At 38.1% G+C, this 230,686-nt stretch carries 208 protein-coding genes, 1 riboswitch and 1 other annotated feature (1 of these 210 cut by a window edge); of the genes, 46 read left to right on the forward strand and 162 right to left on the reverse strand.

The genetic code is table 11. The features are described from left to right. Positions 1-106 precede the first annotated feature (106 nt). The 4 genes from FC748_RS12520 to FC748_RS12535 all read right to left on the reverse strand — a co-directional run bounded on the left by FC748_RS12520 (position 107) and on the right by FC748_RS12535 (position 4,958). Positions 107-1,738, reverse strand: coding sequence for a M20/M25/M40 family metallo-hydrolase (locus FC748_RS12520; protein ID WP_108029510.1), 1,632 nt, complete (start codon positions 1,736-1,738; stop codon positions 107-109). A 39-nt stretch (positions 1,739-1,777) separates the two neighbouring features. Continuing rightward, on the reverse strand, positions 1,778-3,148 hold the full coding sequence (locus FC748_RS12525) for an amino acid permease (protein ID WP_108029695.1): 1,371 nt from the start codon (positions 3,146-3,148) through the stop codon (positions 1,778-1,780). A 158-nt stretch (positions 3,149-3,306) separates the two neighbouring features. After that, positions 3,307-4,068, reverse strand: coding sequence for a dimethylarginine dimethylaminohydrolase family protein (locus tag FC748_RS12530; protein ID WP_108029509.1), 762 nt, complete (start codon positions 4,066-4,068; stop codon positions 3,307-3,309). A 17-nt stretch (positions 4,069-4,085) separates the two neighbouring features. Further along, positions 4,086-4,958 (reverse strand): dimethylarginine dimethylaminohydrolase family protein, encoded by an 873-nt coding sequence (locus tag FC748_RS12535; RefSeq protein ID WP_108029508.1) that lies wholly within the window; start codon positions 4,956-4,958, stop codon positions 4,086-4,088. A gap of 212 nt (positions 4,959-5,170) precedes the next feature. Between FC748_RS12535 and FC748_RS12540 the strand changes: the two genes are divergently transcribed. Continuing rightward, positions 5,171-5,911 (forward strand): IclR family transcriptional regulator, encoded by a 741-nt coding sequence (locus FC748_RS12540; protein WP_024362077.1) that lies wholly within the window; start codon positions 5,171-5,173, stop codon positions 5,909-5,911. A gap of 207 nt (positions 5,912-6,118) precedes the next feature. Next, positions 6,119-6,307 carry a 50S ribosomal protein L28 gene (rpmB, locus tag FC748_RS12545; protein ID WP_024362078.1) on the forward strand — a complete coding sequence of 63 codons (189 nt, stop codon included), beginning with the start codon at positions 6,119-6,121 and terminating at the stop codon, positions 6,305-6,307. Positions 6,308-6,426: 119 nt separating this feature from the next. On the opposite strand, the gene spoVM is transcribed toward rpmB, so the two are convergent. The 15 genes from spoVM to FC748_RS12620 all read right to left on the reverse strand — a co-directional run bounded on the left by spoVM (position 6,427) and on the right by FC748_RS12620 (position 20,874). Beyond that, positions 6,427-6,531 carry a stage V sporulation protein SpoVM gene (spoVM, locus tag FC748_RS22570; protein WP_103977638.1) on the reverse strand — a complete coding sequence of 35 codons (105 nt, stop codon included), beginning with the start codon at positions 6,529-6,531 and terminating at the stop codon, positions 6,427-6,429. Positions 6,532-6,549: 18 nt separating this feature from the next. Continuing rightward, positions 6,550-7,203 (reverse strand): thiamine diphosphokinase, encoded by a 654-nt coding sequence (locus FC748_RS12555; protein ID WP_025218777.1) that lies wholly within the window; start codon positions 7,201-7,203, stop codon positions 6,550-6,552. Beyond that, entirely contained in the window at positions 7,200-7,868 is a 669-nt protein-coding gene (gene rpe / locus FC748_RS12560) for a ribulose-phosphate 3-epimerase (protein WP_108029507.1), read from the reverse strand. Before rpe ends, FC748_RS12555 begins: the two co-directional genes overlap by 4 nt. A 2-nt stretch (positions 7,869-7,870) precedes the next feature. Continuing rightward, on the reverse strand, positions 7,871-8,755 hold the full coding sequence (gene rsgA / locus FC748_RS12565) for a ribosome small subunit-dependent GTPase A (protein WP_024362081.1): 885 nt from the start codon (positions 8,753-8,755) through the stop codon (positions 7,871-7,873). An 11-nt stretch (positions 8,756-8,766) separates the two neighbouring features. Next, positions 8,767-10,737, reverse strand: coding sequence for a Stk1 family PASTA domain-containing Ser/Thr kinase (gene pknB, locus FC748_RS12570; RefSeq protein ID WP_024362082.1), 1,971 nt, complete (start codon positions 10,735-10,737; stop codon positions 8,767-8,769). A 2-nt stretch (positions 10,738-10,739) separates the two neighbouring features. Further along, a complete protein-coding gene (locus FC748_RS12575) occupies positions 10,740-11,489 on the reverse strand; it encodes a Stp1/IreP family PP2C-type Ser/Thr phosphatase (protein ID WP_024362083.1) in 750 nt (249 codons plus the stop codon). Positions 11,490-11,495: 6 nt separating this feature from the next. Further along, positions 11,496-12,638 (reverse strand): dual-specificity RNA methyltransferase RlmN, encoded by a 1,143-nt coding sequence (rlmN, locus tag FC748_RS12580; protein ID WP_024362084.1) that lies wholly within the window; start codon positions 12,636-12,638, stop codon positions 11,496-11,498. After that, on the reverse strand, positions 12,638-13,999 hold the full coding sequence (rsmB, locus tag FC748_RS12585; RefSeq protein WP_024362085.1) for a 16S rRNA (cytosine(967)-C(5))-methyltransferase RsmB: 1,362 nt from the start codon (positions 13,997-13,999) through the stop codon (positions 12,638-12,640). The genes rlmN and rsmB overlap by 1 nt, the downstream gene beginning before the upstream one ends. After that, positions 13,996-14,937: a methionyl-tRNA formyltransferase gene (fmt, locus tag FC748_RS12590; RefSeq protein WP_024362086.1), complete on the reverse strand. Its 942-nt coding sequence runs from the start codon at positions 14,935-14,937 to the stop codon at positions 13,996-13,998. The genes rsmB and fmt overlap by 4 nt, the downstream gene beginning before the upstream one ends. Position 14,938: 1 nt before the next feature. Continuing rightward, positions 14,939-15,433 carry a peptide deformylase gene (gene def / locus FC748_RS12595; RefSeq protein ID WP_024362087.1) on the reverse strand — a complete coding sequence of 165 codons (495 nt, stop codon included), beginning with the start codon at positions 15,431-15,433 and terminating at the stop codon, positions 14,939-14,941. Between the two features lie 122 nt (positions 15,434-15,555). Next, complete coding sequence (gene priA / locus FC748_RS12600; protein WP_108029506.1) at positions 15,556-17,970, reverse strand: primosomal protein N'; 2,415 nt, start codon at positions 17,968-17,970, stop codon at positions 15,556-15,558. Further along, a complete protein-coding gene (coaBC, locus tag FC748_RS12605; RefSeq protein WP_108029505.1) occupies positions 17,967-18,974 on the reverse strand; it encodes a bifunctional phosphopantothenoylcysteine decarboxylase/phosphopantothenate--cysteine ligase CoaBC in 1,008 nt (335 codons plus the stop codon). The genes priA and coaBC overlap by 4 nt, the downstream gene beginning before the upstream one ends. Positions 18,975-19,105: 131 nt before the next feature. Beyond that, a complete protein-coding gene (gene rpoZ, locus FC748_RS12610) occupies positions 19,106-19,333 on the reverse strand; it encodes a DNA-directed RNA polymerase subunit omega (RefSeq protein WP_024362090.1) in 228 nt (75 codons plus the stop codon). 4 nt (positions 19,334-19,337) lie between these two features. Beyond that, entirely contained in the window at positions 19,338-19,955 is a 618-nt protein-coding gene (gmk, locus tag FC748_RS12615) for a guanylate kinase (protein WP_024362091.1), read from the reverse strand. Between the two features lie 43 nt (positions 19,956-19,998). Further along, complete coding sequence (locus FC748_RS12620) at positions 19,999-20,874, reverse strand: YicC/YloC family endoribonuclease (protein ID WP_024362092.1); 876 nt, start codon at positions 20,872-20,874, stop codon at positions 19,999-20,001. Between the two features lie 304 nt (positions 20,875-21,178). Between FC748_RS12620 and FC748_RS12625 the strand changes: the two genes are divergently transcribed. From FC748_RS12625 to FC748_RS12655, 7 genes are all read left to right on the forward strand, one after another. Next, positions 21,179-22,873 carry an Rqc2 family fibronectin-binding protein gene (locus FC748_RS12625; RefSeq protein WP_108029504.1) on the forward strand — a complete coding sequence of 565 codons (1,695 nt, stop codon included), beginning with the start codon at positions 21,179-21,181 and terminating at the stop codon, positions 22,871-22,873. A 734-nt stretch (positions 22,874-23,607) separates the two neighbouring features. After that, complete coding sequence (locus tag FC748_RS12630; RefSeq protein ID WP_108029503.1) at positions 23,608-25,293, forward strand: methyl-accepting chemotaxis protein; 1,686 nt, start codon at positions 23,608-23,610, stop codon at positions 25,291-25,293. Positions 25,294-26,143: 850 nt separating this feature from the next. Continuing rightward, positions 26,144-27,799 carry a peptide ABC transporter substrate-binding protein gene (locus FC748_RS12635; protein ID WP_025218771.1) on the forward strand — a complete coding sequence of 552 codons (1,656 nt, stop codon included), beginning with the start codon at positions 26,144-26,146 and terminating at the stop codon, positions 27,797-27,799. Positions 27,800-27,928: 129 nt separating this feature from the next. Then, positions 27,929-28,858, forward strand: a complete 930-nt coding sequence (locus FC748_RS12640; protein WP_024362096.1) for an ABC transporter permease — start codon at positions 27,929-27,931, stop codon at positions 28,856-28,858. Next, a complete protein-coding gene (locus FC748_RS12645; protein WP_024362097.1) occupies positions 28,858-29,778 on the forward strand; it encodes an ABC transporter permease in 921 nt (306 codons plus the stop codon). The genes FC748_RS12640 and FC748_RS12645 overlap by 1 nt, the downstream gene beginning before the upstream one ends. Positions 29,779-29,791: 13 nt before the next feature. Further along, a complete protein-coding gene (locus FC748_RS12650; RefSeq protein ID WP_024362098.1) occupies positions 29,792-30,847 on the forward strand; it encodes an ABC transporter ATP-binding protein in 1,056 nt (351 codons plus the stop codon). Beyond that, positions 30,840-31,766, forward strand: a complete 927-nt coding sequence (locus FC748_RS12655; RefSeq protein WP_024362099.1) for an ABC transporter ATP-binding protein — start codon at positions 30,840-30,842, stop codon at positions 31,764-31,766. The genes FC748_RS12650 and FC748_RS12655 overlap by 8 nt, the downstream gene beginning before the upstream one ends. 80 nt (positions 31,767-31,846) lie before the next feature. On the opposite strand, the gene FC748_RS12660 is transcribed toward FC748_RS12655, so the two are convergent. The 25 genes from FC748_RS12660 to FC748_RS12780 form a co-directional block, all read right to left on the reverse strand. Continuing rightward, the gene (locus tag FC748_RS12660; RefSeq protein ID WP_108029502.1) at positions 31,847-33,652 is read right to left on the reverse strand and encodes an oligopeptide ABC transporter substrate-binding protein; all 1,806 of its coding nucleotides are present in this window, start codon (positions 33,650-33,652) and stop codon (positions 31,847-31,849) included. 63 nt (positions 33,653-33,715) lie between these two features. Further along, positions 33,716-35,524: an oligopeptide ABC transporter substrate-binding protein gene (locus FC748_RS12665; protein ID WP_108029501.1), complete on the reverse strand. Its 1,809-nt coding sequence runs from the start codon at positions 35,522-35,524 to the stop codon at positions 33,716-33,718. A 17-nt stretch (positions 35,525-35,541) separates the two neighbouring features. After that, positions 35,542-36,444 (reverse strand): ABC transporter permease, encoded by a 903-nt coding sequence (locus FC748_RS12670; RefSeq protein WP_108029500.1) that lies wholly within the window; start codon positions 36,442-36,444, stop codon positions 35,542-35,544. A gap of 30 nt (positions 36,445-36,474) precedes the next feature. After that, on the reverse strand, positions 36,475-37,437 hold the full coding sequence (gene opp4B / locus FC748_RS12675) for an oligopeptide ABC transporter permease (RefSeq protein ID WP_108029499.1): 963 nt from the start codon (positions 37,435-37,437) through the stop codon (positions 36,475-36,477). A gap of 1 nt (position 37,438) precedes the next feature. Continuing rightward, positions 37,439-38,386 (reverse strand): ATP-binding cassette domain-containing protein, encoded by a 948-nt coding sequence (locus tag FC748_RS12680; RefSeq protein WP_108029498.1) that lies wholly within the window; start codon positions 38,384-38,386, stop codon positions 37,439-37,441. Next, a complete protein-coding gene (locus tag FC748_RS12685) occupies positions 38,383-39,393 on the reverse strand; it encodes an ABC transporter ATP-binding protein (RefSeq protein ID WP_024362105.1) in 1,011 nt (336 codons plus the stop codon). Before FC748_RS12685 ends, FC748_RS12680 begins: the two co-directional genes overlap by 4 nt. A gap of 1,601 nt (positions 39,394-40,994) precedes the next feature. Beyond that, positions 40,995-41,906 carry an oligopeptide ABC transporter permease gene (gene opp4C, locus FC748_RS12690; protein WP_024362106.1) on the reverse strand — a complete coding sequence of 304 codons (912 nt, stop codon included), beginning with the start codon at positions 41,904-41,906 and terminating at the stop codon, positions 40,995-40,997. 13 nt (positions 41,907-41,919) lie between these two features. Continuing rightward, positions 41,920-42,885 carry an oligopeptide ABC transporter permease gene (opp4B, locus tag FC748_RS12695; RefSeq protein ID WP_024362107.1) on the reverse strand — a complete coding sequence of 322 codons (966 nt, stop codon included), beginning with the start codon at positions 42,883-42,885 and terminating at the stop codon, positions 41,920-41,922. Positions 42,886-42,977: 92 nt separating this feature from the next. Next, complete coding sequence (gene opp4A, locus FC748_RS12700) at positions 42,978-44,705, reverse strand: oligopeptide ABC transporter substrate-binding protein (protein WP_024362108.1); 1,728 nt, start codon at positions 44,703-44,705, stop codon at positions 42,978-42,980. A 62-nt stretch (positions 44,706-44,767) separates the two neighbouring features. Next, entirely contained in the window at positions 44,768-45,757 is a 990-nt protein-coding gene (locus tag FC748_RS12705) for an ABC transporter ATP-binding protein (protein WP_024362109.1), read from the reverse strand. A gap of 4 nt (positions 45,758-45,761) precedes the next feature. Next, positions 45,762-46,757, reverse strand: coding sequence for an ABC transporter ATP-binding protein (locus tag FC748_RS12710; protein WP_029747186.1), 996 nt, complete (start codon positions 46,755-46,757; stop codon positions 45,762-45,764). A 788-nt stretch (positions 46,758-47,545) separates the two neighbouring features. Continuing rightward, the gene (gene pyrE, locus FC748_RS12715; protein ID WP_107895698.1) at positions 47,546-48,175 is read right to left on the reverse strand and encodes an orotate phosphoribosyltransferase; all 630 of its coding nucleotides are present in this window, start codon (positions 48,173-48,175) and stop codon (positions 47,546-47,548) included. Further along, a complete protein-coding gene (gene pyrF / locus FC748_RS12720) occupies positions 48,172-48,882 on the reverse strand; it encodes an orotidine-5'-phosphate decarboxylase (protein WP_024362111.1) in 711 nt (236 codons plus the stop codon). The genes pyrE and pyrF overlap by 4 nt, the downstream gene beginning before the upstream one ends. After that, positions 48,882-49,793 carry a dihydroorotate dehydrogenase gene (locus tag FC748_RS12725; protein WP_108029497.1) on the reverse strand — a complete coding sequence of 304 codons (912 nt, stop codon included), beginning with the start codon at positions 49,791-49,793 and terminating at the stop codon, positions 48,882-48,884. The genes pyrF and FC748_RS12725 overlap by 1 nt, the downstream gene beginning before the upstream one ends. Next, entirely contained in the window at positions 49,790-50,563 is a 774-nt protein-coding gene (locus FC748_RS12730; RefSeq protein ID WP_024362113.1) for a dihydroorotate dehydrogenase electron transfer subunit, read from the reverse strand. The genes FC748_RS12725 and FC748_RS12730 overlap by 4 nt, the downstream gene beginning before the upstream one ends. A gap of 1 nt (position 50,564) precedes the next feature. Beyond that, on the reverse strand, positions 50,565-53,762 hold the full coding sequence (gene carB / locus FC748_RS12735; protein WP_025218762.1) for a carbamoyl-phosphate synthase large subunit: 3,198 nt from the start codon (positions 53,760-53,762) through the stop codon (positions 50,565-50,567). Beyond that, positions 53,755-54,855 carry a glutamine-hydrolyzing carbamoyl-phosphate synthase small subunit gene (carA, locus tag FC748_RS12740; protein WP_024362115.1) on the reverse strand — a complete coding sequence of 367 codons (1,101 nt, stop codon included), beginning with the start codon at positions 54,853-54,855 and terminating at the stop codon, positions 53,755-53,757. The genes carB and carA overlap by 8 nt, the downstream gene beginning before the upstream one ends. Continuing rightward, positions 54,855-56,132, reverse strand: a complete 1,278-nt coding sequence (locus FC748_RS12745; RefSeq protein WP_025218761.1) for a dihydroorotase — start codon at positions 56,130-56,132, stop codon at positions 54,855-54,857. Before FC748_RS12745 ends, carA begins: the two co-directional genes overlap by 1 nt. 1 nt (position 56,133) lies before the next feature. After that, positions 56,134-57,012 (reverse strand): aspartate carbamoyltransferase catalytic subunit, encoded by an 879-nt coding sequence (locus FC748_RS12750; protein WP_024362117.1) that lies wholly within the window; start codon positions 57,010-57,012, stop codon positions 56,134-56,136. Positions 57,013-57,218: 206 nt separating this feature from the next. Continuing rightward, a complete protein-coding gene (locus FC748_RS12755) occupies positions 57,219-58,529 on the reverse strand; it encodes a solute carrier family 23 protein (protein ID WP_024362118.1) in 1,311 nt (436 codons plus the stop codon). Positions 58,530-58,549: 20 nt separating this feature from the next. Further along, on the reverse strand, positions 58,550-59,092 hold the full coding sequence (pyrR, locus tag FC748_RS12760; RefSeq protein ID WP_024362119.1) for a bifunctional pyr operon transcriptional regulator/uracil phosphoribosyltransferase PyrR: 543 nt from the start codon (positions 59,090-59,092) through the stop codon (positions 58,550-58,552). 277 nt (positions 59,093-59,369) lie between these two features. Then, the gene (locus FC748_RS12765; RefSeq protein WP_108029496.1) at positions 59,370-60,281 is read right to left on the reverse strand and encodes an RluA family pseudouridine synthase; all 912 of its coding nucleotides are present in this window, start codon (positions 60,279-60,281) and stop codon (positions 59,370-59,372) included. Then, positions 60,278-60,757: a signal peptidase II gene (lspA, locus tag FC748_RS12770; protein ID WP_024362121.1), complete on the reverse strand. Its 480-nt coding sequence runs from the start codon at positions 60,755-60,757 to the stop codon at positions 60,278-60,280. The genes FC748_RS12765 and lspA overlap by 4 nt, the downstream gene beginning before the upstream one ends. 807 nt (positions 60,758-61,564) lie before the next feature. Beyond that, positions 61,565-63,133, reverse strand: coding sequence for a sodium/solute symporter (locus FC748_RS12775; protein ID WP_024362122.1), 1,569 nt, complete (start codon positions 63,131-63,133; stop codon positions 61,565-61,567). Positions 63,134-63,156: 23 nt separating this feature from the next. Then, on the reverse strand, positions 63,157-63,486 hold the full coding sequence (locus FC748_RS12780) for a DUF485 domain-containing protein (RefSeq protein ID WP_024362123.1): 330 nt from the start codon (positions 63,484-63,486) through the stop codon (positions 63,157-63,159). A gap of 245 nt (positions 63,487-63,731) precedes the next feature. On the opposite strand from FC748_RS12780, the gene FC748_RS12785 reads away from it, so the two are divergent. After that, positions 63,732-64,910, forward strand: a complete 1,179-nt coding sequence (locus FC748_RS12785; RefSeq protein ID WP_025218760.1) for an AraC family transcriptional regulator — start codon at positions 63,732-63,734, stop codon at positions 64,908-64,910. 183 nt (positions 64,911-65,093) lie between these two features. Here the strand turns inward: FC748_RS12785 and ileS are convergent, their stop codons facing one another. The 31 genes from ileS to FC748_RS12940 all read right to left on the reverse strand — a co-directional run bounded on the left by ileS (position 65,094) and on the right by FC748_RS12940 (position 95,515). After that, positions 65,094-67,862, reverse strand: coding sequence for an isoleucine--tRNA ligase (ileS, locus tag FC748_RS12790; RefSeq protein ID WP_108029495.1), 2,769 nt, complete (start codon positions 67,860-67,862; stop codon positions 65,094-65,096). Between the two features lie 192 nt (positions 67,863-68,054). Then, positions 68,055-68,276 (reverse strand) — a binding site (T-box leader). A gap of 111 nt (positions 68,277-68,387) precedes the next feature. Continuing rightward, positions 68,388-68,912 (reverse strand): DivIVA domain-containing protein, encoded by a 525-nt coding sequence (locus FC748_RS12795; protein ID WP_024362126.1) that lies wholly within the window; start codon positions 68,910-68,912, stop codon positions 68,388-68,390. 95 nt (positions 68,913-69,007) lie between these two features. Further along, a complete protein-coding gene (locus FC748_RS12800) occupies positions 69,008-69,796 on the reverse strand; it encodes a YlmH family RNA-binding protein (protein WP_024362127.1) in 789 nt (262 codons plus the stop codon). A gap of 115 nt (positions 69,797-69,911) precedes the next feature. Further along, on the reverse strand, positions 69,912-70,190 hold the full coding sequence (locus tag FC748_RS12805; protein ID WP_024362128.1) for a YggT family protein: 279 nt from the start codon (positions 70,188-70,190) through the stop codon (positions 69,912-69,914). Between the two features lie 20 nt (positions 70,191-70,210). After that, the gene (locus tag FC748_RS12810; RefSeq protein ID WP_024362129.1) at positions 70,211-70,705 is read right to left on the reverse strand and encodes a cell division protein SepF; all 495 of its coding nucleotides are present in this window, start codon (positions 70,703-70,705) and stop codon (positions 70,211-70,213) included. After that, positions 70,689-71,393 (reverse strand): YggS family pyridoxal phosphate-dependent enzyme, encoded by a 705-nt coding sequence (locus FC748_RS12815; RefSeq protein WP_108029694.1) that lies wholly within the window; start codon positions 71,391-71,393, stop codon positions 70,689-70,691. The genes FC748_RS12810 and FC748_RS12815 overlap by 17 nt, the downstream gene beginning before the upstream one ends. A 171-nt stretch (positions 71,394-71,564) precedes the next feature. Next, positions 71,565-71,801 (reverse strand): YlmC/YmxH family sporulation protein, encoded by a 237-nt coding sequence (locus FC748_RS12820; protein WP_024362131.1) that lies wholly within the window; start codon positions 71,799-71,801, stop codon positions 71,565-71,567. Positions 71,802-72,020: 219 nt separating this feature from the next. Continuing rightward, entirely contained in the window at positions 72,021-72,794 is a 774-nt protein-coding gene (gene sigG, locus FC748_RS12825; protein WP_024362132.1) for an RNA polymerase sporulation sigma factor SigG, read from the reverse strand. A gap of 114 nt (positions 72,795-72,908) precedes the next feature. Next, the gene (gene sigE, locus FC748_RS12830; protein ID WP_024362133.1) at positions 72,909-73,616 is read right to left on the reverse strand and encodes an RNA polymerase sporulation sigma factor SigE; all 708 of its coding nucleotides are present in this window, start codon (positions 73,614-73,616) and stop codon (positions 72,909-72,911) included. 13 nt (positions 73,617-73,629) lie between these two features. After that, a complete protein-coding gene (locus tag FC748_RS12835) occupies positions 73,630-74,463 on the reverse strand; it encodes a sigma-E processing peptidase SpoIIGA (RefSeq protein WP_024362134.1) in 834 nt (277 codons plus the stop codon). A gap of 201 nt (positions 74,464-74,664) precedes the next feature. After that, on the reverse strand, positions 74,665-75,822 hold the full coding sequence (gene ftsZ, locus FC748_RS12840) for a cell division protein FtsZ (RefSeq protein ID WP_024362135.1): 1,158 nt from the start codon (positions 75,820-75,822) through the stop codon (positions 74,665-74,667). Between the two features lie 53 nt (positions 75,823-75,875). Further along, on the reverse strand, positions 75,876-77,159 hold the full coding sequence (gene ftsA / locus FC748_RS12845; RefSeq protein WP_024362136.1) for a cell division protein FtsA: 1,284 nt from the start codon (positions 77,157-77,159) through the stop codon (positions 75,876-75,878). A 94-nt stretch (positions 77,160-77,253) separates the two neighbouring features. Then, positions 77,254-77,625 carry a small basic family protein gene (locus FC748_RS12850; RefSeq protein ID WP_024362137.1) on the reverse strand — a complete coding sequence of 124 codons (372 nt, stop codon included), beginning with the start codon at positions 77,623-77,625 and terminating at the stop codon, positions 77,254-77,256. A gap of 3 nt (positions 77,626-77,628) precedes the next feature. Next, the gene (locus tag FC748_RS12855; RefSeq protein ID WP_025218755.1) at positions 77,629-78,348 is read right to left on the reverse strand and encodes a DUF881 domain-containing protein; all 720 of its coding nucleotides are present in this window, start codon (positions 78,346-78,348) and stop codon (positions 77,629-77,631) included. 129 nt (positions 78,349-78,477) lie between these two features. Further along, the gene (locus FC748_RS12860) at positions 78,478-79,206 is read right to left on the reverse strand and encodes a DUF881 domain-containing protein (RefSeq protein WP_024362139.1); all 729 of its coding nucleotides are present in this window, start codon (positions 79,204-79,206) and stop codon (positions 78,478-78,480) included. Next, the gene (locus tag FC748_RS12865; protein ID WP_024362140.1) at positions 79,184-80,017 is read right to left on the reverse strand and encodes a cell division protein FtsQ/DivIB; all 834 of its coding nucleotides are present in this window, start codon (positions 80,015-80,017) and stop codon (positions 79,184-79,186) included. Before FC748_RS12865 ends, FC748_RS12860 begins: the two co-directional genes overlap by 23 nt. 21 nt (positions 80,018-80,038) lie before the next feature. Further along, a complete protein-coding gene (ftsW, locus tag FC748_RS12870; RefSeq protein ID WP_024362141.1) occupies positions 80,039-81,118 on the reverse strand; it encodes a putative lipid II flippase FtsW in 1,080 nt (359 codons plus the stop codon). 40 nt (positions 81,119-81,158) lie between these two features. After that, positions 81,159-82,508 (reverse strand): UDP-N-acetylmuramoyl-L-alanine--D-glutamate ligase, encoded by a 1,350-nt coding sequence (gene murD / locus FC748_RS12875; RefSeq protein ID WP_024362142.1) that lies wholly within the window; start codon positions 82,506-82,508, stop codon positions 81,159-81,161. Next, complete coding sequence (mraY, locus tag FC748_RS12880; protein WP_024362143.1) at positions 82,508-83,479, reverse strand: phospho-N-acetylmuramoyl-pentapeptide-transferase; 972 nt, start codon at positions 83,477-83,479, stop codon at positions 82,508-82,510. Before mraY ends, murD begins: the two co-directional genes overlap by 1 nt. 125 nt (positions 83,480-83,604) lie before the next feature. After that, entirely contained in the window at positions 83,605-85,521 is a 1,917-nt protein-coding gene (locus FC748_RS12885; protein ID WP_108029494.1) for a stage V sporulation protein D, read from the reverse strand. Positions 85,522-85,579: 58 nt separating this feature from the next. Continuing rightward, positions 85,580-87,796: a penicillin-binding protein gene (locus FC748_RS12890; RefSeq protein ID WP_108029493.1), complete on the reverse strand. Its 2,217-nt coding sequence runs from the start codon at positions 87,794-87,796 to the stop codon at positions 85,580-85,582. Next, complete coding sequence (gene ftsL, locus FC748_RS12895) at positions 87,793-88,161, reverse strand: cell division protein FtsL (protein ID WP_024362146.1); 369 nt, start codon at positions 88,159-88,161, stop codon at positions 87,793-87,795. The genes FC748_RS12890 and ftsL overlap by 4 nt, the downstream gene beginning before the upstream one ends. Continuing rightward, positions 88,162-89,112 (reverse strand): 16S rRNA (cytosine(1402)-N(4))-methyltransferase RsmH, encoded by a 951-nt coding sequence (rsmH, locus tag FC748_RS12900; protein ID WP_024362147.1) that lies wholly within the window; start codon positions 89,110-89,112, stop codon positions 88,162-88,164. Positions 89,113-89,173: 61 nt separating this feature from the next. Beyond that, entirely contained in the window at positions 89,174-89,605 is a 432-nt protein-coding gene (mraZ, locus tag FC748_RS12905; RefSeq protein ID WP_024362148.1) for a division/cell wall cluster transcriptional repressor MraZ, read from the reverse strand. A 255-nt stretch (positions 89,606-89,860) separates the two neighbouring features. Beyond that, positions 89,861-91,477, reverse strand: a complete 1,617-nt coding sequence (bshC, locus tag FC748_RS12910; protein WP_108029492.1) for a bacillithiol biosynthesis cysteine-adding enzyme BshC — start codon at positions 91,475-91,477, stop codon at positions 89,861-89,863. Between the two features lie 101 nt (positions 91,478-91,578). Next, the gene (locus FC748_RS12915) at positions 91,579-91,974 is read right to left on the reverse strand and encodes a DUF3397 domain-containing protein (protein ID WP_024362150.1); all 396 of its coding nucleotides are present in this window, start codon (positions 91,972-91,974) and stop codon (positions 91,579-91,581) included. After that, a complete protein-coding gene (locus tag FC748_RS12920) occupies positions 91,971-92,873 on the reverse strand; it encodes a ketopantoate reductase family protein (protein WP_108029491.1) in 903 nt (300 codons plus the stop codon). Before FC748_RS12920 ends, FC748_RS12915 begins: the two co-directional genes overlap by 4 nt. A 375-nt stretch (positions 92,874-93,248) precedes the next feature. After that, positions 93,249-93,626 carry a transcriptional regulator gene (locus FC748_RS12925; RefSeq protein WP_024362152.1) on the reverse strand — a complete coding sequence of 126 codons (378 nt, stop codon included), beginning with the start codon at positions 93,624-93,626 and terminating at the stop codon, positions 93,249-93,251. A gap of 110 nt (positions 93,627-93,736) precedes the next feature. Next, complete coding sequence (locus FC748_RS12930) at positions 93,737-94,504, reverse strand: enoyl-CoA hydratase/isomerase family protein (RefSeq protein WP_108029490.1); 768 nt, start codon at positions 94,502-94,504, stop codon at positions 93,737-93,739. Between the two features lie 279 nt (positions 94,505-94,783). Beyond that, positions 94,784-94,957: a 50S ribosomal protein L32 gene (rpmF, locus tag FC748_RS12935; protein ID WP_010858320.1), complete on the reverse strand. Its 174-nt coding sequence runs from the start codon at positions 94,955-94,957 to the stop codon at positions 94,784-94,786. A 24-nt stretch (positions 94,958-94,981) separates the two neighbouring features. Next, positions 94,982-95,515 carry a YceD family protein gene (locus tag FC748_RS12940; protein WP_024362154.1) on the reverse strand — a complete coding sequence of 178 codons (534 nt, stop codon included), beginning with the start codon at positions 95,513-95,515 and terminating at the stop codon, positions 94,982-94,984. 258 nt (positions 95,516-95,773) lie between these two features. Between FC748_RS12940 and FC748_RS12945 the strand changes: the two genes are divergently transcribed. Then, a complete protein-coding gene (locus FC748_RS12945) occupies positions 95,774-96,985 on the forward strand; it encodes a nucleotidyltransferase (protein WP_108029489.1) in 1,212 nt (403 codons plus the stop codon). A 336-nt stretch (positions 96,986-97,321) separates the two neighbouring features. Here FC748_RS12945 and FC748_RS12950 read toward each other — a convergent pair whose 3' ends face one another. Then, a complete protein-coding gene (locus FC748_RS12950; RefSeq protein WP_108029488.1) occupies positions 97,322-98,368 on the reverse strand; it encodes a SepM family pheromone-processing serine protease in 1,047 nt (348 codons plus the stop codon). 119 nt (positions 98,369-98,487) lie between these two features. On the opposite strand from FC748_RS12950, the gene FC748_RS12955 reads away from it, so the two are divergent. Then, positions 98,488-99,387 (forward strand): hypothetical protein, encoded by a 900-nt coding sequence (locus FC748_RS12955; RefSeq protein WP_227665412.1) that lies wholly within the window; start codon positions 98,488-98,490, stop codon positions 99,385-99,387. Positions 99,388-99,503: 116 nt separating this feature from the next. Here FC748_RS12955 and coaD read toward each other — a convergent pair whose 3' ends face one another. The 3 genes from coaD to FC748_RS12970 all read right to left on the reverse strand — a co-directional run bounded on the left by coaD (position 99,504) and on the right by FC748_RS12970 (position 102,060). After that, on the reverse strand, positions 99,504-99,992 hold the full coding sequence (gene coaD / locus FC748_RS12960) for a pantetheine-phosphate adenylyltransferase (protein WP_024362158.1): 489 nt from the start codon (positions 99,990-99,992) through the stop codon (positions 99,504-99,506). A gap of 1 nt (position 99,993) precedes the next feature. After that, positions 99,994-100,560, reverse strand: coding sequence for a 16S rRNA (guanine(966)-N(2))-methyltransferase RsmD (rsmD, locus tag FC748_RS12965; RefSeq protein WP_024362159.1), 567 nt, complete (start codon positions 100,558-100,560; stop codon positions 99,994-99,996). A 75-nt stretch (positions 100,561-100,635) separates the two neighbouring features. After that, positions 100,636-102,060, reverse strand: a complete 1,425-nt coding sequence (locus FC748_RS12970; RefSeq protein ID WP_107895669.1) for an RNA polymerase II — start codon at positions 102,058-102,060, stop codon at positions 100,636-100,638. Between the two features lie 56 nt (positions 102,061-102,116). On the opposite strand from FC748_RS12970, the gene FC748_RS12975 reads away from it, so the two are divergent. Further along, positions 102,117-102,506 (forward strand): DUF7147 family protein, encoded by a 390-nt coding sequence (locus FC748_RS12975; protein WP_024362161.1) that lies wholly within the window; start codon positions 102,117-102,119, stop codon positions 102,504-102,506. A gap of 2 nt (positions 102,507-102,508) precedes the next feature. On the opposite strand, the gene FC748_RS12980 is transcribed toward FC748_RS12975, so the two are convergent. Further along, a complete protein-coding gene (locus FC748_RS12980) occupies positions 102,509-102,781 on the reverse strand; it encodes a YlbG family protein (RefSeq protein ID WP_024362162.1) in 273 nt (90 codons plus the stop codon). A gap of 225 nt (positions 102,782-103,006) precedes the next feature. On the opposite strand from FC748_RS12980, the gene FC748_RS12985 reads away from it, so the two are divergent. Then, a complete protein-coding gene (locus FC748_RS12985) occupies positions 103,007-103,912 on the forward strand; it encodes a glycerophosphodiester phosphodiesterase family protein (RefSeq protein WP_024362163.1) in 906 nt (301 codons plus the stop codon). A gap of 280 nt (positions 103,913-104,192) precedes the next feature. Here FC748_RS12985 and FC748_RS12990 read toward each other — a convergent pair whose 3' ends face one another. Together FC748_RS12990 and FC748_RS12995 are read right to left on the reverse strand one after the other, a co-directional pair. Beyond that, complete coding sequence (locus FC748_RS12990; protein WP_024362164.1) at positions 104,193-105,245, reverse strand: tartrate dehydrogenase; 1,053 nt, start codon at positions 105,243-105,245, stop codon at positions 104,193-104,195. 283 nt (positions 105,246-105,528) lie between these two features. Next, complete coding sequence (locus FC748_RS12995; RefSeq protein WP_024362165.1) at positions 105,529-105,975, reverse strand: YlbF/YmcA family competence regulator; 447 nt, start codon at positions 105,973-105,975, stop codon at positions 105,529-105,531. An 86-nt stretch (positions 105,976-106,061) separates the two neighbouring features. On the opposite strand from FC748_RS12995, the gene FC748_RS13000 reads away from it, so the two are divergent. Continuing rightward, positions 106,062-106,565: a PaaI family thioesterase gene (locus FC748_RS13000; protein ID WP_025218745.1), complete on the forward strand. Its 504-nt coding sequence runs from the start codon at positions 106,062-106,064 to the stop codon at positions 106,563-106,565. Here the strand turns inward: FC748_RS13000 and FC748_RS13005 are convergent. Continuing rightward, on the reverse strand, positions 106,543-108,015 hold the full coding sequence (locus tag FC748_RS13005; protein ID WP_024362167.1) for a UDP-N-acetylmuramoyl-L-alanyl-D-glutamate--2,6-diaminopimelate ligase: 1,473 nt from the start codon (positions 108,013-108,015) through the stop codon (positions 106,543-106,545). The two genes, FC748_RS13000 and FC748_RS13005, sit on opposite strands and share 23 nt — an antisense overlap. 214 nt (positions 108,016-108,229) lie before the next feature. Further along, positions 108,230-109,342, reverse strand: coding sequence for a CAP domain-containing protein (locus FC748_RS13010; protein ID WP_108029487.1), 1,113 nt, complete (start codon positions 109,340-109,342; stop codon positions 108,230-108,232). Between the two features lie 148 nt (positions 109,343-109,490). On the opposite strand from FC748_RS13010, the gene FC748_RS13015 reads away from it, so the two are divergent. Together FC748_RS13015 and ytvI are read left to right on the forward strand one after the other, a co-directional pair. After that, positions 109,491-109,892, forward strand: a complete 402-nt coding sequence (locus FC748_RS13015; RefSeq protein ID WP_024362169.1) for a YugN family protein — start codon at positions 109,491-109,493, stop codon at positions 109,890-109,892. A 223-nt stretch (positions 109,893-110,115) separates the two neighbouring features. Next, entirely contained in the window at positions 110,116-111,180 is a 1,065-nt protein-coding gene (ytvI, locus tag FC748_RS13020; protein ID WP_080653308.1) for a sporulation integral membrane protein YtvI, read from the forward strand. Positions 111,181-111,197: 17 nt separating this feature from the next. Here ytvI and FC748_RS13025 read toward each other — a convergent pair whose 3' ends face one another. The 7 genes from FC748_RS13025 to cyoE form a co-directional block, all read right to left on the reverse strand. Continuing rightward, entirely contained in the window at positions 111,198-111,659 is a 462-nt protein-coding gene (locus FC748_RS13025) for a DUF420 domain-containing protein (protein WP_024362171.1), read from the reverse strand. 33 nt (positions 111,660-111,692) lie between these two features. Beyond that, positions 111,693-112,619: a cytochrome c oxidase assembly factor CtaG gene (gene ctaG / locus FC748_RS13030; RefSeq protein WP_025218742.1), complete on the reverse strand. Its 927-nt coding sequence runs from the start codon at positions 112,617-112,619 to the stop codon at positions 111,693-111,695. A gap of 327 nt (positions 112,620-112,946) precedes the next feature. Next, entirely contained in the window at positions 112,947-113,291 is a 345-nt protein-coding gene (locus FC748_RS13035; protein ID WP_024362173.1) for a cytochrome C oxidase subunit IV family protein, read from the reverse strand. A 1-nt stretch (position 113,292) separates the two neighbouring features. Beyond that, positions 113,293-113,919 carry a cytochrome c oxidase subunit 3 gene (locus tag FC748_RS13040; RefSeq protein ID WP_024362174.1) on the reverse strand — a complete coding sequence of 209 codons (627 nt, stop codon included), beginning with the start codon at positions 113,917-113,919 and terminating at the stop codon, positions 113,293-113,295. Continuing rightward, positions 113,919-115,802 carry a cytochrome c oxidase subunit I gene (gene ctaD / locus FC748_RS13045; RefSeq protein ID WP_024362175.1) on the reverse strand — a complete coding sequence of 628 codons (1,884 nt, stop codon included), beginning with the start codon at positions 115,800-115,802 and terminating at the stop codon, positions 113,919-113,921. Before ctaD ends, FC748_RS13040 begins: the two co-directional genes overlap by 1 nt. 39 nt (positions 115,803-115,841) lie before the next feature. After that, positions 115,842-116,930, reverse strand: a complete 1,089-nt coding sequence (gene coxB / locus FC748_RS13050; RefSeq protein WP_024362176.1) for a cytochrome c oxidase subunit II — start codon at positions 116,928-116,930, stop codon at positions 115,842-115,844. 98 nt (positions 116,931-117,028) lie between these two features. Beyond that, positions 117,029-117,946, reverse strand: a complete 918-nt coding sequence (cyoE, locus tag FC748_RS13055) for a heme o synthase (RefSeq protein WP_024362177.1) — start codon at positions 117,944-117,946, stop codon at positions 117,029-117,031. A 336-nt stretch (positions 117,947-118,282) separates the two neighbouring features. On the opposite strand from cyoE, the gene FC748_RS13060 reads away from it, so the two are divergent. Next, positions 118,283-119,206, forward strand: coding sequence for a COX15/CtaA family protein (locus FC748_RS13060; protein ID WP_024362178.1), 924 nt, complete (start codon positions 118,283-118,285; stop codon positions 119,204-119,206). A 379-nt stretch (positions 119,207-119,585) separates the two neighbouring features. Here FC748_RS13060 and pyc read toward each other — a convergent pair whose 3' ends face one another. The 3 genes from pyc to FC748_RS13075 are packed head-to-tail and all read right to left on the reverse strand — an operon-like array spanning position 119,586 to position 124,555. Beyond that, on the reverse strand, positions 119,586-123,020 hold the full coding sequence (gene pyc, locus FC748_RS13065) for a pyruvate carboxylase (RefSeq protein ID WP_108029486.1): 3,435 nt from the start codon (positions 123,018-123,020) through the stop codon (positions 119,586-119,588). An 11-nt stretch (positions 123,021-123,031) separates the two neighbouring features. Then, positions 123,032-124,213: an FtsW/RodA/SpoVE family cell cycle protein gene (locus tag FC748_RS13070; RefSeq protein WP_108029485.1), complete on the reverse strand. Its 1,182-nt coding sequence runs from the start codon at positions 124,211-124,213 to the stop codon at positions 123,032-123,034. Between the two features lie 60 nt (positions 124,214-124,273). Then, the gene (locus FC748_RS13075; RefSeq protein ID WP_024362181.1) at positions 124,274-124,555 is read right to left on the reverse strand and encodes an Fpa/YlaN family protein; all 282 of its coding nucleotides are present in this window, start codon (positions 124,553-124,555) and stop codon (positions 124,274-124,276) included. Positions 124,556-124,737: 182 nt separating this feature from the next. Here FC748_RS13075 and FC748_RS13080 point away from each other — a divergent pair, with 182 nt between their 5' ends. Further along, positions 124,738-125,238, forward strand: coding sequence for a molybdopterin-binding protein (locus tag FC748_RS13080; RefSeq protein ID WP_024362182.1), 501 nt, complete (start codon positions 124,738-124,740; stop codon positions 125,236-125,238). A gap of 12 nt (positions 125,239-125,250) precedes the next feature. Beyond that, positions 125,251-125,454, forward strand: a complete 204-nt coding sequence (locus tag FC748_RS13085; protein WP_024362183.1) for a YlaI family protein — start codon at positions 125,251-125,253, stop codon at positions 125,452-125,454. A gap of 96 nt (positions 125,455-125,550) precedes the next feature. Here FC748_RS13085 and FC748_RS13090 read toward each other — a convergent pair whose 3' ends face one another. The 5 genes from FC748_RS13090 to typA form a co-directional block, all read right to left on the reverse strand. Beyond that, on the reverse strand, positions 125,551-126,345 hold the full coding sequence (locus FC748_RS13090; protein ID WP_024362184.1) for an ABC transporter permease: 795 nt from the start codon (positions 126,343-126,345) through the stop codon (positions 125,551-125,553). Then, the gene (locus FC748_RS13095; protein ID WP_108029484.1) at positions 126,338-127,105 is read right to left on the reverse strand and encodes an ABC transporter ATP-binding protein; all 768 of its coding nucleotides are present in this window, start codon (positions 127,103-127,105) and stop codon (positions 126,338-126,340) included. Before FC748_RS13095 ends, FC748_RS13090 begins: the two co-directional genes overlap by 8 nt. Then, positions 127,106-128,098 (reverse strand): ABC transporter substrate-binding protein, encoded by a 993-nt coding sequence (locus FC748_RS13100; protein WP_024362186.1) that lies wholly within the window; start codon positions 128,096-128,098, stop codon positions 127,106-127,108. A 256-nt stretch (positions 128,099-128,354) separates the two neighbouring features. After that, positions 128,355-128,753 carry a YlaH-like family protein gene (locus FC748_RS13105; protein WP_024362187.1) on the reverse strand — a complete coding sequence of 133 codons (399 nt, stop codon included), beginning with the start codon at positions 128,751-128,753 and terminating at the stop codon, positions 128,355-128,357. Positions 128,754-128,784: 31 nt separating this feature from the next. Next, positions 128,785-130,629: a translational GTPase TypA gene (gene typA, locus FC748_RS13110; protein WP_025218736.1), complete on the reverse strand. Its 1,845-nt coding sequence runs from the start codon at positions 130,627-130,629 to the stop codon at positions 128,785-128,787. 141 nt (positions 130,630-130,770) lie between these two features. On the opposite strand from typA, the gene FC748_RS13115 reads away from it, so the two are divergent. Then, complete coding sequence (locus FC748_RS13115; RefSeq protein WP_024362189.1) at positions 130,771-130,956, forward strand: DUF5325 family protein; 186 nt, start codon at positions 130,771-130,773, stop codon at positions 130,954-130,956. 152 nt (positions 130,957-131,108) lie between these two features. Here the strand turns inward: FC748_RS13115 and FC748_RS13120 are convergent, their stop codons facing one another. Both FC748_RS13120 and FC748_RS13125 read right to left on the reverse strand, forming a co-directional pair. Next, positions 131,109-132,302, reverse strand: a complete 1,194-nt coding sequence (locus FC748_RS13120; RefSeq protein WP_108029483.1) for a M20 metallopeptidase family protein — start codon at positions 132,300-132,302, stop codon at positions 131,109-131,111. A gap of 12 nt (positions 132,303-132,314) precedes the next feature. After that, positions 132,315-133,841 carry an AbgT family transporter gene (locus FC748_RS13125; RefSeq protein WP_024362191.1) on the reverse strand — a complete coding sequence of 509 codons (1,527 nt, stop codon included), beginning with the start codon at positions 133,839-133,841 and terminating at the stop codon, positions 132,315-132,317. A gap of 146 nt (positions 133,842-133,987) precedes the next feature. Between FC748_RS13125 and FC748_RS13130 the strand changes: the two genes are divergently transcribed. Further along, positions 133,988-135,286 (forward strand): hypothetical protein, encoded by a 1,299-nt coding sequence (locus tag FC748_RS13130; protein ID WP_024362192.1) that lies wholly within the window; start codon positions 133,988-133,990, stop codon positions 135,284-135,286. Between the two features lie 52 nt (positions 135,287-135,338). Here FC748_RS13130 and FC748_RS13135 read toward each other — a convergent pair whose 3' ends face one another. Both FC748_RS13135 and FC748_RS13140 read right to left on the reverse strand, forming a co-directional pair. Further along, positions 135,339-136,136 carry an inositol monophosphatase family protein gene (locus FC748_RS13135; protein ID WP_024362193.1) on the reverse strand — a complete coding sequence of 266 codons (798 nt, stop codon included), beginning with the start codon at positions 136,134-136,136 and terminating at the stop codon, positions 135,339-135,341. 333 nt (positions 136,137-136,469) lie between these two features. Then, positions 136,470-136,667 (reverse strand): YkzI domain-containing protein, encoded by a 198-nt coding sequence (locus tag FC748_RS13140; RefSeq protein WP_024362194.1) that lies wholly within the window; start codon positions 136,665-136,667, stop codon positions 136,470-136,472. Positions 136,668-136,789: 122 nt separating this feature from the next. Between FC748_RS13140 and FC748_RS13145 the strand changes: the two genes are divergently transcribed. Further along, the gene (locus tag FC748_RS13145; RefSeq protein WP_108029482.1) at positions 136,790-137,416 is read left to right on the forward strand and encodes a YktB family protein; all 627 of its coding nucleotides are present in this window, start codon (positions 136,790-136,792) and stop codon (positions 137,414-137,416) included. A gap of 511 nt (positions 137,417-137,927) precedes the next feature. On the opposite strand, the gene FC748_RS13150 is transcribed toward FC748_RS13145, so the two are convergent. Together FC748_RS13150 and FC748_RS13155 are read right to left on the reverse strand one after the other, a co-directional pair. Continuing rightward, on the reverse strand, positions 137,928-138,215 hold the full coding sequence (locus FC748_RS13150; protein WP_024362196.1) for a UPF0223 family protein: 288 nt from the start codon (positions 138,213-138,215) through the stop codon (positions 137,928-137,930). A gap of 21 nt (positions 138,216-138,236) precedes the next feature. After that, positions 138,237-139,196, reverse strand: a complete 960-nt coding sequence (locus FC748_RS13155) for an NAD(P)H-dependent flavin oxidoreductase (RefSeq protein WP_108029481.1) — start codon at positions 139,194-139,196, stop codon at positions 138,237-138,239. Positions 139,197-139,342: 146 nt separating this feature from the next. Here FC748_RS13155 and FC748_RS13160 point away from each other — a divergent pair, with 146 nt between their 5' ends. Both FC748_RS13160 and FC748_RS13165 read left to right on the forward strand, forming a co-directional pair. Further along, entirely contained in the window at positions 139,343-140,812 is a 1,470-nt protein-coding gene (locus FC748_RS13160; RefSeq protein ID WP_024362198.1) for an aminotransferase class I/II-fold pyridoxal phosphate-dependent enzyme, read from the forward strand. 272 nt (positions 140,813-141,084) lie between these two features. Further along, on the forward strand, positions 141,085-141,681 hold the full coding sequence (locus FC748_RS13165) for a class I SAM-dependent methyltransferase (protein ID WP_025218734.1): 597 nt from the start codon (positions 141,085-141,087) through the stop codon (positions 141,679-141,681). A 69-nt stretch (positions 141,682-141,750) separates the two neighbouring features. Here the strand turns inward: FC748_RS13165 and FC748_RS13170 are convergent, their stop codons facing one another. From FC748_RS13170 to pdhA, 7 genes are all read right to left on the reverse strand, one after another. Further along, a complete protein-coding gene (locus tag FC748_RS13170) occupies positions 141,751-142,428 on the reverse strand; it encodes an LrgB family protein (protein ID WP_108029480.1) in 678 nt (225 codons plus the stop codon). Further along, positions 142,421-142,864 (reverse strand): CidA/LrgA family protein, encoded by a 444-nt coding sequence (locus FC748_RS13175; protein ID WP_238600109.1) that lies wholly within the window; start codon positions 142,862-142,864, stop codon positions 142,421-142,423. The genes FC748_RS13170 and FC748_RS13175 overlap by 8 nt, the downstream gene beginning before the upstream one ends. Positions 142,865-143,081: 217 nt before the next feature. Then, a complete protein-coding gene (locus FC748_RS13180) occupies positions 143,082-143,864 on the reverse strand; it encodes an SDR family NAD(P)-dependent oxidoreductase (protein WP_069510347.1) in 783 nt (260 codons plus the stop codon). 121 nt (positions 143,865-143,985) lie between these two features. Continuing rightward, positions 143,986-145,401: a dihydrolipoyl dehydrogenase gene (gene lpdA / locus FC748_RS13185; RefSeq protein WP_024362203.1), complete on the reverse strand. Its 1,416-nt coding sequence runs from the start codon at positions 145,399-145,401 to the stop codon at positions 143,986-143,988. 5 nt (positions 145,402-145,406) lie between these two features. Next, positions 145,407-146,750, reverse strand: a complete 1,344-nt coding sequence (locus FC748_RS13190) for a dihydrolipoamide acetyltransferase family protein (protein ID WP_108029479.1) — start codon at positions 146,748-146,750, stop codon at positions 145,407-145,409. 47 nt (positions 146,751-146,797) lie between these two features. After that, positions 146,798-147,775, reverse strand: a complete 978-nt coding sequence (locus tag FC748_RS13195) for an alpha-ketoacid dehydrogenase subunit beta (protein WP_024362205.1) — start codon at positions 147,773-147,775, stop codon at positions 146,798-146,800. Positions 147,776-147,778: 3 nt separating this feature from the next. Continuing rightward, positions 147,779-148,894: a pyruvate dehydrogenase (acetyl-transferring) E1 component subunit alpha gene (gene pdhA, locus FC748_RS13200; RefSeq protein ID WP_024362206.1), complete on the reverse strand. Its 1,116-nt coding sequence runs from the start codon at positions 148,892-148,894 to the stop codon at positions 147,779-147,781. Between the two features lie 395 nt (positions 148,895-149,289). Between pdhA and def (FC748_RS13205) the strand changes: the two genes are divergently transcribed. Then, on the forward strand, positions 149,290-149,847 hold the full coding sequence (gene def, locus FC748_RS13205; RefSeq protein WP_024362207.1) for a peptide deformylase: 558 nt from the start codon (positions 149,290-149,292) through the stop codon (positions 149,845-149,847). Positions 149,848-150,108: 261 nt separating this feature from the next. Here def (FC748_RS13205) and phnX read toward each other — a convergent pair whose 3' ends face one another. From phnX to FC748_RS13230, 5 genes are read right to left on the reverse strand one after another with little or no spacing between them, the layout of a single operon-like run. Next, positions 150,109-150,897, reverse strand: coding sequence for a phosphonoacetaldehyde hydrolase (phnX, locus tag FC748_RS13210; protein WP_029747190.1), 789 nt, complete (start codon positions 150,895-150,897; stop codon positions 150,109-150,111). Beyond that, positions 150,887-151,987, reverse strand: coding sequence for a 2-aminoethylphosphonate--pyruvate transaminase (phnW, locus tag FC748_RS13215; RefSeq protein ID WP_108029478.1), 1,101 nt, complete (start codon positions 151,985-151,987; stop codon positions 150,887-150,889). The genes phnX and phnW overlap by 11 nt, the downstream gene beginning before the upstream one ends. 14 nt (positions 151,988-152,001) lie before the next feature. Next, entirely contained in the window at positions 152,002-152,985 is a 984-nt protein-coding gene (locus tag FC748_RS13220; protein WP_024362209.1) for an extracellular solute-binding protein, read from the reverse strand. A gap of 2 nt (positions 152,986-152,987) precedes the next feature. Further along, positions 152,988-154,613, reverse strand: coding sequence for an ABC transporter permease subunit (locus FC748_RS13225; protein ID WP_108029477.1), 1,626 nt, complete (start codon positions 154,611-154,613; stop codon positions 152,988-152,990). Further along, on the reverse strand, positions 154,606-155,358 hold the full coding sequence (locus FC748_RS13230) for an ABC transporter ATP-binding protein (RefSeq protein WP_024362211.1): 753 nt from the start codon (positions 155,356-155,358) through the stop codon (positions 154,606-154,608). Before FC748_RS13230 ends, FC748_RS13225 begins: the two co-directional genes overlap by 8 nt. Positions 155,359-155,505: 147 nt before the next feature. On the opposite strand from FC748_RS13230, the gene FC748_RS13235 reads away from it, so the two are divergent. Further along, the gene (locus FC748_RS13235; RefSeq protein ID WP_108029476.1) at positions 155,506-156,264 is read left to right on the forward strand and encodes a DeoR/GlpR family DNA-binding transcription regulator; all 759 of its coding nucleotides are present in this window, start codon (positions 155,506-155,508) and stop codon (positions 156,262-156,264) included. 108 nt (positions 156,265-156,372) lie between these two features. Here the strand turns inward: FC748_RS13235 and FC748_RS13240 are convergent, their stop codons facing one another. After that, complete coding sequence (locus tag FC748_RS13240; RefSeq protein WP_108029475.1) at positions 156,373-157,143, reverse strand: Cof-type HAD-IIB family hydrolase; 771 nt, start codon at positions 157,141-157,143, stop codon at positions 156,373-156,375. Between the two features lie 439 nt (positions 157,144-157,582). Between FC748_RS13240 and FC748_RS13245 the strand changes: the two genes are divergently transcribed. After that, positions 157,583-157,792: a DNA-directed RNA polymerase subunit epsilon gene (locus FC748_RS13245; RefSeq protein WP_024362214.1), complete on the forward strand. Its 210-nt coding sequence runs from the start codon at positions 157,583-157,585 to the stop codon at positions 157,790-157,792. A gap of 5 nt (positions 157,793-157,797) precedes the next feature. Beyond that, positions 157,798-159,465: a ribonuclease J1 gene (rnjA, locus tag FC748_RS13250; protein ID WP_024362215.1), complete on the forward strand. Its 1,668-nt coding sequence runs from the start codon at positions 157,798-157,800 to the stop codon at positions 159,463-159,465. Positions 159,466-159,845: 380 nt separating this feature from the next. Here rnjA and FC748_RS13255 read toward each other — a convergent pair whose 3' ends face one another. Continuing rightward, positions 159,846-160,679 (reverse strand): TetR/AcrR family transcriptional regulator, encoded by an 834-nt coding sequence (locus tag FC748_RS13255; protein WP_024362216.1) that lies wholly within the window; start codon positions 160,677-160,679, stop codon positions 159,846-159,848. A 99-nt stretch (positions 160,680-160,778) separates the two neighbouring features. Here FC748_RS13255 and FC748_RS13260 point away from each other — a divergent pair, with 99 nt between their 5' ends. Together FC748_RS13260 and FC748_RS13265 are read left to right on the forward strand one after the other, a co-directional pair. Continuing rightward, positions 160,779-163,868, forward strand: coding sequence for an efflux RND transporter permease subunit (locus tag FC748_RS13260; RefSeq protein WP_024362217.1), 3,090 nt, complete (start codon positions 160,779-160,781; stop codon positions 163,866-163,868). A gap of 102 nt (positions 163,869-163,970) precedes the next feature. Continuing rightward, positions 163,971-164,660: a DUF4085 family protein gene (locus FC748_RS13265; protein WP_167492676.1), complete on the forward strand. Its 690-nt coding sequence runs from the start codon at positions 163,971-163,973 to the stop codon at positions 164,658-164,660. A 110-nt stretch (positions 164,661-164,770) separates the two neighbouring features. Here the strand turns inward: FC748_RS13265 and FC748_RS13270 are convergent, their stop codons facing one another. The 5 genes from FC748_RS13270 to FC748_RS13290 all read right to left on the reverse strand — a co-directional run bounded on the left by FC748_RS13270 (position 164,771) and on the right by FC748_RS13290 (position 170,283). Next, a complete protein-coding gene (locus FC748_RS13270) occupies positions 164,771-165,268 on the reverse strand; it encodes a GNAT family N-acetyltransferase (RefSeq protein WP_108029473.1) in 498 nt (165 codons plus the stop codon). Between the two features lie 304 nt (positions 165,269-165,572). Continuing rightward, positions 165,573-168,095, reverse strand: a complete 2,523-nt coding sequence (gene mprF / locus FC748_RS13275) for a bifunctional lysylphosphatidylglycerol flippase/synthetase MprF (RefSeq protein WP_108029472.1) — start codon at positions 168,093-168,095, stop codon at positions 165,573-165,575. 110 nt (positions 168,096-168,205) lie between these two features. After that, positions 168,206-168,868 (reverse strand): potassium channel family protein, encoded by a 663-nt coding sequence (locus tag FC748_RS13280; protein ID WP_024362220.1) that lies wholly within the window; start codon positions 168,866-168,868, stop codon positions 168,206-168,208. Between the two features lie 180 nt (positions 168,869-169,048). After that, the gene (locus tag FC748_RS13285) at positions 169,049-169,501 is read right to left on the reverse strand and encodes a TlpA family protein disulfide reductase (protein ID WP_024362221.1); all 453 of its coding nucleotides are present in this window, start codon (positions 169,499-169,501) and stop codon (positions 169,049-169,051) included. Between the two features lie 239 nt (positions 169,502-169,740). Next, complete coding sequence (locus tag FC748_RS13290) at positions 169,741-170,283, reverse strand: peroxiredoxin (RefSeq protein WP_025218725.1); 543 nt, start codon at positions 170,281-170,283, stop codon at positions 169,741-169,743. Between the two features lie 404 nt (positions 170,284-170,687). Here FC748_RS13290 and FC748_RS13295 point away from each other — a divergent pair, with 404 nt between their 5' ends. The 7 genes from FC748_RS13295 to thiW all read left to right on the forward strand — a co-directional run bounded on the left by FC748_RS13295 (position 170,688) and on the right by thiW (position 177,252). After that, positions 170,688-171,230, forward strand: coding sequence for a type II toxin-antitoxin system RelB family anti-toxin (locus FC748_RS13295; protein ID WP_024362223.1), 543 nt, complete (start codon positions 170,688-170,690; stop codon positions 171,228-171,230). Positions 171,231-171,247: 17 nt separating this feature from the next. Then, positions 171,248-172,354 carry an ABC transporter ATP-binding protein gene (locus FC748_RS13300; protein WP_108029471.1) on the forward strand — a complete coding sequence of 369 codons (1,107 nt, stop codon included), beginning with the start codon at positions 171,248-171,250 and terminating at the stop codon, positions 172,352-172,354. Next, positions 172,344-173,153: an ABC transporter permease gene (locus FC748_RS13305; RefSeq protein ID WP_024362225.1), complete on the forward strand. Its 810-nt coding sequence runs from the start codon at positions 172,344-172,346 to the stop codon at positions 173,151-173,153. Before FC748_RS13300 ends, FC748_RS13305 begins: the two co-directional genes overlap by 11 nt. Then, entirely contained in the window at positions 173,150-173,947 is a 798-nt protein-coding gene (locus tag FC748_RS13310) for an ABC transporter permease (protein ID WP_024362226.1), read from the forward strand. The genes FC748_RS13305 and FC748_RS13310 overlap by 4 nt, the downstream gene beginning before the upstream one ends. Continuing rightward, positions 173,944-175,017, forward strand: coding sequence for an ABC transporter substrate-binding protein (locus FC748_RS13315; RefSeq protein WP_024362227.1), 1,074 nt, complete (start codon positions 173,944-173,946; stop codon positions 175,015-175,017). The genes FC748_RS13310 and FC748_RS13315 overlap by 4 nt, the downstream gene beginning before the upstream one ends. Before the next feature lie 254 nt (positions 175,018-175,271). Next, a complete protein-coding gene (locus tag FC748_RS13320) occupies positions 175,272-176,468 on the forward strand; it encodes an MFS transporter (RefSeq protein ID WP_024362228.1) in 1,197 nt (398 codons plus the stop codon). 63 nt (positions 176,469-176,531) lie between these two features. Next, positions 176,532-176,639: riboswitch (TPP riboswitch) on the forward strand. A 121-nt stretch (positions 176,640-176,760) separates the two neighbouring features. After that, positions 176,761-177,252, forward strand: a complete 492-nt coding sequence (thiW, locus tag FC748_RS13325) for an energy coupling factor transporter S component ThiW (RefSeq protein ID WP_108029470.1) — start codon at positions 176,761-176,763, stop codon at positions 177,250-177,252. A gap of 53 nt (positions 177,253-177,305) precedes the next feature. Here the strand turns inward: thiW and FC748_RS13330 are convergent, their stop codons facing one another. The 10 genes from FC748_RS13330 to cbpB all read right to left on the reverse strand — a co-directional run bounded on the left by FC748_RS13330 (position 177,306) and on the right by cbpB (position 190,783). Next, the gene (locus tag FC748_RS13330) at positions 177,306-179,903 is read right to left on the reverse strand and encodes a VWA domain-containing protein (RefSeq protein WP_108029469.1); all 2,598 of its coding nucleotides are present in this window, start codon (positions 179,901-179,903) and stop codon (positions 177,306-177,308) included. After that, positions 179,887-181,632, reverse strand: a complete 1,746-nt coding sequence (locus tag FC748_RS13335) for a vWA domain-containing protein (protein ID WP_108029468.1) — start codon at positions 181,630-181,632, stop codon at positions 179,887-179,889. Before FC748_RS13335 ends, FC748_RS13330 begins: the two co-directional genes overlap by 17 nt. A gap of 11 nt (positions 181,633-181,643) precedes the next feature. After that, the gene (locus FC748_RS13340; protein WP_107897558.1) at positions 181,644-182,516 is read right to left on the reverse strand and encodes a DUF58 domain-containing protein; all 873 of its coding nucleotides are present in this window, start codon (positions 182,514-182,516) and stop codon (positions 181,644-181,646) included. Beyond that, positions 182,513-183,508, reverse strand: coding sequence for an AAA family ATPase (locus FC748_RS13345; RefSeq protein WP_025218719.1), 996 nt, complete (start codon positions 183,506-183,508; stop codon positions 182,513-182,515). The genes FC748_RS13340 and FC748_RS13345 overlap by 4 nt, the downstream gene beginning before the upstream one ends. A 12-nt stretch (positions 183,509-183,520) precedes the next feature. After that, on the reverse strand, positions 183,521-184,939 hold the full coding sequence (locus tag FC748_RS13350; protein ID WP_108029467.1) for a DUF8809 domain-containing protein: 1,419 nt from the start codon (positions 184,937-184,939) through the stop codon (positions 183,521-183,523). Between the two features lie 12 nt (positions 184,940-184,951). Beyond that, the gene (locus FC748_RS13355; protein ID WP_024362235.1) at positions 184,952-185,797 is read right to left on the reverse strand and encodes an ABC transporter permease; all 846 of its coding nucleotides are present in this window, start codon (positions 185,795-185,797) and stop codon (positions 184,952-184,954) included. After that, positions 185,794-186,729, reverse strand: a complete 936-nt coding sequence (locus FC748_RS13360) for an ABC transporter ATP-binding protein (RefSeq protein WP_024362236.1) — start codon at positions 186,727-186,729, stop codon at positions 185,794-185,796. The genes FC748_RS13355 and FC748_RS13360 overlap by 4 nt, the downstream gene beginning before the upstream one ends. Further along, positions 186,729-189,119 (reverse strand): DUF8725 domain-containing protein, encoded by a 2,391-nt coding sequence (locus FC748_RS13365; protein ID WP_108029466.1) that lies wholly within the window; start codon positions 189,117-189,119, stop codon positions 186,729-186,731. The genes FC748_RS13360 and FC748_RS13365 overlap by 1 nt, the downstream gene beginning before the upstream one ends. A gap of 264 nt (positions 189,120-189,383) precedes the next feature. Continuing rightward, on the reverse strand, positions 189,384-190,271 hold the full coding sequence (locus tag FC748_RS13370; RefSeq protein WP_024362238.1) for a transcriptional regulator CcpC: 888 nt from the start codon (positions 190,269-190,271) through the stop codon (positions 189,384-189,386). Positions 190,272-190,339: 68 nt separating this feature from the next. Then, entirely contained in the window at positions 190,340-190,783 is a 444-nt protein-coding gene (gene cbpB / locus FC748_RS13375; RefSeq protein WP_024362239.1) for a cyclic-di-AMP-binding protein CbpB, read from the reverse strand. A gap of 285 nt (positions 190,784-191,068) precedes the next feature. On the opposite strand from cbpB, the gene FC748_RS13380 reads away from it, so the two are divergent. Beyond that, the gene (locus tag FC748_RS13380) at positions 191,069-191,905 is read left to right on the forward strand and encodes an alpha/beta fold hydrolase (RefSeq protein ID WP_108029465.1); all 837 of its coding nucleotides are present in this window, start codon (positions 191,069-191,071) and stop codon (positions 191,903-191,905) included. Between the two features lie 109 nt (positions 191,906-192,014). Here the strand turns inward: FC748_RS13380 and FC748_RS13385 are convergent, their stop codons facing one another. The 8 genes from FC748_RS13385 to FC748_RS13420 form a co-directional block, all read right to left on the reverse strand. Continuing rightward, positions 192,015-192,254 carry a hypothetical protein gene (locus FC748_RS13385; RefSeq protein ID WP_024362241.1) on the reverse strand — a complete coding sequence of 80 codons (240 nt, stop codon included), beginning with the start codon at positions 192,252-192,254 and terminating at the stop codon, positions 192,015-192,017. Between the two features lie 109 nt (positions 192,255-192,363). Next, complete coding sequence (gene fadH, locus FC748_RS13390; RefSeq protein WP_025218714.1) at positions 192,364-193,131, reverse strand: 2,4-dienoyl-CoA reductase; 768 nt, start codon at positions 193,129-193,131, stop codon at positions 192,364-192,366. 268 nt (positions 193,132-193,399) lie between these two features. Beyond that, a complete protein-coding gene (locus FC748_RS13395; protein WP_108029464.1) occupies positions 193,400-193,804 on the reverse strand; it encodes a DUF1700 domain-containing protein in 405 nt (134 codons plus the stop codon). Between the two features lie 288 nt (positions 193,805-194,092). Next, on the reverse strand, positions 194,093-195,277 hold the full coding sequence (locus FC748_RS13400; RefSeq protein ID WP_024362245.1) for an iron-containing alcohol dehydrogenase: 1,185 nt from the start codon (positions 195,275-195,277) through the stop codon (positions 194,093-194,095). Between the two features lie 17 nt (positions 195,278-195,294). Next, positions 195,295-196,056, reverse strand: coding sequence for a 3-hydroxybutyrate dehydrogenase (locus FC748_RS13405; RefSeq protein WP_029747191.1), 762 nt, complete (start codon positions 196,054-196,056; stop codon positions 195,295-195,297). A 15-nt stretch (positions 196,057-196,071) separates the two neighbouring features. Next, complete coding sequence (locus FC748_RS13410) at positions 196,072-197,388, reverse strand: GntP family permease (protein ID WP_108029463.1); 1,317 nt, start codon at positions 197,386-197,388, stop codon at positions 196,072-196,074. A gap of 253 nt (positions 197,389-197,641) precedes the next feature. Then, positions 197,642-199,159 carry a CoA-acylating methylmalonate-semialdehyde dehydrogenase gene (locus FC748_RS13415; RefSeq protein WP_108029462.1) on the reverse strand — a complete coding sequence of 506 codons (1,518 nt, stop codon included), beginning with the start codon at positions 199,157-199,159 and terminating at the stop codon, positions 197,642-197,644. Between the two features lie 15 nt (positions 199,160-199,174). Further along, positions 199,175-200,068, reverse strand: a complete 894-nt coding sequence (locus FC748_RS13420; RefSeq protein WP_108029461.1) for an NAD(P)-dependent oxidoreductase — start codon at positions 200,066-200,068, stop codon at positions 199,175-199,177. Positions 200,069-200,303: 235 nt separating this feature from the next. On the opposite strand from FC748_RS13420, the gene FC748_RS13425 reads away from it, so the two are divergent. Further along, the gene (locus tag FC748_RS13425) at positions 200,304-200,909 is read left to right on the forward strand and encodes a TetR/AcrR family transcriptional regulator (protein ID WP_024362250.1); all 606 of its coding nucleotides are present in this window, start codon (positions 200,304-200,306) and stop codon (positions 200,907-200,909) included. Between the two features lie 464 nt (positions 200,910-201,373). Here the strand turns inward: FC748_RS13425 and FC748_RS13430 are convergent, their stop codons facing one another. The 6 genes from FC748_RS13430 to FC748_RS13455 all read right to left on the reverse strand — a co-directional run bounded on the left by FC748_RS13430 (position 201,374) and on the right by FC748_RS13455 (position 210,134). Beyond that, the gene (locus FC748_RS13430; protein ID WP_108029460.1) at positions 201,374-203,386 is read right to left on the reverse strand and encodes an EAL domain-containing protein; all 2,013 of its coding nucleotides are present in this window, start codon (positions 203,384-203,386) and stop codon (positions 201,374-201,376) included. A 53-nt stretch (positions 203,387-203,439) separates the two neighbouring features. Next, positions 203,440-205,596 (reverse strand): RNA degradosome polyphosphate kinase, encoded by a 2,157-nt coding sequence (locus tag FC748_RS13435; protein ID WP_024362253.1) that lies wholly within the window; start codon positions 205,594-205,596, stop codon positions 203,440-203,442. Next, on the reverse strand, positions 205,562-207,139 hold the full coding sequence (locus tag FC748_RS13440) for a Ppx/GppA family phosphatase (RefSeq protein WP_108029459.1): 1,578 nt from the start codon (positions 207,137-207,139) through the stop codon (positions 205,562-205,564). The genes FC748_RS13435 and FC748_RS13440 overlap by 35 nt, the downstream gene beginning before the upstream one ends. Positions 207,140-207,306: 167 nt before the next feature. Next, positions 207,307-208,209: a chemotaxis protein gene (locus FC748_RS13445; RefSeq protein ID WP_024362255.1), complete on the reverse strand. Its 903-nt coding sequence runs from the start codon at positions 208,207-208,209 to the stop codon at positions 207,307-207,309. A 69-nt stretch (positions 208,210-208,278) separates the two neighbouring features. After that, positions 208,279-209,601 (reverse strand): MFS transporter, encoded by a 1,323-nt coding sequence (locus FC748_RS13450; RefSeq protein WP_024362256.1) that lies wholly within the window; start codon positions 209,599-209,601, stop codon positions 208,279-208,281. 212 nt (positions 209,602-209,813) lie between these two features. Beyond that, positions 209,814-210,134 (reverse strand): winged helix-turn-helix transcriptional regulator, encoded by a 321-nt coding sequence (locus FC748_RS13455; protein WP_024362257.1) that lies wholly within the window; start codon positions 210,132-210,134, stop codon positions 209,814-209,816. 152 nt (positions 210,135-210,286) lie between these two features. Between FC748_RS13455 and FC748_RS13460 the strand changes: the two genes are divergently transcribed. Beyond that, on the forward strand, positions 210,287-210,679 hold the full coding sequence (locus FC748_RS13460; protein ID WP_024362258.1) for a DoxX family protein: 393 nt from the start codon (positions 210,287-210,289) through the stop codon (positions 210,677-210,679). Positions 210,680-210,859: 180 nt separating this feature from the next. On the opposite strand, the gene FC748_RS13465 is transcribed toward FC748_RS13460, so the two are convergent. The 3 genes from FC748_RS13465 to FC748_RS13475 all read right to left on the reverse strand — a co-directional run bounded on the left by FC748_RS13465 (position 210,860) and on the right by FC748_RS13475 (position 212,592). Further along, positions 210,860-211,726 (reverse strand): NAD(P)-dependent oxidoreductase, encoded by an 867-nt coding sequence (locus FC748_RS13465; RefSeq protein ID WP_024362259.1) that lies wholly within the window; start codon positions 211,724-211,726, stop codon positions 210,860-210,862. A 392-nt stretch (positions 211,727-212,118) separates the two neighbouring features. Next, entirely contained in the window at positions 212,119-212,310 is a 192-nt protein-coding gene (locus FC748_RS13470; RefSeq protein WP_024362260.1) for an aspartyl-phosphate phosphatase Spo0E family protein, read from the reverse strand. A gap of 93 nt (positions 212,311-212,403) precedes the next feature. Beyond that, positions 212,404-212,592 carry a protein YkzS gene (locus FC748_RS13475; protein ID WP_025218704.1) on the reverse strand — a complete coding sequence of 63 codons (189 nt, stop codon included), beginning with the start codon at positions 212,590-212,592 and terminating at the stop codon, positions 212,404-212,406. A 125-nt stretch (positions 212,593-212,717) separates the two neighbouring features. On the opposite strand from FC748_RS13475, the gene FC748_RS13480 reads away from it, so the two are divergent. The 3 genes from FC748_RS13480 to FC748_RS13490 all read left to right on the forward strand — a co-directional run bounded on the left by FC748_RS13480 (position 212,718) and on the right by FC748_RS13490 (position 214,347). Continuing rightward, positions 212,718-212,906 carry a YkvS family protein gene (locus tag FC748_RS13480; protein ID WP_024362262.1) on the forward strand — a complete coding sequence of 63 codons (189 nt, stop codon included), beginning with the start codon at positions 212,718-212,720 and terminating at the stop codon, positions 212,904-212,906. A gap of 80 nt (positions 212,907-212,986) precedes the next feature. After that, positions 212,987-213,604, forward strand: a complete 618-nt coding sequence (locus FC748_RS13485; protein ID WP_024362263.1) for a CPBP family intramembrane glutamic endopeptidase — start codon at positions 212,987-212,989, stop codon at positions 213,602-213,604. 62 nt (positions 213,605-213,666) lie between these two features. After that, the gene (locus FC748_RS13490) at positions 213,667-214,347 is read left to right on the forward strand and encodes a DUF8580 domain-containing lipoprotein (RefSeq protein WP_108029458.1); all 681 of its coding nucleotides are present in this window, start codon (positions 213,667-213,669) and stop codon (positions 214,345-214,347) included. A gap of 210 nt (positions 214,348-214,557) precedes the next feature. Here FC748_RS13490 and FC748_RS13495 read toward each other — a convergent pair whose 3' ends face one another. Together FC748_RS13495 and FC748_RS13500 are read right to left on the reverse strand one after the other, a co-directional pair. After that, a complete protein-coding gene (locus FC748_RS13495) occupies positions 214,558-215,004 on the reverse strand; it encodes a MarR family winged helix-turn-helix transcriptional regulator (protein WP_024362265.1) in 447 nt (148 codons plus the stop codon). A gap of 122 nt (positions 215,005-215,126) precedes the next feature. Next, complete coding sequence (locus FC748_RS13500) at positions 215,127-216,494, reverse strand: PAS domain-containing sensor histidine kinase (protein ID WP_231785633.1); 1,368 nt, start codon at positions 216,492-216,494, stop codon at positions 215,127-215,129. Positions 216,495-216,804: 310 nt separating this feature from the next. Here FC748_RS13500 and FC748_RS13505 point away from each other — a divergent pair, with 310 nt between their 5' ends. Beyond that, complete coding sequence (locus tag FC748_RS13505; protein WP_025218701.1) at positions 216,805-218,544, forward strand: B12-binding domain-containing radical SAM protein; 1,740 nt, start codon at positions 216,805-216,807, stop codon at positions 218,542-218,544. Positions 218,545-219,062: 518 nt separating this feature from the next. Here the strand turns inward: FC748_RS13505 and FC748_RS22100 are convergent. Beyond that, entirely contained in the window at positions 219,063-219,221 is a 159-nt protein-coding gene (locus FC748_RS22100) for a hypothetical protein (protein WP_158497863.1), read from the reverse strand. Positions 219,222-219,481: 260 nt separating this feature from the next. Between FC748_RS22100 and FC748_RS13510 the strand changes: the two genes are divergently transcribed. Next, positions 219,482-219,994 carry a DUF3231 family protein gene (locus FC748_RS13510; RefSeq protein WP_024362268.1) on the forward strand — a complete coding sequence of 171 codons (513 nt, stop codon included), beginning with the start codon at positions 219,482-219,484 and terminating at the stop codon, positions 219,992-219,994. A gap of 140 nt (positions 219,995-220,134) precedes the next feature. Here FC748_RS13510 and FC748_RS22105 read toward each other — a convergent pair whose 3' ends face one another. The 8 genes from FC748_RS22105 to FC748_RS13545 all read right to left on the reverse strand — a co-directional run. Next, complete coding sequence (locus tag FC748_RS22105; protein WP_162832711.1) at positions 220,135-220,302, reverse strand: hypothetical protein; 168 nt, start codon at positions 220,300-220,302, stop codon at positions 220,135-220,137. A 232-nt stretch (positions 220,303-220,534) separates the two neighbouring features. After that, positions 220,535-220,690 (reverse strand): hypothetical protein, encoded by a 156-nt coding sequence (locus FC748_RS22110; RefSeq protein WP_162832712.1) that lies wholly within the window; start codon positions 220,688-220,690, stop codon positions 220,535-220,537. A 241-nt stretch (positions 220,691-220,931) separates the two neighbouring features. Next, positions 220,932-222,287 (reverse strand): TrkH family potassium uptake protein, encoded by a 1,356-nt coding sequence (locus FC748_RS13515; protein WP_108029457.1) that lies wholly within the window; start codon positions 222,285-222,287, stop codon positions 220,932-220,934. A gap of 256 nt (positions 222,288-222,543) precedes the next feature. Continuing rightward, entirely contained in the window at positions 222,544-223,308 is a 765-nt protein-coding gene (locus FC748_RS13520; protein ID WP_024362270.1) for a MeeY/MeeF family manganese export membrane protein, read from the reverse strand. A 335-nt stretch (positions 223,309-223,643) separates the two neighbouring features. Then, positions 223,644-224,729 carry an SDR family oxidoreductase gene (locus tag FC748_RS13525; protein ID WP_024362271.1) on the reverse strand — a complete coding sequence of 362 codons (1,086 nt, stop codon included), beginning with the start codon at positions 224,727-224,729 and terminating at the stop codon, positions 223,644-223,646. A gap of 20 nt (positions 224,730-224,749) precedes the next feature. Further along, entirely contained in the window at positions 224,750-227,803 is a 3,054-nt protein-coding gene (locus tag FC748_RS13530) for an efflux RND transporter permease subunit (RefSeq protein ID WP_108029456.1), read from the reverse strand. A 357-nt stretch (positions 227,804-228,160) separates the two neighbouring features. Beyond that, the gene (locus FC748_RS13540; RefSeq protein WP_024362273.1) at positions 228,161-229,738 is read right to left on the reverse strand and encodes a peptide chain release factor 3; all 1,578 of its coding nucleotides are present in this window, start codon (positions 229,736-229,738) and stop codon (positions 228,161-228,163) included. A 180-nt stretch (positions 229,739-229,918) separates the two neighbouring features. Further along, on the reverse strand, positions 229,919-230,686 hold the 3' portion of the coding sequence (locus FC748_RS13545) for a UDP-N-acetylmuramoyl-L-alanyl-D-glutamate--2,6-diaminopimelate ligase (protein ID WP_024362274.1). It continues 699 nt past the right edge of the window; only the last 768 of its 1,467 coding nucleotides appear in the window; its start codon lies beyond the right edge, outside the window; the stop codon is at positions 229,919-229,921.

Consider the following 230,686-nt stretch of genomic DNA (forward strand, 5'->3'; position numbering starts at 1 on the left):
CTTTCTTTTCGCGGGTATTTCACTACTCCACGGGTATTCGCTTTCTTTTCGCGGGTATCTCTCTTTACTCCGCGGGTATTCACTTTCTTTTCGCGAGTATTTCACTCTACTCCGCGGGTATTTCACTCTCTGCTGCATATAAGCTTTTTATAAGTGTTTCAATCATCACAGGCATTTCTTTAAATGCACTATCTACATGTAAACGCTCTGTCTTTTGATGTGCATCTTTGCCGAATGGCCCCACATTTAACACTGGGCCCTTTAAGGCAGACATGGCTTCAAATGGAATACTATACGTATCACCATAAACAGGTGTGTTGCGCTCAAATGCAGCCCAGCCATTGGAATCATCTGAATAATTGACATAACTTAAATCACAAATGCCATTGAAATAGTGTATTTGCTCGACTTCAATAGCAAATGTTTTGGCTGTTTTCTTCATTAATTCGATTGATTGCTTGACGAGCGGATGCTGTGAAGAATTAATAGCTGGGTAATAAGGAGGTGCGTATAACAGCACCGTTGCTGGTGTTAGCTCCTGACATCGAATCATCAATTGATCTACAATACGAATCGACTTCTCCCGATCATCCCACGCTGTATTTTCTAGCACTTGGTTTTTAATATGCTTTACTTCCTCTGCGCCAAGTTTTTGAATAGCATGCTCTAAAACTGCCTCATAGCGAAGTACATTTACTTTCCCAACACCTTGTACTTGTTCGCGTTCACAAATTTGCTTATATTGCATATTACAAGCAGCCATTGCCTCCAATGCAACTTGTTCAAAAATTTCCATAACCTCTGTTGCCGTCCGCTTTAACAAAAATACATTATAAAGTGCGGCTGCACGATATGGCGTCTGTGTAGAATACTCCATTTTTAAATCCTTTAATTGTAAGGATACTGGCAATGGTGTACTTTCACCGAGATCTGTTTCGCGGAAAACTGGATTCCACTCCATATGCTGTGTCATAAAGGATGCAATATAGTTGGCTGTCATACCTTTTAACGGCTCACCTACATGCGTCTCTTTTCCATAAAATAAAGCAGCCGGCATAATCTTACCGATTGTCCCTGAATATATATATTCATTTATATCAGAAGGCCCTTGTGAAAACGAAGGTTCACTATTTAAATATAACTTATAGGTTAAACCGTATTGTTCACGCAACCTTACTAACTCAACTACGGCTGCACGCATACCAGCAGAATTGACTTCCTCATCCGGTACCGCTGTTAAAATTAGATTAATTGGCCATTGTTCAATACTCGCTTTTTCAATCAATTGCAAGTGTAAAGCGAGTCCCATTTTCATATCCATTGTGCCACGACCAAATAAATAATTACCCGACTCTAAATCAATTCTAGCCGCCTCTGGCAAATCTTTTTTATATTTAGGTTCCATTAGCATACTCGTCAACTCTTCTGGCCGACAAGCAAATGGCTCAAGCTCTCCATATTCCTCTGTATGAACCGTATCGAAATGACTAATTAGGACTACTGTTTCAGTAGCCGTTGGATGCTTGTACAATGCTGTAACCGCATGGCGACCGAGTCCCGCATCATGCAGTTCTATTAAGTTAGGATTATCTTGAAAATAAGAAAGCGTTTGCAACAGCTCTCTTAATTTAAAGGCGAATTCATTTTCACCTGCTGTTAATGTTCTGCTTTCCCAGCTTACAATTTCACATAATAATGCTCGCAGTTTGTCTGGTGTATTCCATAAATAATTGTTCATATTTAAAATCTCCTTTATCCACTAAAAATGAAATATCCATTAAGCATTCAGTGACTTTTCTTTGTCAGAAGTGATTGTACTCACTTTACTCAATTTCACTTTATAAAATAGCATACACGCTACAAAGAACCCTATGCCATATAACAACCCTATTCTTTGAGTCGGATCAAACGCTAAAAACACTAATATAATGACACAAAAAACAATACAAAATATTGGAATTAATGGGTACAATGGTGTTTTAAATTTCAAATCTGCCACATTGCCTCCCCCTTTTACATAACGGTATCGGAACATTAATTGAGACATGGCAATACCCATCCAAGAAATAGTCACCGATATTCCCGCAATAGACATAAGCAACACAAATACTGCGTCAGCTTCCATCACACTTGTTAATAACGATAGCAGTGAAAATAGCATCGTAAAAATAAGCGCATTTAATGGCACTTTATTTTTTGTTAATCGACCAAAGTACTTTGGAGCCATGCCTTCTTTTGACATCGACCATAGTAATCGTGTGGAAGCATATAAGCATGAGTTCCCTACAGACAATATCGCTGTCAAAATAACGAAATTCATAATGCCCGCCGCATATGGAACACCCGCAATTTTCATCAATGTAACAAAAGGACTTTCAAGTAGCCCAAGTTCAGATGATGGAAAAATGGCAGACAGTACTATTATAGAAGCAATATAAAATACGATAATTCTGAACAAGATTGTACGTATTGCTCTTGGAATGTTTTTTTCTGGGTTTTCTGTTTCACCAGCAGCAATTCCTACTAGCTCGGAACCTTGATACGAGAAAATAACATTCATCATCGTGACAAAAATAATCGTAATGCCTGCAGGGAATAATCCTGTCGGTGCTAAATTCGTTAAATGTGGAGTCGGCCGATCAGCCAAAGGAATCAAGCCAAAAATAGCAGCTACACCAATTATTATAAAGGCAATTACAGCCACTACCTTAATGCTTGCAAACCAGAACTCTGCTTCTGCGAAACCTTTTGTTGTTAAAGCATTTAATGTAAACAAAAGCACCATAAAGACAGCACACCATATCCAAATCGGCACATTTGGGAACCAATGCTGCATTAATATGCCCGCTGCTGTAAACTCCACCCCCGCGGTGGCAGCAGATCCAACAAAGTACATCCAACCTAACGAAAAGCCTGCTGACGGACTGATAAATCGTGTTGCATATGTTTGGAAAGAACCTGTGACAGGCATATACACTGCCAATTCACCCAGACAGTTCATCACCATATATAAAATTAAACCACCAAATAAATAACCAATTAGTGCTCCACCAGGGCCAGCTTGATTAATTGTAAAACCTACATTTAAAAATAAACCTGTGCCAATCACACCACCAAGTGATAACATCAATAAATGTCGACTCTTCATAGAACGCTTCAATACATTATTATGCTGTTGCTCCCCTTTGCTCAACGTGTTTCCCCATTTCCGTATTTTGTCAAATTATTAAATATTCAGATATTTAAAGTACTAAAACACCCAATCAATTTTCCCCTACAAATTGATTGGGCATGTTTTTTATTGACTTAAAATCGTAGTGATAAACAGCTCAATCCGCCATCATGCTTTCTAAATTCAGACATTTCAAGTTCAATCGTTTGATAGCCTAAGTCATTTAGTTTGCGATTAGTATCAGGATAACCGGCTGGAATAATGATAGTATCGTTTACTTGAATGCAGTTTGCAGAGTATTCATCTTGTTGTGGAATAACAATTTTCTCATAAGATTCAAATGCTGGATGATCGATAAACTCTCCAGCTACAACCATACGATTTTGTCCAACGTACGCGATGCCCGTTTTTAAATGGAAGAAATTTTGTAATGGAATAATCGTCGCTTCATAGCCTTCCCTTTCAACGATTTCTTTAAATTGTCGTGCGCCTTCTTCATTTGTACGATCTGAAATACCTACATAAAATTTCTTTTCAGCTTGCAAAACATCACCACCATCCAGTGTTCCAGGTGCTTCAATATAATATAGCTTGTCATAGAAATTTTTAACTGCTGGTTCAATTGCTTCAATTTCACGATTGCGTGCTGCCGCTCCTGGATTTGTGATAATAGCAAATTCAGAAGTTAGTACCGCCGTATCTTCTACAAAAGTTGCATCTGGGAAAGCTTCATCTGCCTCAAGTTGAGTAACCTCTACACCACATTTTTTTAATGCTTCTACATAGCGTTCGTGCTGTTCAAATAACTTTTCTAAAATAGGTTTTCCTAGATCACTTGTTGTTAAGCCGTTAACAAAACTATTGCCTGGTGTTTTTACAATCACATTTTTAAACATATCATCCATCTCCCTTTTTATCCTCTGACTACTGGGCAAGTTAGACATGTAGGTCCACCTGTGCCTTTTACTGTAATTTCGTTACCTTTATATTCATATACCGTTGCACCCGCATCTAATAACTGCTGTTTAGTGGAAGGATTACCTTCAGGAATAACACATACTCTCGGCGCTAACGCTAACACGTTACAGCCTAAAGTATCATACTCAGCTTTTGGTACTTCCACTAATTGAATTCCTCTTTCAATCAGAAGCTGACGGAAAAATACTGGCATTAAACGCGAATGTACAACAGCTAAATCCTTGTCTACCATACTAATAAAGGACATTAGATGTAAGCACTCTGCTTCCCCTAAATCATGAGGAAGTTGCACAACGATAAATTCATCGACCATAGTTGCTGTCATTTCCTTAATTTGACGAATTGCTTCATCGTTCGTGCGATATCCTCGACCAACTGCAAGCGTACGGTCATCAAGCCAAACCAGATCCCCGCCATCTGAAACAGCATCACCCGACAATTCACCGATTATTGCAATCCCTTTGTCTTGTAAAAATTCCTTATAAACAACTGCCTCAGGTTGTCTTAACTTTTTACCAGATTTCAAAATAATTGCACCATTTGGTGTGAATTTTACAGGATCATGTGCATAAAGCGAATCTAATCCTACTTCATTTGACGCTGGTAAATAATCAATTTGTTCAACATACTTCTCTAGAACGGCTATAAACTCAGCATATTCTGTAAGAGCCTCCTGATAGTTAGGTTCTGATAAATAGTTGAAAGTTTTCCATTCATCCGCAAGATGCTCTTGGCTTTTAAAAGCGTCTTTTGGATGTTTAATAATTACGTGTTTTAAAGGTGCATACATGGATGAACAATAATGCATACCTTCACCCCTTTTCCTTGTAGTGGAAAACGTTTCCGTTAAGAGGAAAGTTTATATAAAAAATATAGGCGTTTTATGATATACTGTCAATATATTTAGAAAAATTTTAATATTATCTTTTTCAAAGAGAAAACTAACTATGGACGACAACGAAGGAACTAGACGAACAGGAAGAATAAAAATAAAATAAGATTAGAGGAGGTGGGACAATTATGCAATTATTAGAACGAGCAATGACAATTGCGAAAGTGTTAGCTTCAGAAGCATCCGAAGGCAGTTTGTCTATTTCAGAGCTTTCCACCAAATGCGATTTACCATTGAGTACATTACATAGAATTTTAAAAGCGATGATTGCACAAGGAATGATTGAACAAGACACGCAAACGAAGCATTATCGTCTCGGCACAATATGGATGGAGTTAGGTTTGCAAGTGTATGATACGATGGACTATATTAGCAAAATTAGACCAGAATTAGAAAGACTCGCAAGAGAAGTTGAGGAAAGTGTTTATTTAAGCAAACCTGCGGGGCTAGATACAATTATTATCGAACGTATTGATAGTGCAGCCAACCCGATTCGTATTTATGATCAACTAGGTATTCGCATTCCAATGCATATTGGGGCAGCCAATAAAGCGTTGTTAGCCTCTTTACCGACCGTAGAAGCAAAGGAAATTATGCAGCAACTCGTTCCTATTGATGAAATGGCTGACTTAGAAGCGCAGTTAGAACAAATTCGATTACAGGGCTTTGCTATTAGTCACGGGGAGCGAACGGCAGGTACCTCCTCAGTCGCTGTAGCTGTTTTTAATGGATTTGGAGAAATTATCGGTGCGGTCAGTATCGGTTTTGTTAGCTTTAACGTCAGCGAAGAACATATCAACTTCCTTACACAACGTCTTGTAGAAACAGGAAAACGCGTCTCTACAAAACTTGGCTATCGTGGGAAATAATCTATTAAAAAATTCACTGTGCAATGAATTGAGCACCCATTGTTCAGTGTTTTTTCATAGCTGTTTTTGCCTGTAAAGGTTTTTTTCTTGAAAGGTTATGTGAAAACTATTGCACTGAACGACTTGGTATGTTAAATTATTATGGTATGTGAAATACCGAACTGAAATAATAATCTTTCAGCATCAACTGTAAGGAGGGAATACAACATGCCAAAACAATGTGTAATCACTGGACGTAAAGCTCGTACTGGTAACAACCGTTCCCACGCTATGAACGCTAACAAACGTACTTGGGGCGCTAACCTTCAAAAAGTTCGTATCCTAGTTAACGGTAAACCAAAACGTGTATGGGTTTCTGCTCGTGCTTTAAAATCAGGTAAAATCGAGCGCGTTTAATAGCCGCTTCTAAAAAATCGATTTCGCATAAAGCGTAAATCGATTTTTTTCTTTCATTTTTCAAGGCACACTACCAACCGCCTTTATATAGCTATTAAACAGGAAAAATCCGACTGGCATCAGTCGGATTTTTTAGCTTCTTTCTTATCTTTTTTAAATAGATTAATACACGTACGCGTAATGCTACTAACAAATTTCGGCAGTTGGAACGTATATACTTTCAGGACTCTCTCCCCCTTACGCTAATCTATGCTTCTTATCATTAAACATATGCCTTGCGTGAAGGATATAGACCCTGAAGTGCCTATTATTTCATTACTTGTAAATCGAGTTGAACCTAACGAAATTTCTTCGTTCGTTGTTTCGTATTTTACATGCCTTAAAGTAACGCCCTGTATTGGTTGCTCATGGGCAAAAAAAGACAAATAGCGATAACGCTCATCCGCTTGAATTGTGTGCGTGCCTGGCACCAAAAACTGTATCATGTTCGCATGGTTGATAATTTTCAACACAAGATCAGGATGTTCAAGCTGTAATCGATAAATGGAACGCACAGCTGCCTCATAATGATCTAAGCGCCCACCTGTAACCCCTGTTAACACAATTTCGCTAGGAGCGAAGGTTAACGCTTTTAACAGCGCTAAATCCGTATCGGTTTCATTTTTTTCTTCACGGAAGCGTTGGGCATCATCCGCATGTTTCATAACATATTGATATTCCTCTTGTGATAACGAGTCAAAGTCGCCAACAATAGCATGCGGTGTAATACCTTGCTCAATTAAATACAGTGCACCTCGGTCCGCACCAATAAATAGAATATCATGTTGTCTACTATACGCATCAAAGGAACATAGCTCCTCTTTCGGACCGCCTGCACAAACGACAACAGTAGTCATCCTTTAATCGCTGCCTCACCAGCAGCTAAAATCTCTTGAAGTGCCGCTGTACGATCTTCTTTACTATAAATCGCTGAACCTGCTACAAAAATAGTGGCACCTGCTTTTGCACATGGAACAATTGTTTCGGCATTAATACCACCATCAATTTCAATCGCAACGTCTAAATTACGCTCTTTAATAATTGTGGATAATGCTTCAATTTTAGGTACAACAGAATGAATGAATTTTTGACCACCAAATCCAGGATTCACTGTCATGAATAACACCATATCAATCTCTTGTAAAACGTGCTGAATCGTTTCAATCGGTGTATGTGGATTTAAAACGACACCTGGCTTAACACCGTAAGAACGAATTAATTGAATTGTACGATGTAAATGGCGGCAAGCCTCTACATGTACCGTAATATAGTCTGCTCCTGCTTTGGCAAATTGTTCAATATATTGATCTGGATTTTCAATCATTAAATGAACATCTAATGGTAAATCAGTTAAAGGACGAATCGCATCCAACACAATGGACCCAAATGAAATATTCGGTACAAAATGACCGTCCATTACGTCGATATGAATAAGCTTTGCACCTGCTCGTTCTACGTCTTTTACTTCTTCTCCTAGTTTAGCAAAGTTTGCTGCTAAAATTGATGGTGCTATTTGTATCATGATTAATACCTCGGCTTTCGATCCATAATTTCTTGCATAAATTGTTCATAATGTTTGTAACGGTACTCGCGTATTTCGCCAGCTTCGACTGCAACTTTAACCGCACATTTTGGTTCTTTTAAATGCAAACAGCCTCGAAATTTACAATCCTCAGCAATTCGCGTTATCTCTGGGAAGCATGCCCCTAGCTCTTCTTTTTCAATTTCATCAAAATCAAACGAACTAAAGCCAGGCGTATCCGCCAATAAACCATCACATACTTCTATCAGCTCAACATGGCGGGTCGTATGCTTTCCTCGCCCTAAGCTCTGTGAAATAATGCCTGTTTTTAAATTTAAATCAGGTATTAACGTATTGAGAAGCGTCGATTTCCCAACACCAGATTGTCCCGCAAGCACCGATGTCTTTCCTTTTAAAATCGGCTGAAGACGTTCTACTAACTCTTCTTCGCCTTTATAAGTTTGAAGCACCGTATACCCTATGTTTTCATAATCTGCGATATAGCCCTGTAATTCCTCACGCTCATCGTCTTGTAATAAGTCCATCTTCGTCAGACAAATAATGGGGTGGACATGAAATGACTCTAAAACAACTAGAAAACGATCCAGTAAAATCGTATTGAAGTTCGGCTCTTTTACTGAAAACACTAAAATGCCTTGATCGATATTGGCGATTGGCGGACGAACTAGTTCATTTTGACGATCAATAATTTTTTGAATCGTACCATCCGAGCCTTCCGTTTCAAGTGTATACTCTACAAGATCACCGACGAGTGGCGATTCTCCCCGATTGCGAAAGACGCCACGTCCTCGGCACTGTATAAGTTCCTTCCCATCGTAAACATAATAATAACCACTTAACGCTTTACGGATTTGGCCATGCGCCATCCAATTCCCCCTTATTTAACATCATCGTAATTAAAACTATCCGACTCAATAATTTCTGAATCACGGATAATTTTATAAGCCGCTTCTTCGCCTTCTACAATGACAAGTTGTATTTTGTATTGTTGGTCACTAGTAATGGTGAATTCATCAAAAGCTTTCACCATTGTATGATTTTTATCTTGAATTTCAATGCGGATTACTTGTTCAGCACCTTCTTCAGTTGGCTCATATGGAATTAAAACATTTTTAATAAATGTTTTCACTGGTTTTTCTGCAGGTCCTTTACTTAAAACAACTGCAATTGTATCACCTTCCATTAAGCTGGTACCTGGTTTTGGCGTTTGCGAAATTACACTACCTGCTGGAACAGTATCATTATACTCTTCGCGAACAGTGCGCCATTTCAGCCCTACTCTTTTTACGTAATCATCCATTTGAGCTTTCGTATAATTCGCTACACTATCAACTGTTATCATTTTTACACCTTGGCTAATCGTAAATGTAATCGTTGCATCTTTTGCGATTATTTCTGCTCCTTCTTGCGGATCTTGCTCAATAATTTGCCCTTCAGGCAGTTTGGAATGTACATAATTTTTTTGGATGATTAACTTATCCTTTAACAAAGCTTCAACTTGACTAATTTGTTGTCCAGTATAGTCATCAATTTTAACTGTTTCGACACCAAGACTAACTATTAATTCGATTTCAGTTCCTTTAACACGCTTCGCATCTTTTTCTGGATCGGTTTCAATGACTTTGCCCTTCTCAATATCTTCAGAATTTCGCTCTTCTTTTTGTTCGGCAACAACAAAGCCAGCTTCTTGTAATTTCTTTGTCGCATCTTCTACCGTTAAATTGGTCACATCAGGTACGGCAATTTTTTTCGGACTAAATAAATCTGTTGCAAATAAAAAGAAAAGGAACATCGCAATCACGACGATGAATAACCCTGCCACATACTTTGGCCACTTTTTCTTTTGTTTGACCGGCTCTACTTTTTCAACAGGCTTTTTCGCTTCTACCTTCTTTTGTGCGATAGGTTCCATTGCTCTTGTTTTAGTCAAATCTTCATCTTTTCGGATAAACTGTTCTTTAATGATTGGGATGGCTCTTGTCGCATCATTATCAATAGGAATTGTAAATTTTGGTTCATTGATACGAGCTGATGATAATACTGTTTCCAAGTCCTCTTGCATTTCTTCTACCGTAGCATAGCGATGGGATGCATCTTTTGCAGTGGCCTTTAAAACGACATTTTCAAGACTTTGTGGAATGGTACCATCAAATGCTCGAACAGATGGCGTCTCTGATTGCAAATGTTTAAGGGCAATTGAAACAGCCGACTCACCAGAGAACGGCAATTCGCCAGTAAGTAATTCATATAAGACAATTCCAAGCGCATAAATATCTGATTTATTTGTTGCCGTTCCACCACGTGCTTGCTCTGGTGATAAATAATGGACAGTGCCCAACACAGAGTTTGTTTGGGTGAAAGATGTGGCACTTAGCGTCATAGCTATTCCAAAATCCGTTATTTTCACATTTCCTTCCGCATCCATTAAAATATTTTGCGGTTTAATGTCACGGTGAATAATATGATTTTCATGGGCATTGGCAATCGCTGACGTTAATTGCTTCATAATATGCACACTTCGAGCAGGAGAAATCGGTGCAAATTCCTGTATGTACTGCTTTAACGTCTTTCCTTGAACATATTCCATGACGATATAATGTAAGTCTCCATCATCACCTACATCATAAATACTAACAATATTCGGATGTGTAAGGCTTGTAACTGAAAGTGCCTCACGTTGAAAACGTCGATGTAATTCATCCTCATTGGTAAAATCATAGCGTAATATTTTTATCGCTACGTCCCTATTTAATATCATATCATGCGCCAAGTATACATTGGACATGCCTCCGCCACCAATGAGTTCTATAATTTTATAGCGGTCACTAATTCGTTTTCCTACAAGCATACTTACACCTCCTCATCTTGCCTTGTGAGTAACACGAGGGAGATATTGTCTTCCCCCCCGCTTGCATTTGCTAGTTCCACAAGCTTTCGCCCTTTTTCTTCAATTACATCTGGATAGGTAATGATAGATGCCATTTCATACACTGATAGTTTATTACTTAAACCGTCAGAACAAATGAGTAAATACGATTTTGGCGCTAGCTCTACTTCATAAAAGTCTGGTTCAATAGTTTCCTCTGTTCCAACAGCTTTTAAAATGAAATTTTTCTTCGGATGCGTCAATGCTTCCTCTTCGCTAATTTCACCATTTTCAAGCAGAACATTAACATAGGAGTGATCTCTTGTTATTTGTTGTGCGCCATCATCAAAGAAATAATACACGCGACTATCACCTACATGTGCAATGAAGCAATAATTCCCTTCAATTAACACGGCGATAAACGTCGTCCCCATTCCTTTACAGTCTTCATGTGATAAAGAATAGTTGAATATATTTGTATTTAAAAGCTTAACTGCTTGTCGTAACCATTCTTTTTTTGATGTCATAGTTGCAAAATGATGTGCCTCTGCTTGTAAAAATACCGTTTCCATTTGTTTCATTGCCATATCACTCGCTACATCGCCAGCATTATGACCACCCATGCCATCGGCCACAAGTGCGAGTGCGAGGCCATCTGGACGTTTAAAAAATGCAGCGCGATCTTCATTAATTGCTCGTTTTAAACCAATATCACTTTCGACTGTGTATTTCATCACTGGTCACCTCGTTTCTTCAGATCTCTCTTTCGCACGTAATTGTCCGCAAGCCGCATCAATATCTGAACCTTGCTCTCTACGGATTGTTACGTTAATACCATTTTTCTTTAATGTTTTCTCAAAAGCAAAAATTTTACTACGAGATGTGCGAATATAATCACGTTCTGGTACGTAGTTTACAGGAATTAAGTTCACATGGCATTTAATTCCTTTTATAAGAGCAGATAATTCTTCTGCCACTTCAACTGAATCATTTTCACCAGACATTAAACCATACTCAAAACTAACACGACGTCCTGTTTTTTTCGTATAGTAACGAACGGCTTCCATCAGTTCATCTAATTTGTAGGCACGTGCAATAGGCATTAGTTTTTGACGCGCCTCTTGGTTCGGTGCGTGCAAGGATACGGCAAAGTTAATTTGAAGCTGTTCATCAGCAAATTGATAAATTTTTGGTACAATGCCCGATGTTGAAACGGTAATATGACGTGCTCCAATGTTTAAGCCCTTTTCATGATTGATTACTTTTAGGAAATTCATCATAGCATCGTAATTATCGAAAGGTTCGCCTATGCCCATAATAACGATATGAGATACGCGTTCGTTTACTTCATCTAAAGCTTGCTGTACTTTGACAACTTGCTCTACAATTTCCCCCGCTAGTAAATGGCGTTTTAAACCACCTAACGTAGATGCACAGAACGTACAACCAATTCGACAGCCCACTTGCGTTGTGACACAAACAGAGTTGCCATATTCATGGCGCATTAAAACTGTTTCAATGGAATAGCCATCTTGTAATTGGAATAAAAATTTAATCGTACCATCTTTTGATTCTTGTTTAATAATCGTTGACAATGTTGTTAAAGCAAAACTTGCCTCTAACTTGTCACGTAATGCTTTAGATAGATTAGACATTTCTTCAAATGTTTTTACTCGTTTATTGTATAGCCAATCAAAAATTTGTGCAGCGCGGAATGCTTTTTCCCCATTTTCTTTTAGCCATTCTTCTAATTGGTGCGGTTGTAATGAATAAATAGATTCTTTTAAATTCGGTTTTTCTTTTTTCGCTCGTCGAACAGGCTGATCTTCCGCTTCCTCGACTAAATCATTAATACGTTCATTAAATTGCTCTTGATCCACCATTAGTTGGATTCTCCTTTTTTACGAAAGGCCGCGACGAAGAAACCATCGCTGCCGAAGTCTTGTGGAAAGACTTGAAGCATGCCATTTGCTTGCTTTTCCGCTAATTTTGTTGGTAAAGATTCTAGTTGTATAGCTTCCATTTCTGGATGCTCTGTTAAAAAGGCCTCAACAGTGCCTTCGTTTTCTTGTTTATCGACTGTGCATGTACTATAGACAAGCTTGCCATCTTGTTTTAATACTTTCGTTGCCGCATCAAGTAGCGCCAGTTGAATTTTTTGAAGATTTTCTAAATCCTCTTCACGCTTCGTATATTTAATATCCGGCTTACGACGCATAACCCCTAAGCCACTACATGGTGCATCGACTAACACCGCATCGAACGATTCCAATTGTAAAAAGTTTGGAGCCTTGCGTCCATCAATCGGAGCCGTTTCTACAATATCCAGTCCTAGACGTTCTGTATTATGGTCGATTAAATCTAATTTATGTGGGTGTAAATCCGTTGCCAAAATAGAACCTTTATTGCCCATTTTCTCCGCAAGATGCGTCGTTTTACCACCTGGTGCTGCACACATATCTAAGACGCGCATACCTGGAGAAGGATTCAACACATTTGCAGGAATCATGGAGCTTTCATCTTGAATGGTAATCACACCATCTTGAAACGCTTTTGTACGAGCAGGTTGCCCATTTGTAACATGAAGACATTCTGGCATTAGGTCACTTTGCTGTACTGTTAAGCCTTCCGCTTGTAAACTGGCAATCGCTTGTTCTGGTGTTGCCACGGTTCTATTGACGCGCACCGTTTGCACCGGCGGAACATTATTTTCGTGAAGCATTGCTGTCGCTACTTCCAGACCATAATTATGAACAAAGCGTTCAACTAACCATTGTGGATGACTCGTTTCAATAGCAAGACGTTCGATAGGATCTGTTATATCCTCTATTGCTCTTACGCCTTGACGCAAGATAGAACGCAAAATACCGTTTACTGTCGAAGCAATACCTTGGTGTCCACGACGTTTTGCAATTTCTACCGCTTCGTTTACGGCTGCATGCGGTGGTATACGTGTTAAATAGTGCATTTGATATAACGACAAACGCAGTAGCCAACGCACCCAATGATCTAGTTTACCACGAATAAATGGCTCTAAATAGTAGTCAAGGGTCATTTTATATTGAAGCGTCCCATACGTAATTTCTGTTAAAAGTGCACGATCCTTTGCTTCTATTTTATGGCGTTTAATCGTTTCGTGTAAAAGTAAATTACTATACGCTTGGTTTTTATCTACTGCTAGTAGGATAGAAAGTGCGGCATCTCGTACATTGCCATCCCAAATTACTACGCTTTTTTTACTCATTTAAATTGGTCCCCGATCTGTAATTTCGAACCTGTGCCTCGCAAATAGTCCTCTGCCGTCATTCGTTTTTTTCCTGCTGGTTGAATATCGTATAATGCTAGCGCTGTCCCATTGCCAGCCGCAACTTCAAAATGATCCTTTGCAATTGCTACCACTGTACCAGGTGTCACGTTATGTTTCGCTTGTCCAACTTGTGCCCACCAAATTTTAAAGTTACCTTCTTCAAATGTTGTATAGGCTACTGGCCAAGGGTGTAATCCTCGCACTTGATTGTAGAGAGTCGTGGCATCCTTTGCCCAATCAATTCGCTCTTGTTCCCGCGATATATTGCTGGCAAATGTCACTTGTGTTTCATCTTGTACTGTCCGGCTATTTGTTCTATTAATAATAGAAGGAAGTGTTTCTTTTAATAGCTCACACCCTACAACACTTAGTTTATTAAATAGACCACCTGTATGGTCATCTTCTTCAATAGCAATTGCCTTTTGAGATATGATATCGCCTGCATCTAACTTCTCCGCCATATACATAATCGTAACGCCTGTTTCTTTTTCACCATCGATAATAGCTTGGTGAATTGGCGCTCCACCTCGATATTTCGGTAAAAGGGAGGCATGCACATTAATGCAGCCAAGCGGCGGTGCATCGAGCAATTCTTTCGGTAAAATTTGCCCAAAAGCTGCTGTAATAACGATATCCGGTTGTAAATCCAGTATTTGCTGTAATTCCTCAGAGCCACGTAGCTTTTCTGGTTGAATAACAGGCAATCCTAATTCCAATGCTGCTGCTTTAACAGGTGGCGGTGTTAGCACTCGCTTACGCCCAACTGGTCGATCTGGTTGCGTCACAACAGCCTTGATATCATAGCCCTCATTGTGTAGCATACGCAAAATTGGCGCTGAGAAATCAGGTGTCCCCATAAAAATAATTGACGTCATATTATTCCTCCTCTTCTGCGTACATTTCTTCTAGCTCTTCTTCTGTCACAATGCGCTTAATTTTAGAATCAAATAATATACCATCTAAATGATCGATTTCATGTAAAATCGCTCGCGCTTCAAAGCCACCAGCTTCAAGCTCATAGACACGCCCTTCTCGGTCACAAGCTTCAATTTTCACATAATCAGGACGTTCAACTTCACCATATAATCCTGGGAAGCTTAAACACCCTTCGATATCCACTTCTGCTCCGTCTGTTTTAATAACAGTAGGGTTAATCATTTCTAAAATATCTCTTTCTTCACCTAGCTCTACAATTGCCACGCGTAGTCCAACATTAATTTGTGGTGCGGCAATCCCAACGCCATCATATTCCACCATCGTGTCGTATAAATCATCAAGTAATGCAATAATATCTTCGTTAATTTCTGTTACTTCAGCACATGGTGTAGATAATACTTTTGCTGGATGTTCGATTACTTTTTTAATCGCCATTTTTCGTTCCTCATTTCTATTATATAAGACGCTCTCTTGCCTTCATTTCACTCTTAGGCAAATCGCCATTTAAATCCATTATGCGGTAGTCAAGCTTGCTCGAAAAGAGCTATTGCGCCTTTTTATATCGTAGACGGGTCTAAATCAACCGTCATTAATATCCCCTGCTTAATCCATTCTGCTCGATACATCGCAAGTAAACGTTGCAAGACAGGTATCAGATTTGGTTCAATTTTATATTTTATCAAACATTGATAGCGATATCTATTTTGGAGGCGGCTAATACTCGCAACTGTTGGGCCAATAATGGACACTTGATTGGATAAATTTCCTCGAAGCCAATCTGCTGCACGTCCTGCATACTCTGCTGCCATCATGACATCTTCATGCGATACTTGTATAAGTGCAACGAAATAATAAGGTGGATAGCCCGAACGACGGCGTAAAAACATTTCCCGTTCATAAAATGGCTCGTAATCTTGTACTTTAGCTAATTCAATTGCATAATGCTCAGGCGTATAAGTTTGAATTACGACTTCACCCGCTTTATCATGACGACCTGCTCTACCACTTACCTGTGTAAGTAATTGGAAAGTCCGCTCCGCAGCACGGTAGTCTGGTAAATGTAATGATGTATCGGCACTAAGCACACCAACAAGTGTAATATTAGGAAAATCAAGTCCCTTTGCAATCATTTGCGTACCGAGTAAAATATCAGCTTGCCCCTCACCAAATGCTTGCAAAATCTCTTCATGTGCCCCCTTGTGCTTTGTTGTATCAACATCCATTCGTAATACCCTTGCTTCTGGAAATAATTTATAGATTTCTTCTTCTACCTTTTGTGTCCCTGTACCAAAATATCGAATATGCTCACTTTGACATTGCGGGCAAATTTGTGGCACATGCTCTTCATAACCACAGTAATGACACTTAAGTTTTTCCGTTGTGCGATGATAGGTTAATGAAATATCACAGTTCGGACATTGCACGACCGTCCCACAATCACGACATAGCACAAAGGACGAATATCCTCTTCGATTTAAAAACAACACCATCTGTTCTCGTCGTTCAAGTCGCGTTCGTATCCCTTCAATTAGTAGTTCCGAAAACATCGAGCGGTTTCCTTTTTGAAGTTCCTCTCTCATATCTGCAACATATACAGTTGGCATTGCTTGATGCAGCGCACGCTGTTTTAACGTTAATAGTGTATAGACCCCTTTTTTCGCACGGGCATATGACTCAAGAGCGGGTGTCGCACTACCTAAAATAACAGGACAACGGTAATATTGGCTTCGCCAAATGGCTACATCTCTCGCATGGTAACGGGGTGAATCTTCCTGCTTGTAAGTCGATTCATGCTCTTCATCTAAGATAATTAGCCCTAAATTAGTAAAGGGTGCGAAAATTGCTGAACGGGCACCTACTACAACCCTTACTTTCCCTTGTTGAATTTTACGCCACTCATCATACTTCTCTCCAACAGATAACCCACTATGCATCACGGCAACCATCTCACCAAAACGACTACGAAAACGCTCCGTCATTTGGGGCGTTAACGAAATTTCAGGCACTAACATAATAGCTTCCTTGCCGTCATTTAAAACCTTTTGAATCGCTTGCAAGTAAACTTCCGTTTTGCCACTACCTGTAACACCTTGCAATAAAAAGGTGGCAGCAGATTGTGTCTCAATAGAATGCGTAATTGCTTTTAATGCAACTGCTTGTTCGTCCGTTAATTGTAAGGACTGTGTACGTGCAACATCCTTTGTAAAAGGATCTCGATACACTTCTTCTTGTATAAAACTTGCTGCGCCTTTTTCAATAACCGCTTGTAATACAGCAGCCGAGACAGCAGTTGCTTCATAAATTTGCTGTGGTGTAAAAACTTCACCTAAATGCGAAGCCATCCATTCAATTAAAGAACGTTGCTTCGCAGCTCTTGATGCCTCTTGCATAGCATTGCTTAATGCTTGTTCGTCCTCAGTTATCTTTACCATACGAACTTCTTTTACATTGCCTTGTTGCTTCACGACATTTTCTATTTTTACAATTTTATCGGCAATTAACGTTTTTAAGAGTGGCAATAATCCTGCCCGTTCAAATTCCTTAAAGTTTGCCTGTTGTCGCTTCCCAAAAATTTGTTGGACAGCCATTGGCAAAATCGTTTGATGATCGAGTAATTTGACGATTTTTTCATACTTAGCTCGTAATGCGGAGGGTAGCATTACTTGCAAAGCATCAATTTCATAGCAAATTGTTTCATTTTTAAGCCACTTTGCCATCAACAACATTTCTTCAGTAAAAACAGGCTCTATATCTAAAATTTGAGCAATCGGCTTTATTTTATTAGTTGGAACATCTGTCTCATGTTTTAAACCTACAACAAATCCTAGTACATTTCTCGGTCCAAATGGTACTTTTACACGACAGCCTTTCTCTATAACAGCTACCCATTCTACAGGAACCGCATAGTCAAATGAGCGATCTACATGGTATGTTGAAACATCCACTATGATCTCTGCGTATAAAATGTTCATTGCGACTCACCTTGTAATATATGATGCCATAAAACTTTTGCAAATTGTGTCGTATCTGAAATATTGACAATTTGTCCGTTTATTGTTGCTGTTTGACTATAGTCAATCCATTCATCGGCTATTACTTGTAACATCGGATTCCCTAGCACTTTTTGTCCAAATGTCACTGCCTCTGTACCTGCAATGGATAGAGTAGGGGCACTTTCAATTGTTGGTATGTTGGCTGCGTGGATAAATAAGAGCTGCGCATTTTGCTTTTTAACGTTCTCTACTTGCGAAATGAGGTCATACGCATTTGTTGCTTCTTCACCTAAAAGAATGACATGTGCCCCTAGTGCTTGCGCTTCTCTCGCTAACGCTTGTCCAACCTTACCATCGGCCTTTGTACTAATTACATGCTGATTATCCATAGGGACATAACTTGCTCCGGCTGTTACAAGCACCGTTCGTCCTGCTAATGGCTTTGGAGCGAAAAAATACTGTTGCACAAGTGCCGTAATTTTCTCTGGCTCCTCTAAACGGCCTTTCCCAACATAGCCACATGCTAAAAAGCCTTCTGACGGTTCGATAAATTGATAACCATCTGTTGCTAGTTGTGCCAAATTGCGCTTAACCGCTGGATGATCATACATATGGACATTCATAGCAGGTGCAATCCAAACAGGTACAGTAGTAGCAAGTAATGTCGTTGTTACCATATCGTCTGCAATACCGTTTGCTAGTTTGCCAATCACATTGGCAGTTGCAGGAGCGACTAATATTAAATCTGCCCAGTCAGCTAAATCTATATGGGCAATGACATTTGAATCTTTTTCATCAAATGTATCGAAGTAGACATCATTTTTTGACATGACTTGAAAGCTTAGCGGATTGACAAACTGCCGGGCTGATGCTGTCATAATGACCTTTACACGGGCACCCGCCTGCGATAGTTTACTCACTAGCGCGACAGCTTTATAAACCGCAATACCACCTGAAACACAAAGTAAAATATTTTTATTCATCTACAATGTCGTCCTTTCAAACGATAAGCTCCCAAAGGACAATTTCCTCGGGAGCTCTCGGCATTTTTGTATAATCAAAAAATCACTGCAGATTTTAACATTAACTTGGCAAAAGCTTTATACCATCAATGTTAGATTTCGTCTTCGTACACAGCGGACTCATCCTGTGATACTTTTGTAAGTACACCTGCTGCTACCTCTTCAAGTGCTTTTCCTACATATTTATAGGAAACATATTTGTGTAGGCGCTCAGTACCTTCTACTTCTTGCATTTGACGAGCACGTTTTGATGCTAAACTTACTAAAGAATATTTTGAATCGATTTCTTTTTTTAAGGCATCTACTGATGGGTATAACATTGGTTTATTCTCCTCTCAACATTGACAAATATCTTTTTTCAACACGTTCTCTTCGACAATGCTCGGCTTTAATAATCGCATTTATACGATCACAGGCATTTGTCACTTCATCATTTTCAACTACATAATCGTATAAGCTCATCATTTCAAGCTCTTCACTTGCAGTTGCAATGCGCTTTGCAATAACATCCGCTGTTTCTGTCCCACGGCCAACTAAACGATCTTTTAATTCCGTTAAACTTGGAGGGGCTAAGAAAATAAATAAGGCATCCGGTGCTTTTTTACGAATTTGTGCTGCTCCTTGTACTTCAATCTCCAAAAATACATCACGACCAGCATCAAGTGTTTCATTTACATAGGCTAACGGCGTGCCATAGTAATTGCCTACAAATTCAGCGTGTTCTAATAAGCCACCTTGGTCAATTAACGTTTCAAACTCTTCACGTGTCTTGAAAAAATAGTCTACACCATCTACTTCACCTTCGCGAGGATTTCGTGTTGTCATTGAGATGGAATACTCATAATTCGTATTCGGTTGAGAAAATAATTCTTTTCGCACTGTCCCTTTTCCTACACCAGACGGGCCAGACAGAACAATTAATAATCCACGTTCTTTTATCATTTATTCTCTATATCTCCCTTAATTTATAACAGATGCAGGCATGTTATTCGATATTTTGAACTTGCTCACGCATCTTTTCTAAAATTGTTTTTGCCTGAACTACTGCAACGGCTGCTTCTGTCGATTGATTTTTAGAACCTATCGTATTGATTTCACGATGGATTTCCTGCATTAAAAAGTCTAATTTACGCCCGATTGAAACGGTTTCTAGTAACGTTTCTTCCAGTTGGTTAAAATGACTATCTAATCGATCCAATTCTTCCGTTATGTCCACTCGTTCTGCAAATATCGCTACTTCTGCGAGTAAACGATCTTCTAAAAGCGCTACTTCTGCAATTTCAGCAATCCGTTCTACTAAACGTGTACGATATTTTTCAACAGCAAGTGAAGAACATGAACGTATTTGATTCACTTGTTCCATTAGCTGTTCTTTATATTGTACAACAACATCTTGCAATTCTTGCCCTTCACGCTCACGCATTTGAATCAACTGTCCAATGGCTTCTGTTACCGCATGTTCCACAGCACCTAATAAATCTTCTGGCGTTAGTTGCGGCTTTTCTTGCACTAATGCTTTCTCAAGCGCTAGTAGCTCCTGCATCGTCCATTTTTCTTCTAGCGGTACTTTACTTGCTAATTGTTCTTTTGCCTTACGATACGCTTCAATTAATGACCAATTAATTTCAATAGATTGCTCGACATTTTCTAAATCTTTTACATATACCATCACATCAATTTTCCCTCGGGATAAAGCTTGTGAAATTAATTTCTTCGCAAAAACTTCTGCTTCAAGCCATTCTTTCGGAAATTTTGCATGAATTTCTAAAAAACGATGGTTGACCGAGCGTATTTCTACGGTTAACTGAAAGTCTCTTGTTGTTGTGACACCTCTGCCAAAACCAGTCATACTACGCACCAAGGTTCGTCACACCTTTCTTTGCATACTGGGATAATTATAACATAAGCTCCGTCATTTATGACGTCTCTCCACAAAAAAATCGCTAGAGCAAAAATTAATTCTACCACATCTGAAGCTATATTTTAATATTCACCTAAAAAATGCTATGATAAACATACTAAAAAAGCATTCGTGCTTGAAATGGCTGTTTTGGGAACACTTTATAAAATTATGAATTGCACCATTGTAGTTCGTTTTAGCAGACCTTTTCAGCGCAAATACGAAAACACAATGATGCAATATATCGTTGGAAAGAGGAATTAAAATGGCATTTGATGGTTTATTTACTTATTCAATGACAACAGACCTACAAAAATTAGTAACAGGTCGTATTACGAAAATACATCAACCTAACGCTCAGGAAGTTGTTTTACAAATCCGTGCAAATGGAGGGAACCATAAATTATTATTTTCTATCCACCCTTCCTATGCACGTGTACATCTTACAGAGCAAACAATTGAAAACCCTGCTGAGCCCCCTATGTTTTGTATGCTTTTACGTAAGCATCTAGAGGGTGGTTTTATTTCTTCTATTAAACAGCATGAGTTAGATCGTATTATTATAGTAGAAATCCAAAGTAAAAATGAAATCGGTGATCCCATTGTACGGGAACTACATGCAGAAATTATGGGTCGCCATAGTAACCTGTTATTAATTGATACAGAACAAAATAAAATTATCGACAGTTTGAAACATTTATCACCTTCGATGAATAGTTTCCGAACAATATTACCAGGACAGCCTTATATCGCCCCACCTGCACAAAATAAATGGCAACCTCTTACGGTCGATGATGAGCAACTAGCTGCATTTTTCGCAGAGCCAAAAACCGCTAAAGATATTGTGTCGCAATTTATTGGCTTTTCTCCATTACATGCAGAGGAGTTATTATTTCGCTTAACCGCCACGTCAAACAAAGTCGGATGCTTCAAGGACTTTATGGCAGATTTTAATGATGGTGGCAAAGAACCGATGTATGTTTACGCGCATGGTAAAACATACTTCTCCCCAATTGCTTTAACACATTTACAAGGAGAGAAAACTGCCTACCCAAATGTACATGAGCTTCTTGACCGTGTATTCTTTGCTCGCGCGGAGCGAGATCGTGTGAAGCAACAAGCAGGTGATTTAGAACGCTGGTTACAAAACGAAATCGACAAACTATCGTTAAAAATCAAAAAACTGACGAAAGACTATGAACGCGCCTCCAAACTAGATCAGTTCCAATTGTATGGGGAACTATTGATGGCCAATATTTACGCTTTTGAAAAAGGTGTGAAGGAAGTGACCGTCACAAACTATTACAGTGAATCTGCTGAACAAGTGACGATTCCGGTAAGTGAGCGTAAAACACCGATTGAAAATGCACAAAATTATTACACGAAATATACGAAGGCTAAAAATGCCCTTATTATGGTGCAAGAGCAACTCGAAAAAACGAGAGAAGAAATAACTTATTTTGAGATGTTAGCGCAACAAGTGCAACAAGCATCGCCTGGTGATATCGAAGAGATTCGTGAAGAATTAGCGGAACAGGGCTATTTAAAACTTCGTCACGCTAAGAAAAAGAAAAAACAGCTTAAACCTGAACCCGAACATTTTCTATCATCTACAGGAACGCCCATTTCTGTAGGGAAAAACAACAAGCAAAATGATATGCTGACATTTAAAATAGCAAAGCGTACAGATATTTGGCTACATACAAAAGATATACCAGGCTCTCATGTAGTCATTCACAACGCTAATCCCGATGATACGACATTGCGAGAAGCTGCAACACTTGCCGCCTATTTCTCAAAAGCACGTGACTCATCTTCTGTTCCGGTAGATTATACAGAAATAAGACAAGTGAAAAAACCTAATGGTGCCAAACCAGGATTCGTTATTTACTTCGAACAAAAAACATTGTTTATAGATCCCGATGAAACGGTTATTTTACAATTAAAGAAACAGTCTTAATAATAGCAATAGAGGCTGGGACAAAAGAGAAAAGGTGTTAGATTGATGGCAGTCAATCTAACACCTTTTTTGCTGCGCCGTTGTTGTTGGCTCGGCGGTGCTTTCCGCTCAGCACAGTAAGCCGCAACCCTCGCTAACGCGCGGAATGCCAGCGTCTTACGCTGTGTGCGTTCTGAGCAGGAGTCACCGCATCCGCTACCAACAACTAGTGAATCCTTCTAATGTTTTATTTATTGCAAATGCAAGAATAGATAAGTTCTCCATAGAACAAAAAATTTATTGTTCCTTATATTTTTTTAGTTATATTTCAGCCACTTCTTTTGTTATGCCGTTGCTATCCGCAAGGGGATTGCTTTACGCAGGTACACCGCAAGGCGCTACAACATGTAATATGCTCTTCTATTTATCCTCATTACAAAAGAAAAAATAGCTAAGTACTTGTGCATACTCAATAGCAATCTTGCACCGAAATCCTACGATTTTATAAAAATTTTATCGTTATGTCCTAGCCCCTATTTTTTTCAGTTGTTCATCCACAGCAATCCGTACTATATAACGATAAAAATTTGTGTCCATTTCAATTTTCACAGGCAATGTGCCCTATCATAAAATAAAAAGATTTTAAGCATGAATATTCTGAACTGTTTCTATGTCCGCTTATTGACTTCTCGCTTCTACGATGTCTTAATTTAACTATAAAAAATTTTAAAGCATTTTAGAAAGGGCGTATTACTATGTCTGTTGGCAAAAAATTAAGCTTCGGTTTTTTCTCAATTATTTTGATCTTATTTATGTCTTTGCTTATTTTGTTCAACCAATTTTCCAATATTGAGAAGAAAGTTGAAGCTGCATTAGAAGACCGCGTTTCCCAAGTAGAACTGTCAGATAGTATTCAATTTGAAATGGCGATGCAAGGTCTTTTTATTCGCGCAATGTTTATAGAAGATACAGCAAGTAATAAGGATAGTTTAATTAAACACGCTGGATTGTTAGATGAGCACGTTGCCGAAATTGCAAAAAAAGCAGATTCGCCCGAAATGGTTGAATATGCCAAAGAACTTGATACATATAACGATGCTTTTAACCAAGCAGCTGATCGTGCTTTAGCTTTACATGATGAAGGAAAATTAGATGAGGCGTTAAAAATAGTCAATAGTGATGCACAACAAGCAAACCGAGGACTACTAGAAGTCTCAAATAAAGTTGTCGATTACCAAAAAACACAGCTAGAGAATATTACAGCAGAATCTAAAGAAGCAGTGAAAAATTCACAAATCATTTCGATTATCGCGATTATTATTGGTGTAGCACTTGGCATATTCTTAATGCTTTATGTACATCGCAAAGTTACTACCCCTTTAAAATCAGTTGTAGCCGCTGCCAACAACATTGCAAACGGTGAATTATATCATCAAGATATTACCAACCACTCTAAAGATGAAATTGGACAACTGGCGATAGCCTTTAATACGATGAAAAGTAACTTAAGTAGTTTAATGACACATATTCAAAATAACTCAGAACATTTAACAGGCGCAGCCGAGGAGTTAACGGCTTCTACTGAAGAAGTTTCTGCTACAACAGAAGAAGTTTCTTCACGCATTCATGAAACCGCCGCCGCGGCCGAAACCGCAACAATTGCTGCAAAGGAAAGTGCTGCCGCCATGGATGAAACAGCTACAGGTGTACAACGTATTGCAGAAGCAACACAACAGCTTCACCATAGCGCCATCGCTACATCAGAAACAGCCAATACAGGGAACAATATAATAGAAGAAGCCCAACAGCAAATGAATGTAATCAATGATTCTACTCAACTTATTAACACACTCGTTCAAAAACTAAGTAAACAATCAGTAGAAATCAGCAATATTACAGAAGTTATTACAACAATTACAGATCAAACCAACCTGCTCGCTCTAAATGCCGCTATCGAAGCAGCACGCGCAGGTGAACACGGGAAAGGCTTTGCTGTTGTAGCAGATGAGGTGCGCAAGCTAGCCGAAGAATCAAAACAATCCGCTAATAAAATTGTCGCTTTAACACAAGATATTCAGCAAGATACTAAAAATGTAGAAAAAGCAGTAGTCGACGGTCTTCATTCTGTAAATGATGGTGTTAAAATGATTGGAGAAGCAGGTATTGCTTTCGAATCCATTGTCCAAGCAATTACGACGATGTCCGATCAAATAGAAGATATTTCAGCAACATCAGAAGAAATATCTGCCAGCGCTGAACAAGTAGCCGCATCAGTTGCTGAAATTGCTTACGGCGCTTCAGCAAGTGCGGATAATACAAAGATTATTGCCGAAGCTATGAAAGAACAAGCAGCTACAATTCAACAAGTAAACTTCGTTGCAACAGAATTAAGCGAGAAATCTTTAGAATTACAAAATCAGATTCACCAATTTAAGTTATAAAACAATAAGTAAACATTCTAGGTAAATGCTGATAACGAGACAGCGTTTATTCTAGAGTGTTTTTTTACACGATTTTTTTAGAAATAATTGGATAATCTGAATGATAAAATGTGAAATTTAGATATGAAATCATTTTTATACAAAATATAGCTGACTTTGTTGATTTCTGTCGAAAAGAGGAAACTGCACAATCAAAAATCTATTCTTAATTGAAAAACACCGCACATTTTTTATAAAAAATAGCGATTAAAAGGCAAATGAATTATTTTAAAAAAACATTAGACTACTTTCTTGTGCTAAAATCCCCCTATAAACAACATAAATAGTCATGTTAAATCAACCAAATTTCTCTCAATTTCCCTTTTTTTCTCTCCCAAAGCTAAATACTAGATAAATACAAAACAAAATTTTTATATATCATTTATAGATAGTATTATTCATATTTTTAGATTAGAAACTGCAAAAAATTACCTAATAAAAAATCATATTCACTTAGTTTTACAATGATTTTCTACAAAACTATAAAAATTCTTCAAGGTAGAACATCTATGACTTTAGAATCATTTTTTATTTTGTAATAATATTATCAAAAAAATAGGAATTTTCCGTATAGTAAATCATTTTTTTGATTTTGTTTCATTTTTGATATTTTTAGCTATTTTAAATCAAATTCTCATTATTTAAACACTTTTGTACTCTAAAGTGATAAACAGAAGAAAATTATTATTCTTGTAAATGTCAGATAATACTATATAAATTTGAATCTTTTTTATTTTGTGCACAATGACTTTTTTGGTATATTAAATAGGAGCTTCACAAAAGGCTTAAAAATTGTATAAGGGGGATTCACATGAATAAGAACAAAAAGTTTTTATTACTAACTGTCCTTGCAGTATTTTCATTAGTACTTGCTGCATGTGGCTTTGGTGGAGATTCGTCTGACAAAGCAAAAGACGATAAAAAAGATTCTGGTTCATCAGAAACAGCAAAAGAGCTGAACTTAGTAATACCTTCTGAGCCACCATCTTTACACCCACAACTTGCAACAGATTCTACATCTAGTGCAATCTTAATTAACGTATTTGAAGGTCTAACTCGTGCAGACGCTGATGGACAACCACAGCCAGCTATGGCTGAGAAATGGGATGTAAGTGAAGATGGTTTAACTTACACATTCCACTTACGCGATGCAAAATGGACAAACGGAGATCCAGTAGTTGCTGGCGACTTCGAATATGCTTGGAAATGGGCTTTAAATCCAGAAAACCTATCTGAATATGCTTCTGTATTCTACCCAATTAAAGGTGCTGAAGCTTACAATACAGGTGCTGGTTCTGTTGATGAAGTAGGAATTAAAGCTGAAGATGAAAAAACATTAGTTGTTACTTTAGCAAACCCAACTGCTTACTTCTTAGAGTTAACTGCATTCAAAACTTACTCACCAATCAACCAAAAAGTGGTTGAAGGTAAAGATGATTGGTACGCTGAAGCTGGTGAAAACTACGTAACAAACGGACCATACACATTAGATACTTGGAAACACAGTGATTCAATCGTGCTTAAGAAAAACGACGGTTACTGGGATGCTGCAAATGTAGCAGTTAATACAGTAAACATCGGTATGGTTGAAAACGAAGCAACTGCTGTAACAATGTTTAAAAATGGAGAAATTGATTACTTAGGTTCTCCATACCAAACAGTAGCACTTGATGCTATTGATGGATTCAAAGCTGACAAGTCATTAAATATTGATGACTATGCTGCTATCTATTGGTACAAATTCAACACAACAGATAAAGTTACTGGAAACGCTAACATCCGTAAAGCGTTAACATTAGCAATCGACCGTCAAGGCTTAATTGACAACGTAACTAAAGGTGAACAAAAACCTGCATTAGGTATGGTTCCATCTGCAATCAGTGGTTTTGAAGAAGACCGCGGTTACTACAAAGATAACGATGTTGAAGGTGCTAAAGCAGCACTTGAAGCTGGTATGAAAGAACTTGGTATTAAAGACGCTAAAGATATCAAAATCAACTTATCATTCAATACAAGTGAAGCACACGCTTCTATCGCTCAATACATCCAAGAAGGATGGAGCAAAAACCTTGGAATTACTGTAAGTCTTGATAACTCAGAATGGCAAGTTTACTTAGAAAAACTTAACGTTCTTGACTATCAAATCGGTCGTATGGGCTGGATTGCAGACTACAACGATCCTTACACATTCTTAGAAATGTACGATACTGCTAAAAACGGTAACAACGATACTGGTTGGGAAAATCCGAAGTACAAAGAATTGTTAAAACAATCAGTTGCAGAAGTAGATACAGCTAAACGTCTTGAGCTATTAAAAGAAGCTGAAGCTATCGCAGTTTCAGAATTCCCAGTTGCGCCAATCTACTACTACACAAACCTTTCAGTAAAACAAAAGTATGTTAAAAACATGGGACCAGATAGACTTGGTATCATCCAACTTAAAAACGTTGATTTAGACGCTAAATAATCTAAATAATATTTTTTAAGCTCTACAGCGAAGAGCTGCCTCGAAGCCACTTCGGCGCGAGTCAGCTCTTTTTAAAATACGAAGGCATATATTTGTCAGAAAATTGACAAATAGAAGGAGGAGTTTTATGTGATTAATTATATTTTGAAAAGGCTGATGTATATACTTCTCGCGCTTTTCGTCATCGTAACGGCTACGTTTTTCTTAATGCGTCTTGCTCCAGGTAGTCCTTTTGCAAGTGAACGTAATTTCCCTCCGCAAATCGAGGAAAAGTTAAACGAAACGTATGGATTAAATAACCCTTGGTATATTCAATATAAAGATTATTTAATCGATACGGCCTCATTTAATTTCGGTGAGTCTATGAAGTATAAAGCGCGTTCTACAAATGACATGATTAATGAGAGCTTCCCTGTTTCGTTAACTCTTGGGATTGAAGCTATGCTATTGGCGGTTGGATTCGGTGTATTAATAGGCGTAGTTTCAGCGCTTTATCATAATAAGTGGCCGGATTATTTGGCAACGTCCTTTGCGGTGCTCGGAATATCGGTACCATCGTTTATTTTGGCAGGCTTAATGCAGTATTTCTTAGCCTTTAAATTAGGCTGGTTCCCTGTTAGTGGATGGAAAGGCTTCGTCTATAGTATTTTACCTGCCCTTGCTATTGCGTTCTCACATATGGGCTTTATCGCTAAACTAACACGTTCTAGTATGCTTGAACAAAACAGCAGTGATTATGTAAAAATGGCTCGTGCGAAAGGGATTGGCAAATGGACAGTCGTTTTCCGCCATACTTTACGTAATGCCCTTCTACCAGTTATCACGTACCTTGGTCCATTAACAGCTGGTGTTGTAACAGGTAGTTTTATCGTTGAAAATATATTCGCAATCCCTGGTCTAGGTAAACACTTTGTACAAAGTATTACAAACCGTGATTACACAGTTATCATGGGAACGACAGTGTTCTATTCAATCATCCTTTTATTTGCGGTATTAATTGTCGATATTTTATATAGCTTTATTGATCCGCGAATTAAGTTGAAGGGAGCGAAAAAGTAATGACGCAACAACCGATTAACAAAGATATGTTTAAAATTGTCGGTGGAAATCATGAAGCAACTGATAAATTAGCTGATAAATCCGTTTCCTTCTGGAAGGAAGTATTTATTCGTTTTTCACATAACAAGATGGCGATTTTTGGTTTAGTCACTTTAATCATCATTATTTTAATGGCGATTTTTGCACCGATGCTTTCACAATATAAATACAGCGATCAACTTGGTGTTTTCAACTCTCCACCATCTGCAGAATTTTGGTTTGGGACAGATGATTTAGGTCGTGATATTTTCGTACGTATTTGGGCAGGTGCTCGTATTTCCTTATTTATCGGGATTACAGCGGCGGTTATTGACTTAATTATCGGCGTTCTTTGGGGAAGTATTTCAGGTTTAGCTGGTGGTCGCGTTGATAATATTATGATGCGTATTGCCGACGTATTAACTGCGGTTCCTTACCTATTAGTTGTAATCGTATTATTAGTTGTTTTACAACCAGGTCTATTCCCTATGATTATCGCCCTTTCGATTACAGGTTGGATTAACATGGCTCGTATCGTCCGTGGTGAAGTATTATCGATTAAAAATCAAGAATATGTACTAGCTGCACGTACTTTAGGTGCTAGCACAGGGCATTTAATTTTAAAACATTTAATTCCAAATGCGCTTGGTGCAATTTTAGTAACAATGACATTAACAATTCCATCTGCTATTTTCACGGAATCGTTCTTAAGTTACCTTGGACTTGGTGTCCCTGCTCCACACGCTTCATGGGGTACAATGGCATCTGACGGAAATAAAGCGATTGCTAACGCTCCGTGGCGCTTAATTTTCCCAGCAGTATTTATCTCGCTAACAATCTTTGCGTTTAATGCTATTGGTGATGGCTTACGAGATGCACTAGATCCAAAACTACGTAAATAAGGAGGTGGCCGAAATGAGTAAAACAATTTTAGAAGTAAAAGATTTAAAAATTAACTTTAAAACTTATGCTGGACTTGTCCATGCTGTTCGTGGTGTAAACTTCGATTTAAAAGAAGGTGAAACGCTAGCGATCGTTGGTGAATCTGGTTCTGGTAAGAGTGTTACGAGTAACGCCTTAATGAAATTAATTCCACAGCCACCTGGTATTTATGAGTCAGGACAAATTTTATTCAATGGCCGTGATTTAATTCCACTTAGTGAAAAAGAAATGTCAAAAGTGCGCGGAAATGAAATTGCTATGATTTTCCAAGATCCGATGACAAGTTTGAACCCAACGATGAAGGTCGGACGTCAAATTACTGAAGTAATTTTACAACATAAAAAAGTTTCAAAAGATGCGGCGAAAAAACGCGCGATTGAACTTTTAACGCAAGTAGGTATTCCATTCCCTGAAAAACGTTATAACCAATATCCACATGAATTTTCAGGCGGGATGCGCCAACGTGTTGTAATCGCTATTGCACTTGCGGCAGATCCGAAGTTGTTAATTGCCGATGAGCCTACAACAGCATTAGACGTAACTATTCAAGCACAAATTTTAGAATTAATGAAAGAAATCCAAAAGAATTCTAAAACATCTATCATTTTCATTACCCACGACCTTGGTGTTGTGGCTAACGTTGCTGACCGTGTAGCCGTTATGTACGCTGGTCAAATCGTTGAATACGGTACAGTAGATGATATTTTCTATAATCCAAAACATCCTTATACTTGGGGATTACTTGGTTCTATGCCTGATTTAGATAGTAATGAGGACGAGCTATTACGTACGATTCCAGGTTCACCACCGGATCTTACAAATCCTCCAAAAGGTGATGCGTTTGCTGCTCGTAATGAATTTGCAATGGCCATTGACTATGAGCAAGAGCCACCAATGTTCAAAGTAAGCGACACACACTATGCAAAAACTTGGTTGTTGCATCCTGACGCGCCAAAAATTCCACTTCCAGATGCGGTTGCTAAACGTATTGAAGGCTTTATTGCGAAGGAGGAAGAATTCAATGACTAAAACGGGTGCAAAAAAAATTCTTGAAGTTAAAAACGTAAAGCAATATTTCGGTTCACCAAGCAACCCTATTAAAGCTGTTGATGGTATTAGTTTTGATGTCTACGAAGGTGAAACACTTGGTCTTGTTGGTGAATCAGGCTGTGGTAAATCAACGACTGGTCGTTCAATCATTCGCCTCTATGATATTACAGGTGGCGAAATTATTTTCGACGGTGAAAACGTTCATGGTAAAAAATCTAAAAATGAATTAAAGAATTTTAATCGTCAAATGCAAATGATTTTCCAAGATCCATACGCATCGTTAAACCCGCGTATGACGGCTGGAGAAATCATTGGGGAAGCTTTCGATATTCACGGTTTGTATAAGGATAAGAAAGCACGTCGCGAAAAAATCAACCAATTGCTTGAAGCTGTTGGTTTAAACAAAGAGCACGCTAACCGTTATGCCCATGAATTCTCTGGTGGTCAACGTCAACGTATCGGTATTGCACGTGCGCTAAGCTTAGATCCTAAGTTTATCATTGCCGATGAACCTATCTCTGCACTTGACGTATCGATTCAAGCGCAAGTTGTAAACTTATTAAAACAACTACAAAAAGAACGTGGCTTAACGTATCTTTTCATTGCCCATGACCTTTCGATGGTTAAATATATCAGTGACCGTATCGCTGTTATGTACCGTGGTAAAATTATGGAAATTGGTAAAGCAGATGATATTTACAATCATCCTGTACACCCTTATACAAAATCATTATTATCAGCTATTCCGCTTCCAGACCCTATGTCAGAAAAGCGTCGTCAACGTATCCCTTATACACATACAGAAGTTGACGAAAGCGCCACATACCATGAAGTTGGCGAACAACATTATGTATATGGTACTGCTGACCTTGTGAAAACTTGGGTTGGCACTAAGTAATATATATGATCCATCCACTGCAATTATGCATTGGATGGATCATTTTTTTTAGGATTATTCTCTTAAACATCTCTTTACGCTTATTTTATTGGCTCATCAGCTATCAATTCAAGATCTTGAATCTCTGTACCTGTTTCACGATCAATATTATAGCTTTTTATTCGTTTATTGACCGCAATAATTGAAGTACGGAAATACATAGGAACTACCATTGCCTTGTCAGCCATATATTCTTGCCATTTACGGAATGCTTGTGCACGATATGCTTGATCGAGCGCTTCTTCAGAGTCAATATCAGTTAACAACTTCGTTAAATCATCCGAAACGTAGCGACTAAAGTTAAATGCTGCGCCTTTTCCATACAATCCTACTGGTGATGGGTTCGAGCCAGTTTGCCACGCAGCCATATACATATCAATTTCCGGGTCATCTGCTTGTACTTTATCGTAGAAATTGTTGAATTCAATTAAACGGCCTGTCGTTAGTTGTACATCAAGCCCAACATCTTTCCAGTTTTGACGATAGTACTCGACAATCGCTTCATCCGTATCAGAGCCTGACATTGCTGCTAAACGAATGATAAACTTATTGCCCTCTTTATCTTCACGAATGCCATCTCCATCAATATCTTTATAACCTGCTTCATCTAATAATTGTTTCGCTTTTTCAGGATCAAAATGATAGCCTTCCAGCATGTCATCATAGTAAGTTTTGAAAGCTGGCGGTATTAATGAATTCGCACGCACTCGCAAACCTTGATAAAATTTATCTGTTACACTTTCAATATCCATTGCATACGCAATTGCCTGACGTAATTGGATATCATTCATTTTTGCGTTTACATCATAAATATTTTCGCCCTTTTCTTGATCGTATTTCCCTAATTTAAAACCAAGGTAACTGTATGACAACTCAGGGCGCCCTAATATAGAAATATTCGATAAATTTTTTATACTATCATATTGTGTAGCAGGGAATGAAACAATGTCAAATTGCCCTGCCTTCACAGCTTCACCTACAGTTGAAGTTGAAACAACTTGAACAATCAGCTTATCAATTTTTGGCTTTCCTTTATAATAATGCTCATTGGCAACAAACTGCACAGACTCTCCATTGACGATATGGTCAAATTTAAATGGCCCAAGTGTAATTGGATTTTTGCGTACAGCATCAGAAGAAATTAAATCTTTTACCGCAATGGAGGCTAGTTGATGTTTCGGTGCCGCATAGCCCCATAAGCCATCCCCTCCTGAATAAATAGCGGGTGACACTTTTTTAAGTGCGATTTCAATCGATTTGTCATCTATTTTTTTAATACCTGCTATCGTATCTGCTTTGCCATCATGGTATTCTTCAGCTCCTATAATATTTCGAAAATCATCATCATAGCGCACACCTTCATAATCGGGATGGGCGATAATCTCATATGGATAAATTAAATCCTCTGCCGTTAATGGCGTACCATCCGACCACTTCACATCGCCTTGAATCGTGATTGTTACTTTTTTATTGTCAGTGTCGACTTCTAACTTGGCAATTCCCTCATCAGTTAATAAAAAATCACCATCGACTTCAAATAGACTATTTGAAGCATAACCTGTAATGGATGAATCCGTAGCATCCGCAGAAAGTTCAGCAAGGAAAATGCCCTTGAACGGCGAGTCCGATACAAGTCCTACATGTAGTGTCCCCCCTGCAATGGCTTCTCCATCATTTGTTACTTCAGTTGGTAATAAGCTTGTGTCTACTTTGTTGTCCTCTATTTGTGTTGGTTTATCATTGCTGCCTTTGGACTCGTTTGCCTGCTCTTTATTCGTGCTACTGCAAGCAGCTAATAACAACATGATTATGAATATCACGGATAACGTCAACGACTTTTTTGCCATCGTTATTCCTCCCCCTTACATTTCCGCTTTGTAAAGTTGATTTATTATTTAGCTAAAAATGCCCTATTTTAGTGGTGTTTCTGCTAGTAATTCAATATTTTGTTGCTCTGTCGTATTTCCATATTGAATAGTGTAGTGTTTAATGCGTTTATTGACCGGAATAATCTCAGTACGGAAATACATTGGAATAACCATTGCCTTATCATTCATATAAACTTGCCATGCACGGAAAGCTTGTGCACGATAATGTGCATCTAGTGCTGCTTCAGAATCAATATTATTTAATAGCTTTGTAAGGTCATCCGAAACATAGCGACTGTAGTTAAATGTGGCTCCTTTACTATAGAGCCCTGCTGGTGACGGGTTTGTCCCCGTACCCCATGCAGCCATATACATATCAATTTCAGGATCATCTGCTTGTACTTTATCGTAGAAGTTATTGAATTCGAGAAGACGCCCTGTCGTTAACTGCACATCTAAACCAACATCTCTCCAATTTTGACGATAATACTCCACAATCGCTTCATCCGTATCCGAACCGGCGATTGCCGCTAAATGAATGGCAAACTTATTGCCGTCTTTATCTTCGCGAATACCATCACCATCTGTATCTTTATAGCCTGCTGCATCTAATAGTTCTTTTGCCTTTTCAGGATTATAATAATAGCCCTCTAGCGTATCATCATAGTAAGATTTGAAAGCTGGTGGGATTAAGGAGTTCGCTCGCACACGTAACCCTTGATAAAATTTATCTGTTACCGTTTCAATATCCATGGCATAAGCAATCGCTTTACGTAAATCAGCATCATTCATTTTTGCCTTTTCATCATAAACATTCTCGCCTTTTTCTTGATCATAGTGTCCAAGCTTAAAGCCTAAATAGCTGTATGATAATTCAGGGCGCCCTAATATCGAAATATTCGTTAAATTTTTTATACTATCATATTGATTGGCTCTAAATTCTGATGTTAAATCGAATTTCCCCGTTTTCAGCGCTTCCCCTACCGATGTTGAAGGGACAACTTGTACAACTACTTTCTCAATCTTTGGCTTCCCTTTATAATAATGCTCATTGGCAACAAACTGTACGGACTCTCCATTGACAATATTGTCAAATTTAAATGGCCCAAGTGTAATTGGATTTTTGCGTACAGCATCAGAAGAAATTAAATCTTTTACCGCAATGGAGGCTAGTTGATGTTTTGGTGCCGCATAGCCCCATAAGCCATCGCCACCTGAATAAATAGCTGGTGACACTTTTTTAAGTGCGATTTCAATCGACTTATCATCTATTTTTTTAATGCCTGCTATCGTATTTGCTTTGCCATCATGGTACTCTTCAGCCCCTATAATATTTTTAAAATCATCATCATAGCGCACGCCTTCATAATCTGGATGACCAATAATTTCATACGGATAGATTAAGTCATCTGCCGTTAATGGTGTGCCATCCGACCATTTTACATCGCCTTGTATTGTAATAAGCACTTTTTTATTGGCAGCATCGACATCTAATTTAGCTATTCCTTTATCGGTGATTAAAAAGTCTTCATCTAATACAAATAAGCTATTTGTTGCGTAAGCCATGATTTCTGCGTCATAAACATCAGAGTAATACTCCCATGAGAAAACGCCTTTGAACGGAGAATCTGTCACAAGCCCAACATGTAATGTGCCATCTTGCACAGCATCCCCTTCGTTCGTTACTTCAAATGGAAGTGTACTTGTATCTACTTTGTTATCTTCTGTTTGTGCTGGTTTATCATTGCTATCTTTTGCTTCGCTTGCTTGCTCTTTATCGGAGCTTTTACAGGCAGTTAATAGCAATAGGATTGTCAACGTCACGACAGTTATCAACCACTTTTTTGTCATTGTTATTACCTCCTATATCATCCCAATCTTTGTTTTGCATCAGCGGCACGACGAAGGGCTTGACCGATATAATTAATGCCAAGTATCAAGAGTAAAATTAATAACGATGCTGGTAACCATACCCACCATTTCTCGGCTAACACAAGTGGATTTCGAGCGTAGCTTACTAAAGTACCTAAACTTGGCGTAGAAGGTGGTAGCCCGAATCCTAAAAATGATAAGCCTGTTTCAATCCCAATATTGCCAGCAAGACTTAAAGTAAACTCTACAATTAATAACGAACTTAAATTAGGCAAGACGCCTTTAAACATAATTGCAAAATCACTTGTCCCCATTGTTTTAGAAGCGCTTACATAATCTCGTCGCCCTTCCGATAATGCTTTACTTCGAATTAACCGTGCAATGCCTATCCATTGAAATACACTAATAATCATCACGAGCTCAAAAACACCATATTCAGGGATAATGGACACAAGGACTATAAAAATCATAAATGTCGGCAATGTAATAATAAAATCAATGATGCGCATCATGACATTGTCTACAATCCCGCTGTAATAGCCCATAATAATCCCTAGCGCAATCCCAATTATATTGGCAATAACGGTCACCCAAATGGCGATTAACAGTGAATTTTTAGCACCAATCACTAGTTGCCCAAGTACATCACGTCCTGCCTCATCTGCCCCTAAAATATAGCCATTCTCGCCTGGCTCTGTGTAGCGTTCAAACAGATTGATTTTTAACACGTTCTCTTGATCGAGCAGCCAAGCAGTAATAAAAATAGAAATGATGATTAGTGTAACGCCCACAAAAGAAAACATTGCAACTCTATCTTTCTTAAACTCTCGTAAAACAACTTGTAGACCTGTTGGCGGTGTGCTTTCCATCATTACTGTTTCATTGTTATGTTGTGTCATGTCCTTTCACCTCAACATTATGTTTAGTAGTTAGTCTATACGGATACGCGGATCGACAATGCTCATAATAATATCCGACAACAGACTACCTAATAATGCTAAGAAACCATACAGCATAATCAGTGCGGTAATGACACTATAGTCGCGACTCGTTATCGAACTAATAAACAATTCGCCCATACCTGGATAGCCGTAAATCGTTTCGATAAAAATGGAGCCGCCTAATAAACCTGTAATTGTAAACCCTAAAAACGCTGCAATTGGAAGTACTGAATTGCGGAAAATATGTCGCGTATAAATTCTTCTTATTGGAATACCTTTACTGCGAGCAGTTTTGACATAATCCTGTGTTTTCGCATCAATAATTTCTGAGCGTAAATATTGGATAATCCCTGTAGTACCTAAAATAGCTGCCGTCATCGCAGGTAAGAGCAAGTGATATATTTTATTCCAAAAATAGGTTAGTGTTCCCGATTCTAGGCCAACATCAACGGTTCCACTCGTTGGAAACCACATTAGGCGATAACCAAAAACAAATAAAAACACGAGTGATAAGACAAATGTCGGAATCGCAAAGCTAATAAAGCTATATAAAATAATGGATTTGTCTAACAATGTATCTTGTTTACGTCCTGCAAGCATTCCAAGCGGTATGGCTAATAAATAAACCAGTATCACACTAAGTAAAGATAGCCAAAATGTATTGAGTGCACGCTCCCCAATCAATGTTGACACCGCAATTTTATATGTATAGCTTTGTCCAAAATCTCCTTGAAGAGCATTTGTAATCCAGCGATAATACTGTTCATACCAAGGGTCATAGAAGCCTGCTTGTATTCGTAATTCCTCAATTCTTGATGGGTCTGTTTCAGGTGTGATTAACCCTGTAAACGGATCACCAGGCATTTGCTTTGCCAATATAAAGACGATTAAACTCAAGATAAATAATTGTGGAATCATGACGAGTACACGTCTAACAACCGTTTTCCACATGTTACAATCCCTCCTGCTCAATTTCGGACATCGCCACTTTATGCGTATCGGAAATAGATTTTAAAGGGTATACTTTGCCTTGCTTATCATAGTATTGATGATGGTCTTTTTGATATTTCTCTTCGACTTTTTGTCGTACTGCTTTGCGCTCCATTCTTGTTTCAGGCTCAATATGCGGAATTGCGGACAGTAAGCGATTTGTGTAAATATGCTGTGGATTGCTATAAATATCTTGACGGGTACCAGTTTCCACAAAGCGTCCCTTATACATAATGGCAATGTAATCACACATATGTTTCACGACACCTAGGTCATGGGAGATAAATAAATAACTTAGCCCATATTCTTGCTGAATGTCTTTCATAAAGTTCAGCACTTGTGCTTGCACCGACAAATCGAGTGCCGACACAGGTTCATCTGCAATAATTAATTTCGGATTACAAGCAACCGCGCGCGCTATACCAAGACGCTGCTTTTGCCCTCCAGAAAATTCATGAGGATACTTTAACAGCACATCCTCCGACATACCGACTATGGCTAGTAATTCTTTAATACGCTTGCGCTCCCCCTGATCACTAAGCTTCATAAAGTTACGTATAGGCTCTGCCAGTATATCGATTACGCGCTTTCTAGGGTTCATACTAGAATGAGCGTCTTGAAATATCATTTGAATATCACGACTATAGGCTGACCCTCGCTTGCGACGTCGATTGGTAACATTCTGTCCTTCATAAATAATTTGCCCCGTTGTTACCTTTTCAAGACCAATAATGGCTTTACCTGTAGTAGATTTCCCTGAACCTGACTCGCCAACTAAACCGTATGTTTTTCCTTTTTCAAATGCCATTGTAATGCCATCAACCGCATACACTTTATCTTTTATCGTATTGAAAAAGCCACCTCGAATCGGATAATGGACGTTTAAATCTTTAATTTGCATAAAGCTCATCCTGACACCCCCTCACTTTCTCCTGCAAAATGAAAGTGTTGCCAGCATGTACAACGAACAAAATGCTCAGGTGCAATTTCATGTAATTGTGGATGACTTTCATGAGCGGATGCGTCAATCCACGGTATACGCGATGAAAATCGGCAACCTTCACGTGGTAAATTGACAAGTGAAGGCACCATGCCTTGTATTACCTCTAGGCGCTCATGTTCCTCATGAGTTTGTGGAATCGAGTTTAATAGGGACCGTGTATATGGATGCTTGGCATTGTTAAAAAGCTCTTGAACAGGCGCCTCCTCAATCACTTGGCCCGCATACATCACAGCAACTCGATCTGCCACTTCCGCTACAACACCTAAGTCATGGGTAATTAAAATAACGCCAGCATGTGTCTCATCTTGTAACGCTTTTAACAGATCTAAAATTTGTGCTTGTATCGTTACGTCCAATGCTGTTGTCGGTTCATCAGCAATAATGATGGCAGGTTTGCTCGATAAAGCAATCGCAATCATCACGCGTTGACGCATACCACCTGATAATTGATGAGGAAATTGTCGGGCAACCCGTTTAGGATTCGCAATACCTACTTGCTCTAACAACTCTATTACACGTTCGTCCCGTTGTTGCTTCGTAAGTGTTGTATGATAAATAAGCCCTTCTGCAATTTGTTCGTGGATGCGCATTAATGGATTTAATGCCGAAAGAGGGTCTTGAAAAATAAAGCCAATATCATTCCCCCGTAGTTGATTGAATTGCTCTTCACTTAACTGTGTTAAATTTTGTTGATTGTAAAGTATTTCTCCAGTCACTTTCGTATTCATTGCATTATGTAAGCCTACAATTGTTGTAGCTAACGTGCTTTTCCCACAGCCCGACTCTCCAACTATAGCCAAAATCTCATTTTTTCTAAGCGAAAGCGAAACATCTTCTATTGCTGCATGATAAGTGTCTTTTAATCGAAAGCTCGTCGTTAAGTTTTTTATCGTCAACAAGTCATTTGTACACAAACAGTCTCCCTCCTACAATTATTTATCCACTTTCTCTATATTAGAATTGCAATTTATTTAAAATCCCCCTTTCACCACTCTTATTTTTTGTGAAAAATAATGTTTATCAAAATTACCTACCACAAGAAAAAACACACTTTTCTATAGATAGAATAATCAGATAATTAAATGTATTGCTATTTTATCTAGAAATAATACGTAAAATCAAGCTTATTTTGCAAATTACTATTATAAAATTAAGGAGTATCAGCCTAGTTTTCGCTAGAGGAAAATTAGTTTCCTAGTATCAAATTCAATAATTTGTTATCTTTAAAAAATAAATACGCAAGGTTGTTAGTGTTATTTTAGAATAATTAATTGCGTATGATTTTTTAACTGGTAGTTTTATTTAACTGAATATAGTTACTATCAATAAATTTTATAGATATATTTATCGTTATCTATTTTCCATAATAAATATTCCGCATTAACCACTTCTTATTACATCAATAAAATTAAAATACAACTCATTTAAATAAGTTATATTTTAATTTCACTTTCAGTTGGTGTTATTTAAGTTTGTAACTTTTTACAGAAAATTAGTTAGTTTTTACGCTTTATAAAATCCTTGCATGTACAATTTTGATACCCCCGTTTTCATGCCTTGAGCGGAGGAGTTCACCCTGCTTCGCGGGTATTTCTCCCTGTTCCGCGGGTATTTCCTTGCTTCGCGGATATTTCACCCTGCTCCGCGGGTATTTCTCCCTGTTCCGCTGGTATCTCCTTGCTCCGCGGGTATTTCTCCCTGCTTCGCGGGTATTACCCCTTGTTCCGCGGGTATTCCCCCTTGTTCCGCGGGTATTTCTCCCTGCTCCGCGGTATTTCACCCTGCTTCGCGGGTATTCTCCCCTGTTCCGCGGGTATTTCTCCCTGCTCCGCGAGTATTTCACTCTGCTCCGCGGGTATTTCACTCTACTCCGCGGGTATTTCACCCTACTCCGCGGGTATCTCCTTGCTCCGCGGATATTTCTCCCTGCTCCGCGGGTATCTCCTTGCTCCGCGGATATTTCTCCCTGCTCCGCGGGTATTTCTCCTTGCTCCGCGGGTATTTCTTCCTGCTTCGCGGGTATTCTCCCCTGTTCCGCGGGTATTCCCCCTTGTTCCGCGGGTATCCCACCCTACTCCGCGGGTATTCTACCTTGCTCCGCGGATATTTCACCCTGCTCCGCGGGTATTTCTCCCTGCTTCGCGGGTATTCTCTCTTGCTCCGCGGGTATTTCACCCTACTTCGTTGGTATTCTCCCTTGCTCCGCGGGTATTTCACTCTGCTCCGCAGGTATCTCCTTGCTCCGCGGGTATTACCCCTTGTTCCGCGGGTATTTCACTCTGCTCCGCGGGTATTTCTCCCTGCTTCGCGGGTATCTCCTTGCTCCGCGGGTATCCCACTCTACTCCGCGGGTATTCTCCCTTGCTCCGCGGATATTTCTCCCTGCCAAGCGAGTATTTCACCCTGCTCCGCGGGTATCACTCTGCCAAGCAGGTATTCCCCCTCCCCAAACAAATAGCAAATGGCACCTATCAAAGTAGAGTTTACTTTGATAGGTGCCATTTATTCACCAACATTATCTTCTTGATTTCGGATTCATTGCATCTTTCAGCCCTTCACCGATAAAATTGATCGATAAGATGACCAATGTAATGGCGGTTGCAGGTGGAACCCAAATCCAAATTTTATCTCTTAATACATCTGAGTTTCTAGCCTCAGATAACATATTGCCCCAGCTTGGTGTATCTGCTGGCACACCAAAGTTTAAGAAGCTTAACGCGGACTCGATAACAATCGTTACTGCCATTAATAGCGTAGCTTGTACAATAATCGTAGAAGCGACGTTAGGTAGTAAATGTTTGATAATGATTTTCGATGATTTACAGCCGATTGACTCTGCAGCTAAAATGTACTCATTTTCTTTCTCTGCAAGAATTCGACTTCGAACAACGCGGGCAACACTTCCCCAACTTAATACGGAAATAACAATAATTAATGTCCATAAGCCTGAAACTTTGCCGACTAGAATCGTATTTAAAACGATAACGAAAACTAATAATGGGAACATTAAAACAAAGTCTGTGAAACGCATTAAAATTTGGTCAACCTTGCCCCCAAAGTAACCCGAAATCGCCCCAATCGTTGTCCCAATTAAAACAATAAAAAACATACAGCCTATGCCAACCGTCAATGAAGATCTTCCAGCATATAGCATTCGCGTAAAAACATCACGACCATTTGTATCTGTTCCAAGCCAGTTTTCACTTGAAGGTGGCTGACTAATTTTCGTAAAGTCTACACGCACGATATCTTTTGTCGTAATATACGGTGCCAAAAACGATAGAATAATAACGATTAGTAAAAAAATAAGGCTGATCATCGCTAATTTATTTTTAAAGAACTTTCTTCTCGCTATCACCCATGGAGAGGGGCTTTTATTCGGTGTTTTTTTTGGTGCAGAAGCTTCTTGTTTTGTTACAATCTCCACATATTTCCCCTCCCTAATCTAGTCTAATTCGCGGATCTACTATACCGTACAGTAAATCGGCTACTAAATTTCCAAAAAGTGTTAAGAATGAAAGTAACATAGTGATCGACATCATGACCGCATAATCTCTTCTTCCAACGGAATCTAAGAACAGTGCACCTATTCCGGGATAAGTAAAGATGGTTTCTGTAATAACCGCACCGCTAATTAATGTAGCGATGTCAAACCCAAGAAAAGTAATAATCGGAATAATCGAATTTCTTAAAATATGCTTGTTGTAAATTTTTGATTCCTTTGTTCCTTTTGCTCTTGCCGTACGTACAAAATCTTTTCGACTGTTTTCAATAATATCGTTGCGTAAAAATTGTGTGTAGGATGCCGTTCCCATTAATCCTAAAACAAGGGCTGGTAATAATACATGATGGACCCTACTTAAATAATAAGCAAACGTGCCTTCCTGCAGCCCTACACCAACTGAGCCGTTGAATGGGAACCACCCTAATTGGAAAGAGAACACATAAATAGCGACAATGCCGGCAACAAATGACGGAATCGCTAAAGCTAGGTAATTATACGAAGCTATTAGATTATCACCTAATGTATAAGGCTTTCTTCCTGCATACATCCCCATGATAAAAGCAAAAATATACGTAAAAATTAAAGATGTAATGGCTAAAAATAATGTATTTGGAATTCGCTGTGCAATCACTTCCACTGCAGGTTTTTTATAAACGGTTGATTTGCCAAAATCCCCTTGTACAAAATTAGCCATCCATCTTCCATATTGCACGATAATTGGATCATTATAGCCTAACTTCTCTCTCATTTCCTCGATGTATTGTGGGTTTGTATTGGATGGATCAATTTCTCCCGCAAATGGATCTCCTGGCATCATTTTTGCTAAGAAGAACACAACTAACGAAATAAGGAGTAACAATGGAATCATGCCGAGTAGTCTTCGAAGTGTGTATTGAAGCATGTGACGTCCCCTTATCAATTAAAATTTACTACTATCAAGCTCCAATTCGAGCCTGATAGTAGTAGGTTTCTCAGCCTTGATTAGGCACTAACTTACTCAACAATGTGCCATTTATAAACGTCTGTTTGGAATCCAACAGCGTTAATATGAACACCTTGTAGTCGATTGTTAATACCATATAAATCTAGATTTTCCCATAATGGTAGTGCTGGTAATTGTTCGTTGAAGTATTTTTGCCAATTAACATACATTTTTTTACGGTAGTCTTTATCAAATGCTTTTTCACTTAACGCTTCTTTTAATAATTTGTCATTCTCTGCATCTACATAACGACCGTAGTTCCATTCTGCATCATTGGCCCATAAACCTGATGGGTCTGGATCAGAACCCATGCTCCAAGAACCGAAGAATGCCTCTAATGCTGCATCATCGTTGTCTTTCATTTCATTGTACAAGTTAAACTCAACTAAGCTTCCTGTTGCTAATTCTGTTTTTACGCCAATATCATTCCAAGATTGAATGATTGCTTGTGAACGACCTTCAAATGCAGCTGGTCCTGCATAGTGACCAAATAAAATTTTGAATGGTTGACCTTTTGGATCTTCAACAAATCCATCACCGTCTGTATCAACATAGCCTGCTGTTTTTAACAGCTCTTTCGCTTTATCCACATTAAACTCGTATGCATTTAAATCTGAAGCATCTGCAGCAGTCCAGAAAGTAACTGGGATAACTGTGTTTGCTACTTTCGCTTTTCCTTCTAAGAAAGCATCGATCATTGCTGGACGGTTAAGAGCATATAATAGTGCCTGACGTAATTCTTTTGAATTGAATTTATCAAAATCAGCTACATTTTTAAGTGTAGCTTTATCACGATGACCAAAACGAAGCCCGATATAAGAATAGCTCACACCAGTTGTTTCTTCGATACGTACATTGCTTAATGCAGAAAGCTCTTTCACAGATTGTGGTCTAATATCCATGATGTCGATTTCTCCGTTTTGGAACGCACCCGCAGCTAATGATGGGTCAATTACTTTTACAATAACACCATCAAGCGCTGGTTTCCCTTTCCAGTAATCATCAAAACGCTCTAATTCAGAATACTCGCCGTCTACCACTTTTTTCACTTTAAACGCGCCTAATCCTACAGGGTTTTCGCGCACTTGTTTTGATTCACTTAAATCTTTTACTGCAATGCCTTCATAATGTTTCTTAGGCATTGGGTATTGCCAAATGCTTTCTAAGTTATTAATTTTCACTTCTTTAAAAGTAATTTTAATTGTGTAAGGATCTACAACTTCAATTCCTGAAATTTTATCTGCTTTGCCTGCTTTTTTCTCTTCTGCCCCTTTTACGCCTTCAACATAGTTGAAACGAGGACCATCATAATCAGGGTGTGCTAACGTTTCTAATGCGAAAACCCAGTCTTCACCTGTTAGTTCCTCACCATTATGCCATTTTACGCCCTTTTCGAAATTGAACGTATACGTTAATTTATCTTCACTAATATCCCATTTTGCAAGGTTTGGTACATATTCTAATTCATCATTTACATCATACACGCCATCCATCATGAAATTTTGGATATAGCTATCTACGATACTTCCTGCAAAGGCAGGGTCAAATACGCCCTCTGGCGCTTGGTCTGTTCCGAATGTAACTACGCCACCTTCTTTAACATCAGTAGTTGCCGCTGGCGTTTCCTTATCTTTTTGTGCATCTTTGTCAGTTGTCCCTGAATCACTATTACATGCTGCTAGGAATAAAGCCATGACAAGCATCAGTAACAGTGACCATAATGTTTTTGTCTTTTTCATTCTTTTCCCCCCGTTAAAATTTTATTTTGAAAAGCATTGTATCCTGTTTTTTCTTGCCGTTTTTAATATAAGTGGCAAGCAACGTTATGGTCTGGCTTCACCTCCTTTAATACTGGTTTCGTTAAGGAACATTCCATCATAGCTTTAGGGCATCTTGGATGGAATGGACATCCTGTCGGAGGATTTGCGGGACTTGGTACATCACCTTCTAATACAATGCGCGTACTTTTTTTGCGAGGATCCGGTACGGGTATCGCGGAAATAAGCGCTTGTGTATAAGGGTGCAATGGTTCATCATAAATACTCGTCTTATTAGCAATTTCAACAATATTTCCTAGATACATCACGCCAATGCGATCACTCATATGCTTCACAACACTTAAATCATGCGCAATAAATAAAAAGGTTAAATCAAACTCATCCTGCAATTCTTTTAATAGATTCAAAACTTGAGATTGAACGGAAACATCCAAAGCAGAAACAGGTTCATCGGCGATAATTAGTTTTGGTTTAAGAGCTAGGGCTCTCGCAATACCAATTCGCTGACGCTGCCCTCCTGAAAATTCATGCGCATACTTATAATAGGCATCTTCAGGTAAGCCTACTTTGCGTAATAACTCCACGACTTCCCCTTTTAATGAATTGAGCGTTTTGTTATGGAAATTCATAATGGGCTCCGCTACGATACTGCCAACCATTTGCATTGGATTTAATGATGCATAAGGATCTTGGAATACCATTTGGATATCTTTTCTTATCTCTCTTAATGATTTGCCTTGTAATTTCGTAATATCCTGACCATTAAAAATGATTTGTCCTTCTGTAGAATCTAACAATCGAATAATAGTACGCCCAGTTGTTGATTTACCACAGCCTGACTCCCCAACCAATCCTAGTGTTTCACCATTTTTGATGGAAAAAGAAATATTATCTACCGCCTTCACATGTCCGACTGTCTTTTTTATAAACCCGCCTTTTATCGGGTAATAAGTTTTTAGGTTGTTCACTTCAAGTAAGTTTTCTTTACGTTGTTTGCTTGTTGTTTCTGTCATGTTGTTACCTCACACTTTCTTTAGGATAGCAACCTTCATATAGTAAGCACGAAACCTCATGACCATCAGCCATTTGTGCAAGCTGTGGCGTTACTGTACTACACTCAGGTTTTACAGACGGGCATCTATCGGCAAAGCGACAGCCAAAAGTAGGCATGTTTTTTAATGATGGCACAATGCCTTGGATTGTTGTTAACTCACTCACCTCTAAATCAATACGAGGAATGGATGCCATTAACAGCTTTGTATACGGATGTTGTGGGTTATAAAACAGATTATCTACATTCGTGCGCTCTACAATTTTCCCAGCGTACATAATGATGACTTCATCACACATTTCTGCCACTACCCCTAAGTCATGCGTTATCAAAATAATAGACATGTCATTTTTCTCTTGAATTTTTTTCAGCAGCTCCAGAATTTGTGCTTGCACAGTTACATCTAGTGCAGTAGTCGGTTCATCGGCAATTAACAGCTTTGGATGGCAGGCAATCGCAATCGCAATCATCACCCTTTGTCGCATCCCTCCGGATAATTGGTGAGGATATTCATCTACAATTTTGTCTGGTCTAGGGATGCCTACACTTTTTAACAATTCGATGGCTTGCTGCCTTGCTTCTGTTTTGGAGATTGACAGATGATTCAATAAAATCTCTTCAATCTGATTACCAATTGTAAATACAGGGTTTAAAGATGTCATAGGCTCTTGAAAGATCATACTAATATCTTTTCCTCGTATTTTATTCATTTCATCGCTTGAATAATTTTCTATATTTTGGCCTTGGAACTTTATTTCTCCACCCGTAACTTTGCCAATTCCTTGGGGCAGTAGCTGCATAATTGACAATGACATAACACTTTTACCACAGCCGGATTCCCCTACAATCCCTACAATTTGGCCAGGCTTGACGGAAAACGACACATTATCGACTGCATGATAAATATCTCCTTCTATATCAAAACCAGTTTTTAGGTTCTTTACTTCGAGCATTAAATTCATTTAATCATCACACCTTCGTAAATTTTTTCTAAATAGAAATATGTAGTAAAAACTAGCGATGTCCAAACTTTCCTGATTCAATATTCAGAAAAAAGATTTGAAACGGATTAAACTTATTTCAAAATTATTTCTACTCAAATAATTAATAGTTTTTATTATATTGAATTTAAATACATATTAATAAATTTTTTACAGTATAAACAAAAAAATAACTTACTATTTACTTATAGAATTATCTGAAAATTATCTATACGGCTATTTTATCTAGAAATAATACATTTAATCAAGAGTTTTTTTACAACTCTTCATAATGTTATATACATAATAAACCGTACAACTATTACAAAAAATTTTTTATTTTACAAATTAATTCTAATGAAATATTTGCTAATCTATTTATCCGTTCTACTTTTCATTAGTTATTTATTATTTAAATATAATAAATAACAAGATTGCACAATCCTAGCTTCTTCACCAACCGCATTCTTTTATTTGGTAAACTTGATTATTATTGGACTTAATTTAATTTTCTGTTTATTTTTAATAATCAATTATTATTAACATATAATTTTTCCCTTTAAAGCATTAATGTTAAAAAGCGATTTTTATTACATTAGAAAACTTTATTTTCATGATTTTTCTTTAACATACATCTCCTTGTATTTAATTTTTATATTTCTATCCTTCACAGTTCCTTACCAATAAAAAAACGACCACAGGTTATCATAACCGTGATCGTTTCATTATTGTTTATCAAACAGATTCGTTATAGCTAGTCAAAAATGCGATTATAATTCTCCAGCTTTAAGTTTTGCATGCCAATCTTTTAAAAATGGAATATCTTCTTCTTTAATGGCACCAGATTCATTCGCTGCTTCAATTAAATAATCGAAGTTTGTTAAAGATACGTACTTTATGCCCGCTTCATCAAACGCTTGTTCAGCACGTGGTAAGTTATACGTATAAACACATACAACCCCTAATACTTCACAACCCGCTGCACGTAAAGCTTCAACTGCTGTAATGGAAGAACCACCTGTTGACACAATATCTTCTACTACGATGACTTTTTGTCCTGCAGCATATTTTCCTTCAATTTGATTGCCACGACCATGTTCTTTTGCTTTTGAACGTACATAGACCATCGGTAAGTCTAAAATATCACTTACCCATGCAGCATGTGGAATACCTGCTGTGGCCGTACCAGCTACGATTTCTGTACCTTCAAAGTTTTCTTTAATTATCGCTGCTAAGCCATTTGCCAATTGTTTACGGATAACTGGGTCAGAGATTGTTAGACGCGTATCACAGTAAATTGGAGATTTAATACCTGATGCCCATGTAAAAAGTTCTGTTGGATTTAATTCGACTGCGCCTACTTTAAGCATAGCGTGTGCGATTTCGTTTTGTAATGTCATATTGATGCCTCCCATAGTTCACTTACCATTTTATATGCTGCTACTGGATCTTGCGCACCTGTTACGGCACGGCCTACTACGATTAAAGAAGAACCATCACGTTTGGCGCCATCAGGTGTAGCGATGCGCTTTTGATCGTGAGCGTCACCACCTGCTAAACGGATACCAGGTGTGACACGTAAAAAGTCTTGGCCGCACACTTCAGCAATTGCCTGTGCTTCATGTACCGAGCAAACCACACCATTTAAGCCAGCTTGTTTTGTTAAGCTTGCGTAGTGCAATACCGATTCTTGCAATGTTAACGCAATTTTTTGCTCTGCTTGCATTTGCGCTTCCGTAGTGGATGTTAGTTGTGTCACGGCAATCAATGCTGCGCGCTCTTGACCTGCAGGTGTCCCTGCTTCCAGACCTTCGAGTGCAGCTTCCATCATTGGTCGCCCGCCCGCTGCATGGACATTGACTAAATTAACCCCTAATTTAGCTAAGCCCTTCATCGCTGAGCCAACCGTATTAGGAATATCATGTAGCTTTAAGTCTAAAAATATATCATGACCTAAATCTTTCACTTTGCGGACAATATCTGGACCTTCTTGCATATAAAGCTCCATACCAATTTTGACGAAAAGAGGCTCTTGAAAATGTGCTAAAAACTTGAAAACTTCTGCTTCTCCTGGGAAATCAAGTGCTAGAATTGGTTTTGTATTCATTAACGATGGCTCCTTCCGATAATATCCGTAATATGTTCTACATCTAAAGCGTCAAGCTTTGCAGGTAATTCCTCAATGATATTCGGGCAAACAAAATGATCGACAAAATTGGCTGTTCCAACCGCAACTGCTGATGCACCAGCAGACATAAAATCAATTACATCTTGTGCTTCGCTTACGCCACCCATCCCAATAATCGGAATATTGACTGCCTTATACACCTCGTATACCATGCGAATAGCAACCGGTTTTACTGCAGGACCTGATAAGCCCCCTGTACCGTTGGCAATGACAGGTTTACCTGTACGTTCATGTAAGCGCATGCCGATTAATGTGTTAATCATCGTAATACCATCCGCTCCACCTGCTTCCACAGCTTGCGCGATTTCTACGATATTTGTAACGTTTGGTGATAATTTCACGTAAACAGGTACTTCCGACACTGCCTTGACAGCTGCAACCAAATCTCTTGCTGTTGCTGGATCTGTACCGAATTGAATACCGCCACATTTTACGTTCGGGCATGAAATATTAAGTTCTAGTGCTTTGACATTGGATGCAGCTGAGATGCGACGTGCTACTTCCACGTAATCTGCTGTTTCCGTTCCCGCTACATTGGCAATAATCGGCACATCATAGCCTTCTAAAAACTTTAATTCTTCATTCATTACTTTTTCAATACCAGGATTTTGTAAGCCAATAGCATTTAACATTCCTGCTGCTGTTTCCGCTACACGAGGTGTCGGATTGCCAGGTCTTGTTTCTACAGTTGTTGCTTTAATCATAATCGCACCAAGTATCGATAAATCGTACAGTTGCGCATACTCCCGACCAAAGCCGAAGCAACCTGAAGCTGGCATAATTGGATTTTTTAAATCTAAGCCAGGTAATTGGATATTTAAACGACTCATAATGCCACCGTACCTTTCGGGAATACTGGACCGTCAGAGCATACTTTGACATAGTCTTTATCAATTTGATCTGTTGTTTTACATACGCACGCGAAGCAAGCACCAATACCACAGCCCATTCGCTCTTCAAAAGATAAATAGCCTTCTTTTTCAGGATAGAAACCTTCTAAAGCTTTTAACATCGGTAGAGGACCACAAGAATAGAACACATCAAATTCTGGTGCACGTGATTCTAAAACGTTGGTCACAAAGCCCTTTGTTCCTTTTGAGCCATCGACTGTTACATAATGCGTTTCACCAAGTGCGTTAAATTCCTCTTCGTAGAAGCATACATCCTCTGTTTGGAAGCCTAATACATGGATAGTCTTCACACCACGTGCATTAAGTTGTTTTGACAGCTCATGTAAAGGAGGTACACCGATGCCGCCACCAACTAATAATGCTGTCCCACCTGTCTTTACAGCATCAACTGGGAAGCCATTACCGATTGGGCCAAGGACATTGACTAGCTGCCCTTCACGATTTGTCGCTAACACCTTTGTTCCTCGACCTTCCGCACGATAAATCATGGTAAATTCACTGTTGTCTTTATCTATATTTGCAATACTGATAGGTCGACGTAAAAGCGGCTCCAATGAATCTGACACCTTTACATGGACAAACTGGCCAGGAGTCATATCCTGAACCAGTTCACCACGAAGTGTCAATTCGAAAATGTTTGTCGCAATTTGCTTTTGAGAGACGACCGTCATTTTCTCTTGACGAATCATATTAATGTACTACCTCCGCTTTCGGCATTTGTTCTGCTGTAAATGTCATGGATTCAATTACACGTAGCATTGCTTCTGCTGTATCTAGAGAAGTTAAGCAAGGCACACCATTTTCTACAGACTCACGTCGAATGCGGAATCCATCACGCGCCGGTTGCTTGCCTTTTGTTAATGTGTTCACTACTAACTGTGCTTCACCATTTTGAATTAAATCAAGTAACGTTTGTCCTTTGGCACCGATTTTACCTACTACATCAGTACGAACACCCGCTGCTTCAAATGCTTGTGCAGTACCTTCCGTCGCTACAATGCGGTAGCCTACTGTTGAAAAGCGTTTGGCAAGCGCAATTGCTTCTTCTTTATCTTTATCAGATACAGTGAATAATACTGTGCCTTCTGTGCGAATTTCCATACCTGCTGCAACTAAGCCTTTATAAAGTGCTTTTTCTAATGTTGCATCTTTCCCCATTACTTCCCCTGTCGATTTCATTTCAGGTCCTAATGTAATGTCCACTCGGCGTAATTTAGCGAATGAGAATACTGGTACTTTAACAAATACACCTTTTTGCTCTGCCGCTAAGCCAGTTGGGTAGCCTTGTGCTACGATTGATTTTCCAAGAATGGCTTTTGTTGCAATGTTCGCCATTGGGATGTTCGTAATTTTACTTAAGAACGGTACTGTACGAGATGAACGAGGATTTACCTCAATGACATACACTTCACCTTGGGAAATAACATACTGGATGTTCATTAAGCCGATAATGCCAAGACCTTTTGCTAAACGCGTTGTGTAATCCACTAATGTATCTTTTTGCGCTTGTGTTAATTTTTGTGGTGGGTATACAGAAATCGAGTCACCAGAGTGTACCCCTGCACGTTCGATATGTTCCATAATACCTGGGATTAAAACATTTTCACCGTCACAAATCGCATCGACTTCAATTTCTTGCCCCGTTAAGTAACGGTCTACGAGTACTGGATGATCTGGTGATGCCTCAACAGCGTTTTCCATATAGTGTTGTAATTCTTGTTCGTTATAAACAATTTCCATTGCACGTCCACCAAGTACATACGAAGGACGAACTAGCACTGGGAAGCCTAAGCGTTCGCCAATGGCAAGTGCTTCTTCCGTTGAAACTGCTGTTTCACCTGGAGGCTGTGGAATGTCTAATGCATGTAAAGCTTGTTCGAATTTATCGCGGTTTTCTGCACGGTCGATATCTTCTAATGATGTACCTAAAATTTTCACACCATTTGCAGCTAATTTATCAGCAAGGTTAATGGCTGTTTGACCACCGAATTGGACAACTACACCAATTGGTTGTTCTAAATCGATAATATGCATAACATCTTCGATTGTTAATGGCTCGAAGTATAGCTTATCTGAAATCGAGAAGTCCGTTGATACTGTTTCTGGATTTGAGTTAATAATGATTGCTTCATAGCCTGCTTCTTGAATTGCCCATACAGAGTGCACTGTTGCATAGTCAAACTCTACCCCTTGACCGATACGGATTGGACCCGAACCTAATACAATCACGGATGGTTTATCAGATTTGATGGATTCGTTTTCTTCCTCATAAGTACCGTAGAAATATGGTGTTTCAGATTCAAACTCTGCTGCACATGTATCAACCATTTTGTAGACTGGGATAATGCCGTTTTCTTTACGGTACGCATATATTGCCTCTGGTGTTGTGTCCCATAGCTCGGCAATTTTTTTATCAGCAAAGCCTAGACGTTTTGCAGTGCGTAATATTTCTTTATCGTTTTTATGGTTAGCAAGTGTTTGCTCCATATCTACGATGTTTTTAAATTTATTTAAGAAGAATAAGTCAATTGCAGACCATTCATGGATTTGCTCGATTGTTACACCACGGCGCAATGCTTCACCGATGAAGAATAAACGCTCATCTCCCGCTTTACGGATACGTTTTTCAATCCAAGAGTCAGAGTTATCTTCTGCATGTTTTAGCTCTAAATGTACTTGACCTGTTTCAAGAGAACGAACAGCTTTCAGCATAGCTTCTTCAAACGTACGACCAAGTGCCATTACTTCACCAGTTGCCTTCATTTGTGTGCCTAAGTTACGTTTTGCTGATTCGAATTTATCGAATGGCCAGCGTGGAATTTTTGCGACAATGTAGTCTAGTGCTGGCTCGAAGCAAGCATACGTTGAACCTGTCACTGGATTTTTGATTTCATCTAATGTTAAACCTACTGCAATTTTTGCTGCTAGCTTGGCAATTGGGTAACCCGTTGCTTTTGACGCTAATGCAGATGAACGAGATACACGTGGGTTTACTTCGATGACATAGTAATTGAAGCTATATGGATCAAGTGCTAACTGTACGTTACAGCCACCTTCAATTTTTAGTGCACGGATAATATCTAATGAGATATTACGTAGCATTTGGTTTTCACGGTCAGAAAGTGTTTGTGTTGGGGCTACGACGATAGAGTCACCTGTATGAATCCCTACAGGGTCGACATTTTCCATGTTACATACTACGATGGCATTGTCAGCCGCATCGCGCATTACTTCGTATTCAATCTCTTTAAAGCCAGCGATTGATTTTTCAAGTAAGCATTGTGTAACTGGTGAATATTTCAGTCCAGAAGTTACTATTTCTTCTAGGTCTTGATCGTTATAACAAATACCACCGCCTGTACCGCCAAGTGTGAATGCAGGGCGTACAATTACTGGATAACCGATTTTTGCAACAAAGTTTTTCGCTTCATCTAAGTTATGAATAATATCTGATTCCGGTACTGGAGCACCTAGTTCATACATCAGGTTACGGAATAAATCACGGTCTTCAGCTTTATGAATAGCATCGAGTTTTGTACCAAGAATTTCGATATTTAGCTCATTTAAAATACCAGAGTTATCTAATTCAATCGCCATATTTAACCCTGTTTGACCACCTAGTGTAGGTAAGATGGCATCTGGGCGCTCTTTGCGTAAAATGCGTGAGACAAATTCAAGTGTGATTGGCTCAATGTATACTTTGTCTGCAATTTCTGTATCTGTCATAATTGTTGCAGGGTTTGAGTTTATTAAAATAACGCGGTAGCCTTCTTCTTTTAATGAAAGACAAGCTTGTGTTCCGGCATAGTCAAATTCTGCTGCTTGTCCGATGACGATTGGACCTGACCCGATTACTAAAATAGTTTCTATATCTGTACGTTTAGGCATGTTGTTTCCCCTTCCCTGCTTCTGCTTCCATCATTTCAATGAATTCATCAAATAAGTGGTTTGAATCTTCTGGTCCTGGTGATGCTTCTGGGTGATATTGTACTGTGAAGATTGGATATTTCTTATGACGGACACCTTCACAAGTACCATCATTTAAAGCGACATGTGTTAATTCTAAATCTGTATCTTTTAATGATTCTATATCAATTGCATAGCCATGGTTTTGAGATGTTAAATCTGTACGGCCTGTGCGTAAATCTTTGACTGGATGGTTCCCACCACGGTGACCGAATGGTAATTTAAATGCTTTCGCACCACTTGCTAATGAGAAGATTTGGTGACCTAAGCAAATACCGAACATTGGCACTTTTCCGATTAAATTACGTACTGTTTCGATACCTTCTGCCACGTCCTCTGGGTTACCAGGGCCATTTGACAGCATAATACCATCTGGATGCCATGCTAAAATTTCTGCTGCTGGTGTGTTGTATGGTACAACAAGGACATCACAATCACGCTTGTTTAATTCACGTAAAATACCGTGTTTCATACCGTAGTCAATTAACACTACTCGTTTGCCACGACCTGGTGATGGGTAGGCAGCCTTCGGTGATACTTCGCGCACATGATGTGTAATTGCTGGTGTTGCTTGTAGTTTTGCCACAATTTCTTCTACATTTACTTCTTCGTCAGCCGCAGTCAAAATGGCCTTAACTGAACCTTTGCTACGAATAATGCGTGTTAGTTTACGTGTATCAATACCTTCAATCCCTGGGATATCTTTTGATGTTAAGTATTCATCAACTGTTAAATCACATCTGAAATTCGACGGTGTTTTTGCTAGTTCGCGGACAACAAAACCACGAATTGCCGGTGTGATTGATTCGAAATCATCACGATTAATACCGTAGTTACCGATAAGTGGGTATGTTAACGTTACGATTTGTCCATAGAATGAAGGATCTGAAATCGTTTCTTGATATCCTGTCATCCCCGTAGTGAATACGACTTCACCTTGTGAAGCTCGCTCGCTACCGAACGCTGTGCCTGTAAATACTGTGCCATCTTCTAAAATAAGTAAACGTTTTTTCATTACTCTGCCTCCTGGTATACGATATTACCTTCAAAAATTGTTACGACTGGCCAACCTTTTGCAACCCAACCATTGAATGGTGTATTGCGACCTTTTGATACAAATCCTTCTGCATCAATCGTTTGTTCTTTCTGTAAATCAATTAAAACCATGTCTGCCGAAGCCCCTACTTCTAACGTTCCATATGGTAAGTCAAAAATTTGTGCCGCTTTTACAGTCATCCAATCGACCAATTGCTTTAAAGTCCATTTCCCTGTTTCAACAAATTGTGTGTACAATAGCGGGAAGGCTGTTTCAAAGCCTACGATGCCGAATGGTGCACCAACCATGCCACAGCATTTTTCTTCTATTGTATGTGGTGCATGGTCTGTGGCGATGCAGTCAATCGTGCCGTCAAGTAGTGCTGCGTGTAGAGAATCCTTATCATCTGCACCTCGTAATGGCGGGTTCATTTTCCAGTTTGCATCATCAGATGGAATATCCATCTCTTCAAGTAATAAATGGTGAGGACAAACTTCCGCTGTGACGCGGATGCCTGCTGCTTTTGCATCACGTACTGCACGCACTGATTCTTTTGTTGAAACATGACACACATGGTAGCGTGCCCCTGCCGCTTCTGCAAGCAAAACATCGCGTGCAATTTGGACAGATTCACAAATAGACGGAATACCTGGTAAACCTAGCTCTTTGTTACGCTTACCTTCATGCATAACACCATCATAAATTAACGAATTATCTTCACAGTGTGCGACAACAACCATGTCATGCTTTGCTGCATCCTGCATTTGTTCATACATCGTGGATGCAAGCTGAATGCCTACACCATCATCGGAAAACGCTACTGCACCATGTGCTTTTAATTCTTCAATATTCGTACGAACTTCCCCTGAAATATCCTGCGTTAATGAGCCATATGGTAGTACACGAATTACTGCACTTTCTTGAATCAGCCCATTTATTAATTGCATGTTTTCAACCGTGTCAGGCACTGGTTTTGTATTTGGCATGGCACAAATTGTTGTAAAACCGCCTTTTGCAGCAGATGCTGAACCTGTTGCTATTGTTTCTTTATGTTCAAACCCTGGTTCGCGTAGATGTGTATGCACATCCACAAACCCTGGTGCAACAACTAAACCATTTCCTTCGATTATTTCTGCACCAGCTACATTGACCTCTTGTCCAATGGCAGTAATTTTGCCATCTACTATGGCGATATTTACTGTTTGCAATTCACCTTGTTCATTTAACATTTGTACATTTTGAAGTACTTTCGTCATGTTATTCTCTCCCTTGTAAGATCGTTTCAATTATTGCCATTCGTGTGTATACACCATTGCGTACTTGGTCAAAGATGCGAGACCGTTCACATTCTACTAGCTCTGATGCAACTTCTACATCGCGGTTTACTGGCGCTGGATGCATAATAATTGCTGTGTCCTTCATTTTCTTCTCTCGTTCTACTGTCAAGCCATACTCTTCATGATAGCTTTCTTTTGAGAAGCTTTTATTTACTTTATGACGCTCATGTTGTACACGAAGTAACATAATGACATCACTTATTTCGATTAAATCGTCCCAAGAATGATGTGATTTAAAATCCCCTGCCCATTCTTCTGGACAAAGAAAATGTACATTTGCCCCTAACCGCTGTAACGCGGATGCATTGGATTTTGCTACACGGCTATGAGAAATATCTCCGGCGATTGTAATATTTAACCCTTCAAAAGAACCAAACTCTTTTTTTATCGTGTACAGATCCAGTAATGATTGGGATGGGTGTTGACCAGCGCCATCTCCTGCATTTATAACCGCAACATTGATGCCTTCTAGTAGCTCGTTATAATATTCATCTTCTTTGGCGCGGATAACGACCGCATCCATACCAATCATTTCTAACGTCTTGACTGTATCGTACAATGTTTCACCCTTTGTTACACTTGAAAAGCTTGCGTCAAACGGGATAACCGTACAGCCTACTTTGCGCTCTGCCATCTCAAAGCTTGTCTTCGTACGTGTACTCGGTTCAAAAAATAAGTTTGCTACGTTATAAGCACGAGATAACGATGATGTTTCGCCATTTTCAAACGCCTGCGCACGATGTAAAATGCGGTTAATCTCTTCAGTTGTTAAATGTTCCATTGATAATAAGTTCTTCATCATGTACCTCCATTAGGTTGTGTGTCATGAACGTCTATGTATGACGTCCTTCATTATTTATTTGTCTAAATAATGTAAAAGCCCCGCTGATGTCATCAGCGAGGCATAAGGAGGCGTGACAAACTATAGTAAGACTATTGCTTACTTATTGCTTGTCCACAACTTCCCTTTTTTTGCCTCTCTGGACAATTCATTAAAAGGTACTACTATGATTGATTATTTTGATCGTATGGTACTGGTATATCAGCTTCTTTTTTACCTGGTAGAATTGCATTTAGTACAACACCGATAATCGCTGCTAACGCCATGCCTTCTAAACTTAATGATTCTGTGACGATAAATTTCGCACCGCCGATACCAATTACGAGAATAACAGAGGCAATTACTAAATTGCGGCTGTTACCAAAGTCCACATGGTTGTCTACTAGCATACGTAAACCGCTTGATGCGATGATACCAAACAGTAGGATGGAAACACCACCAAGAACTGCTGTTGGAATCGTTGCAATAACCGCCATTGCTTTCCCGAAGAATGACAGCACAATCGCTACGACTGCCGCACCTGCTATGACATATACGCTGTAAACTCGTGTAATGGCAAGGACACCAATGTTTTCACCGTATGTTGTTTTTGGTGGGCCACCAATAAATGCACTAATCAAGGTCCCAAAGCCATCACCTAGTAAAGAACGGTGTAAGCCCGGTTCTTTAATATAGTCTCGATTGACTACTTTTCCTAATACAAGTTGGTGACCGATATGTTCTGAAATGGTTACAATCACAATCGGTACCATCGCGAGTAAAATTGTCGATGTAATGGTAAAGTCATAATTTACACCTGGGATAATAAAATGTGGTAGTGCAAACATTTTTGCCTCTTTAATCGGTTCGAAGTTGACAATCCCGATAAAAATCGAGTAGACATAGCCTACTATTAAGCCGATTAATATTGGCATTGTACTTAAAATCCCCTTAAAGAAGATGGTAAAGATAATCGCTGTAAACAATGTGACAAGTGCCGCTGAAAAATGCAGCAAATTATATTCTCCGTCAACATTCATTGCCATGTTAACTGCTGTTCCCGATAAGCCAAGACCGATTACCATAATAACTGGTCCTACAACGATAGGCGGAAGGATTTTCATAATCCATTTATAACCGCTCTTCCAAATTATAAGTGACACAATGCCGTAGGTAATCCCGACTGCCATCGCTCCGATCATAGCGTTACCTGGATTAACACTTAAACCATTGTCATCTAAACCACCTGCAGCGATTAATATCGGTGCGATAAAGGCAAAGGATGAACCTAAATAGGCTGGTACTTGAAACTTCGTAATTAATAAGAAGAACAATGTGGCAATCCCACTGGTTAGAAGGGCGATTGCTGGGCTAAGCCCAACCAGTTGTGGTACTAAAATCGTTGACCCAAACATGGCAAACATGTGTTGGAAACTTAATGTCACCAATTGGACTGGGGTCGGTTTATCATTAATATCTAATACTGCCTTTGACATGACGTTTCCTCACTTTATTATTAGTCTTCTTTATAAATAATGACGCAATCTTCGCCATCAACTTCAAGTAAATTAACGACGATACGTTCCGTTCCTGATGTCGGAACATTTTTCCCAACATAATCCGCTCGAATTGGTAGCTCTCGGTGTCCGCGATCAATTAGCACTGCTAGTTGAATTTGCGCGGGTCTTCCTAAATCCATTACTGCATCTAGTGCCGCTCGAACTGTACGACCTGTATAGAGTACATCATCGACTAAAATAATTTTTTGATTGGCTACCACATAATCGATATCTACTTGCTCAACATGTGCCTGCTCATTTTCATGCTTTGTGGATAAGTCATCTCGATAAAGGGTGATGTCTAACTCCCCTGTGCGAATCGCTTTACCCTCGATTTTTTCTATACGTTCTGCTAAGCGTCTTGCAAGGAAGGCACCACGTGTTTTAATTCCAACTAATATACATTCGTCAATTCCTTTATTGCGTTCAATAATCTCATGTGCAATACGTGTTAATGCTCTTGTCATCGATGGCCCATCTAATAGCTCATTTTTTGACATTTTTTGTCCTCCTCTCTTTCATCGATGTTCATCGGGTTGTTACAGATGCTACCTACTTGCTGAAGCATCATTGAAACGGCATAAAAAAACCTCTCGAGGCGAATAGCCTGAGAGGGTTGAGTACGTGTTTAAATAGCATGTTGGAAAATTTGCAGCACAAATTTTAGCAACACGTTCACATGTACCTTCTCAGCCTCTCTGGACTGCCATTAAAGGTGAATATTAAGTTAAAGTCGTTTATTCACTTTCGTTAGTATAGACCTTCTTTCATTATCCGTCAATCCTTATTTCTTAATTCGTCTAATAATTGTACATAATCAACAGGAAGTGGTGCTTCAAACTCCATATATTCGCCAGTAGTAGGATGCGTGAATCCTAAAACTCCTGCATGCAATACTTGTCCGCCAAAATCCATGGTCTTTCTTGGTCCATATTTTGGGTCGCCAACAAGTGGGAATCCAATATACTGCATATGGACACGGATTTGGTGTGTACGTCCCGTTTCAAGACGACACTCTACTAATGTGTAATCACCGAAGCGTTCAATTACTTGGAAGTGCGTTACCGCATGTTTCCCTTTATCCACAACAGCTTGTTTTTGACGGTCCTTTTGATCACGTCCAATTGGTGCATCAATTGTCCCTTTATCGTGAGCGATATGTCCATGCACAAGCGCAGTATATTTACGTGTGACTGTTTTATTTACAAGCTGCTCAACTAATGATTCATGTGCTTTATCATTTTTCGCTACCATTAGCAAACCTGATGTGTCTTTATCGATTCGGTGTACAATACCTGGACGCATGATACCATTTATGCCCGATAAATCTGTGCAATGATACATTAAACCATTTACTAGTGTGCCCGTCAGATGCCCTGGCGCAGGATGGACCACCATTCCTTTTGGTTTGTTGACAACGAGTACATCTGCGTCTTCATACACGATTTCAAGGTCTAAGTTTTCAGCAATAACGTCTAAAGGTTCTGCCTCTGGCACGATGATTTCAACAACATCGCCTGCTTTCACCTTGTATTTTGCTTTTACTGCTTCACCATTTACTTTAACAATTCCTTCTGTAACCCAATTGCTAATTTGTGTACGAGACCATTCATTCTGTATACTCGAAACCGCTTTATCAATGCGCTCTCCTTGTTGCTGTTCTTCAATTGTATATGATACTTGTGTCATTGTTTCACCTGTTTCTTTTCTTTTTTATCTTCGGCGATTAAACCAATCATTAATACGACAACGGCAATTGTTAATGCTGCATCCGCAATATTAAAAATCGGGAAATCGTAATTAATAATAGGGATTAATACGTCGGCAAAATCTACTACTTCTCCTCTAAATATACGGTCAATAAAATTACCAATGGCACCGCCCAATAACAGCATTAAGCCCACTTGAAAAAGAGGCTTACCCTTTGCCTCTTTATGATAAAAGTAAATGATGGCAATAATAACACCTATTGTCACTATAGAAAATAACCACATTTGCCCTTCAAGCATCCCCCAGGCTGCACCTCTATTACGATGCGATAAAATACCAAACCAAGGATCCCATACGGCAATACGTTCACCAAACTCCATATTTTTCACAATTAGCCATTTTGTCCATTGATCAAGAATAATGACAAAAACGGCCAATCCATAATATTTATACACAGCTATTCCTCCGTTCACTCAACATCCTACCTATTCTACCATAAGAGCTTATATAGCAATAACTAATATAACATGAAAATATGACAGAAACACATGCTGTTGCCCAAAAGTAAAAATCGTAGCTTTCCGCTATCCTACTAAAGCCGTTTCCTAATAAACAACGAGTTGTCCCTCTATTCGAGAAAGCTTTCCATGCAAAAATAGAAAACCGTTGATTTCCGTTCCAGGCGCTCCCTTTCCGCAGGCACGGCTTCAACTAATTTTTGCGGCTGTCGCCGCAAAAATGGATTTTCAGCTCGTGCTGTTCCTGCTGGAGTGTCGCGCCTTCCACTCCAATCAACTAGTATCGACTGCTAATATGATGTTTTGGTTTTAAAAAATACATCAAGATGATTAACGCTTTTCAATAGCAGTCTCACTGTTTAGTTTAGCCGTCTTAATATAGTAAGCTTGGACGTTTTTCATACAATTTTTATAGAAGTAAAAAACGATAGGAGGCTGGGACATAACTAGAAAAATTTAAGGAACAGAGGAAAGGTGTTCATAAATTTTTGCTATATGGAGAACTTGGCTAACTTAGCTATTCTTACTTTTGCAATAAATAAAAAATTAGAAGGGTTACTAGTTGTTGGTAACGGAGGTGGTGACTCCGGCAGGAACAGCACATAATGTTAGACGCGGGCAACAACGGCACAGCAAAAAAGTGTTAGATTGATGGCAGTCAATCTAACACTTTTTCTCTTTTGTCCCAGCCTCTTACCGTCTACGCTATCTTCACTAAAAGAAAAAACGTGCAATGTTAATTATCTATGCAGTTTCCGATTCCTTCGAGTGCACTCGCTTCATGAAATCGTTTACATCAGCAGGTACTTTACGATCTAATAATGACACGACAATAACGGATAGGAAACCGACTGGTACTGTTACGATGCCAGGGATTTTGAATTGTAGGAAACTTGGAAGTGTCCCTGGTAAGAAAATCATCCACATCGACACGAGGAGACCAATCACTAACCCTGCAATTGCTCCTTTTTCGGTCATCCCTCTCCACCAAATACCTAAAATAAAGATTGGTGTAAATGTACTTGCGGCAACCGTAAATGCTAAAGCAACTAAATGACCGATGGAAGCATCCTTTACGAGTAACCCAAGTCCGCCATATAGAATACCTAAAATAACAATCGCCACTTTTCCAGCAACTACACGCTGTTTTTGTGTAATATCTTTTTTCATAAAGCTAGCATATAAATCATGCGCTAATGCACCAGAGCTAGTAATAAATAATCCTGATAAGTTAGAGAAAATAGCAGCAAATGCCCCTGCAATCACAAGACCGAGCAGCCAATCGCCCCCTAATGCAAGCGCCGTTGTTGGAATAACCATGTTATTGCCACCAAGCACTAGATCTCTCATTACTTCCTCACTCGCAGTACCTGAAATGAAAATAGCACGACCAACAACCCCTAAAAATACGGCTAACAAGAAGAATGCACTCGCAATACCAATCGCCATTAAAGCAGATTTACGTGCAGCCTTAGCACTCGGATTTGTATAAAAACGCAATAAAATATGCGGTAACCCTATCGTACCTAATGCTAAACCAATGGTCATACTAATCGTTTGCCAAAACGTCGGGAAATAGAAGCCTGTCCCCGTCCACGCGGCACCATCAAAATTTATATCACTTCCATCCAAGGCATACGGTGATGTCCCAGTAATAGGTCCATTAAAGGAATTGATAGCTGCTAAAATTTTATCGTAATGCAAGCCACCATACATCGCTGCAATAAGCATCACAATGAATGCACCTAGACGAATCCACAGCTCTAATGCTTGGTTGATCGTCGTGCCCTTCATACCACCGATTCCTACATAGAAAATCATCACGACACATGTAAAAATAATGCCAAATTCATAAGAAGTCCCAAAGAACATACTTAATATTTGTGCTGCGCCTAGTAGCTGTGGCGCCGCATAGAAACCTGAAATGGCTAAAACTACAATGACTGCGGCTAAACGAGCTCGTCTACTATGAAAGCGATAGGCTAAAAAGTCTGCTACGGTAAATGCACCAAATCTTCTTAATGGCCCAGCAACAAAAATGGCTAATAGCGTCAAACCAATCGAGAAGCAAAATGCATAATAGGCTCCATCATAGCCTAATTGAAAGGTTAAACCAGCAATCCCTAAAAATGTAGCTGCACTTAAATAGTCTCCCCCGATAGCTGAACCGTTCGTAAACCATCCAAAGCTCCGTCCCCCAACGAAGAAATCAGATGCTGTTGTATTTTTTTTCGTTAAATACGTAATGTATACAATCGTTGCCATTAGGGCAATTGTTAATAACATTTTTGGTTCTAAAATTGTCTCTAACATTCAACCTACCCCCTTAAGTTGCACTACTTCGTTGACATCTCATATTTTTTCAAGCGCTTTTCATACAATGTCGTATGCACAAAGGCAATCACAAAAGCCATCAACATCATGACGATTGTCGTGACAAACCAAGTAACGGTCATACCGCCCCACAATTTCTTAAACGCAAATTCAGGAGCAAACCAATTCATTACTGGAATAGTAAAAATTAAAATAAAATAAAATACCGTTAAGCTAAATCCTGTAGTAAACTCATCCTTCATAATTTTATGTGTTGTCGGATCTAACGGTGGCAAATCTTTCACATCTACAGTTCCAGCTTCTACATACTCGTAATCATGACTTCCTGCCATATTACTAACCCCCTTTTGTATAGACGAATAATTATCTGAAATTTCAAATTATTATTCACTACAACTATTCTATTCTATTTTTCCAATAATATAGGTACAATATTTTGCTGTATTAGTACAAAATATTGCTATTTTAAGTTAAAATATTTCTAGTAACCTTCATTATATTTTTTGACTTTAGAAAGGGGCTGTTTAGTATTTTAGGCGTCGTATGGTACGTTGAGAATTCAATTGAAAAACAGCAAATGCTAGGGTGGTTAGAAGAATTCCTCCCTAACACATTTACTGAATGTACACAACCACGTGCACACGAGGTAGTTATATTCGTCTATGAAATTAGGGGATTATTTGATTGGATTAAGGTCAATCGGTTAAAGAAACATTATCCTAACAGTATTATTGTCCCAATTGTTGCAGTACACCTAGCGTACTCGGCAGGTATTGCCATTGAATTAAATTTACAAGCACTTCTTATAAAACCGTTGCACAAACAAAAGTTTTTACGAATTGTAAAAAAGCTTTATACTTCCCATAAAGAACAGCAAGCAAGTACAGTCACGATGCTTGAACTTTCGCAACAATTCCCTCAAGATCATACATCGCCGTTTCGCGAAGCGTTTTTAAGACGCTTAATACGGGGAGAAATCAACAATGAACAGGAAATTGTACAAGCCTCTTCCTTTTTATCAACTGACTGTATTCCCAATATCGTTTTCTTAATTCAAGGCTACGTAGATATTCAGCAAAACCGACCAATTCCTTACGATGCTAGTAGTGTAATTACAAATGTTTTTCGACAACATTTTGCCGATAAAGCACCGTTGTCCTTTTTAAATTTCGAGCGTTACTTATTACTGCTAATGCGGATTCCTATAACGTATACATCTTTTAAACATTGGACAGAAGGCGTCACTACTTTACTGACGGTAATCGAGCAATTGAAAAACGATTATAGTATCCATCTTTTTATGGGCATTGGTGGTGTTTTTTTGCAATCTATGCAAGTCAAAGAATCCTATAGTCAAGCTAGAAAAGCACGTAGAAAGCCACCCGTCGATAATATTCATATACGATTTTATGAGGATTTAACGAAGCATGAACAGCTACAAAAGGCTATTCACTACATTGAAGAGCATTACGATGAACAGCTAGTTATTAGCGATGTAGCGAAATCTATTAATTTTAGTCCTACTCACTTTAGCCGATTATTTAAAAAAGAAACGGGTCGTAATTTTGTCGATTATGTAGCGTATACACGCATTATCAAAACACTCCCCTACTTGCGGAAATTTGACTACACCATTGAAAAAATCGCAGCAAGCTCGGGCTTTAATACACCCAATTATTACAGCCTTACATTTAAAAAATATGTAGGAATATCTCCAACGGATTACCGAAACACAATTGAAATATTGTTTAAATAAAGGTTACTTTTGCATGTTTGTATCCTAAAAGCTATTCATCTAGATATCCTCGCTTATCTCCCATTTATGGTCTACTTTCCACTATGTTCTTAATTTGGATCAGTATGTTCAACATGTTCCACGCATTCAAAAAAAATGAGCAGCCGATCTAAAATCATCGAGCTGCTCATTGTTCATTAATTTTTATACATAATATTTTTCAACAACTTCGGCACAACGAGCACACACTGTTGGATGTGCTTCATTTGTTCCAACTGTTGCAGAAATTGACCAGCAACGCTCACACTTTTCACCTGTTGCTTTTTCAACAACAATGGAAACATGTTCTAACGCTAACGCTTCAGCAGGAGCTGATTCAATTGCTGCTACCTCAAAAGCAGAAACGATAGAAAGTTGGGCAAAATCAATGTTGGCATCATGCAATAATGTTAACACTTCTTGGTTAGCATAAACTGTTATTTTCGCTTCAAGAGACTTACCGATTGTTTTAGCATTACGCGCTTCTTCTAATGCTTTTAGAATATCATCACGCACTCCGATAATCGCTGCCCATTTGCCACGAAGCTCATCAAAGTTTGCTTGCTCATCTACTGATGGGAAATCAGTTAATTGCACTGACATCTCTTCTACAACACCTTGTGCATGTAAGTAAGACCACACCTCATCCGTTGTATGTGGAATAATTGGTGTCATGACTTTTACTAATGTCATTAATGTATCATACATGACTGTTTGCATTGCACGACGGTCTTTATTGTCATGCCCTTCAATATAAACAACATCTTTTGCGATGTCTAAGTAGAAAGAAGATAATTCTACAGCAACAAAGTTATTCACTGCATGGTAGACAGCCGCAAAATCATAGCGGTCGTAAGCACCACGCACCGTTTTTAAGACATCTTGTAAACGCATATAAATGTATTGATCCATTTCGCGTAAATCTGCATAGGCTACACGATCTTGTTGTGGATTGAAATCAGCTACATTACCGTGTAAGAAACGGAATGTATTACGGATTTTACGGTACACTTCAGACACTTGTTTTAACATATCCATAGAAATACGCACATCAGCCGTATAATCTACAGATGCTACCCATAGACGTAAAATATCAGCACCATATTGGTCCATTACCTTTTGAGGGATAATAACGTTTCCTAGTGACTTACTCATTTTGCGACCATCGCCATCAAGAACGAAACCGTGCGTTAATAAGCCTTTATAAGGCGCATAGCCATTAATCGCCACAGATGTAATTAACGAAGAGTTAAACCATCCACGGTGTTGATCAGAACCTTCTAAGTAAAGATCCGCTGGATATTTCAGTCCACGTTCAACTAGCACACCTTGGTGAGATGAACCTGAGTCAAACCAAACGTCCATAATATCATTTTCTTTCGTAAACTCACCATTCGGGCTACCTGGATGTGTAAAGCCTTCTGGCAATAATTCTTTCGCAGTCATTTGGAACCAAATATTTGAACCATGCTCACGGAATAATGCAGAAATATGCGCAATTGTTTCTGGTGTAATGATTGGTTCACCATTTTCAGCATAGAAAATTGGAATTGGTACACCCCATGCACGTTGACGAGAAATAACCCAATCGCCACGATCACGAATCATATTATAAAGACGTGTTTCACCCCAAGCAGGTGTGAATGTCGTCGATTTAACCGCTGCTAATAATTCATCACGGAAGGCATCAATAGACGCAAACCATTGTGGTGTAGCACGATAAATAACTGGTTTTTTCGTACGCCAGTCATGTGGATACGAGTGCGTAAAGAAGCTTAATTTTTCTAATGCGCCAACTTCTTCTAATTTGGCAGTAACCATTTTATTTGCATCATTGTAGAAGACACCTTCAAAACCTGGTGCTTCGTCTGTATAACAACCGCTGTTATCCACTGGACTAAGAATAGGTAAACCATAAGCTTTCCCAATTTGATAGTCATCTTCACCATGTCCTGGAGCTGTATGAACACAACCTGTACCTGCTTCCGCAGAAACATGTTCTCCGACCATCACAAGCGATTCACGGTCGTAGAATGGATGTTGGGCTACAAGACGATCTAATGCTTCCCCTTTTACTTCTTGCACAACTTCATACGTTTCCCATTCAAGCTCTTTTGCAACTGTTTCTAACAATTCTTTCGCGATAATGAATTTTTTATCTGCTACTGCCACAACCACATAGATAAACTCTGGATTTAACGAAATCCCTAAGTTTGCAGGTAGTGTCCAAGGTGTAGTCGTCCAAATAATAAATTTCGCATCGGCTGGCACAACACCTTTTGCATCTTTAATGGCAAAGCTGACATAAATAGAAGCTGATTTAACATCTTTATATTCAATTTCTGCTTCCGCTAATGCAGACTCAGATGAAGGCGACCAGTATACTGGTTTTAAGCCTTTATAAATATAGCCTTTTTCCGCCATTTTACCGAATACTTCAATTTGACGCGCTTCAAATTCTGGTTTTAACGTAATATATGGATTTTCCCAATCGCCACGAATGCCTAGACGGCGGAATTGTGCACGCTGATTGTCAATTTGCTCATAAGCATATTTTTCACAAAGCTCACGGAAATCTGCAATGGACATTTCTTTACGTTTAACACCTTTGTTTGTTAAAGCTTGTTCAATTGGTAAACCATGTGTATCCCAACCTGGAATATAGTTGACATGATAGCCAGTCATGGAGCGATGGCGTGTAATCATATCTTTTATCACTTTATTTAACGCATGGCCAATATGAATATCACCATTTGCATATGGAGGGCCATCATGTAACACATACTCTGGGCGACCAGCTGTACGCTCCATTTGTAATTTATTGATGTCCATCTCATTCCATTTTTCTTGCATTTTTGGTTCATTTGCTGGTAAGTTCCCACGCATAGGAAAATCCGTTTTCGGCATTAATAAGGTTTCTTTATATTCAACCATTTGTAATTCCTCCTTTATTTTTTGCAAACAGAGAACAACTGCTTAGCATCCATGGCATACAGCTTCTTAAAAGCCTCAGCAAAGTGAATGCAACACGACTTGCGCTTAATATTTAAACAATGCTATTTCGAATGTCCTGCGAATGATGCCCCAAAGTCAAAACAGTAACAACAAAAAAGCCCCTCAATCCCTGTAAGGGACGAGAAGCTTGAACTCGCGGTACCACCCTAGTTGTAGTACATAATATACTACCGCTTGAAAGCACGTTAACGTTGTGCGCTCCGAAATAACTTACTAGCCGTTCAGTTATTTAGCTCAGAAGTGATTTTCTTTGTTATTTGCTTGTATGGGCTCCCACTATCCCCAAATCGCTTGTCAACGCCTAACAAATACTGTCTTCGTCTCTGCCTCTATGCATATAAGTGCTTATTTTATTTACTATTACAATAGTATATGGAAATCCACGAATTGCGTCAAGTCATATTCATCACATGATACCTTCACTTTTTTAAGTAAAAGCCTTATTTACATTTCTTCTGACTCTTGTGCTTCCTCAACAGAAGACTGAATTTCGGTTAAATCAATATCATACTGCAATAAATGATCCCAATCATCTGCATTCAGTAAATCTAACTGTGCTTCTACAAGCATTTTAAAACGATTGCGGAAAACCTTTGATTGTTTTTTCAGTTCATCTATCTCGATTGTTACTTTACGTGCTTTCGTTAATGCCTCATTGACGATGCGATCAGCATTTTTTTCTGCTTCCTTCACAATAAGCTTTGCTTCTTTTTGCGAATTTCTGCGTACTTCATCAGCCGCCTCTTGGGCAACAACTATAGATTTTTGTAATGTTTCCTCTAAAGAATTAAAATGTCTCGCTTGCTCTAAAGCCATTTCTAATTGCTTATCGACTTCTTTTTTCTCACGCAGTAGTTTTTCATAATCTTTAATGATTTGATCTAAAAATTCATTTACTTCATCTTCAGCATAACCTCTGAAAGATTTTGTAAACTCCTTATTATGTATATCAATAGGTGATAATGGCATACGATCCTTCTCTCCTTTACATGTACATTCGTAATTCTTATTATACAATTGTTCTAACAACTTAGCAGTAAAAATAAATGGAAATTACATGTTTTTTAGCCTTTTTGGGTCAATCGACCGATTTGTAAACGGATTTTATCTTTCTTTGTTCGGCCTTCAGTCATTATTATTTTCACTCGACCACTTCCACGTACTGACAAAATATCACCTTCTTGACATTCAAAAGCAACTGCATCTCGTTCAGTCCAGTTTACTCGCACTTTCTTTCCCGTAATAAGTGCTTGGGCTTTTTGACGAGAAATCTTTAATACGGTTGCGATAATGACATCTAAACGCATTGAAGAAACCGTATGTGACTCCTCCTGCCAGTCCTCTTCATTTTCGATCAGCACTTGAAACTCTTTCATCGATTCGACATGTACTTTTACTTTCCCAATCCCCGTTAAATGAAGGCGTACATAATCTGCCACCTCTTTTGCCACCACAAACTGTACTTGTTGTTCATTGACACGAATATCCCCGAATTTGGCACGATCAAGCCCTAAAGATAAAAGGGCACCGAGTACATCTGGATGACGCAATTGCACAAACCTTGCAGGATAGTGAATAGTAAAGACTTTCAGCTGGTAATCTTCCTTCTGGGGTTCAAAATACGTTGGGAAAATAAGCATGCGCTGACGTTCTGCCTCATGAAATAGACCATCACTTGTTGTATGGAGCACATTATTTTGCCCAATAACAGATGCTACAATAAAACGCTGCCTTGGGTCTAAAAAGTCAGTAAGTTTAGGGGCATAACGATCTTCTACCTCGCGCTGCCAGCTTACTACCTGCTCAATAAAGGGTTGCTCATCCTTCCTAAAATGTTGTATTAAATGCTCCATCTATCGTTCACCTCATCTACCTCATCCATTTGTTCATTCATTAGAAACTACTACTTTTTTAAGCCTAGTATTTCCCCTTTACACAAAAAATCCCCACCAACTGTGAGGATTTTGACTAAAACATAAAGAATATTTTTTGAATTACAATAAAAAGTCCGTTTTTAATAAAATTCAACATAAATATTGCTACAATCGGAGAAATATCAATCATACCAATAGTTGGAATAAATTTTCTAAAAATCCCTAAATACGGCTCACATACTTTTTCTAAAAAACGGCCAATTGCTGAACTTTGAGCAGCTGGTACCCAAGACATTAAAACATATGCAACTAGCATAAATGAATACACAGTAAATGCTAAATCCACATAATGCAAAATGATATATAAAGTCATATAAACTACAATCCTCGCTATTAATTATCGTCTAAAATAAAATTTGAAATTTCGCCAGACACTTCAACATTATCTGGTGTGCATAAGAAAATATCTTTGCCTATACGTTGAATGTCTCCACCAAGTGCATAGACTGTACCACTTAAAAAGTCAATGATTCTTATACCTTGTTCTCGATCGATACGTTGTAGATTCACAATCGTTGCACGTTTGTTCTTTAAGTTTTCTGCGATATCTTGTGCCTCTGCATAAACTCTCGGTTCTACTAATACAACTTTCGCACCCTTTGTATTCATTGCTGCTTGTAAACTGACAATATTATTATTGGCAGCTGTACTTTGCGGTACAATTTCATGAATCTGTGCTTTACGTTCCTTAATGACCTTTTTAGGTTTAGCTGCATGAATCGGTTGTTGCTGCACGGGTTGTTGCTGTTGAATAGGAGCTTGCGTGATTTCTTCTTCTAATTCTTCTTCAAGATAAAAGAAGTTTTTAATTTTATTTTTCATGCTCATCCTGTTCCCCTCTTTCATTTCCAACAAGAGCCGTTCCGACTCGAACGAATGTAGCTCCTTCCTCTACCGCTATTTCAAAGTCATTAGACATGCCCATTGATAACTCGGTACAAGGCGCGTGTGCGAATCCTCGTTCGGCTATTTGCTGTTGACATTGTTTTAATTGCTTAAAAACAGAGCGAATGATTGTTTCGTCCTCTGTATTTGGTGCCATTGTCATTAGACCTACAACTTGAATTTTCGTAAAGTTTTGTAAAGATTCAATAAATGTAACTGCGTCATCAACCGTTAAACCATGCTTCGATTGTTCACCTGACACATTAACTTGTACAAAACATTTTACAGGTTTTGTTGCTCTTTTTTCAATCTCTTCAGCTAAACTTAAACGATCTAATGAATGTAAGTAATCAATTTCATTAATAACTTGTTTTACTTTTCGAGTTTGTAATGATCCAATATAATGCCAGTGTACATTTGCTTGAATGGCTTCAATTTTTTGCTTTAAGCCCTCAGGACGATTTTCACCTAAATGTATAAGCCCTGCATCAATTGCTTCTTGTGTTCTTTCAACGGAAACCTCTTTCGTTACAGCAATAACTTGAACGTTAGTTGCTTCACGATTTGAGCGTTGTTGTGCTGCTTGTATTTGACTATTAATTTTGTCTAAATTTGTTAAGATTTTCGTCACTGTTTTTCCCAACTTTACAACTTAGTTTCCTTTATTGTAACAAGCAACTCTTGATTTATCAATGAATAGCCTGACCTATTAATACTGATACATCCACGTTGCTTAAACGACATGAGAGGCTACAGTCTTACTGTTCAAAAAATAGAAGCAAGCCACACAGATGCTATGATTCTACGATAATGCCTTTACTAGAATGACATCCTTTCCTACAACAAGAACATCCTTCATATGGACTTTTCTAATCGACTCTTCTCCTCTAAAAAAACCTAGATACTTTCTCGGCTCTGCAATCATAAACGCAGTTACATAGCCAGTTTCTTTCGATACCTCTGCATCTACGACAAAGCCTAAAAAACGTCCATTGCCTGCTTCTATTACTTCTTTTTGCTGTAACATTGAGAAACGCATTTGTATCCCTCCTACTAAATCAATACCACTCATTCCAGTGTCAATTTTAATTTAACCTAAAACTTGCATTGTTAAATGCTAACTTGCTGCTACACAGAGCAACATGCTCACATTATTGTTCTTTATTAGCTTTAATAAAATCTATGACATGTACCATCGTTTTATTTTTATCAATGAAGATAAAATGCGCACCGAAAGTTTCGGGTGCGCATTGTCTACTCACTTATAATCTTTCTGCATTGTTTCAATGGCATTTTTTTCAAGACGTGAAATTTGCGCTTGGGAAATCCCTAATTCTTTGGCAATTTCAGTTTGTGTCTCACCATAATAAAAACGCTTTGCTACAATCATTTGCTGACGTACATCTAATTTTTGCAAACTTTCCTTCACCGACACGTAGGCAACCCATTGATCTTCCGATACATCATCATCACGTAATTGGTCCATCATATAAACAGCGTCTCCACCGTCTGCATAAATAGGCTCTTGTAATGATACTGGGTCTTGAATGGCATCTAAAGCGAATAATACATCTTCCTTTTTCATGTCAATCATTTCAGCAATTTCTTCAATCGTTGGTTCTCGCAAATTATCGGTTATCCATTGTTCTTTTGCCTGCATCGCCTTATACGCAATATCTCTAAGAGAACGAGAAACACGTAGTGCATGATGATCACGCAGATGGCGACGAATTTCACCAATGATCATTGGTACAGCATATGTTGAAAATCGCACATTATGCTTTAAATCGAAATGATCAATGGCTTTCATGAGGCCAATACAGCCTACCTGAAATAAATCATCTGCCTGTTCACCCCTATAGGCAAATCGTCCGACAATACTTAGCACTAACCTTAAATTGCACATTACAAGCTCTTCCCGAATCTCGGTTTCTCCTGCTTGTAATCGAATGAAGAGTTCCTTCATTTCTTCGTGCTTTAAAATTGGCAAAGTCGATGTATCTAAGCCGCAAAGATCTACTTTTGTTCGCATATTCGATTCCTCCGGATGTTATTCTCTGACTAAACCGTTACATCAGTTTGTCCGACAGAATCGAGAATATGCAGAAAAAGCGCGACCAATTTTAGGTAGGATAAATTTCCCTATCTAAGATATTGGCTGATTTAAATTTTCTCGTAAATCTTGAATAATTTTCTTTTCTAGCCTAGAAATATATGATTGCGAAATACCTAAATGATCGGCTACTTCTTTTTGTGTCATTTCAATTTTTCCGTTTAAACCGAAACGACATTCCATAATATATCTTTCACGTGCACCTAATAAATTAATGGCATGGAACATATGTTGTCGTTCAATTTTCTTTTCAACATTATCTAAAATAATATGTTCCTCTGTGCCTAAAATATCAGACAATAATAATTCATTTCCGTCAGCATCAGAATTTAGTGGCTCATCTAGTGAAACTTCACCCTTCATGCGACTCGTTTTACGTAAATGCATCAAAATTTCATTTTCAATACAACGTGATGCGTACGTTGCAAGTTTAATATTTTTATCTGTATTGAACGTTTCAATCGCCTTTATTAAGCCAATCGAACCAATACTAATTAAATCTTCAATCGGCGTACCCGTATTATCAAAACGTCTAGCAATATAAACAACAAGACGTAAATTACGTTCAATAAGTGTATCTCTAGCTCGTAAATCTCCGTTCATAAAGGATGCAATGACTGTGACTTCTTCTTCTCGACTTAGTGGCACTGGCAATGAATCATTTCCCCCTATATAGTACGTTTCACGACTCCGAAACTTACCCCATAATTTTTTCAAGCTAGCAAGTAGCCTAAGAAGCAATAGTTCTCCCCCTCTATGAGTTATTTGAAAGCGCTGAAAAATGTAAAATTGCTGCTGTGCTATGTGGAAAATTTTTAGCTTTTTTCGTTAACACGATATATTCATTTGTTTTCACTTGTGATGACTCGCCTTTTATATGCCATTCATCAAAGCGAAAACCTAAAACTACTGTTTGTTGCTGTACAGTATTAACATGAATAAATCGAATAAGACGCTGATAATCTACTGAAAACATTGATACATCGTAAGGATCTGTTTCTCGCCATTGCATTAATGCTTCACGAATTGTCGCTGGTAAATAAGGCCGTAGCGCTGCATATGAAACAAAATGGACAGGTTTTCCCGATAACGGCTCGATACATTGATTGCCTGTATCTACAAATGCCGAAAGTGGAATTTCTTTGTCAAAAACCTTCAAGGTTGTTTGAAATACAAATTGTCCACTTACTCGCTCCAGCTTAACAAAGCCCCATTGCTTATAAAAAATGATTAAATTACCAACTGCGAGCAATAAGCAAAGTACAATAAAATGCATGACAGAAAGATTCTTTAAATACGGTTGTAATGCTGTTAACAGTCCGCCGATAACGATGGTAGCTGTCAGGACAATCGGCCCTTGCTTTTGAAAGCTTCGAAGCTTAAAGCGAAAGGCTAGACCGATTAGTACAATGAAACTTAGCACAATCGTAAGCAGCGTTTGATCACCAATTACAGCTATTAAACTACTAATTATTGAACTCATTAATAATCTCGTATTCTTTACAAAAACGCCTGTAACTTTTGCTGTAAACGTCAGTATTGCTAGATTATAAAGCGTATTAATGAGCACCAGCCATTCTCCATACATAACAGCCGCCTCCTACTTACAAAGTTAGCATGTCAGCGCTACAAATATTGTCAAACAATCGCATGATTTCCTAAAAATGTTTTGACAAAAAACATCGTTTCCTTACACAAAAAGTGCCAGTCACGCAAACAATTCAGAATTGTTTGCGTGACTGGCACTTAAAAAACTCGTATTTTACATGATGTAAAATACGAGTTTTGATTATCCACGATTTTTACGGTTACGTAAAAATGCAGGTACTTCTAACATATCATCTTGTGCATAATTTTGATGATTTTGACGCGGTTGTTCTTGTTGTACATGAACTTCTTGACGTTGCTCACGAATTGGCGCTTGTTGTTGTGGAGCAGCTTGTCGATTATTATTAATGCTCGGACGCGCATTTCCTCGGTGTTGTTGTAATGCCTCTTCTGAGAAGCCTGTTGCAATCACCGTAACAATGATTTCATCTTTTAAATTTTCATTAATAACCGAACCGAAAATCATATTCACTTCTTCATCGGAAGCCGATGCCACAATATCTGCTGCTTCTTGTACTTCAAATAAGCTTAGGTTAGAACCACCTGTTATGTTCATCAGTACACCTTTAGCGCCATCAATAGATGATTCGAGTAATGGACTTGAAATTGCTTTTTTAGCAGCTTCTGCAGCACGATTTTCACCTGTCGCAATACCAATACCCATTAACGCAGAACCTTTGTTAGACATAATTGTTTTTACGTCCGCAAAGTCTAGGTTGATAAGACCTGGTGTTGCAATTAAATCCGAAATACCTTGTACACCTTGACGTAAAACGTTATCCGCTTCACGGAAAGCTTCCAGCATCGGAGTCGATTTGTCGACAATTTGTAAGAGCTTGTCGTTTGGAATGACGATCAAAGTATCTACAGCTTCTTTCATGCCTCCGATACCACCGATTGCCTGTGTTTGTCGTTTGCGCCCTTCAAAAGTAAACGGTCGTGTTACGACACCTACTGTTAGAGCTCCTAAATCACGGGCAATTTGTGCGATAACTGGTGCAGCACCAGTACCTGTGCCTCCGCCCATTCCAGCTGTAACGAATACCATATCCGCTCCGCGTAATACTTCTTCTAATTGTTCACGGCTTTCTTCTGCCGCTTTTTTCCCTACTTCTGGATTAGCTCCTGCTCCTAAACCACGTGTAAGCTTTGTACCGATTTGTAGCTTAATTTCAGCTTTCGATAAATTTAAAGCCTGTGCATCCGTGTTCACAGCGATAAAATCAACGCCTTGTACACCATGCTCTATCATTCGGTTAACAGCGTTGTTACCGCCACCACCCACACCAATGACTTTTATAACTGCAAGTTGATCGACACTTGTATCAAATTCTAACATTCTTTTTTCCTCCCACGGTAACTCGACTCTGTATCATTCATTACGCATTCAAGTTAATCAAAAAATTTATCAAATAATTTTTTTGCTCTACCGATTACGCTTCCTTTTGATTCTGAAGGTGCAGCATATTCTTGCTTTTTAGATGCAGGCGCTTGTGCACCAACAACCGCATATTCAATAGGCTGCGTATTCGTACCTTTTCCGTAAAAATCATCTTCTAAATAGGCGTAACGAATCAGTCCAACTGCCGTCGTAAATGAAGGCTCTCTAACGCCAATATAATCTGGAGTATATATTCTAACACGCGTTTGCAGTATTTGGCGTGCTAATTGAGCAATACCATCTAGCTTTGCAACACCACCTGTTAAAACAACACCGCCTGGCAAATCGCGAACGCCTAAACGTGCTAACTCATCAATTACTAGTTCAAATAATTCTTCTAATCTTGCACCAATAATTTCAGAAATATAGCGTTGGCTGTACTGATCCCTAGAATCTGTACCTACAACTGGCACTTCAAACAGTTCATCGTCTGAAGCATCATCGTAAAAGGCATGTCCAAATTGGTGTTTTATTTGCTCCGCTTGATCTGTCGGTGTTTTTAAAACAATTGAAATGTCTTTTGTAATATGGTCACCACCTACTGGAATAACACCAGTGTGTGTCAGTAGCCCTTCTTCAAATACTGCAATAGTCGTTGAGCCACCACCCAATTCAATAAATGCTGTTCCTTGGTTTTTCTCATCTTCCGTTAATGCAAAAAAACCAGCAGCCAGTGGTTGTAAATATATTTCTCTAATGCTTAATCCTGCTTTCTCTACGCAACGAAGTACATTGTGTAACAACGTTTTAGAGGTCGTAATCATTGTCGCGTCCATTTCGAGACGAATACCTATCATACCTCGTGGATCTTTAATTTCATCTAAATTATCTACTATAAACTGTCTAGGAATGATGTTGACTAATTCACGTTCAGGAGGTATTGACATGACTTGTGCAGATTCTACCACTCTGTCTAAATCATCATCTGTAATTTCTCTATTTTCACTATTTACAGCGACAACACCTTTAACTAGTTGTAACATCGTCTGGTTCGCTGGAACGCCTAAAACGACTTCATCGATTTGATAACCAGTCATCCGCTCTGCTTGTTCTACTGCTTTTCGAATAGACTGAACTGTTGCATCAATATCAACAATCGCACCTTTTCGAACACCATTCGATTTTACATTACCGACCCCAATTACATGTAATTGTCCGTCGCTCATTTCACCTATTAATACTTTGATAGAGGAAGATCCTATATCGAGTGATATATACAATTCCTGCTGATTCAATTCGCTGCACCTCCTTGAAAATGCTCTTAATTTCATTCTATTGTAAATCTTGCATAATGTCTAAGCAAATCGAGTATTTTGGTCAATTTTTCTCTCATTCTATGGAAGTTTTCTTCTTGTTGTGACGTTTTTCATCTAACCGAGTTAGTAAAATACGCCTAATGATTGCTATATTTTGGAACAAACGTACTCCAAAAGCGAAAATGGCTGCTAAATATAAGTCTACACCTAAATTCACACCTAAAAATGCCAGTCCCGCCGCAAGAACTATATTAAAAAAGAAACCTGATACAAATACTTTATCGTCATATACTTGCTGTAATTGAGCTCGTATACCGCCAAATAACGTATCTAAAGCAGCCAGCACTGCTATAGACAAATAATTTTCATAAATAGAGGGGATTTGGATATTTGTTAACAAGCCTAATGCTAGTCCAAGCACCAAACCTAGAAATGGTAGCCACATAGTTTATTCTCCTTTTTTGACCTCTGTTAAATAATCATTCGTCAATGGCTGATCGAATGCCGGTATGGTTACCAATTCAGTCGGCTCCTCTATCACTAAATTAAAATTATCTAAATAAAATGAATCGATAAATGTTGAAGCTTGAATGGAATTATACATTTTTTGAGCTGCCTTAAATGTCGTTGTCCCAACATAAATTTCGAATGGTGGCGAAGACAGTGCTACACTGTTCACTGTTGTTTTCCCATTGATGTCCCTAATAGCTGTGGTATGAACAATACGATTTCCATCAATTGCAACACTAGCAGCATCATATTTAAATAATTCATTCAGTAATTGGGTCAGTAAGTCTGGAGAAATCTCTTTTATTTCATACCCCATTGCTACTAATTCTGGGGCTGGCTCCACTCGAAGTATCACCCCAGGACCTGTTATATCCGTAAGACCTGCCTGTTGTTTTAAACGATTTACTGTCTCATTTAAAACACCTTGTAAATTAGTTTTTTCAGATTGCTCATAGCGACCCACTACCTCATTGAGTGAGCGAATATCTGCTAATAATGTGGAATGCCTTTTCTTTTCTTCTGCTAATTCCTCTCGTATGGCCCAAATATCTCGTGTATCTCGCTCAGCTGGTTTTTGAATGGTATTGTATTGTACCGCTATCATCAAACCGATAATAAATAGCACGATCGTTATTCGGGTGTACATATTTTTTTTCAAAATAGCCCCTCCTAGACGCATCGCAAACAATTACTCCTTGATATCATCAAATTTAGACTTTGCATTTCATAAATACAAATAATGATCTAGGACATCCACAGGAGGCTTAACATAACTTTCTGCCCATGTTTAACTTTCTACTTTGACATTAGGCATCATTAACTTTTGATTTTCTTCTAAGGACACCACAATGTTGTCATTTAGCAACTGATCTACTACACCACCACTTAAGTTCAATGAAGCGCGGAGTGTCGCCGAATCCCCAATTGCCTCGATGACAAATGGAGCTGGGTGTTGCTTGCCGTCAATTGTAATAACAGGGCCATTACATCTAATATAAGAATTCGCCATGACCCGTTGTCCATTAATGGCAATCGCTTGTGCTCCAGAAATTTTTAATTCATTTAGCAACTTAAAAACATGACTTTCGTGGACGATATAATCATTAGGGTTTACAGATTTAGGATCGTAATCACCATCTTGAAGTGTAATACGTATACCCTTTCCTTCTGAATCTAAATCACCTAACAATAATCGTAAATCTTCTGCTTCTTGAACTAAGTTCTTAGAATCCTTTTCATTTGATGCAAATTTCTTTTCATAGTGCCGAATCTTTTCTTGTAACATGTTGGCTTCTTCTGTGAGTTCTTTATTGCGCTCTTGTTGTTCAATGAGCTCCTCACGATATGAATCTTCTTGTTCAAATAGCTCTGATTTAATGGCGCTACTTTGGCGATTGTCCTTCGCTTGGTTGTAAGAATAGCCGATGATAAACCCAGTTGTTATGCAAACGATGAGCAGCTCAAATTGTTTCCTCGTAAAGAAATTCCCTTTGCTATTCTGTTTCTTGTTGTTCATCTTCATTCACTTCCTGATTGGCCACTTTTCCATCAGGGTTGTCCTCCATATCAATGTTCACTTTGTTGTACTCATCATTAAAGGGACGGTAATAAGAGCCGACTTCTATGTCGATAACTCCCTTTTCTAAATCTGCAATTTGCGCAACAATGGATGGATAATAATTTAGCTTTTCAGCTAATGTTGGTATCACTGCACGTACTTCATAGCCGTCATTCATATAAAGCTTGACCGCATTAGGATTGGCCTCATTACTGTTAGTATTGACTTGTGAGATTAAAGCTAAAACTTCAGGTTTTAAACGGGCTAATTGTTCTACAAGCTTGTTAATGGTCTTTTCCCCCGTTATGCCAATAAAAACGGGCGCATCAATCGGGATATTGTCGCCAGCTTGCTCAAATTTTTTACCGTTCTCTAATAATGGGTAATAGGTTCCATCACCCGCTAGATACGCAACTTTTTTCCATTCCTTAATATCAATCGTTACGCCTCTCAGCCATTTACGCTTCACTTGTACCTCTTGCACCCATTTGTCCTTTAGTATAGCCTGTTCTACATCTTTAACCGTAAAACCCCACATCGACTTTCCTGGTGCAAGTGTACTAGCATCTAAGTAATATTGCTCGTCAGCTAGTTTAGCACCGTTCACCGTAATGTTTTTAATATCACTGTAAGGAGATTGAAAATAAAGGAGTACAGCTAGCACCAAAAAGAAAAGTAATATTAGGACTATGAATTTACGATTTGTACGCTTTTTTCGTCGCAGTTTTAGCGTAGGGATGCGATCTTCTATATCAATTACTTTCTCCATAAAAGTACTCCTCCTTTATATTTATTTCGCTAATTGATAAATAATACCTATTATTAACCACATTGTTACTAAAGATGTTCCACCATAGCTAATAAAAGGTAATGTGACACCGGTTACAGGAACCAAACCGATTACTACTGCAATATTTAAAAATGCCTGCACCGTTAACATTGTCACAAGTCCAATAATGGCGTAATAGGATGTTCTTGATTTAGCCTGTACTGCAAACTTATAACCAGCGTATATTGTCAACACAAACAGCGCTAAAATAACAAGTCCACCTACTAAACCGATTTCTTCTAAAATAATCGCATAAATAAAATCATTTTGTGGTTCAGGTAAATACAAGAACTTTTGTCTACTTTGGCCAAAGCCATGTCCAAAAATCCCTGCTGGACCAATTGCCATTAACGATTGTACAGCTTGGAAACCACTGACTAAAGGGTCGGCCCATGGATCAAGAAACGCTTCAATTCGTTTAAGTCGATAAGGTGCTGTTGCAATCAATCCTACTAATCCAGCAACTCCCGCTACCATAATCATTGCATAAAGTTTTAACGGATAACCTGCCACAAATAACAGTAAAAAAACAGAGACAACGAGTATAAAAACAGAGCCAAAATCGGGCTGAAGCATAATCAGTGCAACCGGTATTATTACTATTACGGCATGACGCCAATTTACTACTGGTGTTCCGGTTTTATGTTGCGCCAATATATGACTCATGTAAACAAGAACGGTAATTTTCGTTATTTCAGCAGGTTGTATGGTTAATGGTCCAACACCAATCCAACTTTGTGAACCATTTCGCTCAAGACCAATCCCTGGTATAAGAACAAGGACAAGTAAAACCAACGAAAATAGATAAGCCATCTTCCAAAAGGATTGCTCTTTCAAGATTTCTAATCGAATCGTGATGAAAAACACGACAATGCCTACCCCAAAATACAAACTTTGTTTCATATAAAACGGCATTTTTCCACTATAATGAACGGCACTCCAATAGGTACCTGCAGAATAGACGAAAATAATGCCGATTACTGATAGCATCAAAGTTGTGACGAGCAATAAATAGCTTTCTTTCCCTCTCAGTAATGCCATCCTTCCACGTCAAGTATATTCTAAAATAGTTACAGGCTCGTTACAGCTTCATTACAGCATCAATAAAAACATCCCCACGGATTTCAAAGCTGTCATATTGATCCCAACTTGCACAGGCAGGTGATAATAAAATAACATCTCCTTCTGCAGACATTGGTGCGGCATAATGAACTGCATCCTCTACATTTTGAGCAATGACCGTTTGTGAAACTCCACAAGACTTAGCAAATTCTACAAAGCGTAAGCCCGTTTCACCGAACGCTACTACACCTTTGACATGCCCCATGCAAGGTCGTAACTCTTCAAAAGAATGTCCACGGTCTAAACCACCCGCTAGCAAAATAACGGGTGCTTGGAATGCATCCAGCGCACTTTTCGTTGCTAGGCAATTAGTTGCTTTAGAATCATTATAAATTTTCCGTCCATTCCACTCACGGACAAATTGGGTACGGTGACGGACACCTCCAAATTTTGCTAAAACCTCTTCCATTTTAGCTTTTTCGCAGCCGATCAATATACAAGCTGCTACTGCCGCTAAAATATTTTCTAAATTATGTTTACCTGGCAATGCAATAATCGCTCTGTCCATAAACGGTTCACCTTGCCAATAGATTGTTGTATCATCGGCACTAATCCCTTGCTCGGTACGTCCTTTCGAAGAAAACGGCACTTTCTGTGCATTGGATTTTGCAGCATAGCCCACAACAATCGGCTGATCCGCATTGAAAATGAAATAATCTGTTTCATCTTGATTGCGTGTTACGCCAAATTTTGCTTCAGCATAGTTATCAAACGTACCGTGATAATCAAGGTGTGCATCATAAAGATTTGTTAATATAGAAATTTTTGGTTTAAATGTTTTAGTACCCATCAGTTGGAATGATGAAAGCTCTGTCACAATGACATTATCTTCTTGCGCTTCTTTTGCTACTCCACAAGCTACGGTCCCAATATTACCTGCGATTAATGGCTTCTTCGCACCATTTTCCAGCATTTCAAATATTAATGTCGTCGTTGTCGTTTTACCATTAGAACCAGTAATACCAACAAATGGTGCATCACTAATTAAATAAGCAAGCTCTATTTCTGTCCATACAGGAATTTCACGTTTTATCGCATCTGCTACGATGTTATTGCTATATGGGATACCTGGATTTTTGACGACTATTTCAAAGCCTTCATCAAGTAAATCCTCGGGATGACGACCACAAATAACGGTAATGCCTTTTTGCAATAGACCTTGTGCATCAGGGCTTTCATCAAACGGCTTAGAATCATTGACTGTCACAAAGGCGCCAAGCTCATGTAAAATCTCCGCTGCTGCAACACCACTTTTAGCTAGGCCTAAAACAAGGACTTTTTTATGTTGTAAATCTGTATACTCTCTCATTAGAACGCCTCCGATAAGACTGCAATCAATGCTACTGCTAAAGCAGTTGACCAAAAGACAAGTACAACTTTCCATTCTGACCAACCTGATAATTCAAAATGATGGTGGATAGGACTCATTTTAAAAATACGTTTTTTACGGATTTTAAAGCTACCCACCTGCAAAATGACAGATAGTGTTTCAATAACAAACACTAATCCAACTAATACAAGTAAAAACTCTTCTTTAACTAAGACAGATACCATCGCTAATGCACCACCGAGTGCAAGTGAACCGGTATCTCCCATAAATACCTTTGCAGGGTTTGCATTGAATAGTAAAAACCCTAACAAAGCACCCGTTACCGCAAATGTAAATAAAGCGATATCAGCTTGATCTTGGAATAGCGCAATTACACCGAATGCCGCAAAAGCAATAGAAGCTGTACCTGCCACTAGCCCGTCTAGACCATCTGTTAGGTTAACAGCATTAGAGAAACCAACTAACCAGAAAATTAAAAACGCTACATAAAAAATACCAAGATCAATTGTCCAGTCTGTAAAAGGAATAGCTAATGTGGTATCAAAAGAACTTGCGTGTAATAAGAAGTATGCAAGTATTGCGATGACAATTTGCCCTATTAACTTTTGAATAGATGTCAACCCAAGATTGCGTTTAAAGATAACCTTCAAGCCGTCATCTAAAAAGCCAATCAAGCCAAAGCCTACGAGCACAAGTAAAAGGACCACGGTTTGTGAGGTGAATAAATCTAAAAAGCTGCCAATGCCAACTGTTGTAAGGATGATGGCGATTAAAAAGATAATGCCCCCCATTGTTGGTGTACCTGCTTTTTTCATGTGTGATTTTGGTCCTTCTTCACGAATACTTTGCCCAAACTTCAATCGACGAAGAAGTGGAATACTAATTGGTGCCAAGATAACTGTTACTATAAAAGCAATAGCTAAAATGGTAAGCGTTGTTGCGAGTTTCATTGAAAAATCTCCTTTAAATCTTGTTTCACTTTCTTCTTCACGAAAAAAGCACAAACTCTCATATAATTATTACTACCCTTCATAATAATAGTGGTTCTTTCCCTTTTTTTAAAGGTAAAGTTACATTAGTTCACTAAATATAAATGAATGGTGCCGTCTTGTTTGATAACACTATCCACTTCAGGTAATTGACTACCAATTTTAGCTCCTTCTCCATGCCATTCAATACGGAATGGATAATGTTGCTTGGCAATGTCATCCTTCGTTTGACCAATAAAACTAGGTACTTTCACAGTAAGTGGGTCACCCCAACGATAATCCTTTTCAAGCTGTTCCTTTGATTTTTCAATGCCAATAAAAGGTGCTACATCTTCAATAATTTGACCAACAATCGGAGCCGCTACCACGCCACCAAATTGCGTTGTTTTCTTCGGATTATCCACCGCTACATATACGACAATTTGTGGATTATCGGCTGGTGCAAAGCCTATAAAAGATACGATATACTCGCCATCTTTATACCGGCCATTTTCAACTTTTTGTGCTGTACCTGTTTTACCCCCAATACGTAGACCATCTCGATACGCTTGTCGACCTGATCCCTTCGCTACTACCGACTCTAATGCTTCACGTACTTTTGCAGACGTTTCTTCACGAATTACTTGCCTTTTAATAACTGGTTTTGTTTCGTTAATCGTTTCACCTGTATCTGGATTAAATATTTTCTTTACAACATACGGCGTATACAGCTTGCCCCCATTGACTGCAGCAGCTACTGCTTGCACCTGCTGGATCGGTGTTACGGCTACCCCTTGACCGAATGAAGTGGTCGCTTGTTCTACAGGGCCAAATGCCTCTTTCGAAAATAGTATCCCTGAAGCTTCACCAGCAATATTGGAGCCTGTTTTTTCTCCAAAACCAAAGTCTTTAATATACTGTAATAATCTTTCACTACCCAAACGTTGACCTAATTCTATAAAACCAGGGTTACAAGAATTTTGTACAACTTCTAAAAACGTTTCATGTCCATGACCTTCACGCTTCCAACAGCGCAGTCTAGCACCGGCAACCATTGTATAGCCTTGATCGTAAAAAGTATCCTTTTCTAAGTCCACCAAGTTCTCTTCTAAAGCAGCACTAAGCGTAATAATTTTGAAAGTAGAACCTGGCTCATAGGTCATCCACACCGGCAAATTCCGATTGTAGATAGCAGGCTCGACCTGTTGATATTCAGCCGGATGAAAGGTTGGATAGGAGGCTAAAGCTAGTATTTCACCTGTATTAGGATTCATTGCTACCGCCATTGCCTGATTTGCTTCATAACGTTCCATTGCCTGTGATAATTCACGTTCAACGACTTGCTGTACATCGACATCAATCGTTAGCTCAATTGTTGCCCCATCTTCTCCTGCTTTCCATGCACTTGCAACATTGGGTAAGTTATTACCTTTGGCATCTGTAAAAAGTCGTATAGCTGAAGAATTCGCTCGCAATAGTTTGTCATACTCATATTCTATACCTGCTAGCCCTTGCGCATCATATCCTGTAAAACCTAAAAATCGCGATAGAAGCGTGCCATAAGGATAATCTCTTGAGTAATCCACGCCACTATATAATCCCTCAATTTGCATGCCTTGTAGTTGAACAGCTTTCTCGTAGGAAATATTTTTCCCTTCAGGTGCTAGCTTTACTAAGTACGCCTTTTTCTGCATCTTTTCCAACAGTTTTTGTTGGTCTACTTCCAGTACCTGTGCTATTTGTGCGGCTGCTCCTGCAATATCTTTACTTTGCGAAGGCATAAAATATAAGGTAGGCGCCAGCTTATTGGTCACAATACTATTACCATCCCTGTCCGTAATATGTCCTCGCTCATTGGCAAAAGGAATTTCACGATCCCAGTTTTCTTCTGCTTTTTGTGTCAATTCTTTTTGATCAAATACTTGTAAAACAAATAACCGAATAACTATCGCTACAGCTACGCACAAAAACAAAACATATAAAATACGTAAACGTTTTTTGGAATGGATAGAAATCCACTTCATTCGACATCACACCTTGTTTTTTACAACGTATGAAATAAAGTGGACTTCTATTCAATGGCTATTCATCATCTACCTGTTCAATTTCTCCTTCAGACGGCGCTTCAACATCTTGTACAAAGCTTTCAGCTGGTGTTTTCAACTTCACTACAATTGGCGCACTATCTGAAATTACGGTACCTGCAGATACACTTTGACTGACTGCAAAGCCCTCTCCAACAACTTCAATTTCTAGACCTGACATGGATTTAAAAACTAATAGATTACGTAATGACCAGTTTGTAAAGTTTGGCAATGCAATATCCCCTGCTGTTTTCAAAAAGACAAAACTACCTTTGACAAGTTTTTGTCCACCTTTTGGATATTGCTCTAAAATTTCTCCTCCAGCTCCAACAATTACTGGATTTAATCCATCGTTTGCCAGTTCAACTTGAATAGCTTCTGCATGCTGACCAGTATAATCTTGTATAGCTGTATGATTGACATGCTGAACATCAGCTGGGCTAATATTTAAATGTTTTAAACTATTTTGCATAACTGGCTTAAAGATTTTGGAAACTGGTACAGAACCTAACTCACCTTTAAGCTTTGGCTTTTCCACCGACACATACATAATGAGTTGCGGATCATCGTATGGCGCCATTCCTAGGAATGAATACAAGAACTGATTGGCTCCCCATGAATAAGTACCGTTTGCCTTTGGAATCTGGGCTGTACCCGTTTTACCAGCTACTTGGTATTCATCGAGGATAAAGTCCTTCGCTGTCCCAAACTCTGATGTTAATGTCGAAGCAAGAATTTCACGTACTTGTTTTGCTGTATCTGCTGACACTGGTTGGCCTTTTTCTTCCGGCTCATGTTGTTGGATAATTTCACCAGTTGAAGAATCTACAATCTTATCGATAACGTACGGCTGCATCATCTTACCGTCATTCGCAATCGCTGTCATCGCTTGGATTAGCTGTATCGGTGTCACGGTTGAACCTTGCCCATACGTCGTTGTCACGCGTTGAATTGGATACTTCGATAAAATCGTCCCCGTTGCTTCATTCGGTAAATCAATGCCCGTTTTCTTACCAAAACCGAATTTACCTAAGTAATCAACAAATACATCATCACCAATACTTTTTAATAAATTGGCCATTGCTGTATTAGATGAACGTTGGAAACCTTCTAGATACGTAATTCTGCCCCAACCTACTTGGTTATGATCTCGAATTGTACGATCATGCACTGTATATTGCCCAGACCTAAATTTATCGTATGGCACCCATTTACCAGTATCGATGGCAGAAGCAAGCGTGAATGTCTTCATCGTCGAACCTGGTTCAATGGTTTCTTCAATTACAGCGTTAAGCCATTTCATATTCGTACTTTCACGTGTATCTGGATTAAAAGTTGGACGCTGTGACATCGCTAATATTTTCCCTGTTTTCGGTTCAGCTACAACGACAATCATTGACTCGGGATTATATTCTTTCTCAACTTGCGTCATAGCATCCTCTACGAAACTTTGAATCGTTTTATCAATAGTTAAAAAGATATTATCGCCATCTTTTGCAGGTGTCACCATTTTTTCACTGTTTGGTAATAAGTAACTAAAGGCATCTGTTTGGTATTTTACTTTGCCATTAACACCCGTTAACTCCTTGTCATAGGTAAGTTCTAATCCCATTTTCCCTTTCGTCGTTACGGTGCCGTCCTTATTGTCCTCTTTCAGAGCAAAACCAATTAAATGTGAAGCAAAAACACCATTCGGATAATAGCGTTTTAAATCGCTAACAAACAAAATCCCAGGTAATTTTTCTTCTTTAATTTTGCTCATGACTTCATGGTTAATTCCTCTACCTGCCACACCAAACTCCACCTGATATGGCAAAGTTCCATCACTGCGGAGCTTCGTTAGCCTTTTATAAATATCCTCTTTATCCATTTTGATATATTCACTTAAGATTTCTGCCGTTTTTTCAGGGTCTACAACATGATGGGGTCTCTTTTCATCTGTAGTAGCCTTATCACTAACTACGGCAATTAGTCGATAACTAAGCGTATCTTCAGCTATAACTTGTCCATTTCTATCAAAAATTTTGCCTCGGTTTGCTGTGATTGCACTTTCTTTGTTATATTTAGCCGCTGCTTTTGCAGCGAGCGCTTGTCCTTCTGCTTCACCTGTCGCCTGTAATGTAATCATTCGCGTGAATAATAGAAAAAAGAGCCCTCCATAAAAAACTAGTAATAGAAAGGCTCCCCATTGGAATCGAAATCTCTTTTTTTTCATTCTCCCGGCACTACCTTTACATTTTTCTCATTTTGAGTTAAACCGAGTTCTTTTGCTTTTTTCCATATATTTTCGTATGTAGAAAGTTCACTTACACGAACTGTTAAGTCAACATTCTGTTTTGCAATCTCATCTGCTTCTGCTTCGATTTTTTGAATATCCATGCTTGTCGTTTGAATCGCTGCTTGATTATTCAAAACTAACACTGACAATACAATGATGATACTTACTAAAGCTAGTAGCATCATTTTTTCAAACTTCTGGTTCGTTTTTTTACGACGTATGATAGTGGGTTGTGGACTAGGTGGTGTTATCGGTTGTTGCACATGTTGCTGTTGGTGCTGCCTTACACGTACTGCTGCCATTTACTCACGCCCTTTGTCGTTAATTTTCTCCACCACTCTAAGCTTCGCTGAACGAGCTCGATTGTTAACTGCTAATTCTTCCTCAGAAGGTAGAATCGGCTTTCTAGATATAAGCTTTAAAGTTGGCTTCATGTCATCAGGAATTACAGGTAAATTTGGTGGTAATTCCGGTAAAGATGACGCTTCTTTAAAAATAGTCTTGCATAGGCGGTCTTCCAATGAATGGAATGTAATAACACTAATACGGCCACCTACATTAATCATATCAATCGCATCGACTAACGAATCCTCCGCTGCGCCTAGCTCGTCATTCACAGCAATTCGAATTGCTTGAAATATGCGCTTCGCAGGATGTCCACCTTTACGGCGAGCCGCTGCTGGTATACCCTCTTTAATAAGTTCTACAAGCTGTCCTGTTGTTTCAATTGGAGCTGTTTTACGAGCCTCTTCAATTTTACGAGCAACTTGCTTCGAAAATTTTTCTTCCCCATAACGGAAGAAAATACGAACTAAATCTTCGTATGCCCAGTCATTCACGACATGATATGCTGTAAGCGCTGCCGTCTGATCCATGCGCATATCGAGTGGTGCATCATGATGATAACTAAAACCACGCTCTGGCGTATCTAATTGCGGAGAAGAAACGCCTAAATCATATAAAATGCCATCTACTTCTTGTATACCAAGTGCTAGTAGCTCTTCTTTTAAATAACGGAAATTCGAATGAACAAATGTAACACGCTCTAAATAAGCAGCTAATCGAATTTTCGCATTTTCAATAGCCGTCGTATCTTGGTCAAAACAAATGAGACGACCTTTATCAGATAATTGTTGTACTAAATATTCACTGTGTCCTGCTCCACCAAGCGTACAGTCCACATATACACCATCAGGATCGATGTTCAACCCATCAACAGTTTCTTTTAATAGCACGGTTGTATGATCGAACATACCAATCGCTCCCCTCAGGCCTTAACCTTTTCAGTTGACGTTTTCACGTCTAATACAAAAATTAAAAATCAAAGCCAATCATATTTTCTGCAATTTCATTAAAAGATTGTTCAGACTCCGCAAAATAAGTTTCCCAAGCATCTTTTGCCCATATCTCAATTCGATTCGAGACACCTAGCACAACACATTCTTTTATTAAATGAGCATGTTGCATAAGTGTTGAAGGAATATTAATACGACCTTGCTTGTCTATTTCTACTTCCGTCGCACCTGAAAAGAAGAACCTCGCAAAAGCACGAGTATCTTTCTTTGTCATCGGTAAACCTTTTAATTTTTCTTCGAGTTTTCGCCATTCATCCATAGGATAGCCAAACAAACAATTATCAAGTCCGCGTGTCACAACAAAGGTTTCACCTAAGGCTTCACGAAATTTTGCGGGCACGATTAATCGTCCTTTCGCGTCAACAGAGTGTTGATATTCTCCCATGAACATGCTAGTCACCCCACTTTATTAAATAATGTACCACATCGCCCCACTTTCCTCCACTTTTTTTAAAAAAAACTTGACAATTTCATCTCATATGTGTGTTTAGACCTTTAGACAAATTTTCATTTTGTGCTAAAGGGCATAAAAAAAGAACTACCCTTAGTAGGATAGCTCTCTTTTTTCCTGCAAAACCGACAGATTCCTTCAAATCTACGTTTACACCCTAGCTTTTAATAGCCCTAAAGGCATACGTTTGTGATATTACAAATAAAGGAAATAGTGGTGATTTCCAATATTGTATGTTTTCTTCAACATTTCTTCAATTAACGTAGGTCCAAACTCATTTATATATTGATACGGATTATAAGAACGCTCTTGGAACCCATCATTTGGATACAGCTCATTTTGAAGTGTCATAAATTTTCGAATAGTCGTTTCATGCTTACTTAGCACTGTTTGTTCTACTTTTTGTTGTAAATACTCAAACTGTCTAACATGATTTTCTTTGTTTTTTTCAAGTATTTTATCTAATGATATTTGTTGTTCTGCAAAATAGCGCTCAAGTGTAGCGTATTTTTCTAAAAGCAGTTGTTGCATGTCTAAAATTTGACGCTTTGCTTCAGCATCTTGCACTTCAGCAATAAATTGCTCCTTTAAAGCGATTGCTTTACCATTCCATATATCTTCAACCGTTAAATGATATTCACGTAATAGTTGATCTACATGGCGCGTAATAATCGTAATATTAAGACGTGGCGCAAAAATTGGCATTTGTAAACCTAATACAGCAAACGCATCCTTTAATGTCGCCCAGTATGCAAGCTCACCAGGTCCACCAACAAATGCTAATACTGGTATCGTCATTTCCTGCATTAACGGACGCGTAACAACATTATTACTCAAATTCTCTGGATGTTGCTGTGCCATCGTTAAAAGCTCTTCTTGCGAAAGTTTAATATTTGCTGCTAAATTAACAAATTGATGTTGTCGTCTTTCTAATAAAAAGCGCTCTCCATCTTTAACATAGAACAAATTAGCTGCATCTTCAGTTGCTAATATCGGCTTACCATAACCCGCTCTGTCCAACGCAGCTTCTTTTTCTGTTACTAGTCTTGCAATTTCTTTACTATGATGAATGAGCTGAACAAAATGGTTACGTTCATATTGACGGAATTTCACATCGGCTGCATCAATCATTAGAAGACCTTCGTCTTTGAACAGCGTATTCATTAGTCGTGCAAAGAAATCAGTAAATGTTTCACTCTCGTTCAACGCATCCAAAAGTTGATTGAACAACCTTTCAGTGTGCGCTGTTTCACCAAAGTCCTTGATGATCGTATTAATTAATTGGGTCATCGCTTCTTTGTTTAAGTTTGTAGTCGAAGCCATTGTTTTTCTTCTTGAACGCTCACCATACGCACGCTTTTTTATATCCGTATCCCGCATTGTAAATGTATGGTTAATTTCCTCTAAGTCATGATCTTCCCCAGCAATCCAAAAAATCGGTACAACTGCTCGTTGAAGCTTTTCACTTTGCTCTTTTGCTAATGTTATGACCGAAATTGCTTTATGAACTGAGTAAAGAGGGCCAGTTAGTACACCCGCTTGTTGCCCACCGACAACTGCAACAGCTCCTTGCTCTAGTTGTTGCAAATGCTCATTCGTTTTATCTGATAAGCCAAGTGGCTCCATAAACTGACGAATTATTGCTGTTAACTCTTTTTGATCACCTGCTCGCTGTTCTAAATATTTCGCTCGCATTTCAAACGACTTATCATTGTATTCATATTCAAAAAACTCATGAATGGCAGTATTTGGCGACCAATAATCTGCTAGCACACGATTTTTTACGGGTACTTGGATTGACTCCAGTTTCATTTAACACAAACTCCTCTACTCACTAAATCATCGTATTCCTTGTAAACATTTTTTAATGCTATTATTTTACCCCTTCTGTCTTCAACATGAAAAGAAAATGCTTATACAGATTGTAAATATTCTACAACAGATTGAATCATACCGACTAGACAAATTAAAAGATACGCTGTACTAAGTACTAAAAATAAAAAACGCCAAATTTTTCGCAATAGTGGCCTCACTTCAATTTCCTTTTTCGTACGCCAATCAACATATGTAAAAACAATCGCTAGCACAATTGCTAGCATGACTAAAAGAGCTCCCACATTCACACCCCACAGCGCACCAATTGCCAATGGCACAGAAAAAAACAGCCAAAACGTCGTGACATCTGATGCGGCACCAAATGCATGAGTGCCTCTAATATTAACCTTTCGACTAACAGCATAGACAATTACAAATAACAGAATTGGACAAAAAATAATAACACTTATGACTATATGTAAAATATCTTTCAATATTGTTCACCGCTCTCTTCCATCGCTAGAACTTGGTGATATAAAGTTCGCAAAGTAGGTAAAGAATAACCGTTTGCTGAAGCTTTTTGTAAAACTGCCCCTACAATCGTGTCAACTTCGCTTTTTCTACCCTGCATGCGATCAGCTAGCATCGAGGATGTATTCTTCCCTGTTTTTTCACACAAAGTTATTACTGCTGAAAATGGAATTGTCTGTTGCATGTCTACAAAGGCCTCTGCTAACTCTTGATATATGGTATGCATTAAAAAGAACGCATGCTTATTTGTTAATAACTCACCGTTCTTTATTTGCAATATAGCCGTTAATGGATTAATCAGACAGTTCAATACAGCTTTTTCAAAAAGCATTTGTTCGGCATTTTCAACCATTTCTATTGGGCATAAAGGATTTTGCATCTGTAGCAACTGATGAAATATTCCATCGTTCCCACGCGCTATCCCTATTTTACATAGACCCATCCCTCTATGCTGGACTGTAGTTAAATTAATTATTTGGGCACCAAAAGAAACCGAGCAAAAGGCTATCGTTTGCTGCGGTAAACGTAAAGCTTCATCGAAATGTGCTAAACCATTTTGCACAAATAGCAATGGCACTTCCTTTGGAACATCTAATAATTGTTTATAAATTTTTTGTAGTTGCCGATATTTAACTGCTATTATAATCAAATCGGGTTTCGATATCGTCTTCAACTCTACTGTAGAAGCAATTTGATGCACTGTCTGCGTTCCATCTAACTGAACCCTCGTTAAGCGCTTTAATTGAAGTTCATGTGCTTGTTCCTGTCTTCTCACCACTAACGTTACGTGCATATGAGCTTCTGCCAGGAAACTAGCCATTAGCTGGCCTACTGCTCCAGCTCCAATAACTACTACATTCACAATGTTCGCCACCTCCACTTAATGAAAAGAGGCTATCTAACAGTAAAAGCAAACTTTTAAACAGCCTAAATTGACAAAGCCAATCAACACTTTTCCAACATTTACTACACTCGTCCTATCATAACACAATCATTACTTTGCCTTACGCTATAGAAGGAGGTGCCTCAGAAATACCTCTGAGACACCTCCTTTGCAGGTGTTTCTATTATACAAGATTGGTTGGTAATTACGATACAATAATGGTTGTTTTCATACAATGAAGGTAAACATATAGTCAACATTTGCGTTTACACCTTGATTTCTTTAGCTTCATTTTCTTATAAGCACTGTCGCTAATCAGCCATCTCTACTAATAGGCATTTTTCTTTCAAAATGTTAATCTTTCATTAACGAATAACCTTGCTGTAACCATTTCACTAGCTTTTCATGCTCGTTTTGTAATTCACGATGTTTAATTTCAAGATTTTGATAAGCTTCCGTTAATTCATCAAAACTCGTTAACGCTAATTTTAAATGGCTTCGCATAGATTGTTGAGGTTGATTGCGAACAGCTAAAAGCGATTGACTATATTGCCCACGTAATGTTTTATTCCAACGAAAACCACATGCTTGTTTTGTACGTCCAAGCTCATTAGCAGCCATTTCAAATGCCTCTAACTGCGTTTTACCGTTTTGCACATTATGCAAGACAATTTCTGCTAATCTTTCATCGTCTTCCTTTGTCCATTGATCTTTTCTTTTTTTCAGTTCCATAATCTATCACCCTCACATTTTTTACTACTATATGCGTTACCAGGCAAAATAGAATCACAGGACGAAAAAAGACAGTGATTATGTTTCGAGCTAATCACTGCCACTATACACTACTTACTGTTCTTTTTTGTTAGAAAATTATTAACTGCCTCGTGATGCGCTTCACTTTCCCATAATTTTGCACATGTGCGAACTTCCTCCATAACGCGCTCATACATATTACACTCTCGCCATTTACGAAGTTCAATTTCTTTATACGCTTTGTGCACGGAAGGATGTATTTTGCGCATATGTTCAATAAACTCATTCAAAGCAAGTTCCTTCGATCCTTCAAATACACGCATTGCCCAACCAATCTCATATAGTAAATCAGCCGGATATGGCTTTGCATCCACTAGCATCTTCATTGCGCGGTCATGGCGTAAACCTCGTTCAAATAAGTAGGTTCCACCACCCCAGCCACTTGTAATTGCTAATGTTCCTTGAATAAAGCCACATTTAGCATGGCTAGCCACTAAACGAAAATCACAAGCAGTGGCAATCTCGCAGCCACCGCCTACAGCAGTCCCATTAATCAGTGCTATCGTCGGTACTGGTAATGTAGCAAGATCATATAAGATTTCCCCCATCTTACTTAACATTCCAAAGGCTTCATCTTCAGTTTCAAGAGAATGAAATTCTGATAAATCCCCTCCTGAACAAAAAGATTTTTCCCCCGCTCCTGTCACGACTAAAAAACGCACATCGTCATGATTTTGTATATATGTAATTACTTCTCGAAGACCATTCATTACCTCATCATTCACAGCATTACGCTTTTCTTCACGGTTTATGGTAAATGTCATGATCCCATCTTGATTATCAATACTATAAGCCACTATAGTTCCCCCTTTGTCCCCATCCATTATACGTCAGCTAAATCGGAGCCCACTTGAAAAGACCCCCTGAAAATGTATAACGTTTGCTAATACCTTATCACTTATTCAGCAATCGTTCGAAACCTCACTGAAGCAAGCTAAATAAATTGTATCACACTATTGTTATAGCACTATATAAATTTAAAATATTTATGAAAAATTCTGTTATTTCAAGCAAACAAAAAGGCTAGTAAAGAGCCATGGTCTCTTTACTAGCCTTTTAAGTGAGCAAACACTGTATTATTTGCTTACTACTTCTTTACCTTTGTATTGTCCGCAAGCTTTGCAAACACGGTGTGATAATTTTGCTTCACCACAGTTTGGGCAAGCTACCATACCAGGTACAGATAGTTTGAAATGCGTACGACGCTTTCTTTTTGCAGTTTTAGAAGTTCTTCTAAATGGTACAGCCATTGATGGCACCTCCTTACAGATCGTCTATTCGTCTGTTTGATCAAAATACTTAGCTAAAGCAGCTAGTCTTGGATCCACTTTTGGTTCGTCAGTTTTTTTGTGAAGCGCCACGTCTTCATCTGTTGCGTAAGACCAATTTTTACCACCTTGCACTTGTCCTTCGGTATTCTCTTTGAATACTTGCAATGGTACCTCAAGAAGCACTAGCTCCTCAATAACTGGCTTCATGTCGATTACTTCACCATCAAGATAGTGAATATCACCGTCATCTTCCCCTCTTTTTTCTTCGTCAATCCAGCTGAATATTTCAACTGTCTCAACTTCGATAGGAAACTCAACATCTTCCCATGTGCGAGCACAAGGTAGTGTTAACGTTGCTGTCACAGTTAGCTGACAAGTCATTTGCGATGCACCGAATGTACATAGCCCTTTTACATGAACGGGCGAAATTGCTCGAATATCCTGGTTTCGCTCCATCACCTCATCCAATTGGACATAGGTATCGATCGGCATTCCGTCTTGACGGTATTTAGATAATTGATGAATTGACCATTTCATTCGTTTAATCACCTCGAGACAACACTGTTGATTATATAATGTGTAAAAATAGATGTCAAGATAATTTCTTGTCACCACTCGAAAACCCACCTATAATTAAGTACATCTAATTTGTATTTAGCCTCTTGTCGTAACCGACAGTAAATCATCAGTAGCTATAAGCAAAATTTCAGATAGAGGCACTGTAACACTATTTGTAGCATCTTGACTGGTCAAAATCAAGATGCGAGAAAAATATAAATAAAGGGGGTTTTACATGTGAAAGCAGTCGGCATTGTTGTTGAATACAATCCTTTTCATAATGGACATGCTTATCATTTGGAACAGGCAAAAAAAGTAGCGCAAGCGGATATAGCAATCGCTGTGATGAGCGGGACATTTTTGCAGCGCGGTGAACCTGCCATGGTAGATAAATGGACACGTACAAAAATGGCACTCGCTAGCGGTGTGGATATTGTTATTGAGCTACCGTATGTCTATAGTACCGCACCTGCAACTGATTTCGCAAAGGGGGCGATTTCATTATTGTCGGCAATCCGCTGTGATGCATTTGCCTTTGGTAGTGAAGATGGTTCCATCCAGCCCTTTTTGAACACCTATCAGTTAATTTCGCAACACCGTACTGAATACAACTCGCTTATTAAAGAAAGTGTGCAAACAGGTGTTAGCTATCCTAAAAGCTTACATTACGCCTATGAACAGCTTTCTCAAAAGTTCCCTGCACCATACATTGATTTAGCACAACCGAACAACATACTCGGATTCCATTATATTGAAGCAGCTATGATGTTAGGGAGCAAAATTAAGCCTTTAACCATTCCTCGTATAGCAGCAGGATATCACGATGCACTACAGGAAGGGGCATCGATAGCAAGCGCAACTGGAATTCGCAAAGCGCTCGCTTCGACAGGATCTTTACAAAGTGTGCAAGAAGTACTGCCGGATGCATCTTTTCATTATTTACAAGATTGGATTTTACAATACAAGAAATTCGCTAGTTGGGAGGCTTTTTGGCCGCTCCTACAGTTTACCCTTATAAGACATAGTGCAAGCGAGTTAACACGCTATGCAGAAGTTACAGAAGGTATTGAACATGCGCTACTAAAAGCAGCTAAAACAAGTAACTCCTTTAGTAGTTTTATGGAGAAAATTAAATCTAAACGCTATACATGGACACGTCTACAACGCATGCTAACACATATTTATACTGGTTTTACAAAAGAGCAACTAAAAAGCTTTCAAGCGCCTTCAACAATTCGCTTACTCGGTATGAGTACAAAAGGGCAAGCTTACTTAGGCGTACATAAAAAGGATTTCACATTGCCTTTAATAAGCCGAGTTGCCTCTACGAATGATGCGATGCTAGCAGTAGATATACATGCTGCTGAAGTTTATAGTTCTAGTATTGAACTAGGCTCACAGCAGGCTACATTACCAAAAGATTATCAAATGCCGCCGATACGATTTTAACGAGACGGCCTAACTTATCAATATTGATAGCTACTACCGTGGGAGAGGACACCTTAAGCTCCTTGGAAGGGGCTGGAGTATCACTTTTTATATAATAATAAGGTCATCTGTCATTATTACGCTAATGCCCTTTAATGCGCGCCCTAGTTGCTGATAGCTTAAGACAATGACTTCTGCGAGAACAGCACATAATATTAGACGCAACAGCGACAGTTACGGCTATCCTATGCCAAGCTGATAGCATCGTCGTTGCGGACATCGACAACATAGTAAAAAGTGTTAGATTGATTGTCAGCAATCTAACACTTTTTCAGTTTGACAAGTTAAAATATCACATTATTTTGGTGCTAGCTGTTTTAAAAAAGCAATCGCATCATCGACTGTTTTCACAGGGACAATTTTCATTTTCGTCCCAATTTCTTTAGCCGTTTTGACAGCCGTCGTATAGTTCGATTCTAACTCTGGATATTTCGCTTTCATTTCAGGTGTAATTTCATCATCAGGTGCAAAAAATATTTCCATACCGTCACGATCGGCTGCAATAATTTTGTAGTCAATACCACCAATACGCCCAACAGAACCATCGATTAACATTTCACCAGTTCCAGCCACAGCATAGCCTTTTGTTAAATCCTCATCGATTAATTGATTTAATATTTCTAGTGTAAACATAAGCCCCGCGGAAGGTCCGCCAATATCTTCGGTTTTCATCGTAACATTTGGATTAGTTTCAATCGATTTACTCTCCGCATAAGTAATCCCTAACCCAGCTCGCTTTTCCTCTGCTTGCGGAATTTCTTTCAAGGCAATGGTTTCTTGTTGTTCCTTTTTATCGCGTAAAAACTGAATCGTCACTTTATCGCCGAGTTGTTTTTTGGATAAAAGCTCCACAAGCATTTGTTGATTCGTAATTTCGATACCATCCACTTTCGTTATTTCATCCCCAGCTTTTAATAATCCATCTGAAGCGCCACCATCTAAAACATTTAATACAAATACGCCATTGAAATGTATTTTCGCCTCTAGGCCCGCTCTTTGAAAAGCTACATATTTTGCATTGAATTGAGAATCTGACATTAATTTCAGTTGACGAACATTATATTCTTCGTCATCCTCTAATGGATTTCTTACTTGTTTAATATCCATTATTTTTTCATATTTTTGTGTTTTCGCCCAGAGATACGAAAACGGTGTAGCTTGTTGCATAGCAACTGTCATTAAACTCATCGAACCCGCCTCATCAGAATGATTATTGGCGACAGTGACAAATTTACTAACATCGTATGCACTTCCAGGCTTCATAATATACGCGTCTAGTCGGTATAACATAAAAAAACAAAGCGCGACTAAAAACACTGCATAAAGACCAATTTTTTTCTTCATCGAATGGACACCTCCTAAGACGCACGCAAAACTATTAGTTCATGTTTTTGCCTTTTTTACATATATTGATTTTAGCATTTGCCTATGTGAATGACAAAAAGTTGAAACGAGATGATATCATGTTTGCGACAATTCAAATAGCGCTCTGCATACTTCTTATCCTATTACTCTTGTTGTTCCCACAAACTGCTCATAGTGGTACCGATTTAGGATTAAATCTTTTTATGGAGGCGTTATTCCCTTATTTATTGCCTTATCTTATTTTAACGCAATGGTTACTTCGTTTAACCGCTCCTATGCGTGCAAAAACAAAACGAATTTCTCTATACGTACAAGCCTATCTTATTAGCGCACTTGGTGGATACCCGACAGGAGCCACAACTATTGTCTATTTAAAAAATAGTGGACAATTACACTTAAAAGAGGCGAACTTTTTACTTGCCGTTTGTCATGCCCCAAGCCCTCTTTTCGTACTAGGTTTTGTCAGCCTTGATTTATTAAACAGTAATACGTTTGGTTGGCTGTTTTTATGTTTACTACATAGTTTTAATATTTGTTGCTTAGTAGTTGGTTATTTTTTATTTCGTAAAACCGACCCTCCTACCATTTCTGTACACAATACCGTCTTATATACAGCCCCATTTTCAGAGAGCATAAAAGAAACGGCACCAACCATTCTATTAGTTGGCACAACCATCATTTTTTTCACAACCATTCAAACCATATTACAACAAGGATTAGATAAAATGTTACCTGCTATTCCACAAACAGTTGAGCTTGCTATCGCCGCGATTCTTGAAGTAACAAACGGATTAAAAATGACAGTTACTGAGTTTTCTGATTTCCCGTATTTATCATTACTCGTTGTCATAATGTTGACAATGCAAAGCATAAGTATTCATTTGCAAATTTTTGTTATTGCAAAATCAGCCAAACTTTCTGTCAGACCTTACATCAAATTTCGCCTTCTTAGCATAATCATTGTGCCAACAATTTATGCTGCTTTTTTCTTACTATAGTGCCAGTCACCCAAACAATTCTGAATTTTCCTTGCTTAAGCCGCGTAAAATGGTTGTATATAAAAAAGACTATAGAATGGACTCGAATTTTTTCAAGTCCGTCTATAGTCTACAGATTATTTAGCAAAACCATATTTTTCCTTTAAAGCTCGTTCAACACAAGCTGGAACCAACTCACGGACATCGCTTCCGTATTTCGCTACCTCTTTAACAATGCTAGAGCTTAAGAACGAATATTGATTTTTTGTCATAATAAAAAATGTTTCAATCGTTTCATCTAGAAAACGGTTCATCGAAGTAATTTGCATTTCGTATTCAAAATCCGAAACTGCTCGTAATCCACGAACAATGGCTTTCGCATTCTTTTCTTTTGCATAGTCAATCAGAAGACCAGAAGAACTCTCGATTCTGACATTCGGCAAGTCCTTTGTAACTTCCGCCATTAATGACATCCGTTCATCTACAGAAAATAATGGATGCTTGGATGAATTGTTTAACACTGCCACATAAACCACATCAAAAACATCTGCAGCACGCTTGATAATATCTAAATGACCAAATGTAACAGGATCAAAACTTCCAGGAACAACAGCAACTTTCTCCAACTTACTCTCCCTCTTCCCCAGCACAACGATAAACCGAAATAATCGTTCCGCCATATGTTTCTTGTCTCTGTAATAGAAAAGCACCAAAGCTAGAAGGCAATTCTACCTCTTTTGCATGTTCACATAAAATAATACCATTGCGTTGTACTTTATCATGCTCGACAAGCACCTGTACTAAATCATAGTATTCTTTATGATGATAAGGCGGATCTAAAAATACAAGATTAAATGTAATATCACGCTTTAACAGCGCTTTCACAGCACGCTTTGCATCAATGCGAAAAAGCTCTGAACAATCTTCATAACGACACTTCTTGATATTTTCCTGTAATACCTGATAGGCTTTTACGTCTTTTTCAATGAAGACAGCATGTTCTACACCTCGACTAAGCGATTCAATTCCTAAACCGCCACTTCCAGCAAATAAATCGAGTGCTGTCCCTCCATCAAAAAAGGGACCGATTATATTAAAGATGGATTCTTTTACCTTGTCTGTTGTAGGTCTTGTTGTACTCCCCGCAACAGCCTTTAGGGGCATTCCTTTGCGTTCTCCTGCTACTACTCTCATAGATGTAATTCACCGTACTTTCTGCTACATATAGAAAGCATTTTTGCAGCGAAAGACATCCTCCGCTGCAAAAAATTATTCTTGTTCTTGTGTTAACACTTGAATACGACCATCACTTTTTTGTAGTTCTACTAAAAATAGACGTTGTAACCAAGCTTCTTCTACATAATAATGATCCACAATTTTTATAATTGGATCAGAGATTGTGGAATATCTACGTTGATTGAACACGTAAAATCCAGATTCTTTTGGGAAACGGAATGTTCGATTATCACTATTTACATAATAGCCGTTTTTCCCTTCACTAGCTGTATAACCTAGGTATGGTAGCAATGTATCAGCACTGTATAATACTTGACCCTCATATAAAATAACATGAACATCTTTTTTAATTGTGCCATCTACATAAATACTACGCTCATCTTCCAATAATAATGGATACGTACCATTTTCTTGGCTTGCATTCAATTGGAAATACGAAGTTTTTGCATTCAATACCGTTGATAATAGCTTGTCCATTGAAACCGGCGATATCGGCTCTTGTCCAAGATTGTGCATCGCATCTTTCCATGCCACCTGTTGATCTGACGTCATGTACTCTTTTAATGTCTTCACAATTGCCTTTGACTTATCTGAGCCAATTGAATCCTTCACTAAATAGGATGCCACAACTTCCGCTAACCATGCCGGTGAATTTTCAAATGTATATTGCGATTGAATTTGCGAAAGAATCACTTCCTGCTCCACCGCTTGAGGTGTTAGCGTCGGTAAAAATAATAAACGTTCATCATGTTGGGCAACAGGATTTTTCTCTTGAATAATCGCTATGTGCTCATCATTTAAAAACTTGATATTTTCAAGTGATTTTAAGAAATCGTTTGAAATTGCCTGCTGTGCATAAATTGTTAAAACAGGCGTCTGTTCTTGTGCCTTTAAATTACCAGCCTGCCAATAAATATCACTCACTGCACCGTTTCCACTAAACATCGTATAGTTAACAAGTGATAATTGTTGCTGACCTACTAAAGGTAAACCTGTAATCCATTGACCAACAGTTTTACTATCTGTTGAAATATGAATGACAGAATAAGATACTTCGCCATTCGTTAAAGTAGCAAATACATTTTGAAGAAGCATTTTGTCTTTCAGTCCGCCCTCAATAGGGATTATGTATGAAACAGATTGTGATTTTGTTTCGCCTTTAGCAAAATAGGATGCTTCCTCCGATAAACGTTTACAACTATTTTCATTCTCGATAAAACATGTTGGGTTTGTTGCATCGTCCGGCCATTTAATTTTCACCTTTTGATTTGGTAAATTTTTAAAATGATGACGAATATCAAGACTATTTTCACGATACACAATCTCAATTTCTTGCGAATAGTGGAATGGACCACCGTTTCCTGATTCTAAATCAGAAGAATATGCCTGATATTGGAAAAACAACACACCTGTAACGACTAATACTAAAATTGTAAAGAAACTCATTGCAAATTTCATGTGCTTGACCTCCCGCAGCATGATACTATGTGTATTGGAAAGGATGTGCAATATATATGCCACAACAATTTATAGAATTAGGAGAAGGCTATGGCGATGTTTATGAACTACTTGAAATTATTAAAACAAATCAAGGTCGCTTTCACCAAGCCTTTATACTAACGTCTACAAAAGAAGATAAAAAGGTTGCTTCTTTAGCTATTGCTTTAAAACCAGTCGGAGAAAGTAAATTCATGCCGATTTATATTTGTCGCGAAGGAATTCCATTTCAAGAGGACAAGCCTTCAAAGCGTCAAATCATGTTCGAAGAAAGTATTGAACAACTGGGTCGAAAAGCGGTTGTTGTAGAAATAAAGCACTCATCTATATTTTCGGAGCCAAAACTATTTTATCAATACTTAATTGGAATAATGAGACTACATCACTATATCCCAGCATTAAATTAATGTTATAGGCCCGTTTTATAGTCATATTCCTTCGCTTTATCCGGCTTTGCATTTTCGAACTCAGTTTTAACGAAGGGACGATAAGATTCCACAACGTCTTTCACAAATGGAAGGCGTTGTAATTTTATTGTCATCATTTCAATGTCCTCTCGATCGCAATACAGTACTACATATTTTTGCTTACGAGAAATGTAATGAACATGACCATATTTTCGAAGTGATTTCGCATGTTTTAATTGATGGACGTAAACGATTAGCCCTTGTCGTTCGTTCATATAGTTTTCCCTCATTTCTTACATAAAAGCATACCATAGACCGGAAAATGATAGCAACAGAGTTTAGCTGACAGAACGCTCATTTTTCCGTTATAATGGAAAAGCATAGCGCGTTTATCGACAGATTTACATTCTCTCATGCTAGATAAAAGTGCTTTAGCTAAAACATTGCAAGTGAATTCGCCAGCACCTTTTATATTAATTTGATTGTTAAGGAGGACGAATATGGGTAAGAAAACGAAGATAGCTATTGCAATAGCAGCAGCCAGCGCAGCTGCTTGGGCAGGTAGTAAAGCTATTTCTAAACCTCAACAGCGTGAAGGGAAACAAGCATTACAATTTGATCGCCCGATTATTTTGGCACATCGCGGCGGAGCACATTTAGAACCCGAGCATACAATGCTTGCTTTTGAAAAATCGGCACAACTAGGTGTAGACGGCTTTGAAATAGACATTCGCTTAACAAAAGACGAAGAAATTATCGTCTTCCATGATGCTACCGTAGACCGTACAACTGAAGGTTATGGTGCAGTATCAGAAATGACATTAGAAGAAATAAACGCATTAAATCATGGTTATCAGTTCGAGAATTTAGCAGGCGAATATCCTTATCGGGATACAAAAGTTGACGTTGTTACATTACGTGAACTGCTAGAAAGCTATCCAAATATGTTAATCAATATTGATATTAAAGATGCACCAGATACGTATGAAGGTAGTTTAATGCCTTCAAAACTATGGCGATTAATAGAAGAATTAGGCGTAGAGAATCGAGTTGTTGTCACTAGCTTTTATGGTGAACAGATTGACCGTTTTAATTTATATGCACAAAATCAAGTCGCACTTGGCGCAGGTGAGTCTGATGTTCGTAAAGCATTCGCTTCATTCTCAAGTCAATTCGGACATTTATATCATCCAAAAGTAGATGTATTCCAAATTCCTCCAAAGTCAGGTGTCGTGTCACTCGATTCACCAAAGTTTATTCAGTTTTTAAACAACTTAAATATTCCAGTTCATTATTGGACAATTAACGATTTAGTGACTATGAATAAATTAATCCATAACGGCGCAAAAGGTATTATTACCGATCGCCCTGATATCGCAGTTGAATTACTAGTACAACATGACTAAAGACAAAAAGAGTCTAGGACAAAAGAGAAAAGGTGTTAGATTGATGGCAGTCAATCTAACACCTTTTTTGCTGCGCCGTTGTTGTCCGCTTCGACTGTGCTTTCCGCTCAGCACAGTAAGCTGCAATCCTCGCTAACGCGCAAAATGCCAGCGTCTTACGCTGTGTGCGTTCTGAGCAGGAGTCACCGCCTCCGTTACCAACAACTAGATAGCTAAGTTCTCCATATAGCAAAAATTTATGAACACCTTTCCTCTGTTCCTTAAATTTTTTTAGTTACGCTTATGATAACTGATTTAAAATTGCATCCGTTACCTCTCTCATTGTAGCCGTTCCTCCTAAATCTCCCGTTTTTATGCCTTGAGCTAAAGTAGCTTCCATTGCATTTAACACCTTACTGCCGAGTTCTTGATAGCCTAAAAAATCAAGCATCATTTTACCTGTCCATATTTGCCCAAGTGGGTTGGCAATTCCTTTTCCAGCAATATCAGGTGCAGACCCATGAACCGGTTCAAACATCGAAGGATAGTCCCGTTCAATATTTAAGTTAGCCGCCGGGGCTATGCCAATACTTCCCATAATAGCGCCACCTAAATCTGTTAAAATATCACCAAATAAATTGGAAGCAACGATTACATCAAAGTTTTCTGGTTTCATGACTAAAAAGGCAGCTAATGCATCAATATGATTAGTCGTATGTCCTATCGTTGTATAATCTTTTGCAACTTCCGCAAAAACATCATCCCAAAAAGGCATGCTGTATGTTAATCCATTCGATTTTGTCGCACTCGTTACATGCTGGCGACGTGTTTTAGCCATTTCAAAGGCATATCGCATAGCCCGTTCCGTTCCTTTTCGCGTAAAAATTGCATTTTGAATGGCGATTTCATCCTGCCCACTATGCATACGACCACCACTCTCAGAATATTCCCCTTCTGAATTTTCACGGACAACAACAAAGTCAAAGTTATTTGGATTACGCAACGGCGATGGTAAGCCCTGTAAAAGCTTTGCTGGACGGACATTAATGGACTGCTTCATTTCACGACGAATTTTAATCAGCAAGCCCCACAAAGATATATGATCTGGTACTAAATCAGGCATACCCACTGCACCTAAAAAAATTTGGTCATAGCCTCGTAATATTTCAATACCATCATCAGGCATCATTTTACCTGTCTCTAAGTAATAGTCACACCCCCAAGGAAATGTTGTCCATTCAAATTTAAAGCTTCCATCTAATTGTGCAATTTTATCTAAAACTTCTATTGCGGCAGGCACTACTTCTTTCCCTATACCATCTCCTGGTATCACAGCAATTCGATATATTTTCATTTCATTGACCCCTTTTTCCAACTTTACTTACACACTTACTATATAATTTTTCTTGCAAAAAAAATAGCGCGATGTCGTTTTGACGTACTTTTAAACTTATAGAAATAAAACATGTTGCTTTACGTTCCATGCGCCCCAATCAACCAATATCATATACAAATAAGATGATTTGCTCCCCCCTCCTAAAAAGAAGGATTCTTTTATAAATTTTCACAAAAAAAGACACAACACCTCGAGAGGTATTGTGTATAGACATGAAGCAATGTTAATTCGCACTGCTTAATTATGCTGAACAAGAGCATGAGCCACCTGTGCCACAACCGCTTCCACATGAAGAATTCGATGCAAAGAACGGATTGCTAACTGGTACTTTCACTGCTTCCGATACGGTTTTACCAATAAGCAAGCTTATTTCATCAAGCAAATCTTGAAAATCATTTTCAGCTAACTTTAATGCTGAAATCTTTTCATTTAAATCGAGTGCTCGCTTTTGCTGACGAATCGATTTCATAATTGTATGATAATCCGGATGATATTTTCCGAAACGTTGTACATCTTCGTATTGCTCCTTCATGCGACCAAATGCATAAATAGCTTCGACTAATTGCGTATCACTATAGACAGCATTATACGCGAGCTTTAGCGTATGCGCAGGTTCAGAGGAAAGAATCATTTCACAAAGCGCATCGGCCTCATCCAAAATGATTGCCCATTCAGAGGTCATCATCATTTTAATTCCCCCAATCTATTTCCCATCATAACAGATTTTATGGTAATTTTACATTATTGATATTTCTAAATAAAGGAGTTTTATAATTGGGTACATCATCTAAAGGGCAAATTGAAGAATTACTCGCTACTATTTTACAACATAGTACAGCGGAGGATGAGGAAGTATTGCTACACTTGCTCAATGGCATTCGCGATAAACAACAAGGCATACATCGACGTTATATAAATGCCGCTTTACATATGGTAGGCAACTTTAAACCCGAAGTGAGTGAAGTACGAATACCTATTACGCCCGTTATTCATAATACTATTAAAGTCCCACATGGAGGCATTATTGCAACAATCGCTGATGCAGCAATGGGAGGATTAGCTTCACGTTCTGTTGCAGAAGGCTTTAATGTTGTGACTACTAATCTAAACATTTCGTATATAGCAACCACGACCAATAAAGAGTTAATCGCACGAGGACGTTTTGTTCATAAAGGGCGACAAACGCTAGTTATGGAATGTGATATCGAGGATGAGACAGGGCGTAAACTGGCGATTGCTACCGCTACTTTCTTCGTTATTCAGCGCCGTCCGTCTTAACTTCTGAAAAATAATCTTTAATACATTGTTGGTCGGAAAAAGGGAATTTTTGATTTTTTATTTGCTGCGTTTGTTCATGCCCTTTTCCGGCAACAAGAACAATATCCCCTTTTTGTGCTTTTGCCAATGCCTGATGTATCGCTACTTTACGATCCAAAAAAATTTCATAGTATTGCTGTTCAGAGAAACCTGCAATAATACTTTCATTAATGACTATCGGGTCCTCATCACGCGGATTATCAGTCGTTAAAAAAATTACATCTGCATACTTACTTGCCACAGCCCCCATGGCAAATCGTTTTGCCTTATCTCTATTACCGCCACAACTAAATACAAGATAAATGGTCTTCTTACTATCGAAAGTTTGTAGTACAGCCTGCAATGCTTCTGCTGTATGTGCGTAGTCTACATATACATCAATACCAAGCGGGTTATCAATTCGCTCAAGTCTGCCCTCCGGAAGCTTTAGCGCCCACATATGCTCAGCAAGTTCATCAATGGAGAAACCTAGACGCCACACCGCCATTAGTGCAGCTACTGCATTTTGCACATGATATTTACCAACAAAGGGGATAGCGATGATGTGCTCACTTGCTGTCGTTTGCAGACAGATAACTGTTTTTCCAACGGATTCACTCACAATTTGGATATGTAAATCATTGTGATTGTCAAAACCGAATGAGCATGATTTTTTCTTATCGTAAATACCAACGGAACGACAGAAATTATCATCGCCATTTAACACTAATTTTTTCGATAAATCTGCTAGCCTCTTTTTGGCACGCTTATATGCTTCAAGTCCCCCATGGTCTTCTAAATGATCCTCTGATAAATTTAAAAATACACCACAGTCAATATCACAATGATCTAATCGATGCTGTTGCAAACCCATTGAGGATGCTTCTAACACAACGTGTGTCACACCTTGTCGTACACATTGTTTTAATATGGGATGTAGCTCTTTTGCTTGCAGTGTTGTTAATTGCTCATATTCAGTTTGTTGTTTTTGTCCATTAATAAAGAAGCCCACTGTTCCAATAACTGCTACATTTTTATGTACAGCTTCTAGTAATTGGCTCACAAAATGGCTCACTGTCGTTTTTCCATTTGTTCCTGTAATGGCGATAACTGATAATGCCTCTGCCGGAAAAGCGGCCAGTTTTGCACTTGCATAAGATAAAAACAATGCCGTATTGGGCACCCACACAAACGGGATATTTTGATCGTTAAATGGTATGGCAATACTTTCCTCGGATACAACGGCCGCCGCACCCCTTGCCAGTGCTTCTTTGACAAAACGACTGCCCGATGTCCTTTTCCCTTTCCGTACAATAAAGATATCTCCAGGCTTCACCGCCTGTGCATAATCCTCAACACCAGTAATTATTGTACGAATGGATCCACCGGTTACACTACATGGCCAATCTTTCAATAGCTCAGCTAATTGCAAGGTCTCTCCTCCTTTCAGTTCTCTATCATATGACGGCCTTTATAACGGTGTGACGAAAAATGCAGGTGGCTCCAAGTGCCAAAAACGGTGCAATCTTGCACGCCATAACCTAGACGAAAAAGAAAAACCATTCAATTTGAAAGTGTTAAGCACAAAAAAAGAATGTCTTGAGGTAATCAAGACATTCTCTAAAATTGTGTGAGTGACTGGCACCTTATTCATCCGAATTCTCAAACGATTCTTCGCTTGCATCTTTCTCACTGTCATCCTTTTGCTTTGTAGGTTCCATAAAAATTTGGGTATAGTAATTTAAAAAGACACCTGACCCTACTACCGTATATTTATCATTTAAAATGACTTTGCGATGTTCTGGTGAATTTTGCCAACCATGCATTGCTTCAATAGCATCGAAGTACGCAGTCGCTAGATTTTCATTCGCATTATTAAAAACAATACCCTGTGCATCTAAACGTTTCTTTAAATCGCCGTTCGTTGGTGATTCATGACCAGAAAAATTTTGTACCTTCATATCTTCACTGTGTAGTTTTGCCACTTCTTCTAATTTTTCATCACGTTCCAATGGCGCTAAATGGTGATGAGCTCGCGTGACGTTAATTAAATCATCAAGCTGTCTAGCACTTGCTTCATTAATTTCCTGTTGTAAAAAGGAGGATGGAGGTGTTGGACTCACAAGCTCACCTTGATAAATCATTTCATAAGGCTGATGTAGTACTAACGTCTCACTATCTGTAAAGCGAACGCCTTGTAGCTCACCTGTTTCGCTATCAACATAAAGCTGTGCAAAAAGCCCGTCAAATTTAACGAGTAGTCTTGTCTGCATATCTTCTTCACTCATAGAAAAAATGAAAATATTTTCTCCTACATTCGCTGCTACTTCATAGTCAATAATTGTCATTCGGTAAATATCGTCGCGCTTCTGACCAATTTTAAAAGGTGAAGCATCCAACTTATCTCCGGCTATGTATACTTGTGTCACGATATTATTTTGCACACCTAGCATAAAAAATGTTGACACACTTGTGTTATAAACCCACCATTCGTAACCAAATGACGAAGGTTCTTTTCTTGCTGGTTCACCGTATTGTTCTACAATCATCTGAGTTCCTTGTCCAATGAATGTCGACATACCACTTTGCGGACGGGACATCGCACCTACATCTGGCTGCTCCAGCTCTGTTTTTGGAATAATATTCGAATTGGCATTTGGTCCTTCGAGTGGCTCATTTTCTTTTGCAGTATTAAAGAACATAAAGCCGATAAACGCAATTGTTGCACAGGCAATTAAAATGCGAAATAAAGCTTTCATACACGACTCCTTTTCTTCACCATTATTGTAAGTTATTATATCAATTGTAAACGTGTTGACACAATGTTGTCATTGCAACAATGTCGAATATGCTCTATTATAAAAATGAGCGTATACTTTGTATAAAAAGCTAAAGGAGGATTATTAGATGTATTTTGAGAACACTAACCTTGAAAATTTAACAGCTGACCAAGAACTGATTGAAAACATTATGAAAAAAAATGGTTTAGAATGTGACGGTGCTTGGGATTACGAACGAATGACTTTTGACCGTCGTTTTGATACTCGTGAAGGTCGTTACTACCTACGCGTATTCGCCTATGCGCAATCTGGTGATGTTGGAGCACACGATGCCGTTCTAACATTAATGAAACCAGTTCTTGGTAAATACTACTATCCACACGGCGTTGAGTATGGTGCAGATGAAGTTTTCCCAGCTCACCTTGTCAAAAAATGTGACGAAATCTTAAACAAAGTAAGATTAGACTTAGAAGCATTCGCAATTGAATCTCCTTCTAATAAAAAAGCATTGGAGCCTGTTAACGCATAATTAGCGCTAACGACATTCTTGTGAAAGCCAATGCCTTCACCACTTGCATCTTATTAACGATAGAGTTGCCTCGATGCGACAACAATCTTTTAAAAATGCGAGCTTGTCATAACAAATAGATATGTATCAAGAAAAGACTGGTGGTCCAGTCTTTTTTATTTTGAGTAAAAAAATTTTTTCTTCTCATACTAACAATATCTTTCAAATGATGTAGGTGAGATTCTTGATACAATTTCTTAAACAACCTTTTTTTCGTCATCCAATAATCGTTATCGCTTTAGGATTGATTATACTTTGGTTTTTATCCTTATCTTTTCCCATACTTCTTGCCTATGTAACCGCATTATTATTAGAACCTCTCATTATCCGAATGAGCAAACGCTTTCGAAAAAAACGAAAAATCATCGTCTCCATTTTTTGGTTATTATTTTTTTGCATAACGCTATTACTATGTATTTTGGTAGGCTTTATAAGCTGGAAACAATTTTCATCGATTATTATTCATATTCCAGATTACCTTAACCAATTATCAGCACTCTGGATTCAAATTCAATCTAAACTAGCTAACTATACGTATCATTTACCTTTAGATCTCGTAACACAAATTCAATTCATGATAGCACGAGCACTTTCTTCCATTGAAAAATTTGCCCTTTCATTAACAAATATAAATGTTTGGTCATCAATACTGACACATATCCCAAATCAATTGTTTGATATTTTCGTTTATTGGATTGTGTTATATATGTTGCTTTTAGATTTACCTGCAATTAATCGAAAACTTCTGACTCCTATCCCCTTTCATTACCAACAAAAAATACTCTTTATTGGGGAACGAGTGAAAGTGGCATTATTCGGCTTTGTGAAGGCACAATTACTCGTGGGTGTTTGCATTTTTGCAGTAGCCTTAATCGCATTTTACTTGTTAAAAACACCTTTTCCATTCATATTAGCACTTTTACTTGTCGTATTAGATATTATCCCCTTTTTAGACTCGTTTATTTTGCTAGTACCTTGGGCAATTTACAAAGCTTTTACAGGTGACTATGTCTTTGCAATTGCCTTAATTGCGCTGACAGTCATTCTTTTCTTAATACGACGCATGATTGAACCAAAAATTATAGGAGACAAGATCGGGCTTTCATCACTTTCCACTTTTATCGCAATGTTTGTCGGCTTTAAAATATTTGGTTTTCTCGGTATTTTAATCGGTCCTTTACTTGTTGTCGTAGCACTATCTTTATTCAATCAGCCTTCTATAAAAAATCTCCCACCTACAAAAGAGTAAGGAGGGAGATTTTTGCGTTAAAATCCTAAAATTGCTTTAATAACAGACGTTGTTTCACCTGGTTCAAATAGTATATATAACAACATGTATACCATTACACCTGTGACTGCTACAAAAAACCAAATAATACTAGTAATTGGTCCAATGCGTTTGTGAAGCTTAATGTTCATTTTTAACCCTGAAATAATACTAACAATCCCAAACACTGCCCCAGTAGTTGCTAAAGTAATGTGGAAAATTAGGAAAAATGTATAATAAGGTTTTAAATCCTCACCGCCACCAAACGCTGTATTACCAATAAAGATCGTACGTGAAGCATAGATGATAAAGAAGCAAAGTGCAGCAACACCAGCAGCTAACATAACTTTTTTATGCGCTTCTACTTTTCCCTTTATAATTAAGCCCCAACCAATTGCTACAAGTACTGCACTTATCACGATAAATGATGTACTTATAGTAGGCAAAATTTGCAATTCCATTCACAAAACCCCTTATACAATATAAATTTCTTATTAAAGCTGATGTTGTTCTCTTTCCCATTTCTGTTGGTGTGCTTTTAATGCATCGGCAGTAATTTTATCAGGATCTTTTTGCTCAGAACGATACCATTTTGTAAAGATAGCCCCGATTAATACACCAAAAATAATTTCTTGCAATATTTTCATAAGCACTCCACCAAGTTGCTGATCCGCCACAGGCTTCATATCTGTAAATAGCTCTGGTCCAGATAATGATAAGCTAGATAAAGTGGAGGCCGGCACACATAACTCCATTGCCTTTAACCATGCTTCACCACTCGTATACGTTTCATACATTGCATTCGGTGCGAAAATAATTAATGCACACGCAGGTGTAATTAAAACCGCATTGGCAATAATGTAAGCCAATTTATGCAAAGGTTTCATTTCAGAGCTATTTGGCATTTTTTGAATTAAAGGCCAGTACATTAACACAGCAGAAACAAATAATACAAAAGTATATGTACCATGTAACGTCTCGTTTAATTTAATGTAGTCTAAAACTGACGGTAAATGATAGAAAGAAAATAGACCAATAAAAACAAATATCGCAACCACTGGTAATGTTAACACTTTAAATAATGATTTGACAACTGGCGCTTCAATCGCAACTTTCCATACCCACCAAGGAATACCCTTAATAAGGAAAATTGGTACAAGTAATAAAAGAATAGCCATTTGCACCATATGCATCGTAAACATGATATGAGCCATAACATCTATTGGAGAGCCTTTTATAATATAAATCGTAATCATTGCCAATACGAAATAAATCGCTTCACCTTTTTTCAGCGGCTCACTGACTTTAAAATCTTTACGCCATTTCGTTGTCACTAAAAAATAGATTGCTGTTATAAAAACGAGAACCCCTATTAAATACGGGCTCCATAAAGCTTGGAAACCAAATATACTAAGTGGCATACTATTAGCGCTCCTTTACCTTATTTCAGCATACATTGCTAACACCTAAAGTGTAATGCACGCTAAAACATTCTACTTATTTTGGAAACAAACTTCTACAAACAAAGTTAAGCCTCTGGCACATGTCCTAGATTTAAAAAGCAGACACTATAAATAAAGACCTATTTATACCGAGACGTAATCAAAACTTCAGTACTCCCATTATAAAACGCTTACAGCTATACTGCAATGAACGAACGGTGAACAATTTACAAGCGATCTATTTCTGTTTATAAACGAAAAAAGCACGTCTCTGCAAATTGCAGAGAACATGCTCATTTTTGGTGATTACCACCAAATAATTGTTAAAAATGCTAAGAAGAATGTAAATGCGATTAATATTCCCATCCACATAAAGAATGCAATCACACCACCGAAGTGTGTTTTTTTGTCTTCTAAGTGCATGAAAGCATAAAGTTGTAGGACAACTTGAACGCTTGCAAGCAATAGTACAAATGGCGCTATAAAGTATTTAGAAAAACCAGCTGCAACAACAGCAAATGCGATAAATGTTAAGAAAATCATAATCGCAAAGTTGATTACTTGTTTACGCATATGAACGGCATTATGATGACGATCATATTCAAATTGAGCTTGAGACTTAGCAACTACAGGTGTATCATGTGATGACATATTATCCGATCACTCCCATCAAGTATACTGCTGTAAAGATAAATACCCAAACTACGTCAATAAAGTGCCAGTATAAGGCAGCCACGAAGAACTTAGGTGCATTATACAAGTTAAGACCACGTTTAGCGTTACGGATAAGTAAAGTTGTAATCCAAACTAACCCTAAAGATACGTGGAAACCGTGTGTACCTACTAGCGTATAGAACGCAGTTGCGAATGCAGATTGGTCAAATGTGAAACCAAGATGCACATAGTGTTGGAACTCATAAATTTCTAGGGCAAGGAAGCCAAGACCTAAAAGTAAAGTGATTGCTAACCAAGTTTGCATACCTTTGTAATTAAAATTACGCATATGGTAAATTGCATAAACTGAAGTTAGTGAAGATGTTAATAATAACATCGTCATAGCAAATGCTAACGGTAATTCAAATAAACCTTGTGTTGTGAACTCCATGCCAGCTGGCCCTTTGTTCTTAAGTGCTAAATAAGTAGCAAATAAACTTGCGAAAAGTACAACTTCACAGGCAAGGAAAATCCAGAATCCAACGATTTTATTTTTACCTTCCATCGTTGCTTGTTCAGGATGGTCTGGCCAAGTATGAGGAGTAAATTTAGTATTGTAATCCATTATTTATTTCCTCCTTTACCGTAAAGTTGTTCTTCAATTTCAAGAATGTCTTCTTTGTGTAGGTGGAAACCGTGATCGTCTTTAACAGAACGGACAATCATTGCACCAAATGTAATAGCAAGACCGATAATTAACACATAAATTGACCATGATTTATCAGCATCTGCATTATAAAGAGCACCGAATGCTGCGATAAATAAACCTAAAGAAATAACGAATGGAATTGCAGAGTTGTTTGGCATATGAATATCACCAATTGGCTCAGCAAATGTTACTTCTTTATTTCCTTCTTGCTTTTCAATCCACCATGGATCTAGACCACGAACAAGTGGTGTTTGACGGAAGTTGTAGAATGGAATTGGTTGTGGAATTGACCATTCTAAAGTACGACCGTCGCCCCATGGATCGCGACCTGCTGGTTTACCTTTGATAGACATTAAGCAGTTGATTACCATTAAGATAACCCCTACGCCCATCATCAATGCACCGATTGTAGAAATATAGTTGAACTGATCCCAACCTTGACCTTCCATGTAAGTGAATACGCGACGTGGCATACCCATTAAACCTAAGAAGTGTTGCACGAAGAATGTTAAATGGAATCCGATAAAGAATACCCAGAAAGTCAATTTACCAAGCGCTTCGTTTAACATACGGTTGAAGAAAATTGGCCAGTAGAAGTGCGCTGAACCGAATAAAGCCGTAACGATACCACCAACGATTACGTAGTGGAAGTGAGCAACGATAAAGTAAGAATCGTGTAATTGGTAGTCAAGTGGAGCAGATGCTTGCATTACCCCAGTAACACCACCCGCAACGAATGACGGGATGAAACCAAGTGCATATAGCATTGGTGTCGTAACTTTAATAGATCCGCCCCAAATAGTTAAGATCCAGTTGAATACTTTCATACCTGTTGGAACGGCGATTGCCATTGTTGCAACAGCGAAGATTGCGTTCGCAGTTGGCCCAAGACCAGTTGTGAACATGTGGTGAGCCCAAACCATGAAGCCTAGGAAACCAATTAAAATTGTTGCGAATACCATTGAAGAGTATCCGAATAGACGCTTACGAGAGAATGCTGGGATAATTTCCGAGAATAAACCGAAAGCTGGTAATACTAAAATATATACTTCTGGGTGTCCGAAGATCCAGAATAAGTGTTCCCAAATTACTGTGTTACCACCCATTGTATGGTCAAAGAAGTTACCACCGAACATACGGTCAACTAACATCATTAATAAACCAATTGTTAATGGAGGGAATGCGAATAAGATTAATGCACTTGCTACTAATGTAGTCCAAGTGAATAATGGCATACGCATAAATGTCATACCTGGAGCACGCATTGTAATAATCGTAACGATAAAGTTAAGACCTGAAATTAACGTACCTGCCCCTGAAATTTGTAAACCAAGTACATAGAAGTCAATACCATGACCTGGAGAATATAAAGATAATGATGCATAAGATGTCCAGCCCGCATCAGGAGCGCCACCCATAAAGAATGACAGGTGAAGGAATACAGCACCTAGGAAGAACAACCAGAACCCTAACGAGTTAAGGAACGGGAATGCAACGTCACGTGCACCAATTTGTAATGGTACAAGCATGTTCATAAATGCGAATAGTAATGGAGTCGCAGCAAGGAATAACATTGTTGTTCCGTGCATCGTTAATAATTCATTGAAAAAACCAGCTGACACGAAATCGTTATTTGGTTTCATTAACTGAATACGCATTAATAACGCTTCAAAACCAGCGATAGCGAAGAACAATGTACCGGCTAATAAATACATTACAGCTAACTTTTTATGGTCAACAGTTGTAATGTAATCCCAGACAGCTGCTCCAAAGCCCTTTTTCTGTGTATATGAGCTCACAACTTTTACCTCCCTCAAAGTTTGTTACATAAACAAAAATTATTTCTCTACTGATAAGCCCATGATGTAAGTTGCAAGAGCTTGAATTTCTTCATCAGTTAAATCACCATAAACTGGTGCAGTACCTTCAGGATTCATCATTAAGTTACCTGGTTTGAATTCTCCTGGATTTTTAATCCATGCTTTTAAGCTTTCTTCATTATGGTCTAAGAAACCTGCAACTCGGTTACGGTCACCGAATGTAGTTAAGTTAGGACCAACGCCACCAGTACCGCCTACGCCAGATACAGCGTGACAAGCTAAACAGCTGTTAGCAAATGTTGCTTCACCTAAATCAGTTGAATCTTTAGAAGCAGTTTGTCCTTCAGTTGCTTTCATGTTTGCTACCCAAGCATCAAATGCTTCTGGGCTAACTGTTTTTACTTTAAAGTCCATTAGTGCGTGTGAAGGGCCACATAGCTCAGCACATTTACCATAGAATACGCCATCTTTAAGATCTGCTGATTCTTTATCAAATACTAAGTAGAATTTGTTTAAGTTTTCTACGTTCGTATCCATTTTACCGCCAATCGCGGGAATCCAGAATGAGTGCTTAACATCAGCAGCTTTTAAGTTAAAGTAAACTTTTTGACCTGTTGGTACAACTAATTCTTGAGCTGTTACAATCCCTTGGTTAGGATATTCGAACTCCCACCAGTATAATTTTGCAGTTACGTTTACTGTTAGAGCCGTTTTGTTACCTGCTTCATCTACTTCGTCCATTGCAGCAACATCTGCAAATTTATAAGTAGCTGTAACAACCGGTACAGATAAGATTAATAATAAAATAATAGGAATAACTGTCCAAATTACTTCAAGTGTGTGACTACCTTCTACTTGCTTAGGAATAACATTTTCGCCTACTTTTGAACGGCGGAACTTTAAGAATGCAAGTAAATAGATAACAGATACTACAACTATAACTAACGTCATAATTCCAGTAGCCAACAATAATAGGTTGAATTGTTCTTTACCTACTTGACCAGATGGTTTCAGTGCAGAAATATAATCTTCACCACAACCTGAAAGGAAAACCATCATCACTGCTAGAAGTGAAAAAAGACGCCACTTTTTAAGCCCTTTCATCATAGCTTAATTAAACCCCTCTTTCTTTGTTGTATTTTCATGTGTACCTAGGACATTGGTTCTGTCTATATGAATTCTTGTGAAAGAAAGAATCCCTAAATTTAGCTGAACACCGCAAATATTATAATTGCCACAAATAAGATCGTCATATGATTCAATGAGTAAATAAACATTTTATTTGCCCATTTCATATCATCTTTTGTGGTAAAGCCCTTTAAAGCTAGTATTAACCAGCCTAAGTTCAAAGTAGTCGCAAGCACTAAAAATCCAATTCCAAGCTCAGGTAATAGGAACGGTAACGGGAATAATAAAAGAATCCAGAAAAACATTGAGTACTTCGTTCGTTTAAAACCTTTCACTACTGGTAGCATTGGAATATTAGCTGCACGATATTCTTCAGTACGTTTCATAGCAAGCGCATAAAAATGCGGTGGTTGCCATGCAAACATAATAAGAAAGAGAGCAAGTGCTCCTGGGCCGAGTGCAGGTTCAACAGCTGCAAATCCAATTACAGGTGGAATCGCCCCCGAAATACTTCCGACTATCGTGTTACTAACATGCTTTCTTTTTGACCACATTGAATACAGAACAACATAAGCGAATATTCCTACTAGTCCCCACATGCCGGCTGCAAATGATGCCGTAAATAACAAAATTTCACCTACAATTAAAAATGAGAGGGCAATGGTCAATACAAAATTCGGCTTAAATCTACCTGTAACTGTCGGTCTTGACTTCGTTCGTTTCATAATGGGATCAATATCTCGGTCAATGAAATTATTCATTGCACCAGAACCGCCAATAATTAATGCCGCACCCAGCATGATACAAACGATGACATTAAGCTCTTGCAAGAAATGTCTACCAGTAAACTGAAATGCCAGCCACATCCCTGTAAACGTTGTGACAAGATTCGAGTTAACGATTCCAATTTTTATCAGAGCTAAGAAATCTTTTACAACAGATGTTGATTCTGGATCAGTGTTTCTAGTAGCCGATAACGTACGACCGTTTGACATGTTACCTCTCCTTTCATTTTTGTAAGCATATTCCGCTAACAATAACTATAGCGAAATTTGCGATTGATTTCTAGACGTTTAGTGAAATTTAGATGAAGTTGTAAAAATTAGCTTTGTCTAGAAATATAATTAAAAACAACATATCTATAGTAAAACATTTTCTAAAATGAATTGTGAAGGTTAAAGTACGAAATTATGAACAATTTGTGAAATGGAATCGACATCTATTACTCCCTTCTCTTTACAAGTTGTATTTTAATTGTATTTTAGATATCATCTAGTAGCAGAAACATTACTTTCATGTAATATTGATAGATAAAGTAGGTGACTCATTTTATGCAACATAACAGGTATATGAAGTGGTTTGCTGTTGCCGCTACACTGGGAATGCTCCTTATTTTACTTGGCGGGGCACTTGTTACAAAAACAGATAGTGGCTTGGGCTGTGGTCGAAACTGGCCAGATTGTAATGGTTCTCTTATCCCAAAAGAAATTACAACAGAAGTATTAATTGAATTCTCTCATCGTCTTGTTACAGGAGTCGTATCCATCTCAATTCTCGTTCTAACAATTTGGACATGGCGGAAACTTGGTCATATTCGTGAAGTAAAATTTTTAGGTTTTTTATCGATGTTCTTCTTAATTGCACAGGCACTTATTGGAGCAGCTCAAGTATTATGGGGACAAGGAGACTTCATTCTAGCTCTGCATTTTGGAATCTCGCTTATTTCTTTTGCAGCCGTTCTTCTTCTTTCTATGATTGTATTTGAAGTTGATCGAAAGTTTGATGCAGATAACGTATTTATTGGGAAAAAGCTACGTTGGCATACAATCGCTGTCACAATTTATTCTTATTTAGTCGTTTATACAGGGGCACTTGTTCGACATACAGATTCTAGTTTAGTATGTCCTGACTGGCCATTTTGCTACAATGAAACACCTTTTGCTCAACCAAACAATATGTACGAATGGGTTCAAATGGGACATCGACTGGCAGCTATCATTATTTTCATTTGGATTACATACATAACTTGGCACGCTATAAAAGAATACAAACAACAACGTGTTATTTATTATGGTTGGATTACTGCTTTCATCATCGTTATTCTACAAGTTTTAGCAGGTATGTTAGTAGTCCTTACTCGATTGAATTTAACAGTAGCTTTATTACACTCATTGTTCATTTCACTTTTATTCGGCCTTCTTTGTTACATGATTATGCTCGTAGCACGTAGCAATTATAATGAAAAAAATAAATAACATTCGAAAAGGATTCGACACGTTGCTGTCGAATCTTTTTTATTTTCCATCACATCCTTCCTCCTGACCTCAAAATAATGCGTGCCTTTAATTTTTTCGAAGAAACAACTGGATTATATTATTTTTTTGATGTCTTCGTAGTTAAAGAATAGGCCACCTTCAGCAATAAAACGGTAGACAATTGCAACCTATTTGTGGCTAAGTCAGTGCAATGGCTAAAGACGCTGAATGTCTAGAAAGAAAGTGGGCTTTAATGCTCTTTTCAAACCATCTGTTATGAAAATGGATTTATAACATGCCTTAAGCACTTTCTACTATTAAGAAAAAAGGTTATTAGTGCGCTACAATATAGCTACTAATAACCTTTTTTTATCGTTCATTATTCAATTTCAATTAATAAATCACCTGTTGAAATGGCATCTCCTGCACTTGCGTATACCTCTTTCACTATACCATCCTTTGGTGCCTGTACAGTTGTTTCCATTTTCATGGCTTCGGTAATTAACAAGTGGTCACCACGTTTGACAGGGCTGCCTTTAGATACAACGACTTTTAATACAGTCCCTGGCATTGTTGCCCCAATTTGGTTCGGATTGCTTGGGTCTGCCTTGAGAGCTATGCTGCCATCCACTTCTACCGTCATATCTTGAATGACAAGCTCGCGCGATTGACCATTTAATTCAAAGTAAATAACACGTGTACCATCATGCTGTGGTTCACCAATCGATACCAGTTTAATAATTAACGTTTTGCCTTTTTCGATTTCTACTTCAATTTCTTCGCCTAGCTTTAAGCCATATAAAAACGTTGGCGTATCTAGCACTGAAATATTACCGAAGGACTCTAGCGTTTTCGCATACTCTTCAAATACTTTCGGGTAAAGTGCATAAGCGAGTATATCTTTCTTCGTAACAGGACGATTTAATTTATCCGCCAATACTTCCTCTAGCTGTTCAAAGTTAACAGGCTCTAACAGTTCACCTGGTCGAACAGTAATTGGTTCACGCTCTTTCAATACCACTTTCTGAAGTTCCGCTGGGAAGCCCCCATGTGGTTGCCCTAAATAACCTTGGAAAAATTCAATAACGGAATCAGGGAAATCAATCGTTTTCCCTCTCGTTATAACGGTTTCTTCATTTAATTCGTTTTGCACCATAAATAATGCCATATCACCGACTACTTTAGATGACGGTGTCACTTTCACAATGTCTCCAAATAATAGGTTGACACGTGAATACATGCGTTTTACTTCATCCCAGCGATCGCCTAATCCGACAGCCTTTGCTTGTTGTTGTAAGTTGCTGTATTGACCACCCGGCATCTCATGGACGTAAATTTCAGAATGAGGGCTAATCATGCCACTTTCGAAATCTTTATAGTATTTACGCACATCTTCCCAGTAATAAGAAAGCTTTTCAAGCGATTCAATCTCTGCACGAATTTCGCGTTTACTACCTTTCATCGCATAATATAAAGAGTTAGCACTTGGCTGTGATGTTAAACCTGCCATTGCACCGAGTGCAGTATCTAAAATATCTACCCCTGCCTCGATTGCTTTTGCATATAAATAAATCCCATTGCCACTTGTATCATGCGTGTGCAAATGAATTGGTAGGCTTGTCGCCTCTTTAAGCTCCGATATTAAGCGGTAAGCAGCTTCCGGCTTTAACAACCCAGCCATATCCTTAATCGCTAAAATATGGGCTCCTGACGCCTCTAGCGACTTCGCCATATCTTTGTAATAATGCACGGAGTATTTTGCACGTCCGTCATCTAAAATATCACCTGTGTAGCAAATCGCAGCCTCTGCAATTTTCCCTGCATCTCTTGCTGCATCAATGGCAACTTCCATCCCTTTAATCCAGTTTAAGCTATCGAAAATACGGAAGACATCAATACCCGATGCAGCCGACTCAGCAATAAACGCACGAATTAAATTATCGGGATAGTTCGTGTAGCCTACAGCATTCGCCCCACGCAATAGCATTTGGAACAGCACATTCGGTATTTGCTCACGTAGCTTAGCTAAGCGTTCCCATGGATCTTCCTTTAAAAAACGATACGCTACATCAAACGTTGCGCCACCCCACATTTCTAACGAGAAGAAATTATGCATCATACGTGATGTTTCATCTGCAATTTGATACATATCTTGTGAACGCACACGCGTAGCTAATAAGGATTGATGTGCATCACGGAACGTTGTATCTGTTAATAACACATCATCTTGTTGTAAAATCCACTGCACTAAACCGTTTGCACCTTGCTCATCTAAAATTTGCTTTGTACCCGATAACGGCTGCCCATTCAAATCCACAAGTGGCTTAATAGGCTGTGAGAAAATTGGCTTGGCCTTGTTTTCCACCCCTGGGAAACCATTTAGCGTCACATTACCGATATAACTTAACAGCTTTGTCCCGCGGTCTTGTCGCACAGGGAAATTGAATAATTCAGGCGTTGTATCAATAAAGCTCGTGTCAAACGAACCTTCTAAGAAATTTTTATGCGTTACTACATTATTTAAAAATGGAATATTCGTTTTTACCCCGCGAATACGGAATTCTTTTAAGTTACGGTCCATTTTCGCAGCCGCTTCTTTAAAAGTCATACCTGATGTTGAAATTTTCACAAGCAATGAATCATAATACGGTGTAACAACGGCACCTTGGAATCCGTTCCCTGCATCTAAACGAACGCCAAAGCCACCACTTGAACGATATACCATTAACTTCCCTGTATCTGGCATAAAATCATTCGCTGGATCTTCAGTTGTTACACGTGCTTGAATCGCATAACCAATCATCGGAATATTCGCTTGTTGCGGTATGTGTATTTCTTCGCTATGCAAGCTGTAGCCTGCCGCTACCTTAATTTGCGCATGTACGATATCAATGCCTGTAATCATTTCCGTAATTGTATGCTCTACTTGAATTCGAGGGTTTACCTCGATGAAATAAAAGTCATCGCCCGCAACTAAAAATTCAACTGTCCCTGCATTTATGTACGAGACATTTTTCATTATTTGAACTGCTGCATCACAAATTCTATTTCTTAAATTTTCTGAAATTGAATTCGATGGCGCAATCTCTACAACCTTTTGATGGCGACGTTGAATCGAACAATCACGCTCATATAAATGCACAATATTGCCCATTTTATCGCCTATAATTTGAACTTCAATATGTTTTGGGTGAAGTATGCATTTTTCTACATACACTTCATCAGACCCAAAGGCTGCTTTTGCCTCTGATTTGGCACGTTCATAAGCAGATGCTACATCGTCCTTTGTTTGCACGACACGCATGCCGCGCCCACCGCCACCTAAAGAAGCTTTAATCATAAGCGGGTATCCGTATTGTTCACCAAAAGCTTGTACTTCTTCTACTGAAGCAACTGGACCATCAGTACCCGGAATAACAGGAATATCTGCGTTAATAGCTTGTTCACGCGCTTTTACCTTATCGCCAAACATATCTAAATGTTGTGAAGTTGGACCAATAAATAAAATGCCCTCTTCCTCACAACGACGTGCAAATTCCACGTTTTCTGATAAAAAACCATACCCTGGATGAATCGCATCAACGCCTGCATCCTTAGCGATTGCAATGATGCCTTCAATATCTAAATACGCATCGATTGGTTTCTTGCCTGCCCCTACTAAATAAGCTTCATCCGCTTTAAAGCGATGGAATGCTCCACTATCCTCACGTGAATAAATAGCGACTGTGTGAATGTTGAGCTCCGTACACGCACGGAAAATTCGAATTGCAATTTCTCCCCGATTGGCTACAAGGATTTTGTTGATTGATTCCATAGGTATCCCCCTTATGTTTGTGATTTCCTTCTTTCTACCTTTTCGAACATGGAAACATTAATCAATATCCCCATAGCTAAAGATAGCAAAATTATAGATGTCCCGCCGTAACTAATGAAAGGCAGCGTGACACCGGTTAACGGGATTAACCCGGTTACACCCCCAAGATTAATAAACGATTGCCAGGCAATCCAGCTCGCAATCCCAGCAGCAATCATACGTGCTAGTGGATCTTTTGTTCGCAATGCAATGGAAAAACCTTTATATACAATAAATCCTAAACCACCTAAGACGATTAGAACTCCCCAAACACCAAGTTCCTCCATTACAATCGCCATAATAAAATCGGTTTGTGGCTCAGGCAAATAACCTAATTTTTGAATAGATTGACCGAGTCCTCTACCTTCTAGACCGCCACCGCCAATTGCATAATAACTATTGACAACTTGGTGACCTACTCCATTTTCAAATTCAAATGGATTAAAATAAGATTCGATACGTCCTTTACGGTTCCCTTTTAATAATTCACCTTTAAATAGCCAGAGCATGCCTAGAATAGCTGTACCAAATGCACCTAACACACCAAAAAACTTCCAAAACGTTTTAAAAGGAATACCACTTGCTGCGACCACAGATACAGCGATACCGCATAAAATAATAACTGCCCCTAAATCTGTTTCAAAGGCTACACCAGCTACAACAAGTATCCAAAGGAAAATTGGATAAAAAATCTCTGTCGGCTGAAGCTTTTCAAATGTATACTTTTGAGATTTCCGATAAAATGCTGCTGCAAAATATAAAATTATAAATAGTTTCGCATATTCGGAAGGCTGAAAATTCCCCAATCCTGGTACCCTAATCCAACTTTGAGAGCCTACCTCGTCTGCCCCATTACCAGCTACTTTTACCCATGTAAAAAGCACAATTAACACAATCGTCAGTAACAACATAATATTCTTATTTGCATAATGCTTATAAGGGAAAAATGCTGCGGCCACAAATCCTAAAGACGCGACTGCTAAGTTAATAAGTTGTTTTTGATAAAAATAATCGGGTGCTTGTTCTTTGTGGACGATTGCCACCATCATACTTGAGCTATAAATCATTACTAAGCCAAATAAACTTAACAACAAAAACGTTAAAAATAATGGGTAATCAAAATTTTGAGCATATCGTTTTAAGTATTGTTTCATTGGAAAACCTCGTTCTAGAAAAAAAACTCAAATCGCAAGCAGCGTTTGAGTTTTTTCTTTTTATTTGTCTGTATACGCGTCATGTAGTACAGAAAGTTCCTTCTCGAGTGAATCGAGAATGGCCTTGCCTTTTTCGCGTTCAATAAGTCCAAGCTTCACAGCAAAGTCTATTTCACGTGAAAGGCCGAACATTTGTGTATCTAATACTTCTTCATATAAAGGGCATTGTGGCATCGTTAAATGATCCATTTGTACTCGAATGAGGCGAGCAATTTTGTCTGCATCAGCAACTAAAAGCTCCAAAGCCTTCTCTTGAAAGGAAGTTTGTGATTTCGTATCCATGAGGACGCCCCCATTATCTGATATTTCTTCGATTCTATCTTAATAAAGTTTATCTTTTAGTCGCTAAAAATGCAAGTGTCTTCGTCGGAAAATAAACAATCCGAATTATATTTCTTTATTATCTCCTTGCATTAGCGTTATACTAATTCATGGATATACAAGATTTGAGGAGGATTTCTATTATGGAAACAATTATTCCTATTAAGGGTGCAGTTTCGTATCAACTAACATTAGATCCAACGGTTTGGATTTTTGACGATCGTAAATTAGACTTAAATACGTACTTCCAGGCAAGTGCAGTAGAGGAAGATGCGGATACAAAATATATGCGCGAAGTCGGTGCTCACTGGTCACGTGAAATTATGGAAGGTGCTACTTTCCCACCAACATTAAAATCAGAACGAAAATTCGACCGCAAAGGGATGGAAACGGGCACTTTCGGTATCGAATTAAGTCACTTCTTGAAAAATGCTGAAGTTAAACCCGAAGCGACAACAATCGTCATTGAATGCAAAAATGGGGAAGAACATGCATTTACAATTGAAGAAGCACAGACATTAATTTTTAAATACAGTCAGGATGGCAAACCTTTAACCGAAGATGGACCCGTTCATGTATTATTTGGAGACGGCTCCAATGTAGACAGCCCTATTAAAAATGTGTTAGCCATTCGTGCGGAATAGGGAGGGAATGCGATGCGCGTAAAATGTGTCATTTGCGATACTATTAACCAGTTAGATGATGATTTACCGTTAGCAAAAAAACTGCGTAATCGTCCGATTCATACGTATATGTGCGACACATGCCATGATCGAATTAAGGAAAATACGGTGGCACGTATTGAAACGGGAAATTTCCGCTTTTACCGTACCTCACCACAAATGGACAAAGAATTTTAAGTGCCAGGCACTCATACAATTTAAAAAGCGCTCGCTCTAGCAGATTTAACAGTACAAAACGCAAAACCCTATTCATACAGGTTTTGCGTTTTTTACTTAGCCATTATTTTTGATAATCACTTTTTCCAGCAATTCGACAACTTGATACATAATTGTCGCGAAGAAAGCGATAATGAGCAGTGACATAAGGACAAGATTAAAGTTAAATACTTGGAAGCCATAAATAATTAAATAACCAAGCCCCTTTGAAGCAACTAAAAACTCACCAACAATCACACCAACCCATGACAAACCAACATTCACTTTCAAAGTCGAAATAATAGTTGGAAAAGAAGCAGGCAAAATCACCTCTTTGAAAGTTTGCCAACGAGTTGCACCAAAAGTTTGTAACACTTTACTGTAATTGGGATCCACACCTTTAAAAGCGGTGTACACAACAATGGTAGTAATGATGATAGATATCAGAGCACCCATTGCAATAATCGAAAAATAACCTGGTCCAAGTGCAACGATTAAAATCGGCCCTAACGCCACTTTTGGCATAGCATTTAATATTACTAAATACGGATCTAAAATTTTGGATAACATCGGAGACCACCAGAGGACAGTTGCAATCAAGGTCCCTAATAATGTTCCAGCAATAAAGCCGATAATCGTCTCCATTAACGTCACACCAACATGTAATGTGAGTGTGCCGTCGCTTACTTTTTCAATAAACGTTTGCCATACATAGGTTGGTGAGCTAAAGATTAAACGGTCAATCCATTCAAGCCTCGAGAGCAGCTCCCACCCCCCAAAAAAGACCAGTAAAATAATGATTTGATATAGACGAACGAAGCGCTTTTCCTTCTTTAGCAATTGTTGATATTGTTTAAACAATGTATTATCCAAGACTCTCCAGCTCCTTCCAAATCGTTTGGAATACATCTGAATAAGCTGGATGTTGCCTTACATCGAACGGAGATAATTGTTGTAACTCAGAAGGTATTTCAAACACTTTGTGTAACATGCCTGGATTAGCCGAGAAAAGAAATACCCTTTCACTCATAGCGATTGCCTCACCAATATCATGTGTGACAAGAATCGCCGTTTTCTGATAGGCCTTTAATGTTTCGACAACTAAATCTTCAAGCTTTAACTTAGATTGATAATCGAGCGCTGAAAATGGTTCATCTAGCAATAATATTTTCGGATTAACCGCTAAAGTCCTTGCAAGTGCTACGCGTTGACGCATTCCTCCGGATAACTCTCTCGGATAATAACTTCCGACATGTGGCAAACCAATTTCATGTAAGAGCGCATTGGCCGTTACTTTATGCGTTTTATTATCCCGCTGCATGATTTTTAAACCAATGGTGACATTGTCCTCAATCGTTTTCCACGGGAATAGATAATCTTGTTGAAGCATGTAGCCGATAAGTGCCTGATTATGTGGCGCAATAATTTCGCCATCAATAAAAACCTTGCCTTCCGTTGCAGGAAATAACCCAGCAATAATGGACAAGAGTGTCGTTTTTCCACAGCCACTTGGCCCTATAAAAGAAACAAACTCCCCTTCACGAATATCTAGATTAATATCTTTTAAAACTTCCTTTGCCTGCGTACTAGAAAAATAACTATGGTGAACATGATCTAGTTTTAAAAATTCCATTTACTCTGCAGCCTTTTTTGCAAACTTTGTATTCACAAGCTCTTCATATTTTACTCGTTGAGGAAGTTCACCTGCTTCCTCCATAATTGTTTGTAAGTTATCCCACTCTTCTTCATCCAAAATTGGATCTGTTGCATAAGAGCCTTGTGATTTATAACGTTCGACCACCGTCTCAATTAACGCTACATCAACATTTTCAAAATACGGCTGAATTATTTTTGCCACTTCTGCCGCACTTTTCTCTTGTACAAAATCTTGTGCTCGCTTCAGCGCATTAGTAAATCCTTGCACCGTTTTAGCATCATCCTTTAAGTAGCTACTTTTTGCCATAAAGGACGTGTATGGTAAATGGCCTGATTCCGTGCCAAATGAAGCAACAATATAACCTTTCCCTTCTTTTTCAAACACACTCGCTGTCGGTTCAAACAACTGAACATAATCTCCTGTTCCTGAAGCAAAGGCTGTAGCGATATTGGCAAAATCAATATTTTGAATAAGTGTTACATCTTTTGTAGGATCAATGCCATGCTTTTTCAAGACAAACTCCCCAGCCATTTGTGGCATTCCACCTTTACGTTGCCCTAAAAATGTTGATCCTTTTACATCTTCCCATGAAAAATTATCCATCTTTTCACGGGCTACTAAAAATGTACCATCTGTTTGTGTTAATTGTGCAAAGTTTTGAATCGGATCGTTCGCACCTTGAGCTGTTACATAAATGGATGTTTCTGAGCCAACTAAGGCAATATCGATGCCATCTGAAAGTAACGCTGTCATCGTTTTATCGCCACCGGCAATCGTTTGTAGCTCAACAGAAAGTCCTTCCTCTTCAAAAAAACCTTTTTCAAGCGCTACATATTGCGGAGCATAGAAAATCGAGCGCGTCACTTCTCCGACCTTTACTTTTTCTAGCTCCGCTTTATTACACGCTGCCAATGAAAGGAGCAACAAAGCAATACTACTAAATAACAAACCTTTTTTAAGCCAACGCATTCCATTTCCTCCTTGATTGATAAATAGCCTATCGAGACTAACTTATTCACGTTAGAAGATTTAGGTGCCAACCATTTTGTCATATGTCATTCAATTGATTGAACATAGATGCACAGCTATTCTTACATAGGTAGATTGCCTAAGACGTAAAAATTTTCTCTATCAAAGAAAAAAAGCCCTAGCAAATAAATGCTAAGACTTTTTTTATGCCCTTAAAACTTAAGGTAAGTTTTATGGTAAAGGAGCCAAGCTACTATCATTGATTGGCAGCTTGTTGCTCTTCTCTTTTTTCTCGCCACATACGTGTTTTGTATACAATCAAAATTAACGCCGCTACGATGAGGCCTTCAATCATAGGTAGGAATAACGCGAAAAATGTCAACATAATACACCCCAAAAATAGGAACACATAAATGACAATATTTTGAGATAGCTTTAACTTTTTTGCAAAGCCTAATTTATAGACAATTGCAGAAAGTACAAAGACAAGAAGAAATACAACATAGCCTGCAACTTCATAGCTTGGTAAATTTTCATATAGAAATCTTGTAATACCAGCCATTCTCCCATAAACCTTTGTTGTTTCCTCTGCATTTGTTGATGCAGCAACTTGAATAACATTTAGTTCACCCAATAAAGCGGACTTTATATCCAAGACTCCCTCTCCCTTTCATATCAGCGGAAAATTATTGTTCAGCGTTTTTTAATTTTTTCGCTGCTTTCTCACGTTCGTTTTTATCTAGAATTTTTTTACGAAGGCGAATTGATTCAGGTGTGATTTCTAAGTACTCATCATCCCCTAAGTATTCAAGCGCTTCTTCTAGAGATAAAATACGTGGTTTTTTAATAACATTCGTTTGGTCTTTATTTGCTGAACGGATGTTTGTTTTTTGTTTCATTTTTGTAATATTTACAGTGATATCGGCGTCACGAGTATTTTCGCCAACAATCATACCTTCGTAAATGTCTGTACCTGGCTCCAAGAATAGTGTACCACGGTCTTCAATCTGCATCATACCATAAGTTGTTGATTTACCAGTTTCCATAGAAACGAGTACACCTTGGTGACGACCACCAATTTTCCCTGGTAATAATGGTTGGTAGCAATCAAACGTATGGTTGATAATACCGAAACCTTTTGTCATCGACATAAATTCAGTTGTATAACCGATTAATCCACGAGCTGGTACTAAGAACGTTAAACGCACTTGACCACTGCCGTTGTTCACCATATCAAGCATTTCACCTTTACGAGTACCAATAGATTCAATAATAGAACCAACATTTTCTTCAGGTACATCGATTTGAACACGTTCGAATGGTTCACATTTAACACCATCGATTTCACGCACGATTACTTGTGGTTTTGATACTTGTAATTCAAAACCTTCACGACGCATATTTTCAATCAGGATTGATAAGTGAAGCTCACCACGACCTGAAACTGTCCAAGCATCTGGAGAATCAGTATCTTCAACGCGTAAAGATACGTCTGTTTGTAATTGCGCACGTAAACGCTCTTCTACTTTACGAGAAGTAACCCATTTCCCTTCACGACCTGCAAATGGAGAATTGTTTACTAAGAAAGTCATTTGTAAAGTTGGCTCATCGATACGTAAAGGCGTAAGCGCTTCTTGATGTTCAACAGGGCAAACTGTTTCTCCTACGTTGATATCTTCCATACCAGAAACGGCGATTAAGTCACCAGCTTTTGCTGTCTCAACTTCTTCACGTTTTAAGCCGAAGAAACCAAAGATTTTTGTTACACGGAAGTTTTTCACTGTACCGTCTAATTTCATCAGAGCAACTTGTTGACCTACTGAAATTGTTCCGCGGAATACGCGACCAATTCCGATACGTCCAACGAAGTCATTATAGTCAAGTAAAGCTACTTGGAATTGTAATGGTTCTTCTGAGTTATCAACTGGTGCTGGGATAGCTTCAATAATTTTTTCAAATAGACATTTCATATTTTCTTCTTGTTTAGATGGATCAGCGTCTAAAGAAGCCGTACCATTTACACCTGAAGCATACACAACAGGGAAGTCTAATTGATCGTCATCTGCACCTAACTCGATGAATAACTCTAATACTTCATCTACTACTTCAAGTGGACGAGCTGAGTCTTTATCTACTTTGTTCACTACTACAATCGGTGTTAACTTTTGTTCTAACGCTTTTTTCAGTACGAAGCGTGTTTGCGGCATACAACCCTCATACGCATCGACAACTAGTAAAACGCCATCTACCATTTTTAAAATACGTTCTACCTCACCACCAAAGTCGGCGTGTCCAGGCGTATCAAGGATGTTGATACGAGTTCCGTTATAGTTGACAGCAGTATTTTTTGCTAATATTGTAATACCACGTTCACGTTCGATATCGTTAGAGTCCATTGCACGTTCTTCAACACGTTCGTTTGAACGGAATGTACCAGATTGTTTTAATAATTGGTCGACTAAGGTAGTTTTACCATGGTCAACGTGGGCGATAATTGCGATATTGCGAAGATCTTGACGTAAGTTTGTCATTATTCCACTCCATATTCTTTTTTCGAATGTTTAACTGTGATATTATAGCACAAGAAGGATGTAAATGTCCTTATTAGAATTTCTATCATTCTAAAAAAATATTTTTAATCACAAATTTACTATAAATTAGGGGGCTCGGTTATGAATCGTGGAAAAATCGTAATGGCCATTTATGCACTAGCAGCTGTGCTAGCAATGTGTTCTATCGGGTATTCAGTAGCAGCAAGTAATATTTGGGGAGTAATAGCAGGTATTGTAGCTACTTGTGTCATTTTTATGACAGCTTTTAAAATGAAGCGTAAACTTCGCGAACAAGGCTTACTTTAATGTTAGTATTTGCACTCTAACTACCTATATGTGTCTAAAAAGAGGCATTGTCCATAATAGACAACGCCTCTTTTTGGCTATATTTCACAACATATTTGTTTAATGTTTAGCTACTATCTCCTCAGCCTGCAAGCAAACAAGTGATGCTTTCATTAATAGTCTTTTGCCAAATAATCTAACGTTGCTTGACCTAAAACATTGGCGGCAATCCGCAATGAACGTTCATCAATATCGAATTTTGGATGATGGTGTGGATACACTTCTTGCCATGCTGGATTTTTTGCCCCAGTAAAGAAAAATGCCCCTGGTATTTCCTCTAAATAGTACGCAAAATCCTCACCACCCATCGTAGGGTCAACAAATTCAACCGCTTCGACATCTGCTACTTTTCTTGCTGACGCCATCACATGCTCTGTTTCTGCTGCATGATTCACCACTGGTGGGTAACCACGACGAAACTCATATTCATAGTCCGCTTTTGTTAAATAACAAGTTGCCTTTAATAGCTCTTCAATTTCACGCTCCAGTAAATCGCGCTCCTCCTCATGGAAGGTACGGACAGTCCCCTTCATATAGACTTGGTCTGCAATGACATTAAAAGGGTTTAACGCCTCAATATGACCAACTGATACTACCGCAGGACGCAATGGATTAATACGACGTGCTACAAGTTGTTGTAAATTTGTAATAAATTGCGCTGCCAGCAAGATGGAATCCTTCGTATCGCTTGGATTTGAGCCATGACCACCCTTTCCTTTAATCTTAATGTAAATGCCATCAGCCGCAGCCATAAATGGTCCAACTGCTGTTTGCACCTTACCAAGTTCTGTTGGTGCCCATAAATGTGTGCCAAATATTACATCGACACCTTCTAAACAGCCATCAGCAATCATTGATTTCGCTCCACCTGGTGCAAGCTCCTCTGCATGTTGATGAATAAAGACAATTGTCCCCGCTAAGTTTTCTTTCATTTGATTTAATGCCTTCGCCAAAATTAATAATGAAGCTGTATGTCCATCATGACCACATGCATGCATGCGCCCTTTTATTTTTGATTGGAATGGCAGACCTGTTTCTTCTGTAATAGCTAAAGCATCAAAGTCTGCACGTAATGCCACCGTTTTTCCTGCCTTAGCACCAACTAACTTCGCTACAACACCGTTACCCCCAACACCTTCACGTACTTCATGCCCTAAAGCACGATGAAATGCAGCAATCGTTTTCGGTGTTTCAATTTCTTCAAAGGAAAGCTCGGGATTTTCATGAAAATGACGACGAAGTTGAATCATTTCCTCTTCATATCGTTTTAATAAATCAACTAACTGCTCTTGCTGTAATACTGCCATTAGTAACACCCCTTATTTTAAGTATATATAATCTCCAGGTCCTAGTGGTAAACCAAGTAGGAACCAAATGGCGAACAGTATAATCCAACCGATTGCAAAGAACACAGAGAACGGTAGTAACGCGGAAATTAGTGTCCCCATACCGATATTTTTATCGTAGCGTTTGGCAAACGATAGCAAAATAGCAAAATACGGTAGCATTGGTGTAATTGGATTGGTAATAGAGTCTCCTACTCGATAGGCCATTTGCGTAACAGCAGGGGAATAGCCTAAGTAAAGGAACATTGGAACGAAAATTGGCGCAAGTAAAGCCCACTTCGCAGAAGCGCTGGCGATAAGTAAGTTAACGAAAGCACATATTAAAACAAATCCTATCATCATTGGTAAACCTGTAAAATTTAATGCTTGTAAAAGTTCCGCTCCTTTAATGGCTAAAATAGCACCGATATTACTCCAGTTAAAAAAGGCAATCATTTGTGAAGCGGCAAATGCTAAAACAATAAATGGAGCCATATCCGCAATCGATTTAAAAATTTTCTCAGCCACTTCCTTGTCATTTTTCACTTCTTTTGCCGCAATGCCATAGGCAAGACCTGGTAAAAGGAAGAAGAATAACATAATCGGCACAATACCTGACATAAATGGTGAATTTAAAAAGCCCCCTGTTTCCGGATCACGTAAAAGACCGTTAGACGGAATGACCGTAAATGCAATAACTGCACTATAAATGACTGTCACCAGTCCTGCCCATCGTAAACCACGCTTTTCTAAAGCAGTTAGCGGTTCTAACATTTCAACCTTGCCTTCAAACTTACCAAAGCGAGGCTCAGTAAACTTTTTGGCAACCCACGTACCAATCCCAATTAGTAAAAATGTCGAAGCAATTAAAAAATAATAGTTCATCGTTGCTCGACCTGTGTAGCCAGAATCTGCAATCTGTGCTGATGATTCCGTAATTCCCAATAACAATACATCAAGCGAACTAATTAAAATATTGGCACTAAAGCCTCCAGCTACTGCGGCATATGTAATAATTAAACCTGCTAGTGGGTTTCGACCAATGCTCATAAAAATCATCGCTGCAATTGGCGGTAAAATAATGAACGCTGCATCGGCAGCTAGATTCCCCACTAAACCTGTGAAAATAATAAATGGCACGATTAATTTTGTCGGAGCTGACAGCACTAGCTTTTTCATTACGGCAGATATAAGCCCTGTTTGCTCGGCTAAACCAATACCAATCATTGTCACAATCACTAATCCCAAAGGAGCGAAGCCTGTAAATGTTGATACCATTTGCGTTAATATTAAAATAAGACCTTCTTGACTTAGCAGATTTTTTACTTGAATAACATCTTCAGTGCCTGGTTGAACTGCTGAAACACCAAACATCGATAATATCCATGATAAAACAAGCACAATACCTGCTAAAATAATAAATAGCGTAATGGGGTCTGGTAGTTTATTACCTGCCTTTTCAATGCTATCTAGCATTCTATCAATCCAAGATTTTTTTACTGTGTCTAAATTTTTTTGCATAAGCCCCTCTCCTTCTCTGTGTTATTCGACTTGTGCTATTCATCTTAATCCTCATTTAAGACATTGATAGCATGTGTCCTTAATACAAAGAAACCATATTTTTAGAATATTTTCAATATTTAATTTATAGTTAAGGAGCTTACTCTATGTATAAAATTAATGTTTTCACCGCTAAACTATCTCTCTCATGGGTAACGCAACTAGAGAAAATCAAGCCATCTTTTTGCCATTTCCATTACCATCCCTACACAGATTTTGAGCATTTAAATGCGCTGCTACAGCAACATTTACTAGCTGGAGATGGTGCACTTTTTAGCGGGCAAATCCCATACTTTTTTTCGCAAACATATTTTCCAAACACGGCTATCCCCATGCTCTATTTTGATATTTCAGAGCGAGATTTTTACCGTGTCTTAACGGAGTTATTTTATGACAATACAATTGCTATGAATCGGATTGCCATTGATTTTTGTTATGAAGAGAATGAATACCTCGGCATTCATGAATGGTCAATCGGTAGACAGCCCTATCTATTTAGTCAAACAATGAACGAGTTCGCAAGCAACGATATTGTTGAGAAGGCTGCTAATTGGCATATTCAGTTACATCGCGACAATAAAGTAGATTTAAGCTTTACGCGCATTGCAGAAATGCGCGAGCGATTGGCACAGCTAAATATACCGTTTATCGCGTTTCACCCATCACTCCATGCTATGCAATTAACATTAGATCAGTTGGTCAATCAGCTTCAGCTTCGACAACTTGAGCAAAATAAAGTAGTCGTTGTCCATATTTTAATTCCGATTGATAAATCCAATATCGATGAATTGGAATATCGACAAATTGCTTTATATAAAGCCATTTTAGATTTTAAGCAACGCTATGCAAGCACCTTTATCGTGCATCGCGAAGCTTCTTATATGGCCCTTATTACAACCTATCAGCAATTTTTAATCACAACCGATGATTATAGCCATTGCCAACTTGTAGATTTTTTAGATGATACATTACAATTTCCTGTAAAAATAGGTTGGGGTATCGGTAACTCTTTAACTGAAAGTCAGAAATACGCAAAAAGGGCTGCTACGCTCTGCTCTTCCAAGGAAACGCAAGGCTATATTATTGAACATGAAAAAGAAATTGGTCCGTTGCTAAACGGGACTTTATTGCAGTTTGATAACGAAAAACAACAGCTCTTACAAAAATTAAGCGTTACCCATGATCTTCCTTTATTACAATTGCAAAAAATCGAGGCTGTTATCGAAAGATTAGCAACAACTATCGTCAATGGCGAACTGCTAAGCAAGCATTTAGGCATTACTGTACGTTCTGCAAACCGCATTTTAAAACAACTGCATGAAAAAAATTTAGCTGTTGAATTACCTAGTACTACTTCCACCACTCGAGGACGTCCGAAAAAATACTATCAGCTCGATTTAAATTAGCGCATACAAAAAACTGTTTAGGAATCAACAGTCCTAAACAGTTTTTTAAAAGTTATACATCATAAGGGACAATATATTTTTCTAATAATTCATGATGAATAGAAGGATTTGCAATAATAAAAGTATCTTGATGTAGTAAATCTACAGTTCGTCCATGTAAATTGGTTGCAATAGCCCCAACTTCATTTGCAATAATTGTTCCGCCGGCAATGTCCCATGGGGATAACCGCATCGATACATAAGCGTCTAATTTTCCACTAACAACAAAGGCAATTTCCATTGCTGCAGAGCCATAAGAACGCGTACCTCGAACTTTACGAATTAGGTCAATGACTTTTTCATGATGTATATGGCGATTGGGTGCAACCCAATGTGCATTAATGCCAATAACGGACTCTTCAATGGTCACAGGTTGTAACTTACGTAACGGTGATGCATTATACCAAGCACCCTGTCCAGCAATTGCATAAAATAAATCTTCGCGCATTACATCATATATGTAACCAAGTTTCCCTATACCATCAATAAATATTCCAATTGAAATCATAAAGTGGCGATGTTGCTTTACAAAATTCATCGTTCCATCAATCGGGTCGATAATCCATACAACGCCATCTAATGACTCCACTTTTTCCCCCATACCCTCTTCGCCTATAATATGATGGGTAGGATCAAAAGATTTAATTTTTTCTATAAAAAACAATTCTGTTTCACGGTCTATATTTGTAACAAGGTCATTCGCATTCGATTTTGTCTCGATCACTAAATTATACGAAAAGGCATTACGAATACGGTTTCCCGCTTCAACAATAATACTTTTTGCAAATTGATCGATCTGCTTTAAATCCATAAAAACCCACCCCTCGAATATAGAAAACATTTACGCCCGTCACACACAACTTGCTTATCTGTGGTATTCAAGCAATAAAACTACCGTAGCTACACACTTTAAACGTACTCTGGTTCTAGACAGTAAAATGGCCTACACACTCTCCACAATAAGAGTGAGCATCATGTACAATGTGACCCTTTAAGAGCTTTGCATGTGTAGCGTCAAATGAAGAAAGATGAAAACTCCATTATCTAACAATGGTATATTGTCTATTTTACCCTTTATAACAACAAAAATCACCTGCTGTCGGAATATTCAGCAAGTGATTTTCATATGGGGGTTAATTTTTTTTTACGCATAGGCGTGCAAACTTTCCAGCTCCATCTGTATTTCAGCTAGACGCTTTTTACTTTTTGCGATTGCACCTTCGTCTTTCTCATTCATCGCTAAGAAGAGTGAGGCTAGCTCATAATCTAATTCTAATTGTAAAATGCGTTCATATTGCTTTTCAATGTCAACTTTACGTATAATTTTTACGACTTGTTTCATAAAAGTCACGTCCCTTTTTTATTTTTTTCAAAACCTTATACGATTCGCTAAAGTTCTTGTTATAAGATTTTTTCCCATTTTTTTAATAAAATAAACCTTATAATCGAAAGGAGTTATTAAAAATGCCTACACTAAAATGGACTAATAAAGATTTTAATGTGTTTCAAATAAATGGTTTAGAACAAAGAATGGATGCCTTAAATTCTTGTGTACGACCAAAGTTCAATAAACTAGGAGAGAACTTCTCTGCTTTCTTTTCCAGTCATCTTGGAGAAGAATTTTACCCCCATGTTGCTAAACACGCCCGCAGAACGGTAAATCCACCAAATGATAGTTGGGTTGCCTTTGCTCCTTATAAAAGAGGCTATAAAGCATTGCCTCACTTTCAGATTGGTCTTTGGAGCACACATTTATTCATCGTCTTTGCTATTATTTATGAAGCACCGCAAAAAAATTTAATGGCACAACGTTTACTAGCCAACAAACCCTTGCTACAACAGCTTCCGAATGATTATATTGTTTCTGGGGATCATATGTCACCAGAGGCAATTTCCATCGAAGACGCGAAAGAAGAAAAACTAGATGAATTGCTTATCCGTCTACGTGATGTTAAAAAAGGGGAATTTTTAGTTGGCCGTCATATTCCACGAGAAGACGCGATAAAATTGTCTGTTAGTCAATTCCAACAATTAGTAGAAGAAACATTCACTGCATTACTTCCAATTTATAAAATTATTCAAGAAAAATAAAATGGCCTATTCATTTTTGAAAATGTGGTATAAAAATCTTACAAGAAATTTATAAGGTTTAACAATTTTGGACGGGGTATTTATCCATTAACCGTTTCTGTAAATTGTAAGCTAAAGGACTGAAGCACTTTCTTTTGAGGTTGTTGAGGATTTTGCACAACAAGAATTATCAATCACTTGTTGTGGCTAAAGTTTTTTCTATAGCCTTGAGCTATGTCAGTGTATATTATTGGAAAATCCAAAATCTGTGAACATTTTTAAATAAATTGATATTGCTGTAGTTTATGCAGACAACTATAAATTAACACCATAATGCTAGTGAATTCTTAAGAAGAATTATTATTTTAACATATCATTATAAATAGTAAGCTAGCAAAATCCGCTTTGCTTTCAACGGGTACAAATATTCACAATCCATTATGTACATCTGTCCAGAAGGCAGGGCGGGTTTGTTTTTTTATAAAAAAAGCATGCTAGAGTATTCCCTAGCACACTATTTCCAAGCCAATGTTTAACGTCTTTGCTTTGGTACAACTTTGATTATCGTACCATCAACCGCTTCTTTTGCTTGCTTCACTACTGGATAGCTAACATATCCACTAGCATCTTCGAATTCACGGAAAATGGTTTTTTCCTCTGCTTGTGAAGGCACAATTTCTTTAAATCGACGATATTTTGCCAGCATCACTTCACGTTTAATGCCCTTTTCATACGCAAGTTCAATGCCTTCAAAAAATTTTACAACATCGACAATTTCTTCTGTTGACCAATCAATTGAAAACGGATAAGAATATTCCATTTGAACGTAACCACCTTTACATTAGTGTCCCCATTTTACCCGGATACTTTCCGCTTCTGCAACCATTCTTGTAATTAGCTCGTCCACTGTTGGGATATCATGGATCATGCCCGTCACTTGTCCTGCCCAACCAATACCAGCATCCTTTTCTCCATCGTAAATAAAACGTTTATTGGCACTGCCACTAATATAGTCTTTTAAAGCCTCATAAGTAGGCGTTTCACGCTCTATTTCTAAAATTTTTGCTGTGAAGTCACTCCGTAACGCGCGTGCAGGCGCCCCAATAGAGCGTTTAATCACCGTTGTATCTGCCTCAGAACTCGCGAGTAATACGTCTTTATAGGCTTGCGAGGCATCCACACATTCCTTCGTCGCAATAAAGCGTGTGCCCATTTCAATGCCCTCTGCACCAAGTGCATGTGCGGCCATCCAACCCCGACCATCGCCAATGCCACCAGACGCAATCACAGGAATTTTTACACTATCGACCACTTGAGGTACGAGCACCATTGTCCCAACGTCATCACGCCCAAGATGGCCACCACCTTCTTGTCCAACAACCATCACTGCATCTGCCCCTAGTTCTTCAGCTTTCTGAGCCTGTCTACGGGCTGCAACAAGCACTAGCTTTTTAATGCCTGTTCCTGCGAGTAAATCAAAAATCGGTGCGGGATTACCGCCTGTCATTGTGACAACAGGTACATTTTCTTCAACAGCAACTCGCACCATATCTTCATAGCCTGTGCCATGCATTCCAATGGCAAAATTTACACCAAACGGCTTATCTGTTAATGTTCTTAGTTTTTGTATCTCTGCACGCAATAAGTCTGGGTCGCGTAAACTCATCGCCGTTATTTGCCCTAAACCGCCAGCATTTGACACAGCTGCTGCTAAATCAGCATATGCTAAATAGGCTAATCCCCCCTGGATTATTGGATATTTAATCTTTAATAGTTCGGTAATACGTGTCTCCCATTTCATCGAATCTCTCCTTTCGTTCCATACTATCTTCTCGTAATCACGAAAAAATCCTTTTATTTTTTTAATTAAAGTCTATTTTTTCATGTCGTTAGGTGCTATAATTCATTTGTTTTCTTAGATATTATAAAAGTGAGGTGGTACCTGCGTTGTCACAATTAGAGACTCCATTGTTCGACGTATTACTAAAACATCGGAACAGACATCCAATTCAGTTCCATATTCCAGGCCATAAGAAAGGGCACGGTATGGATCCTGCTTTCCGAGAATTCGTCGGCGACAACGTTTTATCAATTGATTTAATCAACATTGCTCCACTAGACGATTTACATTCACCAAAAGGTGCTATCAAGGATGCGCAAGCACTGGCAGCAGAAGCCTTTGGTGCTGATCATACATTCTTTTCCGTTCAAGGTACTAGTGGCGCCATTATGACGATGATACTGACCGTCGTCGGTCCAGGTGATAAAATTCTAGTACCACGGAATGTTCATAAATCCATTATGTCAGCGATTGTTTTCGCTGGTGCAATTCCTATTTTTATTCATCCTGAAGTAGATAGTGAATATGGCATTTCTCATGGTATTTCGGCGGAAGCTGTAGAAAAGGCTTTAAATGCTTATCCGGACGCCAAGGCTGTCCTTGTTATTAATCCAACTTATTACGGCTTCTCTGCGGATTTAAAACGCATTGTCGAAATTGTCCATCGCCGTAATATTCCAGTCGTTGTCGATGAAGCACATGGCGTGCACATTAAATTCCATGACGAGCTACCATACTCAGCAATGGAAGCAGGCGCGGATATGGCTGCAACAAGCGTACATAAGCTTGGAGGCTCCATGACGCAAACTTCAATTTTAAACGTACGTGAAGGACTAGTTTCAGCTAAGCGCGTACAAGCAGTCTTTTCTATGCTGACAACAACATCAACATCCTACCCATTACTTGCATCGCTCGACACAGCTCGTCGTCAGCTTGCAATTCATGGCTATGATTTAATTGGGGATGCACTACGTTTAGCAAAAGATGCGCGTAAACGCATTAACCAAATTCCACATTTAAAATGTGCAGGTAAGGAAAAGCTTCACTCGTCCGCAACATACGATATGGACCCACTAAAACTGTTAATTAGTGTAAAAGATTTAGGCATATCAGGGCACCAAGCTGAGGAATGGCTTCGTCACAATGCAAATATTGAAGTAGAGTTATCGGACTTATACAATATTTTATGTTTAGTGACATTAGCAGATACGAAAAAAGAAATTAATCTTCTCATCAATGCTTTAAGCCGTATGTCAAAAGCTTTTGATTCAGAAGCTGCTGTTACTGAAACAGTTGTCAATGTACCTGAAATTCCAGCACTTGCAATGTCACCTCGTGATGCTTTTTATGCAGATACAGAAGTAGTCCCTCTTGCAGAAGCAGACAATTGTATTTGCGCTGAATTTATTATGGTCTACCCACCTGGAATACCTATTTTTATTCCCGGGGAAATAATTACACAAGAAAATATTCGTTATATTCAAATGAATATTGAAGCTGGTTTACCAGTTCAAGGACCCGAAGATACAACATTACAAACAATTCGTGTTATTAAAGAACGCAGAGCAATTATTTAAAAAACAAAGCTACCTCTTCATTTTAGAAGGGGTAGCTTTTTATAGTTGAATCATACAGTTGTAAGCATTCTTACATAAAATACCTTTATTTTACAAACCTGAAATCCCCATTCTTTTTCTATCCCTATATTTACACTCTTTCATTCTATTAGTTAAATTCTATTGCATTGCTTTCATCAAATTGAAAAAGATTGTATTAATAATTGTATAAAGCAAAAAAATAGCTTATGTGCTGTCCTTTACTTACAATATTTATAAAGGGAGTGAATTGTATGAATACATGGGATGAACGATTTAACACAATTGAATACGTCTATGGCGAACAGCCAAATGCGTTTATAGAAAACTATGTAGAATTTTTAGAGGGGTATGTTAATGTTGCCGCATATGCTGAAGGAGAAGGTAGAAATGCCGTTTATTTAGCTTCTAAAGGGCATGTGGTAACGGCTTTTGATTATGCAAAAAGCGGTCTTGAAAAAACAGCACAGTTAGCAAAAAAGCATGGCGTTACTGTCAACACACAACTGCAAGATTTACTGCAAGATGAACTACCAGTAGAAACATTTGACGCTGCCGTGATGGTATTTGGTCATTTTCCCGCAGAACAGCAACATGCCGTTTTTCAACGCATCGTCAATTCGGTTAAACCCGGCGGTCGTATTATGATGGAATTATATTCCACGTCTCAATTATCCTATGCAACAGGCGGTCCACAAAATATTAATTTCCTATATAATCCAGCATCGGTGCTTATGTGGTGTCAGCCCTATAAAATTATTCATTTCTTTACCGGTGAACAAATACGCCATGAAGGTACTCTACACACAGGACTTGCACATACCATTCAATTAATCATTGAAAAAAGTTAACTATGCTTGTGTCAAGCGAAAATGCTAGCACCCTTTACAAGCCCATTATGCCTTGTAAAGGGCTTTCTTTTATAAAAATAGATAGACAAAGAGTGGACAGAGAAAAGCTCCTATAATCGCTGTTAACCCCATAGAAAGCGAACCAACCGATAATTCTTGCTCACCATAATCTCTTAGTTTTACAAGCCCAACACCGTGCGAGGCACTTCCTACTGCTACACCTCTACTGACAGCAGAATCAATTTTTCCATATTTCAATACGAATGGCCCAATAATAGCGCCGACAAAACCTGCAATCATAACAAAAACCGCCGTTAAAGGAGGAATTCCGCCAATCGTTTCACTTACCTGCATGCCAACAGGCGTTGTTAAAGATTTAGGTAACGCCGTCAGCATCCAATTTTCTTTAACACCGATCCATTTGAGCATAACAAAAATGGTTACTAATCCAGTTATCATCGCTAATATGATACCGGATAAAATAGAAACTTTATATTTCATAATGATGGCTCTCTGATTATAAAGCGGGTAGGCAAGTGCAACAACAGCTGGCCCCAACATTTTTTGTAGCCATTCTCCTCCTACCATATAGGTTGAATATGGAATATTAAAAACAAGTAAGATAGCTGCACTGACAATAGTTGTCGTCACTAATGGAATTATTAATGGATGGGGAAACCGTTGATACAGCTTTGTAAATAATATAAACAGTCCAATTGTACCAAGTACAACAATAAGTTCAATCAACAAATAATTCTCCCTTCCCCTCTTCAATAGTTACTGCTTGTTCTTTCTTCGCTACTTCTCTTTTTTCAATCAGTTGGGTGAGTATTCCCGTTACATAAATAGCTATTAATGTACTAGCAATAACCGCCAAAATAATCAGCAGACCCGTTGTTGACATCAGTTCTGGATAATCAATAATACCAACAGTTGCTGGAATAAAGAACAATGTTAAAACGCCAATTAAAAAGCCAGCACCATCTTGAATGTATTCTACTTTCATTAGTTTAAAATTGAGTAAAAGTGCCAATAACAGTAAGCCAATTACACTTCCTGGAAGCGGAATGTGTAAGTAAGACACAATGCCCACACCGATGTAATAAAAAATATTAAGTATGCAAATTTGGACAATAATACGAACAACTCGCATCAATATCATAGTAAAATTTTCGTTCATCATTTCGCCACCGTTCCCCCCTGTTACGCTTATTCTACAACTGAAGGAATTTTCTGTCTATTACAATTTTAGAAAAATAATAGAAAAAAGAGTCAACCCAAACACGAATGAGTTGCTCCCTTGTGTACAAAATCCGCTTAACTGCGCACTTTTTCTATATTTACGCTATTGCAATAATTTAAATAAAAGGTACTAAATATAACGACATACTTGTCGCTCCCTATAAGGCGTGCCCAGAACCACCGTCAATATTTACAGCTGTCCCTGTTACATAGCTTGCTGCATCTGACACTAAGAAAGTAATGACATTAGCTGCTTCTTGCGTTTCCCCTACACGACCTAGCGGAATAGATTGACCAACTTTACGAGAGTAGTCATCCCACGAAAGATCTTGTGCTTCTTTTTTCCATAACTTCTCAATTTGATCACTTCGAATTAAACCAATACACACTGAATTCACACGAATATTATCTTTTCCTAAATCTTTGCTCATAGCCTTCGTTAAAGCGAGTCCAGCTGCTCGACTAACAGTAGTAGGAAGTGAACTTGCAGGAGGCGTTTTAGCCATTACTGCCGTTACATTAACAATTGCACCGCCGCCTACCTTTCGCATATAAGGCACAGCATATTTAGAGCAATTGATAGCACCAAACACTTTTAAATCGATATCAGCTTGCCACACTTCACTGCTGACCGTTTCAAACGGATTAGCTGACGCTGTGCCTGCGTTATTAATCACAATATCTACGCGTCCATAATGCTCCACAGTACGTTCTATAAGCCTCTTACAGTCTTTTTCCTTCGTAATATCCGTCGGTACAATTAAGACTTCCTCGCCCGTTTCATTTTTAATGCATCCAGCGGCCACCTGTAGCTGTTTTTCACCACGTGCACTAATTACTACCTTTGCACCTTCTTTTACTAGCTGCATCGCCGTATAATAACCAATCCCTTTACTTGAACCAGTAATAATTGCTACTTTTCCCTTTAAGCCTAATTCCATTTCGCCCCACCTCTATGTTTTCAAATAGTTATTTACTAGTTTTACTGTATCAAAGTTAGTAAAATTATACAAAAAAACGACTATAAAGCGAACATGCTTTATAGTCGTTTTATATGTTCAATTATTTTTTCGCTACAATATGGATTGGGTTGCCTAGTAATACTTCAGCAGCTTCCATTGTAATTTCACCTAATGTTGGGTGAGCATGAATTGTTAACGCGATATCTTCAGCAGTCATACCGCCTTCGATTGCTAAGCCCATTTCAGCGATCATATCAGATGCACCAGCACCTACGATTTGAGCACCAATTAATAAGCCATCTTCTTTACGCGCAACTAGTTTCACGAAACCTTCTGTTTGGTTTAATGCAAGCGCACGGCCATTTGCTGCGAATGGGAATTTCGCTGCAGTATATTCAATACCTTCAGCTTTTGCTTGATCTTCGTTATAACCAACTGTTGCCATTTCTGGATCAGTGAAGCATACAGCAGGAACAGCTAGATAATCTACGATTGATTTCTCGCCAGCGATTGCTTCAGCAGCCACTTTACCTTCATACGAAGCTTTGTGTGCAAGCTGAGGACCTGCTACGATATCACCAATTGCATAGATGTTTGGAATGTTTGTACGGCATTGTTTGTCAACTTTAATAAGGCCACGTTCGCCGAATTCAATGCCAACACCTTCAAGACCCATTTCATCTGTATTTGGACGACGACCTACAGTTACTAATACATAATCAGCTTCAACTTTTTTCTCTTCTCCGCCAACTTCATACGTAACAACTACGCCGTTTTCTGTTTCTTCAACGCCTTTAGCAGATGCGTTTACTTCAATTTCAACGCCTTTCTTTTTAAGGCCTTTTTTCACGATTTGTGTCATTTGTTTTTCGAAACCAGCAAGAATATCTTTGCCACCTTCGATAATTGTTACTTGTGAACCTAGGTTTGCATAAGCTGAGCCTAGCTCTGTTCCAATGTAACCTCCACCGATTACAACTAATTTACTAGGTACTTCTTGTAAAGAAAGTGCGCCAGTAGAGTTTAGTACACGCTCAGAGAATTTAAACGTTGGAATTTCAACTGGACGAGAACCTGTTGCAATAATAACATTGTTAAATGTATATGTTTGAGCAGATTCACCATTGATGATACGCACTGAATGAGCGTCAACGAAATACGCTTCACCTTGTACAATTTCAACTTTATTTCCTTTAAGTAAGCCTTCAACACCGCCAGTTAATTTCTTAACAACACTGTCTTTAAAAGCTTGCGCTTTTGAAAAGTCTAATTTCACATCAGAAGCGATGATACCCATGTCATCTGAATGTTTAGCATGCTCAAAGCGGTGACCCACTGAAATTAATGCTTTTGATGGAATACAACCTACGTTTAAGCACACACCACCAAGTACATTTTTTTCAACGATTGTTACTTTTTGGCCAGTTTGAGCTGCACGAATTGCTGCTACATATCCTCCAGGACCTGAACCAATGACAAGAGTATCTGTTTCGATTGGGAAATCTCCTACTACCATTTTTGTTACGCCTCCATTAATAATAATTCTGGCTCACTTAACAAACGCTTTAAGTGATTTAAAGCATTTTGCGCAGTGGCTCCATCGATCATGCGATGATCAAAGCTCAATGATAATGCTAACACAGGTGCAGCTACAATTTCACCATTTTTTATTACAGGTTTTTCAGAAATTCGACCAATACCTAAAATCGCTACTTCAGGGTGGTTAATTACTGGCGTAAACCATTGGCCACCTGCAGAACCGATATTCGTGATAGACATGGAAGCGCCCTTCATTTCATGCGGAGCAAGTTTACCATCTCGCGCTTTTGTCGCTAAGTCATTAATTTCATTTGAAACTGCAAATACTGATTTGCGATCTGCATGTTTAATAACTGGAACTAATAAACCTTTTTCTGTGTCTGCTGCAATACCGATATTGTAGTAGTGCTTTTGAATAATTTCTTGTGTTGCATCATCTAAAGAACGGTTAAATTCTGGGAATTCACGCAATGTTGAAATAAGCGCTTTTACTACGTATGGTAAATACGTTAATTTTACACCTTTTTTTTCAGCAATATCTTTGAATTTTTTGCGATGTGCTACAAGAGCTGTTACATCAACTTCATCCATTAGTGTAACATGAGGTGCTGTTTGTTTCGAGTGAACCATTGCCTTGGCAATCGCCTTGCGAATACCAGACATTTTTTCACGTGTTTCTGGGAAGTCTCCTTCAAGAACAACTGGCGCAGCTTGGGCAGTTTCTTGTTGAGCAACTGCTTCTTCATTTGCCACTGGAGCTTCTGCAGCTTGCACTGCTCCACCACCATTTAGGAAATTCTCAATATCTTCCTTTAGAATACGACCGTTTTTACCAGTACCTGACACTTCATGAATATTTACTTCATTGTCTCTTGCAAATTTACGAACAGAAGGCATTGCAATAATACGTTTTGTACTATCTGCTGTTTCTTGTTTTACAGCTACTTGCGCTGTTGCTGGAGCTTTTGGTGCTTCTTCTTTAGCAGGCGCTTTTGCTACATCCTGACCAGCTTCAGCCGTTGACTGAACTTGTGCCTCCGTTTTCGCCTCTGCATGATCGTCACCTTTAAGTTTTAAATCTTCGTAGCCTGGAGCATCTAAACGGATTAATACATCGCCAACAACAGCAACTGTACCTTCTCCTACTAAGATTTCCTCTACTTTCCCTTCAACTGGTGAAGGAATTTCTACAACTGCTTTATCGTTTTGTACTTCACAAAGAATATCGTCTTCTTTGACAGTATCCCCAGCTTTAACGAACCATTTTACAATTTCGCCTTCGTGAATACCCTCGCCAATATCCGGTAATCTGAATTCAAATGCCATGTGTACCCATCCTTTCTCTTTGCTTTTCTTCAAATATGCAAACTACATTAAAATGTTAAGACTTTTTTCGCTGTTTCCATTACATCTTTATAGTTCGGTAACCAAACACCTTCAGCTTGTGGGAATGGGTACACTGTATCTGGTGCTGCTACTCGAAGTACAGGTGCTTCTAAACTCAAGATAGCTCGTTCTGTAATTTCAGCGACAACATTCGCAGCAATACCTGCTTGTTTTTGTGCCTCTTGAACAACGATTGCTCGGCCTGTTTTCTCAACTGACGCAATGATTGTTTCAATATCGATTGGTTGAATTGTACGTAAATCAATAACTTCTACAGAATGCCCTTCTTTTTCAAGTTCTTCTGCTGCTTTTAAGCTTTCATGTACCATTAAGCCATATGCAATAATTGTTAAATCTTTACCTTCACGTTTTACATCTGCCTTACCTAATGGAATTTCATATGCTTCCTCAGGTACTTCTTCGCGGAATGAGCGATATAATTTTAAATGCTCTAAGAAAATGACTGGATTGTCATTGCGAATAGAAGAAATAAGTAATCCTTTAGCATCGTAAGGTGTTGATGGTACAACGACTGTTAAGCCCGGCTGTGCCGTCATTAAACTTTCTAAGCTATCTGAGTGCATTTCTGGTGTATGCACACCGCCACCAAATGGAGAACGGATTGTAACAGGTGCATTATATACACCACCGCTACGGTAGCTTAAACGAGCTAATTGTCCACTGATTGAATCCATCACTTCATAGACGAAGCCGAAAAACTGAATTTCTGGAACTGGTCGGAAACCTTGAAGCGAAAGACCGATTGCTAAGCCACCAATACCTGACTCTGCTAATGGTGTATCGAATACACGATCTACACCAAATTCTTTTTGTAGGCCTTCAGTTGCACGGAAAACCCCACCGTTGACGCCTATATCTTCCCCGAATAACAGAACGTTTTCATCATTCTTTAATTCTGTGCGAAGCGCATCTGTAATTGCTTGAATCATCGTCATTTGTGCCATAGCTTATTTCGACTCCTTCTCTTTGTAGATTTCATACTGTTCTTTTAAATTCGAAGGCATTTCGCCTTTGTACATATTTTCCATTAACTGTGTTACTTTTTGCTTTGGTGCAGCATCGGCTTTTTTAATTGCGTCTTTAATTTCTTCTTTCGCACGCTCAATAACAGCCTCTTCTTTTTTCTCATCCCATAGTCCTTTACCCTCAAGGTATTTACGGAAACGAACTAACGGGTCTTTTTGAGCCCACTCGTTATCCGTGTCAGACGTACGGTAACGTGTTGGATCATCCCCCGCCATTGTATGTGGACCATAACGGTAACACATTGTTTCGATAAACGTTGGACCCTCACCATTGATTGCGCGCTCACGTGCATCACGAGTAGCAACGTACACTGCAAGTGCATCCATACCATCTACTAAAATACTTGGGATACCTGCTGCAACACCTTTTTGTGCAATTGTTTTTGCAGCTGTTTGTAATTCACGCGGTGTAGAAATTGCGAATTGGTTATTTTGTACGATGAAAATGGCAGGTGATTTAAATGCACCAGCAAAGTTCATTCCTTCGTAGAAATCACCTTGTGATGACCCACCATCACCTGTATAAGTAACTGCTACAGCTTTTTTACCTCGTTTTTGCATACCAAGTGCCACCCCAGCAGCTTGGATAAATTGTGCACCAATAATGATTTGTGGTGGTAAAACATTAACACCTTCTGGGATTTGATTGCCCTCGAAGTGACCACGTGAGAATAAAAATGCTTTATCTAACGGTAAACCATGCCATACAATTTGTGGTACATCACGGTAACCTGGTAAAATCCAATCTTCTTTTTCTAATGCAAAGTGAGAAGCAAGTTGTGAAGCTTCCTGACCAGCTGTTGGTGCGTAGAAGCCTAATCGACCTTGACGGTTAAGAGAAATGGAACGTTGATCTAAAATACGTGTATAAACCATACGCGTCATTAACTCAACTAACTCTTCATCTGCTAATTTCGGATCTGCCTCTTCATTTATAATTTCGCCTTCTTCGTTCAAAATTTGAAACATTTCAAACTTTTCTTCGATTTCAGTTAGCGTTTGTTGTGGATCAAAAATATTATTGTTTTTTTTGCTCATTTGTCACATCTCCCTTTCAACTGTATTAAAATAAATCACTTTCAAACTAGTACAACTTATTCTTAGGACTCAGTATACTGAATAAAATACAGTCGGTCAATCATATATTACGCCTTATACCAAAGAATTTTTCTACAAAAACGTTAAGAGTAGACTGTCCTATACTGTATCACTAATAATAAAAATCTGTATTACAACAACTTCCTTTAAGCGCTCAAACATTACGTTTCTCTAAATAATGACCAATAGTAGAATACCCCAGTTTTCTGTAATCTAATAGCTACACAAAAATTTTTTAAGTTTATTCAAATAAAGTCTTTTTTCATGTGCATGTTTTAATGCGTGATGTATACTTATAAATAAGGTAATACAAAGATTGAAAGGAAGATTCTCACATGATTTTAATGGATGATATAATTCGCGAAGGCCATCCGACACTCCGCACTAAAACAGAGGAAGTTCAATTCCCTTTAACTGATGAAATAAAACAGCTTGCTACAGATATGCTACAGTTTTTAATTAACAGCCAAGATCCTGAAATTGCCGATAAATATGATTTACGCAGCGGGATTGGATTAGCTGCTAACCAAGTAAATAGTCTACATCGCATGTTTGCCCTTCACTTAAAAGATGACAAAGGAGAACAATTGAGCTTTATCGCAATCAATCCGAAAATTGTTAGCCACTCTGTTGAAAATACCTATTTGCCAACTGGCGAAGGTTGCTTATCTGTTGATCGCAATGTCCCTGGTTATGTGCCACGCCACGCACGTATAACCGTGAAATTTAAAACAATGGACGGCGAAGAGAAAAAAATGCGTCTAACCGGCTTGCCAGCTATCGCCTTCCAGCATGAATTAGATCATTTAAACGGCATTATGTTTTATGATCGCATCAATGAAAAAAATCCATTTGCTGAAATTCCAGACGCTGTTCCATACGAACGCGACTAAGACTCACTAGTAGCTACGACGGATGCTTTCCGCTAGCACACACGTAAGCGCCTACCATCGCTGTCGCGCGGTCTGTTGCGTCTTACATTGCGTGCTTTCCCCCAGGAGTCTACGTGGATTTTTACTTGGCAAGTCATAAATACATGGCTAGCACGGAGATTGAATTAGTGCCTGACACTTACTCTTATATGCATAGCAAAAAGTGTTAGATTGATTGCAGTCAATCTAACACTTTTTCGCTTTTATTCTATCTGCTATCTTTTAAACTAATCGCGCATTAATCGTCTCAATTAATGCCGGCAGTTCACGCATTGTTTGAATCGTATAGTGTGCACCCGTTTGTTCAAAAATAGCTTTTGTTTTTTCAATAACGGCTTGTTGTTCTTCATCAGATAGACTCATAAATTCTTGTTCCGTTAAACCCATTTCAGAACTTCCGACTATAACGCCAACAGCCCAAACTCCGGCATTTAATGCCTCTTGTATATCTGACGTAGTATCCCCGACTTTAACGACTTGCTTCGTCGCTTTCACGCCAAGTTCTTCTAAATTTCTGAAAATCATATATGGATAGGGACGTCCCTTATCTCCTATATCAGTCGGTGTAACTAAAAAATCAGGCTTGTATCCTTTCTCAGCAGCGTGATGTGTCACGACTTCCATCATAGCGGCAGTATAGCCTGTTGTGGAGCCAATGCGTATTCCGGCTTGTCTTAATTGTTGAACCGTTTCTTTCACATGTGGAATCGGGTCCGTATACTTAGCAAGCGATGCCATTAATTTCGTTTCAAACTGCGAATACAGTGCCTGTACATCTTGTTCTGTAAATGAACGGCCATACACACGTGCCCATGCCTCACTCACTCTTGGCATCTCAAGCATCGTCCGAATATGGTCAATTTTCAACATGCCCATCGGTTTGCGTGCTTCTTCTAGTGTCACCGCAACACCTGCATCTTCAAAAATAGTAAGAAATACATTGACAGGTGCAAAACAACCAAAGTCAACCGCTGTACCTGCCCAATCAAAAATTACCGCTTCAATTTTCATTATTTTTCACCGCCATATAGTTTTCAATAACATTACATAATGTAGTCATATCTTCCTCATGAACATCCCCTATATTACCGATTCGGAATGTATCAAATTCAGTTAGCTTTCCAGGATAAATAACAAAGCCTGCTTGTTTCATTTCATGATAGAAATGCTCGAAAGAAAATCCTTCATATGGATATAAAAACGTCGTGATAATCGGTGATTGCATTTCCGCTGAAATATAAGCTTCAAAACCACAGCGTGATAATCTTTCACGCAATAGTTGATTATTTTTAGCATATCGTGTGTAGCGTGCCGCAACGCCACCTTCTTCAGCAAGTTCCTCCAACGCCTTTGCAAAGGCCGCTACAACATGTGTTGGTGATGTAAAACGCCATTTCCCGTCTTCACTCATCACTTCCCATTGTTTGTATAAATCTAATGCTACACTCTTGGCTTGTCCTTTACATTTTTCTAACGCTTCTATTTTCGCAACAACAAATCCAAAACCTGGCACGCCTTGAATACATTTGTTAGCACTACTGATTAAAAAATCAATTTGCATATTCGATAAATCCATTGGCACGCCACCAAAGCTACTCATTGCATCTACAATAAATGTTTTATTAAACGATTTTACAACTTTGCCTATTTCATCAATAGGATTTAATATCCCCGTTGTCGTCTCACAATGGACAATCGCGACATGCGTAATAGCAGCATCTTTTTCAAGTATAGCTTGTACTTCTAAAGGTGATGGTTGCTCATGATACGGTACACTGTAAACAACATGCTGTAATTGAAGGACTGTTGCCATTTCTACGATTCGTTCCCCGTACGCTCCATTTGTAATAATGAGTACCTTATCTGCATTTCCAATAGCAGTTGTCAGAACCGATTCAACGACAAAGCTCCCACTTCCTTGCATTAAAATAGCTGTATAGTCTGTATCATTAACCTGCGCTATCGCCACTAACTGTTTGCGTATTTCTTGTGTAACTTGCTTGTAGTCGTCATCCCATGTACAGCGATCCACTAGCATCTCTTTTTTTACTGCTTCTGTAGTTGTTAGTGGACCGGGAGTTAATAATTTGTAGGTATTCATATTGTTAGGCTCCTTTATTGTTGTGCTTCTTTAAAGAATGTTTGATGTTTTTCTAATAAATCGACAGTTAAAGTCGTATCCCATTTTTTTAAGTATTTTGGAACATATTTTTCCTCTACTTGCTCGCCTTCATAAAGTGCTACAGGATATTGTTTTAACAAATCTGCTCGCGCCTCAGTCGCAATGACCTTTGCTATTTCACTCGCCAATGCCTCGTCCCCTTCTTTATCTACAACGGCAACAGATTCTGTTAACGTGAAGTTACCTTCCGTTGGGTCAATATAGTCGATTGGTAAGCCCTCATTTTTGGCATCAATTGCTTGAATACGTAAGCCAAACCCTGCTGCGACTTCTCCTGTTTTCACCTTTTTAATAGGGCCAGAACCAGAACTTTCAATATGCGGTCCAGCATTTTTAATTAAATCTGCTAATACTTGCTTTCCTTCTTTTTCGCCATATTCACTCATAATCGCCTGTACTAATAGCCAGCCAGTAGAGGAGTCTAAAATATTTGGAAAAGAAACTAAATCTTTATATTCTGGCTTCGTTAAATCTTTAATTGTTTGTGGCACAGGTAGCCCTTTTTGCGCCAATAAATCTGTATTGATAAAAATAGACCCGACATTCCCTAAAATCGGTAATGCATAAGTTGAACCACCATCTAACGGCTTTAACTCAGAAGTTAGTTCGACAAACATTGATTTAGATGTTTGAGCACTTTCGATAAAGTAAGAAGCCATTGTTACCACATCCGCTTCAATATCCTTACCCTCTGCCATCATTTTCCCACCTAATTCAGATGTACCGAATGATTGGATAATATACTTTCCTTCATACCCCTTTTTATCGAGTGTGGTTTGCATTACTTCAATTGCTTCATCATCAGCATTAGAATAGATAATAACTTGATCCTTCGTATCAGCCTCCGCACCTCCACACGCTGCTAATACAATTGCAGAACTAACCGTTCCAAACATCATGACTGTCGACTTTTTCATCATTACATCTCCTTAAACTTTTCTTTATTTGTTGTTATATAGTCACAACCTAATTTCACAATGAGGTTTGTACATAAAATAAAAATTGAGAGAACAAAAATATCCGTATACTTCGCAAAATGCTGCAATTCTTTAATGCGCGTAGAGACAAGCATCGTTTTCGTACTGACAAGGAAAATTACGCCACTAACTGTCACCATGGCATTTAAAAAATAATAGCTAAACATTTGAAAAATAGTAGGTCTTATATTCGGCAAAATAACGCGAATGACCGTTTGAAGCCAAGAGTCCTTTAATAACTCTCCCGTCACTTCCCATGTTGGGTCCATTTTTTGCAAAGAGTTTTTCGCCATTAAATACGGTGTTGTAAAGAAATGGACAACCGTATAGGCAATAATGATAAAGAAGGTCCCTTTAAGCGAACTCCCATTGAAGAAAAATAAATAAGAAAGACCGAGTACCATACCTGGCACTGTATTGGTAATCATTGACGCAAAATCTAATGTGCTTCTCCCTTTTAACGGTGTTCTGACATTTAGAAGTGCTGAAACAAACGCGATGCCCACACCTAAAATTGCTGTAAAAAAGGCAACAATAAGGGAATTCATATAAACCCTTGTTAAATTCTTTTCTGCTAAAACATTTTGTACATGTTCCAATGTGAAGCTAAAGTCATATGGATAGCCCTTAGTAAACGGCACGATAAACATTGTTGAGAAGATGATAAAAATCGTACTTACGCATACTAGCGATAGCACTGTAAATGTACTGTCTCGAAGACGATGCACGACTAGAGCACTTTGACTGACATGCTTATATTGAAAATTAAATCGATCTAGCACGCTTAGCATCACGATGCCAAGTACAGCAGGTACAAGCATGAGTACGGAAATTACCGCCCCTTGTTCAAATCGCACAATAGAACCAAGCATCGCTTGATATAGCTCTGTTGAAATCACTTTATAACCCCCACCTACCGAAGCAGGGATACCAAAATCGGTAAAACTTAAAATAAACGTTAAAATAAATGCTCCACCAATTGTTCCTATCATAGGTCGAAATACGGTATGGTAAAATCGACGTGATGGTCTATCATGCATTAGCATCGAGACAAGCAAAAAGCGTTTATCAATGTACTGCATGGAATTTTGCATTAAAATAAATGCAACAGGCAATGTGTAAAGCACATACCCAATCAACAAGCCATTAAATCCATAAATTGTCACTAAGGGCTTCCCCAGAAGTTTTGTTATAATTCCTTGATTGCCAAATGTGTAAAGTAATACAAAACCATAGGTAATTGTCGGCAAGAGCATCGGCAATGTTACCCCGATATGTACAAGCTTTTTTAAATGTTGATTCATCGTCGTAAAATGCATGGCATAGGCAAGAGCAAACGCTAAACAAGTAGTAATAACGGCAGCGACAAATGACACTTGGAAACTATTAAGAAACGCTTCCCGAATTTCAACGCTCTGTAATGCTTCTACATAGTTTTGAATCGTTACGCTATTGCCTTTTTTCAAAGACTGCCAAAACATATAAAGTAATGGCACAATTAAAAAGAACAGAAAAAAGAAGACAATTGGCAGAAAGAGAATTTTCACCATTTTATTCGTTTTAAGCATAGGATTCTCCAAACAGTTGATAGATGTTATGACGTTTAATATGAAGTTGCTTTAATATAAAGTCTTCCACAAATTGATTTTTTGGTGTTTTCAATATTTCGTGAGGTGTGCCATATTGTGAGACAGTTCCCTCATTAATGATGAGTACTTTATCTGATAATGTGAGCGCCTCCTCAGGATCATGTGTCACAATAATAGTTGTTAATTTAAATTGGCGAGCAATTGATTTAATGCGCTCCTTAATGGATTCTTTAATCACACCATCTAGCGCACTTAACGGTTCATCTAGCAATAAAATTTTCGGCTGCATAACAAGCGTTCTAGCAATAGAAACACGTTGTTTCTGTCCACCAGATAATTCGTGAATCTTTTTATGTAAATGTGGAGCGAGTTCTAAGAAATCCACATACTCCTGAATCTCAGCTTTTGACATTTGCTGTTTTTTATTTTTCAAGCCATAGACGATATTGTCGTAAGCATTCAAATGTGGGAACAACGCGAAATCTTGGAAAACGATATTAAATCCTCTATCCTGCATCGATTGTTTCGATATATCTTGTCCATTGTAAAAAAGTTGCCCATCTGTTTGTTCTGTGAGACCTAAAACAATGTTGAGTAATGTCGTTTTCCCACAACCACTCGGCCCCAATAACGAAACAATTTCACCAGAATCTATCGTTAAATTTATATCTCTTAAAACATTTTTATTTTTATAACTTTTTGAAATATTTTTTAGTTCTAACAAATTGCTCACTCCTTTTGAGTTGTTAACCACAGTATAGAGACAATTTGTAAAGGGAAATCACATGTTTGTGTAAATGTTGAGTAAATTCTGACTAACTGTTGACAAACTTATTACTACTTTGAGTAAATAACAATAAGAGGTGATGTAATGTATACAGTAGAAAGGCAACAACATATTTTGCAATTCATTCGGAATAACAAGGTAGTAAAATTAGTAACCCTGACAAAAGAATTCAATGTATCGATGGAAACTATTCGAAGAGATATTCAACAACTTGTGCAAGAGAAGAAGATCGAGAAGTTTTATGGGGGTGTAAAATATATTGAACCCGTTGAAGGATTAATGGACAATCGATTAACACAGCAGTTAACAGAAAAAATCGCCATTGCCAAAGCTTGTGCTTCTTTAGTTAATAATGGTGACTGCATTTTTATCGATAGTGGCTCAACAACTTATCAAATGACACCATTTCTACTAGGCAAGGAGAAACTAACAGTCGTGACGAACTCTCTTCCTGTAGCATTTGATTTAATTGGTTCTAATATTGAAGTGATGATTATCGGCGGAAGAGTGCGACATTCGGAAAAATCGGTCACTTCAAATGACTTTCTTTTCCACTTCGACCATCTCAATATTAATAAGGCATTTATATGCGCAAGTGGCGTGACATTAGAAAAAGGAATATCCGATTTTAGTTTAGAAGAAGCGATGACGAGGAAACAGCTTATTAATATTTCGCAGACAGTTTATGTTGCAACTGATTCTACCAAATTCAATAAAGATGTGGCTATTCAAGTATGCCCGCTAGAAGAGGTCGATATGATACTTACTGATAACGGACTGCCCAAAGAAACATTACATCAATTTACGGAGGCTGGCATTCAGCTGAAGGTTATTGATATCTAAAGCATTGTTTGAGTAAATTGTTTGAGTGACTGGCACCGATAATACGTAAAAAACCCACTTCTCGTGGGTTTTCCTTTTAATATTCAAAATTGTTTGAGTGACTGGCACTTATATAATCTTTAAATAGCGCATCGCTTTCGCAAGTCCGTCCGCATCTACATGATCGGTAATATGTGTCGCGACCGCCTTTACTTTTTCATGTCCATTTCCCATTGCCACGCTCGTACCAACAGCCTCTAACATTTCAATATCATTCATACCATCACCAAAAGCAATGGCATCCTCTAACGTTAAGCCCATTTTCGCGAGCACTTTTTCGATTCCAGCAGCCTTGGAACCTCCTTTAGGTAAAATATCACAAGAATATTCATGCCAGCGCACGAACTGGACATTTGGAAATGCCTCATCATACAAATGTTCATCTTTCTCTTCCATAAAGATGAGTGTTTGATAAACATCGTGCTGCATATAATAAGATGAGTCTAATTCTGGGTACGGGTATTTTAACGTGTTTAAACTTTCGGATACCTTGTTATGCCCTCCAACTGACGCAATCATTCGCTTGTCATCTAAAAAAACAACGGGTTCATTGCGCGCTTCTCCAAAGGCAATAATTTTCGCTAATTCTTCTTTTTCCACACCATTTGCGTAGACAACCTCGCCTTGATAAACGACGTACTGTCCATTAAAAGTCACATATGTGTCAATATCAAGCTCTTCTAGCAATGGTTTAATCATAAATGGTGCACGTCCAGTAGCGATTGCAAGCTCATACCCTTTACGACGTGCTTCTAATAGCGCTTCTTTCGCAGAAGCAGGCAATACTTTTTCACTGTTATAGAGCGTTCCATCTACATCAAAAAATAAAATTTTTTTCATCCTATAATCCCTCTCTTTATGTATGATGTTGCAAAGGCTAAATCCTTTACACAGGCATTGTTTTTAATTATAATGATCCTAAGGAGTGATGTGCCATGCTGAAGAAACTAAAGCGAAAATTGTTGAAGCGACTTCGTGGCGTACTCGGAAAAAAATCAATTGCCTAACATTTGCCCTTCATTATTTGAAGGGCTTTTCTTTATTTTAGAGTAGCTGCGTGATAATATAAAGGAAATGCATTTATTTGACTATGCGCAACCACTGTCTCATTGCTTTTCATGAAAAGTGCAAGATAAAAGTATTGAGATACAAGAAATTCAAACGCTCATTTCTTTATTCGTCTAAAGTATACTAGAAATTCGCGATTTTTTCTTGTAGTACGTGTGTGGTAATAGCCAAATGTGCAATAATAATGTACGCAATCAAAGGAGAGCAAACTATGATTTACAAAGTTTATTATCAAGAAAAAGCAAATGAGATTCCAGTTCGCGAAAACACTAAAAGTCTATACCTTGAAGCTGCTTCAGAACGTGAAGTACGTCAAAAGTTACAAGACCGTCATTACAACATTGAGTTCATTCAACTGCTTGAAGGTAACTATTTAGAGTACGAACAAGCAAGTCCGAACTTCGTCTTGGAGGAAATTTAACAAACATGAAGTTTGTTAAAAATGACCAAGCAGCTGTTTTCGCGCTCGGCGGACTGGGCGAAATCGGCAAAAATACTTACGGTGTTCAATTTCAAGATGAAATCATCTTAATTGATGCCGGTATAAAATTTCCAGAAGACGATTTACTCGGGATTGACTATGTTATTCCAGATTACACGTATTTAGTACGAAACGTAGATAAAATTAAAGGGCTATTTATTACGCACGGACACGAAGACCATATTGGTGGTATCCCTTATTTACTACGTCAAGTAAATGTTCCTGTTTATGGAGGTAAGCTTGCACTTGGCTTATTGCGCAATAAACTAGAAGAGCATGGTTTACTACGTACAACAAAACTAATCGAAATTAAAGAAGAAGATATTATTAAATTTAGAAAGACATCTGTCAGCTTCTTTAGAACAACGCATAGTATTCCAGATGCTTACGGTATCGTCGTTAAAACACCTCCAGGCAATATCGTGCACACAGGTGACTTTAAATTCGACTTTACACCTGTAGGAGAGCCTGCAAACTTAACAAAAATGGCTGAAATCGGACGTGACGGCGTTCTTTGCCTATTATCTGATAGTACGAATGCTGAAAAACCAAATTTCACAATGTCTGAACGTACAGTTGGAAAAAGTATCGATGAAATCTTCCGCAAGGTTGATAGTCGTATTATTTTCGCAACATTTGCATCCAATATTCACCGCTTACAACAAGCAACAGATGCTGCAATTAAATACGGACGAAAAATCGCTGTATTCGGTCGATCTATGGATAATGCCATTACAATCGGCCGTGAGCTAGGCTACATCAACGCACCAAAAGATACTTTTATTGATGCGCAAAGCATTAACCGTTTACCTGCCAATGAAGTAATGATTTTATGTACAGGCTCACAAGGTGAACCAATGGCAGCACTATCTCGTATTGCCAATGGTACACACCGTCAAATTCAAATCCAGCCTGGCGATACAGTTGTCTTCTCTTCTTCACCAGTACCAGGGAATACGGTTAGCGTAAATAAAATTATCAACTTACTGTTCCGTGCTGGCGCAGAAGTTATTCATGGTGCATTAAATAATATCCATACTTCTGGTCACGGTTCACAAGAAGAACAAAAGCTTATGCTACGACTGATGAAGCCAAAATTCTTTATGCCTATTCACGGTGAATTCCGTATGCTAAAAATGCATACGCATTTAGCAGAAGATTGTGATGTTCCACTGGAAAATACTTTCGTCATGGAAAATGGTGATGTTCTGGCATTAAGTGCAAATGAAGCACATGTGGCAGGTCGCATCCCTTCTGGTGATGTCTATATTGACGGTAATGGTATTGGAGACATCGGTAATATTGTCTTACGTGATCGTCGCATCCTTTCTGAAGAAGGTTTAGTCATTGTTGTTGTCAGTGTTGATATGGAAAACCAAAAAATCGTTTCAGGGCCTGATATTATTTCACGAGGGTTTGTCTATATGCGTGAATCCGGCACAATGATTAACGAAGCACAAAAAATGCTAAATCGTCATTTAAATGAAACAATCCAAGGTAAAACACCTCAATGGACAGAACTTAAAAATGAAATCACTGATGTTTTAGGACCTTATTTATTTGAGAAAACAAAACGTCGTCCAATGATATTACCAATTATTATGGAAGTATAATCTTCTATATTAAGAAGCTACGCACTATTCGCGTAGCTTCTTTTTTTGCATAAAAACTCTATTTTTCTTCGATAAAGTAATATCCTTGTGCAAGCCTCCTCTATGGATGGAGTTGAATAATTAAATTAGGACATCTCCCATTACTCTTTGTGGCAAAATAATCCGTCTTTATCATTTTTGTTCTGATAGCGCTTATTTTGCCCCACGTTTAAAAATGTTGAATGTGATTTCATAAATTTTTAAAATTTTGAAACCTCCTCCAACATTTTACGTATATAGTAATATCCTCTTGAAAAAGTGCACCATCTCTTTTCAAAAACAAATACAAAAAAATAGAATTATCCACAATAACAAAACTGTGAACAATTCTATTTCAACAATTAAAACTGAAAGTATTTATCCAATACATAGACGACCCATTGACACCCCGGCTGCAGACGAATATTTTCAATTAAACCTTTGATAATCGCTTGACTATATGTTGTATGCTCAACCTGATTTTTTAAAAGCTCCAAAGATTCCCGTTCAATAGACGGCTCTAAGTTATGAATATTTTGATCAATTAACTGTAATAGCGATTCCTGCGTTATTTCTTGATCACATGGTCTTGCTACTAATTGAGCAAGTTCTTCGGTAATAAAAGGAATTGTCGTATGTCGAGCAATTATATCGGTCTTTTCCGCTAAAGATTGCGCCAACTGATCTAGGTCGAGCGGTAAATCAGAAAATATAAATAGCTCGGCATAACTTTTCATAAACCCTTTTACACAATACATTACATCGTACTTTGTCTCTTGTAGCTCTTCCCGATACAACTGTTCAAGCATTTGGACTATAGACTTCGACATATCTGCTTCATAGGCACTCACTTTGAGAAACAACTCTTTATTTGTAAGAAAAACCTTTTCATTAAAAAAAACACGTGACGATGCTGCATGTTTTTTGAATGCTTGAAAAATATTTTTGTAGAAATCAACCAGCATGACATCTTTTTTATTCGAATTTCTGACTACGTGGTCAATGTCTGCAATAAATTGCTGTAAGTAGTAGTCAACCATTGAGAAAAGAAGCTCATCTTTTGTTTTAAAAGACAAATAAAATGCCCCTTTAGAAATCCCACAGCGTTCCGTAATTTGCTGTACAGATGTTGCTTCAAAGCCTTGTTCAGAGAACAGTTCTAATGCTTTCTCCATAATTAATTGCTTTTTTAACATATTTTTAAATCTCTCCTAATGCATTTCGTTGACAAATGACTGATTAGTCATTAGTATAAATAATTGAATCTAGTAAGTCAATAAAGGGTAGGTGTGAAGGTGAAAGGTTTAGTTAATTTTGTATTGAAAAACAAATTGGCAGTGTGGTTATTAACAATTATCATCACTGTCTCAGGGATTTATTCAGGTACAAGAATGAAAATGGAATCAATCCCTGATATATCGATTCCATACTTAATTGTAATGGGCGTGTATCCAGGTGCCACGCCTGAACAAGTCATGAATGAACTTTCTATTCCATTTGAAAAATCCATTGAAAGTTTAGAGGATGTTAAAGCCGTTTATTCCACTTCCTCTTCAAACGTTGCCCAAGTGCAAGTCGAATATGACTATGGCATTGATATGGATGAAAAGAAACGTCAGTTAGAATCCGCTCTCGATAATGTAAAACTGCCTGAAGGCGCGCAAGAACCAACAATCATGGCCATTAGTATGAACATGATGCCGGTTGTCGCATTATCTGTGAGTAGTTCGAAGGAAGACATTGTTGACCTAACATCAACAGTAGAAGATTTATTACTTCCTAAAATCGAAAAAATCGACGGTGTTGCGTCAGCAACGATTACTGGTCAACACATTGAAGAAGTTTCGTTTAAATATGACGAAGAAAAAATGGCTGCTCTTGGCTTAACTGAAGATGCAGTCAAACAAATGATTCAAGCAAGTGATATGTCATTATCCCTTGGTTTATATCAATTTACGGTTGGTGAACAAGCGGTTTCCGTAGATGGTAAAGTTAAATCTATCGATGAATTAAAAGATTTATTAATACCTGTCACACCTTCAGCTACACAACCTTCTCCTTTCGTTCGTTTAGGCGACATTGCTACGATTGAAGTTGAAGGTAAAGTACAATCTGTATCTCGTACAAATGGTAAAGATGCCATTGCAATTCAAATCGTAAAAAGTCAAGATGCAAATACAGTAACGGTTGTCAATGCAGTAAAAGAGCTGATTAAAGATGAAGAAAAAAGAATTGACGGCTTAAAAATTGATATTTCACTTGACCAAGGTGCTCCAATTGAAGATTCAGTCTTCACAATGATCGAAAAAGCGGTATTCGGTGGCGCAATCGCGGTTTTAATTATCTTATTATTCTTACGCGATTTCAAATCAACTATTATTTCGATTATTTCAATTCCAGTTTCAGTTTTCATGGCATTACTCTTATTAAACTGGATGGATATTACGTTAAATATTATGACACTTGGTGCAATCACCGTCGCCATTGGACGTGTAATTGATGACTCCATTGTCGTAGTAGAAAATATTTATCGACGTATCCATTTAAAACAAGAAAAATTAACAGGGCGCGCACTGATTCGTGAAGCAACTATTGAAATGTTTAAACCAATCTTGTCTTCTACATTAGTGACGGTAGCGGTATTCGCCCCACTTATGTTTGTAGGCGGTATGGTTGGCGAATTATTTATGCCTTTCGCATTAACGATGACATTTGCTTTAGGTGCGTCATTAATAGTAGCAATTACCATTGTACCAGCTTTATCCCACTTCTTATTCCGTAAAAAAATCTACGGAGAGAAAAAGGAAAGCCAGCATCAAGAAGTTGGTAAACTAGCTATTTGGTACAGAGGTATATTAGAAAAAGCATTAAATCATAAAATCATTACATCTACGATTGCGATTTTAATGCTTGTTGGTTCCCTTGCTTTAACACCATTAATTGGCTTTAGTTTCATGGGATCTCAAGAGGAAAAGGTCATGTATTTAACATATACACCTGGTACTGGCGAGCTAGCTGATGAAACAGAAGTAAATGTAGCACAAGTTGAAAAAGAATTAATGAAACGAAAAGATATTGATATTTTACAAGTTTCAATTACTGATGCTACAAATGCTGACCCAGCAGCAATGATGATGGGTGGCACAGCTGGTGGTGCATTAATGTACCTCATCTTTGACCCAGAAATGGAAGACTTCCCTGCTGCTCGTCAAGAAGTAGAAGACTATGTATTTAATCTTGACCAATCAGGCGAATGGAAAAGTCAAAACTTCTCATCAACGTCTATGGCTTCAAACGAGGTAAGTTACACATTATACAGTGAAGACTTAAACAAGTTACGTAGCGCTGTTAAAGATGTTGAAGGATCACTCAAAGAAGTTAAAGGTCTAGAAGATGTGAAGTCTGATTATGAAGATCCATATGTAGAACATGTCTTAAAAGTAGAGCAAAAAAATGTCTTACAATATGGCTTAACGACTGCTCAAATTGTCATGGCTTTAAATTCTACTGCTTCACAAGAAGTGTTAACAACAGTTGAACGTGATGGCAAAGACATTAACGTCATTGTCAAACGTGATGCCAAGGCAGCAGCCTTATCAATCGATGATGTTTTAAAAACTGAAATTAAAACGGCTTTAGGCACAACGATGACCATTGGTGAATTAGTAAACGTTGAAGAAGGTACTACGCTTAATTCACTATCGCGCTCAAAAGGTGAATATTTCGCCACTGTATCTGCCACAATTATTGGCGATGATATTTCAAAAGCAACGACCGCAGCAGATAAAAAGATCGATAAATTAGACTTACCTAAAGGTGTGACAACAGGCGTATCCGGTGTAGCGGCAGATATGCAAGAAACATTTACGCAACTAGGTATTGCGATGTTAGCAGCTATCGCTATCGTTTACTTTATTCTTGTCGTAACGTTCGGTGAAGGTTTAGCACCATTTGCTATCCTCTTCTCATTACCATTTGCAGTCATTGGCGCATTTGTTGGCTTATATGTAACAAATCAAACGATTTCTGTATCCGTTATGATGGGTCTCTTAATGTTAATCGGTATCGTTGTGACCAACGCCATCGTACTTGTAGACCGTATTATCCATATGGAACGCGACGGACTTGGGATGCGTGAGGCCATTTTAGAAGCAGGCGCAACACGTTTACGTCCAATTTTAATGACTGCCATTGCAACAATTGGTGCAATGATTCCAATGGCAATTGGTAATGGCGGTAGTGGGCTAATTTCGAAAGACCTCGCAATTACAGTAATTGGCGGTTTATTATCTTCAACATTATTAACATTAGTAGTCGTACCAATTGTCTATGAAATGCTATCCAAAATGTTAAAGAAAAACCGTAAAGATGTTGAAGAAAACTAAAGAATACAAGCAACAATCCGAAAGAGAGTGCTCCTGCAATGGAGCACCCTCTTTTTTTAAAGAATTGTTTGAGTGCCTGGCACTTCAGATATGGAGGAAATAATGAAATATTATACGAAGGAATTATATGATGAAATGCAGATATACGGATCTTTAGTATTTCCTGATTCAAAGGAGGAATGGGAGGAACTTGTACAATCATATGATGATATGGAAATTGACTATATAGAGAGATTAAAAGCAGAATTAGCGTATAGAAAAAATGACTTATTAACGTTCCTTCCTGTATCACTCCACCCTGCAATTAATAAAGGAACATTTATGATCGACTATCCATCACAAGAAGAAAGAGAAGTAATAGAGCAATGTCGCAGTCGTTTTAAACATAAATTAGAAACGATACGAAATGAATGTAAAGCTAATTATGCATTAATTAAACATTTACTTCCGGAAAATGCTGTGCGAATATATGAGGATGTTTATACACATGATGCAACCGTGCTTGCTGTTGACTTCTGCCAAGAAAGACAGGAATGTATATTATTATTAAATAATATTGATGGAAATGGACAAACCGTTGATATTAAATTAACATTTACGGGAATCCACAAAATATCGAATCTTGAGCATATTATCGATGCATGGTGGATATACGATGAGGTGTATGTAACCAATCATGGTTTTGAACTACATGTATTATTCAATGGTCCATGCGAAATGTGGGAAACAACTATTGAAGCAACAGATGTCTTCATTGAATATCTATCTTCATCGATTGCTAAAGACCTCTAATTGATTTGCGTTGCCCGGAAAAAGTTAGCCACGAATCTAACTTTTTCCGGATTTTTATCTCTCTAGTAGACCACCTTTTCCCATCTGCTATCCCTATCCTTTGTTTACTTTTAACAACCATTATTTGTGCTTAGTAACTGATAGACAGCTTGTTCCTGCCCAAACCTTTCTAATACTTGTATTTTTTCCATACCTATTTTTTCTAGTACTCGACAGGAGGCAATATTGGCAGTTTGTGTTTCTGCTACTAGCTTGGATAATTGTAAACTAGTAAATCCATAATGGATGACCGCAGTTAAAACTTCTTGTGCGTAACCTTTACCCCAATATTGTGGCAAAAATTGATAGCTAAGCTCATAGGTTGTTTGTTCATGGTATTCATCAATCGATACTAGACCAATGAAGTCATTCGTGTTCTTTAATGATATGGTAAAGTATGAATTAGGAAACGATGAATGCAACATGCTGTTAAAGGAAGAAAGAATATAGTTTTTATCTGGAATCCCTCCAAGAAATGCTCTGACATCCTGATTACAATATAAAGAATAAATATCATCTTGATGGTGTGGCTTTAAAAACTCAATTACACAATTTTCAGTTATTAGCATACTATTCCTCATTATTAGAATTTTCTTTATTATGACAAAGACATTGTGTAAAATCAAATATATTTTCCCAAATTTACCATAAAAAAAGACTGCATCCAATATAATCTTGAATGCAGTCCCATATTCACTTTAGCTTCCCATTTTCTCTTAACAAGCCCATGCGAATGCCATCATATTAAAAGCCCTCTTTAAAACACACTTTGCAAATTCCGCTTCCTATTGCATCATGAATGTCTTTCATACTTGAATCATGTGCTTGTTTCCTTACCCTGTTGTAAACCTAACCGCGCACTTACAAACTCACTTATTTTCTCTTTCGTCCAATCAATAATGTAATTTGTGCCATCGTAAAGGGCAACGATGATTTTTTGCGATACGCTACATATTTTGGTTCCCAAAAATCTGCATATTTTAATTTAAAGTTTTTTAAGCCTTTAAAATGATAGAAATACTGGCCATGTAAAAATATTTGTGCTGCAATTTTTTCGCTTAAAAAAGAGTATCTAGATTGACCGACATTCGATAACGGAGACATGCCCATATTAAATACATGGTATCCTTGTTCTTTCGCCCATTGAAACAGCGATAAGAAAATGAAATCCATTGTACCAGACGGTGCCCCAGGTTTAAAGCGCATCAGGTCGACTGAAATTCTTTCGCCATTATCATACATAGGCATGATGCTTGCAAAGCCAATGACGCCTTCAGCTCCTCTTAACACAGCAATTTTTGAGGTGTTCAAATAATTTTCATCGAAAAAGCCAAGAGAAAATCCCTTCTCGGCCCTTCCTTGTAGCCATCTTCTTGATACTTCCGCTAGTTCAGTCATAACCTCCTGTGAGTAAGGCGGACTTAATATTGTGACCGTATAGTTCTCGCGTTCAAATCTATTTTTTACCGCCCTGCTGCCCTTCATTTCTTTTCCAGCAAATGTGAACATCTCTAAATCAACAAACGCTTCCTCTCCCAGCTTAAAAAAGCTATAACCATGCTCATGTAACACAGGGAAAATCTTGTTGTTAATTTCATAAAAAACAGGTGTATAGCCATGCCTATCTGCTACTTCCAAAAACTCCTGAATAGCCGATAATAAATCACTTTCTGGACCTACCGGATCGCCTAGTACCACGATTTTATCTGCATAGATTTGATAGGCGAATAACACCGTATTTTCTTTATTCCAATAGACAAATTTGTCATGCAAAAAAATGAGATGTGAAAACTCCGTTCCCGTATACTCCATAAGATGACTTTTGATTTTGTCTTCATGTTCTTTTGATAGTAGCTTGTACATTTTTTTAGGTCCACGTGTAAGATAACCTAAGTAAAAAATAGCGCAAGCGATGAGGATACCGATCATTGCACTGAAAAATAAATCCCGATAATCTGTAAGGATATAATATTGCAATGGTGCCGGAATATGAATTTTTGCGGTAGGTAAATTGATATAACCTATTAATAAGTACATTGCCGTAATGAAAATAACCGCCGCAAGGTCAAATAAGATAGTACCCCATGTTAAGACATAACTTTCCCGATAAAATTGTTTTTTGGATGCCATTAACAATACAGCGACTATCAGTAAAAAAATGGCTTCTTCATAATCAAAACCTTTACTAATTGAAAATAAAGCCGAACTGCTAAGCACGATAATGGCAAGTTGATAAGCCGTTTTCACTTTATATTTAATTCCCCTACACAACCCTAATAGAATAAAGCCTGCCGCAACAGTTAATTGATGGGAAATATTCATAATTGGTGATGATAAAAACTCCTGAGCGATTTTTAATCTGCTTAAAATACCTGGTACCGATGCTGATAACAGTAAGACAATGCCCGAGATAAAAACTAAACTGGTTAACAACATATGACTAATCTTTTGAAAAATAACATTTGGTACATCGTCCCACGACCGATTCCAACGCTCCCAATAATCTTTCATAAATAATAGTACGGACACTAAAAACGGTAGTACAAAGTAGCCCACACGATACAAAATTAATAAAAAGAGTACTTTTTCTTCGGCAATTCCAACACTTTGCGTCCCCCATAAAAAAACAAGGTCAAATGAGCCAACCCCTCCCGGAATCATGCTTACTATACCTGCACATGAGGCAATTAAAAATATCGGTATGAGCGTAGAGAGCTCCATCGGTATTTGGATGATGATTGTTAACATCCAAATGACAAAAAAGACCGCAAGCCATTCAGCAACAGAAGTAATCATTAACTGTAGGAATACTTTATACGTTAAGGCACTTCTTTTGTTATAGCGAATAAGATGCGTCACTAAAAATACAGGAACATAGAGGCTGACCACAATGACAGCAATTGATAACCAGCGAATTTCTTTTAACATTGGGAAATCCCAAAAGAACAGATACATCAACCAAGTTAACAATGAAATCCCTGTTAAATAAAAAAGAGTAACGGTAGCAATGCTCTTTAACAAGCCTTCACGATCCACTTTATATTTTGAATAAAAATAATTTCGTAGAAATACACCTACTAAACCGCCAAAGCCAATAAGGTTCGAAAATGTGTTGACGATAAACGAATTATTCACTAAAGTACGCTTGTTTATTTTCATTCCTAATAGTTTTACCAAAATAACATCGTAAAAAATCATCGGAGTAATCGCACAAAACGTAATGAAAAAAATCAACAACAGTTCCCATACTTGCAATTGACTAACTTCATTTCGCAGTAAATTTACATTTACCCCCCTTAGCGATTGTTGTATTTCGTAAATCGCTATCGCTAAAAGTATGATTGGAAATATAATTTTTAGAAACCGTAGTAATGGTTCTTTCCTAAATTTAAACATGTGCTAAACCTACTCCCCATCAGCTTTCTTAACATACTTCATAAAAAAAGTTGGATTGTATATTTAAAAAATGGAGTATTGTAAACCAACTACAATATTCCACTTCTTTCTTATTCTTTCATTGCCTTCTTCACAAAACGGTTAATATCCACATCAGCACCGATAAGAAGCATAATATCTCCAAGTAAAATTTTGTCGCTTGCTTGTGGAGAAACGATAATATCCGATCCTCGTTTTATGCCGACAATGTTAATGCCGTATTTTGCGCGGATATCTAAATCCATAATCGAATAACCGGCAATGGCATCATTGGCTTTTAATTCCATAATCGAATGCTCATCTGACAGCTCTAAATAATCGAGCACCGTATTAGATAACATATTATTCGCTATACGAATACCCATATCACGCTCAGGATGAACTACAAAATCAGCTCCAATTTTTCTTAGCACTTTTTCGTGGTAGTCATTTTGAGCTTTTACTGTAATTTGCTGAACACCAATTTCTTTTAAAATAATAGTCGTTAAAATACTTGCCTGAATATCTTCGCCAATAGCGACAATGACATGTTCAAAATTCCGAATACCTAATGAATTTAATACCGATTCATCTGTTGAATCGGCAATAACAGCTTGCGTTGCGATGGCAGCAAACTCATCTACCCGTTCAGATGAATGGTCAATCGCCATTACTTGCGCACCTTGACTCATTAGCTCACGAACAATACTTCCTCCGAAACGTCCAAGTCCAATGACGGCAAACTCTTTTTTCATCATTCAAAATCCCTCCGAAAACTACAATTACTTTATTTTAACTTATTCTCGCTTATATGTATTGTCAAAACAGGAGACCAATCGTCATTTTACCTTTTCTATCTAGTATTTTCGACATTCTATACTATTACTATTAAAAAAAGCGAGGATTTAAACATCCCCGCCTAGCAAATATTAAAATTATGCGTTACGCATTTCATCGAGAACTCGATTCACACGTTTTTCTAACATCTTCATACCGCTACCACCAGCTTGCATATGGCGAAGCTGTCCGTCTTTATCGAATACGAAGTAAGCGGGTACGTATTGGTTTTCAAAAGCATCCGTTAACTTCATTTCATTATCTACAAAAATAGGTTGTGTAATATCATGCTCTGCTGCAACAGCTTTGATCGTATCCAAATCAGTATCTGCTTCAGAACGTGGCATATGCACAGCAATAACGTTTAATTCATCTTTATATTGGTCACGGAAATTATTCACTTCCGGCATTGCTTCTTTACATAAATGACAGCTTACAGACCAAAAATGGATTAGTGTTGGTTTTTCGCCAACTAATTGTGCTTTCGTTACTTCACCATTTAACCATGTTGTTGCACCTGTAAGTTCAGGCATTTGTTCACGAAGTTTCATAAAAAATCCTCCCTTGAAAAAAATATCCCCACAAGCGTGTCGTGGGGACCCATTATTCATTTTATGCATGAATTGAGCCTTGGCGTAATTGTGTCTAGATTTTTTTCAAAAAGCTCGAAAAAAATCTAGACAGTGCCAGAGTACTCCGACTTGCTCAATAGCTGTACCGCTACTGATTTCATTGCATAATTCGCATTCATCCCGCTCTTTCTATAAGTGAAGGACTTTGCTCAATTCAATTAAAGAGTTGCTTGACCTGGGCGCCAGTTTGCTGGGCAAAGACCACCAGTTTGTAAAGCTTGTAATACACGTAAAGTTTCATCAACGTCACGGCCAATATTATTATCGAATACTGTTTGATATTTTAATTCGCCTTCTGGATTAATGATGAATAAGCCGCGTAGTGCGATACCTTCTTCTTCAATTAAAACGCCATATTCTTTCGAAATCGCATGGTTCGTATCTGCTGCTAATGGGTATTTTAATTCTCCAAGGCCATTTTGCGTGCGATCTGTGTTAATCCAAGCTAAGTGCGTGTGGATTGTATCAGTTGAAACGCCGATTACTTCTGCATCTAAGTCTTCGAACTCATCATAACGATCGCTCATCGCAGTAATTTCTGTTGGACATACAAAAGTGAAGTCCATTGGGTAGAAGAACAGTACAGTCCATTTGTCTTGTGCTTTAATTTCTTCTAAAGATACTTTACCAAAAGATTTGTCTGGAAGTACTGCTTCCATTGTGAAGTCTGGGGCTTGTTTACCTACCATGCGTTCTGCCATTATAAATCCCTCCGAATAATATGTAGTTTTATATTCCATTCGCACATGCGAACCGTCTTCTACGATAGCAAAGAAAGCACAGATTTTCAACGAAGTGCACTTCGCCACGCTAATCGTTTCAAGTGTACTGACAAATTTTTGTCAAATACCCAATAAATAATCATCACTACACTATAGTTATTAGCTTCTTTTCGTAAATTTATTCTAGAATAACACAAAAAACTGCTCGAAAATAGAGAAGCTTCTTTCCTTTCAAATACATCTGCATTTTTTCCTCCAAAACGATTGCAAATTTTTCATTATTATGTATAATAGTAATGTTTTTAGTAAACTAAAAGTTTCGTTAAAGTAAACTTCATTTTCTGAAAGTTTATGATTGCTAAACTTCTTCTAGGAGGGAAAGGATGCAAATTGGAGGAAAAATTAAAGCACTTCGTTTGAAAAAAGGTCTTACCCAAGAAGAGCTTGGAGAACGTACAGATTTAAGTAAAGGCTATATTTCACAACTAGAGCGTGATTTGAATTCGCCTTCTATTGAAACGCTTTTTTCATTATTAGAAGTTCTAGGATCGACGCCCAAGGAATTCTTCGATGATGATGCACCTGAGCAAAAGGTTGTCTACACCGAGGAAGATCAATCGACTTATACAGACGAAGAAAAAAAATATGAAATTCAATGGCTTATTCCTACATCTAATGAGAAAGAAATGGAGCCCATCTTTTTGACACTTGCTGCTGACGGCGAATTCAAACAGTTTGAACCATCGCTATCAGAAACATTTATTTATATTGTCAAAGGGCGTATTCGTCTCGTTTTAGGGAATGAACAATATATAGCTAGTGAAGGCAATGCGCTCTATTTTGACGCGGCAGATCATCATCAAATTTTTAATGCCCATGACGATGAAACAAAAATTTTACTCGTCGCAACGGATTCTTATTTATAGCTTAAGGAGGCGCTTCAATGACAACAAATTCTATTATCCGCTTTGAAAATGTATCAAAATCATATAGTGACGGCACAGTCGTCCTAAAAAATATTAACTTAGAGCTTGAAAAAGGGAAGTTCTATACGTTGCTTGGTCCGTCAGGTTGCGGTAAAACAACGATATTACGCATTATTGCTGGTTTCACAGAACCAACTACAGGCGATGTATTTTTCCACGATAAAAAAATTAACACTGTTCCAGCAAATGAACGTCAAGTGAACACAGTATTTCAGGATTATGCGTTATTTCCACATCTAAATGTTTTTGAAAATGTAGCATTTGGATTACGCATTAAAAAACTTCCTGAAAATAACATTAAAGAACGTGTTGGAGAAGCGCTAAAATTTGTCAACTTAGCCGGCTATGGCAATCGAGAAATTTCTGAAATGTCGGGTGGTCAGCGTCAACGTGTTGCAATTGCACGAGCTATTGTTAATGATCCAGAAGTTATTTTACTCGACGAGCCTCTTTCTGCGCTTGATTTAAAACTTCGTACAGAAATGCAGTATGAACTACGTGAATTACAACAACGACTTGGTAAAACATTTGTATTTGTCACACACGACCAAGAAGAGGCACTTGCCATGAGTGATGAAATATTTGTCTTAAGCGAAGGGCAAATTCAACAATCAGGTACACCAGTAGATATTTATGATGAACCCATTAACCGTTTTGTTGCCGACTTTATCGGAGAGTCAAATATTGTAAACGGCGTTATGATAGAAGATTTTAAAGTGGAGTTTGCTGGGAAAGTGTTTGAATGTGTTGACCAAGGAATGAAACCAAATGAAAAAATCGATATTGTTATTCGTCCAGAAGATTTGGAAATCACAACAGTCGACAAAGGAAAACTAATTGTTAAGGTTGATACACAATTATTCCGTGGAGTCCATTATGAGCTCTCCACTTACGATAAAGCTGGTAATGAGTGGCTTGTCCATTCATTGAAGAAAGCTGCAGTAGGGACAGAAATAGGTTTAGACTTTGATCCAGAAGCCATTCATGTAATGCGCCTAAATGAAACTGAGGAAGAGTTCGATAAACGTCTAGAATCCTATGGAGATGACGAAGATGCAAACTAAAACTTCGAAATCAGCGTTATTTCCATACGTTTTATGGATTGCACTATTTGTTATTGCGCCGATTGCCCTCGTTGTTTACTACTCCCTACTAGATTTACATGGCAATTTTACGCTCAATAACTACAAAGCATTTTTTACATCTGTCTATTTAAAAATGACACTTAGTTCGTTTTGGTATGCGTTTTTAATCACCTTCTTTACATTGCTGATTTCATACCCAACAGCTTATTTTTTAACGAAGACCAAACACAAACAGCTATGGCTATTGCTCATTATTATTCCTTCGTGGATTAATCTTTTGTTAAAAACATATGCGTTTATAGGGATATTCGGTTTATATGGTCCTATCAATGCAGCCATTGAAGTATTCGGCTTTGATCCGAAGCAAATGCTATTTACTGATATGAGCTTTGTCTTCGTATCCGTTTATATTTTTATTCCCTTTATGATTTTACCAATTTTCAACTCGTTGGATCGTCTTAACCCAACCCTTGTCTACGCAGCTCGTGACTTAGGTGCTTCAGCCTTTACAACATTCCGTCGCGTTGTACTGCCACTAACAATGGACGGTGTTAAATCAGGAATTCAAGTTGTTTTCATCCCTGCTTTATCACTTTTCATGATTACGCGCTTAATTGCAGGAAACCGCGTTATTACGCTCGGTACAGCAATTGAGCAACAATTCCTTGTAACGCAAAATTGGGGCATGGGTTCAACGATTGCCGTATTTTTAATTTTATTTATGGTAATCATCATGTTCATTACAGGTCAAAAGGATAAAGGAGGTCGCGTACGATGAGCAAACTGTCCACATCTGCAAAAGTGTATTTAGCGATTGTTTTTATCGTCCTGTATGCTCCTATTTTTTACTTAGTCTTTTACTCATTCAATAGTGGGGATTCCATGACAAACTTCCAATCCTTCACATTGGATCATTATAAAGCTGTATTCGAGGATTCTAGATTACTCGTTATTTTAATTAATACGGTGATTGTGGCTTTGCTTTCTGCACTAATTTCCACAATTATTGGCACACTAGGCGCAATCGGGATCGTTACAGTAAAAGATTCGAAAATGCGCAATACCCTGCTTTCCTTAAATAATGTATTAATCGTGAGTCCAGATGTTATTATCGGTGCAAGCTTTTTAATTTTATTTACAATGGTAGGCATTAAACTGGGCTTCGCTTCAGTATTATTAGCCCATGTCGCGTTTAGTGTTCCTATTGTTGTACTGATGGTTTTACCAAAATTATTAGAGATGAATAAGTCGTTAATTGATGCGGCTTTAGATCTTGGCGCAACGAAAAAAGATGTTATGATGCGCGTTATTTTACCGTATATCCAACCAGGGATTTTTGCTGGTTTCTTTCTCGCTTTAACGTATTCACTAGATGACTTTGCTGTAACATTTTTCGTGACAGGAAATGGCTTTAGTACTTTATCTGTTGAAATTTACTCGATGGCACGTGCTGGTATTTCTCTGACAGTGAACGCCATTTCTGGTTTAGTATTCTTCGTTACAATTATAGTAGTAGTCGGCTATTATTTCTTCACAAGTCGTACGAGTAAAAGAACGGAGGGACAACAATGAAGTCTTTAATTCAAGCTACCATCGCCATACTTGTCGTCTCCGCTCTGTTAGTGTACGCGGCTGATGCAATGAGCGCTACCGGTGGTAAAAGTGGAAAAGATACATTAACTATTTTTAACTGGGGCGAATATATAGACCCCGATTTACTAAAGCAATTTGAAAAAGAAACAGGCATCCATGTCATTTACGAAACATTTGATTCCAATGAGGCCATGATGACGAAAATTAAGCAAGGTGGGACAGCATACGATATTGCTGTGCCCTCTGAGTACATGATTGAAAAAATGAAGGAAGAACATTTATTACTTCCTTTAGATAAAACAAAAATCCCGAACTTTAAAAATATCGACCCTTATTTTTTAGATTTGCCATTTGATGATAACAATAAATACTCTGTTCCTTATTTTTGGGGCACAGTTGGCATTGTCTATAATCCAGATTTAGTCGGTGACCTAGATTTCTCTTCATGGCAAGACTTATGGGATCCTTCTTTAAAACGTAAAGTCTTTTTAGTAGACGGTGCACGTGAAGTCATCGGTATGGGTTTGAACAGTCTTGGACACTCCCTGAACTCGTTAGATGACCAAGAGTTACGTCAGGCCACAGACAAACTGATTACACTCGCACCAAACGTCAAAGCGATTATTGGTGATGAGATTACACCGCTTATGATTAATAACGAAGCAGCCATCGCACTCACTTGGTCTGGTCAAGCCGCAGATATGCTATCAGAAAATGAAGATTTAGACTTTGCTGTGCCAGAAGAAGGTTCGAACTTGTGGTTTGATAATATGGTAATCCCGAAAACTTCGAAAAATATTGATGGCGCACATGCTTTCATTAACTTTATGTTAAATGCGGAATCTGGAGCTCAAAATGCAGATTATGTAGGCTACTCTACTCCAAATACTGCAGCAATGAGCTTAATGGATAAAGAAGTTATTGCTGATGAGCGCTTCTACCCTTCAGAAGAACAACGCAAAACGTTAGAAGTCTATAAAAACCTAGGACCCGATTATTTAGGGAAATACAATGAATTATTTTTAGAATTTAAAATGAGTATTCGATAAATACGAAAGAAACGAAGCCAAAAAAGTGTTAGATTGACAGCCATCAATCTAACACTTTTTTGATGGGACTGTTGATGTCCGCTACGGCAATTGGTGGCGATTGATGATTTTTAGTGGCAATTTTCTTTATTCTGTCGCCTTGTACTTGTATCATAACCATGACAGCTACCTACGACTATAATCTGATAGCCAAGCATTATTTCTTTATGATAGACTTTAGTAATGTTTTAATAGTAAATAAAGGGGGGTATTCGATGACCCAGCAGAAGTCTAATAAGGCCGCGTTGTATATTTTAATGTTTAATATGTTTATCGCAATGGGGAGTATTGGGATTATTATTCCTGTTATGCCAGAGTATTTAAAAATATTTGGAGCAGCAGGACAAGTTCTTGGCATGCTAATTGCAACGTTCGCCTTAGCACAATTCGTTTTTTCTCCAATTGCTGGGAATCTCTCAGATCGATATGGTCGAAAAAATTTGATTATCTTTGGTCTGATTGTCACTGGCCTTGGGCAAATTTCATTTGGTTTATCTACAGATGTATGGATGCTTTTTGTTGCCCGTTTCTTAGGTGGTTTAGGTTCAGCCTTTGTTGCACCGCCTATTATGGCGTTTGTGGCAGATGTCACAACGTATGAAGAACGAGGAAAAGGAATGGGCATGTTAGGAGCTGCCATGTCTCTTGGTTTTATGATTGGACCTGGTATTGGCGGGTTTCTATCGAAAGTTAGCTTGCATTTCCCATTCTTTACGGCTGGTGGAGCAGCTATTATTGCTTCTATTCTATCGGTATTTTTACTACCTTCCACAAAGCCCACTGCAGCTCAGAAAGCTCAAAAACAAGAAAATCTTGCAAAGCAGATGGTACGTTCAGTCAAAATGCCATACTTTGTCATGCTTATTATTATGCTAGTATTCTCGTTTGGCATCGCTAATTTTCAAACGACATTATCATTATTTGTAACGGACAAGTTTAATTACACGCCTGCCGATATTGCTATCTTGCTGACTGTAGGTGGTGCATTTGGTGTTATTGTTCAAATGTTTGTCATTACACCACTCTTTAAACGTTTTGGTGAAATGAAAGTTGTGTTAGTCAATTTATTTATTGCGGCTGTAGCAATTTATGCAATATTATTTGTATCTGGTTTTGCACTAATATTAATTGTTGCAACGGTTTTCTCAACAGCCACTACACTAATTCGCCCTGCCGTTAACACATTAATTTCTAAACTGGCTGAAAATGAGCAAGGCTTTGCCGCTGGTCTTAATAATGCGTATATGAGTCTCGGCAATATGATTGGGCCAGCACTAGCAGGCGTTCTTTTTGATTGGAATATAAATAGTCCTTATATTTTCGGGGCAATTATTTTAATGGCCTGCTTCTTCTTAGCACTTATTTGGACTTTAAAAAAGGCGCCACATCTTATGCAACCTGACTCGAAATAATGTGAAATAGCGTTGACTAATATAGATGTTATGTTACATTTATTAGTAGAAATTTAATATCATGTTTACCACTAGGGGAGTCTTTACAAGGCTGAGACGTATATGGTCATATACGGACCCTTTGAACCTGATCTAGTTCACACTAGCGGAGGGAAGTGGCGACTCTTGCTTATTGTGTCATTATCAAATACAAGACCGCTTCCTTTTGTTTAGGGGGAGCGGTCTTTTTGTCATCCATTAGGTCGTTTTACCAACAATTCCACATGTTCTATAAAATAAAGGAGGAACTATCATGGCTATTCAAAAACTAACTATCATGGCTTTATTGGTTGCTATTGCTGTAGCAGGCTCCATATTTGTCTCGATTCCAACTGGGATTGCTCGTGCCTATCCTGTACAACATGCTATTAACGTTATCGGTGCCATTTTACTAGGGCCTGTGCCTACCATTATCGTTGCTTTGCTAACAGCCATTATTCGCATACTAACAGGCACAGGCTCTCTTTTAGCGATCCCCGGAAGTGTCATCGGTGCAGCATGTGCTGCTTTTGCTTATAAATATAGCGGCAAGAAATGGCTAGCAGGAGTTGGTGAAGTATTCGGCACAGGTATCCTTGCTTCACTAATCGCTGTACCTTATGCGCAATTATTTATGGGAACATCCGTAGCTGCATTATTTTTTATGCCCGCCTTTTTGACATCTAGTTTGATTGGGGCATGTCTCGGCATTATCATCGCGAGCAGTCTTCTGAAAACCGCACCGTCTATTCTTATTACTAAGTAGCTATGTTCAAAAAAAGATGGCACATGCTTTTTTCGCAATGTGCCATCTTTTTATTATGAGCGTTTTTTCATGCCTTTTAATAACTGCGCAACATTGGTGTTTTCCACCTGCACGGCTGTTTCGTCTACAGGCTTTTCATTGTGCCTGCGACTTGTTATAAAGCGCCAACCAAAGCGTCGAATCGTAATATCCAAGAAGAATAGCAACATCCCTGCTAAGAGTAGCCATGTCGCAATATTTTGGCGCTCTGCTCCTTTGTTTGTGAAATCACGGAACACTTCTTGTGGTTCTTTCAATACTGAGCCGCCAGTTTGCTTTGTTAGTTGCTCTACAACGGTTTCATTCACAGGACGTAATTCATATTCAGCACTGTAAGGTACACTAAGACCTGCTTGGTAAATAGCCTGCTCTTCATCAGCGATGCGGAAGAAAATCAAACCAGGCTTCGCTTGGACAACCGCGCGTACTTGCGAGGCAGATAGCGTTTCCAGCTGTATATCAAGCTCCTCACCAGCTTCATCGACAGCAACAATATCTAAAAATGCTGCTTCATTTGTCGGATCGGTGATAATAAATGAACCATCTGTATCAAGACGTACATCATAGGCGACATCATTATAACTTGGTAGCATTTGCGATATAATGGTTTGCCAAAATGTTCCCCATTCCTGCCATCTTGCCCAGTCACCAGCCCATTTCCCCGTTGAATCGGATGTGAAAGCAAAAGTTTTACCAAGTCCATATTGCCATTGTGCTAATACCGGATCTTCTTTCTCACTTTCTGCTATAACAGCAGCTCCCTGCTTCGCTGTTGTGCCAATGTAGGCATTCATTTGTGGCACACCATTCGCAAATAATGCATTCCAGCCAGATGCATTGTAGATTGTTGGATAGAAAGGATTGTCTTCAATATACGTACGTGAAATCATCGCTGTCTCACGTGATAAAATCGAAGGAATTGTCTGTTCATCGATGACATCATAGAAGCGACCACTGCCCATTTCACTTAGCCCTTGCAGAAGATTGCCATCAGCATCTTGTCCAATCGCCACAGTTGACAGTGTCACTCCTTGTTCTTTCCCCGTTTCAATTAAATCCTCATAATTGCCAGCTTGTGATTGTCCATCTGTAAGTAAAATAATATGTTTCCTTTGCAATTTTAAATCAGCTAAACTATCATAGGCTGCTGCCAATGAACGATAAATTTCTGTACCGCCACCAGGCGTAACCGATAAAATCGTATCGACGGCTTCTTCTTTATTGCCTAATGGTCCAGTTTCGATGATTTCCCAAGGGCGATCATCAAAGGCGATAAATCCTAGCGTATCTTCATCTCGTAACATTTCAACAGATCGAGCCGCCGCTTCTTTCGCAAGCTCTAGTTTTGAGCCATACATACTTCCTGAACGGTCAAGTACAATGACGAGCCCTAAAGATGGCAATTGTTCTTTGCCTTTTATCTCCATCTCAACAGGTAGTAATGTTTCAATTGGTGTTTTAAAATAACCACCCAAGCCGAAGCTATTTTCACCGCCGACCATTGTAAAGCCAACACCAAAGTTTTTCACTGCCTGTTCAATAACGCTCATCTTCGCCTCTCCAACTAAGTGTCCAGGAACATTATCAAAAATAATCGCGTTATATTGCAAATAACTAGACAGTTCATTTGGTAAGCTTGCTGCATCCACAACATCATAGGAAATTGAATTTGATCCTAGAGCTGCAGCAATTGGTGATGCCGTATCGTAGCCATTGACAATCAGTAAATGTGGCTCGCTTTGTACCATCGTCACACTTGTTAATTTATTATTTTCAAAAATGGCATCCTGTCCAACTTGCATGAGCGCCTCATATTTCACAAGCCCCTCTGCAGTTGCCGTATGTTTATAAGTAAAAACACTGGAACCTTGAGCAAGCTCCACCGACTCACGATGAATCAGTTTGTCATTTTCGTACAGCAATAATTCACCTTGCCCTGCCGCTGTGGCATTGACTTCCGTCACAAGCTGTTGCTGTTCACCTACGTAAGCTATTTGTGGTGTCACAAAGCTTTTCAGTGACACATCATTCGTCACATTTTGATGAAACGGCACGACATCTACACTAATATTGGAGCCTTTTAGCTTCGTGGCAAATTCTAACGCATTGCCTTGTGTTTCATTGGCATCTGTTAGTAATACAAGTCTAGTCGCCTTTTTCGGATCAACAATACCTGTTGCAAGCTGAAGACTTTGTTCTATATTTGTTTGGTCTGTTCCTTTAACCTCAGTAAATTTCGGAACATCTTTTAAGGATTTTGATAAAATCGCTTCCGTTTGGAGAGTTGATGAAAATGAGTAAATCCCTGCAAGTTGATCTTCCTTTTTCGATTTCAAACTTTCCTCTATAAAACTAACGATTTCTGCCTCTGTACGATACATCGAAGCAGAGCGGTCAACTAAATATAATACTTGCTCGTCCTTTACTGGCAATAACAGATAAGGTGCTGCCAATGCAAAAACTAAACAGACAATGGCTATTACTCGAATGCCCAGTACAACTAGATGACTTTTTTTCAAGAGCATGCGCTCGCGCCAATAAGTCCATCCAAAATACATAAACAATGGCAGTAATAACAATAACGCTAATGGCATATCAATTCGTAAATCCACGACGTCGTTGCACCTCCCACTCTGCGACAAGCAAACTTAAAATAATGAGTATTAGCCAAGGTACAAACGAAGCTTTCGACACTTCTTCCTTGCCATTTTGCTGAAGCTCTCCAAGCGTATAGCTTGTTCCTTCTTCTATTACACGTTCCTGTGCTTGTAGTTGCACGATAAGACGCTTTTCCTCACTGTTTGAGCGAGCTGTATACATACCTGGCTTCATTGGAGCAGTTAGTAAGCCATTCGTAATAGTCGATAAAAATTCATCATCCTGAGAATAAACACTCCAATCACCCTGTGATAACGCGACTGAACGTTGCTCATTTGGTGCAAAAATCCCAAGGGAACCTACCGATTCAGATAATTGCTGTTCCACACTCCATAAAAATAAAGGAAACGATGGATAGAGTGGCCAATCTGTATCTGCAATATCAGCAAGGACGATAATATCCCCTTCAGGTGTTCGTTGGATAAATGGTTTTTCTCCAACTGTGGCGATTGTTTTATAATCATCGAATGGAGGATATAAAGCACTGACATAAATATCATTTAACTCACTAAATGCAAATAAAGCATCGCTCGTTGTTTTTACTTCACCATTAACGTCTACTTTTTCAATATCATCCCGCCCAAATAATACAATGGGTCTCTCCGTCTTTTGAAGTAATGATGTTTGATTCGTTACAATGGTAGCTCCTTGATTATCCGCAAGCTGCAAGGGCGGTACAATTTTTACGTTGTCATTAATAGCTTGAAACCCTTTTTGAATAAGCTGATGCATGTTTTGATCGACTACAATATTCGCTGTAGCCGTTTGTAACACGACTGATTGGATATTATCAATCGCATAATCATCTTTTACATCAATTTTAGCTGTCACCGTATCCATTAATGGTAAATCTTTAAATGATTTAGACACTGCTTCGTTTGCTGCCAAAGAAATAGGTTCGTCTACTAGTACATCACCTTTACTATTTTGTAGTGTAAGTGTTAGCTTTTGCTCTTTATCGGTATCATTTTGGAGCTGCACTAACGCCATCGTAGATTTACCATCTGTCGTCGCAGCAAAGCGCGTAATAGCAACATTCGTTAAATCTTTTGCAGAACCGTGTACAAGCCATTTCACAGATTCCTTTTCCATCGGTAATTGCTTTTTATCAAGTGCATCTGTGAAAACATAAATTGACGTTTGACTATCACCAACAAAAGCTTGTGCCACATCAAGCGCTTTATTCATTTGGGCAGTTTCATATGTTACATGTAAATCTTGTATGGTTTTTTCAATCGTTTTTACATTTGTTTCTTGCTGTAACACTGCTTGTGGAGCATTGCCAGTCGTAATTAATGTAACAGGTCGTCCGTCCAGCTGTTCTACCAATGATTGCATTTCTTTTTTATGAGCATCAAATGTAGATTGCTCTTTCCCTGCTAACATTGTAGCTGATGTATCCACGATAAAAATCGTCTGTGCACCCACAATCGTACTTTTTTTCATATAAGGATTGATGAGTGTTAACACTAGTAAAAGTAATGCCAGCAATTGCAAATACAGTAATGCATTTTTTTGTAAATGCTTTAAATATGGAGAAACTCTTGTTTCTTGCATAATTTCAGACCAAAAAAGTGTTGAGGACACTGGTTGATCGGTATATTTTTTTCGGAAGAAATAATAGAGCAGGACAATGACCGGGAAGATGGCCGTCCAGCTAAAAATAATTTGACTAAAGCCCATAACGGCTCACCTCACCTAATCCAATGTGCTTTTAGTAATTGTTGAAAGATTGCATGTTGCAAACCGTCTTCTACCTTAAGCTGCAGTTTACGCACACCAAAGCGACGGCAAATAGCTTCAAACTCTTCTTCATGGAGGCGACGCCTTGTGTCATACGTATCTAGTACTTTTGATGACATCGTGACATTGACATCACGCCCTGTTTCACTATCCACTAAACGAACATCTCCCGCATATTGCGGATGAAGTTCTTCTTCTGTGACAACTTGTATAATGCGGACATCTCCTGCAAAACGAGGCAATCTTTTCAATAACTGTTCCCATTCCTCGATCGATTCAAGCCCATCTGTTACGATAAATAATACTGTGCTATCTTTTGGTATAGCCTTTAATGCCCCTTGAGAAAAGCTTGCTGTATAGTTGGCTTCTTCTATATCTGTAACAACTTGCAAAAATGCGCGACGGTACATAGCCCCTTTACGACGAAATGGAGGTTTCACGTCATCTTGCACATAAGAAAATGATAAGCGATCATCACGACCAAGTACCATTAAACCAAGTGATGCAACAATTTGCCGAGCAAATGTCCATTTGACTTGCTCACCCATTGATTTTGTTGCATCCAATAAAATATGCACTCGCATTTCTTGTTCATCTAAAAAACGTTTAATAAAATATTTATCGGTTCTCGCATAGACGTTCCAATCTACTTGTCGCACATCATCACCTAAATGATATTCGCGAAAATCAGAGAAATCGAGGGATGCCCCGAAGCGCTGCGAACGATGCGAGCCTTTATGCTGGCCACGCAATTTGGAGGCAGTCGCCACTTGGAAACGACTTATTTTCGCTAACCAATCCTCGGGCAAAATATTTTTTGTCATCGACTTACGCCTTGTTGGACTTTCTCTAAAATAACGTCTATCACATCATCTGCTGTCTTACCTGAAGCCTCCCCTTCATAATTCAGCAGCATTCGGTGACGTAAGACGGGTTTCGCCACTGACTTAATATCGCCAACAGATACATGAAAACGTCCACTCATTAGTGCTCTAGCTTTTGCCAATTTAATTAAGCTTTGTAAGCCACGTGGACCGCTACCATACATGACATAGCGCTTTACTTCATCTATAGCATCTTCTTTTTCAGGATGTGTTGCCACTACAAGGTCTGCTGCAAACTCAAGCATCTCATCGGCAATTAGTACTTCCTTCACCATTTGTTGTGCCAAAATTAGTTCATCAGTATCCAACACTTTTTGCAAGCTAACTTCGTGCGCACCTGTAGTACGTTTCATAATTTCCATTAGTTCTTTTTTCTCTGGATATGGGACGAGAATTTTGCACAGGAAACGGTCCATTTGCGCTTCTGGTAAAGGATATGTACCCTCCATTTCAATTGGGTTTTGTGTTGCCAAGACGAAAAATGGTTTTGCCATTTTCTTCGTATCTCCTAAAATCGTTACCGTTTTTTCCCCCATCGCTTCAAGCAACGCACTTTGAGTTTTAGGTGTAGCACGGTTAATTTCATCGGCTAAAACCATTTGACTAAAAATTGGTCCTGGCTGGAATGTAAACTGCTGTCTCCCATCTGCTGTTCGCTCAATCATACTTGTTCCTGTAATATCAGCAGGCATTAAATCTGGGGTAAATTGAATACGTGAGAACGATAAATCTAGCACTTCAGAGATAGTCCGAATAAGCATCGTTTTCCCTAAACCAGGAAGCCCCTCTAACAGTGCATGGCCATCTGCAAGGACTGCATATAATGTGTAATCAATTGCTTCCTCTTGTCCAACAATAAAGCGATGAATTTCATCTTTTACTTGTTGTAATTTCGTACCCGTTTCGACATACTGTTGTTCTGTAAATGCCATTTTTTTCTCCTCCTACTGCGACTCAATTGTCGTGAAATAAGATTGCACGACATTTTGTAAATCCTTCGGCAATTGTAAACGCTGTGAGCTTTCTAAATAGCTATCTTTATAGGAGCCAATCACTTCATCATACGGTCTAATGGTACCTTTTGTAATCGGTCCATTACCTTGTTGCTCGGAAACATGCGAACCGTCTCCTAATTGCCCACTATCGACAGTCGTTTCGCTAGAACCGCCAAGCCTTGGTGTAGTCAATAAATCTCGGCTTCCTTGACCACTCCCCGCACCCTTTCCTAGACCTGAACCACTTCCTTGACCTTGACCTTGACCTTGACCTTGCCCCTGTCCTTGACCCTGTCCTTGTCCTTGACCCTGTCCTTGGCCTTGACCCTGTCCTTGGCCTTGGCTTGGTTGCTTTCCTTGTGACTGGCCATTACTTGTTGCTTGCTGGGAATTATTTTGACCTTGTTGACTACTAGGTTGTGCGTTACCGGAAGAGTGTTGATTCGAATTTGCACTGTTTTGCTGATTATTATTTGTGCTGTTTGCACTAGCAATGGCATTTTGCAATGTATTACTAGCTGGTTTCCCTAAGTTGCTCATCGCTGTTTGCGTTGTATTTGCACTTTGTGTAAGCTGTTGCTGCATTTGGGCAAGCTCTTTCAACTGTTCGAGTTCCTCTTGTGATAAAGCTTTATTATCGCCAGCACCATCTTTATTCGCTGTCTGCTTATCTTTTAATTGCTGTTCTTTTAAAGCTAATTCCTTCTGCTTTTTCACGACTTCTCGTAATGCTTCTTCCGCTGTTTGCGTTTCTTTTAACGTATTTTGTAATTCTTTTAGCTGCTCTTTCACTTCTTTTGTCTCAGCTTTTTTTTCTAACTTCGCCACTTCTTTTTTTATGTCCTCAATCACAGCCTTTTCTTTTTCCACTTCAATCGCTTCAATTTGCGTTGCCGCTGGGAACATATAAAGTATTGCTAAAACAATAGCTGTGGCAAAGAGGCCAATAAATGCTTTAGGTCGAAACAAATTTTTCTTTCTTGCTTTAAACTGAGCAAATGCTAGTTCTGACTTTTGAATCGCCTTTGCAAGTAAAGATTGGATCAGTGGGTCATCGTCGTTTTTAAAAGACAGTGCCGTTACAAGTTCATTATGTGAAAAATAATAGTCAAGTGCATACAATGCTTCCTTTTCTTTGACACGTCGCCACCACATCATAACAATTGTTGCAAATAGGCCAAGTATAAAGACAACAACAGCAATTTGACGATAATAAGGCCAAACAAATAATCTTGATACGAGGACAAGTGAAGCACTCGAAAGCAATGCTAAAAACAACCCGTATTGTGCAATAGGTAGGCTTCTCTCAAAAGTTAAACTGTGTTGTGCACGCTGAATATATTTTCGTAATTGCTTCCGACGCTCCATGCTGTTTCCTCCTCATCGATTACTTTTCATATTGGCACGTAATTTCTTAATCGCAATCGTTAAACTTAACACAATAATCAAAACATAAATTAGTAAGTAGGTTATCCATACCGGTATATCAATGCCACTTAGCTCTGCTAACGCATCTCCCATAGAGGGCGAAATAAGCGTAAGCATTAATGCACCTGGATTAATCGAAGCCCAGAAGTACGTCATAAAGGATGAGCTTGTAGCAATCGTATTGCCCATTTGATGGAATGCCATTGATAGGAAGAAGAAAAATGCTGTAATTCCCCCTAAGAAAATGATGGAGCCATACGTAGCAATCATAGCAACAATCGTTTTCTTCGTAATAGTTGAAAACATAACCCCAACGCTACCGATTGCAACAACTGTTAATAGGTAAAATAAAAAGATTGAAATTAGTTGGGAAGGGGACACCCCACCAAATAGAAAGACTAAACTATACAATGGTAGCCCTGCGACTAACATCAATACTAAAAATGCTACCGAAGATAATAATTTACCAATAATAATTTGTGTCGAGCTTTGTGTTGTTGTTAATAAAATATTTAACGTTTGTTTTTCTCGTTCACTACTAATTGCCCCAGCAGTTAAACTCGGTGTAATGAAAAGAACGAGTGCCATTTGCAATATTGTTAGTACGGCAAACATCATAAAACTTGTATCAGGTCTAAAAAACCCTTTGCCCGTAAATTCTGTTGTCAGCAGTAAGAAACCTGCAATAAAAATACAAATCACCGCTAGATAAAACATTAAACCAGAAAAACTTTTAAAAGAACGGAAGCGTAACTTCAATTCTTTTACAAGGACTGGATTATAAAACCTTTCCATCATTGACTGTCCGCTCCCTTCGTAATCGCCATAAAGACGTCTTCTAAATCTTTTTCTTCCTCGCTTAATGCATAAATTGGTAAATCTGCAAGCATCGCTTTTTTCAGTAATACTATTTGTTCCTGATCTGTGCCGCGATAGTTAAAAGCAATTTCTAAACGATTGTCCATAACATCTATTGAAGAAATTAATGGATCTTCCTCTAAAAATGCGCGTACCTCTTGTAAACAATCTGATACTTTGATAACGATTCGCTTTTCACCTTGTAGCTGAGCTTGAATGGAAGCAACATTGCCATGTGCAATCAATTTACCATTATCAATAACGCCGATTTCATCACACATTTCCGCTAGCTCTGGCAAAATATGCGAGGAGATTAAAATAGTTTTCCCCATGGATTTTAAATTTCTTAAAATATCTCGCATCTCTACTCGTGCGCGTGGATCTAGGCCTGAAGCAGGTTCATCCAATATTAAGACCTTTGGATCATGAATCAGAGCTCGTGCTAAACAAAGGCGTTGCTTCATCCCACGCGATAGTAAATCAACATATTCAAAACGTTTATTCGTTAAATTAACTAACTCTAATAACTGCGGTATAAGAACTTTACGCTCCTGCGCGCCAATGCCATAACTCGCCCCATAAAAGTCTAAATACTCATCTACTTTAAGTTGATCGTACACACCAAAGAAATCTGGCATATAGCCTATTTGTTTCCGAACTTCTTTCGGTTCCTTAATCACACTTTTTCCATTGATCAATGCATCGCCTGAAGTTGGGGATAGCAATGTAGCTAAAATCGAAAACGTTGTCGATTTTCCGGCACCATTAGCCCCTACAAAGCCAAATACTACACCTTCCTCCAGTGATAGATTTAAATGATCTAGTGCTGTGAAAGCGCCGTATTTTTTCGTTAAATCACGAATCTCTATCATTACTTCGCCACTCCTTTCAGCTCTATTTCAGGTAATTTTGTCTGCTCGCCTGTTTGATCTGGTCCAAATTTAATCTCCAACAGCAGCTTACCCTTATCATTGAAGTATTGCGTAATATCATTTGTAAACACTTGCTTCGTATCAACTAACGGTTCATAGTCGCCCGTTTTGTTATTCCAAATGGATAACTGCATTCGTTGAACATCTTTATTCGAAATTGTAAGTTCATCTAGGGTTTGAACAAAGTCCATAAAATGGTCTGGCATCTCTATCGACAATTCATATAAACCTTCTGACATGTACCAAGTATTTAATTGCTCATCCATTTTATCGAAAACGGCATTTGGCGATTGTGCGCTCAAATTATATGAAAAGTTATTACGTTTTAACGTAAATGGACCTGACATTTCAACTTTTCCATCGAATGGCTGTACGAAATAAGAAATAGGTGACATGTTGACACTTGTTTCAAGTTCTACACCTACAATTGCTTGCTCTGCCCAAGCTGTAATGACAGGTTGTTTCTCACTTTCTAGTAATAGAAGGGCTTGAGACTTCATGCGCTCAATGCGTAATGGGTCAACCTCTTCCTTCGACTTTAGATAGTTATAATTATAATTATTAAAGTGTGTTGGTTTTTGAAGAACTGTTGTTTTCAGCTCTTTGTCCACCTTCAGTGTAGCATTTGGTTCAATATCACCAAGCTTCACTTCTTTTGTACCCGAAATAACCGTGACATCCTTTAATGCAAACGGGAAGTTATTTTTAACTGTCCCAGACAATTTTTCATTTTTCAATGTAATATCAATATCCATTTTACCTATCTTTTGAGCAGCTGTTTTCCCCCCAAAAGATTGGACAGACCAATAACTTAAATCGCGCAATGTTAATGCGGATCCATTGGCGTGTTCCTTAATATACGACGATTCATGTAACGCGCCTACTGAACCTGTAAGATTATAATTATTGCGGAAAGCTACTGCAGTCGTATCTTTATCAGCATTCACAACAAAATCACCACTGCGATTTGTTAAAATCGATTCTACATAATAACCATTCACGCTGCTATCTTCATTTACTTTAAAGAATGCGGATTGTTGTACTTGTGGCTGCACAATACGATCTTTTGCGCCAAAAACAAATAGGACAATCGACAGTACCACTGAAATCGTAGGAATAACCCACCATGCATGCTCTCGTTTATCCATTCTCTTTAATACAAAGTAAAGGATTGGACCAATTACTAAAATATAAAGAATAATGACGATAAGCATATAGCTAACGGACACTTCGAATGATGGGAATAATTCGTTAATACTACCTAACTCGCTAGAAAGCTGATCCATTGTAGATTGACCTTGCATCACTGTTTGCTGAGACATAGTTTGAATGTCGAACATTTTCGCTGTTAATGCCGCATAGCCGTCCATAGATGCTAATGGCTGGTCTCCTAATGAAAAAGTTGTTTGGACAATTTCTCCACTACCAACCTTTTTCTTAGCAGCTAGAATATTAGTATTGTCTTTTAAAACAGGGATACTGCCTTCATTTTCCGTTGCTGTATAGACCGAAATTGCCTGCGTGAAAATACCGCCTCCCGATAATTTCGTTAAGCTATCTGCTGAAACAGTCGTCGTTTGTTGGGATAATGTAAGTGGCAAATATTCTTTAAAAATACCTGCAGTTGCATTGATTTGCTCAGAGCTGCCAAGCAATAATGTACCACCATCTTGCACCCATCTTAATAATGCTTCCTGCTGTTTTTGCGTTAAATCAGCTATGGCAACCTCATCTACTGCAATGATATCCGCCATTGCATAGCCTTGTGCAACATCAGGTAATGTGTAGTCTTTTAATTGATTTAAGTTAAATACTTCTACACTATTGGATGGAAAAAGTTGCGGTAACTTTAAATAGGCAGTCAAACGGTCGCTTTTATCTGTTAACGTATAAATAAATGTTGAATTGGCCTCTAAAAAATTCGCCTGTAACCGCTTTGTTCCTTTATAAGCAACTTTTTTTCCTTTTTCAATGTTGCCCTCATAAAAGGCAAAAACATCGCCATCGGAATACCCATAATCAGCTAAACCGTCCAAATAAAGTGTAACTGTTTTTTCCTCACCTGCTGCTATATCTATTGGCACAACTAGTGCTGAAGCTGCTTGATAAGAATTAAAGGCATTGATCGCCATATCTCCAGAAAAATCAGGCCCGTTATTTTTTACAGTTACTTGCAAAGGCGTAACTGATTGATATTTTGCCTTTCCTGCAATTCCTGTTTTAGCTTGTACCTCTAAAGTAGGTGCGGCGCTCGCCTCAGAAATAGGCAGAGCATAGCTCATAACAAGCATTAATAAAACTATTAGTGCGGTAATATTTAATTTCTTCAAAAACTCAACCCCTTTTCCTTTGCTTTTAGATGATTACATAATTATACGTTTTTTTGTGCATTTTGTTCCATTTCTTATGATATCTTCATGAATATTCATAAACTCTTAAGATTTAGGGAGGTGCCAGGCACTCAAACAATTTAATTAATGGTAGCGAAGATGCGACCTGCGGGACAGCATGGACAATACGAAAAAGTGTTAGAATGAATGCGATCAATCTAACACTTTACTCTTTAATCCGAAGCCACTTTAGCATGAAAATATTTAATTTGTATAGTCAAACAGGCATCGGGCATGATCTTGTACAACCTCTACAAATGCTTCTACTTGGCGTAATTCAAAGGAAGACTCATAGCCTATTAACCATGTATCTCGTGTTAAACCAAATTCTTTTTCATTGTTAGTGAGCGCAATTTTATTAACCCCATCATGCTCATTTAGCGTGATGGACGGTAGTATGGCATAACCTATGCCATTTAATGCCATTTGCTTACATATTTCAATTTGGTCTACTAAAATTTGTCTTCTAGGATTTGAAGCAAAATGCTGTTGCCACCATTGCTGTATTTCCTGATAGTAATTGGAATCACTTTTAAATTGAATAAATGGGCGATCAGTTGTCAGCACATCTTCAATCGTTTTTAACTCCCGATCTACTAAGTACAACGTATCGCGGAAAAGATGAATCTTTTCACCTTTCCAATCAACCTGCCCACGCACAATGCCAATATGGGCCTCGCCCTCATATAAAGCTTTGACAATTTCCGAGCTCCAACCAGTCATAAGTGATATTTTAGCTTCTGGATATTTTGTTACAAAATCTTTTATTATTTTAGGAAGCCAGTTTTGCCCGACAATGGAAGCACAAGCAATTTTCAATGTCCCATTTACTTTTGTTGTTAACGATTGAATCATTTCAAAGATTTCTTCTTTTTTAGCAAGCATATCTGTTGCATACGCTATAACGTGTTCTCCTGCTGGGGTTGCTGTAAGCCCCTTTTGCGAACGAATAAACAGCTGTGCACCCCAATCTTTTTCAATCGATTGCAACCGTTGTGAAAGTGCAGGTTGCGATAAAAACAACCGCTCCGCTGCTTTACGCATATTGCGTTCCTCAGCTAAAACTTTCAAAATTTCTGCCTCTGTTGCCATCAATCACCTAAACCTCCAATACAAGTAAAGGGGGACCTCAAGATGTTGCACCTGAGTCCCCTCTTACACTACTTCTCTTTTTGATAGATATATTTTTTCAACTGTTTTAAAATAACGCGTCTTGTTAAAATCCCTGCAAATGTACCATCTTCATCTATTACACATAAAAACGCATGGTTAATAACCAAATCTAAAGCTCGTTGGAAAGTATCCGTCATCTTTAAAACGGCTATATCTTTTTCCATTATTGTATCTACTTTAATATTTGGTAATTTTTCATATTCAATATGTTCGAGACCTAGAATAGATTCTGTAATCATTTTCATACTCAATAAACCTTGAAGGCGATATTTCAAATCTAATACAGGTATGGACGAGTACCCTGTACGTGTCAGTACAAGCAGTGCATGCTCGGCACTATTACCACTTTGTACATGTGCAACCTTTTCGGATGAAATAATAAAATCACTAATTGGCATTGCTAATAAGTCTTTGCTGTTAGTTGAAATCATGAACTTCTTCTCCTTTTCTGTCCTTGCTTTGCAGAACAGGATCCTTCTCTTTTATCATATCACAATGTTTCCGACTATGACCACGACAAGGTCAAGAAGAGTTTTTCATAAACAATGTATATTATGGATATTTCTGTTTTAGACAATATGAAATATCAATTTATTTTCCCCGTTTTTCTAAAGTTAATGCAAAAGACCGACTATAAAATCTTTGCACAGTTGTAAAAACTAATTTTTCACATTTTTGTATTGCTATAATGAAATAAAAAACATTGGAGGTATTTTATGTGGACGCAAAATATGGTTGAAACTCCTCGCGGAAACTTCGAGTATTTTAAAATGGGAAAAGGTGAGCCACTCTGTATAACACATCAATATACAGCGTTTAATAGTAATGGCAATATTTTCGCTGCACCTTTTACTACACACTATACAGTCTATTTAATAAACTTAAGGGGCTGTGGAAACTCAAGTGATTCAACAGTACACGATGATTTCAGTTTTAAAAATAGTGTCCAAGATTTAGAAGCTATTAGAAGTGCATTAGGCTTTGCACAATGGAGTTTTGCTGGACACTCTACAGGTGGCATGCTGGGGTTAAATTATGCATTGATGCATCCTAATTCTTTGAAAAAAATAATAATAGGTGGTTTATCCGCATCTTCGCATTATATGTCGCATCCTGATAGCATTTACTGTAAAAGTAATCAGAATAATTCGAGGCTATTAGAAATTTTAAAACTGCTTAAAGATCCGACAAAAAGTCTTGAAGAAAGAAGAGCTTTAAATAAAGAATGGAACCTCATGTCCATTTATAAAAAAGAACACTATGACAAAATCATGGCAAGACCTAATAGCGGAAAGGTAGTAAACAAAAGATTAGATTACTTTATATCTACTGAACTAAAGAACTTTGATCTCACTGAAAGTTTAAAAACAATAAAATTGCCTACTTATATTTATTGTGGCAAATATGACACGCAATGCCCTTTAGTTTTTTCTGAAGAAATTGCCTCTCTTATACCAAATGCTTACTTAACAATCTTTGAAGAAAGTAGTCATAATCCCTTCGTCGAGGAGGAAGGAGTATTTAATAGCTTTGTAAAAACGACAACACAATAACAAAAAATTTTCTTATAATATTTAAAGTTTGTGGGAACATAATCTTTACAAATGTCAAAACGAAGTATCACATAAACCAAAGCAAATGTGATACTTCGTTGAAATCTGATTAATACCCTGTCTTAGTCCAGTAGTAAAAAATCATTATTCCTAAAAAAAGTAAAAAGATGATGTACACCCAAACAATTGGATTTAGCATCGTTGCATATTCTTCGACTGTTTCTGAAATCGGTGTATCCTTTTCTGATTTCCGCTCTGACGTCATTTTGGCAATTTTCATAGTCGAAACAAATGAAATAACCGAAATGATTGTGATTGCAATAAGAGACGGTATCAACCACATACTCATAGGCAAAACTCCTTTCTTTGCCCTTAGTATGTATCAACACCGCTCCTCATTATGCAATGAATTTCAACAAGGAAAAAGTCACTTAACTACATTGACAGCCTAGATAATGCTAAAAAGGATACTGATTTAACCACTGTCCTCCATCTAAAGTGACACATTCACCATTCATATAGCTGGCTTTATCCGACATCATAAAAGTTGCTAAATCCGCTATTTCTTCTGGTGTACCGATGCGTCCAAGTGGTACAGCATCAAGTGTACGAGCTGCTGCTGCTTCTGATTCCCAAAGTTTTGCTGCTCCGCCCGTTCGTTCAATTGGCCCTGGCGCAATGGCATTAACACGTATACCATAACGTTTGCCCCATTCAACAGCTAACGTTCTTGTCATTGATAATACACCAGCTTTTGCAGCCGCCGAATGTATTACACCAGCACCTGCATTCCAAGCATAGGTCGCCACCATATTAATAATCGATCCGTTAATTTTTTGGTCAATCCAATATTTACCGACAGCAGAAGAACAATAAAACGTACCATTTAAAACGATATCCACAACTGCTTTCCAACCATTTGGCGACAAATCTTCTGCACGCACAATAAAATTACCAGCAGCATTATTGACAAGTCCATCCACTCGACCAAATTTTTCAACTGCAAACGCCACCATTGCCTGCGCCTGTTCTGGTATACGAACATCCATCTGGAATGTTTCGATTGTATTGCCTGCTGCTAATATAAACTCTTTTGCCTCCGCTAATCGCTCTTCGTTACGCCCTACAATTACAACGTTTGCTCCTTCAGCAACGAATTGCTTCGCCATATAAAGCCCCATACCACTTGAACCACCTGTAATAATAATCGTTTTCCCCTGCAACATCGTACTTCCCCCTTTAAGAAAAATGAATAACCATTCATTTTATTTTACTATATTTTCTCGTAAATGTCATATTAATTCTACTATTTGTGGATATCTGTATTTTTTAGAATATCAACCTATGAAAACAAAAAGACTAACTTGACGCTCTTGGTCATTTTAGTGTTATTATGATTTTTCCATGTAATCGAATCGTTCAAACAACAAACTCAAGACAAATAAAAACGAATTATTTAGCATTCCCCAATGTTAAATAATTCGTTTTTATTTATTAATTTCTGATTTCTTCATACTCAACAATTCCATTTGTGTCAGTAGGTTTATCTGATACATTTGCTATAAATACAGCAATCGCTAAAAAAACAGGGAAAATAATGACCACTACTAAAACAGACAATATAATCCATATCTTTTTGCTACTCTTTTGTTTGATAGGAGGCAGATTTTCAGCAGAAGGTGCACTATACAAGTATTGATACTCAGCTTTAATTTCCTTAGCTAATTCGTTAGGTAAAAGAAAGCTTTTTAATACCTCGTCCACTGATTTGCCATTCGTTACGGACTGCAATAAATGATCTTTTACTTCCATGATATGATGATCTCTATCTTTTTTTGGTAATGGCTCTAACTCATTTTCCAGTTGACGTATATAGTCATTTATCTTCTGATTATCCACGACTAATCCACCCCCTTAATTTCTTCAAAATAGTTTAATATTGTTTCTAACTCCTACAGTCTATCTGTAATACGGTAATACTTTCTAATTCTTCTGAAAATACATCCACATAATCATTCGCCGTCAATCGTTTTACTATTGGTAAGTATAATTTATATAATTATATTCTTTAATGATATATATTATCTAAGAAATTTTAAGAACACTACAAGTAGCAAATGAAAGCTTCAACTAATCAAAAAGCGCCTTCCTCTTTTGCTTAATGGAAGGCACTCTGTCTCATACTATTTAAAACTCATAATGATAAGCAACCTTGTACAGCTCCATTAACTCATCCTGTGTTGGCACTTTAGGGTTATTGGCAGGACTACCACTTGCCATTGCATCGATTGCCATTTTCGGAATTGCCGCATAAAATGCATCCTCCTCAATACCCCATTGCTGTAAATTGCCAATATTCATCTTTTTACATAATTCTTTTATTGAGTCGATAGCTAAAGTCGCTAGTTCCTCTTGGGTACTATACTGTCCTTTTGCGTTGAAAAATTTTCCTATATCTGCTAGGCGCTCCACGCATGCATCCTTGGTAAATTCTAATACCGCTGGTAGTAACATCGCATTGGAAATACCATGAGGCACATGAAAAAGTGCACCGATAGGACGTGACATCCCATGTACTAAAGCAACTGATGCATTGGAAAACGATAGTCCTGCCTGCATTGAGCCTAAAGACATCGCCTCTCGCGCATCAATATCGTCCCCTTGCTCGTAGACCTTCAAAATATTATGAATAATTAAGTCCATCGCTGACAACGCAAGCACATTCGAATAAGGATGTGCTAAACGAGACAAATAACTTTCAATTGCGTGGCTTAATGCATCAATACCCGTCGCCGCTGTAATGGCTGGTGGAGAGGTTACCGTTAGCATCGGATCGACAATGGCAATTGGTGGCATAAAAGCTGGTTGTTTTATCATCATTTTCACATCATTCGTCGTGTTGGTAATCACTGTAGCATCTGTTGCTTCAGAGCCTGTGCCTGCTGTTGTTGGAACAGCTATATGCGGGATAGGTGATTGCTCGGCGATTTTCGCTAGTTTCATATAATCGCCGATATAACCACCATTTGTTGCTACAACAGCAATTGCTTTGGCTGTATCGATACAACTTCCACCCCCAACAGAAATGATAAGATCACACTGTTCTGTTTGCAAAATACTAAGACCTTGTGCTACATACGTATCCACTGGCTCAGTTGTTACACCTAAATATGAAACCGCTTCCAAACCATTCGCTGTTAATAATGCCTTACACTGATTAACAAACCCTAATCCATCCATGATTGGATCGCTAACGATAAGTGCCTTCGAACCTAGTTTTTTGGCATATACGCCTACTTCTTCAAATGCATCTTTTCCATAAACAATCGTCGCAGGAGAATTTACTGTGAAAGTTGTTTTTGTTTGTATCATAACGCATCGCTCCTCCATTATTGGGCAGTATAACCGCCATCTAATACAATCGCCTGACCTGTTAAACCTTTGGCCACATCACTTGCTAAATAAAGTGCAAGCCCTGTAATTTCTGAAACATCAAGCAAGCGCTTTTGCGGGACAAGTGGATATAGCACCTGTTCCAACACTTCTTCTACTTGAATCCCACGTGTCTTTGCTAAATCTGTAAATTGATTACGAACTAATGCTGTATCCACATATCCTGGACAGATGGCATTAACCGTAATACCGTCATTGGCTACTTCAAGTGCAGCGACTTTTGTTAATCCTATTAAGCCATGCTTTGCTGCGTTGTAACCCGCTTTACCAGCAAATCCAATAACACCGTTTATCGATGCCATATTTAGAATGCGACCAAATTTATTTTTCTTCATATGGGGTAAGGCATATTTCATCGTAATAAATGGCGCTACAAGCATTACTTTTTGCATTTGTTCAAAGACTTCTGTGGGGAAATCTTCGATGTAAGATACATGTTGAAATCCTGCGTTATTAATCAAAATATCAATGCTATTAAATTTACTAACAGTGAAAGCAATCGCCTCACTAATAGCTTGTTCATCCGTGACATCACATGTATAGGCTGTTAAGTGTGGATTTTGTGCTACCACCTCAGCTAATCGTTGCTCATTTATATCTGAAATAACAACATTCGCTCCTTGTTCAGCAAATGCTTGAGCAATAGATAGGCCAATTCCACGAGCAGAGCCCGTTATAAATACTGTTTTACCTTCCATCAGTTGCTATCCCTCCTACATTCCAAGTGAGAATAATACGATCGCCACGATAGTCCCAATAATTGGTATAACAACGGTTAAAGCACCGAAAGGCAAATAGGCATCCTTATGTTTTTCATTACATACAGAATTGATTGTCGTCACTACATAACCACCATGTGGTAATGAATCGAGCGAGCCAGATGCAATGGCTATTGTGCGGTGTAATGCTTCCGTATTAACGCCCATATCAATATAGTGAGGAGCTAATAGTGGCATTGCAATTGTTTGACCACCTGAAGCTGAACCTGTTAAACCGGCTATTACTGCGATTGCAACAGCTCCCCCTATAAGTGGATTGCCAGGGATATTTGTCATCACATCGACAGTTGCTACAAATGATGGTGTAGCTTTTACAACGCCCCCAAAGCCTACAACTGCTGCTGTATTTGCAATAGCTACAACAGCGCCCATTGCACCTGCGGCTAACGTTGCACTAACTGATTTTGCATATTTATAGCTTACTAAATACGCCATAATACAACCGCTCGTTAATGCAACAATTAGAGCTGATGTGCCAAGAGAGTCATGGAAGATAAACGAAATCAATAAAACGACTACTAATGGTACTAAACTTAAGATTGGACTAGGTAATTTACGCGTTTCGTCAACGACAGGATCTGTTGAACGTTCGATAAATAACTCCCCTTTTTTCACTGCCCGTTTAATCATCCAATTCAACCATAGTGCTCCACCGATCGCCATAAATAATGCAACGACAATACTCACCTGCCAACCTGCATATGGCGTTGTTCCTAAATAGGGAATCGGAATCCAGTTTTGGATTTCTGGTGAGCCTGCTGACGTCATTGTAAACGTTACAGAACCTAAACCAAGTGCCGCAGGAATAAAGCGTCTTGGAAGATTCGCCTGTTTAAATAAACTAATCGCCATCGGATAAACAGAGAAGGCTACGATAAATACTGAGACACCACCATATGTTAGTACAGCTGCTGCCAGTACTACGGCATATGTAGCATACTTCACCCCAATTTTTTCAACAATCCATTTTGAAACACTATCAGCAGCACCTGTATCTTCCATTACCTTGCCAAAAATGGCACCTGCCATGAACATTAAATACCAAGAACCAACGAAGCCCGTAAATCCATCCATATAACTTGTTAAGAAATTAGCTTGATTGTCATTTGCAGTTTGTGGGAAGAAAGCAAGACCATTTGTTAAAGCTGCAATTAAAGCAGTTAATGGTGCTGAAATTAGTAAATTGACACCCCTCATTGTTAAATAGACTAGTAGTACTAAACTTCCAAAAAGCCCAATATACGCTAACATCCACATCCCACCTATCTTTTAGAAAGTGCTATAGAGTTACATCTTATATTGCTATATGGCGTGCCTGTATACCTTCATTTCTATCGTTTCTGCGCTTAGTCACTTGACTTCCATTACTTCTTAAAACGTTCTGTACACACAGCAGTGTAAACAATATGTTAGGCTACAGACGGACACTATCTGCTAGCTAGCACCGATTACTTTTTTAGCGTCCGCCTGTGGTCTTTAACATACGTTAAGGCTCTCTATGTCATTAATCATTATTACTTGGAAATGCAAATGTAGATGCTGTTTCAGTATTCGTCACCCAACGCTCTGATATTGTTTTTGTTTTCGTAAAGAAACGTGCCTGATCTGGGCCAAACATATGCCCTTCTCCAAATCGAGAGCCTTTAAATCCTGCAAAGTTATGGTAACCAACTGGAATAGGAATTGGTACATTCACCCCTACCATCCCCACATCAATTTCTGTAGTAAATTTACGTGCTGCAAGTCCATCATTGGTAAAAATTGTGACACCATTGCCAAGCTCATGCTCGTTAATTAGCTGTATTGCCTCCTCTAACGAATCAACACGCACTACATTGCGAGCAGGACCAAATACTTCTTGCTCATAAATTTCCATTCCTGGTGTTACATGATCTAATAATGTTGGACCGACAAAGAAGCCTTTTGATTCGTTTACAATCGCTAGCTCACGTCCATCACAAACAACAGTCGCCCCTTCTGCTTCTCCTTTATGAATTGCAGCAAGAATCGCTTCTTTTGATTGCTGTGAAATAACCGGGCCAAAATCAGTATCTTTCTCCGAATAAGACCCTACTTTTAATGCTGCAATTTTTTCTTTTAAGATGGCTACTAAACGATCTGCGGTTTCTTCGCCCACTGGCATGATTGTTGAAATGGCCATACAACGCTGAGAAGCTGCTCCATAGGCCGCCCCAATAAATGCATTTGCCACTTGCTCAAGGTCTGCATCAGGCATTACGACCATATTATTTTTACCACCACCTAAAGCAGTGACACGTTTACCATATTTTGAGCCAGTTTCATAAATATATTTAGCAACAGGCGTAGAACCTACAAATGAAATCGCTTGCACAATTGGGTTTTCTAATAGCTCATTAACCGCATCTTTATCGCCATTTACGACTGTCCAAATGCCATCTGGTAAACCAGCTTTTTTCCATAACTCACTTACATATAACGCGGTCATTGGTACTCTCTCTGAAGCCTTTAAAACAACTGCGTTCCCTACAGCAATCGCCATACTTGTTTGCGCTAATGGCACCATAATAGGGAAGTTAAATGGCGAAATTGCCGCTACCACACCTAGAGGATATTTAGCAGAGTAGGCATTAATTTGACCACCAACATTTACAGAGTATTCGCCCTTTACTAAATGAGGAGCCCCAATTGCTAAATCGACGGATTCTAAGCCTCGTGTAATTTCACCTCTCGCATCATCAATCGTTTTACCACTTTCCGTACAAATAATTTGTAATAATTCTTCCATATTATCTGTCACTAGATTGCGAAATTTTAATACTACCTCTGCACGTTTAGCTACTGACGTATCACGCCATTTTGGAAAGGCAGCCTGTGCTTTGACAATTGCCTCACGTGTCTCTTCTACTGTTGCTAGCGGTACTTTTGCAATAACATCACCTGTTGTAGGATTATAAACTGAACCGTAACGACCACTTTTTCCCCCTATCATTTCTCCACCAATAAAATGTGTTAATGTTTTTACTTGTTGTGCTGTTGTCATAACTGTTTTCCTCCTTTAATTTTGTTTTATCATGCACTTTTCTTTAAGACTTAAATAAGCAGCAGACATGTCGTTTTCACCAAAGCCTTCTGCTGATATATCATTGTAAAGATTGACCAGTTGTTCACCAATTAGAAGGGGTACACCTGCTTCATCAGCCATATTTTTTGCCAATCGTAAATCTTTTAGTAATAGATTCGTAGAAAAGCCAGGTTCATAATTTTCATTTTTCATGTATTCTAAATAATTTCGCTCATAAATCCGACTTTGACCATAACTATTACTTAATACTTCATAGAGCGTATCTGCTGCCACTCCCATACTTTCTCCAAGTACAATCGTTTCTGCAACAGCTTGCGTATAAAAGCCAATCATTAAATTGTTCAGTAATTTAATACGTGTCCCTACACTCGGAGATGTGCCAAGATGAAAAATATTTTTTCCTACTATTCCGAAAATTCCAACGCCACTTTGATAATCCTTTTCTTCTCCACCTATCATAATTGTTAACGTGGCATTGATAGCACCAATAACACCTCCACTTACCGGAGCTCCTAAATAACGTAACCCTAATGATTGCGCCTTTTTATGTAACGAATCATTTAATTCAGGATTTACAGTGCTAAAGTCTATTAGTAAACTTCCTTGCTTAGCATGTTGCAAAATCCCATCTTCTGATGTGTAGACATGTTCAACAACTTGTGGTGTTGGCAAGCTGGTCATAATTACTTCGCTTTGCTTTACAACGGCTTGCGATGTTGCTAAACCATTACCACCTTCTGCAATGAATTGCTCCATTGCTTTCGCATTCGTGTCAAAGCCATACACTTTATAACCTGCACGAAGTAAATTAATGGACATTGGTAACCCCATATTGCCTAAGCCGATAAAACCTAACTTGTCTTTCATTTGAGCTCCCCCATTTCCCATGAATTACGTAAATAAGCTAACTGATCCACTAGCCAACTTTACGTTTTTATCGTAACATTAATAACGAGATACTCTTAATGACCGCGGTCACTGACTGTGGTCATTTAAATAATAAACAAACATAATATCACTCGTCAATCAAAAAATTTTCTATTTTCTGAATAAATATTGCAATTATTATTATAGGATATTTTAATTACGGAGGCAGATGGGCATGAATTCGTTAACTACTCGCCAAAAAAAGGCATTAGAAACTCGAGAAAAATTACTGAAAACTTCTTTAGATTTATTTAATAAACATGGATTTGAACATGTATCTGTTGAACAAATTACGAAAGCATGTAAAGTCTCCAAGGGCACTTTCTATACCCATTTCCCATCCAAATACGATGTTATTTTGGAAAAATTTGAGGAGCTTGATAGCTTTTACAGTACTGTCGAAAAAAATATTGATCAATCATTGTCAGCAAGTGAGAAAATTCTTTTGCTTTATAAGGAGCAAATGTTGTATTTAACAAACGTGGTTGGCAAAGATTTATTGAGAACAGTGTATACGGCTGCCATGACGAATCAAGTAGAACAAAATCATTATTTAATTAGTCCTCAGCGCAAAATCTTTCAAATTATTAACACTTATATTGAAGAGGGTATTCAACAAGGAGAGTTTGTTAACGATTTACAAGCGGTACAAATGCAACAAATTATACAGCGTTGCATGAGAGCCAATGTTTATGATTGGTTAATTCATAATGAGGAATTTGATTTAGTTGCACAGATGGCACATTTTACAGCAGTTGTTTTAAACGGATTAAAGAAATAAGTTAATTTGCTTAGAAAAGCAATAGTAAAGGCATCAAGAAAAAGATTTTCTTGATGCCTTTTGTCTGTTTCACTCCGCTCCGCGGGTATTTCGCTCTGCTTCGCGGGTATTTCACTCTGCTCCGCGGATATTTCACTTTGCTCCGCGGGTATTTCACTTTTCTTCGCGGGTATCTCTCTGCTCCGCGGGTATTTCACTCTGCTCCGCGGGTATTCCACTTTGCTCCGCGGGTATTTCACTTTGCTCCGCGGGTATCACTCTGCTTCGCGGATATTTCGCTCTGCTTCGCGGGTATTTCACTTTGCTCCGCGGGTATTTCACTCTGCTTCGCGGGTATTTCACTCCGTTTCGCGGGTATCACTCTGCTCCGCGGGTATCACTCTGCTTCGCGGGTATTTCTCTCCACTCCGCTCAAGTATTTCTACCATGCAGATAAACGCTCTGCTTCGCGAAAACTTTCTTAATTATCCTACAAAATATTGGGCCACAATCGTTTCAACAGGTAATGGTTTGTTATATAAGTACCCTTGTCCTTTTTGACAACGATGACGCTTTAAAAACGCTACTTGTGATGGCTCCTCTATTCCTTCTGCAATTACTTCAAGCCCTAAATTATGAGACATCGAAATGATGGCTTTAATAATTGCCTCATTTTTATCATCCTTTTCGATATCCGCAATAAACGATTGGTCAATTTTAATGATATCGATTGGATAACGTTTCAAATAGCTAAGTGAAGAATAGCCCGTACCAAAATCATCAACCGACACATAAACACCTAGCTGCTTTAACTCCGTTAAAATTGAAAATGTTTCATGCACATTCGTCATGGAGCTTTCGGTAATTTCCACTTCAATTAAATGTGGCGATACATTATATTTTTTCAACGTTGCTTTAATTTTACGAGCAAAGTTTTCTTTTCTAAATTGTTTGGGCGATATATTGATGGCGATCCTGACTGGACGATAGCCCTTGGCACGCCATTCCTTTTGATAGCGACAAACTTCATTAATAATCCAATCACCAATTTCTACAATTAAGCCTGTTGCTTCAGCAATCGGTATAAACTGTGCAGGGGATACAAAGCCAAATTTCCGATTATTCCATCGTAATAACGCCTCAAAGCTATTAATGCTATTATCGTTTAAATTCATCTGTGGTTGTAGATGAATACTTAGTTCATTAAATTCAATGGCCCGTCTTAAATGTGCTTCCATCAATGCCTCATTTGGAAAAACATTTGTCATATCTTCACGATAATAGCGGTAATGTGAACGTCCGTGCTCTTTAGCAGAGAATAAAGCTTGATCAGCCTTTCGTACGAGAGTCTCCAAATCCTTACCATCTGCTGGGCTTAAAGAAATACCAATGGAAACACTAATAAAATACTCCTGATCATCAATCATAAATGGCTGTTTTAACGAATCTAAAATGGCATTCGCCAATTGCTCTATTTTGTCTATAGTGGCATCTTTTAAAATAAAAATAAATTCATCACTATTATAGCGATAGAGCGAGCATTGCGCGTAACAAAATTCACGAAGCCTATGACAAAACATTCGCAAAAGTTCGTCACCCTTACTTTCACCAAGAGACTCATTAAATTTTTTAAAACGGTCAATATCGACTAAAAGAATGGTTGCTTGTTGATGTTCACTTTGCTTATCATTCAAATGTTGTAGCCAATGCTCTTTAATAGCTTTTCGATTCCAAATACCAGTCAATTCATCCGTTAAGGCTAAATAGTAAAAGGAATCATGATAACTCTTAAATAAGTTCGCGTCTCTAACGAAAAAATGTACCCCAATTATTTCACCATTAAAATATGTTGGATGTGTACGCAAATAAAATGGTTCATTACTTAGTAGGTTACCCTTAAATAAACATTTTGGCATATCCAAAGTAGCGCCTTCAATCGTTTTAGCAAATAATAATTGGACTTCGTTTACATAGTTACACTCTAATAATGAAAAAATATCAAGTCCTATAAGGCTGTGATGTTCTCTCGACAATAAAGACGTAGCGGTAACATTTTGATGAACAATACGACCTTGTAAATCAGTCGTTAATATTGGACATACATGTTGTTCAACAAATTGCAAATATGGCTTCCTATCACGCTGTTCCTCACGTAAAATAACAGCTATTATAGATGGCTCTATTTGCTGTACACTTACGGCAAACGATTTTTGCATTTGCTCAGTCTCTGAATAAAGCGCAATCTTACGAGCAATGTTAAATTCCTGTTGTATTATCTTCCATAATTGTTGCCAACATTGCTTGTTAAAAAATTGCTTTGCTGTCGTTGCTTTCTCATCCTGCAACGCTATAGCTAATGGTAGTTTGTCGTTATAATAAACGATTTCAAAATCCCCATCATCAGCTTGTTTTAAGCATACTACTGCATCGAACGGATTAAGCAGTGCCAACTGTCGATAGTTTGTGAATTGCGCTACATTCTTTCTATATTTTTTCATTATATCCCTCTCTAGGTAGCGTGTTTACTCTAGTCGTCTAAGACGCTTATTATTTATTCCTCATCTAGCGTAGGCTTTAGAGCATCCTTTAAGAAAATTTCCTGACTATTAATAGGGTCTTCGCTGCGATCAAATTCTTTGTAATGATATTTCCCATTGGAATCTTGGATACGAGCCTTTGCTGTATCCTCAAGTTGTTTATTCATAATATCCATAATACGAGCTTTTGCTTCAATTGAATAGACAGGGAAAAGAATTTCAACGCGTTTAATCATATTCCGGGTCATCATATCTGCTGAGGATAAGTAAACCTTATTCTCACCATTATGATGGAACCAATAGATGCGTGAATGTTCAAGGAACCTGCCAACAATACTTGTAACGGTTATATTTTCGCTAATGCCTGGAATACCTGGGCGTATGCAGCAAATCCCCCGTATAATAAGTTCGACTTTTACACCAGCAATAGATGCTTCGTAAAGCTTCATCATTAAATCCTTATCAGTCAATGAATTCATTTTGGCACGAATAAATCCATTTCCGTATTTCTTATGACAGCTTATTTCCTCATCCATTAAACGAATAAATTCATCGCGAATATCAAATGGTGCAACGACTAAATGATTAAATGTAGGTTTTTCCGTATAGCCGCTTAAATAATTAAAAAAGTTCGTGGCATCAATTCCAAATTCCTTGTCTGATGTTATGATGCCCATATCTGTATAAATTTTTGCAGTTGCATCATTATAATTTCCTGTTCCAAGATGAACAAAACGTTCAATCTTGCCATTACGACGACTTACAACTAATGTTATTTTGGAATGCGTTTTTAAATTATTCATACCATAAATAACAAGACAGCCTGCTTGCTCTAGTTGTTTTGCCCAATGCACATTATTTTCTTCATCAAAACGTGCTTTTAACTCTACTAAAACAGTCACTTGTTTACCGTTTTCAGCTGCGAGTTTTAATGCTTGTATAATTGGAGAATTCCCACTAACTCGATATAGTGTTTGCTTGATTGCCAGTACATTCGGATTAACAGCAGCCTCTGAAATAAAGTCCACTATCGGTGCAAATGATTCATATGGATGATGGAAAAAAATGTCCTGTTGCAATGCTTTTTCAAAAATATTTTCATCTGACTGTAAATCTAAAGGTGGCTGTGGAATAAAGCTTTCATACTCTAAATGCTCCCGTCCAACAGCTATACCTTTTACAAATGAGAACATAAATGTTAAATCGAGCGGACCGTCAATATGAAAAACATCTGTCTCCTCGATTTCAAATTCTTCTAGTAAGTATGCAAGTACCTCATCATTCATTTCCCCTACACGTACTTCTAGGCGGCTGCCAACACCCCATTTACGTTTTTTAAGCTCTTTTTCAATTTCTACCAGTAAATCACGGGCACCTTCCTCATGAATCGTTAAATCTGCATTACGTGTTAGACGGAAAGCCTGTGCTGATTTCACACTGTAGCCATAGAAAAGCTTTTCGATATGAGCGACAATAACATCTTCAAGTAGAACAATCACTGTCTCACCCTCAGCAGAAGGCACTTTAATATAGCGATCCAAAACAGATGGTACTTGCACTATGGCAACCTTTTCACGGCTTTCTAAATCTGTCTCATCTTGTTCCAATAGGACAAGTATATTTAATGTTTTACCAAGCAAGGTTGGAAATGGTCGATAAGCATCTACTGCTACAGGTGTTAAAACTGGGAAAATGGTTTCAGCAAACATTTCATTGATAAACGCCTTTTGCGTACTATTTAAATCTTTCATGTCTGCAATATGTACATTGTGCTGTGGTAGTAAATCGTAGATTAAGTGACGATATACTTCTGTTTGTCTGCGCACTAAAGCTTGCGTACGTTCAGCAATTTTCGCTAATTGCTCTTTTGGTGTTAAGCCTGACTTATTCTCAGCCTTATGGAAGCCTGCACGCACTTGGTCCTGAAGTCCTGCCACACGCACCATGAAAAATTCATCTAAATTGGAGCTAAAAATCGCTAAAAACTTCAGGCGTTCTAGCAGAGGATTATTGATATCCTCTGCTTCTTCTAATACACGTTCATTAAACGCTAACCAGCTTAGTTCGCGGTTATTATAATATTGAGGTTTTGCTATTTCTTCTAGTAAACGGCTATGTGATTCTGAAAATTCTTCTTCATGTAATCGATTGTTTGTTACTTCTGTTGTCATCTTGGTTCCACCCTTCTTCAATGAAGTTTACTTTTATTGGTATCTTTAGAGCTCGTTCTAGATGTTTCTTATGCCGATTTGCTTGATATTTTTCAGCAGCAGCATTTTTTTTGACGTATACGTTAAGCTGAACATAATTGTCAAAAGGTTGCATTTCAATCGCATGTACAATATTTCTTTTTGAAACATTTAATGCATAGACAAATTTTAACAACGTGCCGAATTCGCGCATTTTACGATACTCTTCACGACTCATCCATTCGGTAAAAGGAGCCGCAAATCGTTCAAAATAATCTTTATTTTTATATGAAGCTAAAAGTGCTAATTTTAGACGCTCTTTATGATTCAAACCATCAATTGATTGATTGGCAATTAAATAAAACGTATGTTGACTAGCGGAGCTTAACTCAATATATTCCCCAATATTAAAAATCTTTGCTGCCTTTCTTAGTAACTGCAAATCATTTTCATCAAATTGTAAATAATTCAAATGGCAACACGCACGATAAAGTTGATCTGCTAAATGCATTAAATAATCAACTTCTCCCTCTGAACGTCCATATTGTCGAGCTAATTTTCTAGCGTTTCCCTCAAAGACATTATATTTGTCAAAAGCATCTTCATCTTCTTGTAAAATACGATGGATAATCAGCCCTTCCCGTAAACCTTTTTTCGTTAACTGGAAGACCTCACTACCTACAATTTCCATAAGTACGCGGAACACTTCTAATGCGGGTACAATAATATCAGCACGATCCGTTGATAACCCATCCAAATGTTTTAGTTCTTGAAAACTTAAATTTCCTAAAAACGCACTAAGCTGATCTAAATCTTCTTTAGATATTTCATAGCCATGCACACTCGCAATAGGATATTGCTGTCGTTGCTGATGAACTTGCGCGATATTTCTCGCACTGCCCCCAATTGCAATAATCGGTAATCCCACTTGTTGAATCCAAGGTAGTGATTTGAACTGCTCCTTAACAAAAGCAACCAGTTCTTTCTTCTCACCACTATTCATAATGTCACCCTTTACGAAACGTTGCTTTAATGACACCGTTCCAAAAGGAAAACTAAATGATTCAACTAGTTCCTTATTTTTAAATAATGTTATTTCTGTACTTCCTCCCCCCATGTCAATCGTTACAGCAGACAGAGTACCGATTGAATGGGCTACAGCAACATAACCGAAATACGCCTCTTCCTCTTCAGACAAAAGCTCAATCTGTACGCCCGTTTTCTCCTTCATTAAAGCAATAATCTGGTCTCTATTCGTCGCTTGACGAATGGCGGCTGTTGCAGCTGCTTTCACATCGACAATTTCAAAATCATCAAGCATTGCTTTAAATGTTAACAACGTTTCTGTTAGTACTCGAATACCTTCTTCGGACATGGCTCCTGACGGTTGCAAATATGTTCGTAAACGCGCAACCGTTTTTATATTTCCAAGTTCTCGAAGACCTTCTTCATTATCATACTGATATAGTACCAATCGTATTGTATTCGAGCCGATATCAATAATGGCCGTTTTTAATTCATCCAAATAATTCACTTCCTTCACAGGACAATAGGTGGTGGTCTTTTTATTTTGTGTTAAAAGCATCCTCATTATACAAAAAAAGTCGGAACCAAAAAGGTATCCGACTTTCGTTTGTATTAATATTTCAGGATACCAATTATTAGTATTGTGAAGTTCCTTTTTCGCTAGCTTTATAAAATAAGTTGATCGACACGTAAAATTAGTTCGGCAATTTCAGGTTTACTAATTTGGTCCTCAGCACCTACTTGATCACCTTTATGGCGAAGATCATCAGTAATTAAACTAGAGAAAATAATGACCGGCAGCTTTTGTAAATCAGGATGCTCTTTAATTTTTCGTGTAAGATGGTGACCATCCATTTGTGGCATTTCAATATCTGTTACAACTAATTGAATGTGCTCTGTAACATTATTGCCACTTTTCGCTAATGAATCTAAATATTCATAAGCATCACGACCATTTTCAAAGAACTCTACATTCTCATAACCGGCTTCCTTCATCGTATCAAATAATAATTTACGTAATAATGGTGAATCTTCAGCAATTAAAATGCGTTTTTCAGAACGTTCACGTTTACCAAGCTTTTTCACGGACTCTACATTAATACCCGATTCAGGGTTAATATCAACCATGATTTTCTCAAAATCTAGCAATAAAATCATTTGCTCATTTTGCTTAATAACACCGATTACTTGTGAAGTCCCACCCTGATACATATCAGAAGGCTTTTCGATTTGATCCCATGAGATACGGTGAATTTGTGTCACATTATCGACATGGAAAACAACTCGTTGTTTATTAAACTCAGCAACAATATATTTTTGTTGCGGATTACGTTCTGTGCTTTGTATTCCTAGTACTCGTAGCATATCTACTACCGGTAATACCTCGCCTCTTAATTGAATAATTCCCTCTACATGCGGGTGCGCGTGTGGAATAAACGTTACTGGAATAGGTTGAATAATTTCTTTTACTTTAATAACATTAATACCAAATTTATTGTTAGCTACTTCAAATTCAACGATTTCTAGCTCATTTGTGCCACTTTCTAATAATATGCCCTTATGTTCCAAAGCAACCCCGCTCCTTTCTATTTCAACATCAATTTATAATTCAATTGTATCATAGGCGATACAATTCTCCTACTTGGTATTTCCATTTTTATCATTAACTTTTAGATGCACCAATAGACCAATTACTGTCATTAATATTAATGTTGATAATGCCACTCGACTTGCTAAAGTACCATAATCCTTCATCCATAATGTGACAGTTCCATAAACTGCGGGGCCTATTATTGACGAAACTTTCCCAGAAAAAGCAAATAACCCAAAGAACTGGCCTCTCTTGTTATCTGGGGATAGCGCAATAATATATGTTCTCGATGTCACCCACATAGAACCTAGTGAAATACCGAACATACTACCTGCAATCCAAAACATCCATTGCTCGGTTGCAAAGACAGCAAATGTTAAAGCGATAATCATGATAAAAGCAACAATGGTAATCGCTCTCTTCGCTCCAATTGCTTTTGTAATATAGCCAAATGCCAGTGAACCAATAATTGTCGATACGGTGGATACTAAATATAGGATGATAAATTGACCTGAAGTAAACCCGACAATGGTTGTGGCATATACCGCCATCATCGCAATGGTCGTGGCAATCGCATCATTTAAAAAGAAGTACGCAATCATAAAAGTAAAGATTGCCTTATACTGCTTCATATCCTTAAATGTACTAATAATTTCCTTATAGCCTTCAAAAAAATGAGTTGTCTTACGTTGCTCTTTTGGGATCGGTGTATCTTTATTAATGAAAAATAAAGGCAATGAAAATAATAAATACAAAATCGCCGTTGGTATAAAAGCGCGATGGAAATCACTGCTTCCTACATATAAATAAACAAGCAATCCAAAAAGTGTGCCTAAATAACCAATTGCTACACCATAACCGGAAATAAGAGGCATTTCTTCTTTTGTTCCTAAATCACTCATCATCGAATCATAGAATACGAGACTCGAATTAAAGAAAAACTTCGCTATCACAAAACTTGCAACAACTAAAAATAAGCTAAGAGGTACACCTGAGTAATTGATTGTCGTCTGTAAATTTGCAAAAATACCCATCATAAAGGTAAATAGAATAGATATTGATGCAAACCAAACTATAAATCTCTTTTTATAGCCCGTTTGGTCAATCCAGACACCAAAAAGTGGTGAAAAGACTACTAAGAAAAAACTGGCTATGGCATTGGCATACGAAATAAATGTACTTGCTACCTGTTGCATTACCTCATTCGTACCTAAAGCTTCATCCATATAAAATGGAAAAAATATTGTATTAATATTTGACGAAAATATCGTATTAGCAAAATCGTAAAATGCCCAGGATAGTATTGGCAAAGATAAATATATGGCTAACTGATTTCGATGTTGTACGTCTATCGCTGTACCCTTCTTCATAAAACCCTCCCTCCAATCTCTATAATAATCAATTAATTTCTCTCTATAATAAAAAATACCTTTTTTAAAAGAAAATTAATATTATTTACAATATATCAGTAATTCTAGTGAAACATAACTGCCAAATGGCCATAAATTGGTTGACACCTTACCTCCATTTGTCCCTAAAAACAAAAAAGATATTCAAGCCCCTCGCTTGAATATCTTTTCTATCATTCCTCAGCAATCGTTACCCATTTACTAGACCATTCTTCAATAGCTTTTAACACAGGGGTAATTGCATATCCTTTTTCTGTAAGTTCATATTCAATAACGACTGGAGTAGATGGAATTACAGTACGTAACACGATTTCCTCGGTTTCTAACTCCTTTAATCGCTCTGTTAACACACGACTGCTAATATTCAACTGATTTTTAATGGTGGAATATCGCTGTGGACCATCAAGTAGCTGATAAATAAGTAACGTATTCCAACGATGGTTCAATATCATAAGCGCTTTTTCAAATCGCGGACACATGTTTTTTTGATTCAAGTTACTATCCTCCTTTTTTACTAGGTTCTACTTAAGAGTATATCACTTTTTAAAAATCCTTTCGAAAAATACACTTAGTTACTTGACAAAAGTTATTTTTAAAAATAAACTAAGTTACGAAATGTAAGTTAAAGAAAAGGAGTTATTACATTATGCAAAATATTGGTTCAACTATTTTACGTGTCGTTCTCGGCATTATTTTTGCAGTTCATGGTTTCCAAAAATTCCAAGGCGGCATTAGCTATACGGCTGACTTCTTTGATAGTCTCGGTATTCCAGGCTTTATGGCGTATGTCGTTGCGATTATTGAATTAGTCGGTGGAGCTGCTATTATTTTAGGTTTCGCAACAAGAATCTTCGGTGCTTTATTGACCATTACAATGATTGTTGCTATCTTTACAGCAAAACTAAGCATTGGTTTTATCGGCGCTAATGGTTTGGCTGGCTATGAGTTTGACTTAGCTTTAGGTGCGATAGCACTTTACTTTGCTCTTGCTGGAGCTTCTAGCTTCTCATTAGATTCTCAACTTTTTAATAAAGAGTAGAGAATTGTCTATGCTATGGATGTTTTTCAAAATGGTACGAGCGATTCAAAGACTTTTTGTGGCGGTTTCATTTAAGAAGGTGGTACCACGAAAAGTGGAGCCAAGCACTCAGACAAACAACCTAGCAAAAAAAGTGTTAGATTGATGATTACTCAATCTAACACTTTTCCCTATTGCTGACTATTTATAATACGTTAGCAGAGCCTGCGTACCATTTTCACCATAACCTGCTTCGATCAGCTTTTCATACATTTCATATGCTAATGCTAGCCCTGGTAAAGAAATACCCATTTTCTTTGATTCATCTAAAGCGATTTTCATATCCTTCACGAAATGCTTAATATAAAAACCTGGCGCATAGTCTTCTTTAATCATACGTGGTGCTAAATTACTTAAAGACCAAGACCCTGCCGCACCAGAAGAGATGGATTGTAATACAGTAGATAAATCGAGTCCAGCTTTTAAGCCATAGGCAAGTGACTCACACACACCAATCATGCCAGATGCAATGACAATTTGATTGCACATTTTTGCATGCTGTCCGGCACCTGCTTCTCCCTGATACACGATATTTGCACCAAATTGTTGCAACACTGGAACAGCTCGATTAAAGGTCATTTGGTCACCACCTACCATAATAGACAAGGTACCGTTTTGCGCCCCAACATCTCCACCAGATACGGGAGCATCTAATGCTTCTATCCCTAACGTCTGTGCATGCGCATATATTTTCTTCGCTAAAGTTGGTTCAGATGTTGTCATATCAATGACAATATTACCTGCCTTGGCAGTTTGGAATAAGCCATTTTCACCGAAGTAAACTTCCTCGACATCTGCTGGATAACCAACCATCGTTAGCGCTATGTCCTTCTCTTTAAAAGCCTCTGCAGGGGAGCTAGCCCAACTTGCTCCTAAAGCGATTAAGGGCTCTGCTTTTTCTTTTGTACGGGTATAAACCGTCACCTCATGGCCATTTTGCAGTAAGTGTTTAACAATACTAGCACCCATAACACCTGTGCCGATAAATGCAATACGCTCTTTTCCCATATGTAATTACTCCTTTACTTGAATCAATAGTACGCTAAAAGCTGACGCTTTTCTTAGACAAGCACCGAGTCGTGCCATCCGCTCACAATAAATGTGCTCTCAAAATAAGACAATACGATTATTCCTTTTACACATTTCAAATTAGCTAAGGTATTGGGAATAGTAGTAAGTTTTATTTATGTGTACTTAGTGTAGTTGAATCAGTTCAATAATTCAAACTCTTCTTAATACTTGTACTAAAGTTTGTCTGTCTTGCATATATACCGAATAAGCAAAAAAAAGAGAGCAGGTGATGGGAATCACTGCTCTAAAGGGGGAAATGAGAATGTTGCTGTGTTCAATATAATTATTCCCCAGTACATTCACTTTTAATCATCTAATCTAAAAAAATTTTACTCTGAATACTGAAACAAATCATCCTGATCTTCTTCTTCTAATGTTGTCTGTCTATAATAAGTATTCATTAACTGATCTAGTCTGCGACTCAGTTGAATGGTTTTTGCATTCTGTAACCCGTTTTCCACACCAGAGCGAATCATCATCTCACGAGTTTGTTCCATTTGTTTCAAGAGTAGATTGACCATTCATACAACCCTCCAACATACAAATAATCATACCATTATTATACATTTATATTTCATTTCTTACAGCATTATGTTCCGACAATGTTCGACAAATTAGCTTCTAGGAATTTCCAAATAAGTGTAGATTATAATCCCATTTTGCTTTGCTTCACCTCTAAAATGTTTAAATAATGGGTGTTTTACTAATACTTCTCGAAAATCATAAAATTGTTCTTTATGAATTTCGATACTTTGGATTTCTCCATTTTGCAATTGTTCAAGCATTGTTTCATATTGTTCCATTTTTTCCAATCCTTTCTCTTACTTTATTTTGTGTAATAAATTATGAATTATTCAAAAAAGGCTTTACGTTTTCCTTTTTTTCATGCAAACTGTATATTATTAGTCGATGAAGGAGCTGACTGTCTGTGAAAATAGCTGAAGTTGGAAATATTATCGAGTTTAAAAATGGTTTGCAAGGCATTGTTGAAAAAGTAAATGAAAATTCGGTGATCGTTGATTTAACATATATGGAGAATTTTGATTCCCTTGAAATTGAAGAAAAAACGGTCGTCAACCATAAACGTTACAAAATCTTATACGCAAGTGAAGCTTAATATTCTGAATAGTCCCTTTTTGTCTTTATAGATGATAAGGGACTATTTTTTTGGTAAAATTAAAGTATGGAGGTCGAATTATGCTTACAAATTCGAAACAAACAATAATACTTCTCCTTTCTTTATTATTCGTTTATGGCATGCTTGCTTTTACATTTGCTAATCCTGCTGTATTTTGGTACTTGTATGCATTTACCCTGCTCGTATGTATAGCTATCGCTATTCTATCAGGTACAATCGAAGATCAATTGCCTACGTGGAAATTTCTGATTTTCGGCATCGGATACGGTACAATCGCATATGGCATTATACGTTTTGGTTATTGGCTCGCACCATTTATAAATGATCGGCTAGTAGGATCCGTACAAAAGTTTTTAACAGTTTACGGTCCACAAAATATATGGCACTATATTTTCCTTGTTTTCATTGTAGCCATTGGTGAAGAACTATTTTGGCGTGGCTACGTACAACAACAATTAAAACGTTTTATGCGCCCTGTTTTAGCAGTTATTGTAACAGCAATTTTATGTGCCATTTCGATTGCATTTAGCGGTTTTAAGCTTGGTATCATCGCAGCTCTTGTAACAAGCCTGATTTGGGGCTTTATCTATGAATGGCGCAAGAGTATGCCTTTAGTTATTGTAGCCCATGTTGTTTTTGTTTTATTATTGTTTTTAGTGTTACCTTTAACATCATAACAAAAAAAATTGGAAACATTTTATCTTTTATTAGCGTTTAATATAGAAAGGGAGGGCTTTTCATGCAAAAAAAATTAATTACAATGCTTGCATTATTACTAACAGCTGTTTTAGTAGTGGGGTGCAATACCTCTGATAAGACAGAACAATCAGATGCTGCACAAAACGAACCAGCAAACACAGCGACTGAGGAAAAACCAACTGATAGTGAACCTGCAGGCGACGACGCGCAAGAAACGCCTACATCAGATGATGCACAAACAGAAGTACAATCTAAACCACAACAAGAAGTAAAATACGTACAAAAAGGTGTCGACAAAAAGGAAAATGCAACTGAATCTAAAAGTGTAACTCAGGGCTATAAAATCCAACAGCTACCTGGATTTACTCTTTCTCAAGAAGAACCTGGAAAAGACATGCTAGTCTCAAATGCTGATGACGAAGTATTTATGCGTATTGAAACAACTACTACTGCTGAAACAAACTATGATGCGGCGAAAACAGCTATGCAGGACTATATGAATGCAGTTGGAGGAACAGTTGCATTATCTGCTGAAGAACTTTCCGTATTTAAAGATGTCCAAAATATTGAAGGCTATGTTGTAGACTTTGATACTGAAAAAGTAATTGGCGTAGTATTTGAAAAAGATGGACTTATTATAAAGTTAACAATTCATGATAATGATGAACAAGATTTAACAGCCGCTATGCTAGCAATGGCAGCAACTATTTCTAAAAATTAATTTAATACACATCCCAAGAGGTCTTAGAAGTCTTTCTAAGACCTCTCTTTTATTTACCAATAAAAACTAAGGTTTGCTTGTAAAGACGTCTAAAAAGCTTCTCAACGGGTAAAAACAGCTATTCTATACAAACTATTCCCCTAAACAATGTTTCCATTCTTTTAACACGCAAAAAAAAGTCGCCTCAAAATCTATTTGAGACAACTCTTTTTAATAAGACAAATCTTTAATGGATAGCCCTAATTTTTTTAATAAGCCAATCGCTACATCCTTTTCCTCGACGGATAATGCACTCATCAATTCATGTAAATGTTGTTCGTGCTTTGGAAATAACTCGCCCATAAACGCCTCACCTTCAGCTGTAATTTCCGCATAGGTAACGCGACGATCTGATGGACAGGAAACCCGTAAAAGATAACCTCTTTTTTCAAGCTTATCAATTACATACGTAATAGACCCACTGGCAAGTAATATTTTATTACCGATTTGCTGCAATGGTTGTCTCCCTTTATGATACAGGAGCTCTAAAACTGCAAATTCAGTAGGATTCAAGCCATTTTCTTGAAAAAAATGGTTTGTCATCTCATTAATTGCTTTATGGGCACGGGATAATACAATATATAATTTTAAAGTTTGCTTTAAATCTTCTGACGTCATAGCCTAGTCCTCACAATTCGCTCTTTATCAATTTCATTATAGCGACTTTTGAAAAGCATTGTCAAAAGCATTCAATAACAGCACACTATGCTAAATAAAATTAGCAAGTTTTTCTCTCTATTTTAGGTAACTAAATAAGCAGAATCCTTCACAGAAACATCTAAAGTATCCAACTGATTGAATGTGTACACTGGAAACTGCATATGGAAGCATGTCCCTTTCTGTACTTCACTTTGAACACCAATTACACCTTCATGCTCTTCGATTACCTTTTTCACGAAAGCAAGGCCCAGTCCTGTCCCTGTTGATTTCGTCGTGTAAAAAGGTTGGAATAGATTTTGGATTGTATTATTATCCATTCCACTGCCTTCATCTTTTATCATTAATTCGACAATCGTACAGTCTGTCACATTCATTTCTACCGTAATTGTGCCGCCTTTATTCATTGCTTCCATAGCATTTTTAATAAGATTTATAAATACTTGCTTTAAACGATTTTCATTGCCGCCGATATATACTTCTGTCACTGACGGTATATATTGAATCATAATTTTTTTCATTAATGCATCCGGCAACATAAATTCGATTACCTGTCTTACAATATGATCTAAGTTGATTAACTCTACCTTCATACTTGTTGGCTTAGATAATACTAATAGTTCCGATAAAATTTGCTCCATACGCTGTAACTCACTATCTATGACAGATAAATACATACGTGACTCTTCATCTGCATTCAACTTTAATAGTTCTGTAAACCCTTTTAAAGAAGTAAGTGGATTACGAATCTCATGTGCGATACTAGCTGCCATTTGACCTACCACATTTAGTGCTTCCTGATGCTCTACTTTATGTTGCAGTTGCTTCTTCTCAGTTTCATCATTAATGACAGTGACGATAATATTATTATACTCATCGAAAACACTTGAGATTTCGTAGTAGCAAGTTCTACTTACTTGCGTCTCGTCCACAACATGAATATTGGCATGTTTGTCACCCATCAATTTCGAAAGATAGGTTGTAATTTGTCCATTCTTCATTGTAAATGAATCAAATATATGTTGATGTGCTTTATGGAGTAGTTGTGATTTTTCTATTTTTAAATACATTTCGGCATATTTATTTAAACCAAGAATAATCCCACTTGCATCACTCACAATAACAGCATAAGGTAAATGATCATATGCACTGAAGGATTGAGATTGTTCCTGCTCCTTGCTAACATACAATTTAAGCGCTCTGTCATTATTGATCGTTGATAGTTGTGCGACAATTTCTTCAGTGTTCGGATCATAGAAACATTTAAAGACCATCTTTTCAAATTCATTGTTGTTTGTTTGAATATTAAATATTTCTTCAGATCTTAACTCACATTGTAGTTCTTTGACAAACTTAGCCCATTTTATATTTGAGGACTCGTCCATTGTAATATAGCCAATATACGTTAAATTAAGATTAAAAAGTTTAATAGCTGCCTCATTACAATTCAAAATTTTTCCTGCTTTATTGAGAATAAGTGTTGGTGACGAAGTACTTTTCATAAGATTTCCAAAACATTGATTTATATCATTTTGCTTCAACTTTCTCACCGAACCTTTCAAAAGAGTAAAAAACCTCTCATTCGAATTTTGAGCCTTTACTATACTTTATGACTGTACGATTCTATTATTACAAAATTTAGTAAATTTAAGTATTTAAAATTATTTCACGAACCGTTCACAAAATAAATAGGTAAAAAGGATTATATTGTTTGTCAGCTACTTGACTGTTACAATTAGAAAGTGAAAGGAAGATTAATGCATGAATACTATTTTAACTACATTAAACGCAAAGTATATCCACACTAATTTGGCATTGCGTTATTTAAAATGTGCTGCTTTACCTGAATACAATCCAACCATTGCAGAATACACAATTAAAGACCCCGCTTTTAATATTGTATCAGATTTATTTCAAAAAAACCCTGATATTGTAGGATTTAGTTGCTATATTTGGAATATTGAAGAAACTATTCACGTTATTAAAATGTTAAAAACAGTTTGTCCTAATGTTAAAATTTTGCTCGGTGGGCCTGAAGTATCTTACGATGTACATCATTGGTTAAGAAGAGTTGAAGAGATTGATTTTATTGTTATGGGCGAAGGAGAAACATCCTTTAAACAGCTACTACGCCATTTGCATGGCGAAATTCCATTAGAAGATGTTCCTGGAATTTGTTACTTAGAAGACGGAAAAGTTCGAATTCATGCGCAAGCACCTAAAATTGACTTACGTGAATTACCAAGTCCATTCCGTTTTGAAGAGGATCTTCCACATCTAGGAAAGCGAATTCAATATATTGAGACGAGCAGAGGCTGTCCTTTTAGCTGTCAATTTTGCTTATCTTCTATTGAAGTAGGCGTGCGCTATTTCAATAGAGAAAGTATAAAGGAAGATATTCGATATCTTATGAATAATGGTGCCCGCACTATTAAATTTGTCGATCGTACATTCAATATTAGCCGTAGCTACGCAATGGAAATGTTCCAATTTTTAATCGATGAACATAAGCCAGGTGTTGTTTTCCAGTTTGAAATTACTGCTGATATAATGCGTCCTGAGGTCATTCAATTTTTAAATGACAACGCACCTAAAGGGCTTTTCCGCTTTGAAATAGGTGTCCAATCTACCAATGATTTAACAAACACGCTTGTACAACGCCGTCAAAACTTTGAAAAACTTAAACGAACAGTAACAATGGTCAAAGATGGCGGTAAGATTGATCAACATTTAGATTTAATTGCCGGTTTGCCAGAAGAAGACTATGCTAGCTTCCGTCAAACCTTTAATGATGTTTTCGCAATGCGACCAGAGGAATTACAACTTGGCTTCTTAAAGCTATTGCGCGGCACTGGTCTTCGTTTGGAGGCTGAAAAATTCGGTTACACCTATGTAGATTTAGCTCCATATGAAATCTTTTCGAATAATGCTTTAACCTTTGATGATATCGTTCGTATTAAACATGCAGAAGATGTTCTCGAAAAATATTGGAACGATCATCGTATGGATTATACCATTGAATACCTAGTTACAGAAGTATTCGAGACACCATTTGATTTCTTCCAAAACTTCGGCACTTATTGGGAAACAAAAGGCTGGTCCCGTATCGGACATCAGTTAGAAGATCTATTCCGTCGTTTACTGGAATTTTTAGAAACAGTGGAAGGTGCTAATTTACAAATTATTCAAAGCTTAATGCAACTAGATTATTTAAAAGCACAACAATTCCAGCCACGTAAATTATGGTGGAATGAGCGGCCAACAGAAGTACAACAAAAAGCACTATACACAGCTCTACGGGAAAATCCGATAATTGCTGGTGAAGAATTTGCTAAGTTTAATTTAACAGAGAAAGAATTATTCAAGCATACACTTATTATCCCGCATTACTTGGACTATCAAAATTTCTCGAATGGCAAAATTGTACAAAAAAATGGTTATCTTTTAACTTACTTCCGTCACGGACAAGCACCTTATTTTGCAACAATCCCAACTGTTTAATAAAAAAACGCTATTCTCTAAAGTGAATAGCGTTTTTTCTATTTGTAACTTATAAAATTGCATTTTCCAGCTCACAACATTCTTTTTTTTACTAAATAAATAATATATTACAGTTTACTAAAACTAATTAATGGTGTTAGTACAGCTTTCTTAATGAAACCTTCAAAAAGTAGGTCTTTAAACCTTAATTAAATAAAATAAAACTTAGAAATAATACCTATTTAGAAAATTTAAAATTAGGAAACACTTTAATAAATTTTCTAAATTTTTGGACATTTTTTCGTCACAATTACCATTTAAGTGTAAATTACTTACTATGACTTTGAAAGAAGCAATAAAAGCTATTAGTAATAACCTAAAACACTTTTGCAAACGACCAACGTCTATGCTGTCTTTCAGTTATATATTAAATACTAAATACAATATAATAGAAGAAAGTCAACTTTAAGAAATCTTTTAGCATAAAACTCTAAAAAGTCCAAGCTTGCTTGCTTATAGAATTCATAGCTTTTTAAGTATTATAAAGTACGCTTCACTACTGAAATTAGCAATCCTAAAGCTTCACTATCTGTCATTCTGCTTACTCGATCACTATGGTCTACTTTCGTTATGCCACGTTTATGTGTCTCTTTTAAAAGTTCCTTTAAATCCTGCTTTGCTGTGCTTGTAAGTGTCATGTTTATTTCTCCTTTTATCCCTTTTTCATTACTGGGTTCATTGTTGCTTCAATGCATTTCAAAATATTCTAATGCCCCTCAGTTCTAATACGTTGTAGACAATTTCTATTTGACCACTCCTAAAGTGTTTTACCCGTTACGTGTCCTATTCAAACTGTAGTTTTACAATGACAGTTTCGTTTGTTTCTTATGAATTAATTTTTATCATTTCACGCATACTACCTCTGTTTCAAAAATCAATGAAAAGAGGATATTCAACTATGGGAATACTTAGTGGCAATCCAAAAGATGAGCCGTTACATTATGGTGAGGTTTTTAGCGTTTGGACGAATTTAGCGGCTGATTACGGCTTAATTGCAGGCTATCAAACATTTTACAATCACACAGGAGATGAAGATCTTCGCAAAATTATTGAAGATATTATCCAAGTATTACGAGACGAAGTAAAACAGTTAGAAAAAATATTGAAAACAAACGGCGTTGGGTTACCCCCTGCTCCACCTGAGCGACCTGTTGCAAGATTAGAGGATATCCCTCCTGGTGCGAGAGTAAATGACCCTGAAATTAGTGCAGCGTTATCAGCGGATTTAGCTGCTGGCTTAGTTGCTTGTAGTCAAGCAATGGGCATGTCAACTAGAGAAGACATTGCCATGATGTACGGACAATTCCATATGAGTAAAGCCCAACTAGGTGCTAAACTGTTACGTTTAAACAAAAATAAAGGATGGCTTGTTCCACCGCCACTACATGTTAACTATCCAGAAAAAGATTAAAATTTTTAATCTGCATTAGCCATTTGGGGATGGGACAAAAGAGAAAAAGTGTTAGATTGACACCAATCAATCTAACACTTTTTGCTTTGTTATGCTCCTTGAATGGACACTGATCGTGACCACTGTAAGCCTCTTTTTCATTATTTTTGTTTCTTATTTTGTCCTTGTTGGTCTTTTGCTTTATTCGCATTGTTCACTTGTTCACTTGTGCGTTCATTTTCTTCTCGTACATCTAAATCGTCAGGACTTAAATCTGTCGCAAACTCTTCTTGCTTTAAATCCTTTATATCCTTTTTACCCTTTGTCACTGATATCACCTCCGCTTTATAAAGTATCCAAGTTGCCAACATTTATACTATTGGCTTGTTCCTAAAAGATTAATGCCAAACAAAAAAAAGAAGTGAATCAACCATTCACCCCTTTCCAAATGCTTCTATATGAAAACTGCTAGATGTTACCCAAATACGTCTGTCAGTTTATATTTAGTCGTTCAATGACTATTGAAGTTACTTTTAAATTAGAGCCACAGTTTTTTTATGTCTATTCTTTACAAAAATCTACAAATTTTTTTGCCTGTATTAAGGACATATCTGTTTGTTCTCTCACAAACTTCACCGCTTTAATTTCACCGACGGACTTTATTTTCTCTTTTACTAAGGCAATCAGTTCCTCATTATAGATTTTAGTATAATCCATTTTTTCGACCTCCTCTAATCGTTAATACCTTCTACGACTACTTTAACCTTTTAGTTTCAAATATATATTAAGACAACAAAAAGACTTTTGTAAAAATAAGGAAAATAGATTGTAAGGTTTCGAACGAAATGCACTCAAAAAATTCGAAGATTACCTCGAAAATTGACCATCAGGGGACAAAAAGGGGGCAAATCAAAAATCTGCCCCCACTAAACCTCTATATATCAATACTTTAAGATGTTTACCCAATAATTACTCGTTCCTTTGGATAGTGGTATTTAGATTTTTTCCCTCTACCTCCACCACCTACTGAATACAAGAATGATATTAAGCCCACTCGCCCTATAAACATTAAGATAATAATGATGATTTTACCAACTGCTGATAAGTCTGACGTAATCCCTAGAGACATACCACATGTTCCGAACGCAGATGTTATTTCAAAAATAATTTGTATAAGTGTCGCGTGCGGTTCCGTAATCAGTAATATAATTGTAGCGATTAACACCATAAAACAAGCCAATAGGATAACGACAAATGAGCGGAAGACATCTATTAAATGGATTTCTCTTCCAAAAATTTGAATATCCTCTTTTCCGCGTGCAAACATTATTAAAAATAATATGGCAATAGCGAAAGTGGTCGTTCTTATCCCGCCACCTACAGAGCTTGGAGATGAACCAATAAACATTAAAAAACTCATGAAAATATCGGTTGCTTCACTAAAGGATGTTACATCGTATGTTGTAAGTCCCGCTGAACGCGTAGATATGGAATGGAACATAGCTGAAAAGATTGCCTCATGCCAAACCATCCCTTTAAAGGAGTGAAATGACTCAAGTAGTAAAATAACGAGAGCTCCTACTATAAATAACATTGCATAAGTAGTCGTCGTTATTTTGGTAAAAAGACTAAAGCGGAAATTGGCATGTCGATTAAGCAAAAATGATTTTACTTCAATCAGCACTGGGAAGCCAATTGCTCCAAGTACAATTAATACCATTGTTATGAGCTGCACAAAATAATCATTATGGAATGGCAATAAACTCATCCCAGTAATATCAAAGCCACCATTCGTAGTGGCAGAAACAGCAGCAAAAACACCATGTATAAGAGCTTCTTCAAATGTATCAAAATAATTCATAAAATGAGCCGTTAAAATAATGGCCCCTGCCAATTCAATGCCTATTAAGATTTTCAATATTTCTCGTATTAACTGGACAACACCCGATAGATTATATTGATTATGATCAATCATAATCAACTGCCGTTCGCGCATACCGATTTTTTTGCCGACAAGCAACCAAACAAAGGTACCTAGCGACATAATACCGATAGCCCCGAGCTGTAAAATCACAAGTACCATAACCAGTCCAAATGTTGTATAGGTCTCGGAAATATTGAAAGTTGTTAAACCAGTTACACTAACAGCACTGACTGCTGTAAATAAACTATCTAAAAAGGACACTTCCACACCCGCTCGATGGACACCAGGGAGTCGTAACAATAGGAAGGAAATTGCTATTGCTATGAAATAATAAGACACAAGTGCCTGAAACGGTGTGATTTGTCTATTCGATGATTTTTTCCAAGGCACCCCATCAACTCCTTCCACTTATGATGCCAAACTTGATAGATATTAGTATAGAAAAAATCGGTGAAAAAAGAAAGGGGTTGTAAATCGTATCAAATACGAAGTAATAGAAAGTGTTTTTGATATAAAGCAAAAATCCGCATAGACTTTCACAAAAAGCAAGCGCACTGACCCTGCTAATGTAGCGAGCGATGTGGCTCGTGCGTTGCCCGCAGAAAGAATGCGGATTAAATCGTTCCATTATAAAATTGTCCGGCGATTATTTTGCTTGTTTTTTATTACGAACACCTACTAAATAACCGACAAATGCAATCGCAATTAATACAACCCAGAAAGTTAATTCCCAGCCTGTTGAATGTGGGAATTCTTCAGGTAAAATACCCACTTTTTCATGAGCTAACGTTAATACAACAAGTTTTACCCCTACCCAGCCAACAATTAAAAACGCTGCTGTTTCAAGTGAAGGATAGTCGTTTAAAATTTTTACAAACCATTGCGCTGCAAAACGCATCATAATAACACCGATAAAGCCACCTAACAACATAATAATGAATTGTCCGCCATTAATGCCGCCAATATCAAAATTACCTAAGTGTGGAAGCGTTACGGCAATTGCAACCGCAGCAAGCATTGAATCGATTGCAAATGCTATATCTGCAAGTTCCACTTTTAAAACAGTCATCCAGAAGCCTGATCCTTTTTTTACAGTAGCATCATCATTTTCTTCTTCCTCATCTTTGCCTTTTCGCAAATCATAAATATTTTTGGCTGACATAAACAATAAGTAAGCTGCCCCAATAGCTTGAATTTGCCAGTAATTAACTAATACTGTAATAACAAAGAGCGCAGAGAATCGGAATATTAGTGCACCAAATAATCCGTAAAAAAGTGCCTTCTTTTGTAGGTCATGCGGTAAGTGTTTCACCATAACAGCCATTACTACTGCATTATCTGCTGCTAGTAATCCTTCTAATACAACTAGTACGATTAATACCCAGCCGTATTGTAATAATATTGCTTCCATTCTCTGTTCCTCCTTTAAACTCTGTATACCCAAAATAGCGAGTATTTACTAGTCAAATGAAAAAGAAAAGACCCCTGCCTAAAAAGAAGGCAAAGGTCTTGCTAAGCAAATTTAATTGGTTACTTCTTACAAACCAGCTATCGGTTATTGCACTTTTTGCAAAGTAACACCATTTGCTATCACATCCGATGGCATTATGCCACGTCATGACGAATGTGAAACCAGATGCATCGCTCGCATCTGCTAGCTACTCCCCTTTAACAAAATGTCTAAGGACATTTCTTTTGTTCATTTATTATATCACTATCATTTAATACTGACAAAGAAATCCATTATTATTTAATTTGAATATGATAGTTTTCATCTTCTTTATGCGCTAGATAAAAATCCACCATTTTTGGCATTGTTTGTATAAAATCAGGGCATGCTATATTCCCTTTTTGTAATATAGCAATTGCTTCTGTTGTATCAAAGGTTGCATGCCATGTTAAGTAATCTAAAGTTTCTTGCTCGACCCCTAACTTTTTGCGAATAAACGGCACTTGTAACGATTTTTTGGCTAGTGCTAAAGGAAAACGTCCTTTTGGATAATGATTTGTCAATAATTTCACCATTGTACGGTATACCTCTTGTACAGGATGAGGATTTGGGTCTGTTAAATGTAATGTTTTCCCTTCAGCACTTTTCTCATCCACTAAAAAAGTGGAGGCATTGATAATATAATCGACGGGCACAACATTAATAGCTGAGCTAGACATTCCTATATAAGGTATAATCGGCAACCATTTTAATTTATCAACCATATTCAAAAAGAAATAGGGCCCATCAAATTTAATTGTTTCCCCTGTCACGGAATGCCCTCGCACAATCCCTGGTCGGATAATCGTGATAGGTACCTCTGACTTTAAATCTTCCACACGATGCTCTGCTTCATATTTCGTTTCCTCATAGTAGTTTTTAAATGCCTTCGGGCGAATCAATTCATTTTCGCGTAATACGCCTTCTCGTGTTCCAGCAACATACGCAGTACTAAAATACATATAACGCTTAAGATGGGGCAATGTTCGAACAAAATCATTGACCATCGCAGTTCCATGTACATTGACCTTCCAAGCAATATCTCGTGGAACGGCTAAATCATAAATCGCTGCTAGATGCCAAAACACTTCAATTTGAGGCACGATTTCCTGTATTAATTGATTGGCTAATCCTAAATTGGGTAGAGTGATGTCTCCCTCAACAATCTGTATTTCACATTGAGGATAGTCTACTTCAATCTTGCTTTTTTCAATCATCGCTTTTGGATATTGCCCCGCTAAAACAATGGCGATAACCTTTTGTGTTTTATTTTCTTGAAATAATTCTCGAATTAATTGACTTGAAATAAACCCTGGAAACCCCGTAAAAAAATGAACACCCATCTCCCATTTCCTCCCCGTATCTAAGGCAATTTTCTAGTTTCTTTATCCATTAAGCTATACACAGCTGGCACAATATATAATGTCAGCAAAGTTGATGTAATCAGGCCACCTATTACAGCGATACCCATCGGCTGATTCATCTCAGTACCTTCGCCAATACCAAGCGCTAGTGGTAGCAATCCTAATATCGTTGTTAATGCTGTCATTAAAATCGGGCGAAGTCGGTCTTGTGTAGCAAGTAAAATGGCATCATACGCCTGCATGCCCTGCTGCTTTTGCTGATTAATATAATCGACAAGCACAATACCATTATTCACAACAATGCCCACAAGTACTAAAATGCCGATAACAGATGTCACACCTAGCAGTGTTTTCGTCGCAAACATTGCCATCGCAACACCTATAATCATAAGTGGTACTGTAAACATAATAACGAAAGGATATTTAAACGACTCAAACTGCGCCGCCATCACAATGTAGACTAGCACTATGGCGAGAGCAACTGCTAAAAGCATGTCATCAATTGCACTATCATATAACTCTCGATCCCCACTAAACACAACTTGCGTTTCAGCAGGCAAATTCGCTTTTTCAAGTGCGTGATCGACCTTTTTAGAAATGCCCCCTAATGACTCCTTGGCTTTATAATCAACGAAAAATGCAACTGCTGCAGCTTGATCGGAACGTCTAATGGATACTGGTCCTTCTTGTATAGATACGTTAGCAATTTCATCAAGCTTAACAAATAGTCCTGCTGGTGAACGTAGCTTCATTGCCTTTAAAGCGTCCATACTTTCGTTAAACGTCTGTCCAAAACCGGTATACACCGATAACACCGTTCCACCATCATCAATCATCTGCGTCGTCAACTGCCCTTTTGTCATTTGATTGACCGTTTGGGCTATTTGAGCCGGTACAAAACCATAATCCTTCGCTTTTTCGCGATCCACCTCTATCTGAATCTCTTGTATCGTTTCGTCTAAATCAGTCAAAACATTTGTGACTGCATCTATACGACTTAGTTCGTGCTGTACTTTCTCAACTGATGCATATAAACGTTGTTCATTTGAATCTGTTAGTCGGAATGTCAATGTATTTGGAGCTGAACCAGATGATGTAGAAACATTAAATGTAATTTCTGCTTGCTCCCCTAACTCATTATTTAGTTCCCTTTCCACTTCTTCTACAAACTCAAAAATGGAGCGCTTGCGATCTGCAAGTGGTACTAGCTTGACGTAAATTTCTGCTTGATTTGCACTCGTTTGTCCACGAGATTGAGACTGTTGAGTACCCCCGATTAGGCTAACATAAACATCGACATCTTGTTCTTCTTTTAAACGACTTTCAATGGCTGCGACTACCTTTTCTGTTTTTGTTATAGCAGCCCCTTGGTCAAGATTTACACTAATAGAAGCAAAACCTTCATCTGTTGCAGGTAAAAATTCTGTCCCTATTTTCGATAATCCAAAGAGCGATAAGCCAAAGAGCACGATTGCCGATAAAATGACCAACAAGCGATGCTGCAATACCCAAACTATAGACGCATTGTAGCGCTTATAAAACGAAGATGTCTTGCGAATTTCATTGATATTATGATCTTTCATTTTTAACAAACGACTTGCCAGCATAGGTACAACGGTTAATGCCACTGACAATGAGGCAATTAAACTAAAGGAAATGGTAAGTGCAAATTCCGTAAATATTTGCCCAATTAAGCCTTCAATAAACATGACTGGAATAAACACAGCAATCGTTGTTAATGTAGATGCTGTTATAGCTAGTGCTACTTCCTTTGTTCCTTGTTTTGCTGCTTCGATCGGTTCCTTGCCAAGCCCTAAATGCCGTTCAATATTCTCTATTACAACGATGGCATTGTCGACAAGCATCCCAATACCTAATGCTAATGCACCTAAGGTCATGATGTTGAGTGTAAAATCAGCAAAATACATTAGCACAAATGTGACAATGACCGAGTACGGAATGGCAATCCCAATAATAATTGGGCTTTTCACACCACGTAAAAAGACAAATAACACAAGCATAGCGAATAAGCCACCTAGCAGTAATGAAGAACCTATATTACTTATTGCTAAATCTACATAATTGCCTTGATCGACTAGTATGTCTGCTGTTACACCTTTGTATTGCTCCTTCGCTAGTAAATCATTTAAAGCTTGTTGAAAGGCTTTAGATACTTCAGCAGTATTAGCACCAGATTCTTGCAAAACGGACATTAACACAGCCGGATGATTATTAGCACGCGTTTCTGTTATTACTTTTTGCTCTGTGCGCTCGACCGTCGCTACATCTCCCACCGTTAATGTTTGACCATCTATTGGATTGACGGATACGATTAAATCTGCAATATCTTGTGGTGTAGTTAACGTACTAATAATCCTAGTCGTCAACATTTTGTCATCTGCAGTTAAAACTGGCTCTCCAGGAAGTGAGACATTATTCGATTGAATTATTTGGATAATATCTGCTTGGGTTAAGCCCTTTGCTATTAGTTTTGATTCATCCAATGTTACTTGTACTTCTTCTACCAATTTGCCAGAAACATTGACACTCGCAACCCCTTCTGTACGACGAAGCTCTTTTTCCAGTGATTCTGCTAATACTCGTACATCCACTTGGTCATTTTCTGCGCGTAAGGAAAGTTGAATAATTGGAAACTGTGACGGGTCAAATTTCAAAAAATTTGGCTTTTGTGCATCGTTTGGTAAAGGTGTCATATCTATACGTTGCAAAATATCCAATTGAACATCCTCAATATTCGTCGTCCAATTAAACTCTAGCACAATTAAATTTGAACCTTCCTGCGAAGTAGATTGTAGTTTTTTTATGCCTGGCAAGGTGGCCAATGCCGCCTCTAAAGGTTTTGTTACCTTTTCATTTACTTCCGTTGAACTCGCCCCAGGATATGACGTCACCACGACACCAATAGGGGGATTTAATTCAGGAATTAACGTGATCGGGATTTTTAACAACGATACGCCACCTAAAATAATAACGAGTAGCATTGTAACAAGCGTAAAAACAGGTCTTTTAATTGAAAAGTTGCTAATGTTCATGTGTTTATACTCCTTTTCTTTCTCTTCTTTCCTATGATAGCCGAAAAGGGAGTTTTTTTATAAAGTTTTACATTATATTGAAACAATTTCATTTTTGTCATTGCAACATTGCGCTACAGGTGGCGCTTTCCGCGGGCAAGCACCGAGCCGCTTCCTTCGCTGCGCTCAGTCCAGGGTCTCGGTTTGCTTGCTTTTCCCGCAGGAGTCGCCACCTTTCGCTCCATTGAATTAGTATTTCGCCACAACCAATGTCAAGGCAGCACCTATTATTTCTTTATATTGTATATATTCTACACCAATCTCTTATTTTCCTTGTAAAAAAACACGAATCGATCATCTGTCGATTCGTGTTTCTTTTTATAGCAGGCTATATAATTTGATGTTTTCGTTTTTATCTGCGAACCAGCGCATCGCAAACTCATTTTCGAATAGGAAAACAAGATTGTCAAAGCGGTCTTTTACAAGCATTGAACGACTTGAAGACATTGACTCTTTAACATCTTCTTCATTTTCAATCCAACGTGCCATTTTCGAACCAATTGGCTCCATTCTCACTTCAACATTGTATTCATTTTTCATGCGGTGTTCAAATACTTCAAATTGTAATTGACCAACTGCACCTAGAATCACTTCTTCTGTATGAAGTGTTTTGTAATATTGAATGGCTCCTTCTTGCACTAATTGCAATATCCCTTTATGGAATTGCTTAGATTTCATGACGTTTTTCGCTGTCACACGAACAAACAACTCAGGCGTGAACTGCGGCAATTTTTCAAATTGGAATGTTTTCTTACCGCCGACGACTGTATCACCAATTTGATATGTCCCTGTATCATATAAACCAATAATATCTCCAGCTACCGCTACATCCACTGTTTCACGGTCGTCAGCAAGAAACTGTGTAGACTGTGTCACTTTAAAAGATTTACCTGTACGAGATAATGTCATATTCATACCACGCTCAAATTTACCCGATACGATACGTACAAAGGCAATACGGTCACGGTGTGCAGGATTCATATTCGCTTGAATTTTAAAAATAAAGCCTGAAAACTCTGGATGCTCCACTGGATCAATATACTGCTCATCTTCTGTAATACGAGGTTGAGGAGTTGGAGCAAATTGTAAATAAGTTTCAAGGAATGTCTGCACCCCAAAGTTTGTTAAAGCCGAACCAAAGAACACGGGTGTTAATTCGCCACGACGGATTTTTTCCTCTGAATAAGCATTTCCTGCTTCATTAAGAAGCATAATGTCATCCATCGCTTGTGAGTAATAAGACGTTACTTTCATCGGATGGTCAATTGCTAATTCGCCATTTTCATCGATTGGTAAGAAACGCTCCTCCTCTTCTGTACGGAATTGCTCAATACGTTTGTTATAACGGTCATAAATACCAAGGAACTCTTTCCCCATACCAATTGGCCAGTTCATAGGGTACGCATGAATACCAAGTACCTCTTCAAGCTCTTCAATTAGCTCTAATGGCTCTTTCCCTTGACGGTCCAGTTTGTTAATAAATGTAAATATAGGAATGCCACGCATTTTACAAACTTTAAATAGTTTTAACGTCTGCGCCTCAATACCTTTAGCTGCATCTACAACCATGACAGCACTATCTACTGCCATTAATGTACGATACGTATCTTCTGAGAAATCTTGGTGCCCTGGTGTGTCCAAAATATTGATGCGGGAACCACTATAGTCAAACTGCATAACAGAAGATGTTACCGAGATTCCACGTTGCTTTTCGATTTCCATCCAGTCTGATGTGGCAAATTTCCCTGTTTTCTTACCTTTTACCGTACCAGCGTCACGAATTGCTCCGCCAAAAAGTAAAAGCTTTTCCGTTATCGTCGTTTTCCCAGCATCCGGGTGACTGATAATGGCGAACGTACGTCGTGCTAATATATCTTTTTCTAAATTTGAAGTCATCTCTTCATTCTCCTTTTTTCATACCTACTAATAATAAAAGAAGTCTTGCCTTTCGTACAACCTTTTTACATGAATTCCCCAAAAAGAAAACCTTTTAGTCACAGCTAAAAGGTTTTCCATAAATGAGTCGTATAAAAATTAGCATAATGTTGTCGCACTGAGCTAAGTTCCATTGTAAATTTATACAAATTTCAATTGTCCAGCCTTAATCGCAATTTCAGCATCACTATGTGGATATTTCGTATTTTCGATAATTTGATAATCTTCATGGCCTTTACCAGCAAAAATAATCATATCCCCAGGTTCAGCTACTTCTATTGCATGTCGCACTGCTTCTGCTCTGTCTCCGATACATGCATAATTTTTATGCAACATTCCTTTTGCAAGATCACCTGTAATACTATCGTAATCCTCATAACGTGGATCATCTGTCGTTAAAATCACATAATCTGCTGCTGATGCCTTTTCAGCCATTGCAGGGCGTTTTGATTTATCGCGATTACCACCTGTACCAACTAAGAAAATAAGCTTACCTTTTTTATAAGGTGTAGCTGCTGCAATAGCCTTTTCAATCGCATCCGGTGTGTGTGCATAATCGACAAAAATTTGTACAGGTAAATCAGAGCATACTTTTTCCATACGTCCTTTAACTGGCGGTAGTTGCTCTATTTGTTCAATAATCGTATCCATTGAATAGCCTCTGCCATAAAAAGCAACCATCGCAGCAAGAACATTGTAAATATTGAACTCACCTAATAAATGCATTTTAACAGGGAATATCCCTTCAGGCATAATGACATCAAATGAAGTCATGTAATCATGATATTCACAGTTCACGGCACGAAAATCTGCTGTCTCATTGTTTAATCCGTATGTCCATACTGGGAATGGCGTCATTGCAGCATAGCGTTCTGACCAAGCATCATCAGCATTGAGCACCACGAATTT

Source organism: Lysinibacillus sphaericus, assembly GCF_005217585.1.
Classification (GTDB): Bacteria; Bacillota; Bacilli; order Bacillales_A; family Planococcaceae; genus Lysinibacillus; species Lysinibacillus sphaericus.

Excerpts from the sequence above, each read along its gene's own strand:
- FC748_RS12665 (WP_108029501.1), bottom strand. The coding sequence starts at position 35,524 with ATGACAAAAAAGTGGTTGATAACTGTCGTGACGTTGACAATCCTATTG.
- FC748_RS12540 (WP_024362077.1), top strand. The coding sequence starts at position 5,171 with ATGCAATTATTAGAACGAGCAATGACAATTGCGAAAGTGTTAGCTTCA.
- FC748_RS12925 (WP_024362152.1), bottom strand. The coding sequence starts at position 93,626 with ATGGAACTGAAAAAAAGAAAAGATCAATGGACAAAGGAAGACGATGAA.
- FC748_RS12780 (WP_024362123.1), bottom strand. The coding sequence starts at position 63,486 with ATGGCAGGAAGTCATGATTACGAGTATGTAGAAGCTGGAACTGTAGAT.
- FC748_RS13495 (WP_024362265.1), bottom strand. The coding sequence starts at position 215,004 with ATGACGTCAGAAGATTTAAAGCAAACTTTAAAATTATATATTGTATTA.
- rsmH (WP_024362147.1), bottom strand. The coding sequence starts at position 89,112 with ATGTTCGATCATACAACCGTGCTATTAAAAGAAACTGTTGATGGGTTG.
- FC748_RS13490 (WP_108029458.1), top strand. The coding sequence starts at position 213,667 with ATGCAAAAAAAATTAATTACAATGCTTGCATTATTACTAACAGCTGTT.
- murD (WP_024362142.1), bottom strand. The coding sequence starts at position 82,508 with ATGAGAGAGTATACAGATTTACAACATAAAAAAGTCCTTGTTTTAGGC.
- gmk (WP_024362091.1), bottom strand. The coding sequence starts at position 19,955 with ATGATAAAAGAACGTGGATTATTAATTGTTCTGTCTGGCCCGTCTGGT.
- FC748_RS12805 (WP_024362128.1), bottom strand. The coding sequence starts at position 70,190 with ATGACTTTATATATCATTTTGCATTATGTGGATTTAGCATTTACTGTG.
- FC748_RS13010 (WP_108029487.1), bottom strand. The coding sequence starts at position 109,342 with ATGAAAGCTTTATTTCGCATTTTAATTGCCTGTGCAACAATTGCGTTT.
- FC748_RS12755 (WP_024362118.1), bottom strand. The coding sequence starts at position 58,529 with ATGTCAAAGGCAGTATTAGATATTAATGATAAACCGACCCCAGTCCAA.
- FC748_RS13460 (WP_024362258.1), top strand. The coding sequence starts at position 210,287 with ATGCAAAATATTGGTTCAACTATTTTACGTGTCGTTCTCGGCATTATT.
- FC748_RS12785 (WP_025218760.1), top strand. The coding sequence starts at position 63,732 with ATGCTAGGGTGGTTAGAAGAATTCCTCCCTAACACATTTACTGAATGT.
- rlmN (WP_024362084.1), bottom strand. The coding sequence starts at position 12,638 with ATGGTGGATCAAGAGCAATTTAATGAACGTATTAATGATTTAGTCGAG.
- mraZ (WP_024362148.1), bottom strand. The coding sequence starts at position 89,605 with ATGTTCATGGGAGAATATCAACACTCTGTTGACGCGAAAGGACGATTA.
- FC748_RS12660 (WP_108029502.1), bottom strand. The coding sequence starts at position 33,652 with ATGGCAAAAAAGTCGTTGACGTTATCCGTGATATTCATAATCATGTTG.
- FC748_RS13320 (WP_024362228.1), top strand. The coding sequence starts at position 175,272 with ATGACCCAGCAGAAGTCTAATAAGGCCGCGTTGTATATTTTAATGTTT.
- FC748_RS13035 (WP_024362173.1), bottom strand. The coding sequence starts at position 113,291 with ATGTCATCACATGATACACCTGTAGTTGCTAAGTCTCAAGCTCAATTT.
- FC748_RS13255 (WP_024362216.1), bottom strand. The coding sequence starts at position 160,679 with ATGTTAAAAAAGCAATTAATTATGGAGAAAGCATTAGAACTGTTCTCT.
- FC748_RS13240 (WP_108029475.1), bottom strand. The coding sequence starts at position 157,143 with ATGAAAAAAATTTTATTTTTTGATGTAGATGGAACGCTCTATAACAGT.
- FC748_RS22100 (WP_158497863.1), bottom strand. The coding sequence starts at position 219,221 with ATGACACTTACAAGCACAGCAAAGCAGGATTTAAAGGAACTTTTAAAA.
- ileS (WP_108029495.1), bottom strand. The coding sequence starts at position 67,862 with ATGGTTGAATATAAAGAAACCTTATTAATGCCGAAAACGGATTTTCCT.
- ftsW (WP_024362141.1), bottom strand. The coding sequence starts at position 81,118 with ATGGCATTACTGAGAGGGAAAGAAAGCTATTTATTGCTCGTCACAACT.
- FC748_RS12575 (WP_024362083.1), bottom strand. The coding sequence starts at position 11,489 with ATGAAATACACAGTCGAAAGTGATATTGGTTTAAAACGAGCAATTAAT.
- FC748_RS12885 (WP_108029494.1), bottom strand. The coding sequence starts at position 85,521 with ATGAAGTGGATTTCTATCCATTCCAAAAAACGTTTACGTATTTTATAT.
- FC748_RS13470 (WP_024362260.1), bottom strand. The coding sequence starts at position 212,310 with ATGGTCAATCTACTCTTGAAACAAATGGAACAAACTCGTGAGATGATG.
- sigG (WP_024362132.1), bottom strand. The coding sequence starts at position 72,794 with ATGCGAACAAAAGTAGATCTTTGCGGCTTAGATACATCGACTTTGCCA.
- rnjA (WP_024362215.1), top strand. The coding sequence starts at position 157,798 with ATGAAGTTTGTTAAAAATGACCAAGCAGCTGTTTTCGCGCTCGGCGGA.
- pdhA (WP_024362206.1), bottom strand. The coding sequence starts at position 148,894 with ATGAGCAAAAAAAACAATAATATTTTTGATCCACAACAAACGCTAACT.
- coxB (WP_024362176.1), bottom strand. The coding sequence starts at position 116,930 with ATGATGAAAGGGCTTAAAAAGTGGCGTCTTTTTTCACTTCTAGCAGTG.
- FC748_RS13270 (WP_108029473.1), bottom strand. The coding sequence starts at position 165,268 with ATGCTAATAACTGAAAATTGTGTAATTGAGTTTTTAAAGCCACACCAT.
- FC748_RS12775 (WP_024362122.1), bottom strand. The coding sequence starts at position 63,133 with ATGTTAGAGACAATTTTAGAACCAAAAATGTTATTAACAATTGCCCTA.
- FC748_RS13530 (WP_108029456.1), bottom strand. The coding sequence starts at position 227,803 with ATGAACATTAGCAACTTTTCAATTAAAAGACCTGTTTTTACGCTTGTT.
- FC748_RS13475 (WP_025218704.1), bottom strand. The coding sequence starts at position 212,592 with ATGGAACAATATGAAACAATGCTTGAACAATTGCAAAATGGAGAAATC.
- FC748_RS12890 (WP_108029493.1), bottom strand. The coding sequence starts at position 87,796 with ATGAAAAAAAAGAGATTTCGATTCCAATGGGGAGCCTTTCTATTACTA.
- FC748_RS13465 (WP_024362259.1), bottom strand. The coding sequence starts at position 211,726 with ATGGGAAAAGAGCGTATTGCATTTATCGGCACAGGTGTTATGGGTGCT.
- FC748_RS13225 (WP_108029477.1), bottom strand. The coding sequence starts at position 154,613 with ATGCTTAAAACGAATAAAATGGTGAAAATTCTCTTTCTGCCAATTGTC.
- FC748_RS13525 (WP_024362271.1), bottom strand. The coding sequence starts at position 224,729 with ATGGGTGTTCATTTTTTTACGGGGTTTCCAGGGTTTATTTCAAGTCAA.
- FC748_RS12725 (WP_108029497.1), bottom strand. The coding sequence starts at position 49,793 with ATGAGTCGTTTAAATATCCAATTACCTGGCTTAGATTTAAAAAATCCA.
- pyrE (WP_107895698.1), bottom strand. The coding sequence starts at position 48,175 with ATGACATTACAAAACGAAATCGCACACGCTATGCTTAAAGTAGGCGCA.
- coaBC (WP_108029505.1), bottom strand. The coding sequence starts at position 18,974 with ATGAATAAAAATATTTTACTTTGTGTTTCAGGTGGTATTGCGGTTTAT.
- rsmB (WP_024362085.1), bottom strand. The coding sequence starts at position 13,999 with ATGAGTAAAAAAAGCGTAGTAATTTGGGATGGCAATGTACGAGATGCC.
- FC748_RS12535 (WP_108029508.1), bottom strand. The coding sequence starts at position 4,958 with ATGCATTATTGTTCATCCATGTATGCACCTTTAAAACACGTAATTATT.
- FC748_RS12765 (WP_108029496.1), bottom strand. The coding sequence starts at position 60,281 with ATGACACAAGTATCATATACAATTGAAGAACAGCAACAAGGAGAGCGC.
- FC748_RS13040 (WP_024362174.1), bottom strand. The coding sequence starts at position 113,919 with ATGGATTACAATACTAAATTTACTCCTCATACTTGGCCAGACCATCCT.
- cbpB (WP_024362239.1), bottom strand. The coding sequence starts at position 190,783 with ATGATTTCAACTAACAGCAAAGACTTATTAGCAATGCCAATTAGTGAT.
- opp4A (WP_024362108.1), bottom strand. The coding sequence starts at position 44,705 with ATGAAAAAGACAAAAACATTATGGTCACTGTTACTGATGCTTGTCATG.
- def (WP_024362087.1), bottom strand. The coding sequence starts at position 15,433 with ATGGCGATTAAAAAAGTAATCGAACATCCAGCAAAAGTATTATCTACA.
- FC748_RS13245 (WP_024362214.1), top strand. The coding sequence starts at position 157,583 with ATGATTTACAAAGTTTATTATCAAGAAAAAGCAAATGAGATTCCAGTT.
- rpmF (WP_010858320.1), bottom strand. The coding sequence starts at position 94,957 with ATGGCTGTACCATTTAGAAGAACTTCTAAAACTGCAAAAAGAAAGCGT.
- FC748_RS13315 (WP_024362227.1), top strand. The coding sequence starts at position 173,944 with ATGAAGTCTTTAATTCAAGCTACCATCGCCATACTTGTCGTCTCCGCT.
- FC748_RS13400 (WP_024362245.1), bottom strand. The coding sequence starts at position 195,277 with ATGATACAAACAAAAACAACTTTCACAGTAAATTCTCCTGCGACGATT.
- FC748_RS13140 (WP_024362194.1), bottom strand. The coding sequence starts at position 136,667 with ATGAAACAAGTCGTAAAAATTATACGTAAAGTTGACATTGAAAAGCAA.
- pknB (WP_024362082.1), bottom strand. The coding sequence starts at position 10,737 with ATGCTTGTAGGAAAACGAATTAGTGACCGCTATAAAATTATAGAACTC.
- FC748_RS12680 (WP_108029498.1), bottom strand. The coding sequence starts at position 38,386 with ATGAGCTTTATGCAAATTAAAGATTTAAACGTCCATTATCCGATTCGA.
- FC748_RS13235 (WP_108029476.1), top strand. The coding sequence starts at position 155,506 with ATGTATACAGTAGAAAGGCAACAACATATTTTGCAATTCATTCGGAAT.
- FC748_RS12705 (WP_024362109.1), bottom strand. The coding sequence starts at position 45,757 with ATGACAGAAACAACAAGCAAACAACGTAAAGAAAACTTACTTGAAGTG.
- FC748_RS13485 (WP_024362263.1), top strand. The coding sequence starts at position 212,987 with ATGCTTACAAATTCGAAACAAACAATAATACTTCTCCTTTCTTTATTA.
- FC748_RS12670 (WP_108029500.1), bottom strand. The coding sequence starts at position 36,444 with ATGACACAACATAACAATGAAACAGTAATGATGGAAAGCACACCGCCA.
- FC748_RS13435 (WP_024362253.1), bottom strand. The coding sequence starts at position 205,596 with ATGACAACAGAAGTAACAAACAATCGATTACATGAAGAAGAATTTTCA.
- FC748_RS12625 (WP_108029504.1), top strand. The coding sequence starts at position 21,179 with ATGGCATTTGATGGTTTATTTACTTATTCAATGACAACAGACCTACAA.
- thiW (WP_108029470.1), top strand. The coding sequence starts at position 176,761 with ATGGCTATTCAAAAACTAACTATCATGGCTTTATTGGTTGCTATTGCT.
- FC748_RS12970 (WP_107895669.1), bottom strand. The coding sequence starts at position 102,060 with ATGAAATTTGCAATGAGTTTCTTTACAATTTTAGTATTAGTCGTTACA.
- lpdA (WP_024362203.1), bottom strand. The coding sequence starts at position 145,401 with ATGGTAGTAGGAGATTTCCCAATCGAAACAGATACTCTTGTCATTGGT.
- FC748_RS13095 (WP_108029484.1), bottom strand. The coding sequence starts at position 127,105 with ATGGAATTTTTAAAACTAGATCATGTTCACCATAGTTATTTTTCTAGT.
- FC748_RS12940 (WP_024362154.1), bottom strand. The coding sequence starts at position 95,515 with ATGAAATGGTCAATTCATCAATTATCTAAATACCGTCAAGACGGAATG.
- FC748_RS12800 (WP_024362127.1), bottom strand. The coding sequence starts at position 69,796 with ATGGAGCATTTAATACAACATTTTAGGAAGGATGAGCAACCCTTTATT.
- FC748_RS12630 (WP_108029503.1), top strand. The coding sequence starts at position 23,608 with ATGTCTGTTGGCAAAAAATTAAGCTTCGGTTTTTTCTCAATTATTTTG.
- FC748_RS12810 (WP_024362129.1), bottom strand. The coding sequence starts at position 70,705 with ATGAGCATGAAAAATAAAATTAAAAACTTCTTTTATCTTGAAGAAGAA.
- FC748_RS13415 (WP_108029462.1), bottom strand. The coding sequence starts at position 199,159 with ATGACAACAGCACAACAAGTAAAAACATTAACACATTTTATTGGTGGA.
- FC748_RS12745 (WP_025218761.1), bottom strand. The coding sequence starts at position 56,132 with ATGACGAAAGTACTTCAAAATGTACAAATGTTAAATGAACAAGGTGAA.
- ftsZ (WP_024362135.1), bottom strand. The coding sequence starts at position 75,822 with ATGTTAGAATTTGATACAAGTGTCGATCAACTTGCAGTTATAAAAGTC.
- rpoZ (WP_024362090.1), bottom strand. The coding sequence starts at position 19,333 with ATGTTATACCCATCAGTAGATGCCTTAAAAAAAGAAATCGATTCAAAA.
- carB (WP_025218762.1), bottom strand. The coding sequence starts at position 53,762 with ATGCCTAAACGTACAGATATAGAAACTATTTTAGTAATCGGGTCAGGT.
- rpe (WP_108029507.1), bottom strand. The coding sequence starts at position 7,868 with ATGATACAAATAGCACCATCAATTTTAGCAGCAAACTTTGCTAAACTA.
- FC748_RS13510 (WP_024362268.1), top strand. The coding sequence starts at position 219,482 with ATGGGAATACTTAGTGGCAATCCAAAAGATGAGCCGTTACATTATGGT.
- FC748_RS13135 (WP_024362193.1), bottom strand. The coding sequence starts at position 136,136 with ATGGATTTAAAGCAGATCGATCAATTTGCAAAAAGTATTATTGTTGAA.
- opp4B (WP_108029499.1), bottom strand. The coding sequence starts at position 37,437 with ATGTGGAAAACGGTTGTTAGACGTGTACTCGTCATGATTCCACAATTA.
- FC748_RS13345 (WP_025218719.1), bottom strand. The coding sequence starts at position 183,508 with ATGGCATTTACAGAACAACAGTATGTCGAAACGGGTACGAAATTACAA.
- ctaG (WP_025218742.1), bottom strand. The coding sequence starts at position 112,619 with ATGCCACTTAGTATATTTGGTTTCCAAGCTTTATGGAGCCCGTATTTA.
- FC748_RS13175 (WP_238600109.1), bottom strand. The coding sequence starts at position 142,864 with ATGATGAACGAAAATTTTACTATGATATTGATGCGAGTTGTTCGTATT.
- FC748_RS13155 (WP_108029481.1), bottom strand. The coding sequence starts at position 139,196 with ATGAAATGGGAGACACGTATTACCGAACTATTAAAGATTAAATATCCA.
- FC748_RS12955 (WP_227665412.1), top strand. The coding sequence starts at position 98,488 with ATGTTTGCGACAATTCAAATAGCGCTCTGCATACTTCTTATCCTATTA.
- priA (WP_108029506.1), bottom strand. The coding sequence starts at position 17,970 with ATGAACATTTTATACGCAGAGATCATAGTGGATGTTTCAACATACCAT.
- FC748_RS13410 (WP_108029463.1), bottom strand. The coding sequence starts at position 197,388 with ATGTTAGCGTATATTGGGCTTTTTGGAAGTTTAGTACTACTAGTCTAT.
- FC748_RS13180 (WP_069510347.1), bottom strand. The coding sequence starts at position 143,864 with ATGGAATTAGGCTTAAAGGGAAAAGTAGCAATTATTACTGGTTCAAGT.
- FC748_RS13340 (WP_107897558.1), bottom strand. The coding sequence starts at position 182,516 with ATGACAAAAAATATTTTGCCCGAGGATTGGTTAGCGAAAATAAGTCGT.
- FC748_RS12850 (WP_024362137.1), bottom strand. The coding sequence starts at position 77,625 with ATGTGGCTACCATTTCTAGGTTTGGTGCTTGGACTAGCATTAGGCTTG.
- FC748_RS12820 (WP_024362131.1), bottom strand. The coding sequence starts at position 71,801 with ATGCGTTTCTCAATGTTACAGCAAAAAGAAGTAATAGAAGCAGGCAAT.
- cyoE (WP_024362177.1), bottom strand. The coding sequence starts at position 117,946 with ATGTCAAACGGTCGTACGTTATCGGCTACTAGAAACACTGATCCAGAA.
- FC748_RS13125 (WP_024362191.1), bottom strand. The coding sequence starts at position 133,841 with ATGCAAAAAAATTTAGACACAGTAAAAAAATCTTGGATTGATAGAATG.
- FC748_RS12520 (WP_108029510.1), bottom strand. The coding sequence starts at position 1,738 with ATGAACAATTATTTATGGAATACACCAGACAAACTGCGAGCATTATTA.
- opp4B (WP_024362107.1), bottom strand. The coding sequence starts at position 42,885 with ATGCTTCAATACACACTTCGAAGACTACTCGGCATGATTCCATTGTTA.
- FC748_RS13380 (WP_108029465.1), top strand. The coding sequence starts at position 191,069 with ATGTGGACGCAAAATATGGTTGAAACTCCTCGCGGAAACTTCGAGTAT.
- carA (WP_024362115.1), bottom strand. The coding sequence starts at position 54,855 with ATGAAAAAACGTTTACTTATTTTAGAAGATGGCACAGTATTTACAGGC.
- ftsL (WP_024362146.1), bottom strand. The coding sequence starts at position 88,161 with ATGGCAGCAGTACGTGTAAGGCAGCACCAACAGCAACATGTGCAACAA.
- FC748_RS13075 (WP_024362181.1), bottom strand. The coding sequence starts at position 124,555 with ATGGATACGAAATCACAAACTTCCTTTCAAGAGAAGGCTTTGGAGCTT.
- FC748_RS13310 (WP_024362226.1), top strand. The coding sequence starts at position 173,150 with ATGAGCAAACTGTCCACATCTGCAAAAGTGTATTTAGCGATTGTTTTT.
- FC748_RS12730 (WP_024362113.1), bottom strand. The coding sequence starts at position 50,563 with ATGATTCGTCAAGAGAAAATGACGGTCGTCTCTCAAAAGCAAATTGCG.
- rpmB (WP_024362078.1), top strand. The coding sequence starts at position 6,119 with ATGCCAAAACAATGTGTAATCACTGGACGTAAAGCTCGTACTGGTAAC.
- def (WP_024362207.1), top strand. The coding sequence starts at position 149,290 with ATGATTTTAATGGATGATATAATTCGCGAAGGCCATCCGACACTCCGC.
- FC748_RS12650 (WP_024362098.1), top strand. The coding sequence starts at position 29,792 with ATGAGTAAAACAATTTTAGAAGTAAAAGATTTAAAAATTAACTTTAAA.
- FC748_RS13405 (WP_029747191.1), bottom strand. The coding sequence starts at position 196,056 with ATGGAAGGTAAAACAGTATTTATAACGGGCTCTGCTCGTGGAATTGGC.
- FC748_RS12525 (WP_108029695.1), bottom strand. The coding sequence starts at position 3,148 with ATGAAGAGTCGACATTTATTGATGTTATCACTTGGTGGTGTGATTGGC.
- FC748_RS13355 (WP_024362235.1), bottom strand. The coding sequence starts at position 185,797 with ATGATGGAAAGGTTTTATAATCCAGTCCTTGTAAAAGAATTGAAGTTA.
- FC748_RS13540 (WP_024362273.1), bottom strand. The coding sequence starts at position 229,738 with ATGACTTCAAATTTAGAAAAAGATATATTAGCACGACGTACGTTCGCC.
- FC748_RS12635 (WP_025218771.1), top strand. The coding sequence starts at position 26,144 with ATGAATAAGAACAAAAAGTTTTTATTACTAACTGTCCTTGCAGTATTT.
- typA (WP_025218736.1), bottom strand. The coding sequence starts at position 130,629 with ATGACAAACTTACGTCAAGATCTTCGCAATATCGCAATTATCGCCCAC.
- FC748_RS12980 (WP_024362162.1), bottom strand. The coding sequence starts at position 102,781 with ATGAACGAACGACAAGGGCTAATCGTTTACGTCCATCAATTAAAACAT.
- FC748_RS12860 (WP_024362139.1), bottom strand. The coding sequence starts at position 79,206 with ATGAACAACAAGAAACAGAATAGCAAAGGGAATTTCTTTACGAGGAAA.
- FC748_RS13070 (WP_108029485.1), bottom strand. The coding sequence starts at position 124,213 with ATGAAACAATACTTAAAACGATATGCTCAAAATTTTGATTACCCATTA.
- FC748_RS12655 (WP_024362099.1), top strand. The coding sequence starts at position 30,840 with ATGACTAAAACGGGTGCAAAAAAAATTCTTGAAGTTAAAAACGTAAAG.
- FC748_RS22110 (WP_162832712.1), bottom strand. The coding sequence starts at position 220,690 with ATGGATTATACTAAAATCTATAATGAGGAACTGATTGCCTTAGTAAAA.
- pyrF (WP_024362111.1), bottom strand. The coding sequence starts at position 48,882 with ATGAATACAAAACCAATTCTAGCACTTGATTTCCCAGGAGAAGCAGAA.
- FC748_RS13060 (WP_024362178.1), top strand. The coding sequence starts at position 118,283 with ATGCAACATAACAGGTATATGAAGTGGTTTGCTGTTGCCGCTACACTG.
- mprF (WP_108029472.1), bottom strand. The coding sequence starts at position 168,095 with ATGTTTAAATTTAGGAAAGAACCATTACTACGGTTTCTAAAAATTATA.
- FC748_RS12795 (WP_024362126.1), bottom strand. The coding sequence starts at position 68,912 with ATGCCATTATCACCTATTGATATACATAATAAGGAGTTTACAAAATCT.
- FC748_RS13450 (WP_024362256.1), bottom strand. The coding sequence starts at position 209,601 with ATGAAGAAGGGTACAGCGATAGACGTACAACATCGAAATCAGTTAGCC.
- FC748_RS13085 (WP_024362183.1), top strand. The coding sequence starts at position 125,251 with ATGCGCGTAAAATGTGTCATTTGCGATACTATTAACCAGTTAGATGAT.
- FC748_RS13285 (WP_024362221.1), bottom strand. The coding sequence starts at position 169,501 with ATGAAACTTCGTGAACAAATGCCTGAACTTACAGGTGCAACAACATGG.
- FC748_RS13350 (WP_108029467.1), bottom strand. The coding sequence starts at position 184,939 with ATGGAGCGTCGGAAGCAATTACGAAAATATATTCAGCGTGCACAACAC.
- FC748_RS13420 (WP_108029461.1), bottom strand. The coding sequence starts at position 200,068 with ATGAAAGACAAGTTAGGTTTTATCGGCTTAGGCAATATGGGGTTACCA.
- pyc (WP_108029486.1), bottom strand. The coding sequence starts at position 123,020 with ATGGAATCAATCAACAAAATCCTTGTAGCCAATCGGGGAGAAATTGCA.
- FC748_RS13290 (WP_025218725.1), bottom strand. The coding sequence starts at position 170,283 with ATGGCAGAACGCATGGTAGGTAAACAAGCCCCAGACTTCACAATGGAA.
- FC748_RS13505 (WP_025218701.1), top strand. The coding sequence starts at position 216,805 with ATGAATACTATTTTAACTACATTAAACGCAAAGTATATCCACACTAAT.
- FC748_RS13115 (WP_024362189.1), top strand. The coding sequence starts at position 130,771 with ATGAATCGTGGAAAAATCGTAATGGCCATTTATGCACTAGCAGCTGTG.
- FC748_RS13335 (WP_108029468.1), bottom strand. The coding sequence starts at position 181,632 with ATGGGCTTTAGTCAAATTATTTTTAGCTGGACGGCCATCTTCCCGGTC.
- phnW (WP_108029478.1), bottom strand. The coding sequence starts at position 151,987 with ATGAATACCTACAAATTATTAACTCCCGGTCCACTAACAACTACAGAA.
- rsgA (WP_024362081.1), bottom strand. The coding sequence starts at position 8,755 with ATGGCGCATGGCCAAATCCGTAAAGCGTTAAGTGGTTATTATTATGTT.
- FC748_RS12750 (WP_024362117.1), bottom strand. The coding sequence starts at position 57,012 with ATGAAGAACTTATTATCAATGGAACATTTAACAACTGAAGAGATTAAC.
- FC748_RS13300 (WP_108029471.1), top strand. The coding sequence starts at position 171,248 with ATGACAACAAATTCTATTATCCGCTTTGAAAATGTATCAAAATCATAT.
- FC748_RS13195 (WP_024362205.1), bottom strand. The coding sequence starts at position 147,775 with ATGGCACAAATGACGATGATTCAAGCAATTACAGATGCGCTTCGCACA.
- FC748_RS12950 (WP_108029488.1), bottom strand. The coding sequence starts at position 98,368 with ATGAAGAAAAAAATTGGTCTTTATGCAGTGTTTTTAGTCGCGCTTTGT.
- FC748_RS12835 (WP_024362134.1), bottom strand. The coding sequence starts at position 74,463 with ATGTATGGAGAATGGCTGGTGCTCATTAATACGCTTTATAATCTAGCA.
- FC748_RS13145 (WP_108029482.1), top strand. The coding sequence starts at position 136,790 with ATGCCTACACTAAAATGGACTAATAAAGATTTTAATGTGTTTCAAATA.
- FC748_RS12865 (WP_024362140.1), bottom strand. The coding sequence starts at position 80,017 with ATGGAGAAAGTAATTGATATAGAAGATCGCATCCCTACGCTAAAACTG.
- FC748_RS13150 (WP_024362196.1), bottom strand. The coding sequence starts at position 138,215 with ATGGAATATTCTTATCCGTTTTCAATTGATTGGTCAACAGAAGAAATT.
- FC748_RS13130 (WP_024362192.1), top strand. The coding sequence starts at position 133,988 with ATGTATAAAATTAATGTTTTCACCGCTAAACTATCTCTCTCATGGGTA.
- FC748_RS13265 (WP_167492676.1), top strand. The coding sequence starts at position 163,971 with ATGAAATATTATACGAAGGAATTATATGATGAAATGCAGATATACGGA.
- FC748_RS13165 (WP_025218734.1), top strand. The coding sequence starts at position 141,085 with ATGAATACATGGGATGAACGATTTAACACAATTGAATACGTCTATGGC.
- FC748_RS12530 (WP_108029509.1), bottom strand. The coding sequence starts at position 4,068 with ATGTTTAAAAATGTGATTGTAAAAACACCAGGCAATAGTTTTGTTAAC.
- fadH (WP_025218714.1), bottom strand. The coding sequence starts at position 193,131 with ATGTTGCAGGGGAAAACGATTATTATTACAGGTGGTTCAAGTGGTATG.
- FC748_RS13080 (WP_024362182.1), top strand. The coding sequence starts at position 124,738 with ATGGAAACAATTATTCCTATTAAGGGTGCAGTTTCGTATCAACTAACA.
- FC748_RS13430 (WP_108029460.1), bottom strand. The coding sequence starts at position 203,386 with ATGAAAAAATATAGAAAGAATGTAGCGCAATTCACAAACTATCGACAG.
- FC748_RS13120 (WP_108029483.1), bottom strand. The coding sequence starts at position 132,302 with ATGGCAGTATTACAGCAAGAGCAGTTAGTTGATTTATTAAAACGATAT.
- phnX (WP_029747190.1), bottom strand. The coding sequence starts at position 150,897 with ATGAAAATTGAAGCGGTAATTTTTGATTGGGCAGGTACAGCGGTTGAC.
- FC748_RS13360 (WP_024362236.1), bottom strand. The coding sequence starts at position 186,729 with ATGATAGAGATTCGTGATTTAACGAAAAAATACGGCGCTTTCACAGCA.
- FC748_RS13280 (WP_024362220.1), bottom strand. The coding sequence starts at position 168,868 with ATGAAAAAAGAGTTTGCCGTCATTGGACTTGGACGTTTCGGAGGAAGT.
- FC748_RS13025 (WP_024362171.1), bottom strand. The coding sequence starts at position 111,659 with ATGGAATTGCAAATTTTGCCTACTATAAGTACATCATTTATCGTGATA.
- FC748_RS13370 (WP_024362238.1), bottom strand. The coding sequence starts at position 190,271 with ATGGCAACAGAGGCAGAAATTTTGAAAGTTTTAGCTGAGGAACGCAAT.
- FC748_RS12555 (WP_025218777.1), bottom strand. The coding sequence starts at position 7,203 with ATGACTACTGTTGTCGTTTGTGCAGGCGGTCCGAAAGAGGAGCTATGT.
- FC748_RS12710 (WP_029747186.1), bottom strand. The coding sequence starts at position 46,757 with ATGAATTTAATGCTCGAAGTAAAGAACCTAAAAACTGGTTTTGATATA.
- bshC (WP_108029492.1), bottom strand. The coding sequence starts at position 91,477 with ATGAAACTGGAGTCAATCCAAGTACCCGTAAAAAATCGTGTGCTAGCA.
- FC748_RS13190 (WP_108029479.1), bottom strand. The coding sequence starts at position 146,750 with ATGGCATTTGAATTCAGATTACCGGATATTGGCGAGGGTATTCACGAA.
- FC748_RS13100 (WP_024362186.1), bottom strand. The coding sequence starts at position 128,098 with ATGCGTTGGCTTAAAAAAGGTTTGTTATTTAGTAGTATTGCTTTGTTG.
- FC748_RS12975 (WP_024362161.1), top strand. The coding sequence starts at position 102,117 with ATGCCACAACAATTTATAGAATTAGGAGAAGGCTATGGCGATGTTTAT.
- rsmD (WP_024362159.1), bottom strand. The coding sequence starts at position 100,560 with ATGAGAGTAGTAGCAGGAGAACGCAAAGGAATGCCCCTAAAGGCTGTT.
- FC748_RS12990 (WP_024362164.1), bottom strand. The coding sequence starts at position 105,245 with ATGAAAATATATCGAATTGCTGTGATACCAGGAGATGGTATAGGGAAA.
- FC748_RS13295 (WP_024362223.1), top strand. The coding sequence starts at position 170,688 with ATGCAAATTGGAGGAAAAATTAAAGCACTTCGTTTGAAAAAAGGTCTT.
- FC748_RS12645 (WP_024362097.1), top strand. The coding sequence starts at position 28,858 with ATGACGCAACAACCGATTAACAAAGATATGTTTAAAATTGTCGGTGGA.
- FC748_RS13220 (WP_024362209.1), bottom strand. The coding sequence starts at position 152,985 with ATGAAAAAGTCGACAGTCATGATGTTTGGAACGGTTAGTTCTGCAATT.
- FC748_RS13425 (WP_024362250.1), top strand. The coding sequence starts at position 200,304 with ATGAATTCGTTAACTACTCGCCAAAAAAAGGCATTAGAAACTCGAGAA.
- fmt (WP_024362086.1), bottom strand. The coding sequence starts at position 14,937 with ATGACGTCAATTATTTTTATGGGGACACCTGATTTCTCAGCGCCAATT.
- FC748_RS13015 (WP_024362169.1), top strand. The coding sequence starts at position 109,491 with ATGTATTTTGAGAACACTAACCTTGAAAATTTAACAGCTGACCAAGAA.
- FC748_RS13305 (WP_024362225.1), top strand. The coding sequence starts at position 172,344 with ATGCAAACTAAAACTTCGAAATCAGCGTTATTTCCATACGTTTTATGG.
- FC748_RS13520 (WP_024362270.1), bottom strand. The coding sequence starts at position 223,308 with ATGGAAGCAATATTATTACAATACGGCTGGGTATTAATCGTACTAGTT.
- FC748_RS12985 (WP_024362163.1), top strand. The coding sequence starts at position 103,007 with ATGGGTAAGAAAACGAAGATAGCTATTGCAATAGCAGCAGCCAGCGCA.
- FC748_RS13385 (WP_024362241.1), bottom strand. The coding sequence starts at position 192,254 with ATGAGTATGTGGTTGATACCGTCTCTTATTGCAATCACAATCATTTCG.
- pyrR (WP_024362119.1), bottom strand. The coding sequence starts at position 59,092 with ATGTCAAAAAATGAGCTATTAGATGGGCCATCGATGACAAGAGCATTA.
- mraY (WP_024362143.1), bottom strand. The coding sequence starts at position 83,479 with ATGAAACTCGCAACAACGCTTACCATTTTAGCTATTGCTTTTATAGTA.
- FC748_RS12995 (WP_024362165.1), bottom strand. The coding sequence starts at position 105,975 with ATGATGATGACCTCTGAATGGGCAATCATTTTGGATGAGGCCGATGCG.